Source organism: Bacillota bacterium, from assembly GCA_013178125.1.
Taxonomy (GTDB): Bacteria; Bacillota; SHA-98; order Ch115; family JABLXJ01; genus JABLXL01.
In genome coordinates this window covers 1-230,686 of sequence record JABLXJ010000004.1, presented here as the reverse complement: position 1 = coordinate 230,686, position 230,686 = coordinate 1, and the positions used below count along the sequence as shown (strand labels likewise).

Below are 230,686 nucleotides of genomic sequence, written 5' to 3'. Positions count from 1 at the left end.
TATGGGTATGGCAGGATGAATTCATACCCCTGAGGATCGAATTCTACAACCTCGATAACAAGCTTAAGAAACTCTTAACAAACACCGACCTCAGCAAGAACACCAAGGGCGAGTGGCAACCCAATACGATCACCATGTCGGACGTGCTCGGCGGGACGAAGACCATAATCAAGCTCCTCGAGACAAAGGAAGGCAATATCTCCGATGATTATTTTGCAATGAGATATCTGCGCCGCTGAGCTTTCATCGAATCCCGTCATGAATCCCATATCAAGGAGGGTGACCATTGCCTATGTCAGCAAGCGCGACAAAGCGGCATGCGATCTTGCGTCCATACATACCCCGGCTTCCGGCGGCGGACTTATCCATCAGCCTCTTTCCCATCAGCCTCTTTCTTTGCCTGCCGGTCATCCTTTGCTTGTTACTTCTCCTCTGGCAGGCGACGCCCGCGAGCGCCGGGGAAGCTACCCCAACAGGGGGAGCCGCCACCACCAGTAGCACCATGGAAGCGCCCCTGAAGGAGACCCCGGAGGCGCTCCAGCTGCGGATTTCCGGGGAAATATCTCACAACTTCGCATTGAAGCTCGATGATGGCGAGACCATGGCCGACCGGATATCGTACAGGTTATCTTTCGAATCCCAGCCATCGGAAAATACCCGCGCCTACCTTTCCTGGAGTGGCAGCCACAACCTGCTGGACGGGAGCCTGGCCCTTGCCGACCTCGATGAGGCCTATATGAACGTCTACCTCGCAAGCGCCGACCTCAGGATCGGCCGCCAGGCGGTAAGCTGGGGCACGGCGGACGGGTTCAACCCGACGAGCTTTGTAAGTCCCAACAGCGCTCTCTCGCTAGCCTCGGGCTCGGGCGAGCCTGGCAATCTCGGCAGCCTCAGCGACCTAAAGGGCGAGCCCGTGCTCGCATGTCAGGTTACAGTCTACCCGGCGTGGGGCGATATCACAGGCGTAGCCGTTCTCGAGCCGGCGCTACTCCCTACCCCGCTGCCGCAGGATGCGCAGGGACAAATCATCTACGGTGTGGCCGTGAGTCTGGCCCAACAACCGGGCACCAGTATGAATGTGATACCGGCCGCCACAGGCTTCCCTGAGCCGCAGGGGCCATCGGGCCTCGAGAAAAAGCTGGAGATAGCCGGCCGGGTCCACACGCAGATCGGCAGCTGGGACGTATACGGCAACGCGCTCCGCGGCTGGGAACCTGTGCCCGCCTTGTGGATGACATCTAGAATCGCGACTGATAACGCGGGGAATCCGCTCCCGCCAGGTCCGGATGGGAAGCTCACAGTCAAACTGGTTCCGGAGGCGCGGTACAGAAAGGCCACAAAGCTAGGCATCGCGGCGGCCGGCGTGCTTGACCACTATACCTTGTGGGCCGAGGCTGCATATACGTGGCCCGACGCCATTCCCGAGCTGGATGACCCGCAGAATATCGCCCTGTCGTCCAACAGAGGGTATGCCCAGCTGGTCCTCGGCGGGGATCGCTCGTTCGACAAAGATATCTACGCGTCCGTTCAGCTCATCTACAATAGCGAGGGATCCCTCCTGAACCCTTACCTGCTGCCGGGGCAAGAGCAACTGCCCGGCTACTATGCGACCGGCATCATACGATATGCAGGCGATAATGGGGATAATAAACTCGAGCTTGTGGGCATTGGGAACCTGCGTGATGGGAGCATTGCCCTCGTGCCCCGGTATACGCACCAGCTCGCACAGGCCGTTGAACTCTCAGCAGGCCTCGCTATATTCACCGGCAGGGACGGCACAGAGTTTGGTGAGCTCAGGCGGAATGGGACGGTGTTCAGCGGCGTGAAGGTAAGTTTCTAGATAATAGATTATGCATTATCTTTTGTGCCTTTTGTGCTTTTGTGCGTTGCCTTTTCTGCCATGGCATGGTAGTATCTAGCTGGAGACATTTTCCCTGACCTTTTGATATCACTGAATGGAATGCGGTACCGGGACCGAGTGGGCGAGCGAGCATGAAGCCATGAAAAGAATAGACTTTGACGATTTCGTGAAGCAAAATAGAACGGAATTCCGCCGGTTTTGCCTCAAAACGCGGATAGCCCACGAGGAACCCCGAAGCTTCCGGAGGCGTCCACGGGACCCCGAGGAATCAGACATCCTAACCTACTTGGTCAAGGCGCGCTGGGAGCGTGCGCTCTCGTCCGGGGAGATTATTAGGGTTGGCCCACGGAGGTATCGCATTGATGTCTTCAAGTAATATCCAAAATGCCCAATCTCTTCGTGAGCGGCTTGAGAAGGCCGCCCAGATCGATGACCCGCTCAAACGTCGGCTCTACACCCTCGGGGTGATAACTCGAGCGCTCTCCCGGTATAAGGTCGTCCCGATCCTAGTTGGGGGGAGCGCGGTCGAGTTTTATACCCTTGGCGGCTATTCAACCCTTGACATAGATGTGGTTGTATCTGGCCGGGAAGAGTTCGATGCTATCTTGCGAACCCTCGGCTTTTCCAAAGGAAAAGGAGAGAGGCACTGGTATAATGAGGCCCTGGATATAGCCATTGAGGCCCCTGATAGTAAACTCGCTGGCTCCAAGGAGAAGATTACAACGATTCAGATCGATGATCTGAGTGTATACATCATAGGTATAGAGGATCTCATCCTTGATAGGCTGCGCGCCTTTGTGTTCTGGAAATCCTCCTCGGATGGGGAGTGGGCGGGCCGGATGATCGGAGTCCATGCCTCGTGGATCGACTGGAATTACCTCCACGAGCAGGCTAGCCGTGAGGGGCTCGACCGGGCTCTCAATGAAATCAAACGAGAAGCCCTAGGTGCCCCTCCACCACCATACTCTGAGGCTGGAGAAGATGAAGACTAGAGCTGAGACCGTCGGTTTTCTCCAGCTGTTGTCCAAATCTATATATTGCATCCGGGCATACTGCATGCTATAATAATATGCAGCTAACGTCCACAGCACACCCGGATTTAGAGTGCCGAAGTGGCGGAACTGGCAGACGCACGCGACTCAAAATCGCGCGGAGTGACCCTCCATGGGGGTTCGATTCCCCCCTTCGGCACCAAGTATGTACAAATGCTTATCTGGTTCGGATTTGCAGGATTCCAAGAGGGCACTTGCTAATCATTTGCCAATCAGCATATATTGAGGATATCGCCCATGACTTGGACGGCTTCTCTTCGCAATTGTAGGCGTCACATGCAAGCACCGGTCAAGCGTCATGCTGATATTGGAATGGCCTAATCTTTCCTATACGATTTTCCATCCCGTGGGCAAGTAAAAGCGTGGAGCATGTATGGCGCCGGTCATGGAAACGGATATTCTTGACCCCGGAAACCTCTATTAGCCGGGCGAACTCCCCCTGCCCAAAGTTGTTCATCTCCGGCCCCTTAAGCAAATACAGAAAAATCTATAGCCCCAGAGGCAAAGACGATGACGGCAACCTTGTATTCACCTGGTCTATTTTATGAACACAAGGATCGGAGGACTTTTATGTCCAAAAGCACAGATATCATAATATTAAGGAGTATTCCCTTCAAACTACATAATCTATTTCAACGGGAACCCTTAAAACACATCTGCGGCATACCTTCCAGAAAACGGGCGTAGCCAACCGCAAAGAACTCCTACTGCGTTTCACGCATTTTCTTGTCTCCGATCCGGAACATAATAACTGAGACAAGCTTTTGGGCCTACCCGCGCAGCCTTCCGCCTAATTACCATCACCCTCAGTATCACCCATAGGGATGATAGAGAATATCATTTCCTGCAAGGGTTCCCTCAAAACTTGCATCATACAATATCATCCCTGTGGTCGATTGACGAGGCTGAGATGGTACTACATCCTGATATATGGACCTAATGAGTTCCTAACCAGCCCGTGCCAGTTGGAACCGATGGAGAGCTTTACGATAAGGGTGTCCCACAGGCCATTCTCAACACGACGCTCCTCAAGTTTCACCCGTCCGCGCGGGTCAGGATTGTGCTGACGTTGAAACAATCGGTGAGATGAATGTCGCACGGAGGGTGAATAGCAACTTCGACTTTGGAGTCACACTTCGCCCCTGTCGGTCGAATCACTGTAAGTAGAGCTAAGGGAAGGAGATAGCCTTAGTGAGGTTCCCTCGAAGATTGTTCCCATTATCATTCTCAATAGCGCTATTCGTCCTTTTGTTTGCAGGGATAACCGACGTCGAAAGCCCTGGCTAACCCACTGACTTGGCTCTTATGATACCATGATGAGGCAAAAGCAGAAACGCATGAGGTTTAGTAAGCATTAACCAGCCTGAAGCTATGCTTCAGTGATTCCCAGAATCTATTCCGGGGAGGAGGTCAACCGACAGAAAAAAATAAAAATATAAGAGTATGCGAATAATTTACCGAACCCTTAATATGGAGAAGGTGCCATACATTGGAAGATAGAAGGTCAGGAGAGTCCAGCATTCAGAGATATGTGAAGACGGCATTTGCCTGTATGATTGCCGTTGGTTTAGTGCTTACGGCTTCGCGCCATACCTTTGCCGACGCTATCCCTCCGGCTCCCGGTACTGTGGAGACATATACCTCCCAAAACGGCAAATACGCCGTGGAAATCAAAATCTTGGGCTATCCCGATAGCAGCCCCTGCGAATGTACATTCAAGGAATCCGGCGATATATCATGGACCAAAGAAATCCCCGATACTCCGAATAAAGTAGTCATCTCTGATAATGGCGAAACCATTGCCATGACCAACTGGGGCTGGTATGACGAAGGAGGCTCACGCAGCCTCTCGATTTACAACAAAAGGGGAGACCTTATAAAGGAACTCTCTTTCGGTTTTACCGGAATGAATAATTGGGGGCTCAAATGGGTCAAAGTCCTGGCGATTTCACCTGACGGGTCCTATTGCATGGTAGGTGAGGATGCCGAAGAGAAGGCAGTTTTCTCGCTTTACGATTGTAGGACCGGTGAGCTGAAATGGGAAAGAGGTTATGGGTTTTCCGAGGCAAGCGAGGCTGAAATTCAAGAAGCGGGAAGATACCTTCTGGTTGCAACGAACGATTACAGTACACGGGATATGTTCTTTTTCCTGCTGGACAGGGAGGGTGTAACCCTGTGGGAAAAGAGGATAGCAAAGAACTTCTCATGGGATGTGCAGGATTATCTGCGATTTATGGATAACGGCAAGGAGTTCGCTATCTTTGATCTGAAGAGCGCCAAGTATATCACCGAACCTGTACCTCAAGAACAGAAAGCGAGGTTATAAGTTATGAAAAGACGATCCGTAGCTTTTGGAGTCACCCTCTTGTTGGTATGCGCCCTAGCAGCGGTATTCTCTGGTTTTGGCATCAGAGTGTCCGCCATAGACAAAGCAGATATCGATTCCATTGTCGCAGAGAATAATTCCTTTGCCTTTGATCTCTACAGGCAACTCGCAAAAGATAAGGGCAACCTCTTCTTCTCACCATACAGCATCTCCTCCGCGCTGGCCATGACCTATGCGGGTGCGCGCGGGGAGACCGCCAAGCAGATGGCTGATGTGATGCATTTTAGCCTGGCACCGGAGAAACTCCATCCCGCTCTTTCGGATCTTACGGGGATGTTCAATGCTGCCGGAAAGAGTTACCAACTCTCCGTGGCCAACGCCTTATGGGGGCAGGTCGGCTATAAGTTTCTCCCGGGGTTTTTGGATATTACCAACAAGTATTATGGTGCGGGCTTCAAGGAAGTTGATTACGTGAGGGCACGTGAGCAGGCGAGGCAGACGATCAATAAGTGGGTGGAAACAAAGACAAATAACAAGATAAAGGACCTGATCGGCATCAGGGATCTCACCCCCCTTACCCGCCTTGTCCTGACCAATGCCATCTATTTCAAGGGGAAATGGGAGCTTCAGTTTAAGCCCGAGGCCACAAGGCCCATGCCGTTCTATATCTCAGCGAAAGAGAAAGCGGACGTTCCCATGATGCATCAGGTGGCGAAATTCAATTATGCGGAGAACGACCAGGCTCAGATTTTGGAGATGCCTTACACGGGCGGCGACCTGTCGATGGTCGTTTTGCTTCCCAAGCCTGGGTACGAGCTGGCAAAGCTCGAAGGCATGCTGCGTCCCGAGGTTATCCGGTCCTGGCTCTCCCAGCTTTCCAGTGAGAAAGTTGAGGTTTTTCTACCGCGGTTCAAGTTGGAAGAGAGATTTCTGTTAAATGAGCAGCTACAGGGTCTAGGGATGATAGATGCATTCGACGAAAATGCGGCCGACTTTTCCGGCATGACTCCTGGTCGCGATTTACACATAAGCAAGGTAATTCATAAGGCATTCGTCGAAGTCAATGAAGAAGGCACCGAGGCAGCTGCCGCCACAGCAGTTATAATGGACACCAAAGCAATGATCCTAGATGTACCGCCTGTTTTCCGCGCAGATCGCCCATTCGTTTTCCTGATTCGCGATCTCCGTTCAGGAAGCATCTTGTTCATGGGCAGGCTGGCTGATCCCGGGAAGTAGGTGTATTGATGGGAGGGTGACGATATAATGAATATGCCGGGTGGTGAAAAAACGCACGGCACGGACGTTTTGTCTAAGACGATAAGAATGGCAGGCATTATCGCCATCGCTCTTTTGGGCGCCTTGTTGTTCTCAGAGGGCTCTCGTGCGGATATGGGAAGGATACTCACAATAGAGGCGAAGGTTGAAGAAAGTGCCCAGAAAGCCATTATTCTGCACAACCTGGATGAAGAGGTTCTGATTCTGGGAACAGACCTTAAGGCGGACAAGAAGACAACAATCCTCAGGTTCATACCGTTTCCATCAGAGCCCCAGGTAAGTCTCCATGAAGGAGATCCATTTAGAGAGGTCGCTGCATTGATCAAGAAACACAAACTGGTTTTTATCACTACGTCAAAGAGCGGAACACCATCGGCCGAACCAGTTGAAATTCGATTGAACGCACGGCTTGGAGCCCACAATATTACTGTTATAAAGATTAATGCGATTCAGGCATTCCGGCAATGGGTTCAAGCATATCTTGCGAATATGGGCTTGTCTCAAGCGCAAGATTACGCTAATGTGGAAGATATCGCGTCAGACTATGTAGGAAGGGATATAAGATATTTCGTCTTTGATGTCGTGGAAGTCACGCCAGAGACACGTTTTGTGGAGCCTATTGTCTACAGGTTCAAGAGCAAAGACCTTTTCTATCCACTCAAGACATCCAATACATTTGGTGGAGAAGGTGAGATCGATCTGGTCATTATCGGACCCGGGACCTTATGTGACCCGTACTTTGGTGAACCTCTTTACGTTCAGGGAAAGGAACAGAGCGCGTCATGTTCTTGCATAAGCGCTCTGGGGAAGATGTGGCACGTGCCGCGGGCGAGCACATCGGAAGAAATCTCAAAGAGCGAGGTAGAAGGGATCTATAGCGCTGCTCAGGAGTTCTTTAGGGGGAATAGGGCGATATTCATCCAGCTTATTCGCTACTACGGGCCATACGAATTTGATGACGACATCCGAATTGACATCTCTCGGGCGCCGCAACGGGCCTTTCAAGTGTCGAGCGTTGAGGACGAAGATAGTTCTCTTGAAGACCTACTAAGAGAACTCAGATAAGAGCATTTTTTAATTTTGGAGGCATAGCTATGAATAAAAGCAAAGGATATCCGACAAAAATAGCTATTCTGATTCTATTCGGTCTATCGGTCTTATCTTTAAGTTTCACTGAAAGAGGATTTTCTAATGAACCCCCCTCCAATACTTATACCATTAAAGAATGTTGATATCATTAAAGACAAAACCCTTGTAGGTCACTCCGGAGCTGTAGAGGAACTTGCCTTCAGTCCTGATGGAAAGATCCTGGCCTCGGGAAGCACAGATAGCACAATTATTCTCTGGGACGTGGCAACAGGAAATAAAATAAGGACCCTTAGCGCCAAGACGAGATTTAGTAGTTTCGCTCCGCAGTCCGCCTTCAGTCCCGATGGGAAAATTCTGGCTTCGGTAATGGGCAGAGAGGCCCTTATACTCTGGGATATAGCCACGGGCAATAAAAATACTTTATATGAATCCACCGCCACCTTCGATGTTGCTTTCAGCCCTGATGGAAAGGCTATTGCCAATGGGAGCAATGATAAAGGCATTTCTCTCTGGGATGTCCAGACAGGGAAAAAGATAAAGACCCTCAAGGGTCATCTTGGCGCTCTCTATTCTGTCAGATTCAGTCCTAATGGGAACACACTGGCAGCGGCAAGCGAAGATAGAAGCATCGTCTTTTGGGACGTAAAAACAGGAAACAAGGTAAAGACCTTTAAGGGTCATTCAGCTGGTCTCTACTCCATCGCTTTCAGTCCCGATGGAAAGACCCTTGCTTCAGCAGGCGTGGATAAAAGCATCATTCTTTGGGATGTGACCACCGGAAATCGAATCAAAACAATTGAAGGGTTACCCAGAACTGTTTATGACTTGGCCTTCAGTCCTGACGGAAAAATGCTGGCAGCAGCAGTCGGTTCTACTTTCATACTTCTGGATTTAGAAACAGGTGAAGGCTCTGGAAAATCATATGAGGCATATTGTGTCTCAGTTGCCTTCAGTCCAGATAGCAGAATCCTCGCCACTGGGAGTGAAGCTTACGAGAAGACACCACAGGGCTATCTTTTCCATCCCGAAAAGGCCATCTTTCTCTGGGATGTGAGTTCTTGGGAAATTAAAAGAAAGTTCAGGAAAGATGAATTCGAAACTACAATGGAGTATGAGGCAAGAGTAAGCCAGGTTGAGGTTCCCTATTCAATACCCATTACCTTACGAAAAGAGCAATATAATGCTGACCGGGGTGGCTTTGAGATCGGGTTTAAGGGTAACAAGCTGTTTATTCCGGTTGAAAAAGGAAGGGCAAAGGAGCTTGTGAGCAGAAAAATGGGTGAGATTAAACTTGTTGGAAAGCTCAAATACTATAACACTGAAAACCTTATGCTTATAGAAGGTGGTATCGTAGATTCTGTTACTCAGGAAAGATACGCAGTCTACAAGATAAAAGAATAAGCCTCAGTGCGCAGATATAATCACCGTCGGTGGTTTCCTCCTCTTCCTTCCCGGCTACTCTCTATTTTTAACCCGCAAACCCCCGTCATTGCTAAAAAATATGGTGCCGAGACCCAGAATCGAACTGGGGACACGCGGATTTTCAGTCCGCTGCTCTACCAACTGAGCTATCTCGGCACACTTCAAAGATGAAATTTATATTTTTATGGAGCCTGAGATATGAAACCTTAAGCCTCAGGCGACCTAAATTAAATGGCGGAGGCGACGGGAGTCGAACCCGCGATCTCCTGCGTGACAGGCAGGCATGTTAGACCACTGCACCACGCCTCCGCAACTCTCTTGCCTGGATCACATCGCCCTCGCGCCGCCATATCAGATATCGGCAGCAAGCTTCACCGTTTCCCTTCCAGCCTAATCTTCAATTCCCTTTGAATTCTCAAAGATGGTGGGCGAAGGCAGAGTTGAACTGCCGACCCCCTCCTTGTAAGGGAGGTGCTCTCCCAGCTGAGCTATTCGCCCGGTCTTGCTCGCTGCCTGCAAAGCCGTGATCCCGAAGCAATATTTAGTATATCGAAATCGCAGGCATTAGTCAAAGCTACAAGCACCCAAATTCTTTGATTTCGATCACACTTTACGTATACTATCCATGATATCGCTATAATTCTCTTCATTGCTCATTCTAAGCCCATTATCCAATCACGAGCCAGAACTGGCTCACCAAGGACTGAGCCGCTGAGTCCGAGGTAGGTTCCGCAATCCAAGGCATGCTCCACAAACGGTAAGAATCTATGCGCAAAACCTGGTTCGCCACCAGGAGAGCTGGAATACTGGAGCATATCATCCGTGCATAAAAACAAGCGAAATCTCAATACTAGATTTGAAACCAATACTCATAGGGAGGCATCAGGATGTCCGAAAAGAAACGGAAAAACTCGAGGGTAGACCTGACAAACGATAAATTTGAAATGGAGGTGGCTGAAGAGCTCGGCCTCACAAACAGGCGAAAGGAATGCCAGGCATCCCCATCTTCCAGGGCGAGCAGGGCTCAATCGCCATCCAATAAAGGCCAGGTGGGTCGCACTGAGCAAAAGTAAACCCAACCGGTCGCCGCTGGCTGAAGAGGCCCTGGCCAGGGTCAAGTATGAAGTGGCAGACGAGCTCGGCCTCCTCAAGAGAATGGAAAACCGGGAGGAAAACCCTCTATCCTTTAAGGAATATGGAAGAATAGGAGGTCAGATGGTGAGACGAATGATACGGGAGGCCAAGAGCAAACTGGCCAGATAGGTTCCCCTCGAGCGGAAGGAGGGTGAACACCATGCCCCGCAACAGGCGCAAATTGCTGCCAGAGCATATTCTCGATGCCTTTAAGTACGAGATCGCGAGCGATCTCGGCATCATCGACAAGGTGGAGATCACAGGATGGGGTGGCGTAACTTCACGCGAATGCGGAGAAGTCGGCGGCCCCATCGGCGGGAATATGGTCAAGGTCATGATCCGGAAAGCCGAGGAGGCCTTGATGAAAGACTTGTAAGGCTTCTGATGGAAGCTACAAGCAGAAACTGCAGAAAGGATAAAGGATTATAGAAAGGTTATTAGGTAAACTGACGATAGGTTGTTAAGGACAAAGGGTAAGACAGACGCAAGACAGATTGTGAAATAGAAACATTGCGAAACAAGAAATACACACAGGGCGCAACCGGCAAAACCAGATAGTATAGCCAGCAGCGCCCTTTACTTCTCTCACTCAGTCCTTTTTTGCTCAGTCCCTCGTTCTTGAACCGGCCCGGCCCTCCCCTCTCCCGCTATTTAATTCTATCCCCTCTGGCCTCGTGATATGCCGGTCCTGCCGCCTGGGATGCCCAAGCCCTTAACTCCTCTGCAAGGCAATTCCTCGCGTAATGATAAAGGTATTCCTGAGCGAACCCTGCAAGGTCACCAAATCGGCCGCGTGCGAACGTTTGAATGCCCTCTAGTGTCGCAGGCTCATTCTGAAAATAGAGGTATCTCATAACGCGCTCCATCCAAATATCTATAGGAAACGCCTCATACCGCTGGAAGGCAAAGAGCAAAACGCAGTCGGCCACCTTCCGCCCAACCCCACGGAGCTGCATCAGGCTTCGTCGTGCCTCTTCGAGGGGGAGCTGGCGGAGGCGACCCAGATCAAATTCCCCGCTTGCAACAGCCCTGGCGGCGCCAAGCACATACCCCGAGCGAAAGCCAACGCCGCAATCATGGATATCAGCCTCGCTCGCGCGCGAAAGCTCGTCGGGCTCGGGAAAAGCCCAGAAAGCCCTGCCCTCCGGCCCATCAATCGGCCTTCCGAATCTACGCGATAGCCTCTCGAGCGCGGCCACGATCAAAGGTATCCTGTTGCGTGCCGATATTATAAAGGATATCAGGCACTCCCATGGATCCTGTCTAACGAGCCTGAGGCCTGACGCGTAATCGATAGCTGGACCGAGGAGTGGATCCCTCTCTCGCAGGCTTAGCTCAATCCCAGCATGATCCGAATCGAGACAGAAGTAATCCCTCATAAGGGATAGGATATCATGCACCTCATCATCCGAGGCGTGCTCCGGGATCCAGACCGAGACGGCATCCTCGCCGATTTGTCTCAACCTCAGGGTTGTGCCCCTGACAACCCCTTCATACCAATTCCCTTCCCGCCTCCACCGAAAAGCCTGCCCACACTCCACCGTGTGATAAAGGCTGAATGGCGCGACGCCATTTATCTCCAGCTCCGACCCTTTTTCCCCCATTGCCAGCTTTATGCCATTCCCTTCTACCCTCACCCTGATAGTCGTTTTCCCTTCCTCCTGCTCCTCCTGCCCCAGGACGTCCCCTTGTCTTAAAAGGTCTCCCGGACGCCCTGCACCGCTATATGGCATACGGCCCTGGGAGTCCGAGCCATTTCGCCACGTGATGGCAGTTTTCTCCAAACTACTTCGTCGCGCGCTCCAGGGTCTTCAGTGTCTCCTCGAGGTTCTTGAGGGCGGCCCCATACCCGGCCCAGTCCCCCCTCCTGACCCTATCCTGCATCTCCCCGTACTGACGAAGAGCCGACATCACCAGGTCGCGCACGGATTGCCCCGCAACCGCACCATTCTCGCCCGGAGCACCAGGGCGAGACGGGACCTCTACCACCCGCCCGGCCCCCGCTTCAAGCGAACCCGGAACCCCGATTGGCCTCCCGAAAGCCCTCGCAAGGGCGCGCTCGAAGGTAGTATCCATGGCGAGCCTCGACCCGTATGCAACCGTCACCCGTTTCAGCTCGGGGAGCTCGCTTTGTTCGGCCAGCAGATAGAGGGGCTCAACGTAGATTATAGAATTCTCAATGGGGATAACCAGGAGGTTTCCCCTTATGACCCTTGACCCTTTCTGGCTCCACAGCGTCAACAACTGCGATATATTGGGGTCCTGGTCAATCCTGGCTTCAATCTGCGCAGGCCCGTAAACAAGGTGCTCCTTGGGGAACTTATAAAGCACCAACCTCCCGTAATCCGGGGGATCACACTTCGCAAAGAGCCAGCTTATCATGTTATTCTTCCCTACAGGGGTGAACGGGAGCATCAGGATGAATTGGAGCTTCTTTTCGCCGGGCGGCCGCATGATCACATAGTAGGGTGCGACCTCCTGTTCCTGCCCGGCGTAAACCTCGCGCGCTATTGACCAGGCATCCTCCTTATTGTAGAAGACATCGGGATCCTCCATGTGATACGCATTCAACACATTAGCCTGGATGCGAAAGAGGTCCTCGGGATAGCGGATATGGCTTTTCAGACTATCCGGCATGGCCCCAAAAGGCTTGAAAAGCCCGGGATATATCCGTTTATAGGTTGCGGCAACAGCCTCAGCTTCATCCACGAGATAAAATGATACATCGCCGTTATATGCGTCAACCACGACCTTGACAGAATTGCGGATGTAATTGATCCCATCGGTGAGAGGCTGGGAGTACGGGAACATGCTGCTTGTGGTATAGGCGTCCCATATCCAAAACAGGCGACCATCAGCAACGACCATATAAGGATCGGCGTCATAGCGCAGGAACGGGGCGATCCGCTGCACCCTATCCCTTATATTCCTGTAAAAGAGAATCTTGGTTTCGCTGGTTATCTCCGACGAGAAGAGTATCTTCGACGTCCCGAACCGCAGCGCAAATAGTATCCTTCTTGGGAGGGATGAGAGCCCAATGCCCGCCCTGCCCGAGTATTTGGCATACGCATTCTGATCAGCGACGGGATAATCAAACTCGCCGCTCTTCGTCCCGACTATTACATACTGATTGGTTCGCTCGCCGAAGTATATTTCGGGCCGGGTTATCGAAGGCATGCCGGTTGATCTCGGCGGTATATCCTTTATGAGGAACTCCGGCAGTCCTTCCTCTGTAATCTTGTTAACAGGGCTCATAACGAGGCCATAACCATGGGTATATTTGAGGTGCTCATTGATCCAGGTCCTCGCCATCTGAGGCATCTGGTTCAGGCTCAGCTCGCGTGGGGAGAGCGCAACCTGGCGGTAGCCTTCACCGGTCATATAGCGGTCGAGATCGACCTCGCCGAACTCGTAGTAAAGGCGAATCTCCTGAAGCTGGCCATATGTCTGCTTCAAGGGACGCCAGTCCCAGAGCCGTATGTTGTTCAGGGTGTCCCTGTGGCGTGCCAGGTCCTCATAAGCCAGGTTGTCCCTGGGGTGAAAGCTCCTCTCTTCTATCTTATCAAGCCCGTAGGCGATGCGAGTGAATTTCACATTCCTCTGGATATAGGGACGCTCCCTCACGAGCTCATTTGGCTCGACCGAGAACCTCTGGACCAGCGAGGGGTAAACGCTCCCGAAGACGAATGATGCGATGATAAGCGCCGCGATCCCTGTAAAGGCGAGTTTCACTAGGCGAGGCAGAAAGGCCCCGGCCAGAATTGCCACGCCGCAGGCCAGAGCGACGCCCATGAGTATCTTGAGCCCCGGGAGGAGGGCGTGGATATCCGTGTAGCCCGCTCCAAAGACCGCACCCCTGGGCGAGTATAATAAGTTGTACATGCTCAACCGGTAACCCCACGCCTTCACCAGGAATCCCAGTCCAACAAGGCCGAGCAGGTGATACCTCGCTTGTCCCGTGAGGTTCACCCGCAGGCCCCTGATCGAGACCCCCCCGGTGACAAGATAGATGGCACCACACACTATCGCCGCCAGCACAATAAGGAACGAGGCTACCTCATAGAGGTAACGAAGAAACGATAAACGGAACATATAGAATCCGATATCCAGGCCGAATATGGGATCCCTGACACCGAAGCTGGCTCCTTTGAGGAATTCCTGAGCCGGGAGCCAGTACTGCGAGGCGCCCAGCCCCTGGAGAAACCCTATCAACAGGCTGAAGATGAGGAATGCCAATGAGACCCTCCTGGCTGTCAGGAAATCCGGCAACTCAAACGCCTTTGGCCCGATATCGATATGGCGCAGAGCCCCCCTGGCCAGCCTGAGATTCAGATAAAGGAAGAGAAACGACGCCAACCCAAAGCCAAGGCCGAGCAAACCCCGGGATATGATGCTCACCCAGAAGGCTGAGGGGTAGCCAACCTCCTGGAACCAGAGCAAATCCGTATAGAATCTTACTATACCGCTAGTCGATAGTATGAGCAGCACAAGTATAAAAACGATGATGCTAAGCGCGAGCCTGCGTCCTGCCGGCAATGGGAACCAACTCCTTAATTCGATTAACGGTGCACCCGCACCCCGGCCGTGTGAACCCTCCGTTTAAGAATCATCCCTGGATGTTTCTCAAACCCATCACCACTATTCTACCATAGTTCTGAGCGATGTGCACTCATATACCTGATACTCTAATATTTACCGATGAGCCCTCTATCCCGCGCCATACGCTCAGCCGCTCGAAATACCATCAAACCAATAATGAAGCAAATTGCGGAATCCACCAGGAGCAGGGCCCCACTGGAAGATACCAGGCGACTCCAGGCCCCGCTGGAATTCCCCAAAAGAGCTCTAAAGGTGCTCAGGGCCTGGGTGAATGGGATCGCCTCCAACATATCCCCGGCCAGTCCACTTGCCGGCATATCGCCGGGGGCGAGCGCGAGCGGCAAGAGCGCGATGCTGGCCAGATTGGCGAGGAAACCTATTCGCTTGAAGACGAGGGCTATCGCCCCAAGGATAAACCCTATCCCAAGCATCCCGACATTCATGAGCAGAGAGAGGAGGACGACCGGGCCGATCCGGGATGGGAGCCTGGACCCTATGGAAGGCTCGGTGATTGCAAGGACCCCGAGCAAGACGGGCATCAGCCGCAAGGTGTCGGCCAGAGTCCGCAGGAATATAACCCTCGGGAGGCTGGAACAAGCCAAGTAGAGCTGCTCGAGGGTCCCCGCGTCGGATTCATCCTTCACCACCTTATTTGCAGCCTGCAACCCGATGAACGCAATGAAGAGGGCTGCAAAGCCAACTGCCCGCCCCGCCGATCCCCCGCCCTGAGAGTTGTCTACGAAGGCAAACGCCAGTATAAGCGCGATGATTTCCCCGATGGCCTGAAGCGGATAGCGGATATAGCTCTTGAACCCACGCCTCAATTCCGCCCAGAATTCAATGAGGAGAAACATAGACTCCCACCCTTTCCGCCACACCGCTACCTCCAGTGGAGCAGTGTATCGTATGGACTGGCACGCGATGGACTGGAGCGCGATGGGCTGACATCCACATCAGGCCGTCACCTGGAGGAAAACCTCTTCCAGGTCCGGCTCACGCTGCTGGATTGAGCTCACACCCAAGCCGTTCTCTCTCAACAGATCGAGGACCGGGTATAGAAGCCTCGAGTCCGCCAGGCTCGCAAGGATCTTCGAACGTCCCCGGTCGTCGCATTCTGCCGCAATTTTGACCCCCTTGATCTCTTGGATGCGACTTGTAGCCTCAACCGGTAGCACGCCATCCACGACGATCTCAAAGGCATCGCGCTTGAAGATGCGACGCAAGTTACCCACCGTATCGCAGAGCAGTGCCCTGCCTCTATTGATTATGAGGACCCTGTCCGACACGTTCTGGGCCAGCTTCATCTGGTGCGTCGCGAGGATCACCGTGGCCCCACGCACCCTCGATATCTCCTTGATCAACCACTCGACGCCGGTGCTGGAGCGAACATCGAGCCCGATCGTGGGTTCATCGAACACCACTATATCCGACTGGCCCATAAGGGCAACAGCGATAAAGAGTCTCTGCCGCAACCCTGTAGAAAGGTCCGCAACCGTCATGTTGCGAGCCTCATACAAGCCAAAGAGCCTGAGCAGCTCATCCGACTGCCTCGCTATCTCCATCATGATGCCGGCCCTCCGCAGCGCGCCGAAATACTCTAGATTCTCCCTGGCGGTAAGCCTCCAGTAAAGATTTCGCGATCCACCCAGCACAACACCGAGCCCTCGCGGCTTCACATATCTCCCGTTCGGCTCGCTACGCCTCCCCACCCTTACAACTCCCGACGTAGGCGTCAGGAGACCCGTAATGATCTTGATGATCGTGGTCTTGCCTGCTCCATTTGGCCCCAGGATCGCCAAGACCTCGCCACGCCTCGCAACGAAGGAGATGTTTTCGATCCCCGTTGCAACCGGGCGCCCCATGAGGCTGGAATATATCTTTGTCACGCTCTGGAATTCAACGTCGCCTTCATCCATAAATCATGCCCCCCCAACCACACTCTATTCCAGATCAGGCTCGCGTAATTAAGCCCGAAATGCATCACCCAGCCCGGCATGAGCGACCCTGACCTGGCATTCAACTCTATGAATATGAGCCCGTAAACACACGGCATTACAAAGGCGTACGCCCTGGCGAGGCTGAGGTCCCTGCAGGACTTTCCCGGACCGCCCGGCACCGCCGCATACCCAGGTCGCCCTTTGCCGGGAGTGATCCTGCCGGAAGTGATTATATATAGCGGCAGGAAATGAGCCAGGCCAAACATCGCGCTCGATGCAAAGGCGGCAGCGGCGAACCTCGCATCCCTAAAACCTATGGTTATGCACGAGGCCATAGTCTCGCCCGTTACACCCAGTAGTGAAATACAACTGTTGAAGATCACCCCGCGGAAAAGAAGCTCCTCCCACAGCGTCTGAGTGGCGACGAAGGGTATCCCAGCGGTTGCTACCATAGACAGGCCATATCGCCCGAGGAGCTGGAATATGCCGTCCGGCAACAGTTCGCGTGGCACGCGTGCGCGGACAACGCGATTCAGTGCGAAGGCTGCCGCCCATATACCGGCCATTGCACCCCACGGGCAGCTCCGCAGGTCCGCAAGGCGGAATCCGTAAAACTCAACAGGATCCACCCCGGCGACCAGCCTCGTGGTGGCCAGTATCCCAATTATAATCACGTCCCCCAGGTCAATGTAACCCATTTCATCGTTATGCTGGCGCCACTCCTGAAATCCAACCTTGAAAATCATGCTGGCAAGGACAAAAACATAGAAAGGCATACTTCTCCCCCGACTCACTGGTAGTACCACTAATACTACCGGTAATGCTCACATGTAATGCTCATATTATGTTATGTAACGCTCATATATTGTATGGTCCCGTATTATAGATTATATAGTCTCGCACTGCCGCTCCCGCACACCGGCCATGCGCTCGAGCACCCTGCCCCAGTTCTCCACATGGCTTCTCCCGTCAACCCAATCCCAGACGAATGTTGAAAATACCCTCTTGTAAAAGAGACAATAAGGATCGGGAAGGATGAAATCGCGCCTCTTGGAGTAGGAATAGGCTGCACAGCCCCCTCCGCAGAAATAGCGCACATTGCAGGTGGAACACTGTTCCTTTTCATCAACGTTCGCGACGATGCCCCCTGTCCTCAAGCATATATCGTCAAACCCCTCGCGCAGGACGTTGCCCATGGAGAGTTCGGGATAATGCAGCAGAGGACACGGGTAAACCTCCCCATCGGGTCCTACGCTTATCTCCCTGTCCCCGGCGCCGCAGGATTCTCGCGGATCGGACATGAAGGAAACCGGATCGGGACGTTCGTACTTCAACATTTCACAAAACCAGAGACACAGCTCTTCAGGAGATAGATCAAACTCGCGCCGATTGCACTGGCCCCTCCCGACTGGCATGAAGAGGCTGAAGTGATACCCGACGCCAAGGTCCCCCGCAAGCTTGATAACATCCCAGGCATGCCTTATATTTCGCCGGGTAAGGGTTGGTACCAGCTCTATATCCGATACCCCGCTTTCAAGGAGAAGCCGGACCCCCTTCATCGCTAGATCGAAGCTCCCCTTCCCTCTTATAGCGTCGTGGATATCCGCAACGGGGCCTTCGATGCTGACCTGGACCTTCGCGTGCGTGGCCGCCAGGGCGCCCGCGATCTCACGATTGATGAGCGTGGCGTTGGTGAGCGCCGTCACACACCGCGCCGCGCGCGCCGCGGCTTCGATGATCTCGATCGCGTCCTTGCGAATAAAAGGCTCCCCCCCGCTTAGGACAAGGCTATCGGGCTTGAGCGGCGCGATGGAAGCCAGGGCACCTAGGATATCAGCAGTGGACATGGGATCATCGCCGGAAAGGGTGCAGGAGGCGGCTCCAAAGTAGCACGTCCGGCATGCCAGGTTGCACCTGTCTGTCACATTGAGGTATATCTTTCTGGGGGACTTCCTCCTCACGTCCTTGATAAGCTCGCTCGCGACCAGGTATTCAAATAGCGAGAATATCTCCGCAGGCCTGGCATGGTGCTCGCGAGCTCCCCTGTCCACGATTTCCCTGAATGGATTGTTGGCCCTGTTTTCTATCAATGAAAAGGCTTCAGGGCTCACCTTGATCCATTCCCTGTTATTGAGATTCACCAGGACCCGTTCGGCCTCGTTTTCAAGAACTCTTGCCTCAGGGGCGAGGCGATAGCGCCCATCCAGGCGAATGTCGCAATCCAACTTGCTCCCCTCCTGAGCGTTTCAATCCCTCATAGGTACGATATAAACCAAAATATACGGCGAGAAGGCACTGAGACCCCTGCCAAGTGCAGGTTTCTTGATTTATGCCAGTTTACCAGCACGCTGTTTCGCCGGCAACCCTGTGCCCGGGGATCGGCGGATGGCGGGCGCTGCTCAAAACACCCGCCACTGCCCACACCTGATGGGTAGCCTACCCTCTACCCGATCGTTATGCGGTGGCCCCAGCAACGGAAGGATACGCAGAACCCGTCAATAGCCATGTTAACTGTCACTTTCCGCCCTCCAAGCTTCCCAAACATCGTCTTCACCTCCTGTGATATCATTACAGGCTTGAAGCATCACTTGCGACTCGATTATACCAATTTATGGATAACCCTGCTATTACCTGAAGGTGTGATTTAAATAAACGTTAGTGTTAAACCGTCCGTCAACCATCCCCTTTCTTGCGCCCGAATTCAACACAACGCTTATGGCTTCAGCCCTGCTCTTCACCTTGAGTTTGCGAAATATGCTATGGACATGGGTCTTCACGGTGTTGACGCTAATAAACAAGGCATCAGCTATGGCCTGATTGCGATATCCCCGGGCCAAAAGCTCCATTACCTTCTCCTCAGTGCGCGTGAGGCTGATATCCCTGATATATCCACCATAGCTGACATGCTCATCATGGTAATGCCGGGATCCAAATGTTACATCAGACGCCGTTGGTGCATCAATAGCTCCTGCAAGTCTTTCCTCTCCGGATGGGCCCGGCTTGCCATCATACCCGCGTTCCCCGGCTGCCCCGCCATCGCCGGGCATAATACTGTAAGTGGCGTCACCGAATAAGGTGATCTTCACTCCTGGAAGAAAATCGCGTAAAAGCTGGGCGGCTCTTGCCCCATCAATCCCCCGGAGGTGCAGGTCAATTAAGATGGTATCAGCTTTAAGATCCTTTGCCCTGCTCACAGCGTCGAAGATGTTGTCGGCCTCCCCTACAACCTCTAAATCATCTCGCTCAGCCAGTAAGGCCGCGATCCCCTTCCTCAAAACAGGATGATCATCGAGTATTAAAACCCGCATGGCCCTGCCGTCCCCCCTGGTTAACGTTTCCATGATACTTCGATGATACCCCCAAAGAAGACACTTGTCAACCTTTTTATGGAAAAAATGTAATTAAAAAACAAAAAAATAAGAGGCCCCTCTGCAAAAAGAAGAACCTCTCATCAAATCGAATCCCAGGGCTTCAGCGCATTCTTAACTTTAAGTCGGTGTGCAAAAGCTCACCGAGTTTTTTCAGTTTCAGACAGCAGTTGAATTATAGAACCCCGTATCCCAGGTTTTCGACGGCAACTTTGATATCTTCCTCGCCGATGCGCGAAGCATCGTATGAAATCCTGGCCTCATGCCTATCCAAGTTAACTTCAACACCAGTGATGCCCTCGAGGCCGGAGAGGGTTTTCTCGATCCTTTCAGCACAGCCCTGGCATTTCATCCCCGTGATCTTCAGATTGGCAACTGAATCCCTGGCCCCACAACACCCGCTCACCCTGCAAGCCCTCCTTGTCTAAACTGGCTACCCCAAGTGTCCCCAAGTAGATCTCAGGTTATATGCCATAACATTTTATATGATCATTACATGTGACCTTCTCATATGCTGGGACTCACACCTATACTGGGACTCACATTGCTAGGATTCCACCTCAGCCCGGGCTTAATTCGCATACTATACTCCCTGGCATATATGATAATGCCCCCACCAGGCACCGCGCTTCAAGGATTCCTCAACTGATCAAGCAATTCCCGGGCAGGCGTATATGTGCTGTCGATATGGAGGGTCTTGCGGAGCTCACGTATGGCAAGCTCCTCGTTATTCGACCGGGCATAGGCCACCCCAAGCCAGTAGTGGCTGTCGCGATCGAGAACGCTCAGGTGGGTTGCAACTTTCAGCGCCGCTATGGCCTCAACCATCCGGTCCATAGCCATGTATGCCCTTCCGAGCCCTATGTATGCCGACACGTAACTTGGGTTATAGTGAATTGCCCGCTTGAATTCCTCTACAGCCTCATTAAACATCGAGCGCTCAAAATAGAGGATGCCAAGGCCGTAGTAAGCGTAGAAGAAATAGGGATCCAGGCGTGTAGTCTCCTTGTGCTCAGCTATTGCCTCGTCCACCCTGCCCGCTCTATAATAGGCCGTCGCAAGCTTATAATGGCCGACAGCATAAGTCGGGAGCGCGTTCACCACCTGGCTGTACTGGTCGATAGCCTCCTCATATTGCCCGCGCTCAAGACAAAGGTCACCGAAGGCAACACGGAGCCCCATATCACCGGGGGCGCCCTGCAGGGCCCTGCCGTACTCCTCAAACGCGCGATCCCTGTCGCCCTGCGCCAGGTATGTCAGGGCGAGATTCTCCCTGGCTCCTATATAACCGGGATCTAGCTCAAGGACCGCCTCAAACTCCCTTTGCGCATCCGCAAACCTTCCGGCCTCATAGTAGGCCAGTCCGAGTGAGAAATGCGGCCTGGCATCCTTCCCGTTGGCGGCCAGCGCCTCCTTGTACCAGTGGATGGCATCCGACAGTATGGCCTCGTCATGGAGGCCACCCCTATTCATGTAGGCATCGCCAAGTTTCAGGTAGAGCTCGGACCTCCTGCTAAACCCCCCGGAGATGAGCTTTGTCTCGGACAGGCCCTCCTTGAGCATTCCCTTTTCCAGGTAGGCCATGGCAAGATAAAAACGCACCTCGTCACCGGCGGTGCCGAGCTTGATCGCCTTATTTAAAGTCTTGACCGCCTCTGTGAAGTCTCCTTTTTCATATTGTTCTATCCCGAGCCCGGCCAATGCCTTACCCTCATCAGCCGGAGCCGTGGCCGCAAGGCACAAACCGGACAAACCGGTGCTGCATGCCACATATACCAGACAGATGCTAATGAATAAAGTTGCACACAGTCTCGACCTTCTATCCAGGACCGATTTAACCGGGGCCAGAGCATGGAAACCAGCGGTCATTCCCTCCACCTCCAACTAGTCTTAGTGTTCCAGTGCGTCCCCGGAGTCCAAGATCCACTCTACCCAGCCATGCTACTTCGCTATGCTACTTCTTGAGGCAAACTTGATTCCCGACTGTACAGGATGTCTTGCAGGCCGACTGGCACGAAGTCTGGCATTCGCCGCACCCCCGGGACTCGAGGTCGGCCTTTGCAACGCCCGCGTAAATTGTCTTGATATGCCTGCCGCCAGCTACCTTTTCCCTCACTTGCGCCACCTCCAAAAAACCAGATTTAGAACTTCTTGACTCCTGGGCCAATTATATCACGAAACCTTGTTTAAGGTAAAGGCTGCCCCAAGGTCAATTATCTGCGAGGAAAAAGGCTCTAATACGGTCCCGAGCTTGTACGCCCCTGTATTCAAAAAGACTTCAGAAACCGCGCCACTCAGATCGACAGTGAAACTGATCCTGTCTCCGGAGAAATTCAAGGCTACAAGGACGGCGCTACCTGCTTCATTCCCAACTTCATTCCCCTTATTCCCCGTATATTGCCGGACATAGGCAAGGCATTTATCATCATACTCTATATCGATGAACTTTAGATCGCCCCTCCTCAGGGCGGGGCTTGCCCTCCTGATGGACAAGAGGTCCCTATAAAACCCGCGGAGCTCGTGGTCACCGCGATCCCATCGGATCTTGAATGGATCGAAAAGGTCGGGCCTTTCCCGCTCGCCTATCTCCTGCCCGTTATAGATGAGCGGCACGCCATCGAGGGTAAGCAGGAGCACAGCCGCCAGGCGCCCGCCGCGCCCCGCGTGCTCATCACCCGATTCATCACCCAACCTTGCCTGGATTCTCATTTGATCGTGGTTTTCCAGGTAGCGCAGCCGTAGCGAGTTTCTTGGAAACTCGAGGCGCTGGCGCTCAAGCATCTCCCTTATACTCCTCGCAGGCGATACCCCCCTGATCACGTCGCTGAGGAGCGCCGGCAGCGACTCCTCGTAGGTAAGATCAAAGGCGTGGAGGTTATGCGCCGGCTCATGGGATTCGGCCAGCAGCATTATATCCTGCTTGATCTCTCTCAACTCCGCCCTCACGCGCTTCCAGAAATCGAGCGGCACGAGCGCGGCCACATCGCACCGGTAGCCGTCGATGTTGAACTCCCTCACCCAGTAACGCATAACCTCAACCATATAGTCGCGAAGCTCGGATGAGCCGTAGTCCAGCTGAGCCACGTCGTCCCACCCGAAGCCGGGGCTTCTTATCACGCCATAGCCATCCCTGCTGTACCAATCAGGGTGCTCCTTCGTGAGGGGGCAGTCATTTGCCGTATGATTTGCGACCATGTCCATTATGACCCGCATGCCGTTTGCATGCGCTGTCTGGACGAGGGCTCTCAGGTCGGCCGCCGTCCCATAGCCAGGGTCTATACTGTAGTAGTCATATATGGCATAAGGAGAGCCGAGAATCCCCTTCCTCCCTACGGTGCCAATTCTATGAATAGGCATGAGCCAGATGCAATTTACCCCGAGGCTCGCGAGCTCCGGGAGACGAGCCCTGATAGCCTCAAGCGTCCCATCCTGGCTGAAAACCCTCGGGAATATCTCATAGATCACTGCATCATTGACCCATGCAGGAGAATCTACAGCCTCGAACCTGCTGTACGCGCTCATTCCCTCTGCGGGCGCCTCGAGATGCACCTCACCATCCGCTGCGATCTCGAGGAAGGAGTTCCACCCGCCGAGGGTGTTATCTATGCAACATGGGTTTGCAGGGTCGAGCACCCAGGAGTTATCCACTATGAACTTGTACTGATGGAGACCCGCCTCGAGCGGAAGTGTTGCACTCCACCAGCCATGCACATCCCTGTGCATTGGGTGGGATACGGAGTCCCACCCGTTGAAGTCCCCTGCTATATGCACAGAGTTAGCCTCCGGATTCCAATAGCTAAATAGGACCCCATCGCGTACGCGAATGGGGCCGGATTCATACTCGGATATTTTCACCTTGCCGCCTCCCCCAAAAGGCAGTTATATGCTTTTGAGCCTTCCCTCCGGCTAATTTCATTATAACCGCTGGGGGAGGGGCCGTTCAACAACTACTTTCTTCCTGCCAGGCATCCCGCAAAGATGCACATAGTGCCTGTATCAATATTATTGTTATTGGTGGCCGCAATATTGGCGGCCGCGCTCGCAGGCGCTCTCCGGGGCGATAACGGTTCGGTCCAAGGCCTGCGCCGGGCTCACGGTGCCACGCCGAAATGGTCCGCAATCCCCTGGTATATGTAGTAACCCTCTCTCCAGGTATAGCCTCTATCTCTCAACCGCGCCTCTTGGTAGGGGTTTGTAATGAAGGAGGCTTCCGTCAGGATGGCCGGCATCCTGGTGTATTTTAAAACATAATAGTTGGCAGTCATTGCCCCTTTATCCGGCAGGCCCTGGCCCCAGACCAGCCTGTTTTGAACCTTGTTTCGCATGTCAAAGCTGGCCTGGCTCCCATATGTATACGCATAGGTCTGGGTCCCGTTCAGCGACCTGTCATAGGAGGCGTTGTGGTGAACGCTCACAAACCTGTCCGCGCCCCACCAATTAGCCATCTGCACCCGCTCCTCGAGGCCCACATCTTGATCGTCCCACCGCGTCATCAGCACAGTTGCCCCGCCATATTCCGCAAGGCAATTCCTCAGCGCAATACCGACCCTCAGATTGACCTCCTTCTCCGTCAGGCCTGTGGGACCGACCGCCCCGGGATCCCAGCCTCCGTGACCCGGGTCCACGACGATCCTCACCCCGCTCAAACCGCCCCTTGCGTAGGCGGCGCCGGGGAAACCTAGAATGCACAGGAACGCAAATAGCCAGGCTGCAATCCTTATTACTGCCCTGCCTGCACGCGTTGAAACCAGGCCCACTGAACTCTTGTACCCAAAGCCCATATGTTTCCTCCTCCCATTCCGCTGCATCTTATTCCCTGGTGTATTACCTATTTACCTCTCATTAACTTCAGAACCCCGCGCTCAAGCTGGCGCTCACGCAACCGTAATCCATATAGTCATTTGAGCGCTGCGTATACCTGATCCCAGCCTCCATATTCTCGCCGATCCCCTTCGCCAGGCCGACCCAGGCCATCGTTAGTGGTGTTGTCCTGTCGGTGCCCGTCTCATGTGCATACTGTTCATCGATGAATTTGAGCCTCGAGAGCCCGGCTTCGAGGTGAACCGCCCCCGACAGAACCCGGTCGTATTTGAGCCTCAAACCCTCGGTGTTATGGGCAAACCCGATCCCCTTCTCATCCCCCTCATCGTAGAGAGAAGTAAAGGTTGGCGTAAAGCCCCTGGCGAAGTAGCCGTACGATAGGGTGAGGCGCCCGGATGGCCTGTTCAATATATCTCCCTCCACGAAAAAGGCTGGCCTCCACCCTGTATCATATTTGTCACCATCACCATTTCCGTCGAAGGAGGTCGTGCTCGGCCGCATTCGCGCGATCTCGCCCCTTACTCGCCTATTGTAGATGGCGCCTTCGAAGTCGATGCTCTGGGCGCTCTCATCCCCGAGGCCGGACAGGACGTGGTTATATCCAACCAGGAAGTCGCCCATGCGCCTTGCGACCCGCAAGGCAACGAAATCGTCTGCCCCTCTTACAACTACCCCACTGGGGTCATATTGCGAGCTTAGGCGGGAATAGATCCCGGCGAGATAAAACCCCCCGAGCATGGTATCGACGGCCAGGCCTTCAATGGCTGAGTAATCGTTGCGGGCTATGAGGCCGACGGGCCCGAGCGAGAAGTAGAGCCTGCCGGCATTCACCTTCAGCCTATCTCCATAATAACCGAGGTAGGCCTGGTCTATCAGCAATGGCCCAGTAGTCGGGGGAACCCCGTAGCTGCCATCGCTCGCATACTGGACTCCCCAGTAACCATGGGAATTCAGGCTCACATAGAGCTGATACCGGTCCCTCACCCTGGAATCGAGGAAGAGCTCGAGGTCCTGGCGGATGCCCGCACTCCTCCCCGAGGCTAGGTAGTTGCTGCCTTCGCCCTCCACACCGGCCTTCTCCAAAGAGGGTACATCACCGAGGTAATAATCGGCATGAAGCTTGATATAACCCCCGATCCTGATGGCATATTGAGATTGGGTCCCGGCCGCGAAAACGGGTGAGACCCGCGGTGAAGCCACAAAAGTCAGGGCCACCCCGAAAACGCAAAGAATAGCCCCAAGAGTAAAAAACCCAAGGGTAAGAATAGATGAAATTCCCCTCCTGACCCTTATATCAGCCATCGCTTAACCCCCACTCAGCCAGCATCCCAACCAATCGTCTTCCAACCCCGCAACCCTCTCCCGCCATCTTCTCGATCCGGCACGATCCCCAGACGCCCTGGCAAAATCTCCAACCCCCGGCGCGATAATGGCATACTCATCCTTTTAAGCCATAAATAACCCGAAACGCCCCGGGAACCCGCATCACTGGCTCCCAAGGGCGTCCTGCGCTGGAGATATGTCAAGTCCAGGGCAATATGCAAAATATGCAATATGTATTATTCTTTACCTGGAGGCCAAATTCCTTCAAAGGCAAACTCAACAGAACAAGGTAATTATTCCCTCCGGCCCCTCCTCAGAAAAGCCGGGATCTCGAGATCATCCACAGCGAAGGGCTTGATGTCGACCTCCTCAAGTCCGGCTTTCCGGGCCATGCCCTTTTGCTCAAATCCAGTGGCTATTACCGTGACCCTGATCTCATCGCGCATGGTATCGTCGATCATTGCGCCGAAGATTATGTTGGCATCAGGGTCTACCGCCTCCGCGATTATCTGTGCGGCCTCGTTCACCTCAAACAGCCCGAGATTCGAGCTGCCCGTGATGTTAAGCAATACACCCTTGGCTCCCTCGATCGAGGCCTCGAGGAGCGGGCTCGAGATTGCGGCCTTTGCCGCTTGCACCGCGCGCTCCTCGCCGTTGCTCATGCCGATGCCCATGATGGCCGAACCCGCATCGGTCATGATGGTCCTCACGTCGGCGAAATCGACATTTATCAGGCCGGGGACGGTTATAAGGTCGGAAATGCCCTGGACCCCCTGGCGCAGCACGTCGTCAGCCATTTTAAACGCATCAAGCATTGATGTCTTCTTCTCTGCCACCTGGAGAAGCCTGTCGTTGGGGATGATTATGAGGGCATCCAACTTCGTCTTGAGGTTCTCGATCCCGGCAAGTCCCTGGGCCATTCTCCTCCGGCCCTCGAAAGAAAACGGCTTCGTGACCACCCCGACCGTGAGGGCCCCTGACTCCTTGGATATCTGTGCAATGAGAGGAGCGGCACCCGTACCCGTGCCACCGCCCATACCAGCTGTTATGAAAACCATATCAGCCCCCTCCACGGTGCGCTTGAGGGCGTCGTGGCTCTCTTCGGCAGCCTCCCTCCCGATATCAGGGTTCGAGCCCGCCCCGAGACCCTTTGTCCGCTTCTCGCCTATCTGGATCTTTACGGCGGCGTTGGACTGTGCAAGGGCCTGAGCATCAGTATTTATGGCTATGAATTCAACCCCTTTGAGACCCGCGTCTATCATCCGATTCACAGCATTGCTCCCGCCGCCCCCGACGCCTATAACCTTGATATTGGTGAATTGCTCTATCTCGAGATCCATCTCAAACATGCCCTCTACCCCCTGTGATCCGCAACATTCATCCCTTATCCCTCAATCCGTCACACCGTCTATCGTCCTATCAACGCCAGCACCATCGCACCCGCGTCATATGGCACCAACAGAGCAGCCAGATGCCGTGCGAGACATAAACAAGATATATAACACTTATACGCCGTGATGCGGTGCAACGCAGCATAACATATAACTAAATTCAACGGCTGTAGCTCTTTTCCTCTTCTTTTCTCGTCAAAATTTGACTTGTCTAAACCAAATTACTAAATCACGATTGCTGCTGAATGCCCGTGCCCGACGTGCCCGACCTTTTGATGAGGTATCTCCTTATTATACCTACATTGGTAAACAGCCTTATGCTGAATGCAACAGTGGCCCCCATCAGGAGGTCCACGCCGAGCTTATAGCCGACATAGGTCAAGAGGGCCGCCAGGAGTGTGTTTACAAAGAAACCCGAGAGGAATATGGGGCCGTCAAATTTGCCCTCGAGCCCCGCTCGCAAGCCCCCGAAAACGGAATCGAGCGCTGCCAGGATGCCTATAGCCATGTAATCAGCATAACCCACCGGGAGCCTGAGCGATGTGAGGAGCCCGATCAAGACCCCAAACAGGAGACCGTAAAGCGGAAGCAAATCTAATCTCCTCCTTTGTTAACGGGCCTTATATAGTTGAGAGGCTTTGCATATTGGAAATAAATGCTGCCTTTATACGCGGGGACGACGACCTCGGGCATCCGGGTGATTTTAACTTCAATCCCCCAGGCGCGCAAGGTATCGATGATCCCCTCCCGCATTCGCAGGGCATTCTCGAGCGTCACAGGATCGCCGATGGCGACGATAGTGTAGGGAGGGCCTATCCGCGTGTTATTCACAGAGATAGTTGGGCCGGCGCAGCGCACCTCGCTCGTCGCCACGAGACGCTGGCCATTTATGGCCACCGCATCGGCCCCGGCGGCAAAGAGCTCGTTTGCCGTCTTGAGGAGGTCCTCATCATGGACCAGGAATAGCTCCGCGCTCTCGCCCGGCTGGGCCTGCTTCCTGCTATCGTTGAGAACGACCACGACCCCCGGACCCTTCAACTCGGTGAGCCCCGCCGCCATTTTAACCTTTTCGAGCTCCTGGCGGACAGCCTCGACCATATGCTCGCCCTCGACAACCCTGGCGAGCTGCTGTCGCAGGGCCACAACCTCCTTTTCCAGGAGGTCCCGCTCGCTCTCGGTCTTACGCAGCATGTCTGTCAGGTCCTCGAGCCGGCGCGTTGGAAGGGTTATCTTGCCTATGTATTCCTGGGTCCTGAACTGCACTACGAGCAGAAACCCGAGTATTATACAAACGAATGCAATATAAGCTTGCCAGTTTCTGGATGGCACGAAGCCTACCTCCCCGCCCAAGATCAATGAGAACAATATAAATATAATCTCAAACCTATCTCGCTTAATACTACAATACAGAAGGGCGAGATGTCTACTGTATTTTCATCTTGACTACGGGCCGTTTTTCCGAGCGGAGGTCAATGTATTGGACCGGCCTCCCGTCCATGGCAACCCGGTCGAGCACAGCCTCGAGGACTCGCGCTCTCTCACCGAGTTTCTCCTGGGCGCCATCCCTACCCATAACGACTCTTATTCCATCATCTGTAAATAAGACAAGGCTTCCATCGGTGTCCACGTGTATTTCCGATACCCTCGCCCTGAGCTTCTCACCAAGCACTGCCGCAAGAGAAAGGGCCGGCCGGAGCCTCACCGCATCGACAGGCTCTCCCACGCGTACGCCACGCGCGCCTATCCCCGTAATGATCGGCACTTTGCCGTCATCATACGTCTCGCGAATGCAGATCGCCCGCCCCTGGTTGTCTACTTCAACGAAGTATCCGGAATACGGCACCACTCCCACAACGCTCCGTTCTCTCACGCTTATGATTATAGTGGATGGGAGCCTGCGCGCTACCCTTACACTCTCGATCTTGGGGTTATTCAACAACCTCATCGCGACCCTGTCCAGGTTCAGATCAAAGGTGTTATGGCCGCATTCCAACCCCGACATCAGGATGATCTCACTAGGTTTCAGGGAGCTTGTCCCCTCGACGGCTATGCGCGTCACGGTGAAATAAGGAGACTTGATGACCGCCAGGCAGGCCAGCAGGGCGGTCATCACCAGCAGAAATGGAACAAAACCTCTACCTCTCGGCCCTCGTCCCGCCCTTCCTATGCTCCTGCCCCTCCCCGTTCCCATCACCATTCCCATCTCCATCCACCTTTTGCCGTGCTTCCCTTCTTACCCGGTTTCACCCTGATATTCAAGCTTATTCTACCCCGAGGATGTCCGCGCCGAGACCGCGAAGCTTGCCAGCTATATCCTCGTAGCCCCTGTCTATATGCTGGATACCTGAAATCTCCGTCTCGCCCTCGGCGGCAAGAGCACCAAGAATGAGCGCGGCACCTCCGCGGAGATCAGGGGCCTCGACATCCGCTCCCATTAAGGACTCTACCCCCTCAACCACGGCCACGCGACCTTCCAGCTTGATATTGGCGCCCATGCGGTGCAATTCGTCGACATACCTGAAACGGTTGGGGAAGATGGTCTCGGATACGATGCTCGTGCCCTTTGCGATGCTCATCAGGGCCGTCACCTGCGGCTGCATATCAGTGGGAAATCCCGGGTAAGGCATGGACCTCACGCTTATAGCGCCTGGCCGGCGATTTGCGCTTATCCATATACTAGATTCCCTGGGCTCCACAACGATCCCCGCTTCGCGGAGCTTGGATATGACCGCCTGAAGGTGCTCCGGGATAACATTCTCCACGGAAGCAGTCCCTCCCGTGATTGCTATGGCACACATATAAGTGCCGGCCTCGATCCGGTCAGGTATTATGGTGTAATCCGCGCCCTCGAGCCGCTTCACGCCGCGTATTTTGACCGTGTCAGTCCCGGCCCCGATTATCCTGGCACCCATGCGGTTCAGGAAATTCTGCTGGTCGACGATCTCCGGCTCGCGCGCTGCATTATGGATGATAGTAGTCCCCTCAGCCAGGCACGCAGCCATCATTATATTCTCCGTGGCGCCCACGCTCGGGAGGTCAAGATGGATCTCCGCGCCCACCAGTTTATCAGCCTCGGCGATTATGAACCCGCGCTCTTCCCTTATCTTCGCCCCCAGGGCTGAAAAACCCTTCAAATGAAGATCTATCGGCCTCGGGCCAATATCGCACCCACCAGGCTGCCGGACCCTGACCCTCCCCAGGCGCGCAAGGAGAGGGCCCATGACCTGAATGGATGCGCGCATCTCCCTGACCAGTTCCTCTGGAGGCTCGCATCCTGAAAGGCCGGAAGGGTTCACAATTATCCGGCCCGACTCAATGCGGGCCTCGGCCCCGAGGCCCCGGAGAACGCCGATCATCGTGGAAACATCTGTAATAAGCGGGGCGTTGGAGAAGACGCAGCACCCGTCCGCGAGCAACGACGCAGCCATAACCTTGAGGATAGAGTTCTTGGCACCGCTCACCTTGACGCTGCCGCCAAGCCTCCGCCCCCCTGTGATCTTCAATTTCATCAACGGTCCCCCCCGGGTCTCCATCCATCCTACCCACCAACAACTCGTATCTCCGGCTCCAGCACAACTCCAAACCTGTCGAGCACGCGCAACCTTACTTCCTCCATAAGCGCCATCACATCGCTCGCCTTCGCCTCTCCAAGGTTTATAATGAAGTTGGCGTGCTCCGGCGATACCTGCGCATCCCCGATACGCAGACCCTTGAGGCCCGCCGCGTCGATGTACCGACCCGCCCCGCCACCCGATGGGTTCTTGAAGACGCACCCCGCGCTCGGGAAGGAAAGGGGCTGCTTGGAAGCCCGCTCTACGAGCAGCCGCTCTGTTTTCTCCATTATCTGATCGCGATCCCCCCCGACAAGGTGGAACCTGACGCTTACAACAATTGAAGTGCCATCATCCAGGATCCTCGTCCCGCGATTCCTGAAGCCAAGGTCGCTCGCGCCCAAGTCCACCAGGGCGCCATCCTCCCGGAGGATCAGGGCGCCATCAACGACATCCTGCATCGAGCGCCCATAAGCGCCCGCGTTCATCACAGTCGCGCCGCCCACGCTCCCCGGGATCCCCCCGGCGAATTCCAGGCCGGCAAGGCCGCGCTCCGCAGCCCACCTGGCCACGTAAGGCAAGAGCGCTCCTGCTCCCGCCGTGACGGTGACGGCGGCGCGCCCGCCCTGACCTTCTTCCTCCATTCTCAGCTCGTTGAGCGTCCCGCCCAGCTTTATGACCGCGCCCCGAATCCCATCATCGGATACCAGAAGATTGGTCCCGTTGCCTATAACAAGGAGATCGATGTGGCGCCCACGAAGCCATGAAATGGTCATCTTCAGGTCATCGAGGTCGCGTGGCACAATCAAGACATCTGCCGGGCCCCCGATCCGGAAGGAGGTATGATTGCGCATCGGCTCACGGGCCTTTACCTCCCCTCTCACGATGGTCCTGAGGTCCGCGGAAATCCGGTCGATCTGTTCCACGTTCATCTGCACTCCTCCAGCAGGTCCGCAAGCTCCCTTGCCGCCAACCATATATCGCCGGCGCCCATGGTCACGACGAGATCGCCAGGTTCTGCAATCTTGAGCAGCTGAGGGGCTATATCTCTCCTCTGGGGTATGAATATGACTTCACGGCCCTCAAACTCGCTTATGGCCCTGGCGAGCGCCTCCCCTGTCACGCCGGGTATGGGCCTCTCACCCGTCCCCTCATAGTATATGTCACTGATCACAATGACATCGGCGGCCGAGAATGCCCTTGCAAACTCGTCCATAAGGAGCTGAGTCCTCGTAAATCTCTGCGGCTGGAAGACTGCAACCAGGCGCATCCCGCCGCTTCCCTCCTTCAGGGCCTCGAGCGTGGTCCTGATTTCCGTCGGGTGGTGTGCGTAATCATCCAGCACAAGGATTCCCTTCTTTTCGGCTATAAACTGGCAACGCCTTTTCGCCCCCCTGAAAAGGGCCAGCGCGCCCGAGATGACATCGAAATCCAGCTTCATCTCCATGCCGACCGAGCAACACGCCAGGGCATTGTATATATTATGCCGGCCCGGCACTTTGAGTTCCACCCTGCCGAGCACTTCGCCGTTCCTGATAACCTGGAATCTGGAGCCCAGACCGGTTATGGATATGTCACGCGCCATGAGCATGGCCTCTCTGTGGATGCCGTAGGTTACGACCCTGATCCTGGACGCCGCCTCGCCCGATATGCGCCTAACCCTTTCGTCATCAGTGCACAGCACGGCGGTCCCTTCCGGGTTGACGTTGGACAGAAACCTCCGGAAGGCGTTTACAAGATTCTGCACGCTCCCGTAATAATCAAGGTGATCGTTGTCTATGTTTGTGACAACGGCGATGGTTGGGCGAAGCTCAAGAAACGAGCCGTAGGCCTCATCAGCCTCCGCAACAAGATACCTGCCCCTGCCAAGCCTGCCCCCGCCCCCAAGGTAGCTCAGCTCGCCCCCCACCAGGACCGTCGGATCAAGGCCGCCCTGTTGCAGCATAAATGCTATCATTGAGGTCGTGGTTGTCTTGCCATGGCTCCCCGTAACCGCCACGCTGTAATGCTCGTCCATGAGCCGGCCCAGCATCTGCGCCCTGGTTATCACGGGCACTCCTCTGGCCTTCGCGGCCCTCACCTCGACATTATCCCCGGGCACAGCCGCACTTACTACGACAAGATCGGCTCCCAAGACATGCGAGGGATCGTGGCCAATATAGACGTGTGCTCCAGCCGCGACAAGGTCCTCTGTCCTGCCGGAAGCCTTTATGTCAGACCCCGACACCGTGTGCCCCATGTCCATGAGCACCCTGGCCAGAGAACTCATGCCATACCCGCCAATTCCTACGAAGTGGATGCGCTTGAATTTTTCCATATCCATAAACCTGATATGTCACTTCCCTTATTAAATACAGTCACATATTATGTTATGTTCATGGTTTCATCCTTGTTACGCATCGTTACTCATCCCTGCCGGGCCCTACCTCCCTGATTTAGCTGCCGCCCCGGCCTGGCTGCCACCCCGGCTCGCAAGCGCCTTAACAAGCCTGACGAGCTCGCGGGTTGCCTCCGGCCGCCCGAGTTTCTTGCTCCCGGCAGCCATCTCGCGAAGCGCATCCTTGTCCCGGAGCAACTCGAGAATGTTCATCGCAAGCCTCCGGCCGTCAAGGTCCGGCTCCAGGATCACGCGAGCAGCCCCGCCTGCCTCAAGGGCCCTGGCATTTCGTTCCTGGTGATGTTCCGCAGCCGTGGGCAGGGGTATGAGGATCGCCGGCAGGCCGCGGGCCGTGATTTCTGCAATCGAGATCGCCCCGGCCCGGCTGACGACCAAGTCGGCGGCTGCCAGCGCGTTCTCCATCTCGTAGATGTAGGGCGTAACGATAATTCCTCCGCGACCGCGACTGCCATCGTAGAGATTGCGGGCGCGCAGTTCCTCGCGAACCTTATCGTAGTCAAGCTTCCCCGTCTGGTGTATGATCTGGATATCCGGCATCCCCTGCAGGAGCAGCGGGATACCCTCGATCATGGCCTGGTTGATGGCCCGGGCGCCCTGGCTCCCACCAAATACGAGAAGCGTTGGCTTCTGGGGATCGAGTCCAAGGCGCGCGCTGCCACCCTCGCGAGTCGCTGCCAGGACGGATGGACGGACCGGGTTGCCCGTAACCACCACCCTATCAGGCCTGCGGAAGCAGCTCACCGACTCGCTGTAGGTGGCCGCCACAATATCGACAAAGGCCGATAGTATCCGATTCGTCACGCCTGGTATCGCGTTCTGCTCGTGAATGAGCGCGGGGATTCTGAGGAGCTTGGCCACCATGACGACAGGGCCGCACACGTAGCCTCCGGTTCCGACCACGACATCCGGCCGGAAGCTCCTGATAACCCCGAGAGCCTGCCAGCATCCTTTAAATGCCTTAACAAGCGTCTTCGCGGTTTTCAAGGATATTCTCCTCTCGAAACCAGCGATATCAATGGTGACGAGCCTATACCCCTTCCGCGGCACGATTTCATTCTCGAGGCCCCTGCGCGAGCCAACGAAGAGCGCCTCAACGTCCTCCCCGGAGGCCTTGAGCGCATCCGCGATCGTTATGCCCGGATATATATGGCCGCCCGTCCCGCCGCCGGCGAATAAGACCCTCATCGACCTTCGCCTCCCTATTTCGACTCAAGCCGGCCTGTCTGTCTTCTGTAATATGTGCACATCGGGCTACATCGGGCTACATCAGGCTGCCCTCCTCTATTGCGCCAGGCCAACCCTCAGTCGATATTGGCGAACTTCGAGACGTTTAGCAGGATGCCCAACGCCCCCAGGGTCATAACCAATGATGAACCTCCAAAGCTTATGAGCGGCAGGGTGATGCCTGTAATCGGGAACATCCCCGTTACGACCCCGATGTTTATTACCGCCTGCAGGATTATCATGGTAGTTATCCCCACGGCAAGATAAGACCCGAACGCATCCGGCGCAGCCAGGGCAATCCTGAAACCCCTCCATGCCAGCAGGAAAAACAGGAACACCACCGTGAGCGCCCCAATGAGGCCGAGCTCCTCCCCTATAATCGCAAAGATAAAGTCCGTATGCTGGGCCGGCAGGTAGAGGAATTTCTGGCGGCTCCTGCCGAGCCCCAGGCCGAATAACCCCCCTGAGCCAAGAGCCAGGAGGGACTGGATGATGTGAAACCCGGACCCGAGGGGGTCGTCCCAGGGATGGAGAAAGGCGAAGAACCGCCGGCGCCTGTAGGGCTCGAGCATCATAACCGCCACGAAGGCAGGCAGGCCCAGGATCGCAAGCCCGATAAGGTGCCAGAGCCTGGCGCCCGCGACGAAAATCAAAACCAGGCCCGTGCCGACGGCCGTCGTAGCTGTCCCAAGATCAGGTTCGAGCATTATCAGCCCGAAAATCATGGCCACAAGCATAAGGGGTGGCACGAGACCACGGAAAAAACTCTTGAGGCTATCCCGCCGTTCTGCAAAGAATCTCGAGAGAAAAAAGATCATTGCTATCTTGCTCAACTCTGATGGCTGCACATGGGCAGGGCCAAGGTCGATCCACCGCCTCGAGCCCCCCATCTCCTTGCCTATCCCCGGAACCAGCACCAGCAGGAGAAGGGCCAGAACCGCTATGAGAATCAGGCCTGCGAAACGATACCACACCCTGTAATTGATGCGCATCGTAACCAGCATCGCGCAGATGCCTATAAGCGTCCAGGCAAGCTGCAGTTTGAGGAAGTAGTATGCATCCTTGTAGACGGTGAGCGCCCTTACAGAGCTTGCGCTGAAGACCATAACCACTCCGATGCCGAGGAGGGCCAGAGTAACAGCGAATATAAGAATATCGGGCGAGCCATCACCGGGCGAGTCCTGATCGAGGCCCGGATATACCGGCCGGTACGTCGGCCCTGATGTCGAACGCGATCTCGAGCTCGAGCTCGGCCGCGGTCTCCGGTCAGCCACAGTCCGCCTCGCCATAGCAACGCACCCCTCCCTCGATCATATAGTCACACAGTCTCATGCAATCCACGTAGGCTTGTGTGATCCATGTAATGAAAGCTCTCCGAGCTTACCATACCCCTGAAATCACAAGTCCAAGGACAGCGAAAATGGAAGCTACTATCCAGAATCGCACGACAACCTGAGGCTCCGCCCAGCCTGACAGCTCAAAATGATGGTGCAGGGGGCTCATCTTGAATATCCTCCTGCCGTGAGTAAGTTTAAAATAGACCACCTGGATGATAACGGAGATGGTTTCAATAACAAAAACCCCACCTATCACCGCCAGCAGGAGCTCCGTCTTGGTCAGGATAGCAAGAGAGCCCAAGGCGGCACCGAGCGCCAGGGAGCCCGTATCGCCCATGAATATCTGGGCGGGATGGGCGTTAAACCACGAAAATCCTATACACGCACCAGCGATGGCCGCGGCAAAAATTCCAAGATCCGGCGAGCCAACCCTGCAGGCGATGACGGTATACGCCAGAGCGGCGATGGCCGTGGCCCCCGCCGCGAGGCCATCGAGCCCATCCGTCAGGTTAACGGCATTTGAGGCGCCAACCACCAGGAATATCGCAAATGGCACGTAAAAGAGGCCCAGCTGGAGCTGCCTGCCCCAAAACGGCACAAGGACCGCCGTGCCCAGCTCGGATCTGCTTGCGACGAACAGGCCCAGGAGGCCTGCTATGACGATCTGGCCTATGAGCTTTTGGCGCGCGCGCAGTCCCAAGGATCTCCGGGTTACGACGATCAGGAAATCATCGATGAGCCCGATGAGACCATAGCCGAGGGTGACGAAGAGCGCCCAGGGAACGAGGAAGACGTTCCGAGCAAAGGCAAACGTCGCAGCAGCAACGGCTACAAGGATTATCACTCCCCCCATCGTTGGGATGCCCGCCTTGGCCATGTGACGCCTTGGACCGTCCTGCCGGATCGCCTGGCCGAACTTCAGCCGCCTCAATTCCCTGATGGAGCCCGGACCGATGAGAAGCGCTATTGCAAATGCCAGGATAGCCGAGTAGACAGCCTGAATCATTTAAATCCCACCTCTAGTCCGAACGCCTGGCGCCCGGCCACGCCGCCGGCCCAGACCCGGGCCCCGGCCCCGATTCCAGTCCCGATTCCAATCCCGGTCCCGATTCCGATTCCGATCCACTGACCAGCGCTTCTGCCAGCCGCTCCATCCCCATAGCCCTCGAGCCCTTTACTAGGACAGCATCGCCCGGGCGGACCCCGGCCAGGAGGGCTGGAAGCGCATCGAGAGCCTCATCAAAATGCCTGATCCTCGAGGCCTGCATCCCGGCCCGCCCGGCTTCGATAGCTATAAGCCTCGCGGAATCCCCAACAGTCATGAGGATATCAACATCGAAGCCCACGACGCACCTTCCCACCTCCATGTGAGCTTCATCCCGGAGATCACCAAGCTCCAGCATATCGCCGAGCACCGCTATCTTACGCCGCCCACCTCCCAGCTCCCTGAGGGTCTCGAGGGCGGACTTAACGGAAACCGGGTTCGCATTGTAAGCATCGTTGATTACCAGCACATCCTGGTCCGTCCTGCTAATCTGCATCCGCATGGGAGCCGGCACAAAATCGCGAAGCCCATCCGCTATAGTCGACAAGTCGAAGTCGAGGGCGATGGCCGCCCCCGCCGCCGCCAGGGCATTGTAGACGTTATGGCGCCCGGGTATGGGTATGACGACCTCATGATGCCTGCCGCGGTAGTGGAAACGAGCGCTTACCCCATCCACGCCCAGGCTCCGGATATCGCTCGCCTGGAGATCCGCATCGCGATCGACGCCATAAGTTATAACCCTCGCCCTGGTCTTGTCCCGCATCCCTATGACGAACGGGTCGTCGGCGTTTAACACGGCGGCCCCGTGCAGGGGTAGCGCCTCCACCAGCTCGGCCTTGGCCCTGGCGATGTTTTCGCGGGAGCCGAGGAGCTCCATATGAGCAACCCCGACATTTGTAACAACGCCTATGTCGGGCCTCGCGATCGAGACCAGGGCTCTTATCTCGCCCAGAGCCCTCATACCGAGCTCTACGACCCCGGCCTCAAATGTCCCGTCGAGCCTGGCAAGCGTGAGGGGGAGCCCGATCTCATTATTATAATTGGCCTCGGTCTTCAGGGTCTTGAAACGCCTCCTCAGGAGGCAGTAGATCATGTCCTTCGTTGTAGTCTTGCCTGTGCTGCCCGTAACGGCGACTATGGGTATAGCAAACCTGGCCCTAATGTGCCTTGCTATATCCCAGAGCGCCTGGAGCGTATCGCGGACCTTGATAACGGCCCTGACCTGGCCTCCGGCGGCGCCCACATCCCCGACGCCGACATCCTTCGAAACCACCGCCCCGGCGGCCCCTCCTGCGAAGGCCGCACTTACAAAATCATGCCCGTCAAAGTGCGGCCCTTGTAAAGCTATAAATAGCCTACCCGCCACTTCCCCTCGCGAATCCGTAGAGATGCCGGAGAACTGGGCTGCGACCGCGCCCGCCGCAAGCGTTCCCCCCGTGGCTTCAATTACTTCCCTCGCTGACAGCACTGTCATGGCCCACCCTCTCCTCAAGGACATCCCGGGCTACTTCCCTATCGTCGAAGTGTATAGTCCTGTCGCGGAATATCTGATAGGTCTCATGTCCCTTGCCCGCTATTATCACGATGTCGCCGCGGCCGGCCAGATTTACCGCTCTCTCTATGGCGCTCCTGCGGTCAACGATCACCTCATACCCCTCTCCCCGCCCCCTCACCCCACGCACCCCCGCCTCGATCTCGGCGCAGATGCTCGCCGGGTCCTCGCTGCGCGGGTTATCAGAGGTTAAGATCACGTGATCCGCCAGACTTGCGGCTATCCTGCCCATTATGGGACGCTTGGTCCTGTCTCTATCCCCGCCACAACCGAAGACAACGATCTTCCTCCCTGATACGAACTGCCTTGCCGCCTTCAGGATATTCTCGAGCCCGTCGGGCGTGTGGGCGTAATCAACTATCACTGCGAAGTCCTGGCCCACATCCACGGACTCAAATCGGCCTGGAACGCCCCCGACCCTCTCGAGGCCCCTCTTGATATGCTCGATGTCAAGGCCCGCCTCGAGCCCGGCCCCGATCGCGGCAAGGGCATTATAAATATTGAACATGCCCCTCAACTTCATATTGAGAGCGACCGTCCCGGCAGGCGTCGCAGCATCGAAGGAGATGCCGGAGAGGCCGAGGGTTATATTGAAAGCCCTGATATCTGCCTCGTTCTCGATCCCGTATGTGATAACCTCAGCCGGGGTTCCCTCGATGATGCGATGGAAATTGGGATCGTCCATATTCACCACGGCAGCCTTTGGGCGCTTCTTCACAACCTCGTACGGGCCGTCCGCCCCGAGCCCCTTAAAAAACTTCGCCTTGGCGGCCACATAGTTGTCGAATGTCTTGTGGAAATCAAGGTGGTCCTGGGTTATATTGGTGAAAACCCCTATATCGAATTCAAGCCCGAATATCCTATCCAGGGCTATCGCATGGGATGAGACCTCCATAGCCACTGCCTTCACGCCGGCCCTGACCATTCGATCGAGGAGCTCTTCGAGATCCGAGGATTCAGGGGTTGTATGCTTCGCCGGCACTATCTCCCTCCCGATGACGTTCTGGATCGTCCCAATAACGCCCGCCGGGTAGCCCGCCTCCTCAAACACGGCCTTGACAAGATACGTGGTGGTGGTCTTCCCATTGGTACCGGTTACGCCCACGAGGGTTAGCTTGCCCGACGGATTATCATAAAAGGCCCTGGCGAGCGCCCCCAGGGCGCGCCGCGCATCGGGAACCTCTACAATGGCAACACCAGCTCCTGCTCCCGTTCCTGCATCTGAATCCGAACCAGAATCCAATCCTTCCACGTCCACGTTCCTCTCGACCACGATGGCCCTCGCACCGCGCCTCATCGCATCTGCGATGAAATCATGCCCGTCGTATTTATCCCCCTTTATGCATACAAAAAGGTATCCCGGCCCGGCGGTGCGCGAATCATAGGTAATGCCGGCAATCTCCACTTGGCCGTTGCCGGTTATTGACTTCTCAGGCAGCGATTCTACAAGATAACCAAGAGTTGCCATTTTATCCACCTTCCAGAAAAAATGCCGATCCCTTCAAAGATATTATGTCTTGGGGACCAGGGTTTATACTGACCGGCACCTACCGTTTTTCAGCAAAGTCAACCATCACGACGGTGCCCCGCACGACCTCCGTTCCCGGCCCGGGATCCTGGTTGACCGCCCACCCGCTCCCCGTGGCGTTCATTCGGAGCCCCATCTCTCCCAGGGAGAGCGCCGCCTCCTTCATGGAGAGGCCTCTAAGATCCGGAACGGTAACCTTCAAGTCCAATTCATTATAACGTTCACCCGGTCCAAAGTAAAGAATCACTGTCGTCCCGTAAGGCACCCTGGCTCCCGGTTTCGGGACCTGGTCCCTGACCTTATCAGAACCAGGTGATCCTTCAACGCGCGCCGCAAGGCCGCTCGAATCCAGGACGACCTTTGCATCCTCGAGGCCAAACCCCCTGATGTCGGGGACCACCGTGAGGTCGGCAGTGGCGCCATCCTTGTTCTCCTTAACCTTGACATCCTTGGAGGGCGGGATATCCATGTAGCGCAAGCTGTCCTCGACTATGGCCTTGAATACGGGGGCGGCTATGACGCCTCCATAGGTTATGCCGCTCGAGGGCTCATCTAGGACGACGAGGACAGCGATAGCTGGATCGTCCACCGGGGCGAAGCCCAGGAAGGAGGAGACCCTCTTGTCACTATACCTCCCGCCCTCAGGCTTCTCAGCGGTCCCCGTCTTGCCGGCGACGCGATAACCCGGGATCTGAGCCCTCACACCTGATCCATTGAGCACCACGGACTCGAGGATGCTTGAGAGCTCGCGGGAGGTCTCGGGGCTTATAACCCGGCGCACCAGGGTTGGCTCAAATTCCTTAACCACCTTCCCGTCAGGTGCGATTATCTTCTTGACCAGCATTGGCTTCATCAACTTGCCGCCGTTTGCGATCGCACAGGTCGCCGAGAGGAGTTGAAGCGGGGTTACGGATATGCCCTGCCCGAATGCGATGTTCGCAAGCTCAACCTTGCCCACACGCTTGGGAGACTGGAGCGAGCCCGATGCCTCCCCCGGGTAGTCGATGCCCGTAGGCTGGCCGAACCCAAAAGCCTTGATATACTTGTAGAACTTGTCGACCCCCAGGTTAATGCCCAGGCTTGCGAAGACCGGGTTGCATGAGTTCTCGGTGGCCTCTACGAAATTCTCGCTGCCGTGGCCGCCCGGCAACCAGCAACGTATAACCCTGTCCTCAACCCTTATGAACCCCGGGTCATAGAACTGGGAGTCTGGGCGCACGATCCCCTCCTCGAGCGCGGCCGCGGCCGTAACGACCTTGAAGGTTGACCCGGGCTCATACATGTCGGTGAGGGCGATATTCCTGCGGTTTATGGCAGGGTAGTCGAGGAAATGGTTTGGATTGTATGTGGGGCGGCTGGCCATGGCCAGCACCTCCCCTGTCTTCGGAGCCATGGCGACCACCATCCCGCGCTTTGATTTGGTATCCGCCATGGCCTTATCAAGCTCTCGCTCAGCCACATACTGGATAACCTCGTCGATCGTCAGGTAGAGGTCGTTCCCATCCTTGGGCGGGACGAACCTCCGGGCGCCTCCCGGTATCTCACGGCCGGTCGCGTCGCGTTCAGCCTCGATCTGGCCTTGCACGCCAGCCAGGTACCTGTCATATTCGAACTCGAGGCCCTCCAGTCCCTGGTTGTCTATGCCTGCTATACCCAGGATATGAGCAGCCAGGGAATCCTTGGGGTAAAACCTCTGTCCCTTTTCGGTGAACCCTATGCCCGGGAGGCTAAGCTTCTTGACCTCCCTGGCGACCCTTTCATCAACCTTGCGCCTTATCCAGACAGTGGCCTGGCGCTGGGTAAGCCTCCTCTGGAGTTCACGCTCATCCTCCCCCAGGATTCTCGAGAGCTTCACAGCCACCCCGGCCGGGTCCTTTATCTCAGCCGGGACAGCGTAAATCGAATCGGCGCTCACGCTTATAGCAAGCTCATGGCCATTTCTATCCCTTATCGCCCCCCTCCGGGCATCAACAGGGACGGGGTAGAAACGCTGGTCGAGCGCAAGCTTGCGGAAGCGGTCATGCTGAAGCACCTGGACGTAAGCGAGCCTGGCTCCCAGGGAGCCAAGCAGCAAAACCCACATAACAAAAAGAGAAGCTATCCTCTTTTTGATAGCTATGCCCGAATACATATCGCCTGTAGGTATCTCCTCTCCTGTAGCTCTTGCGTCCCCGTCAACCTATATCTATAGTCACCCTCCAAGCCTGTATGCAGCTACCCCCTGGCCCCCGAACCTGAGAGCTGGGAGCTAGGGAGGTCGAAAAACCACTTTGCAATGAACTGCGAAGCCAGGCCCATTATGCTGCCTGATATGCGTTCACCAAGATACCCGGCCGTCGCAAGAGGGCCACCGTGTGGCGCCCCGGCTGCGGACACCCCGCCCGCGGGTGAAGCTTCCTCCCCGGGTTTTCCGCCGTCCCATAGCCTGCCCTGTCCGCCCTGCTGGCCCGCTTGAGCCGGCGCAATGTCAACTGCGATCATCCGTATATCCCCGGGTTCTCTCATACCGAGCCGGGTCCTGGCATCCTCCTCAATGCGGGCAAGCGACCTAAGCTGGGCGGCTGCGAGGCTCAAGCGCTCATGCTCGGACTTCAGCCTATCCAGCTGCCTGCTGGCTATTGTCAGGTCATAGCAGACCTTGACAGCCTGCATATGAAGGGATAAGTAGGAAAGGAGCAGCGCAACAGATATTATCGCGGTAGCACCCAACTGCAGCATGGTGGGGCACCCGGACCTCAGGGCCCCTGGCTTTGCGCGGGTCCTGGGAGCATTAGCATTTTGGGTATTGATTCGGCTATCCCTATCCTCAAGCGGCCTGGCCTTAGCTAATACCATCTCTATTCGCCCCCCAATAGGTTTAGAACTTCTCGGCAGCTCGTAGCTTCGCGCTGCGTGACCTGGGGTTCTCGTGGATTTCCCGTTCCAATGGGGTGACGGGCTTCCTGGTGATGATTCTGAGTGTAGCCCTCCCCCCACAAGAGCACACCGGCGAGCCAGGCGGGCATGTGCACCCCCGTGCATGACGATGGAAGACGCGTTTCGCAATGCGATCCTCAAGCGAGTGAAATGAAATGACGCATACCCGCCCGCAGGGCTCGAGCAAATCAATGGCATCCTCGAGCGCCCGCTCGAATGCGGAGAGTTCATCATTTACTGCGATCCGCAGCGCCTGAAATGTCCGCTTTGCGGGATGCGGTCCCGCCCGCCGGGCGCTCGCAGGTATGGCCCTCTTTATTACATCCACAAGCTCGCCCGTGGTGCGGATGGGACGGCGGGCCCGTTCCTCCCCAATGAACCTGGCAATTCGGGATGCCCACCTCTCCTCGGCGTATTCCCTGATTATACGCGCGAGCTCCTCCACGGGAAGCTCATTCACAAGGTCGGCGGCCGTGGGTGGGCCCGTGGAATCCGGACCACCCGCGCCCATTCTCATATCAAGCGGGGCATTTACCATATAAGAAAACCCACGCTCCGCCGCGTCGAGCTGGTGGGATGAAACCCCGAGATCAAAGAGCACGCCATGGATGCCAGCCCGTCCTATAGAGTTGACTATTTTTGCTATATTTTTAAAGTTATCACATATAAGCTCAACCCTTCCAGCAAAGGGCGCGAGCACAACCCGTGCCCTGGCGATTGCGTCGGGGTCGCGGTCAATACCGATGAGGAAGCCGTCAGGCGCTGTTTCCGCGAGAATGCGTTTTGCGTGCCCGCCGCCGCCGACGGTGCAATCCACATACGTGCCTCCAGGCCGGCAGGCGAGCATCTGGATAACCTCATCGAGTAGAACCGGGCTATGGTAACTCTCCGGGTAAACCCCCACTATAACCCACTCCGTAACCTTTCCTCTTTCTTGATTCTTGACCTGATTCTCGCTCGAAGGGAAATCCTCAAGAGGAGTCTCAGGTTTGACTTCCAGGACCTCCATCAGCAAGGAGCTTCTCCGCTATCTCTTCATAGGATTCCTCGGCCTTCTTTGAATACTCGCGCCATATAGGCTCGTTCCAGATTTCTATCCTCGCGGATACGCCGATTATGACCACATCTTTTTCCAGCTTCGCATACTCACGCAAGTGAGCTGGGATCATGATCCTGCCCTGCCTGTCAAACTCACACTCGGCAGCGCTCGAGAAGAAGAGCCGGCTGTAGGCGCGCGCATCCGATCTGGCCAGGGGCAGGTTGCGAAGCTCGCGCTCCTGGTTCTCCCACTCCGATAGGGGGAATACAAAAAGGCACGTATCAAGGCCCTTGGTAGCGATGAAACGCTCGCCCAGCTCCTCTCTGAACTTTGCCGGCATGATTAACCGGCCCTTGGCATCTATTGTATGCCAGTAAGTGCCGATGAACATGGGCATCCACCACTTTCCCCCACTTTACACCACCATGGTAACTTTTCTCTTCTATATTTGTGGCCAAAATCCTTCTTGTCCAGCCCAAAATCCGGCCTAATTACAAGATTTTTTTATGGCGCCGTGCTACACCAGTACGCCAGCGTCGCATGGGGGATGGGGGCGATCTCATAGGCCCTATCACAGGCCGCCCGACCACACAGGCCCGGGCCCGGCAAAAATAAAAAGCCCGGCAAATACCGGGCTAATGGAGGTAACGACATCTAATCTCTTGTCCTGGGATACCTCTTGGGATCATGATATCTTCTTCACGGGGCTTGCCCCGGTCGCCCCGGGCAGGCTCATGGATTCATCCCGGAGCACGCTCATCAAGAATACCTTCTCCACCCTTGAGCCTCCCTCGACCCTGCGCCTGACTACCCCCTCCTTCTTGAAGCCACACTTCTCGTAACACCGTATGGCCCTAACATTATCCTTGTGCACCCTCAAATAGATGCGCTTCAACTTCATTTCGGCGAAGGCCAGCTCGAGCAGGGCGACCACGGCATCCATCCCGTAACCCTTGTTCCAGTCGGATTCCTGGCCGATCCTGATGAAGAGCTCCGCATCGCCACCCCTCCAGCTTATCTCAGCGAGGCCTATGTCACCGATCAATCTCCCTTCCCTGGTAGTGATCGCAAATATCTTAGAATTCCTGCCCCTAAGCATCTTCTGGTACCACTGGTTGCTGGACTCGTCGTAGGATTCCCATTGCTCCATTATCTGTATATCTTGCTCAGTCAGGGGGCGCAATACCACCTTACTCTCGCCGATCACTACTGTGACACCTCTTCCTGTTTTATTTCACCTCCCCACCCTTCTGAGATTCTAATTCGACCAGGATGCCGATATACCTTTATGTAAATGTATCCGCTTCTAGGAGACTGCTCCAACGGTTCAGCACCTGCCCATAAAAACAAAACCTGTCCATCATCCCCGATAGACAGGCTGGAGGCTGGAGGTTGCCAGCAAAGCCGGACGCTACCTCGGTTCAACTATCAATTTAATGGCGGTTCTCTCCTCCCCGTCGATCTCTACATCGGCGAAGGCGGGGATCATAATAAGGTCGACTCCGCTCGGCGCAACAAACCCACGCGCAATAGCCACAGCCTTGACAGCCTGGTTCAGCGCGCCGGCACCGATCGCCTGGATTTCCGCCCCGCCTCGTTCCCTCAAGACAGCGGCGAGGGCGCCCGCGACGGAATTTGGGTTTGACTTTGCAGATACTTTCAAGGCCTCCACTAAATCTACCTCCTACCCTGAGTCATCATCAGCAGGTTATATTACAAATTATATATAATTACCAAAATTCCTCCTACTTCAAAGGACTGAATGGCCATCAACCACCATCCAGTTCGTAAACCCTCTCAATGCTCCGCGCCCTCCCCGACGATTCATCTACATCAATGATGGCCCCGCCGAGGCAAACCCTGCCTGTGGCCGTCTCAAATCGCACGGGCATTTGAGCTAGGAATTTCCCTATAACCAGCTCCTTCTTGACGCCTATTACGGAATCCACCGGCCCCGTCATCCCGAGATCTGTTATATAGGCCGTCCCGTTATCGAGGAGCCTCTCATCCGCCGTCTGAACGTGTGTGTGAGTGCCGACCACTGCCGTAACGCGCCCATCCAGAAACCACCCAAGGGCGACCTTTTCCGATGTCGCCTCAGCGTGAAAATCAACAATAATAATGCTTGTTTCGCGTCGAAGTGCGTCAATAAGCGTTTCAGCGCACCGGAAGGGGCAATCCAGGTTGCCCATGAATACGCGCCCTGACAGGTTCACCACCCCAAACTTCACGCCATCCGCGGAGCAGAAAACCCCACTTCCGCGGCCCGGGGCGCCTGGTGGATAGTTGGCCGGTCGCAGGATCCTGGATTCCTTTTCAAGCGTCCCATATATTTCCTTCTTGTTCCACACGTGATTCCCTGTTGTCAGGATGTGAATCCCCGAAGCAAAAAGCTCCTTTACAGTCTCGCCCGTCAGGCCGAAGCCACCCGCGACATTCTCCCCGTTTGCGATTATAACATCCGGGGCGTGCAGGGACGCGACCCTGGGCAGTAGAGTCTTTACAGCCCGCCTCCCGGCTCGACCGACCACGTCGCCTATGACAAGTATCCTCAAGACTTGCGGTTCTCGGCCCCCTTATTGAACACGAGAACCCTCCCCTCTTCCCTGAAGCCGATCAGATCCCTCTCCTGAAAGGATTCCCTGAGGTCTTCCAGCATATTCTCTATTATCTCATCCTGCATGGACATCTCTTCATCCAGAAGCGAGTCCTCGCCACGCTCGGTTATGAGCTGGTCCCCGAACTCCGCGACCACAAGCTCTATTATAAGGGATATCTCCTCCTGGGTTAGGGTCTGGACATCCCGCTTGACCTCCAGGGAGGTGAAGCCCTCAAACCTGACCATGTGGAGCTCTATATCCGGCCTGCCACACTGTATCAAGGCCGCATAGGTCTCAATATTCTCCTCCAGCTTCGTCTTGAACCTGGCGTAACGCTCGTCGGATATCTGCTCGGAAATCATGAAGGTGAACTTCAAGGCCTTATGCTTTGGATCGAAGTTTACCGTGACGATTTGCGGGTATCTAACCAGGATTGATATCAGCAGGCTCACGCTATTAGCTGCGTGATCCTCGCGTTGGCGCTGTTGTAATCTGCCCACCCCTCACTCACCTTCTTTATCAAAGTCTCGACACATGGTGTATGCCGCCCCGCAACCGGCCTCGCAACCGGCCCGGGGAGGCAACAACCATGCGAACGCCAGGCTATTTGCTCTATACTATTTAGCGTATTCGACTGCGCGCGTCTCCCGTATAACCGTCACCTTGATCTGGCCAGGGTATTCGAGCTCCTGCTCGATCCGCTTGACGATATCCCGCGCCATGCGCGCTATAGCCAGGTCATCCAGCTTCTCGGGTTTCACCATGATCCGCACTTCGCGACCTGCCTGGATTGCATAGGACTTCTCCACTCCCTCGAAGGAATCGGCGATCTTCTCGAGCTTCTCGAGACGCTTCATATATGCCTCGAGGGTCTCACGCCTTGCCCCGGGGCGGGCTGCCGATATGGCATCAGCGGCCTGGACAAGCGCTGCCTCGATGGTCCTGGCCTCCTCGTCTCCATGATGCGCCAGGATCGCATGAACCACTTCAGGCGATTCCTTGTATTTTCTCGCAAGGTCGGCGCCAATCTGCACGTGGGGACCTTCAACCTCATGATCCACGGCCTTCCCAATATCATGCAGAAGGCCCGCCCTCCTCGCGATCTGGACATCCGCCCCGAGCTCGACAGCCATGGTGGCGGCCAGGTGGCAGACCTCCAGCGAGTGCATGAGGACATTCTGGCCATAGCTCGTCCTGTACTTCAGCCTCCCCAGGAGCTTGATGAGCTCAGGGTGCAACCCGTGCACTTGGGCCTCAAGGGCTGCGCTTTCACCCTCCTCCTTGATGGTCGCCTCGACCTCCTTGCGTGCCTTATCGACCATCTCCTCTATTCGCCCTGGGTGTATCCTGCCATCAGCGATGAGGCGCTCCAGGGCTATCCTGGCGATTTCGCGCCTGACAGGGTCAAACCCTGAAAGGATAACAGCCTCAGGGGTGTCATCAATAATCAGATCTATGCCCGTCAGGGTTTCAAGGGCTCGAATATTGCGCCCTTCCCTGCCGATGATCCGCCCCTTCATCTCGTCGTTCGGGAGCGCGACCACCGAGACCGTCGTTTCTACCACATGGTCTGCGGCACACCTCTGAATAGCCATCGTGATGATCTCACGCGCCCGCTTATCGGCCTCCTCTTTCGCCTGGGCTTCTATCTCCTTTATCATGACTGCTGTATCATGCCTTATCTCGTTCTCGACGTTCTTCAGGAGGATATCGCGCGCCTGCTCGGACGACAGGCCGGACATGCGTTCCAGCTCAGCTCGCTGCCTCGCGCAAATCTCCTCGAGCTCCCGCCTTACGGCCTCGATTTCCGCATCCTTCTTATGCAAGGCATCCTCTTTTCTCTCGAGGATATCTGACTTCCTGTCGAGGGCCTCCTCCTTCTGGATGAGACGCCTCTCGATGCGCTGCAACTCTATCCTGCGCTCCCGACCCTCCCTCTCCAGGTCGCTGCGCATTCTGTGCGCTTCCTCTTTTGCTTCGAGCAGCGCCTCTTTCTTCGCAGCCTCGCCTTGCTTCCTTGCTTCCTCGATTATCTGTTTTGCCGCGTTTTCGGCGAAGGCGATCTTCGCCTCGGCAAGGTATTTTCTTATAAAATATCCTGCCAGCCCGGCCAAAGCCGCGACCAGTATATACACTAGAAAAGTAAGAACCACGTTAATATCAAGTTCACCTCCCCCCATCCTCTATCTCGCCTCCATTCAAAGGCGGAGCTTATCATATTCTTATGCACAGGTCTTAAAAAAAGGCCGAGCAGGAACTCGGCCGCCTTGAAGAGATATCCTCGCAGTCATTCTATCTTTTTTAGCCCGGGGTGTCAAGTTCACAAGGTTGAACCTCTCCACGACTAAAGTCGCGGGATTCTATAACCCTTGACCTAGTCGCTTCATTGATTCCTGATTCATCGGGCCGTGCCCCCCTTGCGGAAAGGTCTTACCGCCCCTCCAACAGGCCATCCCCGCAGTTCCTGCGGTTCATCTCAACTGATTCGGCCTTACTCACAACTAAAGTCACAAGGGTGCGGCCGACAATAATCAACAAATTAACCAACATCAGGAGGGATCGAGCTTGCGCAAGACGCTTTCAATCACGTCAGGCTTGAACCCCCTGCGTGACAGGAAACCCCAGAGCCGCCTGCGGATCGTGGTCAGGTCCAGATTCCTGTATCTCGATACCTGCTTCTCAACCAGCCCTCGCGCCAGCTCCTCCTCACTCACACCAGAAAAGACGCCCTCCAGGCCTGCATCGACTACGTCCCTGGCAATACCCTTTGAAAGGAGCTCGCGCCGTATCCGGAGCCTGCCGAAGCCCCTGGTATCTACCCTTGCCCGGGCCCATTCCCTGGCGAATCTATCATCATTTACATACCCGAGGAGCTCGAGGCGGGATAACACATCAAGCACCTCTTCTCGCGCGAACCCTTTCCTCTCCAACCTCTCTTCGAGCTCCTTGCGTGTTCTAGCTCTGAATTCGAGCAACCTGAGGGCGTATTCCATCGCCCTGCCGCCATCACGGCTCCCCTGTTCCTGCACCACGCTATCGCCCTCCGGGAGGGCGCCATAAAGCGCCACAGTTAGATTTCTCCATGAGTTCACAAATCCCTTCTATTTCCCGGGTGACTTTCAAGCCATCTATAAATCTATTCCCTTGATGCCCCAGGCGGCCCACCAGCTGCCGCCGCCTGAGCATGAGCCTGGGCCTGCGGCTGTTGCTGCTGTCTTAGCCCGAACGCTTCCCGTATTTTACCCTCTATTTCGGCAGATATATCCTTGTTCGATTTGAGGAATTCCCTCGCGCTCTCCCTGCCCTGGCCGAGCCTCAGCTCGCCGTAGGAGTACCACGAGCCGCTCTTCTTGATAACATCGACGGTCTCGCCGAGATCCAGGATATTCCCCTCGCGGGAGATGCCCTGGCCGTACAGGATATCAAACTCCGCCTCCCTGAAGGGCGCCGCCACCTTGTTTTTAACAACCTTCGCCCGCGTCCTGTTTCCAACGATGTCGTTGCCCTGTTTCAGGGACTCAACCCTCCGGACCTCGAGCCTGATTGTCGCATAGAACTTCAAGGCCCGGCCGCCGGGCGTGGTCTCAGGATTCCCAAACATTACGCCCACCTTTTCGCGTATCTGGTTTATAAATATGGCGCAGGTCTGGGATTTCCCTATGGCCGCGGTGAGCTTGCGGAGAGCCTGCGACATGAGCCTGGCCTGGAGGCCGACATGAGCATCGCCCATCTCGCCCTCGATCTCAGCCCTAGGCGTCAGCGCCGCAACCGAATCGATCACGATGACATCGATGGCGCCGCTTCTCACAAGGGCCTCGGCGATTTCAAGGGCCTGCTCCCCGGTGTCGGGCTGGGATATCAAAAGATCGTCGATGTCCACCCCGAGATTCTTTGCGTAAGTTGGATCCAGGGCATGTTCCGCGTCGATAAATGCCGCAGTGCCCCCGGCCCGCTGCGCCTCGGCAATGACGTGAAGCGCAACTGTGGTCTTGCCCGAGGATTCCGGGCCGAAAATCTCCACGACCCTCCCGCGTGGCATCCCGCCGACGCCGAGGGCAATGTCGAGGGATAGCGAGCCGGTGGGTATTGCTGCCACGTTGAGCTTCGCACCGGCCTCCCCGAGTCGCATAATTGATCCCTTGCCGAACTGTTTCTCAATTTGCAAAAGCGCCATATCCAGCGCCTTATCCTTCTCCACTTCCATTGAACCTCCCTGTATAGAACCTCTGTAGGCTTTACGGTAAGATTGTACCATACAACATGGACCCTGACAAGCCAGGCGGCGATGGCGCGATGGCGCGACGGCATAGCACGATGACCAGCCGGCGACGATGACGACGTCACGGCGGCGGGACAGAGGCACGCCAGCCCGCTATCGCGCTAAGGTGAAACGGCCTGAAGCGGCCCGGGTTACCGGAGCGCGTATTCCGCCAGGACGGAATAAATGGGCCCCTGCGGCCTCAGCTTGCTCTCCATGAGCAATACCTTTGACACATTCATGGAGCCGATCACCAGCCCCCGTCCACCCCCGTCGGCACCCCCAGAATCGCCAACATCGCCAGGACTGCCGGGACCGCCAGAAATTAAGCCCTCGAGCGCCTCAGAGAGCGCATGCAGATTCCGCTCGGACCTCACCCTCCCTATGGTGAGGTGCGGGGTGAACCCCCTCTCCTCGCGGCTGAATCCCACCCCGGCCAGTGCATCATCCATCGCCCCTGCAAGCTCCCTCAGGCCCGATTGGTCCCTGTCCACCCCGATCCATATGACGCGCGGGCGCCTTGTATTCGGGAAGGCGCCGACTCCCGAAAAGGAGACGCTGAACCCGGCCCTCGCATGGCTTGCGCTCTCCATGGCGGCCTTCACCTGCTCGAGCTTGTCCCGCGGCGTTTCGCCGAGAAACTTCAGTGTAAGATGCAGATTTGGCCCCTGAATCCACTTGACGTCAGCGCCGCACCGTGCGAGCCTATCCTCTATCTCCAGGACCCTGCCCCGCAATGCGGGCTCAAGCGCTATCGCGACGAATAACCGTATAACCTCCAACCCTCTCCACCTCGCTCGCGGCCCGACTAGGTGATATTGATATCTATTCTCTATGACTCCATATTTTCCTTCTTCTTCCATAGAAATCATCTATGGGTGTTCTTGCTGAGCGGGATCGATAATCCTCCTCTCCAGCACAAACCCACCATCTACACTGGACAGGGTTATCGTATCCACCGCGACGAGCCGTGCCTCAGAACCGTCCCCCTCCTGCCGGGATATGTGGAGAAGCGCCAGGGATAGAGGGAGCGGCCTCGAGCTTTGAAGCCCCCGCAGGCCGGCACCGCCGGTCGTGCCGGCATCGACGACCACCGTCCCGCCCGTCCCGTCCTCAACCCCGCCCCTGGTCTCTACCCCGAGCTTGTGATCGTGACCGTGAAGAATTACAGGCACGCGGCCGACGAACGGCTCGGCCACCCTGTAGTCATGGGTGGCGAAAATCGCGGGCCGGGGACTGGCACCCGCAAGGAGCCTCTCCGCCTCGGCCCTTGCTTTTTCAATTTCTTCATTTGAAGCGGGAGCCATGTCATCCCTGCGGGAGCCAGGGTCGTCGATCCCAGCGATGGCGATGCCGCGCACGACGACCCTTCGTCCCCCGAGCATGACGGCGTTGGGATACCGGGCTATGGCCTTCAAGACCGCCGGGGAATCGTGATTCCCTCCAACAAAGACATATGGCACCCCGAGGTTGCGGATGAAGCCTGTCAGTGCAGCCTCTACCCTCGTCCCATAGTCAGTTATATCCCCTGTGTCTACCACAAAATCGACGCGGAAGCTCTCTACAACCTTCTGGATGAAACCAATAGCCGCCGGGTTGTTATGAATATCCGATACATGCAGCACCCTGATTACCTGATCGCCACCTCTTACGGGCCTCAGAGCCTCTGCGCGATTAAAGATGTTCGAGATATTGGCGGCAAACGCCTCCGTGCTGGCCCTTATCTCCCCGACCTTCGCAACACTCCTGTCTAGTATTGCAAGCATCCAGGGCGCAGCCTCGATAATGCCCTGGTACTCTGGTTTTCTAAAGGCGTCGGGGTTGTATGTGAGCCAGGTAGAGGCGAGCAGAAGGGAAATAGTCAAAAAACCTGTGAGCCCACCCAGGAGAATACGACGCGCTAGCTCCCGAGAGGGCGTCCCCCGGGCCAGGTAGACTCCAAAGGCGCCCCCAAAGATCCCGAGAATCAGGAGCCTCGCGACAAATCTGATCATGAGGTCGTATCCCGCGTTCCGGAAGATGTCCGAAAAGCGGGAGAAATCCCCTGATATCGCGAACCGGGATTGCAGGAAGGCTGGATCAACGTCCTTGAGCGTCAGGGTGAGCGTCAGGGGGGCGAAGTGGGTCCTGGCCTGCACGCGTCCTATGGGGGGAATGGCAAGGCGGCTGATACCGGGCGCGCCAGGCGCAACCACCCTCGCCGCAACCTCGATTCGAAGGCCCCCCACATCATAGGGCACCTTCCCGAACAGATTAACGAAGGCTATAGCCCCGAGAATGGCCACGATAATGGGGAGGATCCATGCAAGCCGCCTGAAACGGCACAACACGCCCCTCGTCGTCATCCATCACCCTCCCCTCCCACAAAACTGGTATTGCGACGAAACTGGTATTAGAAACTGGTATTATATAATATGGCCTAGTGCCAGAGGAGATGCAGTCGCAACATGTTGAGGGCCTGTTTAGCTGCGCGCTCTCGCACCTCGTCCCGGTCCCCCGGGAAGACCGACCGGCATGACCAGGCGGATGTTCCAGATACCAGGGCCATATACACAAGCCCCACGGGCTTGCTGGCGCTCCCACCGCCTGGCCCGGCTATGCCCGTTATGCCGAGACCGATGTCGGCACCTGCGGCCCTTCTGGCCCCGCGAGCCATCGCCAGCGCCGTCTCCCTGCTCACGGCGCCGAACCTCCCGAGCACATGCTCCTCAACGCCGAGAATCCTGGTCTTCGAGGTATTGCTGTAGCTCACCACACCAAGCAGGTAGGCCTCGGATATCCCCGGGACCGAGGTGAGCCAGCTCGAAAGGAGCCCCCCTGTGCATGACTCGGCAACAGCCAGCCGGACGCGCTTTTCCAAGAGGAGCCGCGCCACAGCCGTCTGGAGTCTATCGTCGTCGGTGCCGTAGACGAGATGGCCAAGCCTCTCCCGCAGTTTATCCTCCACCTCGCTGACAAGGCGGACGGCCTCCTCCTCGCTGGGCGCCTTGGCGGTTATCCTGAGAAGCACCTCTCCCGTGTATGCAAGTGGGGCAATCGTCGGGTTGGTCTGCCCCCTCAAGATATCCTTCACCATCTCTTCCACAGCGGATTCGCCCATGCCCGTTATCTTGAGGATCCTGGATTTAATCACCGCCCGCCCGCCGCCCGTCTCCTGCATTTTCTGCGCAAGGTAGGGGATGACGGCGTCCTCCATCATTGCCTTCATCTCGCGCGGCACGCCGGGGAGGCATATGATCGTCCTGCCATCCTTCTCCACGAGCACGCCGGGGGCCGTCCCCCGGCTATTGGGGATCGGCCGGGCCGAGCGCGGCAACAGCGCCTGCCTGATGTTGGACTCGACCATCTCCCTCCCGCGCTCGGCGAAGAACGCCTTTACGCGCTCCAGCGAGCCCTCGTCCAGAACCATGTCCTCCCCCAGCACGGATGCCACTACATCCTTTGTCAGGTCATCGTCGGTCGGGCCGAGCCCCCCCGTGATTATCACGAGGTCGGAGCGCCTCAACGCGTCCAACAGCTCCGCCGCGATCCTCCCGGAATTGTCGCCGACCGAGGACTTGTGAAAGACATCCACGCCTATCTCAGCAAGCCTCGTCGCAATATACGCAGAGTTCGTATCGATTACGTGCCCAAGCAGGAGCTCAGTTCCTACGGTGATTATCTCGGCTTTCATCAATAAAAAGATGCCTCCCCGTTCGATCTATTTGATCCGGCGGCCTGCTTCATCTATCGCAAACAGAGGCGCTCGCTCGTCGCCCAGGCGCGCTCAGGCGCTCTGGGCCACGCGCGATGCTGCCTGCCGCGACCCTGCCTGCCGCGGAGCCGCCGCCTGCGACGACGAAACCGCGAGGATCGCCCTCATCTCATCCCCTTCGATCTTCTCGCGCTCAATGAGCATGATAGCTATCTCGCTGAGAGCTCCGCGGGCCTCCTCCAGGATCCTCCTTACACGCTTCTCCTGTTCAGAGATTATTTGTCTTGTGGCCTCGTAAAGGACAGCCCGGGGCAGCTCATCGAGTTTAACGATCCCGAGCCGCGACATGCCAGACGCGATCATCGTATGAACCTGCTCCACAGCCTGCTCGAAATCGGCAGCAGCGCCTGTGCTTCGATTGCCGCAGGCGAGCTCCTCCGCCAGAGCCCCGGCCAGGAGGATCGCTATCTGGTCCTCCAGGTAATCCCTGGTATAGATATAGCGGTCATCCCCTTCCGATTGTCGCATGTAACCCAGGGCCCGCCCCCGCGACGTCACAGTCACGGTGGAAACGGAATTCGCCCTCAGCTTCTCGCTCACGATGGCGTGGCCGGCCTCGTGGTATGCGATCCTGGATAGCTCGTCGTGACTCGGGCGCCTGTCCAGCTTCTCGCCCATGATGACCTTGTCCATGGCCTCCTTGAATTCCGCCTTCCCAATGACATCCCTGCCCTCCCGCATCGCAAGGATCGCGGCCTCATTGACGAGGCTCTCGAGGTGAGCCCCGGAAAAGCCGAAGGCATCCCGCGCGACCTCCTCAAGATCCACGTCCGGCGCCAGCGGCTTGCCGCGGGCGTGAATCCTCAGGATATGAAGCCTCCCACTCCTGTCCGGGAGATCAACCCTCACGACCCGGTCAAACCTGCCGGGCCGCGTCAGGGCCGGGTCGAGGAGATCAGCCCTGTTTGTCGCGCCTATAACAAGAACCCTGACGTCGCCGCTGGAGTCTATTCCGTCCATCTCCACAAGCAACTGATTGAGGGTCTGGTCATATTCCATATGACTGCTATGTTTTCCCCGTTTCCCGCCCAGGACCTCGATTTCATCGATAAACACTATTGCGCCCGGCTTACCACATTTCCTGGCCAGCGTCCGCGCCTTTTTAAATAACTGCCGGACCCGCTGAGCCCCGACGCCGGCGTACATCTCGATGAATTCGGATCCCGACGCGGCTACGAAAACGGAGTCCGTATAGCTTGCGGCTGCCTTAGCCAATAAGGTCTTTCCCGTGCCAGGCGGGCCGGTGAGCAATATCCCCTTCAGCGGGCGTATCCCCAGGTGCTTTGTGACCTCGATATTCTTCACGAACTCCAGGGCCTCAACAAGCTCCCGTTTTGCCGATTCCTGCCCGCCGATATCGTTAAAGGTAATCAGGCTCATACCCTGGATGGCCTCGCCGGTCCCGAGGGTCGAAAACCTCTTCCCTATCCCGTTTATACCATTATTGGCCTGGAGGAAATAGAGGAGGGAGACTATGCCTCCCAAAATAAAAAGCGAGCTGAGATCGTATCCACTGAGCATCAAGTATATGAGGCCGGCCAGGCCGGCACCTATACCGATCTCCCTAAGCATACCAAGCTCCCTTCCCTCTTCTTCAGGTTTACATAACTAAACGTCCTGTACATTATATCATAAGCTCGCCCGGCAAGCTAGGAAGACCAGCCGCCAATCCCTGGAAGAGGTCGGGCCTCGCAACTCGCTGCTTACCGCTATTCACCACGGGCCAGGGCCTGCACCACCGGCCCCTGTTTGCGCCGGGATGGATATAGGAGGCTGAAAAGCCACCCGAGGTACGATTTCATAGAGGTAATGCGGGCCTTTGTGGAGTTGAAGGTAGACGTTATCACCATCGACGCGCACCCTGTACCTGTCCAACCGGGCCTTTTTCGCCTCAGCACCGATAGACACGGCCATATCCCGAAAATTCCCGGTGGAAATCGCCTCATATATGGCGAAATGTGCTCGATAGTATACCTCGCCAAGCTCCTTCGTCCAGGCGTCTTTGACGACGACAGCCTTCAGTCTGTGGCCCAATATGGAACGCGCGCCGTCCCTGAGATCGAGATAAGTCTCGCGCAGGTCATCAACGTCAGCCAGGGTAACCTCGAGCACAGAGCCAGCCTTCGTCTCCGTTATGGAATAGGACCTGACAACGCGGGAATTCCGCAGGAAGTCCCTTAAGGGTTTTTCGACCTGCGTCCTGAAGGCGAGATACCTCATCCCCACTATAATGCCGAGGGTTATGACAAAGGCGCCGACAATAACGGAGACGTTCAGGCCCTTGAGCTTCAAACTGCCACCACCTCTTATCCCTGAAGACTCCATACATATCCTGGAAGATCCCATGCATCCCGGGGGACTGCCACGGGGAGAAAAGGCCCCGGGGAACCGATTCCCGGGTGACCGACTATACGCGCGCGCGTAAGGCGCCCGGCAATGATCCCACAGTTCTCCTCAGGTCGTCGATGGCCTTTGCCGGCGAATCCGCTCCGAATATCGCCTGCCCCGCAACGAGGACATTAGCCCCGGCATTCACCACGAGCGGCGCCGTGCCGTTTCCAATCCCGCCGTCAACTTCAATATCGATATCCCTCCCGGATCGCTCTACCATGGCACGCGCGCGGGCTATCCTGTCCAGCGAGCTCTCTATGAACTCCTGGCCGCCGAAACCCGGGTTTACAGTCATTATCAAGATCATATCCACCAGGTCGAGCACATCCTCGATGAAGCACAAGGGGGTGGCTGGATTGAGAGCGACCCCTACCTTCACCCCGTTCTCGGCCACCATCTTCAATGCCCTGTTCAGGTGGACAGTTGCTTCGGCGTGGATCGTGAGGAAATCGGCCCCGGCATCGGCAAACTGGCTGATATAATTCTCCGGCCTCTCAATCATGAGATGGACATCCATTGGCAAGTGTGTCCTAGGCCGGAGGCACCTCACCACAGGCGGGCCGATGGTTATGTTGGGCACGAAATGGCCATCCATGATATCGACATGGAGGAGGTCAGCGTTCCTCACCGAGGCCACCTCCTCGGCGAGCCTGGAAAAATCACTGGAAAGAATCGAAGGTGCTATCTTTATCAATGCCCCGCCCCTCCCTCTGCAATCTAGCAAGCTCTGTTACCTCACGAAGAAAGTCTAGGTAATGGTTGTACCTGTCCTCGCAAATCTCTCCCCTTGTTACGGCCTCCTTGACGGCGCACCAGGGCTCACGGTCATGCACGCAACCTGTGAACTTGCACTGCCCGGTAAAGCGCTGAATCTCGGGGAAGAGCGAACTGAGCTCTTCAGGGGTGATGCCGCTCAGGCTGAGCCGGCTGAAGCCCGGGGCGTCAGCCACCAGCCCGCCAGAATCAAGCTCCAGCAGCTCAACATGCCTTGTCGTGTGGCGCCCCCTCTCGAGCTTCTGGCTTATCTCTCCCGTCTTGAGGCGGAAACCCGGCTGGACGGCATTGAGGAGGGCGGACTTCCCGACGCCCGACGCGCCGGCGAAGACCGATATCCGCCCAGCAAGGGCCCTCGAAAGCCGCCGCACCCCGGCGCCCGTCTTTGCGCTCGTCTTGAGCACCCGGTACCCCGCAGCCCTGTATGGGCGAACCACCTTATCCGCCCTGTACCGGGTGACCAGGTCCACCTTGTTGAAGCAAACAAGGATCTCGAGGGATTCGCACTCGGCAAGGACGAGGAGCCTGTCGATCAACCCGAAGTCGGGCTCCGGGTTTGAAACAGCGCTCACGATAACGGCCTGATCCACGTTGGCGATGGGCGGGCGGAGAAGCCTCGTCTTCCTCGGGAGCACCTCCTCGATCACGCCTCGGCGGTCGCCAACCCCTGAGAAGCGAACTACATCGCCAACCAGGACCTCCCTTTTATCCTTCTTCAACCGCCCGCGGACAGTGCACTCGATCACCCGGTCCCCCGCACGTACGTAGAAGTAACCGCCATATGCCTTTACGACCATGCCCGCCGGCCCCGCCCCGGGGCTGCTTGATGCCCCGACAGCTTCAGGCCCGCCGACAGCGACAGGCTGTTGGGCAAGCTGTTGAATAATTTGTTGTTTACTACTGGGGGGCCATCGCTTCGAATTCATAATTATCCTAACCCTTTAACCCTTAACCCACTCATCCCTGTAAAGAATGCCATCGATGTAAACCCGTACGCGTATTCGCTGGCCATAACCGACCACCTTCTGCTCCACTTTTTCCCCGGGGGAGTGCATACCCCTATAGACCTCTCGCTCGCCATAGTAGTCGTTTACTACTATCCTGAGCTCCTGCAGCTCATGTCCGGATGGGATCGTAGCTGACACTACCGTCACCGTCGGCGTCTGGGCATCGCTTTCGCTCGCGCCCTGGTCGCTCTCGCTTCTAGATCCCTGGTCCTGGCCGGCTCCCAACCCCGGGCCAGGCCCAGGGCCTGCGCTGACTACGAAATCCACGGGTGTATCCTTGTCAACCTCGGCGCCGGCAGGCGGGTACTGGCTGATGATCAGCCCCCGGCGCAGGCGATCATGGGGTTCGCGATCAACCTTGCCAGTGACAAGCCCGAGGCTCCTGAGCTGGCTTGCGGCATCCTCCAGGGTCTTGCCTGTAAGATCAGGCACCGCGATCTTAGCAGGCTCGGGTCCCTTGCTTATCACCACATCCACGGGGATATGTTTCTCGACCCTGGTTCCCGGGTCCGGTGACTGAGCTGCGATCCTTCCCTCCGGGATATCGGCGCTGAAATCCTCCTGCTGGGTTCCCAGGGATAGCTCGAGATTCTCGAGCCTCAGCTCCGCCTCCCTCACGGATAGGCCCCTGAGATCCGGGACCTCGACCATCTCCTTGCCCAGGCTTACAACCACGTAGACCCTGCCATTCATTTTGACTTTCTCCGCGGCCTGGGGCCTTTGAGATATTATGCGCCCCGCTTCCACTTTATCATCGTAGCGCTTCTCCGCGTCATCAAGGCGTATCTTCGCCTCGGAAGCCAGCGCCCGCGCCTCCTCAATTGTCTTACCGACAAAATTGGGGACCTTGACATCCTGGACGTAGAGCCACTCCGGGATCTTGACCGCCCCCAGCACGCCAAGGGATAGCATGGATATCACAATAACGAAGGCCCAGATAATAGCGTTCAGACCCCTTCTATCTGCCTTCCTAGCCTTATCCCTTCGCGAAATAGCCTCCGCACCTCCTCGCGATACCGGCGGGTTCCCAGTGCTTCTGCCCATCCCGAGCGCCTGCGTGGTCATAACCTGCGTGGGGAGGTCCTCTGCCATCATACCATCCGGGATCAAGACAGGCGAGCCGTCGAGCCCGATGAAGCGCTCGAGATCGGCCGCCATATCTGATGCGCTCGTGTAACGCCTGGATGGATCCTTCTCGAGGGCCTTCAGGGCTACCCTCTCCAGGCCCGCAGGAATATCAGGATTTAGAGAGCGCGGAGGATCAGGCTTCTCCTGGAGGTGCTTCAGGGCTATAGAGATCGGGCTCTCCCCCCTGAAGGGGACCCTGCCCGTCAGCATCTCGTACAAGACCACGCCGAGCGAATATATATCCGACGCAACGCCAGCAGATGCGCCTCTGGCCTGCTCGGGGGAGAAATAGCTCACGGTCCCTATAACGATGCCCGTCTCTGTCAGGGTCTCCGTACTCGCCGCCCGGGCAATGCCAAAATCCGCGACCTTGACCATGCCGTTTTCGGTTACCAGTATGTTATGCGGCTTGATATCCCTATGAATTATGTTGTTGCGATGCGCATGGTCAAGGGCCTCAGCTATCTGAAAAGCTATCCAGGCGGCGCGCGGCGGCGCCAGGGGCCCCGCCTGCCGGATCATATCCTTCAGGCTCTTACCCTTGACGTATTCCATAACTATATAATACCTGTCCCCATCTTGGCCAACATCGTAAATACTCACAATGTTCGGGTGGGAAAGGCCTGCTGCAGCCCGGGCCTCTCGCCTGAACCTCTCAACGAATTCCTCATCGTTTGCATATTGAGGGCGCAGCACCTTCACGGCCACTATTCTATTCAAGAGTGTGCACTGGGCCTTGTAGACGATGGCCATGCCACCCTCGCCCAGCTTCTCGAGGATGCTATATCTATTCCCCAGCATTTCGCCGACCATGGAAAACTCCCTCCTCCCGGTGGAGAGCAAACTCCAGGACTCGCCTGGCGACCGGTGCCGCCACAGATCCGCCCGGGCCGCCATTCTCCACGATGACGCTTATCACAAACCTGGGCTTCTCGGCCGGCGCAAAGCCGACAAACCATGCGTGCGGGGCGCCCTCGGGGTTCTGGGCCGTGCCCGTCTTGCCGGCGACGGATATGCCCTCGATGGCTGAGCGCCACCCTGTGCCTGATTCCACAGCGTCGACCAGCAAGTCCCTCATCCTCGCCGCCGTGTTGATCGAAACGGCGCGCGATACCCTGCCCGGCACATATCGCCAGAGCGTCTCGCTGCTCCCGCCCCTCCTCACCAGGGAAACGACGTACGGCCGCATCATCACCCCGCGATTTGCTATAGCCGCCGCGATCATGGCCATGTGCAGCGGCGTGACAAGCACGGGGCCCTGGCCTATGGCGGCCTCCGCGAGCAGGTTTTCATTGTCGCCTGCGCCGTCCCTGGCGTCTGCACCGTTCCTGGCACCTGCACCACCGGGATCACCGGTGCTGCCCTCACCGCGAAAGGTCGGAAATCTACCTTCGTTTACATGAAGATCAAACGGTATCTCTCTATTGAAACCAAACCGCCGCGCGAAATCAGAGAGCCTCCTGCCCCCCATTTTCCGGGCGACCTGTATAAATGCGACGTTGCACGAGAGGGCGAGGGCTGACGCCAGGTTAACCCTGCCGTGGGCCCTGCCGCCCGGGCACGATATCCTCCGGCCATTTACATCTATGCTCCCGTTGCACACAAACATATCCTCTGGTCCGACAAGCCCCGTCTCAATCGCCGCGCTTGCAACTATGATCTTGAAGACCGAGCCCGGCGGGTAAAGCCCTGATGTGGCGCGGTTTATGAACGGGCTCGAAGGGTCCTGAGTTATATCGGGCCAGACGGCATCGAGCCTATTTGCATCAAAAGCAGGATAGCTCACGGAGGCAAGCACCGCCCCGGTGGCGGGGTCGAGGACAACAACCGCACCATTCCTGCGCCCGAGAGCAGCCTCGGCTGCGGCCTGCAGCTCCGGATCTATCGTCAGGATGATGTCATTCCCCCGCGGCTTCTCACCCTGTCTTCGCACCCCTGCCCCTCGCGGCTGCGGTTGCCTGGAGCCCGGACCGGGGACCAGGCCCACGACCGGCACACCCAAAAACCCGGGCGGGAGCCCCAGCAGCTGGCTGTTGAGCGCCAGTTCAATACCGGTCTTTCCATATCTATCGTGGCTGTAGCCCACAATATGCACCAGGGATCTGGGGCCGAAATAGACCCTTAATGTGCGCCCTGGCGGCCTCCCAGCTAGCTTATTCCCGGCGAGGACCTCGCCATTCGCGGCATATATTCCTCCCCGCTCAATTGACTTCTCGATCGCGACCTGACGGGGGTTTCGCGCGTGCATCGCCAGGTAATTGCCGCGCCACCCGACGATATACGCGAGCCCGATGGCAAGGCCAATAAACGCCCACATGAACATATTCAAAAGGCGTCGAATCCGCGCCTGGACCCCGGCGCCCGCGTCACGCATCGCCATCACGCATCTCTATCCATCCGCCCCCCTGCCATGCCGGGCTACATTCGATAATAAACCAACTGCAAGGAAGCTCGAGATGAGGGAGCTCCCCCCGTAGCTCAAGAATGGCATCGTGACGCCGGTGAGAGGGACGAGCCTCAGGACGCCGCCTATTATTGTAAGCGCCTGGAGCCCCAGCAGCGAGGCGAGACCGGTCGCAAGCAAGCTCCCGAACTCATCTCGAGCTCTCAGAGCCACCCTGAGCCCCCTGTAAGTCAGGACAAGATAGAGGGCGATTATCGCCGCCCCAGCTGCAAACCCAAGCTCCTCACACAGCGACGCAAAGACGAAGTCCGTCTCCACGGCTGGAATCACCGAGGGATGTCCCAGGCCTAGGCCCGACCCGAAAATCCCGCCGGATCCCAGGGCGAAAAGGGCCTGGACTATCTGGTAACCCCTGCCGTCCACATCAGCCCACGGGTTGATCCACATGTCCATCCGGACCCGGACGTGGTCAAATAAATGATAGCTCACCACACCACCGAGAATCAATAGCATGAGCCCAAAAATAACATACGACGGCCGCCCGCTCGCAACGTAGAGCATCGACAGGAAAACCCCGAAGAAAAGAAACGCGGCTCCGAGATCCTTCTGTAGAATCAGGAGCGAAAAGGACAGGCCCCACATCACGATGAGCGGGCCAACGTAGGCAAGCTCCGGTGCCCATATCCTCCACAGGCGGCGCGTCGGGATCATGAACGCCTTTCCTGCATCGTTCAAGTAAGAGGCCAGGAAGATTATGATGAATATCTTTACAAACTCGGAGGGCTCAAAACGGAATCTTCCCATACCGAGCCAGGCCCTCGCCCCGCCCGCTGACTTGCCGAAGACGATCGTGAGCGCTAGAAGGACCACGCTCAAAACACCCCACAGGTATTCATACCGCTGGAGGTCGCCGTAATCCCTCAGGAAGATGCCCAGCGCGACCAGGAGGGCGAGCCCTATCATGACCCATGAGAACTGCCGCCAGGCCAGGTCCGGCCGCAGCCTGTATGTTTCAATTATGCCAAACCCCGTCAAGAAGACCACCACCGGAAAGATTACCGGCTCCAGCCGGCCCTTATGTCCTCCCCCCAGGTAATATGCGGCAAGGGAGCAGAGTGCATACAGGGGCCAGAGCGCCCAACTCATGGGAACCTGACCCTCCCAGGAGCGCGAGACGAGTTCTACTGTGGCCCCGCCCAGGATGACCGGGAAGAGGGCGAACCCAACGAGCCTGACCCCCACGCATCGCTCACCCCCACTCATGGACAGCATACTCATGAACAGTATACTACAACCACCGTTGTGTTGTCATGCCCGCCCCCCTCGTTGGCCGCCTCAATCAGGGCTTTACAGGCCTGCTCAGGGTCGTGGGCCGCGAGCAGGATATCTGCCAGCTCCTCGTCGCTTATGGCGCCGGTGAGGCCATCCGTGCAGAGAAGGAGCCTGTCTCCCGGCCTGGTATCCAGGCTTAGTATATCGATATCAATGTGTGGAAAGGTGCCAAGCGCCCTGGTGATTATATTCCTCTGGGGGTGAAATCTGGCCTCCTCTCTGGTCAGCACCCCTCTTCTCAAAAGCTCCCCAACGACCGAATGATCATCCGTCAGCTGGCGGATCATGCCATCCCTCAGGAGATAGGCCCGGCTATCCCCGACATGGCCTATATAAGCCCAGTTATCGCCCATGAGGAGCACCGTCAGGGTCGTCCCCATCCCTATATAACCCGGGTGGATGCTCGCCTGCCTGAATATCTCCGCGTTTATGTCGCTGATGAGGGACCGGAGCCAGCTCTCAGGATTCTCAGGATTCGATGAGCCATTAGGGTTAGTTTCCCTGAGCATCCTGATGGCTATCCCGCTCGCCACCTCGCCGGCGTAATGCCCCCCCATGCCATCCGCAACGGCGAAAACGTTCTCACCGAGGTAAAATGCGTCTTCGTTTTGCTCTCTGACCATGCCAACGTCGGTAAGCGCCGCAGCCTGCATCTACCTCACCCCCCTGAATTGAAAGGTGGTATCGCCGACTGTGATAGTATCGCCAGGACGAAGGCGCACAGCGCGGGATACCCTCTTCCCGTTCACAAAAGTCCCATTCCTGCTCCCAAGGTCCTCCAGCCAGTAGCCCTCCCCCCTCCTCACGATCCTTGCATGGACTGCGGAAACATAAGGGTCCGGGATCGATATAATATTGCCCGGCCCGCGCCCGAGGGACACTACGATGTCAGTCAAAGGGTCGATCGCAAAAAAAGCGCCTGGCGGGAACTCCCCGTGCTCGCCCACAACGTAGAGCCCCGGGCCTGGCTCCGCTCCGCCTGGCGGCCTGCCCTCATCGCCGCCCTCCATCACGGCAGGGAAGCCCCGGGTGCCTCCACCTTCTTCCTCGCCGGGAACCTCTACTTCTATGCCGGGCCGCCCCGACCTCAATCCATATCCCATATCCAGCTGTATCGCCCTGATAATCTGGTAAAGAAAGACATAGATGAGGGCTATGAGCGCGAATTTCAACGCCAGGAAAACCAGAGCCACTTTTCACACCACCCTGAAGCGGAAAAGGGTCTTGCCCACCCGGATCAGGTCGCCATCCTGCAAAACATGGCGCTCGATCCTCTTCCCGTTCACAAAGGTCCCGTTGGTGCTGCCGCAGTCGACAAGGACGAAGCCATCCCTCTCGTACCGCACCTCAGCGTGGTCCCTCGATGTGCTGGGATCCTCGAGAACCACATCGCTCGACTTCCTGCGCCCAATGATTGTAACCCCCTCCGTAAGCCCAAACTCCTCCCCCAGCCGGTCGCCCCGTTCCACCACCAGGCGCGCGGCATGGGGCTTCCTCCCTTCCTCACCGGAACCGCCTCTCGAGCTCATCCCGCTGAAGACCTGGGTCTGCGCGCCCTCCCCGGGGCTCGGGTTGATGCTGGTATCTTCGCTGATGTCCTCGCCGGTTGGAAGCCTGCTCACCTCGCTGCCGGCGATCGCGATTACGGTGCGAAGGGATGAGCGATCTGTCACCTCCAGGTCGCCCTCGACGAACCTGCCATCTACCATAATGGCACCAACATCCATGTCCGGGTCGCCGACGAACCTGACCTCGACCGGACCGATAAAGGCGTAACCATAACGCCCAGCGCGATCTCTCACATGACCCGAGAGCTCGGACGACAGGGTGTAGCCAAGGGGCTCGACCCTTGCGAGGTCGCCGGGGTTCAGATGAACGATATACTCGTTCGGGACATACACTCTGGAGACGCTTATCCGGCGCTCGTCCTCCATCTTGCGGATGATATGCCTCGCGATCTCAACCGGATGCGTCCCGGCAACCCGGGCCCGCCGGAAGAGGCCCTCGACAATGCACTCCACCAGTCGTTCAAATCTCACAAAGGGTCCCATTTCAACCCCTCCATAAGGAACGGCTTCGCAGCTGGCCGCAGGCAGCATCTATGTCGCTCCCGAGCTCTCTACGAATGGTTGCCTGGACGCCATGATCCTCGAGAATCCTTTGAAACCGCCGCACTCTGAAAGGCTCGGGCCTCTCAAATTCCGCAGAATCAACGGGGTTCAGGGGGATGAGGTTGACGTGCGAGGGAAAGCCCGCAACCAGGCCGGCAAGCGCTACGGCGTCAGCATCGCCGTCATTCACCCCCTTTATGAGGATATATTCGAACGTCACCCTTCGCCCGGTCGACTCCGCATACTCCCTGCACGCCTGCATCAGCTCAGCTATACAAAACCGCCTGTTGATCGGCACGAGCTCATCCCGGAGCTCATCGCTCGTAGCGTGCAGGGATACTGACAGGGTTATGGACAGGCCCTCGCCGGCGAGCCTCCTGATCCCGGGCACGAGCCCGCAGGTGGAAAGCGTGATCCTCCTGTAGCTTATGCCCAACCCATCCGGGTCATTTAGTATGCGCATAAACTTCACCGAGGCGTCGTAGTTATCCAGGGGCTCGCCCGATCCCATCAAGACGACATTGCCAACCCTCCGTTCCCCATGTCCCCGCGCGCTCTCCTGCTTCTCGCCATCCCGCGCCGCACCCACCCGAACCCTCAAATCCCTCTGGATCTGCAAAACCTGGTCGACGATCTCCCCCGTCCTGAGGTCCCTCTCAAATCCGCCATAGCCTGTGGCGCAGAAGGCGCACCCCATCCTGCATCCAACCTGAGTCGAGACGCATGCCGCAAGACCATGCTCGTATTCCATGCGCACAGCCTCAACTGCATTGCCATCAGCCAGGCCGAAGAGGAATTTGATGGTGCCATCCTCCGAGACCTGCCTCGCAAGCTCGGAGAGGTTTGTAAGGGACGCCACCTCTGCCAGGCGGTTGCGAAGTTCTTTAGGTAAGTTGGTCATTTCGTCGAAGGAGTTCGCTTGTTTTTGGTGAATCCATTGAAAGATTTGTAGCCCTCGATACCTGGCCTCGCCGAGCTTCGCAACGAAGTCTCCCAGTTCACCGGGAAGGAGGCCTTTCAGATCAACCTTTTCAGTTTCGGTTTCAATAATGCCGGTAATGGGATCGACCGGGCCAACTTTATGGGTCGAATCCATGATTCAAAAACCAGTCCTTTTGCGGATAATACTATAACATAATATTCTTCGTAAGAGCATGCCTTCCTCTCATCTGCAGTATTTCCGTCACGGATATTTCCTACACCATGAAACATGCTGATAATAGTGGATCCCGGGGAGGGTGGTTGCCTGGAGGCTGCGCATGACCTGAACGGCATGCTCGAAAGGATGATTCCCATGGCCACGAAGGTCATACTGGTTAGACATGCTCAGACTGAATGGAATAAAACCAACAGGTACCAGGGGCACCTCGATATCCCTCTCAACGAAAAAGGTCGCGAGCAAGCCCGGAGGGTTGCGGTGCGGCTCTCGGGCGACGACATCAAAGCCGTCTATACGAGCGACCTCGGCAGGGCCCTGGCGACGGCCCGCGCTATCGCCGAGCTTCATGGCCTGGAGCCGACTGTAGTGCCGGAATTCCGGGAAGTAGATGTGGGGAGATGGCAGGGGCATAGCATGGAAGAGGCGAAGGAGATGGACCCTGAATTCTTCAAGCTGTGGATCAGCAACCAGGCTACCGTGGCCTTCCCGGGGGGAGAGTCATACGAGGATGTGAGGCGGCGCACCGTGCCGAAGCTCGAGGAGCTGGTGGAGCATCACCGGGGCGAGACCCTGTGCGTGGTGAGCCACGCTGGACCCCTGAAGGTCATGTTGTGCTCCATGCTTGGGATGAGCCTGGATCACCGGCGGCGGCTTGATATTGCAAACGCGAGCGTGAGCGTGGCGAGGTATGATGGCGGGATTCCAAGGCTCTGCGTGCTGAATGATACGTGCCACTTGCGGGGGTAGGGGATTCCCCGCATTGACCTGGTGGTGCACTCTACCCCGCCCGGCTGAAGAGGTAAGTAAGTAGTCTGCTCGCTCAGGTGACGCGGTCCGGCTGTCCTAGCGCTCGGCTTCGTTGCTCCGTCCGGTCCCGCGGCAATGCGCCGTGTGGCGCGTGCCGCGCAGGCGCCGTGTGGCGCCTGCCGGACTCCGCTAACTCGCCTCGCGCAGGACAGCAACCGGACCGGGTCAATTCGCTCGCAGACTACTTACTTACCTCCTACGTGGGATGCTCTACTACGTGAGACGTATAGGACGATGCACCTCTATCCCACCGGGCGGGCTAGAGTGGCGCGCAATGGAGGATCACCCTACTTGCCCGCGAGCCCCAGCAGCCCCACCAGAACCAGCGCCACCGTCAACATGCTATTGGTTTGCTTCAACCCCTTGAGCTCCTTATCCGTGCTGGCCCTGTACTGGTCGAAATCAGCAGAAAGCTGGTCCAGCCTGGCCTCGAGCGCGCTACTCGCCGAGCTCCTGGATACGCGCTCCGAGGCGACCGCCTGCTCTACACCTGCAATCCTGGTCTCAAGGCCCTTCACTGATGCCTTGATGCTTCCAACCTCACCCTCAACAGCAGAGGTCCTTGCCTCGAGATCTGTGAGCCTCTCATCAATGCCATCGATTCTGGGCGCAAGCTTCGAAGTTATCCGCGGCTCCAGGCTCTTGACCTCAGCCTCGAGCGCCTCGAGCTTCTCCCTGGCGGCGGCGATGTCTTTCCCCTGTGAGTCTATGCTGCTCCCGAGCTCCTCCCGGGCCGCCCCAAAATCCTGAGAGAGGCGCGCCAGATCCTGCCTGGTCGCTGCAAGCTCGTCCTTTGCACCGGCAATTTCCTTGCTTGCGGCTGACAGGCCCGACTCGAGCCCGGCAACCTCGTCGCTTATCCTGGAGATGGCCTCCTCCGCGCCTCCAACCCGATCCTCGAGCTTCTTGTCAGCCTCGGCGAGGCGAGCCTCCGTAGCCGATAATTTCTCAGCAAGAGTCGACCTTGCCTCATCCGACGCGCCGAGCTTGGTCCCCAGTTCATCGAGGTTCTGACCCGCCCTGGCGAGGGTCGCCGCGAGATCATCGACCATCTCCTTCAGTTTGCTGCGCTCAGCATCCCCGGCAGCGAGCCGCGCGTCGAGCGCAGATGCCTTATCCTCGAGGCCGGCCACTCTCTCTCCGACAGCACCCAGCCTCTCCGCGCTCTTCGCGATGTCTGCCAGGATGCCCTGCACCTCCGCCTGCACCTTTTGGATTTCAGCCCGGTTCCCCTGGATATCATCCTGGGCCTTCGCGACATCAGCCTGCGTATTCTGAAGCGCAGCCTGTAGTTTCTGGACATCCGCCTGCGTCTTCTGGACATCCATCTGTGTCTTTTGAACGTCTGCCTGGGTCTTCTGGTTCGCGTAAATCGCCTTGGCAGCATCCTCGCGGACCACAGCGATCGCCTTCTCACTGGCGCTCAACTTGCTCCCGAGGTTTTGCGTTTCGGCTGTAAGGCTTACGAGCTCCTCCCTGAATTCGTTCGCGAGCTTCCGCAGGACCTGGACGTCCTCCGTCGATGCCGCGACCTTCCCCGACGCTATATCATTCAAGATCTTGGCTACGATAGCGGCGAGCGAATACCTGTCCACGGGCTTATTCCCCTGGAAGGTGCCATCCTGGTAAAGTGAGATATAGCCCTTATCCACGAGCAGTTTTACACTCTGGTATGCCCAATGATCCGGCGAGACATCCTTGATTTGCTCTGCAAAGACGCTCAAGCTCAAGGAGGCCAGGAGAACCCCGGTCAGGAAGAGAATCGAGACAAGTAAACCCAAATGAGTGGATGTAAGAACGGCGCGACTATTCACCGGCAGCTTACGCTTGCGCATGTTACCCCCTCCATATTCGCCTCTAGATTACCCTCTCACACTTGCACACTCCTGCTATACACGATTGGCCATACAATTCTACATTACTACACTGGCACCGTCTTATTTTACACTGACCTTGCCATCAGCGATCGTCAAGGCGATTTTCCCTCCGCGGCTATTCTTCAATTCAAGCCCCGGTAACTCAATACGGGACACCCCCGGCGCCTTCGCCCTGAAGTTGATCGTGCAGAGCGTGCCCCATGCAGTAAGGGGCGAATCGACCTCCCCCCTTATACCCTTTATCACCCCTTTCGAGTTGTCTATTACCCCTTCATCCCATTTTAAAAGGCGACCATCCTCCACAAATACGGTTCCCCTCGACACGCTTACGGCCTCGAGAACCCTGGGATCATAGGAGATGCTAATATCTGAACTCTTGAAGCCTCCTATGTTCGTCGCCATTACGTCGACAGCGAAAAACTCCCCCGCCTTGATGGCGCTGGATTCCAGGATGACTCTAACCTTGGGCTCGAGCTCGGGCACCTTCACTTTACCGCTGGATGTTGATGGCTCAGCGCTCGGGGACTCGACCTTCATATCATACTTAAAATTCCCCTTTCCCCCTGCGGGAACCAGCTGCCAGGCGACATCACACGTTTCGCCGGGCTCCAGCGATCCGAGCAGCTTCGAGGGTTTCTCACGGAGCGCTGTCGCCAGTCCCTGGCCCGGCAGAATCGTCGCCTTGAGGCCATATGCCGGCGCATCGCCGACATTCTTGATCGTCCCGGTCACCTTGAACGGACTGGGGTGGTACCTCTCATCCCTTATCCCGAGCGCCCCGGGGCCCGAGAGCTTTGCCGAAAGCCTGGCAGGCGCCAGTATCCTGACCGTCCGCTTGACCTGGTTATCCTCGACATTCTCAGCCGTCACCCTCACCATGTAGGTCAGGACGGTGCCGGGTTGTGCCTGGGGCTCAACATTCCATACCACCTGGGTTGTCGCTCCAGCTGGCAGGTTTCCGAGCTGCCGGTCCCGCGACTGGCCGCTGACAAGGTTCAGCCCCTCGGGGAGCTGAATGGATACGTTCACCTTGTATGCCTCTGCATCTCCCGTGTTTTCAATATAGCAGATGACGGGAAATGCTGCTGATCTACCCCTCCCCTTGACGACCTCAGCAGGGGAGGTCACACCTATGGAAAGGGTGCCCCTCGCGATGGAGATCGCCCCAAGCCCATAGAGCGTGATATACTCTCGCTCCTCGCCGGGGCCAAGCGGCCTTGGGTCCCAGAAGAGGGCGGCCGCGCTATCCAGTTCATACTCGCCCTTGCGGGTGAAATCCCTGCCGGGCTGGAAATCGAAATCCCAAACCCCATCTGCAAGGCTGCCCCAGTTGGTAAGGAAAACCCTGTCGGGCGGCGTGGCCCCGCCCCCCCGGAGGGTCCCCTGAGATGTGACTTCAGGGTTGCTGAGCGAATCGAACGCCTGCCAAAAATCCGGCACACCATTGCCCTCGTACATCGTGTCGGTGGTCACGGCTGCCTCCCCGACCCTCATGGGGGCGCCGTCATTCGCGCCGAGCATTGTATCGAGGACGATCCTCAATCCAACATCATGGGTGGAGGTCCCGTTGTTGGCCACGATATACCTGATCTCAGCCGTATCGAAGAGGCCACTCGTGATGCTGCGAACGGGCCGGAGTTGTTGTGTCACCTCGATGTCGCCAAACCCCCACGTCGCCGCTATCGTGTTGCCACTGCCTATGTGCGGGGGCTTGAGGCACTCACCATAGTCGGCACCAGCACCCGCGCGCTTCTCCGTGGGGCCCCCGAAGCAATAGGTCCTGCCGTCAATCTTCACGCTGGTATATGAGGTCCACGGTTTCGGCCTCCCGTAGACCAGGGGCTTGTTATCATCCTTGGGATTTTCAGGGTCGCCTCCGGTGGTGTCCACAGCGAAGCGACCCATAGCATCCTCATCCGTGTTCACGAATATCTTGATATAGTCGTTTGCCAGGGCAAGGTTGGGCGCTGCACTACATATGGCTGATACAGCCACATACTGACAAAGGAAAATCGCGACCGAAACGACCAACCCCAGGAACAAAATCCTGATTTTTCCCGCTCTAGCAGCAAAAACCCCCACCATGATCACCCCTCGACTGGCGTTAACCCTTTATTCTGCGGCTGCCTGGCCCGGGTTAGCGCACACTGCGACACCTGCGACGCCCTGCGGGAAGTAACGGGGAGGCGGCTCAGCCTGCGACAGAGACCCCGCCAAATATCACTTTGACTTGCCCCCCGGAGAACGAAACCTTCACCTTCACGCTATAGGGTTTCCCGATGGGGCGGAAGTTCCAGGCCGAACTAACTGTCCTCTTAGATACCTCGTTTAGCCTCTCATCAGTTGATGACCCAACTATATCTACACCTTGCACATTGCCATCCGGGCCAACGCGCACCTTCAAGTCAACGCTGCCCTCGATCCCCTCGTTCTGAGCATTCTTTGGGTAGACAGGAGGCACGCCCCGGACGACAAGGGATTCCCCGGTCCCATAATCAACGCCGCCCACGCCGGCAGCCCCCTGGTCCTGTCCGCCTTCACTATTGGCCGCGCCCCGGCCCTCGCCAGGTTGAACTGCGGGCGCAGAGGCCACGGCCGCGGCCCCAGCCCCCGGTGACGCATGCCCTCCGGTCTCCCCTTTGACATCCGCGCTCGGCTTCTCAGGGAGAGGTTGGGTTACAGCAATCTTCTCATCGCCATGTTCGGATGTAAGCACCCTGGTTTTGTCCTCGAGCACAGCTGTTTTAGCCGCTTTCCTGTTAACATCGCCTGCCGCTGCAACGGCCTCTGCCCGGGTCTCCCTGACTGAAGCCTCCTTGACTTGGGGTTCCTTGATAGGAACCTTATCAATAGGGGAAGCCTTAACAACGTCAGGGGGGGTCTTAACAACGTCGACCGTGGGTCCCGTTTTTGGCTTTGCCTCCACCACCCTTACCCTGGCCTGGGGCCCGGCCTGGAGATGGGCAGCCGGCGTTCCATGCTTGATTGCAGGCTTGCCGCGCCTGGTCTCAGAAAAGGTCTGTGATATCTCCCCGAATTCCAGGGGGTAAATCGCAACCTGTTTTGGCTCCCAGACAGGTATGAGCCAGATCAAAAGCGCGTGAACGGCGATGGAAACCAGAATAGCCACGGGAAGGCTGTCCCCTTCAGAACTCCCCTTCGACCTTGCGATGTTCAATCTCATGCCACCCCACCAACCTGTAAAGGCCTTTTTGCCAGCTGACCCGCCAATACGGGCAATATGGTTAATAGGGGTCAGGCGGTCAGCTGGGTTTCTCCGCCGCGAGCGCGACTCGCGTAGCCCCAACACGCCTGACCGCATCCATCACTTCCACCAGTTTCGCATATCGCACATCCCTGTCAGCCTTTATGATGACGAGGCTGTTACGATTCCGCGCAATCTGCCGCTTGACCCTTTGCTCCAGGCCATCCATGGTAGTGCGGGTATCGTTGAAGTATATGTTGCCCCTTACGTCGATCGTGACCGTGATCCTGGTTGTCTCCTGCTTGGTCGCTGTCACAGCCGCCGGCAGCTTGACCTGGAGCCCCATGGGGCTCGTCCGGAAGGTCGTGAAGAGAATAAAGAACACTATGAGGAAGGTCATCACATCGACCATCGGCACCATTTCAATTCGAGGCTTCTTTTTGGAGTTGCGATGGAACCTCATCGCGTTTCACCTCGGACGCCAGGATATCGAGCAAATCATTGGAGAACTCGTCCATCTCGAGGATTCGCCTGTCGATAATGCCAACGATATATGTATGGAAGGCGAGCGTAGGCACGGCAATTATGAGGCCTGCCGCCGTTGTTATAAGGGCCTCGGCTATTCCGGCGCTGAGCTGACCGGGATCCAATATCTGAGGGGAGGTCGCGAGGACCTTGAAGCTCTTTATAATTCCCGTCACGGTCCCCAGAAGGCCCAGGAGGGGTGAGATGGTAACGAGCATATCGAGCACTGAGACCCTCTTCTCCATTTTGTAGACCTCTTTTTCACCCGCAGCCCTCATGGCTGCCTCGATCTCATCACGCTCCTTGCCGTAACTGACCAATGCCGCGGACATGAGGCTCCCGATCTGCCCCCGGAATTTTTCCACAGCCGCGATGGCATCACCTATCCTGCCATGCTCGAGGGCAAGGGTGACGGCCTGCAGGGCGCGCTCAGGGTCCGTCCTCGTCCTCCAGAGATAATATATGCGTTCAAAGGTAATCGCCAGAGCCAGCACCGAGCACAGGAGCAACGGGATCATAACCGGCCCGCCTTTAATTAACATGTCAACCATTAACAGACCCCCCAGCATGTCCTATCCTAATCCAATACTATACAACCCCATCCTTATCCTGCCAGATCCCTATCCCATCCTGTCCTGTCAGGTCAAGGCAAAAGGTAGAGTCGACACTAGATTGTTTCTTCGACACGGCCTCGGGAGATTCCTGCAAAAGTGGCAAATTACGCTACAAATCGAAAAGCGGGTCGGGAATCCCAGTCCCGGCCCGCTTCGTGATATCCACCCGGTTTAGACCCGATTTAGAATTTAGATTAGAAGATTAGACTCCGAGGCCTTATGGGTAGATGCCTCTGACCTTTATGGCCTCTGTAACTCGCTTGATGGCTACCATGTAGGCTGCCTCTCGCATGGGCACCCCCTGCTGTCTCGCAACATCGAATACATCCTTGAAGCTCCGCGTCATGATGAGCTCGAGCCGCTTGTTGACCTTATCCTCCGGCCAATAGGACGCCTGGAGGTTTTGGACCCATTCAAAATACGAGACAGTGACCCCGCCCGCATTGGCAAGGATGTCGGGGATCACCGTCACCCCGCGCTCAAAGAGTATACGATCAGCCTCGGGTGCTGTTGGACCGTTGGCAGCCTCCGCTATTATCCTCGCCTTCACGCGCGGCGCGTTCTCCCCGGTCAACTGGTTCTCGAGCGCAGCAGGGATGAGAATATCGCAATCAAGTTCAAGCAAGGCCTCATTTGATATCTCCTCGCCACCCTCTGCCCCGAGGACGGTCCCGGCCCTCTCCTTATGGACCATAACTTTCGGGATGTCAAGGCCGTTAGCGTTGAAGATGCCTCCCTTTGAATCGCTTACCGCCACGACCCTGCAGCCCTCCTCGAAAAAGAACTTTGCAGCCATCGAGCCCGCGTTCCCGAACCCCTGAATCGCAACCCTTATCCCGGCCAGAGGAGTATCGAGCTGCCTGCATGCCTCACGCACCACGAAAAGGACGCCGCGGGCGGTGGCTTCATTGCGCCCTGCCGACCCGCCTATGGCGAGAGGCTTGCCGGTAACAACGGCGGGCACCGGCTCGCCCATGTGCATGCTGTATGTATCCATGATCCATGCCATAGTCTGGGCATTTGTGTAGACATCGGGCGCCGGGATATCCCGCGTCGGCCCTATTATCGCGCTGAGCTCCGTGGTAAACCGGCGCGTCAGGCGCTCGAGCTCCCCAGCGGACATCTCCTTGGGGTTGCATATGACCCCGCCCTTGCCGCCACCAAAGGGAATGCCTACAGTCGCGCACTTCCAGGTCATCCACATTGCCAGGGCCTTAACTTCCTCTATTGTAACATCGGGGTGAAACCTGATGCCGCCCTTGGCCGGTCCCCTGGCCGTGCTGTGCTGGGCCCGGAATCCATGAAAGACTCTTATGCTGCCATCATCCATCTTCACTGGGAAAGATACATAGAGGACCCTCTCAGGATAGCGCATGACCTCCTTGATGCCGTCATCTATGTCCATCTTCTCCACGACGCTATCGTACTGGTACTGGGCTATCTCGAACGGATCGAACTTCTTGCTACTCTCAGAATCTGATACCATCGTCTTCTTGTCCCTCTCCCTCAATACTCGTCTCGTCCCTCATTATCATCTCTATACCTCTTATTTCTCTATATAAGGTAAAAGCAGCTAACCAAGATCAGGTGGTATCACCTCCCCCACAAGGTCATAATCACCCGCCTGCGTTATCTTTACCCTTCTCATCGCCCCGACAGGTGGGTGATCATTACCAATATATATTACCCCGTCGACCTCGGGAGCCTCCGCCTGGGACCTGCCTACCGTCAAGAGCTCGCTCTCGGGGGCCCTCCCATCGATCAGGACGTCCAGCACGCGCCCGACCTTCTCTTCATTCTTCTCGCGTGAGATGCGCCGGGCCAGCTCCATAACCCTCCGGTAACGGGCGCCCTTGACATCCTCCGGCACGCTGCCCGGCATCCTGGCAGCGGGTGTGCCCTCCTCAGGCGAATATTTAAAAACCCCAATCCTGTCCAACCTCACATCCCGAATGAAATCCAGGAGCCTGGAGAACGCAGCCTCGGTCTCGCCAGGGAAGCCAACTATGAATGAACTCCGGATGGTGACGTCCGGGATATCCCGCTTCAACCTGGCTATAAGCTCCTCGATCTCTCGCGGTCCAGGCCTGCGATTCATGCGCCTCAGTATCTCCTCGTCGATATGCTGCAATGGGATATCGATGTAGCTGCAAATCTTGCTCTCCACAGCAACAGTCTCTATAAGCTCGTCCGTAAACCCGGTTGGATGGGTATATAAAAATCGAGCCCAGGTTAGGCCGTCAATCTTGACGAGTGCGCGCAGCAGGTGCGCAAGGGAGGGCCTGCCGTATAGATCAAGACCATACCTGGTGGTATCCTGCGCGATCAAGATTAGCTCCCGTGCCCCACCTCCTACGAGCACCCGGGCCTCTTCAATGATGGACTCCACCGGCCGGCTCCTGAACCTGCCGCGGATGGCCGGGATCACGCAATACGAACAGCGGTTCTCGCACCCCTCGGCGATCTTCAAATAGGCCACATGCCCGGGGGTTGAGAGCAGCCGCGGCATCCTGTGATCGTATATGAACTCGGGAACCCCTACCGCAAATACCCGCTCCCCGGCCAGGACTCGCTCCACTATCCCGGCTATCCTGTTGAATTCGCCCGTCCCAACCACCGCATCAACCTCGGGCATCTCATCCAGGAGCTCACGCCCGTACCTCTGCGAGAGGCACCCCGTAACCACCAGAACCCTGCAATTTCCCCTTTCTTTCCACGCCGCAAGGTCGAGGATGGTGTCGATAGCCTCCTCCTTTGCAGGCTCAATAAACCCGCATGTATTGACTATCAACACGTCGGCCTCCTGTTCATCTGCGACTATATCATACCCCGCCTCCTTCAAGAGGCCGAGCATGATCTCGGCATCAACTAGGTTCTTGGCGCACCCGAGCGAGACTATACCAACCTTCAATTAGGCCTTCCTCCATAAAAACACAACCCGGCGGTCAGCTGTCAGTTGGGCCTCACTAGGATCAAAGCCGGGGGCTTCGGCGGTTATGTATTATACACACTAACCTCTGAGCTCCTGAGTTCAGGCAGGGCAGATAACGCCCAGAGCCGAAGGAAAGATCTCGAGATGAAGGTGCTTACCTGTCATCACCTCACCGTCCATGTGAAATGGAACGGCCTCCTCCGCATCCACCGTTACATCCTGCCCCCGCAGCATGGTTACTTTCTCGAGCCTCGCATGGCTTCCCTTGAAGACCTTCGGAAAATGATAGAGGGCCTCCATGCTCCTCATCTGTCCTATGACGCAGATATCAAATAAGCCATCGTCCATGATGGCATTCGGTGAGATGCGCATACCGCCGCCATATGTCGGGGCGTTGGTCACCGCGACGAGGAGCGGCGTAACGTGGATAGTATTCCCGTCCAGCGCTATTCTCATTTTCCTTGTTCTGTAGGTGGATAGCACCTTCAGCAGCGCAATCGCGTAGACTACAGGACCGCGCAGTAGTGGTATACTCCGGTTGGCCTCGAGCGCCACAGTGGCATCGAAGCCTATGCCAACGGAGCCAATGAAATAGCGTCCTGCCACCTTACCGATATCTACCCGTCTAACCTCGCCATTCGAGGTGCCATTCAGGATAAGATCGCACGCTCTGGCGATATTCCTCGGTATGCCGAGGCCAATTGCAAAATCATTTCCCGTGCCGCAGGGGATCACCCCAAAGCGGGCCCCCGTATCAACTATGCCATTTACAACCTCGTTGGCTGTGCCATCTCCCCCCGCAGCAACCACGACATCACAGTTGCCGGCTGCCGCCCTTCTCGCGGTCTCCACCGCATCGCCGGCGAAGCGCGTGACGTGGATATCGAAGTCCACACCGGCGTCCTTGAATTTTTCCTTGATAACCGGGATGGCCCTCCTCCCCCTGCCCCGCCCCGCCCTTGGATTGACGATAACCTGGATACGCAACCCCTTTACTTTCCCCTTCCTCCAACCGATATCCTTCCAGCGCCCCTCTCACCTGCTCGACCCACGGCCGCCGACCAGGAGGAATATCCCGACAGCGATCAATATAACCGGCCAGAAACGCTCAGCCTGGACCCAGGGCCAGAGATTCGCCATAAGGAACCACGCCCCCAGGATGATCAGGATGACAGCCACAAGGCGCGAGCCATTTCTCGGGTCACGATTCTCAGGCCGGTCTCCAGGTTGATGGCCGGTAGGACCGCGCTCCTCAACCTCATGTTCGTGCGTCGGAGACTCGCCATCGTCGGAATCAGCCGCCCCGACCCCACCCCCGTCCCCGGGCGCCCCGCCGGCCGTTGGAACCACATCGAGGTCAGGGCCGGCACCGGTGTCCGCCCTGCCATCCCTGCGCGATGCCTCGTCAGGCGGGAGCTCTGGAATTATGATCCACGCCACGATGTATGCCAGGATCCCGAAACCATGTACAAGAGCGAGTAGCACCCACAGGAGTCGCATTATCGTCGGGTCCACATTAAAATATTCAGCAAGCCCACCGCACACACCGCCCAGCATCCGGTCCCGGGTTGAACGATAAACACGCCTTGTCAACTACTTCATCTCCAGTCTTCATCCCCAGTGCAGTACGGTTCGTTCGCCATATGCTTCCCTCCGCGACTTCGCACCGCGCGCCCCAGCATCCCGCCTGGGTAAACATCAAACCCATCCCATGTTCACCTCGGGCCTCGGGGGCCTGACTGAGCGCCCATGATGGGACGCACCCGCGGCCCCCCGCTTCTCTTCTCACCGGCCCCTACTTTTTCGAGGAGGACTTTGAACTCGTCTTGGCGGTTGATTCGGCCTCCTTTGGCTGCTTCTTGGCCTCGTCCTTCTTTGCGGTCTTCCCACCACAGCAACGCGGCATTTGACTCACCTCCCGTCCGACTCATCTCATCATTTAAATAAAAAGGGTGCCGTTAAGATCGAAGAGGATAGCCCTGACCATTTCCTTCCCCCCATGGGGCATAATTAGAATATGCAGTTCTACAAGAACCTCCGAGTTCCTGCTAGTTAGAGTCCCCTTAAACCTAAATTTGATTACCCGGTTTGCCAGCCAGGTTATTCTCAATACCTCACGCGGGACACGGGCGAGCGGTCATGCACAATAGACCCTGTTTCTCCCCTCCTTCTTACTCCTATACATGGCCATATCAGCTGCGTTTATCAAGTCGAATTTCGTCCTGGCGTCATCGGGGTAGGTCGCAACCCCGACGCTAACTGTGAGGATGCCGGAGGGCTGGGTTTCCTCATTGGGGAACCGGTAGGAGGCTATGCGGGCTCTGATCTTTTCAGCGACCTCGATGGCATTCTTCTTCTCCGTCTCGATCAAGACTACAACGAACTCCTCGCCACCATACCTCGCAACTATATCGGTGCTGCGGACGCTCCTCGCAATGATCCTGGCTACAGCGCGTAACACCGCGTCACCGGCCTGGTGGCCATGTGTATCATTGTAGCTCTTAAAATCGTCTATATCGATCATGATCAGGGATAAAACCCTCCGGTACCTCTGGGCCCTCTCGATCTCCTGAGCGAGATGCTCCTCGAAATATCGGTAGTTGTGCAGTCCCGTTATGGGGTCAGTGATCGCCAGCTCCTGCGCGATCCTGTGAAGCCGCGAAAGCTCAACGAGCTCCCTATCCAGATCCTCATTCACCTTCCGGAGCTCCTCTTCCCTCTGCTGGAGTGCCTCGTTTTTCTTCATTAGCTCGTCGCAGAGCCTTGCATTCTCGATAGCGACCGCCGCCTGGGCCGAGATGATGGTCAAGCTCCGGAGATCATTTTCATCGTAAAGGTAGCTCGAACTCTGGACGGACAGGACACCAAGGACGCGGTCGCCTATCATCAAGGGTATGCCAATTATAGATCTCGGGATATTATCATCCTGGTACCCACCAAGCACAGCTTCCCCTGGCATACTGTCGGGCTCCGCAAGCCTGTCCCGCACAAAAATCGGTTTGCGCGTCTTGATTATGCCCGGCGTGAAACCCTTGTCGTCGGAGATGCTAATCGTAAATGATTCGACAGATTTGTCATTATCTACGACATATTGAAACTTTATTTCCCCTGTTTTCTCATTATATAGTGCCACGTAAAAGGTGGAGGCATCCATCATGTCACGTACCACCGCATGAAGCGCCCTTAACACAGCATCGAGGTCGAGCTTCGAAGCAACCACGCAACCGGCAGCATACAGGCTCTTGAGCTCCTCGTTTCTTCGTTTTGCCTCCTCGATGCCGCTGTGAGCGCTCTGGATGAGACAGGTATACCTCTCCTCGGATTTGCGCAAGGCAACAGCCTGCCTTCTCAATCTGATGGCCAGAACCCTGTTCCAGGCCAGGGAGGCGGCAAGGCTGAAACATGCGCAGATTAGTGCGACAGTCTCAAGAGTCAGACAACCCACCCCCTGAAGCGCTCACCCAGCGTGGCAAAATCTCACAACAGAATATGAGCCCTATCTCAGAAACCCAGAAGTTCAGCGCAGTAAACCTTCTAATTCACCGTGAGGAGGAATACGCCTACTCCTACGCCTACTCGTGGCATTGATACTTGACTATTAATTCTCCACTCCTGGCGTTATTCCTTCATGCGAAGGTATAAATTGTTAACCACCTCATCCGGCACCAACACCCCGCCTATACCAACCGGCTGGTGAGCTGCCGGGCCGTGAAAGTCGCTGCCACCCGTAACCACGAGGTTATAAGTCCGGGCTAGATCCAGATAGTATTGTATTATGTCAGGTGTATATCCGGGGTAATAGGCCTCTATGCCCATCAAGCCATGCTCCACCAGCTTGCCAATGAACCCGTCGCTTGCCGTCCTTGCAGGGTGGGCGATAACCGGGATGCCCCCGGCATTCAAGACCGTATCCACGGCATCATATGGGGTGAGGCCGTAGTGTTCTTCGTAGGCCACCCCGTGCTTGCCCAGGTAGTATTCAAAGGCGTGATGGGGCGCGGCAGGATTTATGTAACCAGCATTGATCATCGCGCGAAAGATCTGACCCCGCCCGACAAAACCATCCTTTCCCAGGCTCGCCACATCCTCAAAAGGAATGTCGATCCCAGCGCGCTTCAACTTCTCCAGCATCTTTTTTGCGCGGTCGATGCGAGCCCGCCTGAGCTCCGCCAGCTTCCCCAGGAGCCGCGGGTTCTTGATATCGACAAAGTAGCCCAATATGTGGACTTCCGAAGCTTCAATATCAGTTGAAAGCTCAAGAGCTGGAATCACCCTGAGGCCGCACTGCCGGGAGGCTGTGAATACCGCCTCTTCAACGCCTGCCACGGTGTCATGATCCGCCACGGCCATAGCCGTCAGCCCTACGCGGCACGCCTCCTCAACGACTTCCGAGGGGGAAAGCCGCCCATCAGATGCGGTGGTATGGATGTGCAAGTCAACAGCCATCTTCATGTAACCCCCATTCTCACTTCGATGAAGCTTGGCATGTGGTGCTTTTCATGTGGTGCATTTTATATATTTATATTTATATTACCATATGATGCAGGGGAAAAATGAGCTCGGCTTGCCCCCGGGAATCAGGAGGGAAGTCAAAAAAATGGGTCACCCACGCCTGGTAACCCATTTCCATTAACCTTGAAGCCACAGAGATCTTGAAATGGCTCCGTGAGCCCCTGTATTTAAGCCTTTGCCACGCTATCCCTTAAAACCTTTCCCGCCTTAAAGACAGGAACCATGGACGCAGGTATCCTGATCTCCTCGCCGGTCTGCGGATTGCGGCCGACCCGTTCCGCGCGCTTCTTCACGGCGAATGTCCCGAAGCCGACCAGCTGGACCTTGTCGCCCTGGGCGAGAGCATCCTTTATGCTATCGAAGACCACCCCCACCACCTGCTCAACGTCCTTCTTCTTCAGATCAACCTTCTCCGCTACGTCGGAGATGAGCTCTGCCTTATTCAAGCTCTATCCCTCCTTTCCTCCTGCGAAACCTCCGTAATAATCCTTCCAGCGAAAACCCGCGTAATGACGCGGCTTGCGCTGTCTGCTTGTACTCTTATTCTATGTACTACAAGGTTTTCCTTCTGTGGTATGAAAAAAATCTAGAAAAACGGCCATTTATTGCTACTATACGCGCTTATCTGGAACTATCTGGATGTGACGGTCCCCAACTCAGGACTGGGCGGGCGGGAATGACCATTCTTTAACCTGGCCTGGCTTCCCTAGGAATTCGAGCTTCTTATCGTTATATGTCAAGATTATTCCGGCCGCATTGCCAGCCTTGATTCTCAAACGCTCTTTGGCAGTCCACGTCCGGCTGTCGCCAGGGTTCATCACCTTCTCAAAAACCACCCTGCCATCAGCCACCACCCGGACCCAGCATCGCTGGGTTATGTCCACCTTCAATTCATGCTTTAATTCATGTCCCGGCTCACGTTTCGCTTCATCCTTGACCCTCCCATTCTCCGCTGGCGCCTCGCCTGCCGCTGAGGGCTGCGGAGCTGGCTGATCCCCTTGCCCTCCCTGAGCCCGAGGCCCGGGACCCTGCGGGCTCGCCTGCTCCATCTTCCTCCCCAGCTCCTGGGAGCCGGCTTCCTGGCCAGACATCTCCTGGCTGGGTACCTCCTGGCCAGGAGTCTTCTGGCTAGATGCGTCCTGGCCGGACACCCCGGGGGGAGCCTCCACCCGCCCCTGGGGCGAGGGCGCAGGCTCGCCCGGTCCAGAGGGCGCGGGCCCACCTGGCTTAGGCGCGGTGACCACCGCGGCTGTCGCCTGAGGTGGCGCCTGCGTCCGTGGGCGTTCACCCTCCCCGGACGGCCTTGATGCGACAATATGAATTACTATTCCCCCAATTATGACAATAGTCGCGACCACAAGGGGTGCCACGTTCGTCATGCGGCGTAAACCCGCTACCCTGACCTGTCCCTTCCCTGGGACAAGCTTCAAGGCGCCCTCCGACGACCCCACAGTCTCGCCCGCAGCCCTATCCGACGGCAATACCCGGCCCCTCACGGTCCTGTATTGTTCCACGATCTTCTCACTATCAAGGCCGATATACCCTGCATAGGTGCGCAGGAACCCCCTCACATAAACCTCGCCCGGGAGCGCATCAAAATCCCCGGCCTCCATCGCCATCAGGTGGTGCTGGCGAATCTTAGTCGCCCCCTGGGCCTCTTCAAGGCTGAGGCCTCTAGCGATCCTCCGGGTTCTCAGGATATCTCCGAGGTCTTTGAGGTTTTTGATATCACCAACATCTTCCATTCAATCCGCCTCCCGAACATAGCTTTGTTCTTGCTCTGCCCTGCTCCGCCACCCATATTGCCGCCCTTCACCAGCACCCTCCGCCCTGAGGTGCTACCCTGATGACGTCCTTATCCTCGGGACGATGTTCTCACCCTCTGTTGGGCTGTTAACGCCGCGCACAGGCGGCATGGTGGTCTACCTTGTGCTTGGGCGTGAACAGGTAAACCTATCAGGCGATACCAGGACCTTGCGTGGCCTGCTCCCCTCATATGGACCGACGATGCCCCTTGCCTCCATGGCTTCGATCAGGCGCGCCGCCCGGTTATATCCTATCCTGAATCTCCGCTGGAGCTTGGATATTGAGGCCTCCTGGGTCTCGACAACCATTCTCACCGCCTCGTCAAACAGCGAGTCCTCCTCGCCAAGGGTCTCGTCGCTCTCAGCCTCGTGGCCTATGCTCTCAGCCTCATAGGTTGGCTCTCCCTGGCTCCGGACGAATTCCACAATGGATTCGATCTCGGAATCCGAGACATACGCGCCCTGAACGCGAATGGGCTTTGGCGCCCCAACTGGGAAGAAGAGCATATCCCCCTTGCCAAGGAGCCTCTCAGCACCGCCCGTATCAAGTATAACCCTGGAGTCGACATGCGAAGGGACCGCAAACGCTATCCGCGAAGGAATGTTCATCTTTATAACCCCGGTTATCACGTCGGCTGACGGCCGCTGAGTTGCCAGGATAAGGTGAATGCCGGCAGCCCTGGCCATGAAGGCGAGCTGGCAGACTACATCCTCAACATCCTTCTGCGCGACCATCATCAAGTCGCCGAGCTCATCGATGATAACGACGATATATGGGAGCGGCCTGAGGTCGTCCCCATCCCCATCTCTATCTCCGCCACCGCCATCCTCGCCGTTCGCCGCGGTCCCCGTCGCCGTGATTCTGGCGACAAACTCATTATACTTCTCTATATTGCGCACGCCCACCTCGGCGAATCTTTTATACCGCTTATCCATCTCCCCGGCGACCCACCGGAGGTAGCCAGCCGCCTCCCTCGCGTCCGTAACCACCGGGCTCAGAAGGTGGGGGATTCCATCATATGTTGTAAGCTCAACCCTCTTGGGGTCTATCATCAGGAGTTTAACCTCGCCGGGTTTGGCCTTGAAGAGAATGCTCGCTATTAGGGTGTTCAGGCAAACGCTTTTCCCCGAGCCCGTCGCGCCAGCCACGAGAACATGGAGAAGCCTTGTCAGATCAGCCACTACTGGCCCTCCGGCGATGTCCTTCCCGATGGCGATGGTCAGGCGGCCCTCACGCTTCTGGAATTCGTCGGATTCCAGCACGTCACGGAGATAGACCATGGATATCTCGCTATTCGGAACCTCGATGCCAACCGCGGACTTCCCCGGAATGGGGGCCTCTATGCGGATTCCCGATGATGCCAGGGCGAGCGCGAGGTCATCAGCCAGGCTGACGATCCTGCTCACCTTGACCCCGAAGCCCGGCTGGACCTCATACCGAGTCACAACGGGCCCCTTGCTGATCTGAACCACCCTGGCCGTGACGCCAAAGCTGCGAAATGTGTCCTCAAGGAGCCGCGCACGCTCTATAACCCTCCCGGAAGAGCCCCCGGAGCCCCTTGCGGCCTTCCTGGGAGCGGGGCCCTTGAGCAAGGAAAGAGATGGGAGGCAATAGTTGCTGTCATCCCCCGCAGCCAGGGGCGAGGATTTCCCCTCCGCTGCCTCGGCGGCCGCAGCGACCGTAGCCATCACAGCAGCTTGCGGGATGCCTGGCTCAGGCGCGTGCATCCTGGGCTCAATGATCACGGGCAAGGGTTCATCCTGGTGCCCCCTGGTTGCCAGTTCCCCGGCCAGGCGTATCTCGCCACCCCCGCCTTCGTGTGCGCGCCCACCGGTGCGCCCCACGGCGCTCGGGTCCCCGCCGCGCCCACCGGTCTCATTCGCGGTTTTATTCGCGCCGTCTTGCCCCTCGCCTTGCCGGCCTTCAAGAGCCGGCAGGAGGACCGATCGCGCCAGCCTGTGGCCATTTGAGACGACCCAGGCTGCAGCGTGCGTCATCCCCCCGACTAGAGCAATCATCCCTTTGATAAAGCCCCTGATGGCGCTACCCGGTCTCGTATCGAGCACCAGCATCGCGCCAACTATAAGGCCAAAGCCAGCCATCACAAGGCTCCCCAGATGGCCGAAAACCGGCACGAGGAGGAGGTTTACAACGGCACCTGTCGTGCCTGCGCTTACATCGAGGAGATCGAGGATGCTGAGAATACTGGCGAGGATTATTAGCCCCCCTGCGAGATGGGCGGCGGCGTCCCCCCGTCTTCGGACAATGATGTCGATAGCCATCATGGCCGTGGCACCGGGAAGCAACCACGCTCCGGTCCCGGCAAGCCCGTTTAACGCCCTGGCCACCACGCTCCCCAGGAGGCCCACGAGGCCGGGCCTCTGCGAGGGTCCCACAGCAAGACTGGCCAGGAAGAAGATGGAGAGAACGATCAAAAGAACTCCCGCCGCTTCCACGGCGAGGCCCGTTCCGTTCGGCCTGGTGCGGCCCTGCGACCTCGACCTCTTCCCGCTCTTCCCATTTATGGCTTTCCTGCGCACAGCCCTGGCGGCTGTTTCCTTCTTGCCCGCTGCCAGCCTCTGCCGGCCCCCCCTCGGCATCGAAATCACCCCTGGTCTGGGCTCTGGCCCCACATATTCCCCGCCACATATCTTCTAAGGTATTCGATTAGACCTACCCGTATTCCTTCTTTGATTGTTTTTACCCCTCACAATTTACCAGGATACGGTGCCTGGTGGTGCATATCCATCCGCCCGGCGTATGGGTGCACATTGGTTGGTGAGCAGTATACCTTCACCTGGATCGACGCCTTAGGACGCCTTAGATCCAGCCCAAAATGAGATGGGCCACAAGCACCATGAGCCCTACGGCCCAGCAATAATAGGAGAAAATAGTGAGGCGGCCACGCCTTACGACTGATAGGAAAATGCGTATGGCCAAGTAACCCGATACAGCAGAGGCGACCAGCCCAACAATAAGCGGCAGCGCTAGCCCGTCAAAACCGGCCCCGGCCGCCAAGATATCCTTGAGTTGTAATACAGCCGCGCCTAGGATAACCGGGATCGAGAGCAGGAATGAATAACGCGCGGCCTCATCCCTCGGGAGCCCGAGGAGCAGCGCCGCGCTTATCGTCGACCCTGAGCGCGACAGGCCGGGAGCGATCGCGCACCCCTGGGCTATCCCTACCAGGAGGCCCCTGAGCAGGCTGAATCTCGCAACCGGGACATCCTCCCTCTTCAACCGCTCAGCGAGCCAGAGGAGAATACCCGTAAGGATGAGAAATGCCGCAACGGATGCCGTGGATTCAAACAACGCCTTGAAGATACCCTCTAGAGCTATGCCCATTACTGCAGCTGGAATAGTGCCCACGATAATAAGCCAGAAGAGCTGCCTATTTGCCTCTGCCGCGCGGCTCTCCACGCCCACCGCTCTTACACCTCTTCCACCGCGATCACGACCGCCGGAGCTGCGCTTGCCATAACCACGCCCATTCCGGCCGGGTCCAGGTGTCACCATCTCGAGGGCGGCCCGAAGCACCTCCACGATATCGCCCCAGAACACTACGACGACCGCCAGGAGCGTCCCCACGTGCACTATGGTATCAAACGTCAGGAGGGCCTCCTGGGTATGCAATATGCTCCGTGCAATCACGAGATGGCCTGAGCTACTGACTGGCAAAAACTCGGTGAGGCCCTGAACTATCCCCAGGACCACGGCCTTGACTATACTCATTCGCGTCTTCCCTCCTCAGCTCCTCCTCAGGCTTAACGCGCCCCTCGCCTCTGCCTCGTCCGGCGCGAAAGCGCGCACGACAGCGCCCGGCTCGGGTCGATTGCCCGGGCAACTGGTAGCTAATCCCGCCCGCCTGAAACGAAGAGTATCATGTCAACAAAGCGCCTCGCCCAGGGCAGTACAAGAGCCGCCGATATGAGATTGAACAGGGCATGAGCGTTTGCCACCTGCCTGGGGAGATCATCCGATGTCAACGAGACCAGTATACCAAACGGACGGATAAAAGGGAATACAATCGCCACACCGAAAACGTTAAAAAGAAGGTGCGCCAGGGCCGCCTTCCTGGCTGTCGAGCCCGTCCCCAGGCCCGCCAGGAGCGCCGTCACGCACGTCCCGATGTTGCTCCCGAGGATTAAACCCATGGAGCCCTCCAGCGGCAGCAGTCCCTGCCTTGCAAAGGCGAGGACTATAGCCGTCGTGGCGCTGCTGCTCTGAATGATCCCCGTGAAGATCGCGCCGGCCACCGTCCCCCAGAAGGCGCTCTGCCCAAAGGCAACGAGGTAGCCGACGAGCATGGGGTCATCGCGGATAACCCCGGCAGCCCCCGTCATGATTCTCATACCACCGAAGAGAAGGCCGAGCCCCAGCATGGCCTCGCCTATTATCTCCGGGACTGTCCGGCGCGCGTGACCGCGGCCAGGGAGGGGCGATAATACCCTCGATACGCGTCCCACCAGCAGGAACGCCGCCCCAAGAACGATGCATGAGAGCCCAAGCCCTTCAATATCAAAGGCTATCAACTGGGCCGTCATGGTCGTGCCCACGTTGGCCCCGATTATGATCCCGAACGCCTGGTAGAGGTCGAGAATGCCGGCGTCAACGAGGCCGACAACCAGCACAGTCACTGCGCTGCTGCTCTGGATCACCGCTGTAACGAACGTCCCCGTAAGCGCGCCGACGAATGGAGATGAAGCGAACCGGGCGAGGAGCCGCTTGACACGGCGAGAGGTTGCATGGATGAGGCCGCGTCTCAGGAAACTCATTCCTGCGAGAAAGCAGGTGAGCCCGAGTCCAAGCTGAGCCAGCATCAAACCCACAGCGATCCCTGCCTCCTGAGCAAGGTTTCGCTGCAATATATGTCTCGAGCCTCAGTTTTATTTCTTTTCAATAAATATTTTCAGATATTTTCCATTGCGTGTTTTCACGTGACGTGTTTTTGCTCACATGTTTCCCATTTCCCATACGCGCTACCACCGGGGGTGGGCAGGAGAAAATCTGATTGTTGAGCCTGGCTGGAGGAGCGGGTCTAAATAATCCCTGGGGTCCGTGCTAAAGATCCTTACAAGCCTAGCCTCCTCGTTTGAGATGGGCTCGATGGTCATCTTCACGCCCTCGAGCTCCACCTCAAGGAAGGTTCTGGGTTTATCCATGCCGTCCAGGACCTCTTCGGGCGAAAGCACAGTATAGAGAATCATTGGAGGGCCACATCCTCTCTCGACACGGGGCCTCCGGGCTTGTGCGCAGTGCTACGATTCTTATCTATCAACTCGTCGAGCTTAGAGAGAGCCTCCTTCAGCCCCCCGACAGCATCCATGAGGCCCACATCAACAGCATCCTTGCCCACAAGCACCGTACCCACATCCCTTACGAGCTCCCCCGTCCTGGACATGAGCTCCCTGAATTTTTGCTCGGTTACTCTGGAATGCGAAGTAACGAACTTTATGACCCTGTCTTGCATCTTATCGAGGTATTCGTAAGTCTGCGGGACTCCTATGACCAGGCCGGAGAGCCTCAGCGGGTGGATAGTCATGGTAGCCGTGTTGGCGATGATCGAATACGTGCAAGCCACGGCTACGGGGACCGCTATAGAATGTCCCCCGCCAAGGACTAGACTCACGCTGGGTTTTGACATGCTCTCGATCATCTCGGCGATGGCAAGGCCCGCCTCGACATCTCCGCCAACCGTATTCAACACCACGAGGAGGCCCTCTATCTGCGGGCTCTGCTCGATCGCGACAAGCTGAGGAAGTATATGCTCGTATTTCGTGGTCTTATTCTGCGGCGGCAGTATTATATGGCCCTCGATCTGCCCGATAATGGTCATGCAGTGGATATTGGACGGCACCTCCACCGGCGTCCGCATCTCCCCGAACTGCCTGATAGCCTGGGCGGGCGCGGGCGCGCCCCCTGTACCGCCTGGTTCCGTCGGTGTAGAGTTGATCATATATGCTCACGCTCCCGGCTTGTCACCTAGCTCCCTCGCTTCTCCGACCATGGGTTGCCTCATGCTGCCTTGATCAGTATGCTGCCGGAGTTAGTATGCTGCCGGAGACGAAAAAAATTCAACACCACACCCACCAAGTCCGGCCATGCCTCCCGGCCGGGCCAGGTTCACACCTCCATGATTATCGGCAAGATCATGGGGCGCCTCTTTATCTTATCATAGAAATAGTGGCCAAGCGAGTCCCGGAGACCGTCCTTTATCTCGCCCCACTCCGTTATGCCCTCCTCCTCGAAGCTGGACAGCACTTCTCGCGTCTTGGCCCTGGCCTCTTCGAGAAGGGCCTCGGATTCCTTGATGTACACAAACCCGCGGGAGATCAGATCCGGCCCGGCTACAACGGCGCCCGTCTGCTTATTGATGGTTACAACGACGATGAGTATGCCGTCCTCGGCCAGGAGCTTCCTGTCCCGAAGCACAACGCTGCCGACATCGCCGACCCCGAGTCCGTCGACCAGGACCTTGCCGGCTGTGACCTTGCCCGCAATACGGCCCTCCTGTGCATCAAAGCAAAAGACGTCCCCAATCTCGGGGATGAATATCCTCTCCGACGGGATCCCGACCACCTCGGCCAGCCGCGCATGCTTTACAAGGTGACGGTACTCGCCATGCACGGGGATAAAGAACCTGGGCCGCGTCAGGTTGAGCATCAACTTGAGCTCCTCCTGGCTGGCGTGGCCGGAAACGTGAACCCCCGAAAAAGCCTCGTAGATGACATCCGCCCCGAGCTTGAACAGGTGATTGATCGTCCGGCCGATGGACTTCTCGTTTCCAGGTATCGGCGAGGCAGATATTATGACAGTATCCCCAGGGCGGATCTCTATCTTCCTGTGCTCGGCCATGGCCATGCGCGTCAACGCTGACATCGGCTCCCCCTGGCTGCCGGTGGTGATTATGACAACCCTGGAGGGTGGCAGCTTTTCAACATCATCGACATCAACGAGCATGCCTTCAGGAATCGTAAGGTAGCCCAGGTCCGCAGCGATCCCGACCACATTCTCCATGCTCCGGCCGACGACCGCTACCTTCCTGTTGAACTTCCAAGCTGCGTCGATAATCTGCTGTATGCGGTGGATGTTCGACGCAAAGGTCGCCACCAGTATCCTATTCTCAGCCCTGCGGAAGGTCTCAACAAACGTCTCGCCGACCTCCCTCTCCGAGAGGGTATAGCCAGGCCTCTCGGCGTTTGTGCTATCGGAGAGGAGCACCAGGACGCCCTTCTCGCCCAGTTCAGCGAATCTATGGAAGTCCGTTGTCTCCTGGCCTATGGGCGTCTGGTCAAACTTGAAATCGCTCGTGTGAACCAGCACGCCCGCGGGTGTGGTTATCGCCAGGGCGACCACATCGGCGATGCTGTGACTGACCCGTATGAACTGCACCGTGAATGGCCCGATCTGGAGCCGCTCGCCAGCCCTTATACACGTTGGCTTGAAGCGCGGGGTCACCCCGTGCTCCTTGAGCTTGCACTCGACCAGGCCCAGGGTCAACCTTGTCCCATATACAGGTACATCCAGCTGGCGCAGGATATATGGGAGCCCGCCTATATGGTCCTCATGGCCATGGGTCAAGATGATTGCGCGGACGCGGTCCTTATTCTCGACGAGGTATGTTATATCCGGGATCACGAGGTCGATCCCAAGCATCTCCTCCTCGGGAAACATGAGGCCCGCATCTATGATGATAATGTCCCCCCCATATTCGACAACCATCATGTTCTTGCCGATCTCGCCGACGCCGCCGAGGGGGATGACCTTCAGCTTGTTTGTCACCGACACGTTCTCCGCCAACACCTCCAAAAAAGCATTCACGATATAGAATTATACCCTACTTTGTCTGAAGCCGCAAATAAATTCAACACGATCATACGATCCAATACGATATGGCTTAGCGTAGATTCCCTGATTCATACCAGTTTACCAGCATGCCCCAAGGCTTACGGTGTTGCGTTGCGGGGACGGCGCAACTCACACTTGGCAGGACGTCCTGCGTGGGGTGGGTAAGCAAGTCTGCGAGCGAATTGACCCCTGAGCGAGCAGACTACTTACTCACCTACCCTAAGCTAAAGCACCCCGAACCCAGCCAGGGCCTTTTGAATCGCCGCCAGCTCCTTTTCAGTAGCAGGCACAAGGGGAGGCCTCACGCCGCCGGCATCGAACCCGGTGAGCTTAAGTGCCGCCTTCACAGGGATCGGATTGGTCGTCACAAACATGGCCCTAAAGACCGGGAAGAGCTCCGCATTGAGCCTCCACGCACGCTCCACATCCCCCGAGAAGTATGCAGAGATCATCTCCTTGATCTGCCGGCCAACAACGTGCGAGGCAACGCTTATGACCCCCGCGCCGCCCACGGCGAGGATCGGCAACGTCTGGCTATCGTCGCCGCTATAGATGTCGAAATCCCCCGGCGTCTTTCGCCTCATATCCGTAACCTGGTCGAGATTCCCGCTGGCCTCCTTGACCGCAACTATATTATCGATCTCGGCAAGCCGTGCAAGGGTATCTGCTGTCATATTGAGGCTCGTTCGACCCGGAACATTATAAAGGATAAGAGGCAGGCTCGTCTCACTTGCAATGGCGCGGAAGTGTTCATACAATCCATCCTGGGGGGGCTTGTTATAATATGGGACGACCAGCATAGCACCGTGGACGCCTATCCTCTCAGCCTCTTTCGTCAATTCTATGCTTCCCCTGGTGGAGTTCGTGCCCGTCCCCGCGATCACGCAGGCCCTATCGCCGACGGCATCCATGACCGCCTCAAAAAGCGATACCTTCTCCTCGTGCGTGAGGGTCGGAGACTCGCCGGTGGTGCCGGCTACCACAACCCCGTCGGAGCCGGCATCGACAAGCATCCTCGCGAGCTCCGCGGCCTTCTTGTAATCCACCTCGAGATCGCGGTCAAACGGGGTAACCATAGCGGTCAATACGCTTCCAAACCTGGGTTTCAAACCCCTCGCCTCCTTGCGAACCTTGTTCCGTTTCTTGAATTACAATCCGAGGCCAAACCGTGCGTGAAGGCTACGCATGGCCTTCTGCATATCATCCTTCCTCACCAGGCACGAGATGCTCGTATGTGAATCAGATGTCTGGAGTATCGGCACCTCCGATGCATAGAGGGCCTCCACCACGGTCGCCATGACGCCAGGAACACCCCTCATCCCCGCCCCCACCACCGACACCTTGGCGCAACCCTCAACGCCCTCGATATCGACGGATGAAGGATCGAGCCCGGAGGAGTCAAGAGCCCGGCGCTTGAGGATATCCAGCGCCTTTTCGAAGACCTCACCACTCACGGTGAAGGCTATCATCCGGGGAAACACATTTATGATGTCAACGCTTATGCCGGCGTCGGCCAGGGCGCGAAACACGGTCCTGACAAGGCCGGACCTGTTGACATCCTCCCCCGTCATGATCTTGATCTGGGCGACGTTGGCGATGTGGGCGACGCCGGTGACCACCCTATCCGATCTGATGGTGGTGCCCTCTACACCCTCCATAGAATCGGTTATGAGGGTCCCGGGCGCATCCGAGAAGGTGCACTTTATCCTAAGTGGCACGCCCTTTTCCATCGCGATCTCCACTGCCCGCGGATGGACCACCTTTGCCCCCAAGTGGGCCATCTCAGCCACTTCCCTGTAGGTCATCACCTTTAGAGGCCGTGCCTCGGGCACAATACGGGGGTCAGCGGTCATCACACCATCCACATCCGTGTATATCTCTACGACCTCGGCCCCCAGAGCCGCTCCAAGGGCTGCAGCCGTAGTGTCGCTGCCGCCGCGGCCAAGGGTTGTCACGTCGCCGTTTTGCGTGATGCCCTGGAACCCGGCGACTACAACGATCTTGCCCTCCCTCAGGTGCTGCAACACAAGGTCCGGCTTCACCTCTACAATTCTCGTGTCGCCGAATTTGTCATCGGTGATTATGCCGGCCTGCGCCCCGGTCAAAGCCACGGCCGGGTGACCCATGTTCTTGAGGAGCCCGGACATTATAACGCTGGAGATGATCTCCCCGCACGAGAGCAGGAGGTCCTGGTCGCGCGGGTCCGGGTCGCCATCGACGGTCCTGAGCAGTTGAATGAGGGTATCCGTGGCGTAGGGGTCGCCGGCGCGCCCCATGGCCGATACCACCACGACGGGCGAGTATCCCTGCCGCTTTGCCTCAAGGATATGTTCTGCCGCCTGTTTGCGGAGCGAGGGAGTCGAGACGGACGTTCCACCGAATTTCTGAACGATGATCCGCAACCGGCTTCACCTCTTGACTGGGGGTTCCCCTCAACCCCGGTAATCTTCGTAGCCTCTCAGTAGCCTCTCCAGCCTCACTCAACTCCTCCCTATGATCCTTTCAGCTATCTGGATGGCATTCAGGGCCGCTCCCTTCCTGAGCTGGTCCCCGACGACCCAGAGATTCAGGCCCTTCTCTATAGAGTTATCCTCCCTGATCCGGCCGACGAAGACATTGTCCTTACCGGATACATCAAGCGGCATCGGGTAAAGCATTTCACCCGGTGAATCCAGCACCGTAATCCCCGGGGCGGATCCCAGGAGCCTCTTGGCCTCAGCCGCCGTCAGCTTCCTCTCGGTTTCGATGTTGACCGATTCGGAATGAGATCGAAATACCGGGACGCGGACGGTGGTGGCCGTCACGGCTATGGCGCTATCCCCCATTATCTTCTGCGTCTCAAACACCATCTTGAGCTCTTCCTTGGTATAACCGTTCTCCATGAAGACATCTATATGGGGTATGAGGTTGAAGGCTATCTGGTAATGCACCGGCGCCTTGGCAAAGGGCAGGATGCCTGGTTCAACCGGCCGGCCCTCCAGGTAGGCCCGGCTCTCCTCCTCGAGCGCCTGCATGGCCCTGGCGCCAGCGCCCGATACTGCCTGGTAAGTCGATACAACAATGCGCTTTACCCTGGCCGCATCATGCAGGGGCTTGAGAGCTACGACCATAATTATCGTCGAGCAATTAGGGTTGGCTATGATGCCTTTATGCTTCTTGATATCCCCCGGGTTGACTTCGGGGACGACAAGCGGGACCTCAGGGTCCATCCTGAACGCGCTTGTATTGTCGATTACGACCGCGCCTCGCTTCACAGCCTCGGGGACGAGGTCGAGGCTAACCTTCGCCCCTGCGCTGAAGAATGCGAATTCTACACCGTCGAAGCTCTCCGGCTTAGCCTTTTCGACCTTCAACTCGACGCCTTGAAACCGGACGACTTTGCCCTCTGAACGCTCAGACGCGAGCAGCTTCAATTCCTTGATTGGAAACCTCTTCTCGTCCAGAATGCTGAGGATCTCCTCACCCACTGCACCAGTAGCTCCGACAACCGCCACCTTGAATCCGCTCATAAACTACACCCCTCCGGCTTCTACCAGGGGCCAATCTCACTGATCTCAGACGACCTATCCAGAGGCGACCTTCCCAGGTCGCTGGTAGGCGCCCGCGCCCCGCACATCTATGTATTTCTCTTTAGCATACAGCCATTATTTTCTCCTGTCAATGAGAATCGGCTGCAATTGTTTGCCATAGAGGGCATTCTCGACCGTCTCGATTATCAACGACATATCCGCGATCAGAGAGTTGGGTTTTGCTCCGGGGTTATCCTGGCCGAATGGGACAAAATAGACGTTCTTGGCTTCCAGCAGCATGCCGAGGTTCCTGGCATTCAGGCCGAAGGCATCATTTGTTGAGATGCCGATCACAAGCGGCCGGCCATTACGCAGGTGAGCCTTGGCCGCCATTAAAACAGGGCCATCTGTTATCGCATTCGCGAGCTTCGCGAGGGTGTTGCCGGTACACGGCGCGATGACCAAGACATCCAGGGGCGCAGCCGGCCCCAGCTGTTCGGCCTCGGTGATCGTGCATATGGGCTCCTTGCCCGTTATCTCCTCGAGCCTCCGTATCACATCCGCAGCCTTGCCAAACCTGCTATTCACATTTGCGACGCTCGACGATATAATGGGAACTACATCCGCCCCCTGGCGGACCAGGTTTTCGATCTGCGGCAGCACCTCCGGGATGGTGCAGTGAGACCCCGTCAAGGCAAAGCCCACCCTTTTCCCACTGAGCTCCATGGCTTCCCCTCCCCTTCCCTTTCCTAAGGATCAACCCCAGTGACCCAGGGCCTTGTGGATCATCTCCGGGATGCACCTGACGAGAATCTGGCCGCTGGTCCTGGGTGCGACCTTTCCGGGCAGGCCGAGAGCGAGGATGGCCTTGATTTGAAGCTTCGCTGCAGCCTCAAAATCAGTACCGCCCGGGTGAGATGCGAGATCGATTATGAGGGCATCCGGACGCATCATCCGGAGAACGTTTTCCGTCAATACTACAGCGGGGACCGTGTTGAATATGGCATCTGCCTGGCCTACCACATCTTTTAAATCTGAAAGCGGCACCGGCCTGGCTCCCATCTCCTCAGCCCTCGCGAGCTGAGCCGGGTTGCGCGCTGCAACGGTCGTCCGGGCGCCGAGGGCTATGAGGGTGTGCGCCATGGTCATTCCAACCCTCCCGAGGCCGATCACGATCGCGTTTGAGCCGTGGATGGTTATGGGAAGCTCCTCCATGGCTATCTGGATGGCGCCCTCGGCAGTGGGGATCGAATTCAAGATCGCAACGTCATCCTGCTCCGTAACCTCAACAAGCTTGACATCATGCTTCCTGGCAAATTCCTTCAATCTCGGCCGGGCGATGCCAATAAAAAATGGGACGTCCGGCGGTATGATGCTCAAGACCTCCTCGGTTATCTGGAGGTTGACGCCGGAATCCAGGGTTCTAACCTTGCCCCCAACGTCAAGCCCTCCCATTCCGACCACGATGACATCTGAGCCCCGAATTGCGTCCCATATCGTTGGAACCATCTCAACCCCAGCCAGCTCGGGCATCGGCGGGTATCCAATCACCTTCACCTTTGCCCCCTGGGAGAGGAATTCGCGTATGAGCTCGATTTCCCGGTAATCACCTCCTAGAACAGCTATAACAAGGCCATGTAAACCTCGGGCCATTTTCGTCCCTCCCCTGAGTCCCCCGAGACTGAAAACTATCCTAGGGCTACGCGATATAATATGTCCGGGGACTTCAGGGGGTGCACGTCCATATATGAGGCCTATGGGGCCGGGGATATAGGGCCGGGAGGACTAAAGCGTCAGAGCCCGAGAACACCTTCGAGGCCGTAGATGACCCCGCTCAGGGTCATGACCCGCCTTATCGCCATCATGACCCCGGGCATGAAGGACTCGCGGCTTATGGAGTCATGGCGGATGGTCAGAATCTGACCGGGCCCCCCGAATATGACCTCCTGGTGGGCCACCAGGCCCGGGAGTCTGACGCTGTGAATCCTTACGCCCTCGACCTCGGCGCCTCTAGCCCCGGGGACCTTCTCTATCGCGCCCTCGGGCTCGGGCTTGTCCAACTTGCGCTGCTCGGGGGCGGCGCCTGCCTCGCGCGACCGCACCAGCTCTCCATGTATCATCTGGGCTGTTTTCATGGCAGTTCCTGAAGGGGAATCGAGTTTCGCATCGTGGTGCAACTCGATGATCTCAACCCGGGGGAGATGGCGGGCGGCCATCTCGGAGAATTTCATCATCAGGATGGCCCCAATCGCGAAGTTGGGGGCTATGATGGCTCCCAGGCCAAATTTGGTGCAGAGACCCCGAACTTCATCGATATCCGCCATTGATATGCCCGTGGTGCCGACCACGGCTCGCACGCCCCTTTGCAGGGCTGTCCGGACATGGTCCATGACGGCGTCAGGGCGCGTGAAATCGACGATCACGTGGGGCTTCAGTCTTGCGATAACCTCCTCGAGGTCGCTCGTGACGCGTACCACCTGCGTTGAACCGTCGGCGCCCTCGATAATCAGGTCTCTCGGGTTCATGTCGACGGCGCCGGCGATCTCCATATCGGCCTCCCGGCTCACGGCCCTGACGACCTCGGAGCCCATCTTGCCCGATGCCCCTACGACTGCCACTTTGATTCTGTCAATCCTATTCACTGCCTTATTCACTGCTTCATCCTCTCCTCCCCACTGGCTTGCTGTCCATGCGGTCCATCATGATCCCCCGTACGACGCGGGACGCGCGGGCCGATCTACGTTAACACGATGGCCGGGCGGGATAGAGGCGCACCGCCCAACCATCGTGTCATAATGTTATCCGAATCATTCGCGCGAGCGCTAGTGCACCTCAACATCCGTCGCACCATTCTGGCGGAGGATCCTGGCCGCATCATCTACCTTCTTTTGGTCCGCCTGTATAACGGCCAGTATCCTGCCCTGTCTCACCTGATCCTCATAGAACTCGCTGCGCTGTTCAGGGATCCCCATATCCACCAGGCCGCCCACCAGGCCCCCAGTAACGGCGCCCGTGAGCGCTGCCGCGATCGGGCCCGCAGCTATTATCGGTCCGATGCCAGGAATCGCAAGCGCCCCGATCCCGGCGAGAAGGCCAGCCGCACCCCCGATGGCCCCACCAGTCACGGTGCCGTCGGCCAGGTTATCCTCGGCGAGCATGGTGAGCCCGCCCTCACCGCGCCCTCCCCGGCCCGCACCCCCCTCGTCTTTCGCCACGATCGATATCTCATTCCTATCGAACCCCTTGTTTCTCATCTCATTAATGGCCTTCTCAGCCTGATCCCGCGAATCGAATACACCGATTACCGTGGACATGTCGAAACAAACCTCCTTGATAAACTGAGTATACCGGCTACAGCCAGTTACTACGTTCCTTAGTCTGCCCAGAAGGCCATCATGTATTCGATGGCGGGATGTCCACGATCAAAACATCAGGACCAACTATCTTCACTGCCTGCCAGGGTATGACAAGCTCACGGGGCTTCCGGGAAATTATAGAAAGGCCCCGCCTCTCCCGGATAACAAGCGAGACTATCTTGCCCGTCAGCGAGTCTATAACCAGGTCCGACCCGCCTACCATACCCAGGCTAACACCGTCCCGGGAACTTATGATCTCGCGATTCATCAACTCGGATAGCCTCATGGTGCCCTCCTCTTTCTGACCTTGAGCCGGGGTTGCCCTCGTCACAGCTCTCGCAACCATCATCGCCCTGAAGCCTCTCCCTGATCCTCAGGAACTGCGCAATGAGGGCGTCAAGCCGGTTGCTTATCTCATGGGTCTGTGCATCATCCAACCTGCCGTCAGCGTCTTCGATGGTGGAATAGAGGAGCCTGCGAAGCTTCTCAATGCTCTCATTTAAAGCTGCGAGCCTTCCGCTTACGCTATCTCCCTGTATGCCCAAAGCCACCGTCTCCCCTTCTCGTCTCGTTCAAGCAAGACTTCTCAACTAACCTGGCGCGCTCGACTCTGGCGAATACCAGCTGGGCGATTCGATCCCCCCTCTTGATAGTAAATGGCTCGCTGCCAAGGTTGATCAAGATACACTGGACAACCCCCCGGTAATCAGCGTCTATAGTGCCGGGGCTATTCAAGAGCGTGACACCGTGCCTGTTTGCAAGCCCGCTTCTTGGGCGGACCTGGCCCTCAAAGCCGGCGGGGATGGCAAGCCTGATGCCCGTCGAGATGAGAGCCCTCTCGCCAGGCTGCAGCGTGACCTCGCCTTCGATCGCTGCGTAAAGATCCATGCCTGAAGCGCAGTCCGTCATATAGCGCGGCAGCGGGATATCCTCGGTGCCGGGCTCCCGTAGAACTTCAACCTCCAGTCCCTCGATCTCGAGTTTCTTCCGAGAATCACCCACTTGTTGCCCCAGCCTCCCTTCGCCCGCCGGGCCGCGAGCCCAGATCCAGGTCCCCGCTATAGGGCCCCACGATCGCGGCAGCGAGATCGTTCCCGCCTAAGATATCATATGCAACGCGCCGCACATCATCGAGGGTCACCGAATCGATTATGTTGATGATCTCTTCAGGGGTGTAATAGCGGTCGTGGAACATTTCAAGCTTGGCGATGCGACTCATCCTGCTGCTGGTGTTTTCGAGGCCGAGAAGCATTCCCCCCTTGAGCTGCTCCTTGCCGCGGGCAAGCTCTTCCGGCCTTATCCCGCCGTCAAGAAGATTAGAGAACTCCTCCAGAATGAGATCAATGACGATATCCACATTCTGCGGGCTCATTCCCGCATAAACTACGAAGGCGCCCGTGTCCTGGTAGGCACTGTGATAGGAATAGGTCGAATAGACAAGTCCCCTCTCCTCTCTCAGGCCCTGAAATAATCGCGAACTCATGCCCCCGCCCAGGATGGCGTCGAGAACCATGAGGGCGAATTCATCGCAGTGGTCGCGCGGATAGCCTTTTGCCCCGATACAAAGGTGGACCTGCTCTATCTCCTTGAGCTTGACGCTCGAGCGAAAGAGGGTCCGCTGCGGCATCCTGACAGCCGACGCTGCCGATGGAGCGAGCGCGCCGAAAAACCTCATGGCGCCGCCCACAACCGCCTCATGTTTTAGGTTGCCGGCCGCAGCCACGATAAGATTATCGGGCGTGTACTGGGACCGCATGTACTCCAGCAGGGAATCCCTGGTGAATTCACCGACCGTTTCACAAGTGCCCAGGGTATTTAACCCGAGGGGACCCGAATCCCACATAGCCTGGGCAAGAACATCATGTACGAGCTCATCCGGGGTATCCTCGTACATCTTGATCTCCTCGAGCACGACGCCCTTTTCCTTTTCGATCTCGTCTTCATCAAAGAGGGACTCCAGGAGCATATCGGCGAGGATATCCATGGCGAAGGCCAGGTGGGTATCGAGGACCCTGGCGTAGTAGCACGTATACTCCTTCGTGGTGAAGGCGTTCATCTGTCCCCCGATGCCATCGATCGCCTCGGCTATCTCCCGCGCCGTCCTCCCCCTGGTTCCCTTGAAAAGCATATGCTCGATAAAATGCGATGCCCCGTTCATGTTGCGGGGTTCATTTCGCGATCCAGACTTAATCCACAGTCCTATTGAGACCGAACGCACATATGGGATGCATTCTGTTACTATCCTCACTCCGTTATCAAGCTGCGTCCTCTGGTGCACCATCTTCTTCCTTTCGTGAGCGATACAATCTCTGCAAATAGAATTCGCCCGAAGTCGACAGATTCCTTTTACAACTGACAAAAAACACTTCCTAGATTATGGAATATAATCTAAAATCATGGCATACCAGGTTGCCTCCACCTCTCATAGAGAAAATTACATAGAGGACTGGCGACAGCTCTGGCGAAATCCCTATTCTGTGTTGCTATTTCTGTGTCGCTATTTCCACGCTGTGATCATAGCTACCCCCATATTGATATTATCGTATTCATATTCATAGGCATTTATATCCTGTCTCATTTCTGTCCTGTCGAGAAAGGGGCGATAGCCGGGCATGGACCCAAAGGTCGCTGCAGCAGCTATAACCATTCTATTATACCTTTTTGCCGCCGGCGAGCCCGGCCAGGAGCCAGGCCAGGGGCCTCAGGGCGCGCCGGCAAACCCGCCAGTAAGCGAATCTACGAAGCTTGAGCCGCCCCAGTCAACCATCCACCCCATGCCCGGAACGGAGCCGGCGCAGCAACCAACGCACCAAGCCCCGGGTTCTGTGGTTACCGTAAAGGATCCCAGGGTGCGCGTGAGAGGCGGCCCCGGCACGAATTACCGGGTCGTGACGACGATCAAGCGCGGCACGCCCCTCCGCGTGCTGACCTCACACAATAGCTGGTATCAGGTGAGGCTCCCGGATGGCCGCGCCGGGTGGATAGCGAGCTTTCTCGTGGAGGGCGGGAAGCAGCAGGTCGGCGGGGAGGCCAGGAGAGCCGGCAATTTCGAGATTATCGGGTATTATGCCGAAGACTACCCGGGCGAGAGGGCCTCATATGCCTCTCTGAGCCTGAGCAAGGACATGCTGTCGGGGGTGGCTCTCTTCTCTTTCAAGCTCGACGCCAGCGGCGGCGTGACCGGTGAGCACCTGAGCGCCCCCTTTGACCTGGTGCGCTCGAACGGGATCACACCGCTCGCGCTCGTTCACAATTATAGCCACAGCGCCGGCGGCTTCGATGCCGGCATTATCTCATCCATGCTGCGGAGCCAGGCCAGGAGAGAAAGGGCGATAAACGAAATCTACGCCATATTGAAAAGATATGGCTACCGCGGCGTCAACATCGACTTTGAAAATATCCCGCCGGGAGATCGCGAATTCCTGACGAAATTCATGCAGGAGCTCGCGGCCAGGCTCAAGCCCGGTGGGTACCTGGTTACGATGTCAGTCCCTGCAAAGTGGGGGGATTCCCCGGCGAGCGAGTGGATCGGGGCGTTTGATTATTACGCCCTCGGGCGGATCTGCGATAAGATCATGATAATGACCTATGACGAGCACGGGCCCTTCAGTGGCCCCGGCCCCGTGGCCTCCGCGAGCTGGGTCGAGAAGGTCATCAAGTATGCTATAACCCAGATACCGAGGCCCAAGATCATGATGGGCGTCCCTGCCTACGGCTATGATTGGCCCATCGGGTGGGGGGGCCAGGCCAGGGCTGTATCGCACCAGCAGGCCCTGAGAATCGCACAAAGCCATGGCATACGTCCCCTGTGGCATGATGAGGCGAAAGCCCCGTATTTCCGGTATTCTTCGGGCAATTCGCGGAGAGAGGTGTGGTTTGAGAACGAGTCGAGCATAGCCGCCAAGATCGCCATAGCCAAGAAATACGACCTGAGGGGCATAGCCATCTGGCGCCTCGGATACGAGGACGCCTCCTACTGGAGGGCCTTGCGGAAATCCCTCGGCCTCGGGTGACCTGGCGAGGCGCTCATATGCTCATAATTTATGATAAGTTTTTATGACGAATTTCTGGCCAAAAGATCGGATACGGTCCCAAGCCAGTAGCCCCGTTGATGCAGGGTGCGTATGATCTCCGGGAGGGCCTCGATCGTCGGGGCCGTCGGGTGCATGAGGATTATGGCCCCTGGCCTCGCCTTCTCGGTGGCCCTCTTGATGATCTGAGCCGCCGGAGGCTTCTTCCAGTCAATGGTGTCTATGGTCCAGAGCACGGTCCTGTAGCCGAGGCTCCCGGCAGTGGCGATGACGCGATCTGTGCACTCACCATAGGGGGGGGCGAATAACTTCGCAGCCTTCCCCGTCAGCTGGTTCAGCATCTCCTCATTCTTGGTGATCAGCTCGCGCAGCACCACCTCGGATGCATCCTTGACGTGTATATGCTCATAGCCATGATTTGCTATCTCATGCCCCCCATCCGCGATGCGTTTCACGAGATCCGGGTAGAGCTTCACCCACTGGCCGTCAAAGAAGAAGGTCGCGCGGACATTGTTTTCCCTGAGGATATCCAGCATCTGCGGGAGGTATTCCTCCCCCCACGCCACATTCACTGTGAGCGCCATGTCCTGCCGGTCTGTATCAACGGCGCGGAGGGGCTCAAAATGCCTGCCCGTGATGGCGGGGACGATCTCAAAGGTTGCAAGCTCCACATCCTCGCCCGGGGCGGCCTCGAGCACCCGCCTGACCGTCTCGTCCACGTCTACATCGATCCCCTTTACCTCCGGTATCACTTGCCCGCTTTCCTTGTAAAACATGGCATCCTTTGGCGAACGCCGCCTGAGCTCAGATATATCCTCGACGACATCGCGGACCTCATCCGGCAGCATGCCCCCAACATCCCGGCCCTCCAGCCGCACACCGGGCTTGGCGCCCAGGATCGCCCTCCTCGCCTCATCGAGGCTTGTGAAAACCAGGGCCGAGAGTAAAACCAGGCAAAAGATGAGCACATGATACAGCATGGAGCTCCTGTTCAGCATCACAACCCTCAGCCTCGCTCTACGCTCACGACCTTTCATCGCCGGACCTCCTTTCGAGCTTTAACTGATCCTCAGGCCTTGGTCTTTGAACAGGTTTGGGCTTCTCTATGGGGCGCTGCTCGCCTGTATGCGGGTGAATGTAGTAGTCGCCCTTCAGGAGGAGATCGGAAATGGGGACGATCTTGTAGCCCTGCCTCAGGAGCTCAGGTATGATAACCGTCAGGGCTTCGGCAGTGTGCGTCCCATTGTTGTGAAACAGGACTATAGCGCCATTATGCATCTTACCCATCACGCGGTCCACGATCTCGCCTGCGGAGAGATCGCGCCAATCAAGTGAATCTATGCTCCACATGATGGTTTCATATCCGCATTCCTTTGCGACTTCTATCACCTTATTGCTGTATTCGCCGAACGGCGGCCTGAAGAGCCTGGCCTTGCGGCCGGTTATGGCCTCTATCATTTCATGGGTCCTCATGACCTCGGTCCTGATCTCGGCAGGCGAGAGCGAGTTGAGATGGGGATGGGAGTATGTATGGTTTCCTATTTCATGGCCCCGCTTGGCAATCTCCCTGACCCGGTCGGGGAACTTCTCCAGCCAGAAGCCCGCGAGAAAGAAGGTCGTCTTGACATGGTGTTTATCGAAGGTATCTAGAATCTGATCGGTATAATCCGCCCCCCAGACAGCATCGAGCGACAGGGCCACCTTCTTCTCATCCGTGGCAACGTAGTATATCGGCACGAGCCTGCCTCCGACGGCAGTCGAGATGACCTGGCGAACCGCTCCGAAAAGGGCCATCTGCCCAGCATTAATGGCCGCGAGGACAAGAAGAAGCCCTACAACAAGCTTCCAGGGCCTCCTCTCATAGTAGATAAACATTTCGCACCTCTCCCTGCAGAGTTTTCTCGATTATACTTATGCAACAGGGAGCGGTGACATTCTATTCCCTCCCGCTTACGGTATCCATTCGCGTATGGCCGCCACCACCAGGTCCGTTTCCCCCCTCACGTGCCGGCATCCCGGGAGCGAGGCGAGGAATGCACGCCCATATCCCTTATAGATGATCCGCCTATCGAGGACGATAACGACCCCCCTATCGGTCTTCGTCCTTATCAACCTGCCGAATCCCTGCCTGAATTTGATCACGGCCTGAGGCAGGGAATACCGCCCAAATGCATTCTCCCCCCTCGATGCCATGGCCTCCAGGCGCGCCTCAACAACGGGATCGGATGGCACCTGAAATGGGAGGCGAACGAGCACGACGCACGATAGGGCATCTCCGGGCACATCAACGCCCTCCCAGAAACTGTCGGCGCCCAGGAGGACGGCGCCGCGCGTTGCCCGGAATTGGGCAAGCAACATGTGCCGCGGGGCCTCCCCCTGCCGGAGCAGAGTAAGACCGGCTGCACTGAGATCCCGGCGGATCAGCTCATCAACCCTTTCCATCATATTGTAGGAGGTAAACAGGACAAATGCCCTTCCCTTTGTGGCGGTCAGGACCTTGATAAGCGCCGCAGAAGCCCCGGCCACGAAACCCTGGTCATCGGGGTTGGGCAGGTCCGTCGGGAGGCCCACGAGGACCTGATCCTCCAACCTGAACGGCGAGCCTATGATAAGCTCGAAAGGCCTGTCCTGATTATAATCCAGGCCGACCTGGCCTTCAAAAAAGGCCAGGTTCTCACCGATGGCGAGGGTCGCCGATGTAAAGATCACGGAATCAATACACTCGAGGAGATTCTCCCTTATGAGGGGTGCCACATCGAGCGGTGTAGCCCCGAGCCTCACGTTCCGGCGAGGGCCTGTCTCGGCCCAGAATACAAACGCCTCATCCCGGCCATCAATAATGAACCTCAGCGTGCCCTCGAGATTCGCCAGGCGGGATGAGAGGGCATCCATCTCCACCTTGATCTCCTGGATGCCACCTGGGAGCCCCCCGGGGCTGGGGCCATTCGCAGCAAGCTCCAGGGCGCCAGCGAGGTCCGAGAGGGCATGAGAGAGATCGGAAAACGCATTCATTGTCCTTTCAGCCTCAATGGCTATAACATCTCGCCAGAAATCGAGTTTCCGGACCTCAGCCTTGAGCCGCACGGCAAACTCGCGGCTACTCACGCCCCGGCTATCCTGGCCCTGATCCCGGTCATCCTGGCCCTCAACATGACCCCTATCCCCATCCCCATCGCCGCGATACCTTGAACCCTGATTCCTGCCAAGATCCCGCAGAAAACCGGCTAGGCCTTCAAAGAGGGTATCAGCAGCCTCTCTAGCTCTGATCACCCCCGGGACCAGGGCCCCATCGATCCGGTCCCGCAGGCTGTCTCTCGCCCGGCCGTCGAGATCAAGCCCGGAATCCGTCTTATAGAGCAACGAACGGACAGCCATGAGCATGCCTATGCTCCCGTCCGGGCGGGATGCCGATGGCCGCTCGCGGCGGTAGAGGTATGATAAAAGCCTTGTGATCTGGAGCCTTGTAACCGAGCAACCCAGGTAATCGCCTGCAACGTCCGGGACGTTGTGCGCCTCATCAAATATCACATTGGCGTACCTGGGTAGAACGGCTTTCTCAGCGTCGAACCCCAGCTCTCGCCTGACACTGACATCCGCGAAAAGCAGGTGATGGTTCACTACGAGCAGATCTGCAGCGCAGGCCATGTTTCTTGCCTTCATAAAAAAACAATCCTGGACCTCGGGGCACTTCACCCTGAGGCATGTATCAGGCTCGGAGCAGATTTTCTCCCAGAGCTCCGGCAAAGGCTCAAATGGGAATTCGGACCTGCAGCCCTCCTTCACCTTGCCCACCCACCCGAGTATATCGGCAAACGCCTGGCGCTCCCGCGAATCCAGGAGGGCATCTGCATCCTCCAGGAGCTTCTTTAGTCTTCTCCTGCATATGTAATTCGAGCGCCCCTTTACAAGGGCGAATGAGAAATCGGCCTTCTCCGGGGCGTACCCCTCCACTTCCAGGGCGCTTTTGAGGGTGGGGATATCCTTGGTTACGAGCTGTTCCTGGAGGTTGATGGTGTTGGTTGATATAACCACTTTCTGGTCGGTCGTCCTGGCCCAGAGGACTGCGGCGGCCAGGTAGGCCATGGATTTCCCCGTGCCGGTGGCGCTCTCGATTACTGCGTGCTTGTGGTGCTTGAAGGCAGAGAGTATGGTCCTGGCCATTTGAATCTGCTCGGGGCGAACCTCGTAGCCGTCGATATGCCTGGCTAGGGGGCCTCCGGCAGAGAATATGGCATCCACGTCCTGCAGCAAGTCTTTCACTCTGCGACCTCCGTTCCTAAGTGTAGGTTCCTTAATTTGTGCCAATTTACCAGCACGTTCCAGGACTTATGGTGTTGCGCTCCGGGGACGGCGCGCTTGCGGCGCGCCTCCGTTGAAATTTGGCGCGAGGGCCTTGCCAAATTTCAAAGGCCCCGTCGCGCAAACACCGTAAGTCCTGGAAAAGCGGCGGCAATTTTCGAACTCACACTTAGCCATCGTGCTATCGCAGACCGGCCAGCTCGCGAAGCCTGGCCAGATTGCGAGCATCATCCCCGGGGTCATCATTCGGCGTCTCGAGGATGAATGGCACCTCGCGCAGCCTCTCATCACCAAGGATCACGCGGAACCCCTCCTCGCCGATCATCCCCTCCCCTATGTGAGCATGCCTGTCCTTCCTCGACCCCAGCTCCCCCACGGAATCATTCGCGTGAACCAGCCTCAACCGCCCGAGGCCAAGCACCCGGTCAAAATCCTCGAGGGCTCCATCCAAACCACCAGGCGTCCGGATGTCATAGCCTGCAGCAAAAACATGACACGTATCGAAGCAAACACCAATATCCCCTGCGCCCTCGAGCTGTTCTATAATGCCCTCGAGCTGTTCAAAGGTATAACCGATCTCGGTCCCGGCCCCTGAGACCGTCTCGAGGAGGAACTTCAAGCCGCTCTCCTGGCTCCGGTCGCGGCATTCCCTGTCCTTGAACACCGTGTTTATGGCCCGGGCAATCCTCTCCGTGCCGGCCTCGATCCCCGAGCCGACATGGCTCCCGGGGTGTATAATAAGGTAATCGGCGCCAAGCTCGCAGGCGCGTATGATATCCTCCCGCAGGGCGGCTATGGAAACCGCGTAAGTCTGTTCCTTGGGCGAGGCAAGGTTGATGAGATAAGGGATGTGCACCACAATTGGGGATATGCCTGACAACCTGGCCCTGTTGCGAAAATCCCCGGCCTCATCCTCATTGAGAGGGCGAGCCCTCAGGCTCCTTGGGCTCCTCGAAAACATCTGTATTGTATCGCAATGCAGCTTCTGGGCTCGATCGATCGCTCCGGCGAACCCCCCGGCTATGGCAACATGCACGCCAAACTTCACGTATATCCCTTCCAACCATTGAAGATTATCCAAATTATCTAAATAGGGGTTGCCGGTGTTGCGTTCCGGGGACGGCGCGCTTGCGGCGCGCCTCCGTTGAAATTTGGCGCGAGGGCATTGCCAAATTTCAAAGGCCCCGTCACGCAAGCACCGGCAACCCCTGGAAAAACGGCGATAATTCTTGAACTCACACTTAGCTTCGCGGTCGCACTCAGCGCCCGAGATTGTCCAAAAACCTGAGCAAACGATTATTCTCTATAGCCCGGCTTATCGACCACCTTTCAGCGTACGCCTGGATGAGCAGGAGAATCACCAGGACCCCGGCTCTGACTGCGCCCTCGGTCCCAGCGGCCAGCCCATAGCCCAGAGCCCCGCCCAGGATGTTCGAGCCAGTGTCCCCCATCATCCCTCTCGCGCGGAGGTCCGTCCGTATATATGCGAGGACTGCGCCGGTAAGCGGCACGAGGTAGAAGAGTGGGCCGTCAAAGCAGCGCGCCCCCCATGCCAGTGATAACAGGATCACCACGGCGAGGTATGCCTTGGCGGCGCGGCCGGGCCTCAGGTCGAGCAGGTTGATGAGGTTTGTCGCAAGGGCGATTATAAGGGCGCTCAATACAACGCCGGCAAGCGTGCGCTCGATGATCATGGCCAGGAGCAAGGCTGAAAACCCTGTAAAAATAGCCTTCAGCGCCCCCGTGGAGAGGCGTCCCTCGAACAGGAGCGCACCGAGGTGACCCTTAAAGCCCTTTGCCTTCATATCACCCTGGCCGAGGAGATCATCCAGCAAGCCAGCCATGCCTACGGCGCACAAAAGGAAAAGAGGAGGAAGCGCGTCATCGAGCGTCATGAAGCCCATCTCGACCGCCACGAAGGCGGCAGGCACCAGGATCAGGATGAAGATAAGCCCGAGGGATGTCGGGATCTGCCTGCCCTCGTAGTTCAACCTCGTATTCCCCGCTCGCTCCATCATGTTGATCACCAGGGGGAGAGAGGCTGAACAGGCCAGAAAGGAGAGTATAAACATGACGAAGTCAGCGCGCATAGGTCCTCGCCCCTTCTAAGCCCCGTACCAGGCGGCGCTCCCCTGTTGCGCCGGGCGGACGGAGGACGCGGCCTGCTATCTGAAAAACCTGGCCAGGATCGCCCTGGTAACCGATGACAGCTGGCGCGCCCTGTGAGTGAAACCCCGCAAATCCCTCCCGGTCTCAGCATGGCGCATATCCACGGGGACCTCCTTTATCCTGTAACCCCTCCTGGCGGCATCGATCGTCATCCCGACCTCCACGCCAAACCCGCCCGCAAACGGCGTGAGCCGCTCAAATACATCTTTCCTCGCAGCGCGCTGGCCTGAGAGGGAGGAGACGACATCAATCCCGCCGAGGAGCTTGACACCGAGGCGAGCAGATGCCTTGACGAGGCCGAAACCGCCCCGGCGCCTGGCGGCAGGGAACCTGGCTATCGTCAAGTCAGCATCGCCCGCAACAACCGGGGCCACAAGCTTCGCAACCTCGCCAGCCGTAGCACCCAGATCGGCGTCAAGGAAGGCCACCACCTCACCCCTCGCAGCCGAGAGGCCCCTCATGAGCGCATGCCCCTTTCCCTGGTTGCGCTCCAGCGGTATCACAACGGCCCCGGTCTTCCTGGCGAGCTCGGTCGTAGCATCCCGGGAACCATCATCTACAACGATAACCTCGATAGAATCAATGCCATATCTACCAATGCCATCCTGCAACTCCAGGATAGCCTTCACCGTATCAGCTATGTGGGAGGATTCATTATAGGCCGGTATGATAGTGGAAAGCATCATTACAACTCACCATTGATCCATCATTAAACTAATGGCCAGCAGCAAAAAGATCAATGGCTGGCAGCGAATTAATAGCTGGCAGCTCACTTGCCGGTCAGTTCCCCGAGGAAATCGGGGAATGGCTGCCTGGCCGTCTCCTTGATGCCATAATGACCATTCTCGCCGGCAAGGGCAAAAACCAAGGATAGCTGGCCCAGAACCATGTCGGCATTATCCACCGTCGGTATCCCCTTCTCCTTGTATAGCTTCATATACGACTGCGAGGCCCCTGCCGCCTCCGCGCCGGCCACCCTCACCCCAAGCGCGTTAAAGGCATCGATGAGCGGGAGATCAACGGTCTTTGCCGCCACCTTTGACTCCTCCGAGCCCCCGCCCAGGATGACAACGGCATCTACATAGCCCTGGTACCTGCCGCTCACCTGCACGAAACCAAGCTCCTCGAGGGCCGGCACCAGCGTAAGGCCCGTCCCGGAGGCGATCTCCCTCGCAAGCGCGGCCGCGAGCCTCACGGGTATGTCCTTGGGCTGGAATTCGGATTGAATGGCATCGAGCCCAAGGCATTTGAATAATTCGCCCTGGGCCTTCACGTCGCCGGCCGGCAACTCGAAGGGACGCAGTATAGTCGTGACCGATGTGACGCTTGCCCCCGCATCCCTCAATGCCCTCTCTATGGCCTCCTCAGCGCGCCGGTTCACGGAATCCCCCGTGCGGACGATCGCCACCCGCCTGCCCTCGAGTTTCCCGGCCACGAGAACGGGGAAGGCTGTCTTTTCGAATTCGACGCTTGACGCAAGCTCCCGTTCCGCAAGATTGAGCTTAACCTGAAGCCTCTCCCTTTCCTGCTTTATCTGGGAAAAATCCATCTCCAGCCGGTCTATCAGGCGCTTCTGCTGTTCGATGAGGGCCTCATTCCCGCCCATAGCGCTCCCGATGAGGATTCCCAGGCCGAGGGCGAGAAAAACAGCTACGAGGGACGCTATATGGTATCTCATATCGATAATCAAGTCACCATCACTCGCTTCCAAACGCTAACCAGGCTCTACATCCCCACCTGCACCGGCTCAGAGGAGGCCGAGCACCACCTTCACTTTCATGAGGAGTAGCCTCAGGAACTGCTTTGTCGTATCCGACACGAGCATGATTATGGCCAGGGGAATCAAGGCGCCGATAGCCACCTCAAGCAGGTAGCTCGCGTGCATCCTGCCCCTGTAGAGCTTATTCACGCCCTTCGCATCCACGAGGATCGACCCGACCTTCAACCTCACCAGGAACGTGCTGGCCATCCCCGGGCGCCCCTTCTCGAGGAAATCGATCATATTCGAGTGAGTCCCGACGGCAACTATCAACTCGGCCCCCTTTTCATAGGCAAGGAGCATGGCAATATCCTCGCTTGTGCCGGGTGCAGGGAAGATCTTGCCCCGGAGGCCGAACGAGCGAATACGGGCCAGCCCCGGGGCCCTCCCATCCGGGTAGGCGTGGACGACAAGCTCCGAGCCGATCTTCAGGGTGTCATCCGATATGCTGTCCATATCGCCCACAATAATATCAGGCCTGTAACCCAGCTCTACTAGCGCATCGGCTCCCCCGTCCACCCCGATCAACACGGGCTTGACCTCGTCGATATACGACCTTATCGCCATGAGGTCTTCCTTATAATCCCTTCCCCGCACGACGACCAGGACATGCCGGCCCTTGATATTCACCCCGATATCGGGTACGGCGAACTTGCCCAGTATAAGGTCCTTCTCGAGCCGCGCATAATCGAGCGTGTTCTGGACAAAATCGTCAAGCAACTCAGCAACCCTGCTCTGGGTTTCGGCGAGCTTTTTCTCCACCGTCTTCTTATCGAGGACGCTCCCGGCGGCCACCACCTTGCCCCCCTTGAGCAGGAGGTTGCCGCGAATCTCGACCTCATCCCCATCCTCGAGCAACTCTATAGCTGATGGCCCGACCTCATCCAATATATAAACGCCGGCCTCGCAGAGCCTCTGAGGCCCGACGTTTGGATACCTGCCACTTATAGACTGTCGAGTATTCACTACTGCCCTAACGCGAGCATCCAGAAGCGACTGGCAGGCCAGTTCATCGATATCCTGGTGGTCGATTACAGCGATCTCGTTGGGCTGTAATCGCTTGACGAGCTCCTTCGTCCTGCGGCCGATCCGCGCCGTCCCCCTGATGACCACGGGGGCCGCCCCCGAATTTGTAGAACCCGCATTCCGGTATAGAAAACTCATGACGCTACCACTTACCGTCACCATCTACCTATCATACTTCTCATACTCCGGCATGAAATATTATGCAACACGGAAGGCATTATCATTCTTCCCATTAAATTCCTTAACCGGCCTTCATATCAATGCGAAGCTTGTCCGCAATCCTGGCGATAAACGCCGAATTCGTGGGCTTTCCCTTCTCCATATCGATCGTATGTCCGAATATGCTGTTCAGGAGCTCGATATTTCCTCTACTCCAGGCGATTTCGATGGCATGCCGGATAGCGCGCTCAACCCTCGGGGGCGTCGTGTTGTATTTCTCAGCGATCTTCGGGTAGAGCACCTTGGTAACGCGGCCAAGCAAGTTCATCTCCTTCATCACAAGGAGAATAGCCTCTCGAAGGTAAAGGTAGCCTCTGATATTGGCGGGAATGCCAATCTCGTGGATGATCTCCGTGATCTGGGCGTCCAGGTCCCGCATTAATGGATTGGAGGCACATATCACCTTTTTCCTCTTTTCGTCGGGAGCCGCCTCCATGAGCTGGCGAATTCTCTGGGTGAGGGTTTCCATATCAAACGGCTTCATGATATAATAGTCGGCACCCATTTCTACGACCTTTTGAGTCATGTGCTCCTGGCCTATTGCAGTCAACATGAGGATCCTGGGTCGCTTCGCCTGGTCAGATTTATTGAGCCGCTCGAGGACGCCGAGGCCGTCGAGGTGAGGCATGATGATGTCAAGCACCACAACGTCGGGCTTCGCCTTCTCAATCCTGTCCAGGGCATCGATGCCATTATAGGCCACTCCGATTGGCTCCATATCTCCCTGCTCGCCGATGAATTCCTGGAGGACCTCACACAGATCGCGATTGTCGTCTACGATCAAGACCCTGATTTTCCCCTCGCTCATCTGCCTAACCACCCCTGCTAAATCCTGAAGAATAGGACCGCCATCGAATCTCGATCCCCCATCCTCCTGATTCATGATTTATTTGAATAATCTGTAGCCCGGGGGCATCCCACGGATTACAGGCTGAGGCTTCGCTGCCCGGCTCTTGCCTCTTTCAACCCAATAGATTTTAAAATTCTACGCAATATGTCAAAGTCCTCCTCCGTATGCAACTAGTGCCTGCATCAATATGATAGCAGGCGATACAAGCCATACAAGTGGCAATGTAATGCTGTATAGCCCTTTGCCTGAAATCCCCAGGGTGGTATAATTCCTACAGGCATAATAAATTGTCGGCCGGGCGCCGGACAAGCTTAACCACGAGAATCTGCAGAAAGCGGTGAAGTGTTTTGGGAAATAAGATGTCCTTCCATTCGATTCCCCCAGTTGTGTGGGCGATATATCTGGTTGAGATGGCATTTGCAGCGGCCACGACCCTCACAGGCGCCATTCTACCCAATCTGGTCGGCGAGTTCAACCTCGATTTCAGCCAGGCCGGGGTAGTCAGCGCCGTCCAAAGCCTTGCAAGCTTCCCTATAGTATTTGTGGCGGGCTTTCTTTCGGATCGCATGGGAGCTGTCAGAGTCCTGCTTGCAGGCCTCATCCTGCTGACCACCTGCCCGGTCTTGATGGCAATAGCGCCTTCATATATCTTTCTCCTTATGGGCACAGGGGCCCTCGGCGTCGCCCTCGGCCTCATCGATCCCATGACCAATGCCGTCCTTGTGGAACGCGGTGGCCCAAGGAAAGGGGAGATCCTGGGGCTGCTGCATGCCTCATTCGGCCTCGGGGCCGCGATCTTCCCGGTAGTGATAGCCTTTGCTCTCGCCAGGGGCATGAGCTGGCGGCTCTCGCTGGCCGCCGTGACCCTGTTTGCCCTCGTCGCCATGGTCTTGTTTTATCTTCGCCAGCTCAGGGAGCAGCACCGTGAGAAGCCGTCATTGCCCCGGACTCAGGCCGGGGAGGACCCGGAATCCTCACAGGCCCCGCAGAGAGGCCTGGCCCCCGCCTCCCATCCCCGCCGGGAGCCGGGCAGCCTCTGGCGAAGCCCCAGCATCTGGGCGTTTATACTGGCGATGTTCTTTTATTCCGGTGCATATCGAAATATAATGGTCTGGACCGTGGTCTATTTCAAGGAAATACTCGGAACAACCCAGATGGTCGGCTCGCTCGCCCTGTTTACATTATTTATCCTCATCGTGGCCGGCCGGCTGATTTCGGCCAGGATGAGCGATTCAACAGATAATCTCCTGCTTCTCACCGTCTACATGGTGGGAGGTGCGCTGGCGCTCCTGCCATTATCGCGTGTCAACTCGCCGATTTCAGGGCTGCTGGCCACGGCCGCCTTTGGCCTCGCGAGCGCGGGTATATTCCCCGTCATCACCTCGTATGCCACGAGCCTCTTCCCCGCAAGCAGCGGCACAGTAACGGGTCTCATCTATGGTTCCGCAGCGGGGGGAGCCATCGCGCTTCCATGGATGCTGGGCAGGATAGCGGACGACCTCGGGCTGAGAGCGGGCATGTTCGTCAACTCCATTATGATGAGCGTGGCAGGGCTGCTCTTTCTCGCGTTATTCATACATCAGGCGATCGCCCGGCAAAAACATGGTCTGAAGCTGCATAGACAGGCCGGCACGCGCTGAGGCCTCGAGATGGCCTTCAACCCTGCCAGCTCTCGATATACCGCCTCTGCTCCGGAGAGAGGCTATCTATGGAAATACCCTCGGAGGCCAGCTTTAACTCTGCAACCTCGAGGTCTATATCCTCTGGCACCTTGTAGAGGTGATTCCCGAGGCGATCCCCCTCTCGTGCCAGGTAATTCAGGGAGAGGAACTGGAGGGCGAAGGACATGTCCATGATCTCGGCAGGGTGCCCATCGGCGCACGCCAGGTTCACGAGCCGGCCCTCGCCAAGGAGGTAGAGCCTTTTTTGATCCTTTTGATCAGCTTGACCTTGATCAGCTTGACCAGCCGCGAGGACAAATTCCTCGATATTAGCGCGCACCTGGCGGCGGGATACGGATAAAGCCGCGAGATCCGCGATCGAGACTTCGACATCGAAGTGGCCGGCGTTGGCCAGGATGGCGCCATCCTTCATGGCCAGGAAGTGCTCCCTGCGTATCACATCCCTGCAGCCCGTGACGGTGATGAAGATATCGCCCTCGCGAGCCGCATCCGAAAGCCGCATGACATCGTAGCCATCCATCCTCGCCTCGAGGGCCCTGATGGGGTTCACCTCGCATATGACAACCCGGGCCCCGAGCCCCTTTGCCCGCATCGCCACACCCTTGCCGCACCACCCGTAGCCGGCGATAACGACAACCTTGCCGGCCACAACCAGGTTGGTGGTGCGGATGATGCCATCCCATACGGACTGTCCTGTGCCGTAGCGGTTGTCAAACAGGTGCTTGCAGTAGGCGTCATTGACTGCGATCATCGGGAAGAGAAGAGCCCCGTCCCTGTCCATGGCCCGCAGCCTGAGGATGCCGGTGGTTGTCTCCTCGCACCCCCCGATCACGCCCTCCGCCAGGTCTCTCCGGTCCGAGTGGAGCATATTGACCAGGTCGCCCCCATCGTCGATCACCAGGGTGGGCCCGATAGAAAGCGTCTGGCCGATGAGCCTCCTGTAATCCTCCATATTACACCCCCGGTAGGAGTAAACATGAAGGCCATCCTCGACAAGGGCGGCCGCCACATCATCCTGCGTGGACAGGGGGTTGCTCCCGGTGATGGCGACCTCGGCCCCGCATTCCTTCAGCACCTTTGCGAGATATGCCGTCTTGGCCTCCAGATGGAGGCATATCGCCACCCTCTGCCCTGCAAAGGGCCGCCCGGCCGCGAATTCGTCACGGATCCTGTTGAGCAGGGGCATATGCGCCGCCGCCCACTGGATCTTCAGGCGGCCACCCGCGGCAAGGCTCAAATCCCTGACGTTGTAATCAGCACAATCAACCACTCTACTCACCCGCATTCATACCATCGTTTGCCATTTTTCGTCCGAGGACTCTCCGTCCAAGTACGTCCGGGTATTTTCTTCGTCCAAATACATCATATCCGTGGTTGATGTGTATGTAAAGTCAGACCTCAAGCCGCATCAGGGAGCCTGCGGCGCTGCGGCAGCATGCTGACACCCTTTTCAGACGAGGTGCCCGGATACAGACCGGCCTCACGGGCCATCCACTCGGCCAGGGTGGCATACCCGCGGCGCGGGTCTGCCAGGAAGACGTGGGTGACAATCGCACAGAGCCGCCCGTCCTTTATTATCGGGCTCCCGGACATCCCCTGGACTATGCCACCAGTCATCGCGATCAGCCTGGGATCCGTAACCCTGATGATCAGCCCCTTAGTGCCCGGATTGGTCTGGTGAAGCACCCGTTCGATCTCGACCTTGAATCCCTCAACCTTGTCATCCTTAATGACGGTCAACATCTCGGCCTCACCTTCTGTAACCTCCTCCGCGAGGGCGATGGGGATCGGCTCCATAGTGAGGCCCTCTCTGGGTGGGAGGGTCATCTTGCCAAAAATGCCGAATTTGGTGTTACGCTCGATAGTTCCCAGGACGTCCTCCCCCCCTCCGAAAACCCCTATCTTCTCGCCAGGTTGGCCCCGTTGCCCCTGCTGTATGCCTATGATCTGGGCAGCAACTATCCTGCCATCCCTCACGTTGATCTCCTGATTTGTATTGGCATCCGTGATCACGTGGCCCAGCGCGCCGTAGACGCCCTTTTCCGGGTCAAAAAAGGAGAGCGTGCCAACGCCTGCGGCATTATCTTTTATATATACTCCGATACGATATTTTACAGGGTCTATGGTGCCAGTGCCTCCGGAATCGCCCGGACCGTTATCCCGATCGCCATGTAGATCGTTATATGGCCCGCCGCCATGCAGCCCGCTACGAACATCGCCCGCACCAACACCCGTGGGCACCGGCTTTATCTTCGTATGTAGATCCTGGCCATTTCTCTCCAGCCCCAGGTCGATTTCCTTGTGTTCCCTGCCTGCTATATCGATGAGCCTCTCGACCTGCGTTGCGCCTTCAACGGGCGCTCCGTTGATGCTTACTATGACGTCCCCCACCTCGATCCCGGCCTCCTGTGCGGGGTAATATCGCCGGCCGTCAATGCCCACAAGCGGGTAATGGCCGACCACTATCACACCCCGCGCTGTGAGCAGGACGCCTATGGCCTGCCCGCCCGGGACGACGCTCACCCTGGGCAGGACATCGACCTTGACCTTGCCGATCGGGACCACACCGAGAAGCCTGACCTGAACATCAGCCGTCCCGAGGTTCAGGGGGCTGAATTTGGCTACAGCCCCTCTTTTCAGGCTGAAGCCGCTCTTTTCTATCCTGCTATCGTTTACCATGAATATATCGCCCTCTTCGTCGGACCTTATATACAACCCCAGCGGCAACCGCACCGGGAACTCCCTGGACTGCCCCTCAAGCATTCGAATGTGGCGTGGCAGGCCAATGAAAGCCCTCAGGTAAGGCGATGATATCGCACATATAATCAAGATAAGCAGGAATGCTATTGTAAGGCTGGGACGGCGTACTGCTTTCACTTTGAGGATACCTCCTGCGACTCCCCCACCAGGTGAAGCCACATGTTGGCTCCTCTTCCGGTTCCGGTATCCAACCGTCTCCCACATGAGTAAACATCAGGGCAAAATCAAGGGCCTTCGCCCCAAGGCCCCGGAGATGCGCCCCATACACCCCGACGCAAACCCAGGATGAACATATCAGGGGATATACCAGGTCCCAAGTTGCACCAGGAGGGCAATAGCTAGGAAAGCATGAAGACATATAGTAGCATGAAAAAAGCGTCCTTGCAGACATAACTTGCCCGCAAGAACGCCCATTTTATGTTGCTTAATGTTTGGCAAAGTCAACTCATTTGCCCTTAATTGCTAACCATCGAGCTGAGGGCTTCGTGCTGAGGACTTCATCTGACCTCATCTATTGATTTTAAAATCAGTATTAGAAGATCAATATTAGAAGATCAATTCATGAGGGAAAGGGGATTGATGGCATTATCGAACAATCATATTCTCGATCCAATCATCAAGCTTTAAGCTTCAACGCTGCCATAAAAAATCCATCAACCTGGTGGATATCTGGAAACAACCTGAGCCAGCCGCGCCTGTCACACCCTCCATCAGGGAAGGCCTGGCGAAAGGCCACGGGAAGGCGGTCATAGACGTTTAAAGGGGCGAATCTGCCCCCTTCCTCCATCGAATCCAGGAACTCCCTGACCACATCCTCACCCTCCTCAGGTTCCATACTGCAGGTGGAATAGACAAGGATCCCCTCCTGTTTAAGACAATTTGATGCCGAGCGCAGAATCTCCACCTGCAAAGCATGAAACCCCGGGAGGTCCTCTGGTTTCTTTCGCCACCTCGCGTCAGGCCTGCGCCGGAGCGCCCCGGTGCCTGAACATGGTGCATCCACAAGGACGCGGTCAGCCACGCCCCGGTAGTGCTCGCCGAGCCTGCGTGCGTCGAGCTCAGTGAGCCGGACGGACTTGATATCGAGCCGCTCGAGATTCTGCCTGAGCAGGTCGAGACGGTGAGGGTGAATGTCGAAAGCCAGGATCTGGCCGGCATCCCCCATTATTTCAGCTATGTGCGTGGTCTTGCCGCCGGGGGCGCTGCACGCATCGATGACCGCCTGGCCGGGCTCAGGGCCCAGGGCATGCCCCACAAGCATAGAGCTCTCATCCTGGATAGTAAACAGGCCATCCCTGTATGACCTCAGGCTGGTAAGCCCGCCCAACGCTGCCAGGCCCACCCGCGGACCATCCGGTGCATCTTCCGGCGCGTCCTCGAGATAGGCCATTTCACCCTCTTCTCCCTTACAGGCGCGACCCGGCCCTCCACCTGCTCCAAGGACCACCCCCTCGGGAACCAACCGGCTTGGCCCAGCCTCGACGCCCTCCTGCAAGAGCAGCTCGACCAGCTCCCGCCGGGTGATTTTAAGGAGGTTCGCCCGCAGACTCATAGGTGGCGGCTCATTATTCAACCTGCATATCTCCATGGTCCGCTCGACCCCGAGTTGCTTGATCCAGCGCGCCACAAGCCATTCCGGGTGAGAGAACCCAATCGAAATAGCCTCAACAGGGTTCCTTTCCACATCCGGGAATTCCAAACCCGGGAATATGGCGGCAGCCGGAAACCGGGCACCGCCAGCGCCGCCTTCGCCTCTGGCGTCGCCTCTGGCGGTGACGCCGGCGCTCATCTTGCGGAGGATGTTTCGCAGGATACCATTTACAAAACCTACAATCCCCGGGTGGCCCACAGCGCACGCCAGTTCACAGGCTTCATTCACAGCGACCGGCCCCGGGATCGACCTGAGAAACATCAGCTGGTAGAGGCCCATCCGCAGGATATTCCGGACCCATGGGGACAGGCTTGCGACAGGCCGCGTCGAGAATCTATCCAGGACCCAATCAAGGGTCTTAAACCATCTGGTCACCCCGTAGACAAGCTCCGTGGCAAGAGCCCTGTCCCGGGGGGACGAGGACGATCTCTCAAGAGCGCGATCAAGGGCGATGCCCGCGTATGCCCCATTTACGTCGATTTCATAGAGGACCCCGAGGGCAATCCGCCTCGACCGCGCCGCTCGTGACTGTATCGCCCTCGATCGCATCGCTCGGAATCGCATCGCCCGCACCTGTCTCAATCCCTCCGGCTGCCGCGCAGGATGATAAGCCTCAAGAGCTGGGTAACGGCGACAGCCGTTGCCGCCAGGTATGTCAGGGCTGCGGCGTTGAGGACCTCGCGAGCATGACCGATCTCCTCCCGCGTAAGGTAGCCCCCGCCTTCAAGGAGGGCGAGAGCCCTGCTGCTCGCGTTGTACTCAACGGGTAGGGTTACGACCTGGAAGGCCACGACCCCGATGAAAACCCATATACCGAGCGTCATGAGCCAGGCAAGCCCCGAGCCGGCAAATATGAAACCTATGAGGAACAGGGGAAACGCCAGGTTCGAGCCGAAGTTTGCCACGGGCACGAGGCTGTGGCGTATCGCGAGAGGCAGATAGTTCATAGAATCCTGGATCGCGTGCCCAGACTCATGTGCAGCTACCCCGAGGGCGGCCAGGGAACTGCCGCCGTAGACCTGGGGTGACAGGCGCAGGACCTTTGCCCGGGGATCGTAGTGATCACCGAGGTCCTGACCGATTTGTTCGATTCTCACTTCCCTGAGGCCGCTCTGGTCCAGGATCTCGCGCGCGACCTCCGAGCCCCGCATCCCCCGCCGGGAGCTCACCCTGGAGTACTTTGCGAACGCGCCCTGGACCCTCGCCTGCGCATAGAGCGCAAATATCATAGCCGGAATGATCAAGATATACGTCGGATCCCAGAAGAACACCATTAACCCCTCCTATTCCCGACTTTTTCTGAGTTAGCGCGACCTGGCGCGGCTATTTATTCCCCGAGCAGGTCCCCCACCTCGACCTCATGGCCCAGCATGTACTCGGGTGCGCTCATCGCCCTCCCGCCCTCCGGTTGGACCCTGGTCACCAGCAGGGCTCCATCGCCCGTTTTTACGGTGAAGCCGGACTTCCTGTCGACGCCGGTCACGGTGGCGGGTTGATCCCCGCCCGCGCGAGCGACCTCGCTCCAGGTCGCCGGGACAACCTGAGCCGCAAGGATCTTCAGCATCCTGCCCCTGTGCCGGGTGCAGGCGCCCGGCCGTGGATTCATGCCGCGAATCTGATTTCGGATATCCTCGGACGGCCTCGACCACTCGATCCAGGCCTCCTCGGGCCTGAGCTTCGGCGCATATGTGGCCTCGACCTCGTTTTGAGGTATCCGCGGAGCGTCCCCGGCCTCGATCCGCCTCAGCGTCTCCACCAGGAGGTTCGCTCCGCGCCGGGCGATTTCATCATGAAGCTCACCAACGGTCATATCATATGAGATTTCAATAGCCTCCTGGAGAATGATATCACCCGCATCCCAGCGCTCCGCCAGGTACATCGTTGTTACCCCCGTGATCTTCTCCCCGCTCATTATCGCCCTGTGCATCGGGCTCGCGCCGCGATACCTGGGCAGGAGCGAGCCATGAACATTTATACACCCGTAAGGAGGCAGGTTGAGTATCTCAGCCGGGATCTTCTGGCCGAAAGCGACAACCACTATACAATCAGGCCTGAGTCTGCGGAGCATTGCGATGAATTCAGGGTCGCTCACCTTCTCCGGCTGGTAGATCTCCAACCTATTTTCGAGAGCCACCTCCTTGACGGGCGAAGGCGTCTCCTTTTGACCCCTTCCACGCGGCCTGTCAGGCTGGGTGACGACCCCGATGACATCATGGCCGCTGGCGAGGATCGCCTTGAGAGACGGGACCGCAAATTCCGGTGTTCCCATGAATACTAACCGCATCGCTATTTCTCCTCCACGATCTCACGGGCCTTGTCTATGAATAGAATGCCATCGAGGTGATCTATCTCATGCTGCAAGGCCCTGGAAAATAGGCCCGAAGCCTCGATGCTTCTCTCCTCCCCGCGCCGGTCCAGGCCTGTTACCACTACTTTTTCCGCTCTTGGCACCATCCCAAACACCCCGGGTATGCTCAGGCACCCCTCACGCTCAGTCACGCTCCCGCTTGCCTCTACGATGTGCGGATTAAACAACGTCACAGGCCCCTGGCCCACGTCCACAACGATGGCCCTGCACCCGACGCCAACCTGAGGGGCGGCAAGCCCGACTCCGTCGGCGGCATACATGGTTTCGAGCATGTTATCAATCAGGGCATTCATCTCGCGCGTGATCTTCTCGACTGGCAATGCGACCCGCCTGAGAATTGGATCGCCCTTCTTTCGTATTGGAAGCACCAAAGCAGCAAGCCCCCTCCAGCTATATATGACATATACACCGCATATGCAGCTATATATGGCCTACGGCCACATTACAGCCACATTATAGCATACTTCCCCCAATATTATAATTGCCCAATGATCGCGTGAAACACCTGCGAGAAATCGGATTCGTCAAACCGCCAGCCACATGCAGCCGCCGCACATGAAACGCCCGCATTAAAGCATGCTCGAAGGATCAACATTGACGCTGACCGCAAACGGGCCGCTATCGCTGCCGCCACCGGCGGCGCCTGCGCCGCCGGCCGTCCTGCCCTTCAACACAGAGACGACGGCACCCTTCACAATGGGGTTCGCCGCGGATATCTCCGAGCACTTCAAGGCAACTTGCCACCTGTAGTTCCCCCCGATGCGGGCGAGGGGGCACGGGGCCGGGCCGAGCACCTCGAATATCCCGGGCACGCCCTCCTCCCCAGCCCCGGGCGGCGGTGTTGCGGAGACCGCCGGGGCCGCCTCGCCCTCCAAACGCCCCCTCAGGGCGTCCGCGAGCCTCTGCGCAACCTCTGCGGCAACAGGTTCGGCGGGGGAGCTCACCGTGATGGCGATGAGGTGCGCGAAGGGTGGATAGGCCAGCTCCTCGCGGGTCTTTATTTCTTCATGGTAAAACCCCTCATAATCGTGGGAGGCGGCGAACCGGATCGAATAGTGATCAGGGGAATACGTTTGTATGATGACCTCGCCGGGCACGGATCCCCGGCCTGCGCGCCCTGCCACCTGCTCCATCAGCTGGAAGGTTCGCTCGCCCGCCCTGAAATCGGGTAAGTTGAGGGATGTATCCGCTGTAACAACGCCCACGAGCGTGACCCCGGGGAAATCCAGGCCCTTCGCGATCATCTGGGTCCCCACAAGGATATCGTAGTCTCCCTTCCTGAATGCGTCCAGCATCCTCCGGTGGGACCCCTTGCGCCTTGTTGTATCCACATCCATCCTCAACACCCTCGCCCCCGGAAAGGATGACCTGACCTCCCTCTCCACCCTTTCCGTGCCAATGCCGAAGTACTTAATATATATGCTGCCGCACCTGGGACAGACATCGGGCACCCTCTCCTCCCAGTCGCAGTAATGGCACAGCATCTTCGCATCCTCAGCGTGGTAGGTGAGCGATACATCGCAGTGAGGGCACTTCAGGACGTGACCGCACTCCCTGCAGAGCACAAAGGTGGAGTGACCCCTTCTATTCAGGAAGAGGATCACCTGCTCGCGCAGGAGGAGGCGGCTGGCGATAGCCTCCCGGAGCCTCCTGCTGAATATCGTCCTGTTTCCGGCCTTCAACTCCTCGCGCAGATCAACCACATGCACGGCCGGCAGGGGCCTCCCGCTGATCCTGCTTGCAAGCCGCGCGTAGGCATATTCACCCGTCATGGCGCGATGGTACGCCTCCACTGATGGAGTAGCACTGCCCAGGACCAGCACAGCGGATTCGGCCCTCGCGCGCACACGAGCCACCTCGCGTGCATCATAACGCGGCGCCTCCTCTTGTTTATAGGAGGCTTCGTGCTCTTCGTCTATGATGATCAACCCCAGCTCCCGGGCCGGGGCGAAGATGGCCGAACGAGCCCCTATAACGATGCGCGCCTCGCCCCGCCGTATCCTCCGCCATTCATCAAATCTCTCCCCCATGGATAGCCGGCTGTGGAGAACCGCGACCTCATCTCCGAACCTGCCGCAGAACCTCTCGACCATCTGGGGCGTCAAGGATATCTCTGGGACAAGGACTATCGCAGACCTCCCCAGCTCGCGCACATGCGCTATAGCCTGGAGGTATACCTCGGTCTTGCCGCTCCCCGTGACGCCATGCAGGAGCACGGGCCTGGGTTCGCGATCACCGCAGCGATGATCGCCGCGATGATGCTGCTCGCCCTCGCGCGATCGCGGCGCCGATGGTGCCGAAATCTGGGCGAGTATGATCTTCAATGCGGCCTCCTGATCGGGCGTCGCCTCAAGAGGCCTCGAAGCGCCGTATGCCCCACGGTCGACAGGGGCCCTCCGCATTTCGAGGCTCCCCACGATGACCAGGCCCTTTCGCTCGAGAGCCTTTATTGAGGCCGCGCTCACTCCTCGTCTCAGGAGCTCGGCTTTTGGCACGCAATTCCCTGGCACCAGGAGCTCCAGGGCGCGGGCCTGGGACGGAGCTATTTTCTCAAGCGACGCCAGCGAGGCCGCAACCTCGGCATGGGATGCAGAGGCCAGCGCAGGGGCAAGCTCGACAACCTGCTGAAACTTCGGCCGCACCCGGTGGGTCCTGACCCCGCCGGGTAGCATGCACCGGAGGGCCTCGACGACGTGACAGAGATAATAATCCTGCATCCACCGGGCGAGGTCGAGCATCCCCTTATCCAGGAAGCATAGATCATCCGCTACATCGGCTATCTCCTTCACCTCATCCGAGAACGGCCGCTCCACAAGATCTATAACGTAGCCTTCAACCACCCGGTTCCCAAAGGGCACGACAACGCGAGTCCCGATATCTATCCTCCCGGCAAGCCTATGAGGTATGGCGTAATGAAACGGCCTGTTGACCCTGTCAACGGCCAGATCCACCATGATGCTGGCGTAGCGCGGCCCTGGGCATGGCTGCTCTGGGCGTGGCTCACGCTCATGGCATGGGCATGGGCATGGCTCCCGGAAAATTCCCTCCTGACCCATTTCTGAATGCCTCACTCCTACAGCTGTCCGTGGCCTTTCTTCCTTGCTCATCACATCATGCAGGGGGCCGGGTGAGTTACTAAAGACCGGTCGCTTACAAGCCGGTTGGGTGAGGGATGAAGACAGTCTCGAGGCCGAGCTTCTGGGAGATATGCCTTCCGAGAGCCTTAACCCCAAGCGTCTCAGTGGCCCAGTGCCCGGCGAATATCACATTCATCCCCGCATCCTCCGCGTAGCCCGACCATTCATGAGACGTTTCACCGGTTATATATACGTCGATATGCTTCGAATAGACATCCACCATCATCTCAGGGGCCCTCCCGCTGCAGATGGCCACCGTCCTGACAACTGAGGGGCCATACCCCAGGACGCGACACTCCGTATCAAGCCTCTCATTGAGGCGCGCCGCGACATCCTCGAGGGGCGTCGGGGCTACCTTGCCCGCCACCCCGATCAGGACCCCATGATGTTCACCAAAGGCCTCTTCCTCAGTGAGCCCGACGAGCCTTGCCAGCTCGGCGTTGTTGCCAACATGAGGGTGCATATCAAGAGGGAGGTGAGCGGCGTACAGGGCGAGCCCGCTATCCAGGAGGAGCTTCACCCGCTCATACATGGGACCAACAAGACGCATGGATGGGGGTCTATCCCAGAAGAGGCCGTGATGCACTATGATCATCTGGGCACCTTCCCTCCTGGCCCCCTCGAAGGTTTCCACGTTGCAGTCCACTGCAAGCGCCACCTTCCGGATCTCCGCATCCCCATCGCCGGCACCGCCGGCGCGTCGAGGGCCCCTCGCCCCACCTCCATCCACCTCGAGCCCATTAACGCAAGTGTCCTTTATCTCGCGTATCTTCAAGTAATCGTCCAGGTAAGCAACGAGTTCACAAAGTCGCATCAGAATTCCTCCTCGTAAGTTTAAGAGAACATCTAGAAAACGCGCATTTGAGGTGGCGCATCACCAGGCGCTCCAGCACCCTCATGAATCGCGTGGTTATAAACTCCCTCCGGCAGAGGGGTTTCACCAGGATGGTGAAAAGGCCGCTCAAATTCCCGCCCAGGATATCCGTGAAGAGCTGATCGCCTATGACCGCCGTCTCCCCGCCCCGGGTGCCGAGGAGCCTCATGGCGCGAAGAAACGCAGCCTTTCTGGGTTTGATCCCGGCAGGGGCGTAGGGGATGTCCAGGGCCTCTGAGATGAGCCTGATCCGCTTCACAAGATTATTGGATAGAATGCACATCTTGAACCCTGCATCCTTTGCCCTTGTTATCCACTGCTCTGTCCTGGGATCCACGGAGTTGCTCCCCCACTCGGCAATGGTATTATCGATGTCGAATATTATCCCCCGTATTCCTCGCTCCCTGAGCTTGTCCAGGTCGATATCAGGAACCGAATCAACATAGAGGTCGGGGCAAAGGATCTCCAGCATCTGCCGCCCTCCCTGTAGCCTGAGCCCGCCAGGTCAATGCATTATATATAATGCATTATAGTATTATACCATAGTATGGCTACGCTGCACAAAACCCTCCAGCGTTTCCAATTCACATTGAAGCCTGGAAGGCTACCACATTCACTGGTAGCCTTCGGCAACCAGCTCCCTGTATAACTTATTGAGAGCCCTCTTCTCTATCCTGGATACATATGAACGGGAGATCCCTAGTTTCTTCGATATCTCCCTTTGAGTCCGCCGATTGCCATCCGTCAAACCGTAGCGGAGCTCTATCACGCGTTTCTCGCGCCGGCTGAGGTTCTGGATCTTCTCCTGCAGCTTCATCTCCTCCATGACGCCCTCAACCATGGCTGCAACCTCATCCGCCTCGGTCCCCAGGACATCGATGAGGGTGATCTCATTCCCCTCCTTATCGGCACCTATGGGATCATAAAGCAGCATCTCCCCCTTGCTCTTCTTCATTGCACGCAGGTGCATGAGTATCTCGTTTTCAATGCACCGGGCCGCGTATGTTGCAAGGCGGGTCTTCTTCCCCTTGTTGAAAGTGTTGATCGCTTTTATGAGCCCGATGGTTCCTATGGAGATCAAATCGTCCGTGTCTTCACCGGTTCCGTCGAACTTCTTGACGATATGAGCGACAAGCCTCAGGTTCCGCTCCACAAGCACATTTCTCGCCACCTCATCCCCGGCATCTTTCCGCACCAGAAGCTCGGCCTCCTCCTCTTCCGAGAGGGGTTCCGGGAAGATGTTGCTATTCGTGATATAGGAAGTCAGGAGGCTGATGCCGCGGAACAGGGGGAAAATGAAGGTGGTGAGCAATACCGGAAACATGCAGGCCCCACCCCCGTAATTTCGGACTCATTATCATTAATATGGGGATCCGGCGAAATTGTGCATGTCCTATTCATTGCCATCCCCGATGCCCTTCATTATGTCGTGGAAGACCCGGGCCGCCACATCCCCCCCGGAGCCGCCCTCCTCCACGAAAACTGTGCAGGCGAGGCTGACATCACCATACCCGCTAACATGACCCCTGGCGTAGCCCGCAAACCAGGCATGAGATATGCTCTCACCATCGGCGCCCAGCCTGCCCGTTTCAGGCGAGCCCGTCTTGCCCGCGACCTCCCACCCTTCCACCTGAGCATTCCGGCCCGTGCCCGATGCAACGGTCTCCCGCATCAACCTGGCCACCCTCTCCGCGGTAGCCGCCGAGATGACCCGGCGCCCCGGGCTCGCTGGATCAGCCTCGAAGCGCCTGATGATCTTGCCCCCTGAGTCGCGGATCTCCCGCAGGACTCGCGGCCGCACCATCACTCCCCCATTTGCTATGGATGCAACCATTGCGGTCACCTGGAGGGGGCTGGCCAGCATCTCCCCCTGGCCTATGGACATATTTGCTATATCGCCGGCCGACATGTTCCAGCCGCTGGGAAGCCTCCCCGGGGTTTCCTCGGCAAGCCCGATGCCTGTCGGCCTGGCGAAGCCAAATCGCTCTGCGTAATCTATCAGCTTCCCTCCGCCGAGCCTCTCTCCCACCTCAATAAACACAACGTTGCATGATTCGGCGAATGCCTTCTCGAAATCCAGCTGGCCGTGGCCGCCTTCATCAAATTTATAGCACCGGAATTTATTGGAGTCGACCATGATGTAGCCCGGATCCATGAAGACTTCCTTCTCGGCTGTGACGCCCTCCTCCAGGGCCGCGGCTGCTACCACCACCTTGAACACGGACCCGACCGGGTAAGAGGCTATGGCCCTGTTGAGGAGGGGCGAACCCGGCCTCCCGAGATAGGATGCAACATCATTCGGATCGAATCCGGGGCGGCTGGACATCGCGAGCACCTCACCGGTATCGCTTCGCATCACGACACACGCCCCCCTTGGGACCATCCGGTCCATCGCCTGGTCCACAATCCTCTGGATCCGCTTATCAATCGTAAGGACGACAGAGGGCCTCGACCTGTTCCCCACGATCCGGTACCCCAGGCCGGGTATGAGCCGCCGGTTTGCATCCACAAGGGCAACAAGACTCGCGCTGGGCTGGCGGGCCACGAGGTATCTGTCCAGCATCCTCTCAACGCCAGAGACGCCCCTATTATTCCGGAGGCTGGTATAGCCCAGCAGATGACAGGCGAGACCATTGCGGTCATATCTCAGCGGGAGCTCGACGCAGACTACCCCGGGCTCGTTGAGCTGGTTGACTTCCTGTTGAGTCTCCATGGATACACCGGTTTCAGCGACAAAGGGCGTGAGGGAGGCCGGCCGGGCCTCGATGAGTTTAGTGAGATGCTGGAGGCGGTCCTGTCCTGGGGTTTGCCCCGGGGTTTGCCCGGCGTGACCGGCGAGCCATGGCCGGGCAAGACGCGGGAATATGACTATAGTCCTCTCGCGCGTGCCCTCGGTGAGGGGCTGCCCGTTTCTATCGAGGATCATCCCCCGCGGGGGGCCGATGCTCAGCGCCTCGCTGCGCTGGCTCAGGGCGAGCTGCAGGAATCTAAGGCTGTCGATGATCTGAATCTTCACAAGTTGAAAACATAGGCAGAGAAAAATAAGGAAAAGAACCGCTATAACAGCCGCAAGCCTTCCCGGTTGTGGTAACACGCGAAACGTCCCTCTCAGGCATTATGGGATCAAGGATTATGGCATATACCGCCATATGCCGCTATCGCTAGCGAACGTTACGCTTAGTTTTACCTGATTCGGGCGGTTGTATCCGGCTGTGGCCTGAAATAGAATTAGCCCTGCGGGCTGCAAGAAGGTGTTCACGGTAGGTTCTCGAGAAGGTGTGAGTGCCGTCCCCGTTCGCCACAAAGAAGAAGTAGTCTACGCGGGCGGGATTCAGCGCAGCCTCTATTGAATCCAGGCCGGGATTGGCTATGGGGCCGGGGGGCAATCCCCTGTGCAGGTAAGTATTGTAGGGAGATGCTATTCTCAAGTCGTCCACGGTCAACCGGCTTTTCCACTGGCCTTTCCCCTCGCTCAGGGCATATTCCACAGTAGCGCATGATTGAAGCGGCATGCCGGTCCTCAACCTGTTCATCAAAACCCCGGCGATCAAGGGACGTTCACGGCCGACCCTGGCTTCCTTCTCAACGAGCGAGGCCAGCGTGATGATGTCTTTAATCGAGCGGGTCTCCCCCTTCCTCCTCGCCTCCTCGTACCGGGGCAACACGACGCTCTCGAACTTAGTTAACATAAGTTTTATTATGTCTTCTTCCGGCGCCCCATAGAACGCCCTGTAGGTGGCGGGGAACAGGAAACCCTGCTTATCACGGGCTGCCTGCTCGAACCGGGCCGCATCAGCCACCAGGCCTTTCGACTCCAATATCCTAGCGATCTCGGCGTTGCTGGCCCCTTCGGGCACGGTGAACGTCACGGTAACGACGCGACCGTCCCTGAGCTCGCGTAGGATATGCAAGGCGCTCATGCTGGAGGTGAGCCTGTAGTACCCGGCCTTCAGTCTCTGGTCGAGGCCGGCGATCCGGCTGAGAGCCGTGAATAGAAACTCGCTCTTGATGAGTCCGCGGTCAGCTAGGGATTCGGCTATGTCTGCTGATGTCATCCCAGGCGACACGCACACAAGAACCTCGGACGCCTTCGATGGAAGGGTCACTGGCGACAGCTTTGCCAGGATCGAAAGCCCCGTAAAAAGCAACACCAGGCAGGCCAGCATCCCGGCCTGCCTGAGAGCGATTCTGAGGACTTGCTCGTCGAACACAAGCGTCCTAGCGTTCGTCTTCGTCCTCGTAGTCGTCTTCATCCTCATCTTCATCATCATCATAATCGTCATCGCCCTCTTCATCCTCATCCTCATCCTCGTAAAGCTCGTCGAGGGCTTCCATCACCTGCTCGTACTCGTCATCATCGATGTCGACGAGGATCTCCTCCCCGTCCTCGCCTTCCTCAACCCTGAATACATACTCCTCATACTCCTCCTCATCAGTATCGGCCTCAGCATCGACATTCTCAGGGATCAAAATGGCGTACCGGTTCCCGTTCACCTCGACGACATCAACTACGGAAAAGTCCTCTTCCTCTCCATCGTCATAAACCAGCGTTACGATATCATCCTCTACCGGCATTTCTTTCACCTCATTCTTCTTTAAAATCCCTCACGCGGGGCCTTCTCCACCGGTATCTTCTCCACGCGCCTGTTTATTAATGCATCCATTCACCAACGCATCATTCACCCGGGTGGTGATCATTCAGATGGTGATCAAGATAACCCTGCAAGATCAAGGCGGCCGCGGCCTTGTCTATCACGCGCCTGCGCTTTTTCCGGCTCACATCCGCCTCCAGCATGGCACGCTCCGCCATAACCGTGGAGAGCCGCTCATCCCAGGTCACAACCGGGATTTCAACCTTGCCCCTGAGCGCCCTGCAAAACTCCTCCACAGCCTGGGCCGCAGGCCCGACGCTGCCATTCATATTCAAAGGCAGCCCGACTACGATTCGCCCCACATCATAAGCGCGCACAATGTTCCGGATCGCATCAAAATCCTTCTCCGGTGTTGCCCGCCTGATCACGGTGAAAGCCTGCGCCGTAATTCCCATGGGGTCTGAGAGCGCAACACCAATGGTTTTTGAGCCCACATCGAGTCCGAGCATCCGCATATTGCGCGCGTCACCTTCAAAAGCTGACATTAACCCTCAGATAACCTTTATGCAGAACTCCGGGCAGACAGAACTGCAATACCCGCACAGGATGCACTTTGTCTCATCCACGCTCGCCCTGTTATCCTTGATGGAGAGAGCCCCCTGCCCGCATCGCTTGACGCACTCACCACAACCGGCACACCACGACTCGATAAGCAGGGCCTTATGCTGCCGCGCCCGTTCCAGCATCCCCGCCGGGACGTCACGCCCTGAGAAGATCGAGAGGTTTATCTCGAGTTCGAGGGGTGTTTTCATCCCGACGGCCACGGAATGTATATATGGTTTCTCCAGCACATAGCGCAACGCGCCGGGCGCATTCGAGATCAGGTGTCCACCTCCCAGGGCCTTCATAGAGTATATACCCTTCCCCCTGAGCGAGGCCGTGCGAATCGCCTCCTCCATCTCGCTGAGCGTCCCACCCCTGATCCCAAGGCCGGCCTTGTTAAAAATGGGGTGGATGACGTCAAACTCCTCCATCTCCGCTGCCGCTCTGACGACCTCGACATAGTGCGTGGAAACGCCAACGGCCCGGACCTTGCCCTCATCCTTCGCATCCAGGAGATATCTTATCGCATCAGCGTGCCCCCTGAGAGTGAGCCTCGACTCCTGCTCGTGCAGGAGAAAGATATCTATATAATCGGTATCCAGCTCCGACAGCGCCCTCTCGACGCTCTTTCGCATATCCTCATACGCGTAGGCGTAAGATTTCGACGCTATGACGACCTGGCCGCGTGGGACGCACCTGAGCATCGAGTATAGATATGGATAAGTCCCGTAGAGCTCCGCCGTGTCAAAGAAGTTTACCCTGGCGTCGAAGGCCTTGCGCATGAGCGCCGCGCCATCCTCGACAGCCAGCCCCGCCTGAAGCGGCCCCACAGTCAATGTGCCGAAACAGAGGCGCGATACACGAAGCCCCGTCCGCCCAAGTTCCCTGACCTCGACCTCCAGACTCAAACCAGGCGCCTCGCTTCTCAATGTCTCTCAATGTAGCTCCGGACGAGCTCCTCGAGGATCTCGTCGCGTTCGAGCTTCCTGATGAGGTTCCGGGCGTTTTTATGGTTCGTTATGTAAGTAGGATCCCCGGAAAGAATGTAGCCAACAAGCTGGTTAACAGGGTTGTAACCCTTCTCCTTGAGGGCCTCGTAGACCTCATGGAGCACGGCAGAGATCGAAACGGCGTCCTCCGGCACCACCTTAAATGTTTGCGTTTCCTCGCGGACATCCTTCATTAATCGACCACCATCCTAAAATAGGTCAATGCAGCTGGGAAGCAAGCTTTGAGCGAATCGCCTCCCTGACCTGGGCCAGGGCCTCGCCAAGCTTCTCGACATCCTTCCCCCCGGCCTGAGCCATCTCGGGTCTCCCGCCTCCACCGCCGCCGGTCAACCTCGCGGCCTCCTTTACGAGCTGGCCCGCGTGTAACCCCCTGGCCACCAGCTCGGGCGCAACAAGGGCTATGAAGCTGAGCCTGCCGTCGACCCTCGAACCCACGATGACAGCTGCGGTCCCCAGCCTATCCCTCAGCATATCCCCCAGGTTCCTCAAACCCTCGGCATCCAGCCCGTCGATCGAATCCACAAGGACCCTGGCCCCGTTGATCTCCTCGGCCCGCCCGGCCATATCAGCAGCCTTGGAGGCGAGCGACTCCATCCTCAACTGCGACAGCTCACGCTCTGTCTCCCTGGAAGCGGCCATGAACCTATCAAGCTTTTCGACTGCGTCCTCAGGAGAGGCCTTGAGCCTCTCGGCAATGGCGCGCATGGCGCCTGCCTGGGCGCGCACGGCCTCAATGGAGGCCCTGCCGGTGGTCGCCTCGATCCGCCTGGTGCCGGCCGCCACTGCGCCCTCCCCTGCTATGAGGAAAAGACCAGCCTCTCCCGTCCGCCTGAGATGGGTCCCGCCGCAGAGCTCCATGCTGAAGTCGCCTATCTTGATAACCCTAACGACATCCCCGTATTTCTCACCAAATAAGGCAAGGGCCCCCTTAGCTCTGGCCTCCTCCTGACCGACCTCGAGAACCTCCACGGGCATGTCCTGCAAGATGGCCTCGTTTACCAGGTCCTCGACCCTCCGGAGCTCTTCAGGCGTGAGGGCCTCGGGGTGTGAGAAGTCAAAACGGAGCCTGCCGTCGGCCACGAGGGAACCCGCCTGGTGAACGTGCTCTCCCAGCACCCGTCGCAGGGCCGCCTGAAGGAGGTGGGTTGCTGTGTGATTGCGGGCGATCGCGAGGCGCCTCTCCCTGTCAATCTTCGCCAGGACACGCGCTCCCTTTCTGATCCTGCCCCTGGTCACCTCAACCTCATGGGAGATCACGGCCCCCCCGAGCTTCCGGGTGTTGAGCACCCTGGCAAGTCCGGTCCTGGCTCCGGTTCCATCTCCGGTTCCATCATCCTGGCCCCGGGCTTCCACCCGGGCTTCTTCACCCACGGCCACCGCGCCGTCGCCCCCCCGGACCTCGAGAATGCCGGTATCACCGACCTGGCCGCCGCCCTCCGCGTAGAACGGCGTCTGCGTGAGTATGATGTCGCCCCGCTCGCCCTCGCAGATCTCCTCCGCGGGGCCTTCGTTGACGAAAATGCCGGACACAACAGCCTCAACCTCATCCCTGTCGTAGCCGACGAAGCTGGTTGCAACGCCCGCGAGGGCTTCGACGCCGGCGGTGACGCTCCCAAGATACCCCGTCTCCTGTCGCGCCCGCCGGGCACGCTCACGCTGTTCCTCCATGGCCCTCTGGAAGCCATCCTCGTCCAGCTTCAGGCCGGATTCCCCCGCTATCTCGGATGTCAATTCGAGGGGGAATCCGTAAGTATCATACAGCCTGAACACATCCTCCCCGGGCAGGACCCCGGAACCCTCCAACTTCGCTCTCTTCATCATGTCGGAGAGGATCTCCATGCCCTGGTCGAGTGTGGCCCTGAACCGGTCTTCCTCAGCGCCGAGCATCTTAAGTATATGCTCGCGCCGGCTCTCCAGCTCGGGGTATGCATCGCGCATCTTTGCAATCACAGCATCGGCAACATCCCGGAGGAAGGGCCTGTCTATGCCGAGAAGCCTCCCGTGACGCGCCGCCCGCCTGAGGAGCCTTCGCAATACATATCCGCGCCCCTCGTTGGAGGGGATGACCCCGTCGCTCAAGAGAAAAGTAACCCCGCGTATGTGGTCGGTTATCACGCGAATCGACCTGTCGCTGAGCTCACCCCCGCCGTAAGGCTTGCCCGACAGCTCCGAAACGCGCGAAACCACATACCTCATGACATCGGTCTCGAAAACCGTCCCCACGCCCTGCAGGATGGAGCATGCCCGCTCGAGCCCCATCCCGGTGTCGATGCTCTTCTTGGGCAGCGGGGTATAGTTGCCAGCCTCGTCCTTGTGGAACTGGATAAAAACGAGATTCCATATCTCCATAAACCGGTCGCAGTCACAGCCGAACCCGCACCCGGGCTTGCTGCACCCGAAGTCCGGCCACCGGTCCACATAAATCTCGGAGCACGGGCCGCACGGCCCCACGCCGATCTCCCAGAAATTGTCCTCCTTGCCGAGCCTTACGATCCTCTGCTCGGGGATGCCTATCTTCTCGTTCCATATTCTGAAAGCTTCGTCGTCATCCAAGTAAATGCTGACCCAGAGCTTCTCGGCGGGAAGGCGCAGGTGCTCCGTTACAAATTCCCACGCCCAGCTTATGGCATCCTCTTTGAAATAATCGCCGAAGGAAAAGTTCCCCAACATCTCGAAAAACGTGCAATGCCTGGCCGTCTTCCCTACATTATCTATATCAGCCGTCCTGAGGCACCTCTGGCACGTGGTTATCCGGTTACGCGGCGGCTTCGCCGTGCCCAGGAAGTATGGCTTGAAGGGCACCATGCCCGCGCCCGTCAAGAGCAGAGTCGGATCGTCCCTGGGGATGAGGGAGGCACTTGGCAGCACCTTGTGTCCCTTTTCCTGAAAAAAACCAAGAAATTCCTCACGTAGCTCCTGAGCCGTCAAGGACTTCATCCCTCCCTAGAATCGCCCTCAAAGCTGCAACGTCCCTTAACGGTGTACGTTAATCATACTCAATTATAGATGATCTTGTCAATTCAATTCTGCCTTGTCCTCGCCAGGATAAACCTCAGCACGACGTTTATAACGGCCGCCACCGGGACAGCAAGAAGCATGCCTGTGATGCCCGCAAGCTCGCCCCCGGCGAGGAGCGCAAATATTACGGCCACAGGGTGAAGCCCGACCCGGTCGCTAAAAACCTTTGGGGCTATGACCCCGCTCTCGACCTGGTGAATAACGGCAAACAGGATGATCACGTAAAGCGCCGTCAGGTGGGACTTAAGGAAGGCTATAGCTACGGCAGGCACGGCGCCCAGCACAGGCCCGAAATACGGTATAACGTCCAGGATGCCTGCAACGATGCCGATTATGAGGGCAAAATCCACCCTGAGGAGGGATAACCCTATTGTCGTCAAAATTCCAACGAAGATGCATACAATAAGCTGCCCCCGGATAAACCCCGCAAGCACAGCATCCACCTCCCTCAGGAGGCTCAGCGCAGCCTGGTTGTAGCGCCCAGGGATCAGCACCAAGATGCGGTCTTTGATCGCCTCGATGTCTCGGGTAAAATAGAATGCCAGGATCGGGGTTATAAGCAGGCCGGGGAGGGCTGAAAACAGCCCCAGCATAGCATCAACCACCGTGCGCACCGCCTCCCGCAGGTAGGCCTCACCGCGCAGGATCGCCTCATCCATTACGCCCCTGATAACTTGGGGCACCCGGAACCTGTCAACTCGCTCAAATATCGCCTCCAATCTGGTGTTGATATTGGAGGCTTGCTGCGGGAGGGCCTCCAGGAGCTTCTCGAGCTGGTAAAGGAGCAGCGGGAAAAGATAGGCGATCACCAGGGCGCTCAGCAGGGTGAACGCCAGATAGACGATGAGGGTGCCTATAGTGCGGGGGGCCCCCTTGCGTTCAAGGTAGCACACAAGCGGATTTATGATGTAGGCGAGCACCACCGCCAGGATGAAAGGGACGAGGACCCCCCGGATGCGATAAAAGAAAATTATAAGGCCGGTTAATAACAGGAGGGAGAGGATAAGGCGGAGGCGAGGGCTCATGGCTATATTCGACAAAGGATGGAGGTCTACGTTCCTACCTCCATCCTTCCCAGGTATGCTCATTACCTGTTACCCATCCTGCTGAGGCGACGGCTCAACATATTGACGCCCATGCCGGCGGATTTCGACATGAGCCGTGCTGCCCTCCTGGCGGTGTATCCAAGCACCCTTGCTCTTGATGCAAGGTTCCTTTTCGTTCGCCTGTTTGAACGCAGGTAGAAGTACGTGCCCAGGGTGGCGCCGATAACGCCTCCGGTAAGCAATGATCTCCAGAACCTGTGCATCATATCACCCCTTTCCGGCCCCGATTACAGCCTGCCAGCGGTCGGTAAATAGTATTCCCCTTGCGTTCCCCGTATAAACTCATATAAATCGACCTTATAAACCTGCCTCCGGCCCACTTCGCTCAGGCCCACCTCTGGCCTGCCTCGATGATGCCGCCGCCGAGCACGACGTCCCCATCATAAAAGACACATGACTGGCCGGGCGTGACTGCACGCTGGGGCTTGGCAAATCTCACCTCAACATCACCGGCCGCCAGCGGGGTGACTACAGCATGTGCAGGCTCGGTATAATAACGTATCTTGGCCCATGCCTCTCGCGCTTCAGATAGGTCCTCAAAGGCTATCCAGTTGAGGGATCCGGCTATAAGCGACCGCGAATATATCTCGCTCTCGGCACCCACGATGACGGCATTCCGCTCCCGGTCAAGGGCGATAACATAGAGCGGCTCACGCGCTGAGATCCCAAGCCCTTTACGCTGGCCGATCGTGTAGAACGCAATGCCCCGGTGCTCACCCAACACATTTCCATGGACATCCAGGATCGGGCCCGGGTTTACGCTCTCCGGCACGCGCTCGGCAAGGAACCGCCTGTAATCATTATCCGGTATGAAACATATCTCCTGGCTGTCAGGCTTATTCGCAACCTTGAAGCCGAGCTTTGCGGCCAGGGCCCGCGTTTCATCCTTTGTAAATTCTCCCAGGGGCATTATAGTTGATGCGAGCTGGTCCTGGGTGAGGTTATAGAGCACGTAGGTCTGATCCTTGTGACGGTCTCGCGCCTTCTTGAGAATATAGCGATGCATGGAGGGATCATAACATATCCTGGCGTAGTGACCTGTGGCAATATGGCTTGCGCCGAGGGCGCGGGCCTTGTGGAGAAGCAGGCCAAACTTGATCCTGGTATTGCATACGACGCACGGATTCGGCGTCCGCCCTTCTATGTATTCGCTGCAAAAATAATCGATGACCTCGCGCGAAAAATCCTCCTGCAGGTTAAACACGTAGTAGGGGATGCCGAGCCGGTTTGCGACCCTCCTTGCATCCTCCACAGCAGCGAGGGAGCAGCAGCTGCGCTCCGGCTGCGCCCCACCGTCGGGGGAGAACCGGGGCCATATCTGCATGGTCACGCCGATGACATCGTATCCCCTCTCCTTGAGGAGGGCGGCGGCGATAGAGCTATCAACGCCGCCGCTCATGGCGACCACTACCCTCTTATTGCCCTCCTCGCTCTCCCTGTTGTCCTTGCTATTATCGCCTCTACCCCCATCAACCAGGTTTGCGCCCATCACACAAACCCTCGCTTCCTTTCACGCTTCTTTCTTACTTTACGCTTCCTTACGCCTCCCGAGGTAATCCTTTATGGCCTCGTGAAGGGCATCGGCAGCAAGGTTGGAGCAGTGCATCTTATTCGCCGGTAGGCCGTCAAGGGCCTCCGCAACGGCCTTGTTTGATATCCTCATCGCTTCATCGAGGGTCTTGCCTTTGACGAGCTCCGTCACCATGCTGCTCGTTGCTATGGCGGCCCCGCACCCGAATGTCTTGAACTTGATATCGGTGATCCTGTTATCATCAACCTTTATGAACAGCTTCATGACGTCCCCGCACACCGGGTTGCCAACCATCCCGACGCCGTCGGCATCGGATATCTCCCCCACGTTGCGCGGGTTCGTAAAATGGTCCATAACCTTCTCCGAATACATGGTTCAGCCCTCCTCCCCACTTTCAATACCTCAATCATCTTATCATCTTTCATCTTATCACCTTTCATCCAGATCCAGATGTTATTTTTTCGCCCCGGCCCCGGCGGTCTCCGCCGTCGCAGCGAACGGTGACATAGACCGCAATCTCGATATTATCTCCGGCAGGACGTCGAGCACATACTGGACCTCCTCCATCGTGTTATCCCGACCGAGCGTCAGCCTGAGCGACCCGTGGGCGACCTCATGAGGGAGCCCCATGGCGAGGAGCACGTGTGAAGGCTCGAGCGATCCCGACGTGCAGGCGGAACCGCTCGATCCTGCAATGCCCTTCATATCCAGATTGAGGAGTATGGACTCCCCTTCCACAAACTCAAAGCAGAAGCTCGCGTTGCCGGGAAGCCTCTCCGTCGGGTGACCATTCACTCTCACATGATCAATCCGCTCCCGGACCCCCCGGATGAGCGCATCCCTGAGCGCAGTGACCCTTCTCGCATTCTCCTCCATCTCCTTGACGGCCAATTCCAGAGCACAGGCCATTCCAACTATCCCTGGCGCATTCTCCGTGCCGGCCCGGCGCCCCCGTTCCTGGCCGCCGCCATGCATGAAGGGCAATACCCGCACACCCTTCCTCACGTAAAGCACCCCAACCCCCTTGGGGCCGTAGAATTTATGGGCAGATAAGGATAACATGTCCACGCCGAGATCCTCGACATTCACCAGGATATGTCCAACGGTCTGAACCGCATCGGTATGAAAGTAGATGCCTTTTTCCCTGGCGATCCGGCCGATCTCGGCTATGGGCTCGATCGTGCCGACCTCGTTATTGGCATGCATGATTGAAATCAGAATCGTCCTATCAGTTATGGCCGCCCTCACATCCTCCGGGCTGACGAGCCCGTACTGGTCCACAGGGAGGTAGGTGACCTCGAAGCCCTGTCTCTCCAATGCCTTGCAACTATCCAGGACTGCGTGATGTTCGATGGATGATGTTATTATGTGGTTCCCCTTATCCCGCTTCGCGAACGCGACCCCCTTTATGGCTGTATTGTCCGCCTCAGTGCCCCCGCTTGTAAAGATGATCTCGTCCGGCTTCGCGCCTATGATGGCGGCGATCTTGTCGCGTGAATCATCCAGCGCCTTCCGGGCCTCGCGGCCAAAGGAATGGATGCTCGAAGGGTTTCCAAAGCTATCCTTCAAATAGGGCATCATCGCTTCGAGAACCTCGGGCCGCATCGGCGTTGTAGCGGCGTGATCCAGATATATCTTTTCCATGAGCGTTTCATCTCCCATCTAAATCTAGGATAATCTAGGAACTTGAGACTTCCTAGTCTATGGACTTGAGACCCAAGCTAAGAAGATAACTTAGAACTCAAGGGGCAGTCGTCAAACAATCATCAGGTTGGATCATTGCCGGTCCACTATGCTATTATACCCGTGCTACTATGCCCGCTTACCCATGTGAACGTGCCTTATGTGGCGCATCAACATGCCCTGCCCGCCGCAAATCCCGAGTAATTTAGTCGGTATTCTTAGAACATAATAGCATACGTTCCACCGCCTGTCAACAAGAAACGTTTATGAAACGTTTATGACCGTCTATGAGCGGCGCAGCCTCTCCAGGCGCTCCTTTATCTTGAGCTCGTAGCCGTTCTCCGTGGGCTTGTAATAGACCCTGCCCCTGACATTATCGGGGAGGTAATCCTGCGGGATATAGTGACCCGGATAGTCATGGGGATACTTGTAGCCCTTCCCGTGGCCGAGCCTTGCGGCACCGCGATAGGATGCATCCCTCAGGTGGATAGGAACGTCCCCCGATCGCATGCCCTCGACATCCTTCTTCGCCGCATTGATCGCCAGGTAGGAGGCGTTGCTCTTCGGAGCGGCGGCCACGTAGATGACCGCCTGCGCCAGGATGATGGACGCCTCGGGCCAGCCTACGAAATCCACGGCCTGAGCGGCCGCGGTCGCCACCAGGAGGGCATGCGGGTCGGCGTTTCCGACATCCTCGGACGCGCAGATGACAACCCTCCTTGCTATGAATCCAGGGTCCTCGCCCGCCTCGACCATCCTGGCTAGCCAGTATACGGCCGCATCGGGATCCGAACCCCTCATGCTCTTTATGAAAGCCGAAATTGTGTCGTAGTGATTATCACCCTGCTTATCATAGCGGAGAGCGCGCCTCTGGATGGATTCCTCGGCCACCTCGAGGGTTATGTGCCTTATACCATTCTCGCCAGGCGGGGTCGTGAGAACCGCCAGCTCGATTGCATTGAGGGCCGCCCTGGCATCGCCATTAGCCACGTCGACGATGTGGCGAAAGGCATCCTCATCGACCTCGACATTGTAGTCCCCGAGTCCCCTCTCCCTGTCCTCGAGGGCCCTCTTCAAGATCGTGGCGATGTGCTCACCGGTCAATGGCTCGAGTCTAAATATGCGGGAACGCGATACCAGGGGGCTATTCACCTCAAAGAACGGGTTCTCAGTCGTCGCCCCTATTAGAATTACCGTCCCGTCCTCGACAGCGGGCAGGAGGGCGTCCTGCTGGGAGCGGTTGAACCTGTGGATCTCGTCTATAAACAGGATGGTCCTCTGCCGGCCTGCAGCCAGGCGCCCGGCCGCGGCCTCGACGACCCTCCGTATATCGGCAACCCCCGAGGTCACAGCGTTTAGACGTTCGAAGTGGGACCTGGTCTTGCCGGCAATTACGTAGGCAAGTGTTGTCTTGCCGGTGCCGGGCGGTCCATAGAATATCAGGGACGAGAGCCTGTCCGCCTCAATGGCCCGTCTGAGCAGGCGACCAGGACCGATGATATGCTCCTGGCCGACGAATTCCTCGAGGGTCCTCGGCCTCATACGATGGGCGAGCGGGGCTCTCTCGTCACCGATCGCCCCGCCCCCGATAGCCCCGGAGCCGGAGCCTGGACCTGCGCCTGCGCCCGGATCTGCACCTGTACCTGGATCTACGCCGAAACCGTCACCAGAGCCGGAACCTGGCGCAACGCAGGATCCTCGCCGCGGCGTAAAAAGGTTGATCTCGGACATCTTATCGGACATCTTAGCCTCGGCCATCCCTGAGATCAGCTCCTTCGAGGCCGTGAAATCGCAGGAGGTCGTTCACGACAACCCCGGCGAGGATCAACCCGGCGACCGGGGGGACAAATGAAATGCTGCCCGGGCCGCCCGGGCCCTCGCCTCCGCCGCCCCCTGCGCCGTCCTCGCCCCTGCGTGGCTTCTCATCCGAGAAAACCACCGTGAGACCGGAGGCGACACCGGCCCGCCTCAGCCCCTGTCGCACGGCCCTTGCCAGCGGGCACGTATGAGTCCTGGATATATCGGCGACGCGAAATCTGGTGGGGTCGAGCCTGTTGCCCGCCCCCATCGAGGAGATGATCGGCACCCCGAGCCTGGCACAGCACACCGCAAACGCGACCTTCACGGACACGGTATCGCACGCATCGACCACGTAGTCGCAGGGCTCCGCCAGGATCTCACCGGCATCATCCCCCGAGACAAATCTCTTCAACGCGATCACATCAGCCTGCGGGTTGATGCGAAGGACCCTCTCCCTCATCAGTTCAACCTTTGAAAGTCCCACGGTATCCGGGAAGGCGTGAAGCTGCCGGTTTACATTGGTGATGTCCACGTCATCGAAATCGATGAGCACGAAATGGCCAATGCCCGCACGAGCAAGAGCCTCGGTTGCAAACGAACCCACACCCCCGAGGCCAATTACAACGACCCTGCTCCGCCCCAGCAGAGCCAGGCCTTCATCCCCTATCAGGCGTCTTGTTCTAGTGAAGACATCGGCCATATCTATTTGCAAAACACAGAGGACCCCGCCGTGCCGTTTGTGCTGACCATTTAAATCCCCTGCGCCCTGCAGGTGGGTGCCCTCCTGGAAGCTTTATGTGTCCACTCCAAGGTGGCATACATGCCACAACCAGAGTCCGGGCTCCCTATGTGTTGGTGTTGGAACAAAACAGTCAGCTCCGACTCGCACACAGCAGGGTCCGGAGTCAACCATATCTTTTTCGATTTTCGAGTTAATAATACCACAAAACCATCGCGATTTCAACCCGCCGTGACTTCCAAATCATAGGCGTAATCACAGGTGTAGCTCCTCGCGCTGTCTATCCGATATGGGCGCCGGGGCGCCGGTCATCAGGCAAACCGCCCTCTGGGTCTTGGGGAAGGCTATGACATCGCGTATAGAATCACGCCCCGCAAGGAGCATAACAAAGCGATCGAGGCCGAAGGCTATCCCCCCATGGGGCGGAGTCCCATACTCAAAGGCCTCGAGCAGGAACCCGAACTTGTCCCGCGCCTCCTCGGGCCGCATGCCAAGGGCTCTGAACATCCTCTCCTGTATATCACGGCGGTGAATCCTGATGCTGCCGCCCCCAAGCTCGACCCCGTTCAAGACCAGGTCATACGACTTGGCCCGTACTGCAAGGGGGTCCGTCTCGAGCAGGTCGATGTCCTCGTCCATGGGCGCCGTGAAAGGGTGGTGCACCGCGACATTGCGCCCCTCTTCCTCGTCACGCTCGAGCAGCGGGAATTGCGTGACCCAGACGAAGCCGCTCTCGCCTCCGATAAGCCCGAGACTCCTTGCGAGGTGGACCCTCAGGCGCCCCAGGGCCTCCGATACAACCGCGGGCGAGTCGGCCACGATCAGGATCAGGTCCCCCACAGAGGCCCCTGTCACATTCGCGATCCCCGTGAGCGTACCAGCATCAAGGAACTTGACTATCGGCGAGCGGAAGCCGGCTTTCCCTCCTGCATCCCCTTCCACCGCGATCCAGGCCAGGCCCCTGGCCCCACAATTCTTCACGAAATCCGCGAGGCCATCTATCTCTTTCCTCGAGAACCCCGCGCCCCCTGGAACCGCGATGGCCTTCACCTTGCCCCCGCCCGCTATACACTCGCTGAACACCCTGAAGTCCGAGCCCGCCACCACGTCCGATATATCTTTGAGCTCCATACCGAAGCGGATGTCGGGCTTGTCCGAGCCATAACGCTCCATGGCCTCCCGGTAGGTGAGCCGCGGGAATGGCCTTTTCACGCTCCGGCCCGTCGCCTCGCGGACGACCTCCGCAACCATCCCTTCGGCGCATGCCATGACATCCTCCGGCTCTACAAAGGACATCTCCATGTCGATCTGAGTGAATTCGGGCTGCCTGTCGGCCCTCAGGTCCTCATCCCTGAAGCAGCGGACTATCTGGAAATACTTGTCCATGCCTGCCACCATCAAGAGCTGCTTGAAAAGCTGGGGGGATTGGGGCAGGGCATAGAAACACCCCGGGTTCACCCTGCTGGGGACCACATAGTCCCGTGCGCCCTCAGGCGTGCTCCGCGTGAGCATGGGAGTCTCGATCTCAACGAAGCCCCCGGCATCGAGATGCCTCCGGATAGCCATCGTAACCCTGTGCCTCAAGATGAGGTTACGCTGCATATCGGGCCTGCGAAGGTCGAGATACCGGTACTTTAGGCGCAAGGTCTCATCGGCATCGACATCCTCGACAATGTAAAAGGGGGGAGTCTTGGCGGAGTTGAGGACCTGAAGCGTGCGCACCCTGACCTCGATCTCCCCTGTGGGGATGCCAGGATTAATGGTGCCTTCAGGCCGGGCCGCCACCTCACCCTCCACTCTTATGACATACTCGCTCCTTATCTCCTGGGCCAGGTCGTAGGCGCCCCTGTCCACATCCGGATTGAATACCACCTGGACAACCCCGGACCTGTCCCTCAAATCTACGAAGATCAGGCCACCAAGGTCCCGGCGCTTCTGGACCCACCCCGACAAGGTGACGCGGGAGCCCACATCCGCCTTCCCGAGCTCCCCGCACATGCGCGTGCGGTAATGGGTCACGGCATTGCACTGCTGCTCCTGGCCCCGGCTCCCGCAACCTGAGCTCGAAGCCGAGCATCCCGGTTCCGCACCCGCTGGTTCAATCAGCCTGCTGGCCGCTGGCCCAACCTGCCCGCCGGCCATAGAAAGCCTCTTTGCGATATCGGCGACGGGGACCTCCTCTTGGTCCCCGGTGGACATATCCCTGAGAAGGACCACGCCGCGGCGGACCTCATCCTCACCTATGATCACAACCCACCTGGCACCGAGCTTGTCCGCGAACTTCATTTGGGCTTTGAGGCTCCGGCCCATGAAGTCCGTCTCAACCCTGAGGCAACCCTCGCCCTCGCCGCCCTCGCCGCATGCCCCTGCTTCGCCGGTCCCCCGGCGCAGTGCGAAGGCAAGCTCGAGGGCCTTGCTCTTCGCCTCGGGCCCCACAGGGGCTATATAGGCATCGAGCCCGGTCGCACCGGTAGAACTGCCCTCGCCTGCACCCGCATCGTGTTTCTCCTCAGTGCCCACCCTGGAGCTCACCCTGGAGCTCAGGACCTGGATGGCCCTGTCGATTCCTGCGGCAAATCCCACTCCCGGCGTCGAGGGCCCACCGCACTCCTCGACCAGGCCATCATACCTCCCCCCCGCACCGAGCACGTCCTGAGCGCCCAGCTCACTGTGGACGACCTCAAACACGGTTTTGGTATAGTAGTCCAGGCCCCTCACGATCCTGGGGTTTATGACAAAGGCGATTCCGAGGACAGTAAGGAAGGCCTTGACGCCCTCGAAATGCTCCCGGCACTCATCGCAGAGGAATTCAAAGATCGGGGGCACCTCGCTTATTGCCTTCTGGCAGCCAGGCTCCTTGCAATCCAGGAGCCTGAGCGGATTGCGGGCCAGCCTCCTCCTGCAATCCCCGCACAGGTCGCCGGCCCGGCCTTCGAGGTATGAACGCAACTCATCCCTGTACCTGGGCCGGCACCTGGGGCAGCCGATCGTGTTGAGCTGGACCTCAAACCCGCCCAGGCCAAGCTGCCTGTAGATTTCGATGAGTATGCCAATCACCTCGACGTCTATTGCCGGATCCCGAGAGCCCAGGGCCTCCACGCCGAACTGCCAGAACTGGCGGTACCGGCCGGACTGCGGCCGCTCGTACCTAAACATCGGGCCGATGTAATAGAACTTCGTGGGCTGGGGCCTGGAATACAGCTTGTGCTCGAGAAAGGCACGAGCCACCGAGGCCGTGCCCTCGGGCCGGAGGGTGATGCTCCGCCCAGCCTTATCAAGGAACGTATACATCTCCTTTTCCACAATGTCCGTAACCTGGCCGATGCCACGCTCGAAGAGCTCTGTATGCTCGAATATGGGAGTGCGTATCTCGCCGTACCCGGCCCGTTCGCATACGCGCCTTACAGTATCCTCTATCCTGTGCCAGAGGGACATCTCCTCGGGCATGATGTCCCTTGTCCCTCTCGGCGCCTTGTGCTCCATGATTCTCCATGATCCCCTTCCTGTTTGCTGTCCCTTTATTTGCTGCCTTGCTGTCCCCTGTCCTGGCCTGCCTGCTAGTTCTTCTGCGCTCCCTGCGCCTCAGGGGACTGAGGGGACTGGGACTCCGGCGACGGCTGGGACTGCTGCTTCTGCTGGTCCTGCTTCTGTTGCTGCTCCTGCAACTGCCGCTCCTGGGCCTTCCGCTGGGCCTCTATCAGCTTCTGGAGCTCCTGTATCCTCTTCTCCTCATTCTTCGCATCGGCATCCTTGCTCATCGCCTTGAAGAGGCTGTTGAGCCTGAGATGCAGCAGTATGTCGGCATACCCGAGGTCGGACGCCTGCCTGAATTCGCCTGCTGCCTCCTCCACCATGCCCTTTTCCTTGTAGGCGTTGCCGAGAAGAAGCCTCATGTAAGGGTCGTTGGGCGAGAGGTCTACCGCCTTCTTGAAATTGGCAACGGCCTTGTCGAGATCCTTCTTCCTCTGGTAGGCTATGCCGAGATCCACGTAAACATACTGGTTCCCCGGATCATGTTTCAGGGCGCTTTCATAATAGGTTATGGCCTTGTCCAATTCGCCCTTTTGCGCGCTCTTTATGCCATTTATCTCATCGTCAAAGATGTCTATCTTCGCGGAATCCATCACGCCCTTGAACCACTTGTCCACAACCTTGGCCTCGGCCTCCGACTTCAGCCTCTTCTCGAGCTCGGGCCGGGCCTTCTCGAAATCGGGCCCCTGGGGCGCCTTCTTATTCTCCTCCTGGTAGGCCTTCTTGACCTCCTCCGGCGATACCTTCGCCTCGGCTTTGACCTTATTGATCAGGTTTTCCAGCAGGAGCTGCTGCCTCAGCAGGTCACGCAGCTTCCCCACGGTCAACCCTGAATACTCCAGCGCCTGCTTGAACTCCTTATCCGAGGAGAAACCGGCCTTTTGCTGGTTGAGCTTCTCATTGAGCTCCCTGGATGAGACCTTTATCCGCTCCTTCTTGGCTTCCTGCAGGAGAAGCGCCTGCTGCACCATCTGGTCGAGCACCGCAACCCGGAGCGGGCCGTAAAGCTCGGGGGGAATATTCCCCATCTGCTGGTGCTGGTTCAGGAGCACCCGCTGGTGCGCCTCGGCAAAGGCTCCAGAGGTGATTTTCTCGCCGTTGACTACCGCTATGGGCCTCCCCTGGTCCGTCGCCGCAGGCTTCCCAATCCTGGTGCCCGTGTAGGCAAGGCCCAGGGCAAAGGTAACAGCAACGAATATGATGATGCCCTTTAATAATCTAGACTTGGCTCTCTTGTTAAAGCCAGTGAACAACCCGATCTCCTCCCCTATCTCGCTCCCCGCTTTACTGCCTCTGCTGCTCTATTACTCTACTTTCTTCATGTTGATTTCTATGTTGATTTCTATAATTGACTCTGATGATTGATTTCTCATGATGCCCTCTATGATCAATCCATTTCGTGTTTCTACGCCTGTCCCTTCGCGACAGGCTGGGCCCTGTGGACATCCAGGACCCCGCTCACCCTCCGTATGCGACTTATGACCTCATTCATATGATCGATATCATCGATATCGATTACCAGGTTTATTATCGCGAGCTTATCCGAGGTCGTCCTCGCATTCACTGAGCTTATATTGGTCCTGGCCTCGGTCACTGCATTCATTATATTTGCAAAGAGCGCGACCCTGTCAATCGCCTCGATCTCGATCTCGACCGGGTAGAATGAACCCGCACCAAAATCCCACTCGACGTCTATCTTTCTCTCAGGGGCATTCCGGTTTATAAAGGCCGCGTTCGGGCAATCCGCCCGGTGGACCGACACCCCCCTCCCCCGTGTTATATAACCTACTATGTCATCCCCCGGCACAGGGTTGCAACACCGGGAGAAACGGACAAGCACATTATCAATTCCCCTCACCCTGACGCCCTGACCCCCCGAAACCCTGCGTTTGAGGGGCGTCACGGAGGACTTCGACAGCTGGTCCCGCTCCCGCTGATCTCTTGCCTCCTTACCGGCGTCCCTTGTGTCCTTGTCCTTTGTAACCTCGGGTTCCCGCGCTGCCAGGAGCTTTGCGACCACCTGTTGCGGCGATAGTTTGGCGTACCCAACCGCCACCAGGAGATCCTCGCCTGCGAGGAAGCCAAAGCGCTTCGCCACCTCGCCCAGGCGCTCTTCCTTCATGTTTTCGTGCACGTCGACGCCGAGCTTGCGAAGCTCCTTTTCGATGAGTTCCTTGCCGCGCGGCATTATCTCCTCGCGCAGCTCCTGTTTCGCCCATTGCCGGATTTTGTTCTTGGCCTTTGAGGTCTTGACAAAGGCGAGCCAGTCCTGGCTCGGGCCATTAGCGGTCTTGGAGGTCAAAACCTCCACGATGTCGCCGTTCTTGAGCTGGTAGTCGAGGGGCACTATCTTGCCGTTCACCTTGGCGCCAACACACCTGCTCCCTATGTCCGTGTGGACGTCATAGGCGAAATCCACCGGGGTCGACCCGCTCGGCAGGCTCTTGACGTCGCCTTTAGGTGTAAAGACGAAAACCTCATCTTCGAACAGGTCGATCTTTATGGTCTCCACAAACTCCCGGACATCCCTCATGTCCTTCTGCCATTCGAGGAGCTGGCGGAGCCAGGATATCTTCTGCTCGAAGGCATCATCCGCACGGCCGCCATCCTTGTACCTCCAGTGCGCTGCGATACCATACTCGGCAGTTCTGTGCATCTCCCACGTGCGTATCTGGACCTCGAGCGGCTCGCCGTGCGGCCCTATCACCGTGGTGTGCAGCGACTGGTACATGTTTGACTTGGGCATGGCAATGTAATCCTTGAAACGGCCGGGGATTGGCTTCCATATGCTGTGAACCACCCCGAGGACCTCGTAGCATTCCTTGATCGAGTCGACAACGACCCTCAGAGCGGTCAAGTCGTAAATCTCATCGAATGCCTTACCGCGGACCTTCATCTTCTCATAGATGCTATAAAGGTGCTTGGCCCTCCCTTGTATCTCGCCCCGGATGCCCATGGAAGCGAGCCTGGCGCTCAGGAGCTCGCTGGCATCCTCTATAGTCTTCTCCCGCTCCTTGCGCTTCTGGGCGACCTTCTCGACAAGGCTGTAATACTCGGCCGGCTGCAGGAACCTGAAGGCAAGATCCTCGAGCTCCCACTTTATGCGCCACATGCCGAGCCTGTGGGCGAGCGGGGCGTATATCTCCAGGGTTTCCCGGGCGATCTTCTTCTGCCTCTCCTCAGGGAGGTGCTTCAGTGTCCGCATGTTATTCAGGCGGTCGGCCAGCCGTATGAGCACGACCCTGATGTCCTTGGCCATGGCAAGAAACATCTTCCGCAGGTTCTCGGCCTGCTGCTGCTCCTTTGACATGAAGGGCAGCCTCGCGAGCTTCGTAACCCCGTCCACGAGGAGGGCGATCTCCTCCCCAAATCCCTCCTTGATATCATCGAAGGTGACAGCCGTATCCTCTATGGTATCGTGAAGGAGGCCCGCGGCTATGGTAGACACATCGACCTCGAGCTCCGCCAGGATTTCGGCAACGCCCAGAGGGTGAAAGATGAAGGAATCCCCGGAGCTACGGTACTGCCCCTCGTGGGCGGTAGCCGCGAACTCATAGGCCCTCTGGACGAGGTCTACATCGGCATTGGGGCTATAACTCCTGACCTTTTCGATCACCCTGCCCACATCGGGCCCCATGGTGCTGTCACCTCGCCTTCATAGCCTTAGCCTGCCGTAACGGTTATAATACCGCAACGACGACGATATCCTGCAACAATGGCTTTTATTACAATTATACTGTAAAAATCCTTCCGAGTCTACTCAGTCTCGCCGATCCCTTCGCCGGTCGCTGCTCGCCCGCCGGGCTGGTCGACTGGCCAACTCGCCGACTGACCGGCCGGCTGGCCCTGGTTCACCCTCTACCTGGGCAGGGGCCGGATGTCCTTGATGTTAAGCTGGCAGGATCGCCTGCCATTCCAGACGTTTTCCTCGAGGGCGAACACCGCCTCGACCTTGCGGGTGGTGAACCCCGCCCCAATGTCGGCCCCGAATCCAAAAAGATTAGCCGCAATGCTGCCCATACCGAAGGCTATGGCATCGTGTACCGCGCTCCCGGCTCCGAGCTTGAGCTTGAGGTGCCGGCCCTCGCTCCCCACGGTCCTGTACTCCAGGACGGACATATCATCGCAGACAAACAGGGGATATGGGTTGCCGGCGCCAAACGGTGCAAGCGCTTCAAGCTGAGAGACCAGGTCCAGCGATACCTCCGCGAGGTCGAGCCTGGCATCGACATCGATCTCGGGCACCAGGTCAGATTCACTGATAAGGCCATCAGCGATTTCGTTGATCTTCCTCCGGAAGGCATCGATGTTCTCGCGGCGAATGCCGAGGCCGACGGCGAGAGCATGTCCCCCATAGCGCTCGAGCAGGTCATCGCACATTGTGAGCGCCTGGTGAAGATTGAAACAGGATATGCTGCGCCCAGACCCCTTGCCCTCCTCACCTTCCAGCGTAATCAGGATGGCAGGGCGTGAATATTCCTCGACAACGCGTGAGGCCACAATCCCGATGACGCCCGGGTGCCATCCCTCGCGCGCCAGGACGATCACCTTGTCGCCCGCGCGGCCTTCCTCTGCTACCCGGGCGATCGCCTCACCCAGGATGGACATCTCCACATCCTGCCTGGCCTGATTCTCGGCATTGAGCATGCGTGCCAGCTCTTCGGCACGCCCCGGGTCCTCGGAAAGCAGCAATTCAAGGGCATAATCGGGGCTCCCCATGCGCCCCGCGGCGTTGATCCGGGGCGCAAGGGCGAAGCTCACGTGCCACGCGGTGAGGCCGCGTCCACCGACGCTACTGCTATTGCTGCCGCCACCATTGCTATTGACGCCGCCATTGCCACTGGTGCTGCCGGCGATGCTGTCGTTGTTGGGGCCGCCGGTGCCGCAGTTAATGCCGGACACGGCTAGGAGGGCCTTGAGGCCCTGATTCCGGGTCGACTGCAGCCTTTGAAGCCCGTATTTCGCAATTATACGGTTCTCTTCAACGAGGGGCGCCACATCCGCGATGGTCCCGAGGGCCACAATATCAAGGTAGTCGTTGGCAAGCTCAGGGCCACCAAACATCCCCCCCAGGGTAGTTGCCACGGCCTGGACCAGCTTGAAAGCCACCCCAACCCCGGCTAGCGCCCTAAAGGGGTAATTGCAGTCGGGGCGCTTCGGGTCGACAACGGCCAGGGCACACGGTATCTGAGACTGCGGCTCATGATGGTCGGTGACTATGACATCGAGCCCAAGCTCAGATGCCGCACTGACCTCCTCTAGGGCGCTTATGCCACAGTCGACTGTAACAAGGAGGGAGACTCCATCTGCAACCGCCTTCTTCACGGACTCAAGATTCAAGCCGTAGCCCTCGTCAAGCCGGTGGGGGAGATGCCAATCCACCCTCGCGCCAAGCTGCCGGAGGGCCATGACGAGAAGCGCGGTGGAGGTTATGCCGTCAACATCGTAATCACCGTAGACGCGAATCTTCTCCCCCCGTTTGATGGCCGCCGATATCCTCAGGGCCGCGGCCTCCATGTCCTTCATCAGGAATGGGTTGTAAAGGTCAGCAGAATCAGCGCGCAGAAAGGCCTCGGCATCGCGAGGCGTGGCTATCCCCCTGTTGATGAGGACCTGAGCCACTATTCTCGAAACCCCGACGCTTCGCGCAAGCTCGCCTGCGAGCTGGTTGTCAGCCCTTATGCGCCAGTTCTTCCGGGTCAATCTCCAGTTTCCCCCTCCGGTTTATACCTCAGTCTCTCTCGAGCCTCTCGGCCCTTCTCCTGCAGCTGTCACCCTCGTCGCCGCGGCTATCCCGGGTCTGCTGCTCTATGGCAGGCCTCGTTTTAAGCGTAGTCTCGCCAAGCTTGTAATGCAGTTCATCGTTCTCTATGGCTATTCTATCATATTCCTCCTGAAGTTTGTGTAACCTGTTAGTGGTGTTGCGCAGCTTGATTGAGAGGCTCAACTGTTTCATGAGGCCGACCAGCCCGACAGCCAACGCGCCGGCGACTGCTGATCCAAGGATTATGAAGATGAGGGATGCATCAGACTGCCAGTTCAGAAACCTTATGGTTACCATGCCCGAGTTTTGCACGGCGAAAACGGCCACAGCGATGGCAAAAACGAGGGCAACGATCAAATAGGCCTGCATATCAACCCGCCTCCAGTTCTGGCCCCCGGTTCTGAATAATCCACTATATTCTCTGGCGGGAACCATTTTCCTGTTAGGATGCGAAAGGATGAGGCCTACTTTTTATAGCCCTTTTATAGCTCTTCTATAGCTCTTTGTAGCCCCCATAATTGACTATAACCTCACAGCCCTCCAAGCGGCCTTTCATGCCGGATCAGTTGCACCAGGATATCCTTATCAAACTCATCCACGATATACAGCCGCCCGCCCGTAACCTGTATGAGACGCCTCAAATAATCCTTGTTCGGCTGGAGTCCGATACATATGAACGGGACCTTCGCCTTCGCTATCTCCCTCCCGGCAGCAAGCGCGTCCTTGGCGGGATCGGCGCTCCACTTGCTCATGGTTGGAATCCCATCCGTGATCAAGACCAGCAAGACATCCCGCGTCCGCTTCATCCTGGCCCTGAGGAAGCTCATGGTCTCGACTATCCCCGATGCAAGCGGGGTTAATCCCGCCGGCCTGATGACGGCAAGGCCCTCTTCCACCACCCTCCTGCTGCGGGTAGATGAGATCTGCATCTTGACATCCCGCTCCTGGAAGGTCAACGCAGTGATCCTCGCACGCGAGGCGAGGGAGAGGTGGCGTATCAGGTGTTTCGCCGCCCTTATCCGCCTCCCCACCATGCTCGCGCTCGCATCGAGGAGCAAGCAAATCTCCGGGGGCTTCAGCGGCTTTGTCTTGTACACCCTTATATCATCATGCGAGAGCCTGGCGCCACCGGTCGCCCCCGCCTCCCCCCTGGGGAAGCCAGCTCGCTTCAGAAAAGCTATTGCCGTCTCCGGGACGGCAATGCCATCGTACCACTCGCCAACCGCCGGTCGCCTTGTCTCCTTGCCCAGCCTGCCGCCACCAGACCGGGCCTTTACGATCCCATTCCCCAGCTTCTCCCCATGGAAGGCAGGGCCGATGGGCACCTGCCTCAAGAGCCTCCGTATGCCAGCATCGATCTCAGCCTGGTGGGTCTTGAGGAGGGACTGAATATCCCTTCCTTTTTCGGTAAACTGGAACCTCCCTCGCTCGCGTTTTATAATATCGAGCTTCTCAAGCCGCTCGATGAGCTCCTCGGATTCCCCAAATTCCATTCCGAGCTCGGACGGGAGGCCGTATCGGGCCTGAGCCAGGGCATCCATCAATCTCATAAGGTCCTCACGGCTCCCCAGCTCCTCGGCGATCTCGGAGACAGCGTCAAGCCGGGCCGCCTCATTCATCATCGACCAGTTCCCTCGCGAGCCGGACGACGCGTGTTCCGATATATTTGAATCGAATAGGCTCGAATAGGGTGAGAGATCGCTCACGCCCTCTCCCGCTTCCTCTATGTTCACAATCCTCTCAACCTTGCGGATTTCATAACCAAGGAGGCTGATCTCCTTCTCCACCCCATCGACGATATAAAACACCATGGAGATGCAATTATCAGGCAGGATTGCAGCTATATGGACATGGTTTCGGTGAGCCTTCCTGAGGGATGCCTTCTTCCCATAATTTAATGTCCCGCTCACCCTGCCGCCCCCGGTGCCCGTTTGCACATCTATATGGTCCAGGAGTTCATCGCTGGATGGGAAGAAAAGGCCACTACCACCCTGCGCCATGAGCGATGACCTCATATAGCTGAACGCGGCCCGTTTGATAACCTCGGCTATCCGCCTGTGATCGACCTCGCCGATTTCATGGAATACATCAATATGCAGGACCTCATTCTTCCGGCGCCGGCCGTAAAAGACCTGGCCCGCGTCCTGAGCCACGTTGACCCGCACCTCGCCCGGCGCGCTCGGCCTTATGGTGTGGAGTCTCCTGCTCATGACCGTGGTTTCCCCGATCCTCAGCCCGCGGCCGACCTTCAGCTCGCCGAGCATGAGGCGAGTGAGCTTGGCCGCATCCACCCTATCGAGATCCAGACCGAGATCCAGCTCCGGTGTCATTTCCCGCGCAGGTCCTCCTCGGTGAATATGAGGTTCTCGCCAGGAAGCGAGCTTATCCTCCTCGCCTTCTCAGGTGGACTCGTGACTGAAATATCCGGCGGGGGCGAAACCTGCGGCGCCTGTGACCGGGCATGGGTCTCGCTCCCCCGCCGGAAGGGGTCACCCGTCGGGTCATCCTTCGCAAAGACCGAACCGTCGAGTCCTCCGGCCCCGGAGCCACCGGCTGTGTACTGGCCATGCTCCCTGGCCTTAAACAGCCGGTCAAGTCCCATCCCGCTCATGAAACGCTCGATCAACCCGTTGGGGTTATCCCTGGAGCTATCTCTCTCCCTTGGGGCCATCTTCCCCCCTGGAGAAAGAGCCCTCATGATCTCGTGAGGGTCATTGAGCCTCCCATCGCCCGGCGAGGTGGTGGGGCCCCCTTCACTCCTCTGGTCGCTCCTTTGCTGTCCCAGCCGTTCCTCGAGGAATTTGGCTATGCTGCTGAGGGTAGACATGTCGGCCCTGTGCCTCAAAGCCAGCGATAGCACCCGCATCAGGTCGTTGCCCGTCACCGTATCCCTTCCCTCAAACACCGCCCTGGCCTTCGCCCCGAGGGCTATAGATTCTATCGCCCTCAGGCTTTCCAGACCGAAATCCACATAGATCTCAGCGAGCAGGCTCCGCAGATCATCCCCCATCCTGACATCGCCATAGCGGGCGGCGCGCTGCGCTATAATTGAACGGAAGACCTCGATTTCAGGCCCCAGGTCATTCCCGTCATCACCGGGCTCCTGTTCGCTCAGGGTCAGGATCTCCCTTACAATATTCAGCTCCGACGGGCGCCCCATGCTCACCGTAAAATCGAACCTGTCGGAAAGCTGGCGCCTTATGTCCTCCAGTGCCCCGGGCTCCTCATCGGGGTTCGACGCCGCCCACACACAAAGGTTCACCGGTATTTCAAAGCTCTGGAATCCGGCCTCCTCCACCTGAAGCCTGCCGGGCTTGGTGCCCATTATGTCGAGCAATATATCTGTAAGCTCGGGTGAGGTATCAGCCAGGCGGTTGATCTCGTCTATGAAGACTATCCCCCTGTTGGCCCGTGGCAGAATGCCCGGGAGGAGCGCAGCCTCGGGCCGGATCCGGTCCACCATCCTGGAGAGGTCGAGCGTGCCGACGACCGTCCCGATCTTGGCGGCGTGGGATATCTCGAGGAAGGGCATGTCGATCTCCTCCGTGCCGATGCGCGCTATATCACCCTCTGACAAACCCCTGTGCTCGGGGCAGTGCGGCGCCCTCGGGTCACAATTGTAGATGCACCCTTTTATGCGCTCTATGGATGGCAGAATCGACCTCGCCCCGCGTATTATCGTGGTCTTCCCGGTTCCCCTGAGACCCTCGACATGCACGTGGATGGGGCGCCCTGCCAGGAGCGATATGACCGATGTCTCCAGGGCTAGAAACAGCGATGCGTTGCCTTCATGCCTGATCAGCTTGAGATAGTTCCTCAACCAGCGCACCTCCCGGTTTTTTAATGGCGGCGATCCTCACCACATTTGATGACCCGTTTGATAACTCATTTTACACTAGCTTAGCAGAGCTTAGTATGGCCCGCCGCCGGAGGGCGCATTCAAAACAAGGAACCCCGGCGCATCCCAGATTATGGGTTTGACGCGCCGGGGTAGAGGAGACGCAGGTTAGACTGGTGCAAGGTTTAGTTTTTATCGTGCCTTCCTTATCGCGCTTTCGCCACCGCGAACTTGCGCTGCCTATCCCGCTCCCAATTCTTCCAGATGAGCCAGATCGGGCTGGCGACGAAGATCGAGGAGTAGGTGCCGGAGATCAGGCCGATTATAAGGGCAAGGGAGAAGTCCTTGATCGTCGCGCCGCCGAACAGGTAGAGCGCAATCACGGGAAGCAACGTCGTGAGCGAGGTATTCAAGGACCGCCCCAGGGTCTGGGTTATGCTCTTGTTTACCAGCTCCTCGTATGTCTCGCGCTTCCTGAACTTCAGGTTCTCGCGGATCTTATCGAAAACAACTATCGTGTCGTTGATCGAATATCCTACTATCGTCAGGACCGCCGCGATGAACGGGCTGTTCACCTCACGGCCGAGGATGGCGAACATCCCCAGGATCACAAGCACATCATGGATGAGCGCCGCCACGCCCGCGACAGCGAACCGGTATTCGAAACGGACGGAGACATATATCAGGATGCCTATCCACCCGAGGAGCACAGCCATCATAGCCTTGCTCAGGAGCTCTTTACCGATCACCGGCTCGACCATCTCGGCCTCTATCACCGAGGCGGAGCCGAGCCTGGCGCTCAAGGTATCGACCACGCGCTTGAGCTGCGGGTCGCTGAGCGGCTTCCCCTGAACGTGCGCCCGGATCTGCACGTCGTTGGTGCCCTCTATAGGCTGGATAACGGCCTTCTCGAGATGCATATCCGCGAGCTCCGGCGCCACCAGCGCATCCCTGACCTCCGCGGCCGTCACGGGGTGGTCAAGCCTCACCCGGATGAGCGAACCGCCCGTGAAGTCGACGCCCAGGTTGAGACCCCTGGTCGCCAGGAAGACGAGGCCCACGAGGATCACGATTGCAGATATTGCAAAGAAAAGGTTCCTTCGCCCCATTACATCTATCAATTCATCCACCTCCCCTTAGGCCCCGAAGTAGCGGGCATACCGCTCCGGATTGCGATCCACTATCGCCGTCATTATTATGCGAGTCACCACGATCGCCGTGAACATGCTCGCCAGGATTCCAAGCGTCAGGGTTACGGCAAACCCCTTGACGGGACCTGTGCCGTAAATATACAGCACGCCGGCGGTTATCAGGGTGGTCAGATTCGAATCGAGGATGCACGTAAAGGCCCGCGTAAACCCTGCCTCGATGGCCGCCCGCAGCCTCTTGCCCCCCCTGAGTTCCTCCTTGATCCTCTCAAAAATGATTACGTTGGCGTCGACCGCCATGCCGACCGAGAGGATCATGCCGGCTATGCCCGGCAACGTCAGGGTCGCATGCAGCGCCGCCATGGCGGCGAAGACTATGAATGCATAGACAGCCAGGGCCACGTCGGCCATTATGCCCGGCAACCTGTACATACCCAGCATAAAAAGCAATACAAGTGCGATTCCTATTGTCGCAGCGACCGCGCTCTGGTTTATCGACTCCCGTCCAAGGATCGGCTCCAGGGTCTCGCTATGGAGTATCTTCATGGGGACCGGCAAGGCTCCCGCTCGAAGCATCATCGAGAGATCCTTGGTCTCCTCCATGCTTCGCATGCCCTGAATTATGCCTTTATCCTTGATCACGGCCTGGACCACAGGGCTGCTCAACACCTGGTTGTCCAGGATGATGGATATCTGCCGCCCGAGATTCTCCCGGGTCGCCTTTTCAAATTTCTTGCCGCCTGCGGGAGTGAGCTCGAAGTGAACCGCAGGCCGCCCGTATTCGTCGTATCCCGCGGTGGCGTTCTTGAGATCATCCCCAGTCATAATGATGTTGCCGCTCTCGTCCTTGAACTCCAGCATGGCCGTCTTGCCGATGATCTCCTTGGCCCTCTGAGGGTCCTTGACGCCAGCGAGTTCAACTACGATTCGTCTCTCCCCCTGTCTATAGATCACGGGCTCAGCCACGCCAAGCTGGTCGACCCTCCTCTGGATGACCTCCTTGGCCCGCTGCACCGCGTCCTCGTCAACCTTCACGGTAGAGGTATCCTGAGCCTCGAGCACGAGGCGCGTGCCGCCCTTGAGGTCAAGGCCCAGGTTCATGGGTAGTTTGTAGATGACCCCGGCGCAGATTGCTACAATGACGATAACGCCCAGGATTTTCCATAACATCCCTGGTCTCACAAGCCGGTTCCCCCTTTTCCCCCAAAATTCGCACAATCCCATTATATAGGGGCCGGGATGGCTTGTCAATCCAGCGAAGCTGCAAAATACTGGGCAAATGCCTACTGCCTGCCTCCCGGCAGCCTGGCAGCCTGCCTGCCCGGGTAACGCGTGCCATTGATGCCAAGTGCAGGTTCCTTAGTTTGTGCCAGTTTACCAGCACGTCCCAGGACTTACGGTGTTTGCGCGACGGGGCCTTTGAAATTTGGCAGGGCCCCCGCGCCAAATTTCAACGGAGGCGCGCCGCAAGCGCGCCGTCCCCGGAGCGCAACACCGTAAGTCCTGGAAAAGTGGCGGTAGTCTTTGACATGTAGAGGTCTCCCGCAGATCAGAAATAGAGGTCTCGCTCACCCGCCTCAATTCTCCGGAGCCTGCTCTCCGTCTCACGGCGGATGGATGGGTTTTCTACCAGCTCGAGATGCGCCTGTATGGTCTCCTCGCCAAGCCTCCTCGTCTCGGGCGAGGCGTAGTCCATGAGATACTCCTTAAAAGTCATGATGGCGTTGGGCTGGCAGATATTATGAATGCGCCCGGTCTTGGCCAGAGCCATGAAGCGGTCGCCTGTCCGCCCCTGGCGATAGCACGCCGTGCAGTAACTGGGGATGTACCCTGAACGACACAGGTTCCTAATTATCTCCTCGGGGCTTCGCTTATCCTCGACCTCGAACTGGGCCGTGTCGTTGTCTCGGTCCTGGTACTGGTGGTCGTGGGGCTCAACCCCCTCCACCTCCTCCCTGTAGCCGCCCACGCCCGTGCACGAGCCCGCGCTGATCTGGGATATGCCGACACGTATGACTTCATCGCGGAAGCCTGGGCGTTCGCGCGTCGACAGGATCATGCCCGTATAGGGCACGGCGAGCCTGATAATAGCCACCAGCTTCTTAAAGTCACGGTCACCCACGAGGTAGGGGAAGGATTCCAGAGAAATTCCTGCTGCGGGCCTCAGGCGAGGGACGGATATAGTATGGGGTCCAACCCCGAATTCCCTGTCCAGGTGCAGGGCGTGATAGATGAGCCCCATGACCTCGAACTTGTAATCATAGAGTCCAAAGAGGGCGCCTATCCCTACATCATCGATGCCGCCCTCCATCGCCCGGTCCATGGCGGTGGTGTGCCAGTCGTAATCCCGCTTCGGCCCCGAAGGGTGCACCTCGGCGTAGGTAGCACGGTGATATGTCTCCTGAAACAGCACATATGTCCCTATCTTGGCGGCCTTGAGCAGCTTGTAGTCTTCGACAGTAGTGGCGGCGATGTTCACATTCACGCGGCGGATGCTCCCATTTCCGGCCCTGGTATCGTAGATCGCCCTGATCACGTCCAGGATATAGTCCATGGGGCAATTCACCGGGTCCTCCCCGCACTCGAGCGCTAATCTCTTGTGCCCCATGCCCTCGAGGATATTGACTTGCTCCCTGACCTCATCTAGGGTGAGCTTCCGTCTTGGGGTATCGTTGCTATGCCTGTAGCCGCAATACCGGCAATTGTTTACGCAGTAGTTGCTGAAATAGAGCGGGGCGAAGAAAACAAGCCTCTTCCCGTAGATTCTCTCCTTGATCTCATGGGCTACATCATACATCTTCTCCAGGATCGCGTCATCGTCCTGGTGAAGCAGGATGGCGACCTCATCGGGCTCTAAGCCCTTCGCCTCCCGCGCCTTCGCGATGATATCGATTGCCCTTTCCCGCGGGGCTGCCTTCGCCCTCTCGAGCGTATCCCATATCTTGCCGTCATCGATGAAATCCGCGACCCTCGCGGCGTGTGCCGTCTCACGCACTGCCATGAACATTCCCTCCCTTTCTGCGGATCCTCTTCGATCTCTGAAAGAAACTCATGCCAACTCGTATTCCCTGCAATGCCCGTAGCCCGTCCCGATGCTCCGCCCAATCCCCTTTATCCGGTTCTCTATGCATCGCCTGCAGCTATCAGCCCGCTCCGAGAGGCAGATTTTATTCGGATATATCTGGTAAAGCTTGCGGTACTCTACCGGCGTGATGTTGGGCATGACGACATTTGCGCCGCACTGGAGGGCCTTCTCCCTTCCACGCGGGTCAACCGTCCCCGCCGCCGTCGTGGCGGGGATATGCGCCCACGGCAGGGCGAGGCGCGTGCAGGCAACTACCTTGAGCACGAGCTCGAGCGGGCCCTGGGGGCTCCCGGCGAGGGGGGTATCTGGATGCGGGATGAACGGCCCGATGCCGGCCATGTCCACACCTAGGTCTCTCATAAGCACGATATCACCAGCGAGCGAATCTATCGTCTGCCCGGGGAGGCCTACAATGTTGCCCGAGCCGACCTGGAAACCGAGCTCCTTCAGCCACCTGAGGCGCATGACCCTCTCCTCGAGGGTCATCCCGGGGTGGAGGTCCCTATAAAGCTCGGGGTCCGCCGTCTCGTGCTTCAGGAGAAACCGGTCAGCGCCGGCCTCCCTGATCGTCGCGTATTCCTCCCTCGAACGCTCCCCGATACACACCGTCACGGCGACGTCGGCTGAATTCTTGATACGCGTTATAATGCTGGCGAGCGCATCAGCCGAGTACCAGAAATCATCGCCCGACTGTAAGACTATCGTCTTGTAGCCCAGGGTCGCGCCGTATTCCGCGATGTCTACGATCTCATCAGGGGCGATCCTGTAGCGTCTGAGCTTTCGGTTGTCGCGGCGCAGCCCGCAGTAGGCGCAATTCCTGGCGCAGTAGCTAGAGAATTCAACAAGTCCGCGCAGGTGAACCTCATCCCCAACATAGCGCGCGCGGACCTCGTCCGCGAGGGAAAACAGGGTCCATGTCTGGTCTCCCGGCTCCGCCTGGAGCAAGGCCCTTATTTCGTCGCGCGTGAGATCCTTGCCGGCGCGCGCCCGGCCAAGCGCGTCCCAAAATCTTGTACCTGTTCCATACGCGTCTCCGATAACTTCCTCCACACCCATCCCCCCTGCTGCCCATATCGCCCATACCACATGCTACCTATACCGCATGCATCAAAAAGGGGTCTGCCCTGCAACACGCATGGCAGACCCCTTCAGAAACACCTTTGACGGTCCCCTCGCCTGCAGGATCGATCTCGCCCTTGTCTCAGGGAAAACCCGAAAAACCAAATTCTATTTTCAAAGTCACACCTGAGCCCCTCGCTCAAAATTGGCTCAGAATTAGAATTGCCGCCCTTCGAGCAAGGCACACATTATACATGATACGCGCCCCGGCTCGTCAGGTGACCGATAACACCTCAACCAGGTTTCTTTATTTCCACCGGATTATTGTTCTTGTCTCCCAGCTTCTAGGTTAGCATATGGCGCGGGGAAATTCAAGCGAAAAAGTGAAAAACGTCACAATGATTACCCGCCTGGAATGGGCTATCTTTCTCACGCTTAGCATGATCCCCCGCCGGCACCGGGCTCGAAAACTATGAATACACTAAGATTGGCTCGAATTTGCCATTCTCCAATTTACAGTTCTCCAGGGTCCTGGATATAGACAACAAACAAGCGCTCAAATTCGGATCCAGAAGGGAGTGTTGCTCATGAGCCCCAATGCAGGCGATAATCGCAATATCTACTATAATCATATTAATCATGTTCCAATTAACCATGTTCCGAATGAAAGCGTGATTTCGCACTCTTCAGTAGCTTTCATGCAGGCGCCGCCTGCCGTGCCGCCCGGCGGCCACCGGTTGCCGTCACTTCCATACCCATATGATGCTCTCGAACCCTACATCAGCGCCACGACGCTTTGCATACACCACGACCGCCATCACCTGGCCTACGTAGAGGGTCTTAACAAGGCTGAACTCGCCCTGGTCGAGGCGCGCCGGTCCTGCGACTTCTCCCTGGTCAGGTACTGGGAGAGGGAGCTGGCCTTCAATGGCTCGGGACATGCCCTGCACAGCATATACTGGACGAACATGAGCTCCATAGGCGGAGGCACACCAGGCGGCCTGGTGCTCGAACAGATCAACTCATATTTCGGCAGCTACCAGGCGTTTCGCCAGCAGCTATCGAGAGCTGCACAGGATGTCGAAGGCTCCGGGTGGGCGCTCCTGGTATGGCAGCCCCAGTGGGGCAGGGTGGAGGTTCTGACTGCAGAAAAACACGAAGACTTGACTCAATGGGGGGTCATTCCCGTTCTCGTGCTGGATGTATGGGAACATGCGTATTATATTGACTATCAAAACAAACGCGGGGAATATATAGATGCCTGGTGGCATGTGGTCAACTGGCGCGACGTCGAGAGGCGATTGCGCCTGGCAATGCAGGCGGAGGTTCCAATGACCGGCGCCGGGGATGCTGGGACCGCGGGAAACGGCGCAAGCACAGGCGGCGCAGGCGGCGAGGGCGGCCAGATCGGGGAGGGACCGCCATTCCCGAAGCTGTAAGCGGGGCACTCCCCTCCCCGCTCCCTTGGAGATACCGCTATCATCCATGCCGAGCTTTACAGGACGAGCCCGCGCCGCCTCAAGTGACCAGCAAGCCAGGTTGCAAGCAACGCCTTTACAATATCGCCCGCGATGAAGGGCAGGACGCCCAGGGAGATCGCCTTCGATGGCGTGAGGCCCGCAACGAGGGCGAGTTGGCCCGCGCCGAGTATGTAAATCACCGCCACGCCGAGCAAGGTCCCGGCGAGGACTCTAACCCCGCTCCGGAGATCTCCGCGTCCGCCACGTCCCGCCAGCATCGAAACCGCGAGCGGAGCAAGCACAAAACCCAGCAGGTAACCGCCGGTGGGGCCGACAAGCACGCCCGGCCCCGCGTGGCCTCCGGCGAAGACCGGCAATCCGATAACCCCCAGGATTATGTAAATTGCCTGGCTCATCGCGCCGAGCCTCCCCCCGAGCACGACGCCTGAAAGGAGGACAAACAAGACCTGCAGGCTAAACGGCACAGGCGTCCATGGCAAAGGGATTGTTACAACAGCCCCAACCGCGGTTAGGGCCCCGAAAAGCCCCGCCAATATTATGGAGCGGGCAGAGTGAACATCAAGATAGGCAGCGTCGTGTTGTCTCACAGTCTAGAAACCCCCTACTAAAAGTTAATCTGGCTATTGAGCTATTGATATTGAGCCATTGATATTGAATAGTTGCTGCTGGGCGGTTGCCGAACGCTGGCCGGCAGGCCATCCTAGCATAAAATACCACACGACGCAGGCAATGTCAACGTCCATAACAGGCAAAAAGGCACGCCTATAAAAGGCACGTCCGCAAAAGGCAAGCTCACCGGCAGAGCAATGTCCAGGCGCAAAGGCATATAATACCTTTTCTTCGCCAGGCCAACGCGCAAAAGCCCGGGTCCCACATTCTTTTTTCTCCCCCTTCAATCCTTCTCGACTGTAACTTCTTGACTTCTTGAGTTCCCCTTCTTGACTTCCGCGGTTCACATAATTATAATCCTAGATAGGAATAATATTATTTATGGAAAGAGGGTGCCCTAGTGGCGCAACTCGACCCCGCATCGCAGCAGGAGGCCATACTTCGCCGGCTGAAAGCCAGCGGTTACAAGTTAACCCCCCAGCGGCGCGAGATAATTAGAGTGCTATCCGAGACCTACGAGCCTCAAAATGCCCAGCAGGTACATGAGAGGGTTGCGGAGAAATTCCCAGGCATGGGAATGGATACAGTTTACCGGAACCTCAGGTTGTTGGCGGCCCTGGGCGTCATAAGTCAGATAAACCTCCTTTCCAAAAGGGGTGATCTATTCAAGCTCGGTGGGGACCACCACCATCATTTCATATGTCTTGGGTGCGACAAGATCGTGTGCCTGGATGGTTGTCCTTTAGATAATAATGACTTCTCTCACGCTGCAGGCAACGATTTCACCATCGTCAGCCACAGCTTTCAGCTCTATGGCTACTGCACGGAATGCAGTAGGAATCACGGTAACATAAAGAAGTGACGACGGGGGTGCCCGGCTGTGACCAGCGCAAAGAAAGGCGCTAAAGCCAGAAATATCAAAGGAGGCAGGGGGCGAGCCGCAGGGACTCTACTGGGTCTGGGTCTCGTGCTCCTGGTTTTGATAGGAGCGCTCGTGTTAATATTCGCTGGCAACGATAAGCCAGGGATTAATACAGGCCCAACCCCTGGTGCCTGGTCTTCGCCCGCGGGCACGAGTGATGGCGGCCAGGATCATGATAACAGGCCAGGGAGCGCGAGGGTGGTGAGGGTGGTCGCCACCATATTCCCCCTCGCCGACATAGCAAGGCAAATAGGGGGAAGCCGGGTGGTTGTCACGACCCTGCTCCCTCCGGGCGCCAGCCCTCACACCTTTGAGCTGACTCCGGGGCAGGCGCGAGAGATAGCAACAGCAGACGTCCTCATACGCGTCGGCTCGGGCCTGGACGACTGGGCTCTGAGAAGCCAGGAAGACGGCCGGTGGCTTCCCCCCGTAGTAGTCGTTTTAACCGGCGACTCAAGCGGGCTTGCTGATCGCGATCACGATCGCGATCATGCCGGCGCCGGGGATCACGCCCACACCCATGGCGACCCCCACATCTGGCTGGACCCTGTGCGGGTGAAAGATGAAATAGCCCCGCGCATAGCAGGGGCACTTGCAAGTGTGGCGCCCGATGCGCGGGATTCATTCGAATCCAACCTCAGGCAGTATCAGGGGGAATTACAGGACCTTCACGCTCATATCGCGCAGGCTATCGAGAAATGCCGCACCAGGAGGTATATATCATTCCACTCTGCATGGCGTCATTTCGGCGCTCGTTACGGGCTTATCGAGGTCGCGTCCATCGAGGAATTCCCCGGAAAGGAGCCGTCTGCCGGGTGGATTGCTAATGTCGTGGACCTGGCGCGACGAAGCGGGGTCAAGGTGATATTTGCGGAGCCGCAATTCAGCCCCAAGGTAGCCAGTGCAATAGCCGGGGAAATCGGTGGCAGGGTCCTCCTGCTCGACCCCCTCGGTGGCAAAGACATAAAAGGAAGAGATAGTTACCTCAGTTTAATGGAGTATAATCTCTCGATCTTCAAGGAGGCGCTACAGTGACCCCGGTTCAACTTGATCAGATCAAAGGGGCTTCCTCCCATGCCCCTGCTCCCGCAGCGGGCAAAGAGCTCTTGCCGCCTGCAGTCCACATGCAGCCTGCGGTCGACATCAGCGACCTCACTGTATCGCTCGGGGGCAGGGTTATATTCAATAGCGTAACATTCTCAGTGGGACCGGGCCAGCTTGCGGGGATAGTCGGCCCCAACGGGGCGGGTAAGACGACGCTCCTGAAGGCAATCCTCGGGCTCATAAAGCCCGCGAGCGGTAGCATCAACATCTTCGGCATGCCGTCATCGAAGCTCGCAGCGTCGCGAAGGTTTATGGGGTACGTGCCGCAAATAGGATCCTTTGATATAGCCTTTCCCGTCTCGGTTTTCGATGTCGCGATGATGGGCAGGGTCTCACAGGTTGGACTCCTGCGCCGGCCAGGGCGGCAGGACCGGGAGATCGTCGAGAAGAGCCTGGCCAGGGTGGGTGCCCTGCACCTCAAGGATAGGCCCATTTCAGAGCTCTCAGGCGGCGAGCGACAGCGCGTCATCCTGGCACGCGCCCTTGCGGGCGAGCCCAGGCTTCTGCTGCTGGATGAGCCTACGACAGGGCTGGACGCCCAGGCCCAGCACGATCTCTACGATACCCTCACCGAGCTGCGGCGAAATTCCTTTCCCAATCTCACCATCATAATCGTCTCCCATGATGTCGAGGGGATCGCGGCCATAGCTGATAGACTCATCTTCATCAACAGGGGACCATCCCAGCTGGGGGCAGGCCCGGGTGTAGATGTAGGGTATAGCCATAATGTTACAGATAAGGCGACAGCCGGGGAGACACAGGATGCTTGAAGCGATTCTTAAACCATTTGCCTACGAATTTATGCAAAGGGCGCTCGCTGCCGGGGTGCTGGCTGGCGTCACCTGCTCGATTATGGCATTCTTTGTCATAGTAAAGAAGCTATCATTCCTCGGCCATGGCATCTCCCACGCATCGCTGGGCGGCGTAGCAATCGGCGTGGTCGCAGGCAAAAACCCTGTAGCGACCGGCGCAGCATTTGCGAGCGTTGTGGCCTGGGTGATCGGGTTCATAAGCAAGAAGGGATCCCTTCATGAGGATTCGGCCATCGGCATCATATCCGCGAGCGGCATGGCCCTTGGCGTTATCCTCATCAGCCTCTCGAAGACCTATACCATGGATCTCACAGGTTATCTCTTCGGCAACATCTTGGCTGTAACGAGACAGGATCTTATCGCCCTGATGATTGTAAGCGGCGCGGTGCTGGCCTTCGTCGGGGCTTTTTTCAAGGAGCTCCTATTCATGTGCTTTGACGAGGAGGGGGCCCGGGCCAGCGGCATACCCGTATCCATGCTCTACTACTCGCTCCTCACGGCGATAGCCATAACGATCATAGCGGCGATCAAGGTGGTGGGGATAGTGCTCGTTGGCGCATTCCTTGTCACGCCGGCGGCCACAGGCCACATCCTTTCAAGGAATTTCAGGGGCATGATAGCCATATCCGCGGGCACCAGCCTCGCGTCGGTGCTTATCGGGCTGGTGGTCTCATATGCCTTCGACATCCCCTCCGGGGCGACCATAGTGCTCTGCTCCGCTGCATTCTTTGCCTTTTCACTGCTCGTATCACACCTCGCCCTGGCCCGTCCCACACCCTCCATGCGCCCAAATCCCAGCACCCAACGTCCTACCTGGCGTCCCTAATAGCTAATAGCTCGATTCACGCATGCTCCCTTAATCGCCACGATCATCCCGGCAATAGGCGATGCTCCGCAAATAGGTAATGTTCATCTGCACGTAACCTTGTGCAACCAGCATACATAAACTATACTAAGTCAGTACGCACTGACTTGCAAAACCTATTGGGCCGATAATCCAACGAACCGCGCGGAGGGACGGAAAATGGACGTTTTAAAGGTGGGGGATATCGTCGCCCGGAAATCCTATGACGCGGATATCATATTCAAGATTGTGGCTATCGGCAAGGACTCGGTCTTGCTGCGAGGGGTCCAATGCCGCGTAATGGCTGATGCACCGCTGGACGATCTCGTGAAGGTAAGCAACGAACCATCCCAGGCGCTTCAGCATCACCACAGTTCTCTGCGCCAGGTGCACCCGGGGCGAATGGAATACCGGTCCTCGGGGACCGCCGGATTGTGAATCCGCGCAGGCAGTTAGCGAGGTTGGCAAAGGCTCAAGGGGAACCCGCCCACAGGCGGGTTAAAAAAGTCAAGGGGTGAGTTCTTATGGCAGACGCCAGGCTCGAGCCGCCAAAATTTGAAGAAGTCGATAAGGTCGTGGAATCTCTGGCAGCACCGGCCCCACCGCCCGGCACGCAGCAGGCCACATGGGTTCAGGCGCGGACCACATGGTTCAGGCAATCGGAGGGATCGGCGTCGATCCTGTGGATAGCCACCACAGACCAAGCAACGGTCTACAGGACGGTTGATCAATCCTGGCTGGCAGCATGGCAGACGGTCATTATGGAGTGCCAGGCGCTCTGGCTCCAGGTAGATGCAAACAACTATATCCGCGCATGGCAGCCGGGCCGCTCTATAGGCTAGACCCTCATGTCGCCCAGGGCGACACCAACAGTTAGTATACTCTTGTACTCCTCCTGGACTGACACTGTAATGCAGGCAGGCAGGTAGGTAGGTAGGCGGGCAGGCAGTAGAGGCGCAGGCCGGACAGGATCATGAGCCGGGGCGGTATGCCCCGGCTCAATCTTGCCATTCCATAACATTTCATGTTATTAGTCTATTAGTCCTGATTATCCTTCCCTAGGACGCTTCCCACGGCCGCCCTGGTGGTCCTGATCGTGACCTTATCGGCTATCTTGAGCATAAGGGCATCCTCTTTAATATCGACTATCTCCCCGTAAATACCGCCGACGGTGATAACCTGGTTGCCCTTGCGCAGGTTAGCCAACATGTCCTTGCGCTTCTTCTGCTGCATCTGCTGAGGCCGGATTAGCAGGAAATAGAATATAGCGAACATGAACACAAATGGAAGAAGCGCCGCGATCGCCGATCCTTGTTGATTCACTCACATGCTCCCCCTTCGACATAACCATCACTGAAGCCGTCTCCATCTATATTATTAGTTATTATTAGTTCCACAGGCGTCCAGGAATTCCTGCTTAAAATCCTGGAAGCTTCCTTCCATTATGGAACGCCGGATGCCGCGCATGAGCTCTACCAGGAAATAAAGGTTATGGTATGTAGTGAGCCTGAGGCCCAGAATCTCCTTTGCCTTGATCAGGTGGCGTATATACGCGCGGGAATAATTCCTGCAGACGTAACAATCGCAGTCCGGATCAAGAGGTCCGAAATCCCTCATATAGCGGCTATCCCTTATGATCAGCCTGCCGCGGTGCGTAAAAACGGACCCGTGGCGGGCTATCCGCGTCGGGAGCACGCAATCAAACATATCCACTCCGAGTGCGGCACCGTATATAAGGTCTTCGGGGGAGCCAACACCCATCAGGTAGCGCGGCTTTGATTCAGGCAAGTGCTCGATGGTCGCCTCGAGGATCTCAAACATGAGGGGCTTAGGCTCCCCTACGCTCAAGCCGCCTATTGCGTACCCGGGAAGGTCCAGCTCAACCAGGTCCGCCGCGCTCTTTTCCCTGAGATCCGGGTAAACCCCTCCCTGGACTATTCCGAATAGCGCCTGATCCCCTCGCTGGTGCCTCGCCCTGCAACGACGGGCCCACCTGGCCGTGAGCTCCATCGACCTCTTTGCATACTCGTAATCGCACGGGTAGGGGGCGCACTCATCGAATGCCATTATTATATCAGCCCCGAGGGCGTTTTGTATCTCTATCGACTTCTCGGGCGATAGAAAATGAAGCGAGCCATCAATATGTGATTTGAAGCTCACCCCCTCCTCGCTTATCTCCCTCAGGTCAGCGAGGCTGAACACCTGAAAACCGCCGCTATCCGTCAAGATCGACCGGTCCCAGTGCATAAACCGGTGAAGGCCGCCAGCTTCCCTGACAATGTCGTGCCCCGGCCGGAGATAAAGGTGGTATGTATTGCCGAGGATCATCTCAGCCCCTATTCCCTTTAGCTCCTCTGGGCTCATCCCTTTCACGGTCCCCTGCGTCCCCACAGGCATAAAAACCGGCGTCTGAACCAGGCCGTGAGGGGTTTTAAGCTCGCCGGCGCGCGCTCCGGTGTTTCCATCTCGCTTTTCGAGCTTGAACTCTATCTCGTATTCCATCTTTAAGAACCTACATACCTCACCCTTGAAACGGCCTCTAAGTCCTAGAGGCATCCAAATCCAGCGCTACGCCATCAAAAACTATCCGAATGCCATTGAGTGCCCTCAACTACCATTAGCCCGAGTGCCGTTAGATTATCAGCATTGCGTCACCGAAGCTGAAAAAACGATAGCGTTCACTCACGGCGATCTTATACGCCCTCATTATGTTTTCCTTCCCGCAGAACGCCGCAACCAGCATAATGAGGGTTGATTTAGGGAGATGAAAATTCGTAACCAGGGCGTCCACAACCTTAAAACTATACCCCGGGTATATAAAAATATTCGTCCATCCCTGCCCGGGATGTATTCGGCCTGACGAATCCGCAACGGTTTCGAGCGTCCTGACGCTCGTCGTCCCCACGGCCACCACGCGCCCCCCGGTGCTCCTGGCCTCGTTTATCACCCTGGCGGCCTCAGGGGGAACCTCGTAGCACTCCTCGTGCATCTCATGCTCCTCAACATTGGCGACCTTGACGGGCCGGAAGGTCCCGATCCCCACGTGCAGGGTTATCTTCGCGACCTTTACGCCGAGCGCTTCGATCTTATCCAGCAGCCCCCTGGTAAAATGAAGCCCCGCAGTCGGCGCTGCAACGGATCCCTCCGGTTCCGCGTAAATCGTCTGGTAGCTCTCCTCATCCTTCACTTCCCTCTTAATGTAGGGCGGCAACGGGACCATGCCGCAGCGCCTCAGGACCTCGCCCACATCTTCACCTGAGGGGGAGGTGAATCTGATGTGCCGGCCACCCGCTGCGGTCTTGTCCAGGATCTCGCCGTCAAGCGCCCCATCTCCCATGGTTATGAACGACCCGACCCGGGCCCTCCGCCCGGGCTTCACCAGCACCTCCCACTGGTCATCCCCAACCTTACGCAGGAGTAAGATCTCGACCCTGCCCCCCGTATCCTTGCGGCGGCCGGACAGCCGCGCGCGGATCACGCGGGTATTATTCAAAACAAACACATCTCCCGGGCGCACGTACTCCACAATGTCTTTGAATTCTCTGTGTTCGACCGCCCCATCATCACGCCTCAAGACCATCAGGCGGCATCTATCCCTCGGCTCGATGGGCTCCTGCGCTATAAGCTCATCTGGAAGGTAATAATCGAATTCATCAACCCTCAATCAGATTTCACCTTATCTTTATCGCCCTCACCTGTGTCACCTGTGTTTTTATCCATACTGTCCTTATTCTTATTCTCACCCTTGTCCTTATCCTTGTCTTTAGCTTCGCCTTTATCCTGGCCGTTATTCTCTATGCTCTTACCTTCTATATACTTATCATTCTTATCATTATACTTATCATTATCCTTGTCGACAGCAATATCGCCAGCTATATCTGTGGCAGCCCCACCTTGGGATACCCTGGCTTCCTTGGACAAAGAAAGACCCGAGACTCGCAAGCCCTTAGTCTTCACCCCAGACGAATCAGGATTTGAATTCGAATTCGGCGCTGTCGCAATCCCTGCGCCCTTGGTGACGCTGACATCAGAGGCGCTAGCCAGCATCACAGGACCGCCATGGGCATTGGAATCGCCGGACTCCCCCTGGCCCTGGCCAGCCCCTGGGCCCATGCCGGGCTCGTCGCCACTGCCACTCAGTCTGAGACCAGCGATCCCGGAGGGCTCAGATTTAGACTCTGGAGACTCGGGCTGCGCCTTTACCCCGTTGCCAACGCCCGCGGACGCTGGGTGGCCGGCCGCAGTCCCATTCACCTTTGCGGCCCCCGTGCTTGGGCCGTTTGCCACGCCCTTATTCCTGGGAGTTCCGTCACTCCCGGTCTTCATGAATATGGCTACCACAGGTGGGCGAGGGTGTGGCTCTGCCGGCCCCGCCGGTTCCTTCCCATCCCAGCCCGGCCCCCCACCATCGCGGATCATACCGGGTGCGCTATCGGAAGCAGCCAGGAGATCATGGAGGTTAACGCCCGCATGCGCCATGACATCCCCGATCCTGCCCCTTCTCACGTCCTCGATGCCGATGCGAATCCCTGCCTCCCTGGCCCTCGTCACCAGCGCGAGACGGCCCGCCGAGAGGCCCTTGCGAACTGCTTCATCCCGGGATGCCCTATCAACGGTCAAGGTTTCAATGGAAGCGACCTGGACCCCCCGTCTGGCCAGGACGAGGCCGGCTGCGCGCCTTAGCTCCTCCCCGAGGACTTCAGGATTCAAATCCGCCTTCGAACCCCTCGAACCCGGCGCAGCTCCCGGGGCTCCCTGTGGTGTCACTGCAAGGAGTATGATGCCCCCAGGCTCGCGGCCGCCAATAAAGTTGTCATCTATGGCCCTGTCCGTAAGCACCTCGATAGCCTCCGTGGCCTTTTTCCCGACCACTCTTGCACGGCCAAGGAGCTTTTCACCATCCTCATTGAAACTCCTCGCCTGGATCACCACGGTGGAAGCATCGAGAGCCAGCTCAATGCTGGGGTTAATATCCACGCTCACATATACTGCTATCCCCGGAGCCGGAGGCGTTCGCCACGCTCCCCTGAATTTCAACCAGACCGGAAGGTTATAACCCGGGACCCCGGCTAGAATGAACACGATGAGGACCAGCGCCGCCACTGCAGCAGCCCTGAAAGCAGGCCACTCAAATATAGAATGGAGGGCAAAGGTCGCATTTCGTGAGGGAATAGCAATCTCCTCGCCGATATCCGGGACTCTACCTGCAACCGTCGCCCGCCGAAACTCCCCGTTCCTCGTAAGCAGGATGACAGTCCTGCCTCTGGCCTCCAGAACTATGCCACTTTCGCATTCAACCCCCCGCACTGTCCTTCCCCCCCTAAGATAGGCAGTCTCAAAGCTAATAGTGCATGACCCCTTGCTTTTAAGCTCAGGAATCACATAGGGCACCTAACAGCCTCATTTATAGCTTATCTACATAGGCCCTCAAGTGCTGAAATTCCCCCATCAAGATGAGCGCGACTGCCAGTATATACTTTCGTTGCCTCTCAAGGGTTTTCCGGCTCACCCTCAGCCTCCCGTGGAGCTGCTTGATGGGAAGCCCCCTCTTCCTTATAAGTTCCGCGCGCAGATTTTGATCAGATACTATGACCCTCGCCACCTCTATAGCTCGCATCCGCGCATCCTCATGCTTGGGCGAGATTGCAACGAGCTCCGAAAGGGAAATCCCGTAGTCAGCCAGCATATCTCTAAAATGGAATATCTCGTCCTTCCTCTCCCTGTTCTCCGTGAGGATAAGATAATTATCCGTGGCCTGCTGCTCCCTTAGAAACTCGGCGATATCCCCTTCCTCGGGCTCCTGTCTTTCCACCTGAAAACTGCTCATTGGTATCTCCCGTCTGAAGTGGGCCTCTTTACGAAAATAATCGGTGAGGCGCCTCCTCATCACGATCTCCGAAAAGGATAAAAACGAGCTCCCCTTGCGAAGATCATACTCATTTATCGCCTCATTAAAGGCCATCATGCCAACGCTTACCTCATCGTCTTCCCCGGGCCGTAAGTACCTCCTGGTGACCTTCGAGGCCACCCTCAAAATGAATGGCAAGTAATCCCTTATAAGCTTCTCGCGCGCGTCGGTCCGCCCATTCTGGGCCTCCCCGATCAGTCTATTTAAATTAGATGAGTCCTCGCGGCCTTGTTTTCGCTTGAGGGGGACACTCATCGGCTTCACCATCCATCGCCATATTATAGACTTCGTAAGCTGCTGCTATTTTTGAGTGTATCTAAGCAACCTCGATCTCTGCTTTTCATTTTCCCCGAAATGCGTGCGGCAAAAGCTCGAAAGCCATCTTGATCTCATATGCACCCGCCAGGTTCGCCATGATCACCATCATATCGGGTGCAAACTCAGCCATTACCTGCCTGCAGGCCCCGCACGGCGCGCAGACCACATCGCCATCAGCCACCACGCAGATGGCCAGGAAGGCCCGCTCGCCATCTGATATCGCTTTAAACATGGCGACCCTCTCGGCGCATATCGTGCACCCATAAGCTGCGTTTTCTATATTGCAGCCCTTATATACCTTCCCGTCGCGGGTGAGGAGGGCCGCACCAACCCTGAAATTGGAATATGGGGCATATGCGAACTCCCGCGCCTCTATAGCATCCTGCAACAATTCCTCGCGTCTCATCCCTAAAAACCCCTCCGGTATGCCGGGAGAACTACGGCATCCTCGATCTTGATCAGGAGCCTCTTGCCCAACCGGGTGAAATCCCGCCCTACAGGGTGAAGCGCCTCCGCCAACTTCCAGGGGTTGCCCACGGCCTTTATCACTACGGGGTTGACTGCGATCGAACGGTGATTGACCAGGATAACCGGGCCCGCGCACCGGATGGATGAGGTCACAGTGAGCCTCTCGCCACCAACCTCGACGCCCCTGGCGCCCGCAACGCAAAGCCGGTTGACTATGTCCCTTATGTCGCGCTCGTGAATTATCTGGTTCCAGGAATAGCCCTCGCTGGCATCATATGCGCGAACCACAACCCCAGGACCAACCATTTCCGCCAGGCCTGCCCTGCTTTGCGTCTCCCTCAACTTCGCCCTCAAGAGGCTTATCTCCTGCTGCAGGTCATCAACCTGCCTGGCCACTGCCTGGGGAGAACTATCACCCTCGCGTTCCTCTCCCCCGGCTACAGGCCCGGAGCCAGGGACAGAGGCGGTGGTGAGCCTGCGCCCGTAAGTTGCAAGGGCCTGAGCCACGCCAACCCTCGTCGCTGCGCCATCGATCGCGAGTTTAAAGGCCCTCAGGGCAATATTGGCATTCTGAGGGACGCCACCGGCACCGCCGGCGGTCTCCTCTTCACTCCTGGCAAGGCGCTCATAATATGAAAGTATGGCGGTAGCCCCCCGTTTAGCGGCCTCTACCTCGTCTACCTCGCCGGGGAACGAGAACATCCCCATCCATCTCGCCAGCATCAAGGTATCGAGGAAAAGCAGAAATATCGCCACGCCGACCACAACTGATATGAAACTCCCGGGCCTCTCGGGCCTCCCAGGATCCCGGTGCGCGACCATAGACATCCCGGTCCCCCTTAGCCCTCCTCATGGAAAGCGGAGAGCCTTACGAAATCCTCTTTCCTTATGTCAATTCTTATGCCCCAGGGCTTGAGGCTGTTCACCACCAGGTCCAGGCTGCTTTCTAGCACCCGCGGGTCGCCCACGGCCTTCACGACAATGGGATTTACGCTGATAGGGTGCTGGTTGACAAGTATGAGGGCCCCCGCGGACCTGATAGATGAGGTGGCGATGAATCTCTGGCCGCCGACCTCAACGCCAAGAGCCCCGGCCGCGAAAAGCTCATTTACAACATCTCGTACGTCCCTCTCCTGGACAACCTCTTCCTTGCTCCGCCCGCCAGGGGCATCATACATCTCTATAACAATGCCGGGGCCGCTCAGTGGGGCAAAACCTGCATCTCGCCTGACATCCTCCAGCGTCTGCCTGAGGGATTCAACCTCCGACCTCAGGAGGCGCAAACGGTCGGCCATGGTCCGGGCCGTCGCCAGGACGGCCTTGCCATCGGTTATATCCACCTCCACCGTCTCAGCCAGTTTGAGCAGGGAGGGTTCACGCCTCAACCTCTCCCTGGTGACGGGGGACAACACGTTTTGTTCATCCTCAATCTCAACCGAGCCGTCGGTCCCCCTTGACACCAGGATGCTCGCCTTTCCCGTAATAGACTTGATCCCGCCATCCTGGCTGATAATGCGGAGCACCGTTTCTCGCCGCATGTTGTCCTCTTCCCGCGCTATGATGTCCTGCACGCTTCTACCATAGATAGCCGTGGTGCGCGCTATAGCCTGAACCCCGTCTGCCTGTTCGACCTCAAACCAGAACTTTGCAAGGGCATCCCTGACTGCGGGGTTGTTGCCGAGGCCAGACGACTCGACAACCGTCCTGTAATAGTCCCTCAGCGCGCGGGCTCCATCCCGCGCCGCTTCCACATCAGTGATCTCGCCGGGGAATCTAAGCAATTCGAGGGACCGGGCAAGCATTACTACATTCAAGCCCATCAGCAGGGCCAGCGCAATCAATACAGCCTTTGTCCCTCGAGCCAGGGGATCCTGCACGATCATCATCACCCCTTACATTACCCCTTATATTATAGCAGAAAGCGAGGTTATTTCCACCCTATCCTGAAAATGGAAACACCCAGCTCGCAAAGCTTCCCCCCAAAGACCAGGAGAGCCACGACTATGGCGCCTGCCGCTGTAACCAGCACAGCTCCGGCGGCAACATTCTTCGCCACGGCGGCGAGTGGGTGGTAGGCCGGGCTGACCATGTCCACTATAGTTTCGATTGAGGTATTCATTATCTCCGCCACCAGGACGGCTGCGGTCGTCAGGATGAGGAGGATGAACTCCGTCCTGGGCACGTTCCATAAAAAGGCAGCCAGTATAACCCCTGCCCCGGCCGCACAATGAATCCTGAAATTCCGCTGTGTGGCGAGGACATATAGGAGCCCCCTGGCTGCGCATCTGAAGCTCTCGGCGAGAGTTCTAGTCTTCACCGCTCTGGCCCCCACCGCCACCGGGCGACGCAAATGCATAATCCCTGAAGACCCCCCTCGAGGATGGCCTCTCCCCGCCCCTCCATAAGGTCCCTGTCCGTATCTAACTCGTGGTCGTACCCGAGGAGGTGTAATAGACCATGAACCGCAAGCCTCCCTACCTCAGCAACAAATCCGTGGCCATATTCATCCCCCTGGCGGGCGGCGGACTCGAGCGAGATCACTATATCACCCAGGAGCTCCGGCGGGCCCTCCACACAAGGTCCTGACCCGCCGCCAGGTCCTGCAGGCCCTGACTCCCTGTCGCCGCCACCGCCGGGACCGGGCCCCGGCATCATATCATCATCCTCGCCCTCCAGCATCGAAAAGGAGAGTACATCCGTCGGCGCATCGATGCCCCGGTATTGCTTGTTCAAGCTCCTGATGTGGTCGTCATCCACCAGGGCCACGCTCACTTCGACCTCCCTGGGATCCTTGCCTTCCAAGCTTAGGCCTCGCGCCAGGAGCGACTCCAGGAATCCGACCAGATCGTCCTCCACTTCAAGCTTATCCTGGAGGTTATTTATCCCTATCGCCATGCTATGCCCTCTTCCCTTCTGCTGCTTCCTTTATACTTCCTTTGCTTCTCTTTCCCTTATTTCTTTCGCCATTCCATCAGGATACTCGATTCGAGCGTGAAATATTCCCGACAGGACCCTGACGAAGGCGTTCGCAACCTCGTCGAGCTCTTTAAGGGTCAGATCGCACTCGTCAAACTGGCCATCGTTGAGGCGCTCCTTGATTATCTTCCTGACGAGCCCCTCGATCCTCCCGGGCGTCGGTCGCGCAAGGGACCTTACCGCCGCCTCCACCGAGTCCGCAAGCATCACTATGGCAGCCTCCTTGGTCTGGGGCTTCGGCCCGGGATACCTGAAGTCGCTCTCGTCCACCTTCTCGCCGCCATTCTCCGTGGCCTTGTGGTAAAAATATGGCACGAGGCCTGTGCCATGGTGCTCCTTGATAAGATCGATGATCGCCTCCGGCAGCCTGTGCGCTCCAGCCAATTCCACGCCATCTTTCACATGCGAGATTATGACGAGGGTGCTCAGGGTTGGGGAGATCCTGTCATGCGGGTTATCCTGCATGAGCTGGTTTTCCACAAAAAAGTAGGGCCTCTTCAACTTGCCGACATCATGGTAGTAAGAGCCGACGCGCACCAGCAATGAATCCCCCCCAACAGCATCAGCCGCGGCCTCGGCCAGGTTGCCCACGATTATGCTGTGATGGTAGGTGCCTGGAGCCTCAACCAGGAGCCTGCGCAGGAGCGGCTGATTTGGGTTTGAGAGCTCGAGAAGCTTGATGGCCGACGTTATGTGGAATATATTCTCGAAGAATGGGAGCAGGCCTATGGCGAAAATCGTGGATAACAGGCCATTCACCATGCCAAGGTACCACAGGCGCGCCACCTCCCAGCTCCCCGTCGCGGGCCCGACCCCAATTATGGTGAAGGCGTTGGCGGCGCCCACGATAAAGCCTGCCCTCATCAGGTCGGAACGCTCTCCAACCTTCGTGACGCTGTAAACACCAGCCACGGAGCCGACAATAGCCACAAGGGCGAGCCTCAACACGTTGCCCCCCATTATGCCGGCCAGCAACCCGAATACTATGCCGCTTACTACCGCGAGACGCGAATCCAGGAGTATGGCTATCATCATCGTCCCGAGGGCCACCGGCACAAGGTAGCCCGAACCAGGCCAGGGGATCGAGGTGATAACCGCCGTGATAAATACAACCAGCACCACGATCGTACCGAGCGCCGCCAGGAGCCCCGCTGTCTCCAGGATCCTCCGGTTATACTGGTAGAGATAGACCCCGATCAACGACACCAGCGCAAGGACCAGCATTACTATGCCGAGCAGGGTGGCGTAATCCGTATGCCCGCCCATGAGCCCGAGGTCCTTGAGCAGGGCCACATCCTCCTCGGTTGCTATCTCACCCCGGCGCACGATGATCTGGCCCTTCAAAATCATGACAGGCTCAACAGCCCGCGCCGCAGCCTCGCGCACCTTCTCCACCTTGCCCGGGTTCAACACGAGATTCGGGCTGACCTGGGTCTTTGCGATGGCGATTACGCTTGGCACAACATCCGGGGGCAGGCCCAGCTTCCTGATGGCCTCGCTCACGCGTTCGCGAGCCATCTCGAGGTTTTCCTTGCTTATCCTGAGCTCCTTCATGACCGCTCCGACTTCGGACCTGGCCGCCCTCCTGGCCCCCTCAAAGGCCTGGTCATCTGCGCGCAGGAGCTCCAGAATGGCACCTTCAGGCAAAACTACGCCGAAATCCGTCGCGATCTCCTTCACAATCAGCCTGGCCTGTCTTACCTGGGTCTGAGCCTGACTGTTCGAATCCTCTCTGCCGCCAGCCGGGCCGGCCGCCGCCGCGACGAGCTTGATAGCGGTACGCCCCTTGCTGACGCGCTCGAATATCGCGTTCACTGTATCTTCGGCGTTGATGCTGGCGGCCGGGCTTATATCATAATTCACAGGGGACGCACTTGCCGCCTTCACCGCCTGTTTCTCGGCCTCTGCCTTGAGCTTGTCCGTAGAAAAGCGATTCACCATGTCCCTGGGGGCCTCAACATCCGCCCTGGCCGGCTGCCCCGCTGAGATCTCGACCTTCCTGGGGATCAAGACGCTGGAGAGTATCGCTACCAGCGCGACGGTCACAAGGACGCCGATCAGGACGCGCTCTACGGTCGGGTTCCGGAGAAAGAGATCAAGCGCTTCCTTCATTCCCCGCTTTATCAGGTGGATTCTGGATTTACCGGCGAGAGCCAGTTTACTCATTCTGAAGCACGCTCTCCTTCAAACTTCTCGTAAGCCCTTATAATCTTCTGGACAAGCTCATGCCTGACGACGTCCTGGTCGGTTAGATAGATGAACTCGATCCCATCGATCCCGCGCAGGATGGCTTGTACCTCTTCGAGACCGCTGAACTTGCGGCGCGGGAGATCAATCTGAGTGATATCCCCTGTGACCACAGCCTTGGATCCAAACCCGAGCCGCGTCAGGAACATCTTCATCTGCTCGTGCGTGGTGTTCTGGGCCTCATCGAGAATGATGAATGAATCATCAAGGGTCCTGCCCCGCATATAGGCGAGCGGGGCAACCTCAATTATGCCCTTCTCCATATACTTCTGGAAGATCTCCGCGCCGAGGATATCATATATAGCATCGTAAAGCGGCCTCAGATAGGGATCGACCTTGTCCTGGAGATCCCCTGGCAGGAAGCCGAGCCTCTCCCCCGCTTCAACGGCGGGCCTTGTCAGTACAATCCTGCTGACCTCCCTGCTCTTGAGGGCCGCTATAGCCATGGCCATAGCTAGATATGTCTTGCCCGTCCCCGCCGGCCCTATTGCAAACACCAACCCCGAGCGCCTGATGGCATCAACATACCTCTTTTGTCCCAGGGTCTTGGGCCTTACCTGCTTGCCCCGGGCCGTGACCTGAATAATATCGGATGCAAGGTCGCTGAGGGTTACATCCTCATTGTCCCTGGCAAGTTTAGCTGCATATTTGACATCACGGATTGTAATATTGCTACCGAGGCGAAGAAGACCCTGCAAATCCTGCAAGACCCTCAACACCTTATCGACCTGGTCAGGCGCCCCGCTGAAAACGAGTTCATTTCCCCTGACCGCGATCGTGACTCCGAAAATCCTCTCGAGGGCCTTCAAAGTCTCATCATGCTTCCCGAGAAGGGTTATCGCCTCATGAGTGTCCTCCAGGATAAACCTACCATCTGTGGCTTCCAATGTCAAGTTTGTTCCTTTCCCCCTTTATCATTCTCATCCTTTACCTCTTCCCGTATTATATCATCCTGGCCCGCTGCCCTCTCTACAGGCTTGCAGATGTCCTCGACAGTCTCAAGGGTGATCCGGACCCTGATGCTCCCTTCCTTCTTGCTCTCAATCACATCCTCTCTTTTCCATATGACCTTCGCCGACGGGGGCACCTGACTCCAGATAGCCCCCTCCGCAGACTTGCGGGCAGCGGCAACAGCCTCATCACGGCCGAGCGAGATGGTTTTGCGCCTGATTTCACGATAGCAGACGCTCGATATCTTGAGCGGGAGGCTCAGCCGGTCGATAAACCCCAGGTCAACTGGTTTTTCATCCTTTTCATAGTCTTCAAACTCGAGGGCGCTCAGGGGAACCCTGATCTTGTGGTCCCCAAGCGATACATCAAGGAGCCGGCAGACCCGGCCGGTCCTCTCCGCCGCCTCTCTTTTCAGGAGGGCCTCGCCGACAGCTTCATACCAGACCCGGGCGGAAATCAGTCCCTTAGCATTGATGGTCTCGAAGGGCGCGCCCTCCAGCCCCGGTCCCTCTGCTTGCGGGCGCTGCTGCTGGCTCTGGCCCCCGGCCTGTGAGGTCTCCAGGCCGGACACTCCGGAACGAGGCTTGAGATACCCCCGGATCAGCACCTGCCCCTTCTGGACTGTATCACCCTCCCTTACAAGGGGCAGCCCTGCAAGGAAGATGGCCTCCACGATGAGGCCGTCCTTCGCGGCAACCACATCCGTGAGCCCGTGCTTCTCCTCAACGAGCTTCTTTTCGGCGATCTCTACGCGCAGCCTCGTGCCCTCCAGGCTCGCGCCGACCCACGCGACCTCCCTCAGCTCTGATAGAACTCTCCGCTCAACCGCTGAGAGGTCAACGCTCCGCTTTCTCACCCCAGGTCTGATATCCATGGACCTCAAGACCTGGAGGATCCTGCCCTTACCGATCTTCTGAGTCCCGTCTATATCAATGAACCATATAAACGATGAAAGCAGGTAGAGGGCTATACAAAAAAGGACTGCCCCGGCAACAAGAATTTTACGCCTCAGGGCGCGGGCCGCGATAAACGGCAGCCCCACCCTCTCCTCGATCGACGCCCTGCAATTGGCCGTCTTGAGCAGGGAGGCAAGCTGTTTCATCCGCGCCGCCTCCACCCTTGCAACAAGGAAGCGGTCGCCCGCCTTGTAGACATCCCAGAGGCGGAAGCCCCTCGACGTTGCGAGATTGATGAATTTCTCAGGCGACCTCCCCTTGACCTTTATTATAACATACCCTCTGAGGTAGGACCACAGCCTGCTGATCACCATCAACGGCCCTCCCCCGTCCCTAACCCGTAAAGCTGACCGACGATATCGAGCCCTCGACGGCGATTTCATCGCTTGATATCCTGGCAATGACGAGATTAGCCCCGGAGAGGACGAGCTCTCCGAGGCTCACAGATACCCGTACCTTGTTAGAGGTATACTCAATAAGGCCCTTATGATTCTCTATAAGCGCCTGGGCGTTTCCGACCATGGTGATCCTGGGGAAGTCCATGACAAGCTCTCGCGGCATTTCCAGGACGTCTGCAAGTTTTTCCCGTATCCTTCCCCCGTCCGCAACCCTGCCCGAGAGACCGCCGTGAGCTCTGTCCCCCACCAGAAGCCCCCCCGCCGTAGAGTTCGCCGTAAGCTCGCCTAGGCTCGCCCGCTTACCTGCATCGCAAGTAGAGACGCCGGCTCTTAATAAATCTATGCTGCGGCCGGGCAATTATTTCCGAGAATATGAGCCCGCGAAGGATAGAATCCGGGCCGGCAAGAAATGCAGCACTCCCCGCTGCAGCTGCGGGCGTAGTCCCGGCGTCCCCTGCCTCCGGTCCTCTCAGACCGGATCCCGGCATGGCGTGCTCATCGCCCGGCATCACGTCCCAGCCCTCCATACCGTCTTCGAACTCTTCCAGCTCGGCGTCTCCAGGGCCCTCCACGTCTTTCCATTCAAGGGATGAACCTTCTGGCGACTCACCCTCCAGGGACCGCCCCTCCAGAGACGCGCCCTCTCCGCCCTCTAGGGGCTCCCCCTCCAGCACCTCGCCCGTCATGGGCTCTATCAAGGGCTTATCCTCCAGGTGGCTACCCGGACCACCCTCGAGGGGCGCGGCATCCGGGGATCCGGTCTCCGAGGGCTGGACCCTTGGGGGCTTGGCATCCACAGGCTGGGCCTCCATGGATTGGGCCTCCGGCCCGGGCGCCTCAACAGGAAATGGAGGGAACGGCTCGCCCAGGACCTCGCCGAAAGGCCAGCCCCGCGGCACGCCGGACGGCCAGGTTGGGCTGGCCGGGCCAGCCTGGCGAGCTGGTCGAGCGGGGCGTTGACCTTTAGCACCCTTCCTGGCCAGGGCCGCGAGCACAGACGAGATTATATATATTGCAAACCCTATGGCAAACCATATATCCATTCCGCCTCACCTTCTTCCCCTTCTCATAGCCAGGTTCATTCCCCCAGTTTATCACTTGCCCCTTTATTCCCCGGGGTCTACCCCCTTTCGAATTTCTCAGGGTTTACCCCCTTTTCGAACCCTCGCCTTCATCCGCGCCCGCCTGCGGCCTCCCAGTGATCCTGGATATCGCCTCCCGCATTTGAGTGTCAGCGAGGACATTCTGCAGGTTGTAGTAATCGAGAACGCCGAGCTTGCCCGCTCGCAGGGCATCCGCCAGGGCCCTTGGGACATCGGCCTCAGCCTCGACCACCCGGGCCCTCATCTCCTGGACCATGGCCTTCATCTCCTGCTCACGGGCGAGGGCGGCGAAACGCCTCTCGGCGGCCTTGGCCTGCGCGATATTCTTATCGGCCTCGGCCTGGTCCATCTGGAGCCTCGCACCTATGTTCCGCCCTACATCCACGTCGGCGATGTCTATGGAGAGGATCTCAAATGCAGTTCCCGCATCCAGACCCTTGCTCAGGACGGTCCGCGAGATCTTGTCAGGGTTCTCGAGCACCTCTTTGTGGCTCTCGGCCGAGCCCACGGTGGTAACGACGCCCTCGCCGACCCTGGCGATTATCGTCGCCTCGCCCGCGCCACCCACCAGCCTGTCGATATTTGCGCGCACGGTCACCCTCGCCTTCGCCTTGAGCTCGATCCCATCCTTCGCGACCGCGGCCACGACCGGGGTCTCGATGACCTTGGGGTTGACGCTCATCTGGACAGCTTCGAGCACGTTGCGCCCGGCGAGGTCGATCGCAGCCGCGCGTTCAAAGCTCAGGGATATCTCCGCCCTGTGCGCGGCTATCAATGCATCCACCACGCGATCGACATTGCCGCCGGCAAGGTAATGGGCCTCCAGCTTATCCACGCTTGCGTTCAAACCAGCCTTCACAGCCTTGATGAGCGGCATGATTATGCGCGATGGTGGGACCCGCCTCAGGCGCATTCCCACGAGGTTGAATATCCCGACGTGAACCCCCGCAGCCATTGCTGAGATCCAGAGGCCCACCGGGATGAAATTTAGCAATACGAGGAAGAAGACGACAACCAGCACCACAAGGATCACGAAATAAGCCTCAAACACGTATTGACACCTCCAGCTTATCTTTGCTCCTGCGCTCTCTTATTTACTCCTCCGCCCTCACAATGAGCTTGCTCCCCTCGACCTTCACCACCCTCACAATGGAGTTGGCGGGGATATACTCACCCTCGGATACAGCATCGAGCTTATCATCGCCAAACTGCACAACGCCCGCCGGCCTGAGCACCGTCAGCGTCCTCCCGACCCTACCCAGGTAACCCTGGCGCCCGGGCCCGCTAACGTAACCATCGGCTGTTTCCTCCCTCACATCCAGGATTATACCACGCCAGAGCCGGGTTTTGTTTAAATACTTCACCGCCAGGGCGATAACCAGCACCGTCAGGATGAACGCAAAGGCGATCGCAAAGGCCGCATCGCGCACGCTGCCGAAGCTCAGGAAGATGCTGGCGAGGAGCGCCCCTACGCCGGCCAGGCCGGCCACGCCGAAGCCGGGGATCACGAAAACCTCCAGCAGGAGCAGGAGAAACCCGGCCACAAACAGGATCACTACCTCCCAGCCGGCAACGCCCGCCACGAGCCTGCCGCCGAAGAAGAGGGCGAGCGCGATGATGCCCGCCGTCCCAGGGATACCCCAGCCCGGCGTGAGCACCTCGAAGACCAGGCCCAGGAAGCCGATGGTCAGGAGGATCGAACTCACCATGGGGTCGGTTATATACCTGGCGAGCATCTCCGACCAGCTGATGGGGATCACCTTGACATGAGCACCGCCGTACCCGAGGTGCCTGAGAACCGTCATCCTGTCATTCCCGACAAAATCGATGAACCCCCGGGCCCGGGCGTCCTTCGCTGCGAGGGTCAGGATCTTGCCCTTCCCGACAAGCCCCTTTATCTCAATGTCCTTATCCACCATGGCCGCGGCAATCCGTGCATCCCGCCCCCTCGCCTCGGCCGTGGCCTCAAACTCGGCACGCAGGGCGGATATCGTCTTCTCGTCTGCGGGCCGGGGCTCCGCAGCCCCTATGCTTGCCGACGGGGTCATGGCGATGTGCCTGGTTGCGAGCGTGATGAGGGCTCCCGCCGACCATGCCCGGCCCTTCACAAAACCGATCGTGGTCATCGGGGTATCGAGGATCATATCCCTTATCTCCGTCGCCGCATCCACCCTCCCGCCAAATGTATCTATCTCGAAGACCAGCGCGTCCGCGCCGTCCTGCTCTGCCTGCCTCATCGCCCTTCTAACATATGCCGCAAGCCCGGGCTCGATCGTGCCCTTGATAGCCACCACATAGATCACGGGCACGCCGCCATCCTCGCCTGCGCCGCCGCCCGCCTGGCCCGTCCCGGCACCGGGCGAAGACCCGGCCGCAGATGCCGCGCCAGCTGTCGCGCCGGCGCCAGCCGCCAGGAGTAAGGATGCATGCGGGCCCGGGTCGAAGACATAAAGGCCCGTGTTAAAAAGCCAGGCTACCGCGACAACAGCGATAACCAGGTCGACAAGGTAAGCAGAGCGAATCAAGCCAGCCTTCCCAAGCATAGAGCTCACCTCGCAATGAAAAAATGCCCGATATTACTGGACCGGTATGTATCGGGCACCTTCTCCAACGGAATCTTCATCTTCTTCCTAAGCTATCTCAGGGAATCATCCATATAAGGTTAATAGAGCCAGCAACTTCTCATCGAGAGAGGGACATGCACAAGGGCCTCCTAACGGAACCGTCTCCTGCGTGCCGCCTCCGACTTCTTCTTGCGCCTGACGCTCGGCTTGTCATAGTGCTCGTGTTTCCTGATCTCAGCCATTATGCCTGACCTCTGGCACTGCCGCTTGAACCTGCGCAATGCACTGTCAAGGGACTCGTTTTTACCCACCCGTACTTCTGCCACTCTGATCTCCCTCCCTCCGTTGCTGGAAATCCTCCGCGACTAGCGCCTCCAATACCCCGCTCTTGTGCAGACCTATGCCCTATTATACCGCAAGGGAAATCCGGGTGTCAATCTCAACCAGGAGGCCATCCGAGGGTCCTGCCCGCAAGGAGATGAAAATGAATATGATATACAGTCTGCCCGGCCCTGGCCCCGCAATTCACGACCACCCGAAACCCGTCCATCGCGCCCAGCTGCCGGGCCAGTCGCATTGCGACGAGATGTACGTGCCCGATCAGGCTTTCATCCTCATCCGTCAGGTCGAACAATGTCGGAATATGCTTCCTGGGGATTACAAGCACATGGACCGGCGCCCTCGGACGCTTATCCCTGAACGCCAGGACCCGGTCGTCCGCATACACGATATCGCCAGGCTTCTTACCGGCTATGATCTGGCAGAAAATACACTCCTCCATATTCATGCCACCACCCATGCTGCACAATCTCCATAGGGCGCATGGTGCGCACTCTCTCCCTGCCTGCCGCCTTCCCCAATCCACTACCCCACCAAGGTGGAGCCTGACAAGTGATAGAAACCTGTATGCCCTGGCCCCGGAGGCTCATCTACTGCACGATCTCACCAGATGCAAACTCAGCGGTTGCCCGGTCGATCCTCACCTGCCCGAATCGGCCGACAAGCGTGGCCGGACCGCCCGCGAACACCCGGATATAGTTGTCGGTCAACCCTTCCAGGCCGCTTTCACTATGGTTCTCAAAAAGGACCTCCATGATCGAGCCTATGAACCTCCTGTGAAACTGGAGCGACATCTCCTCAGCGAGATCGAGCATCCTGTTGCTCCGGTCCTCCTTGACCCTGGCATTAACCTGCCCCGGGAACCGGGCCGCAGCCGTCCCGGGCCTCCTCGAGTACTTAAAGATGTGCATCCGGCTGAAAGCCATCCTCCGGGCGAAATTCAGGCTGTTCTCAAATCTCTCGTCCGTCTCGCCCGGGAATCCGACCATAATATCAGTGGTTATCGCCACGCCAGACACCGCCCCTCGTATCCTCTTTATCAGCGCCTCATAATCTGATGTGGTATAACCCCTGCGCATGAGAGCCAGGATATCATCGTCCCCGCTCTGGAGCGGGATGTGAAAATGGCGCGCCATCCTGCGCTCGGCAGCAACAAGGTCTATAAGGTCCTCGGTGATATCGGCGGGCTCCACGGAGCTCAACCTGATGCGCCCCACCCCCGGGATTCCTGCAACGCGCCGGGCAATCCATGCCAGGTCCACCCGGGTCCCGCTCCCGTCGGCGCCGGGGGCGCAGCCGAGATCCCTCCCATAGGCCCCGAGGTGGATACCGGTCAAGACGATCTCCTTGTGGCCCGCCTCCACCAGGGCTCTGGCCTCGTCCAGCACGCTCTCGGGCTTCCTGCTGCGCATGCGGCCCCTCACATAGGGAACCTTACAGTATGAGCAGAACTGCTCGCAGCCTTCCTGAATCTTCAAATAGGCCCGCGTGCGCTCTGCAAATCCCCCCGCAGGCAGCTCCTCGAACTCTCGAAATCCTCGCCCTCCCGGCTCACAGCCGCTGTCGCAGCCGCTGCCATACAATTCCTGGACAGCATCTATCTTTATGTCGCGTATCCCGTCCCCGGCCTCCAGGATTCCCCCTACGAGGTCAACGATACTGGCCCTCCCCCTGGTGCCGACAACGATATTAACCCCTGGTATCGCCAGGACCTCATCGGGCGCCGCCTGGGCGTAGCACCCTGTTACCACGATGATAGCACCCGGGTTTCGCCTGAGGGCGCGCCTGATGAGCTGGCGCGACTTCCGGTCGCTCGTCGCCGTGACCGTGCAGGTGTTAATGCAATATACATCAGCCGCGGAATCAAAATCAACGATCTCGTAACCACGCTTCTTGAAGAGGGCGGCCAGACCCGCGGTATCATACTGGTTGACCTTGCATCCGAGCGTGCTGAAAGCGCAGGACTTAACCCGCTCACCCTCACCCATCCGTCCTTCTCACCCGCCCAGCTCCCCATATTCATAGAATATAGCCGCGGCGACGACCAGCCCTGCCGTCTCCGTCCTGAATATGCGGGGGCCGAGGGTAACGGGAACGGCGCCGTGAATCATAAGAAGTTCCATCTCGCTCGCGGTGAAGCCCCCTTCCGGTCCGATAAACACCACGAAATCCCTGGCGCCCGGCCTCTCCCGCAGAACGCCTTTGAGGGGGCGCGTCGTTTCGAGCTCCCACGGGGCGATCCATGTCGTTCCAGCATTAGCATCCAGGCTGCCCATGCCCGGTCTGCTCACGCCCGGGCCGCCTGCGCCGGAGCCGCCCATATCCAGGCCACTCATGCCCACATTACTGGAGAGCGCCTCCACAGCGCCGGCAAACCCCTGCGGGCGCTCAACCGCTGGCACGATCGCCCGCCCCGCCTGCTTTGCGGCTTCCATGGCGATGCGCTTCCACCTCGCCACCCTCTTCTCGATCTTCCCGTTCTCGATCTTCTTCTCGACCTTCCCGGCCCGCCCGGCCTCCCCGGGCTCCCCGCTATCAAGGCGCACCACGGTCCTCTCCGTTATGACCGGCACAAACCTCCAGATCCCTACCTCCGTTCCCTTCTGCACTATATAATCCATTTTATCGCCCCTGGGCAAACCCTGGACGAGGGTAATTTTAATGGAGGGCTCTCCGGCCCTCCTCACCTGTTCCAGAATCCTGCAGCCAATCGCATCGCCCGCAAAGCCCATTATGCGGCACCGGTATTCATCTCCCGAGCCGTCCAACACAGCAATGGAGTCGCCTTCGCGCAGGCGCAGGACATCTCGTATATGCCTGACATCGCTTCCCCTGATATAGGCCACGCCGTCAACTATATCCTGACTCTGGACAAAGAACCTACGCATGTCGCTCCCACGCATCCCTCATCTTCTTGAAGAAACCCTTGCTCTCTTCTGTGGCGCTCTTACCATGAAGCTTCGCGAACTGGCGGAGCAATTCCCTCTCCTTCTCGTTGAGCTTCGTCGGCGTCACGACCTTGATCCTGACGTGCTGGTCGCCCCGGCCAAAACCCCGGACGCTCGGGATTCCCTTGTTCTTCAGCCTGAATACGGTCCCCGTCTGAGCCCCCTCGGGGATCTTGAGCTTCGCCTTGCCATCGAGGGTTGGAACCTCTATTTCGTCGCCGAGGGCCGCCTGCCAGAACTCGACAGGAACCTCGCACACTATATCATTGCCCGCGCGCTCAAATATATCGTGAGGAAGCACAGTTATATATACATAGAGATCACCAGGCGCCCCGCCTTTGAGACCTCCATCGCCCTCGCCCGCGACCCTGAGCCGCGTCCCGGTATCGACCCCGGGCGGGATCTTGACGGCAATTGTATGGCGCCCGCGCACCCTTCCCTTGCCATTACAGGCAGGGCAAGGTTTCTCTATTATCTTGCCCTCCCCGCCGCAGCGCTGGCACGTATGAAGGCTGGTGAAGCGGCCGAAGGGTGTGGCGCGCGTCTCGCCGACCTGGCCCCTCCCGTTGCATACGGGGCAGGTGATGGGATGAGTGCCGGGCGCAGCCCCCGTCCCCCCGCACTCCCTGCAGGTATCCATCCGGGTCACCTGTACCTCGCGTTCCAGCCCAAAGGCCGCGTCCTCCAGGGTGATCTCCAGGTCATAGCGGAGATCGGCTCCGCGCTCGGGCCCCCTCCGCTGGGCGCGAGCCCCGGCAAAGTCGCTGCCGAAGAACATATCGAAGATATTCCCGAAGGGCTCGAAACCACCAAAACCACCGAAATCGCCCTGGCCGAATCCGCCGAAGCCCCCCTCGGTCCCCGCGTGGCCGAACTGGTCGTAGCGCGCCCGCTTCTCGGGGTCGCCCAACACCTCGTAGGCCTCGTTTATCTCCTTGAACTTCTCCTCGGCAGAGGAATTGTTGGGGTTGGCATCGGGATGGTACTGCCGCGCCAGCTTGCGATAGGCCTTCTTTATCTCATCCTGGCTCGCATCCCTGTCGACGCCGAGCACCTCATAATAATCTCGCTTAGCCATGGTTGCCCACCGCCTTCTTCACAGCAGGAGCCCCTTCATGAGGGGCCTGCAACCCTTGCGGCCTGTACCTGCGTATCAGGCGCAGGCGCGGCAGCCTACTTCCTCCCCTTGTCATCATCGCTGACATCCCGGTAATCTGCATCGACCACATTATCATCCGCGCCCCCGGCGCCATCACGCCCACTGGCGCTGGAACCGTACCCATGCGGGTTGCCACCCGCAGCCGCCTGGCCCTCGCCATACGAGCCATAACCCTGCTGGCCCTGGCCCTGACCCTGGGCCTGCGTCTGGCTGTACATGGAGGATGTTACCTCGTGAAGGGCTTTCGTCAGGTCCTCCATTCTCGACTTGATCCTCTGCATATCCTTGCCCCCGAGCGCCGACCTCAGGTCCTCCTTGGCGCGCTCGATCCTGTCCCTCTGGTCCGACGTAATCCTATCCTTCAGGTCGCGCAGGGTCTTATCTGTCGTATAGATCAGCGAATCCGCGTCGTTGCGCAGCTCGGCCTCCTCGCGGCGCCTCTTGTCCTCCTCAGCGTGGGCTTCGGCCTCCTTGACCATGCGCTCGATATCCTTTTCATTCACCCCGCTGGACGAGGTTATGGTGATCTTCTGCTCCCTGCCGGTCCCGAGATCCTTCGCAGAAACGTGAACAATCCCGTTTACATCGATATCAAACGTCACCTCGATCTGGGGTATCCCCCTCGGCGCCGGCGGGATGCCTGTAAGCTGGAACCTGCCAAGGGTCACGTTATCAGCCGCCATCGGGCGCTCGCCCTGGAGCACGTGAATATCCACCGTCGTCTGGTTGTCCGAGGCCGTGGAGAATATCTGCTTCTTCGTCGTCGGGATCGTGGTGTTGCGCTCGATGAGCCTTGTAAAGACGCCCCCCAGGGTTTCGATACCAAGGGACAGGGGCGTTACGTCGAGCAGCAGGACGTCATGCACCTCGCCGGTTATAACGCCCGCTTGGATGGCGGCACCGATTGCCACGCACTCGTCGGGATTGACCCCCTTGTGCGGTTCCTTGCCTATGAGGCTTCTTATAGCCTCCTGGACCGCCGGGATTCGCGTCGACCCGCCGACCAGGATCACCTTGTCGATATCCTTCGGCTCCAGCCCCGCATCAGCCAGGGCCTGCCTCGTGGGCCCGAGCGTCTTCTCGACGAGGTCGCGCGTCAACTCCTCGAACTTCGCCCGCGTCAAGGTCATGTCCAGGTGAAGGGGCTGGCCCGATGAATCCGCGGTTATAAAAGGCAGGTTTATGCTGGTTGTCACCAGGGTCGACAGCTCTATCTTGGCCTTCTCGGCAGCCTCTGTCAACCGCTGGAGCGCCACTCTATCCTTCCGGAGGTCGATCCCATACTGCTTCCTGAATTCCTCGGCTATATAATCCACGACCTTCCTGTCGAAATCGTCGCCGCCGAGAAGGTTATTGCCGTTGGTCGCCTTGACCTCGAACACACCATCGCCCAGCTCCAGGATGGAGACGTCAAATGTCCCGCCGCCAAGATCAAAAACGAGAATAGTATGGTCGCCGGTTTTATCAAGACCGTATGCGAGCGCTGCCGCCGTGGGCTCATTTATGATGCGGAGCACCTCGAGTCCGGCGATCTTGCCCGCATCCTTCGTGGCCTGCCGCTGGCTGTCCGTGAAATAGGCCGGGCAGGTTATGACCGCCTTTTCGATCTTCTCCCCAAGGAAGCTTTCAGCATCCTCCTTTAATTTACGGAGGACCATAGCTGAGATCTCCTGGGGCGTATACTCTTTATCATCAATCTTTACCTTGTAGGTGGTCCCCATCTTCCGCTTGATGGATATAACCGTTCGCTCAGGGTTGGTAATGGCCTGTCTTTTGGCCACCTGACCCACAAGACGCTCGCCCGTCTTGGAGAAGCCCACAACTGACGGAGTGAGCCTGCTTCCCTCGGTATTCGGGATAACCTTGGGCTCCCCGCCCTCCATAACAGCTATAACGGAATTTGTTGTTCCTAGATCTATTCCAACAACCCTTCCCATAGTCTATGCCTCCTTGCCGGATTCCAAACCAGATTCCAAACCAGATTCAGGCCGCCTCGAAACCTTCACCAGGGAAGGCCGCAGCACCCTCGTGCGCGACCGGTAGCCTCGCTGGATTTCCTCAACAACCGTGTTCTCGGCGGCCCCGTCGCTTTCCACCTGCATCATTGCCTCGTGAAATCTGGGGTCGAATGACTTATCCTTCGCCTCGATGGGCGTTATGCCCTCCCTTGCGAGGGTATCCATGAACTGGCGAAGCGTCAGCTCCACGCCGCTTATGAGCGGCTCTGCATCGTTCTTCGCCCTCGAAAAAGCCAGCGCGCGCTCGAGATTGTCTATTATCGGGAGAACCTTGAGCACGGTCTCCTCAACGACGACAGTGGAGAGTTCCTCCTTCTCCTGGCGCGCCCTCTTCTTGAAATTCTCGAAATCCGCCTGTGTCCTCTGCCAGCCGGCCAGGTACTTATCCCTCTCCTGCTTTACCCTTTCCAGCTCCTCCATAAGCCTGGCAAGCTCGCCCTCACACGCTTCCCCCTGCTCATTTTGGGATTTCCGGAATTCCTGGGATTCCTGAGATTTTACGGATTCTGCGGATCCTACGGATCCTACGGATTCTGTGGATTCTGCCTGGACTCCCCCCTGGTCCAGGGTCCTCTCCAGGGCGGCCTCCGCGGCCCCTGAAGCATTGTCCAATTCCTCTACCAAAGTCCCCATCTCCTTCCCGATCGGACCTGCGCGAACAATCTTCTAAACAGTCTTGTGGGGCTAAGGTCAGGAACACTTAACCCCACATCTCATCAATGCCTGGGATTATATCAGCGATCATCTCGCACCCATCGTAGTCAACCCGCGTCCATCGTGATCAACTCGATCAACTCGCATCTATCTCCATCAGTGTGTCGCTCAAAAGCCCCGCCATGAATTCAACAAGGCCTATGATGCGCGCATAGTCCATCCTCGTAGGACCCAGCACAGCCAGGATGCCAACTATATTGCTCCGGGTGCCATAAGGGGCGCTGATCATGCTGCAATCCCGGATCTCCGCCATCCCATGCTCCTTGCCAATGACCACCCTGATCTGGCCGGATGAAGCGCTCCCGAGGACGTCTATGAGGGTATCGTCCTCCCCGAGGAATTCGAAAAGGGGCTTAACCTTCTCTATATCTCTAAACTCCGGCTGCTCGAGGATGTTCATCGTGCCCTCCCGGTAAATACGCTCCTTCCCGGATGTCCTGAAGGTCTTTATGATGAGGTCGAGAGTCCCCTCGAGCAGGGAATTGTAGCGCACAAGCTCGGAATGCAGCTGCTCCAAGAGCGAGAACCTTATATCCGCTACAACCATCCCCTGCAGGCGCGCATTTAGAAACTCCGCAACCCTATGGAGCTCACCCGCGCTGAGAGGCCGGGGGGTTTCAACAACCCTTGTCTCGACAAAGCCCGGGCTCGTAACGAGGATCACCAGGATGTTCTCATCATTCAAGGGAATCAGCTCTATATGTCTCAGGACGCTGTTCTGAAGCCTCGGGCACAGGACGAGAGCGGCGCAGTGAGAAAGATCAGCGATAAGCCTGGCTGTATGCTGAATCAGGGCCTCTATCTCATGTTGCCTCTGCTTGAGCTCCTTGTAGATCGCCGCCCGCTCTTCCTTGCTCAACGGCCTCGCCTGCATGATCGCATCCACGTAAAACCTATAGCCCTTGTCCGACGGGATCCGGCCGGCCGAGGTATGAGGCTGCTCCAGGTACCCGCCCTCCTCGAGGTCAGCCATTTCATTCCTTATTGTAGCTGGGCTGATCCCCAGATTATACCTGCGGGCAATCGTCCTTGATCCTACCGGCTCGGCGGTTGAGATGTAATCATCTGTAACCGCCTGCAATATGCGCTTTTTCCTCTCGTTCATAATGGCTCCGCCGCTCACGGAGATCACCCCGCATTAGCACTCGTTAGGCGAGAGTGCTAACGTTCCTTATGTTAAAAATATCATTGACCCCTCTTTCTTGTCAAGCGCAATTTTCTCTTATGCCCGAGAATCACCGCTGTTTTCCATCTTCTCCCTGCGCCCGCTGATTTATGGCAAAAACTGTACGAATACCTCATTAGCCAGGAAGAGGCCCTTCCTTGTGAGTGCAATGTCGCCATTCTCGTCAACATGGAGAAGCCCTCGCCCGCTCAGCTCGAGCAGTTGCGGCCCAAAGGCATCGCGCAGGTGAATACCGAAACGCGCATAAAACTCGCTGTCCAGCACCCCCCGGAGCATCCTGAGGCCTAGGATAACCGCATCCCGCCTCTCGGTCTCGTCTGAAACCCGTTCAGCCTCCGCAACAGGGCTCAGCCCGCCAGCAACGCGAACGGCATAGTCGCCAGGCAAGAGGGAATTGAAATACCGCATCCCATCGAAATGCGAGTGGGCACCTGCCCCCAGGCCGAGGTACGCCCCGTTTCCCCAATAGGTGATGTTGTGGAGACACGAACGTCCCGGGAGCGCGAAGTTCGAGATCTCGTAATGCTCATAGCCCCTCTCTGGGAGGTAATCGATGGTATACTGGTACATATCGGCGTCAAGATCTTCGTCCACAGGCTCCAGCACCCCCGCCTCCAGCTCCTGGCCAAACCTGGTATCCTTCTCTATCACCAGGTTGTAGGTGGAGATGTGCTCCGGTGCGAGGTCCGCCACGGCCTCCAGGGTTCCCCGCCACCGGGCCAGGTCCTGCCCGGGCAGGGCGAAAATCAGGTCGACATTTATGTTCTCAAATCCGGCCCTCCGCGCCGCAGCAAAGGATTCCAGGAAATCGCTTACCTTGTGGATCCGGCCGATTCTCGCCAGGAGATCATCATCCATCGCCTGGGCGCCGAGGCTCAGGCGATTTACCCCTGCAGCCAGCATGACTTCGAGCTTTGCCTCATCCAGGGTGCCCGGGTTTGCCTCTACTGTAATCTCAGCGCCCTCTCTGACCGGAAGGTTCCGGCCCAGCCCCCTCAGCGCCCTGGCCAGGAGCTCCGCGGGCAGGCATGTCGGCGTCCCGCCGCCGATATACAGGGTCCGGACCCCAAGCCCCTTCCGGGCAAGCAATTCCCCGGTGCGCGCTGCCTCCTGAACCAGCGCGTCAATATAGGCGCGGGCAACCTTGCCGCCGAACTCGCCGCCAACCTCACCATCTAGAGGATATGAATTAAAGTCGCAATAATAGCACTTTCGTATGCAGAACGGAATATGAACATAAACAGATATACCGGGATCATGATCTGAACTGTAACCTGCCATTTGGACTTAACCTGCCATTTAAGACTTTGCCACCCAAAGCGAATCCCTCGACTCGATACATACCTGGTGTACGCCTGCTAAACCACGCCTGATCGACTGCGAATGATGCCTCCCGGTCCACCCTCACCCTTCAGTCAACCTTCAAGATGGCCATGAACGCCTCCTGTGGGACCTCCACGTTGCCGAGCTGCTTCATCCGCTTCTTGCCTTCCCTCTGCTTCTCGAGGAGCTTCTTCTTTCGCGTGACGTCCCCGCCGTAACACTTCTGGAGGACGTTCTTTCTCAGGGCCTTCACTGTCTCGCGGGCGACCACCCTGCTGCCGACCGCGGCCTGTATCGGCACCTCGAACATCTGCCGCGGTATTATCCCCCTAAGCTTCTCCACAAGCTGGCGCCCCCGCTGATAAGCCTTGTCCGCGTGGATGATAGATGAAAGGGCATCCACGGGCTTGTCGTTCAGCAGGATATCCAGCTTCACCAGGCGCGACTCCCGGTGGCCGGAATACCCGTAGTCGAGCGAGGCATACCCCCTCGTCTTCGCCTTGAGCTTATCAAAAAAATCCAGCAGTATCTCGCTGAGGGGCAGGTCATACTCGAGCATGACCCTTGATTCGCTCAGGTACTCCATGCTCCTGTATTCGCCGCGACGCTCCTGGCATAGCTCCATAACGGACCCCACATACTCCGCAGGCGTCAGGATCGTGGCCCTCACATAAGGCTCCTCTATCCTCTGGATCTCGCCGGCCGGCGGGAGCTTGGCGGGGTTATCGACATCAACAACCTCCCCGCTGGTCTTGACAACCTTGTAGACCACGCTGGGAGCGGTTGTCACGAGGTCGAGGCCGAACTCCCGCTCGAGCCTCTCCTGGACGATCTCCATGTGAAGCAGGCCCAGGAATCCGCACCTGAATCCAAAACCGAGGGCGACGGAGGTTTCAGGCTCATAGGCAAGGGAGGCGTCATTCAGCTGCAATTTGTCCAGGGCATCCCGCAATTCCTCATATCTATTGGTCTCCACAGGGTACATCCCGCAAAACACCATCGGTTGGACCTTGCGGTAGCCGGGCAGGGGGGATCCCGCCGGATTCTGGGCACCGGTGATAGTATCACCTACATGCGCATCCTTGACGTTTTTGACCCCGGCTATGACATAACCCACCTCGCCCGCGGAAAGCCTGTCGATGCCCTGCATTCGCGGCCGGAACACACCGACCTCATCAACATCGAATACCTTGTCGGTGGCCATCATCTTAATCTTCATCCCCGGCGCGATCTGGCCATCAACAACCCGTACATAGGCTATGACCCCGCGATAGGGGTCGAAGTGGGAATCGAAGATCAGGGCCCGCAAGGGGCTTCCCCTCGACCCCCGGGGCGCGGGTATTCTCTGGGCGACCGCCTCCAGGATCTCAATGGTGCCCTGGCCCGTCTTGGCGCTCGCCAGGATGCACTCGCCGGGATCAATGCCGGCGATGTCTTTGAGCTCCTTTTTAACCCTGTCGGGCTCGGCCCCCGGCAGGTCGATCTTGTTGATTACGGGCACGATCGCGAGGTCGTGCTCGATGGCCAGGTAGAGATTGGCAAGGGTCTGCGCCTCCACGCCCTGGGACGCATCGATCACCAGGATGGCCCCCTCGCATGCGGCAAGGCTCCTCGAGACCTCGTATGAGAAATCCACATGGCCCGGTGTATCTATGAGATTAAACGTGTAGGTATCGCCGCTGGCCGCCGAGGTGTAGCTCAGCCTGACCGCCTTGGCCTTGATGGTGATGCCCCGTTCACGCTCGAGGTCCATCTGGTCGAGCACCTGTTCCTCCATCTCTCGCTCCGAAAGAGCCCCCGTGTACTCGAGAATGCGATCAGCGAGCGTTGATTTGCCATGATCAATATGTGCGATTATAGAAAAGTTCCTTATGTTCTCCGTGTTCTCCAAGTTCTCCATATCCTGCGTCGACATCGGACCTCAACTTCCTTCAATCCAGTTCCCCTCAGTCCAGTTCCTCTGGCCTAGCTGCATGGTTTCTCTGACCAGTTCCCCTGGCCCAGCTGCGTTCTGCATTCCCGACCCCGGGCTAATGAGATTATAGCATTACCTGTGGTTAACTGCAAGGTCGGGATGGGCTGGCTGGTGGGTCAGGGGGGTGGGGACTCAGGTCCTGCGGATGATAACCAGAAGCGGGAACGCGATATCAGAGACGCGATATTATGAGTCCGAGGCCGGAGATGACGATGGCGACCTGGATCGCTATACCCCAGGGCACCCATCGCCTTCCGTGGGGAATGAGACCGCTATGAGAGGGGAAGATCAGCCTCCGCGAGGGGTTCGGTGAAAGGTAAGGCCGGGGGTTGAAATGGGCCCTCACGACCTCCAGGTCCGGTGCTGCTCCGCCTATGGCGCCAAGCAGGACCCCGTACCTGCCTCCAAGGGCCGCAATGACCCAGAAGATGATCAAAGCAGCCAGCGTATCGAGCGCCCCTGTGGCTGTATCCGAATAATCATGATGCGGCAAGGCATCCAGCACGGCATGCGTGCCGAGGCCGAGGACAAAGCCTGTAACAGGGTCGCCCGCCAGGAGGCCTGCAGCCGCCCCTGCAACTGTATGGGTGATGCAGTACATGCTTGTCACCTTCCCGGGATATGAATCCTTCTCAGGGCATAGGTAGTTATTCTCCGGATCGCCACGAATTCCTTCTTCAGGGTGCCGCGCACCTCTCCGGCGATCTCACCTGCATTCACATTGAGTTGCGCGCTGAGATCGACCCCGGCCAGGTCGCCGGAGCCCCTGGAGGCCACGTAAACTCCCAGGGCTATGAATACAAAAAGGCCCAGGAAGCAAAGCACAAAGGCTTTCCAACCGAGCCTACCCTTTTTAGCCGCCAGCATAACCAGTCAAGCACCTCGCCCGCCTTCCTGGACCACGGGCCACCAGGCCGGTGGCGGGTGGCCCAGGATGATGATCTCGATGATGATCTCATTCATGGCCCCGGCTTCGCCCTTATCTGCGACAGGGTTTTTGCGACAGCATCCGCCACAAAGCGGGCCGCTGCGAGAGCCTCTTCCCTCGTATTGTTGACGGAACCGATCTCGAGTATGACTGCTCGCGGGTGGACGTGCTGGTTCCAGCGACCATCATCCCTCAAATCCACCCCCCGCGAGAGCCCGGGGTAGAGGTTCTCTAGCGTCGCATTGAGCTGGAGGGCAAATGAAAAATTCTCCCTCCAGCGCGGGTGCGGGAGGCCAAACTTGTCGTTTGATACTACAATGAAGATGCGGGCGGCTTTCTGCCCCTTTATGGTTACCGTCCTGGGTATCGGGGCCGGGACCGGTATCGAATCCCTGTGAATATCCAGGACGATCTCGATCGATGGATGCTTCTCGAGGATGCCCTCAATCGTCGGGAGGGCATTCATGTAGGCCTCTCGCCACTTGGGGAAGTCGTGAACCTTCCTCGAGTGGATAACGGGGATGTTGTACTTCTCGGTCAACACCCGCGCCACCTCATCGCCGACCCGTATAACCCCATCGGGCCTGCCCCAGACATAATCGACGCCGGATGTCGGCCTGTAGGCCTCAGAGCTGTGCGAGTGATATATTGCGACGAGAGGCTCACGCGGACCCTCCAGATTTCTGGCACCCCCCTGGATGCCGGGAACAGCCCCCCGGGGCAGCTCCGCGGGGGAAGGGGCCGGGCCAGGCCTCACTGCAGGCCTGGCGGCGACAGGCCCGGCAGGATCGCCTGGAGCTAGCCCGGCCAGCTCGCCGGCGCGCCTATCATCATGGGCGCTATCTGCCTCCGCCACCCTGGCGACCGGGACCCCGCGGCTCGTTATGGCCTCCTTGGATCTCTCCTGGGGTGGCTTGCTCTTTATCCTCGGAATCTGAAAGGTGAGAAGGGCCTTCAGATCGGAGAAATCCGCATCTGTAAGGGCGAGAAGAACGGATCTTATCACCCCCCGGCCTGTCCCGGGGTGGTCCTCGCCGGGCCGCGCCTCCTGCTCGGGTGCAAGGGCGGGCACGCCCCTTTCAAAGATTATTGTGTGCAAACCTGGATACGGCTCGAGCCAGCGGGAAAGCATTGAGAAGAGGTTTCTCTCGGCGGAGTCGAAGAAATCCCCCAGTCCGGGTGCGATCGCCAGCCCCCCTTCCCCTCCCGGGCCGCCGCCATCGCCGGGGAGGCCGGGGAGACGAGTGGCGCCCAGCATCACCAGCGCCGCTACAATTAGGAATAAAGCCGCATAAAAAAAGGCGAGGCTCCTCATCAGGCGGCCGGGCGTCCCTCTCGCACGCTGTTCCCGTTCCCACCGGACGAACCGGTGACGGTAAAACCTGTGCCGCGGCCTCCTCCTCGCATCCCTATACATAGCACTCACCCCGCCTCTCACCCGCGCCTCCCAGACGCGCCTTCAAAGGTTCATTTGTGCAGTGCTATGTATATGCCTGAGCCCTGCCATTTATTCCGGGTTGCATTACTCCGGGTCGTATTATTCCGGAATTATTCCGGATCACACTCACACATCACATGGACAAACCAAGCTGGGCCCTGATCTCCTCTATATCCTGCTCGTCCGGCGGGAAGGGGTAGTTCCTGATGGGCTCCCCGGGCCTTTCGTTCGCGTAGGGCCGGTTGCAGCCCAGCTCGCCATGCTTGCCCGGGCACCCGCTCGTTATGAACGGGAGGCCGAGCCCTACTACACTTTCAAGCTTGTCGCGGGGGATTCCATAGCCGGTGATCGTCCCCCCGCCGTCAAACGAGAAGTCCTCGCACCTTGCAATGCCCTCATTTATCAAATATCGCGCGAGCTGAATCCTGCGGTAAGATTCGAGGGAGGGCCGCTCGTGGCACTCCATGGCCGAACCGTGCTCGGGATAAAAGGCAAAAAGGTGGGTGACGACGCCCATGTCGTGCGCCATCTGTATGGCGCCCGCCATCTCCTGTTCCGTCTCCCCGAGGCCGGCGATCAGGTGGCAACCAACCATCCACCGGCCAAACACCTCAACCGCTTCAGCAAGGGCTTTCCAGTAGCTCTCCCACCTGTGGGGCCCCCTCACGCCGTGGCCACGCAAGACGTCGAAAATCCCCTGCGTTGCCGCGTCAACGGCGATGCCGATTCTATCGATGCCGGCATTCTTCATCGCCTCCAGGTCCGACCTCGCGAGGGTTGTAGGGGTCAGAAGCCCCGAGATCGGCACATCCGATCGCGAGCGAATAGCCATTGCCACGCGCACCACATCGGCCGCAGCTCTCGGGTGGGTAACCATGGAGATACACACCCTTCGCACCTCGACCTCGCCCCGCGACCCGGCTGAATCGCCAATTTCACCAATTCGCTCCGCGACCTCGCTCACCCTGACGACTGGCCACTTGACGCGTATAAAGCTTTTATCCGTATACTCGCCGGCCCGGCTGCGCGAGAGGCCGCAATAGGCGCAATTTGCCCTGCACCCATCCCCATAGGTCAAAAGCAAGTTAACACAGTAGGCCCTTGCATCCCTGTAAAAAGCCCCTGGGCTGAAGCCCAACGCGATGGCCGCGCCCAGGCTCGTGCGCACGTATTCAGGGCTTTCTTCAATCTCAGGCTCAGGGCTCTCTTCAATCGCCGGGGTGGGCCCCGGCGCCTGCATCGAATCCATAAATACAACCTGACCTCCTTGACGCCCCGCCCTCTTCCTTCTACTTCCCGCCTCACGCCGCCTTAATCTATCTTAGTGTATATAACTTTCATACCACCAGCGAACAACACTGCTCTGAGAATACTGCCTCGAGCCCCAGGTCGCGAGCGAGGCGAATCGTCTCATCGGATGGATAAGCGATCCCGTTGAACCCGGCCCTTACCGCGAGTAATTCGACATCGCGCCTGTGATCTCCTCCCGGCCTTGCACAGCCAAGGAATATGTGCTGGCGATGAAACAAGCCCCTCGCGAGCGCAAACACCCCGGCAAGCTCCGAGGGTCCGGGCGGCCTGGCACTCTCCATGCGCGTGCCCTTGAGCGGCATCATAATAACCAGGACAAGCTCATGAATACCGCAGGTGGAAAGGGCATACAGGGCGTCGACCTCTCCCTCGAGGCGCCCGTAGTCGAGGCCCAGGACAATGTGAGGCACCACGGGCACGCCCTCGTCCTTCAAGTTTCTGACAGACCCGATGTAATCCTGGGGGGCGGCCTCGAGGTGGTAGACCCTGCGGGCGGTTGCCGCACTCCCGATGACGTCGATCATGGCTACATCGATGCCCGCTCCTGCCAGCCGCCGGGCCTGGTTTCTGTCGACCAGCCCCGTGTGAACGGCAATTCGAAGCCCGTACGCCCGCTTGAGCTCGCTTATCGCGTCGATAAATGAGTCCAGTGGGACGGAGCCATCCGGGCCCGAGCCGCCGCTTATGAGAAGACCGCGGCAGCCGGCACCCGCCAGCCTCTTCCCCAGGGCGAGGAGGGCTCCAGACGTCGCCGCCGGGATCATATTCTCCAGGATGCGGCCATTGCAGTGATCGCACCTGAGGGCGCACGCTCTCCCTGTTATAGAAACGGGGACAAAGCTTGCAGGGCTGTTTGTGTAACATTCTGTATCATATCTTATGATGCTGGGAACGGGGAAATAAATGATATCGGTAAAGTTGGCCTTTCTCACCCGCCACGCCTCTTCAAGGCCGCGATCGGTCCCGGTGGAGCCGGCCCCACCGGTCCCGAGCGTGATTTCCTTCCAGGCTCCTTCCTCCATGACCTCACCCCTGACTCTGGCCCTGGTCTAAATCTGGTCTAAATGTCTAAATATAGTACATATAGCTATCTTGTTCCCCAGACAGCTTCCCGACATCCTCGCACATATCTGCGAGTGTGATGGAATCCAGCAGTGACGTGATGCTATCCCTGAGTCGCTCCCAGATGAGGCGCGCAACGCACCTGTCAGCCCTGTCGCAGGCCTCGGATGGGGCATTCATGCCGGCGCATTCAACAGGCGCGATTGGTCCCTCGAGCACCCTGATTATATCCCCTACAGTGATCTCCTCAGGGCGTTTTGAGAGCTCATATCCCCCCTGCGCGCCGCGGATGCTGGTTACCATTCCCGCCCGCCTCAATGGAGCCACGAGCTGTTCAAGGTAATGCTCGGAGATGTCCTGCCGCTTCGCGATATCCTTGAGAGGTATGGGTCCCTTGCCGAAGTTGAGGGCCAGATCAAACATCAGCCTCACGCCATACCTGCCGCGAGTCGATAGCTTCATCCTCTTCCTTCCCCCTGATCCGACTCGAATAAAGGCGTGGACAGGTATCTCTCACCCGTGTCAGGCAGGATCACCACGACCAGCTTGCCTGCATTCTCCGGCCTTTTCGCTATCTCCAGCGCAGCGTGGGTCGCGGCGCCCGACGAGATGCCCGCAAGGATGCCTTCTTCCCTTGCGAGCCTCCGTGCGGCCTCATAGGCCTCATCGGTCCTGACCCTGAAGATCTCATCTATGACTTTGGGGTTTAACACCTTCGGCACAAATCCTGCTCCAATCCCCTGCAGTTTGTGTGGCCCGGGCTTGCCGCCCGAAAGCACCGGCGAATCGGCCGGCTCGACGGCCACTACGTAAACCTCCGGTTTCCTCTTTTTCAAAACCTCGGCGACTCCAGTTATCGTCCCACCCGTGCCGACCCCTGCCACGATCGCATCAACCTTGCCCCCAGTATCCGCCCATATCTCCTCAGCCGTGGTTCGGCGGTGGACCTCAGGGTTGGCGGGGTTCTCGAACTGCTGCGGCATGAAGGCGCCTGGAATTTGGGCAACGAGCTCCTCCGCTTTGCGAATAGCACCCTTCATTCCCTCGGCGCCAGGTGTGAGCACAAGCTCAGCGCCGTAAGCTGCAAGGAGGTTCCGGCGCTCGATGCTCATAGTGTCCGGCATGGTGAGGATGAGCCTGTAGCCCCTTGCCGCGCAAACCATGGCCAGGGCTATACCCGTGTTCCCGCTTGTAGGTTCAATCACCACCGCCCCTTTCCCTGGCTTCAATATCCCCTTCTCCTCTGCAGCAGCGATCATGCTGTACCCGATGCGATCCTTTACGCTGCCACCCGGGTTAAAGGACTCCAGCTTGGCCACAACCTCCGCAACCGCACCCTGTGCCTGTGCCACCCTGCGGAGGCGCACCATCGGCGTTCGACCAACGAGCTCCGTTATATCCTCTGCGACCCGTCCAATTCGTTCCATTTTCAGCTACCTCCGATTCAAACTAGGAATAGATCCGCCCGGACCCGCCCGGGAAGCTTGAAACAGGTTGAAGAAATCCTGATAAACCGACTTAAATAATCGGGTTTCCTGTCAGGTTTTATTGTAACAGAGGGAAAGAGGAAAGTCAATCCATAAGTGGGCCATAAGTGGGCGTCATAAGCGAGCATCCATAAGAGGGCGATCAGCAAGCGAGCGAAACGCTATCCACGTCCTGCGTATGAGCTCGCTCAGAGCCCCGCGGTCACAACACCAGTTACTCATCAAGAGCGCGCGCCCCGCGACCGCCCTCTCGAGGCTCTTGCCGAAAATACCACGCCATTCATCATCATAGGACTTCAAGGCCTCCATATCATTATCCCTGATCGCCCGGGCCGCCGCCCTCCCGGCCGCATCGCCGCCTATCACCGCGTGAAGTATGCCTGCGCCCGTCAAGGGGTGGGTGTGCCCGGCTGCATCGCCGGCAAGGAGCACGCGCCCGGATACCGCGGCGAGGGGCCCGCCAACCGGGATAAGACCGCCCGTATAGCCAAGAACTTTGCCCCTGCTGACCTTGAGTTTATCCAGGAAGCCCCCGAGGGCTTCGCGCGCCCCTGGCGGGCTGTCCAACGGGGCGCCCGAGGCCCTAGTGTCCGTGAGCTGCAACCCGACTCCGACATTCGCCGTATCCCCCTTCGGGAAGACCCAGCCATAGCCCCCGAAATACTCGGGATCGAAATAGACCTGCGTGGCTCCGAGGGGCCGATCAAGCAGGACCTCGCACTGCGCCCCCACGACAAATTCGGCGTTCTCCTGGCCGGTGGCCTTCCCCACTGTCGAGAGGGGCCCGTCCGCCCCTATAATCACCTTAGCAGCGACCTCGAACCTCTCCCTGCGGCCCGGGCCCCCTGATTCGATCACAGCGCCATGATCGCTCAAACCCGTCACCCTCGCCCGGAGGAGGAGCTCGGCCCCGGCCCTGAGCGCCGAGGCTGTAAGGCTCCTGTCAAAAAGCGCCCTGTGCAGGACATAACCTGGAAAGCGATTCCTGACGACCTCACCCGTGGGGAGGAAGGTCTCCATCTCGTCCACGCGCTGCGCTATATGGCCAGCATCTAGGGGGACATAGCGGGTGATGAACATCGGAACGTATTCCGCGCACTGAACAGGCACGCCTACCTGGGGCTTTCGCTCCACGATGAGCACCCTGACCCCACCCAGCGCCAGCCTCCTCGCGGCGCACGCGCCCGCGGGCCCGGCCCCGACCACTAAGGCGTCGTATTCACGTTCACGAATGCTCCCCGCAGTCATAATTGCCATAATTCTTCATTGCCTCCAGAACCTTCCTGATAAGGCCGAGCTTCAATTCGGTCTGGTTTTCAAAGCGCCCGTGGTGGGCCTCCTTCTCCTTGCCAAGATCGTAGCAGGTCGAGCTCTCTACATCAACGAGGATTCCCTTGAGCCCGATCCTCTCGAAATCATCGTGGTGCTTTGCAAAAAAGGCCTCGCAGCAGCTACCGATGAACGCGGATACCCCCCGCGACTTCAGGCCCTCCAGGGTCGACTCCAGCATCTCGTAGTTTTGAATGCACACGGGCATCAAGGCGAACTCCCGGGCCATGTCGTATGCCTCCCCGATGCTACACTGGCCGCACGAGGCGCAGCCCTCGCGATACCGGTATGAGCACCCCGGCTTTTTTGCGCAGTATGGGAGCAGGATGGCAACGGGGCCGGCGCGGGAGGCCTCATTTAGCTCTCTCAGGATATCCCCAAACGCCCCCTTGACTGCGAAAATCGAGTTTACGTCGCCCTCGGGGATGCCGAACTGGGTGAGCTTGACCTTCTTCAGCGCCTCCAGGATCGCCCCGGATATCTCGGGGTGGGGCACTCCCGGGATCTTCACCCCCCTCTCCGCAAAAAAGGCCTCGACCAGGCTCGTTATGGTGGCCGGCTCCGCCCTTGCGTTCTTCAACCGGGCCTCGAGGTCGTATATGGCCCGCTTCGGGTGGGCAAAGAAATCGCCCGTGATGAACACGGATTTCAGCCGTGAGGCCCTTGAGGTGCTCCTATCCAGGGCCAGTGAGACGCGCACGAGGCCACCCGGGGCCTTTCTCACGGACCGGAGCTCAAAGCTCGACCCGGGCTTTTGCCTCACCTTTCTGATCCAGTCGTCCGAGCGGAAATACGGGAGCCGCTCCGCGAAAAGACCTTCCTCCGCGGACGTCAGGCACCCCGGCGAAAGGCTCATGCCGAGTGCATCCTCGAAACCCTTGCACAGCGCAGCCTTTATCTCAGCGGGCGAGGGCGTATAGCCGAGCTCCCATTTGAGGCAGGTGACCCTCTCCTTGACGGATTCGATCTCCTTGCGCTTGAGCTTCTCGGTGGGAATCCTGAGCGCCCTCAGCATACTATCGACGTCGAAGTCAACGAGGAGCGTGCCCTGAAACAGGAACGCGCCGTCGAGACCGGTCCCGCCGGTGCCGGATATCTTCCGCCCGTTCACTTCGATATCGTTGCGCGGCCGGAAGCATGCCTCCACCCCGAGCGCGCGCAGGCCCGAGACCGCGGCCAGGCAGAGCTTCTCATAGAGCCCCTCGATGCCGGACGGGATGCCGGGATGCGACTTCGCGGCGATTACCTCCCAGCCGATCTGGGTCTCGTCCCAGAATAGGGCCCCACCCCCCGTGATGCGCCGGTTGATCTCCACGCCGTGCTCCCGGCACCAGTCCACCCTTACCTCCTGCTCAACATCCTGGTGGTAGCCCACCAGGGCGCATGGGGGATGAAACTGGAGGAAGCGAATGGTATCCGGCGAGAGATCCCTGCTCCTCGCCGTTAGTATGACTTCATCCAGCGCCATATTTTCGGCGGCGGGACGAACCCCTGTATCAAGAAGTCGCCACTCCTGGCCCAAATCATCCCCGCCCTTTCCCCCGCCCCGTCCCTTCGCGGCGGCCACAGAGGGCGGGCCGCTCCGTGATTTTCCGGCCAGGGCTATTAGGGGCGAACTTTTGCATCCTAGTTTTGCATCCTATGTTTAGGGTATAATTACGGTATAATTAGATTATAGCCGGGCCGACATGTACATTCAATAGAGCTTTGAAGAGCTTGAAGAGCCCGGGTAAGAATAAGACTCAAGGAGCTGCTGCAGTTGAGCACAGGTCAGATTCAGGCTCACATTCAGGCAGGCGACGGGCAAATAGACGACGTGCAGACAGGGGATGTGCAAACGGGCGCGCAGGCGGAGGATGCGCAAGCGGATATGCAGGTGCAGGCGGAAACTAGCGTGGCTCAGGCGGGTGGTCAGGGCGCCCGGACGCCGCCGGTCGAGACCGGGACGCCGGTCCACGGGGCGCCGGCCCCGTATAGAGGGCTGACGCTCGATGATTTCCAGCGTGAGGCGATAGGGCACCTCCTGGCTGGAAGGTCAGTCCTGGTGTCCGCTCCCACCGGGTCAGGCAAAACGTTGGTGGCAGACTACCTTATTGACCAAGTTATCCGGCGGGGAAGCCAGGCCATTTACACAGCGCCCATCAAGGCGCTGAGTAACCAGAAGTACAAGGATTTCAAGTTCCAGTACGGGCCGGATAACGTGGGCATCGTCACCGGAGACATCGTCATCAACGATACAGCCCCCATCCTCGTAATGACCACGGAGATACTGCGCAACATACTTCATACCGATATTCACCGGCTCGCGGGGGTTTCGCATGTAATCTTCGATGAAATCCACTACATCGGGGATGAGGAACGGGGCAGCGTATGGGAGGAGGCAATAATCTTCCTTCCCCGGCACATAAGGATTCTGGGCCTGAGCGCGACCATTCCCAATGCCCCGGAGCTGGCGGACTGGATGAGCGAGACCCGCGAAGAGGAGGTCAAGGTCGTCAGGCACAGCGAGCGGCCCGTGCCGCTGGCCCACTACCTCTTTGAGAAGGGGGCCGGGGCTGGAAGCCTCCAGGATATCGCCCGTGCATATAAAAGGCAGCGCAAGAAGGCCCGGTATGGCCTCCTCCCATCCACATCGCATATCGACCTCGTGAGGCATCTTACCCCGGACCTGCTGCCATGCCTCTATTTCCTCTTCAGTAGGCAGCAGTGTGAGATTAAGGCGAGGGAGCTCGCCCAGGTTTGTTCGTTCCTGGCAAACGACGAGAGGCGCGAGGTGAAGAGATTTTTCGATGAAAAGATGGAGGGATCGTCTGCAAAGGAGCTCCCGACCTCAAAGGCCCTCCGCCGCGCCCTCGTGGACGGGATAGGGTTTCACCACGCCGGGCTGCTTCCCATACTCAAGGAGATCGTGGAGGAGCTCTTTGCAAGGCGCAAGATCGCGGTCCTTTACTGTACCGAGACATTCGCGGTGGGCGTGAACCTCCCGGTAAGGTCCGTCTGCTTCGACTCCCCCGAGAAGTTCGACGGCTTCGGGTATCGCCCCATGACCAACCAGGAGTACTTCCAGATGGCGGGAAGGGCTGGTCGCAGGGGGGTAGACAGGCAGGGCTACGTGTTTACCCTGGTCGACCTCAACTATTTCGACAAGGAGCAATTCCCTGTGCACGAGGAAAAGAAGCTGGAGAGGCTCGCAAGCCAGTTCAGGCTCTCATACAATACCGTCCTGAACCTCGTGGCCAGGTACACCCGCGAGGAGGTCGAGACCCTCCTGGATAAGAGCTTTGCCGCATACCAGCGAAGGCGGAGGGCGGGCAATCTGATGGCGGAAATTGAGGCAATCCGCGCAAGGCGCGATGAGCTTGCCAGCAAGTCGAGGCACGCGATCCCGTCAGGGCACGCAACCCAGGCGGGTCAGGAGGCAGCCCTGTCGGGGCGTGCGACTCGGGCGCAGGGCGGCGCAAAGCGCCTTCGCCGTCTTGACGGCAGGCTCAGGCGTCTCGAGGCCGAGCTCTCAAGCCTGCCTGCAACCAGCGAGCTGATGGCCGAATTCGAGGCGAAGGTCCGGCTCCTGAAGAGGCTCGGCTACATCGCCGCCGGAACCCCTGAAACCGGAGCCGGGGCATTTGCGGCGTTGACAGAAAAAGGGGCTATGGCGTCTCGTATAAATGTCCAGGAACTCCTCGTGACCGAGCTCATCTCTGGGGAGTTCTTCCACAGGCTCGATGAGGACCAGGTAAACGCCCTGGCGGTTGCCGTGGATTACCAGCCAAGGAGGGAAGGGGCCAGGATGACAAGGGCCCCATTCGATCTCGAAGGAGTCCAGGCCATTATCCGCAGAATCCAGCGGGCGGAATATCGCGAGCTCGGCCTCTCTACAGTGGTATTTGACCCGTCCATCTCGCATCTTGCCTACGCGTGGAGCCGCGGCGCCGGTTTTGGTGACCTGATGCAGCTGGCCCGTTTCGGCCCGGTCAACATGGATGAGGGGGATGTGGTCTCAGCCCTTCGCCGTGGGATAGACCTGCTCCGCCAGGTGAAGCTCGCCTGCACGGGAGATCCTGACCTACTGCACAAAATAAACCGGTGCATGGATAAAATGGACAGGGATGTGGTAAGGGTGGACTTGTAAAAAGCATACTCCCCGGGGTATAATAGAATCTAGCAGCTAACCCCTGTGCGCGGCGAAACTGCCAAGTGCCAAGAATCTTGGCACCTTTATGCGCGACCTGCCAAGAATATTGGCACTTTCACCTTTTACCGAGGCAAACTGCCAAGATTTTTGGCAAGATGAGCGAGTGGCTGCCCAGAATCTTGGCATCATTACGTACAACCTGCCAAGGAAGTTGCCACCTTCACCTCTTTGCCGGGACACCCTGCCAAGATTCTTGGCAGGATGGACGAATAACTGCCCATAAACTTGGCACCCTTGCACGTGACCTGCCAAGATAATTGGCACTTTCACTTTTGGCTGGGGAAGGCTGCCCAGAAAGTTGGCATCTTTGAGCGTAGCCTGCCAAAAAAGTTGGCACTGCGCATGTTTAGATTTGAGGTGAAAGACTTGGATTGGAAAGCAACCCTCAGGAGAAACCTTTTTCTGGTCACCTTGCTGGCATCGCTCTTCCTTGCAGGGGCCGGCGCGCTGTCCGGTGAACCCAGACGGGTGTTTGCGAATGCGGTAATCATATGCCTGTCGTGTATCGGTATCCAGTGACTTGGTGGCCGCGTCCAAAAAGTCCTTACCGCACATAAGGCGCGGGATGAATGAAGTAGATGCGCTCCAATACTAAGGTAGTAGCTTAAGTGGCAGATCAGTCCCTGGGGTTATGCGCGGTAAGAAAAATCCTAAAGGCATGCGTATGAGCATGAGTATAAGCATGAACATGAACGTGAGCAGGAGCGGGGGAGCAGGAACATGGTCAGGAGCAGGAGCGAAAACAGGGGTAGAAGCAGGAGCAGAAGGGCTCTCTGGCAGGCGCTCGGCTTCATCCTGGCGAACTCGTATTTTTTTAAATTCCTCAAATACATCCCCTGCCCGACCCTGAACTGCTATGCGTGTCCGGCCGCCAATTTCGCGTGCCCGATCGGCACCCTGCAACACTTTGCAGTCATCCGGCGGGTCCCCTTCTTCACCCTCGGCATCCTGGGCGCCGTGGGGAGCACCTTCGGGAGGGGGTCCTGCGGGTGGATATGCCCGGTGGGCGGGCTCCAGGATATGCTCTACAGGCTGCCGGTACCAGTGAAAAAGATATATCTATCAAATAGGCTCGGCGCCAGGCTCAGCTTCCTGCGGTACGTAGTGCTTGCAGTCCTCGTCTTCATAATCCCGTTCCTCACCCTCGAACCATGGTTCTCCAAGCTGTGCTTTGTCGGGACGCTGGAGGCCGGCATACCCCTGGCCCTTGGAAACCAGCAGATCCGAGCCCTCATCGGCCCCTTCTTCTGGCTGAAGATCGGGATTACAGCCGCGCTCCTGGGGCTGATGCTGTTTATGAAACGCCCATTTTGCCGTTTCATCTGCCCCCTGGGCGCGATCTACTCCCCATTCAACAAGGTGGCCCCGGGCTTCGCCATAACGATCAGGCCGGACCTCTGCACTGACTGCGGAGAATGCACGAGGGCCTGCCCGATGGACCTTGATGTGCCCAGGGAGGTAAACGGGCTGAATTGCATCAGGTGCCGGGAATGCGTGGGACTCTGCAAGGCGCTATCGCCTTGACCCGAAAATCGGCTGCTGACCCAACCCGACCTCAACCACCCTGCCGGCCGACAGGAAGTACAGGAAGGCCTGTTTCACAGGCTCGCCATATATCTTTTCAACTGCGCGCGCGTAAAGGCGGATCTGCTCGCGATAGCGGTCGGCCATCTCCGGAAGGCTCTCCAGGCCATGTGGCAGGTGATCCGTCTTGAAATCCACGAGGAGAAAGCCATCGTCCTCGTGCACGAGGCAGTCTATTATGCCCTGGACCATGATGTACTCATCTTCCCATTCCCCGACCCCCCGCACAGCCATATCCAGGTCCAGGCCTAGGCCATCCAGGCTATTCATGCCATTCATGCTATCAACATTAGGATCACCGGGAGCAGAATCACCGGGAGCCAAGTGATAGGGGCTGACAATATCAAGAATCTCTGAAACCGGCACCCTCATGCTGAATGGCAGCTCGCGCATGATCCATATCCTACCCCTGCCCTCGCTTCCCCTACCCCCGTTTCCGCCCCCGCATCCACGATCGCCCCCCCTGCGGGCAGCGGCAACCAGCCTCCGTCCGAGAGGGGCCGCAAACAACCCGGCTATCGCCCGGGCGTCGACCTCACGGGCCTGTTCAGGGGTCAAGAGTTCGCGACGGACCATATCCCCTATCTGCCTCGCCACCTCGCCCGGCTCAAGAGACGAAGGCCCGCCGAGATCCAGGTGCTGGAGCACGAGGTGCGTCACGGTCCCGCGCTCCGCCGCTGTCAGCCCGCCCCGGTCCCGGAGAAACGCCGGCCTCCCACCAATGACTGGCCTGGGGCGGAGATTCTCAGGTCTGACCCCTTCCACCTCGTCCACCATGAAGTCTATCATCCTTTTTAATTCGGAAACGCTGGCCTTCGCGGCAAGGCGCGAGATGCGGGTATGCGGGTATACCCAGTTGAGGCGCCGCTCGAGCTCGCGGCCCACCCCGGGATCGACGGGTCTCCCGCTGAGGCTCTCGAGCCTCGCTATCCTGTCCCATGCCACCCTGTCCCACGGGGTGCCACCCCCGGCGCCATCGCCCTCGCTCCTGCCCTCGCCCTCGCCCGCCAACCCGCCCGCTCGCGCCACCACCGATTTCGCCAGGCGGGCCACGTCTCCGGAGCTCCAAAATCTTATCTTGATTGGCGCTCCCCCTTTTCCTTCATGCGTAAGGAACCGCCGCGCATCACCCCGCATGGTCGCCATGCAGATCCAGTCCAGGAACGTTCCTGCGGCGGCCAGGGCTTCGTCAGGCAGGGGTGGCGGGGACGACTCTCCACCGCGCAACCCTGGCTCGCTCTCGCCGCCGAATTCCTCGCACATGGCGGCTAGATTCCTGCCCGACCCCACGAGAATGAGCTTCTCCCTGGCCCTCGTCATGGCCACGTACAGGACCCTCAGCTCCTCGGCCAGGGTTTCCAGCCGCAGCCGCTCCCTGATGGCGCGATAGGCTATTGTGGGGCGCTTGATCCTCATGGCCGGGTCCACAAACACCGGGCCGAGGCCGAGGTCGCGGTGAAAGAGGATACCCCTGTTCAAATCCTTGAGATTGAAGTGCTTGCCGAGGTCTGCGACTATGACGACCGGGAACTCGAGCCCCTTGCTCTTGTGAATGCTCATGATCCTGACAACATCCTCGTTCTCGCCGAGGGCCCTGGCCGCACCGATGTCCCCCTGGATATCCTGCAGCCGCCTCACATGCCTCAAAAACCTGAAGAGGCCCGGCCTTGCAAACTGGTCGAACTGCCTGGCCTTCTCATATAGTGCCCGCAAGTTGGCCTGGCGCTGGGCCCCCCCCGGCATCCCACCGACGATATCGAGATACCTCGTATCCCTGAAGATGCGGGAAATCAGCTCGGAAAGCGGCCCCCTCCGGGCCTGGGTTCGCCAGGCCTCCAGGTGCTGAAGAAATCCCAAGAGCTTGTCCGGCAGCGAGCTGCCGGCGCCTCCGCCGGCGACGCAGACAACAGCATCGTAGAAGCTCCCGGCCGGCGCGGTGGCTGCACCACCCCCTGCCCCCTGGGTTCTCCCCGTGATTCTTATCTCGGCCAGCTCTGCAGCGCTAAGACCGACGATTGGGGATTTTAACACAGCAGCAAGGGGGATGTCCTGCCTCGGATTGTCTATAACCTGCAGAAGCGAGAGCATGATCTGGACCTCGGTCGCTACAAAATACCCCGTCCCGAGCTCCGCATATGCGGGTATGTCCATCCGCCTGAAGACCTCGAGAAACACATTGGCCCGGTCCCTCGTCGCCCGGAGCAGCACGGCTATGTCCCTAAACGTCGCCGGACGGTATTCCCCGAGCCCTTTATCCCATACGAGCGCCCCCTGGCCCCCCCGCCCCACAATCCGGTGAATACACGCGCCCACGAGTCCGGCCTCGAGCTCGAGCGCCTGGAGCTCCTCTATACCCATAAGGTCGCTATCATCCGCTCCACCCGCCAAATCATAGCCGGGGCCGCCCGCAGGGCCATCGCTACTATCACCAGCATCTCCCTCGCCACCGTCATTACCCCGGTCACTACCGCCGCCATTGCCATAACCCGCTGCAGCTCTCGAGCCAGGAGCTACCCCCTCATCGCCCGCGTCACGATCTCCCTCGATAAGGTGGATCTCAACCTCGTCCAGCATGGAACCTGGTTCTGGTTCTAGCTCTGGTTCTGGCTCTAGCCCTAGCCCGGGCCCTGGTCCTGGTCCTGGTCTTGGTCTTGGCTCTAGCCTTGGCCCTGAGACCGCTGGTGCCGGCCCCGGGATCGGCGGGTATTGAGCATTATACACGAGTTCCGCGCTCCTATCATAGCTGACCTCGCCCACGCGCCCGTTCAGTATCTGCCGGAAGACGAAGTTTACCCCGTCCACGATTCCCTTCCGGCTGCGGAAGTTGGCCGAGAGGCTGATATGATATCCGGCGCCGTATCCGGCGCCGTGAGCGCAGGGCCCGCCGGAGGACCCGCTGAAGGGTCCGCTGGCATGATTGGTATGATCGGTATGATGTCCATATGGAGGTTCATGTGGATGTTCATATGGATGCCCATATGAATGCTCATATGGCATATAACTTGCGCGCTTCTCCATGAAGAGCCTGGGCTCCGCAAGCCTGAACCGGTATATGCTCTGTTTTACATCCCCAACCATGAAGAGGCTTCGTCCTGCGAGCCGCAGGATAGCGTCCTGGACAGCGTTTATATCCTGGTACTCATCGACCAGTACATCCTCGAACCTTGACCGCAGCGCAATCGCGATATCCGAAGGGGCGAGTTCGCCACCCTGCAGACTCACAGGGCCATCCACCAGGAGGGCGAGGCAGTAGTGCTCGAGGTCATTGAAATCCAGCAGGGCCCTGGCCTTCTTCATTCTCGAATAGGCTTCATCGAGCGCCATCACGAGCCGCACCAGGGTATCCATGTGCGGCGCAAGGCCCCTGATATCGGCAAGGAGGTTCTCGAACGGCACCCCAAAGCAGCCATCCCGCAACTCGTAAACGGTCACCTTTGCTGAATCCCTGAGGGCCTTGACCTTATCCTTCAACGATTCGTCCACATCCTCCGATTTGGCGCCGCGCAACCTCCCAAACTCCGCCTCGCGGAACCTCTCGGCGGCCGCCTGCCACCACCCGCTCGCGCAGGCGTCAGCAAGCCTAACGCACATCTCCACCTCCCTCTCGAGGGTGGATATGTAGGCGGCAGGGCCTCCGGGCCAGCCGGCCAGCTCCAGAGCCCGCGCCAACCTGGCTGTAGCTCCCTCCAGCTTCATGCGGGCATCCTCGAGGACGACCCGGGCCCAGGAGAGGTCGCCGGGGCCAGCCCCGGGCGGGACGTCAAATGCCGCGGCAGCGGATCTCAGCCACTCACCTGGCGCTACCTGGCTCCGCGAAAACCTGTAGAGCGAGAGAACGATATCCTGGAGGGGTTCGTCGCCCCTATCGCCGCCAAACCTGTCGGCCAGCGCCGCAAGTCCAGCCGCAAGCCCCTCCATTCCATCCTTCGCACCCCCGGTCGCGAGCTGGTAGCCCTCCTCAAACACCTGCGAGACAGCCTCGAGGAGCATGAGGGATGATTCATCCTCGTCCATCACCCTAAAACCGGGATCGAGGCCCGCGCGATGGAAGTTCTGCCGCAAGACGGAGAGGCAAAATGAGTGCATGGTGCTGATTTGGGCTTTGTTCAGGAGCATGAGCTGGCGTCGAACCCGCTCGTTACCGGGGTCTATGTCGGCCAGTTTCAAGAGCGCCTCCCCCACCCTCTGGCGCATCTCGGCCGCCGCCGAATCGGTGAAGGTAACGACGAGCAAGCGGTCCACATCCACAGGGTTCCCACCATCGAGCCCCTCCGTGATCTGCCGTATGACGCGCTCTACGAGGACGGAGGTCTTACCAGACCCTGCGGCCGCGGATACCAGGAGATTTGGGGCCTTCGCGGTGATAGCGTCCCACTGCTCCCTAGTCCAAGACCGGTGGATTGAAGGCTCAGGAAGGCTTTTGGGCTCCGGCATATCAAGCACCACCCCCTCCGAATGAACCCCTGCGCATCTCGCTGAGCGTCTCGTCAGGCGCCTCATCAGGCGTTCTATCGAGCTCGCGCCTCATCATCTCCCACACCTCGTCTCCCTTGACCGGCACCAGGTCCCTGTATCTGCTACCGTCGATCAAGATATCAAAGCCGCAAAGGGGCATGTATTCACAATATGTGCAGGGACGCCGTGGTCCATCCCTGTAAGGCTCGGGGGAGATATCCCCACTGATGATGCGCCTGCCGAGCTTCACGATCTCGCTCTCGATGAATCCTATAAGAAGGTCGAACTGTTCCGCGGTGGCTACCTTTGAGCGCCTATCCAGGCTCCCATCCTTCTTGAACGATGCCGGGACCAGCTCGCCCGACCCCTCGACATCCATCATCCGGACGACCGCGGGCTCGCCCAGCACGAGGCCATCCATCCTGAGAGCCTTCAGCAGCCTCCTCTGACCATCCTCAGCGGTCACGGCATCCTTATGCTCGAGGGACAGGAGTGGGTCGCGCACCCCGAAGTAGAGCATCCCGGCCGGCCTGACGGGCTTTGACGGGATCCCTGCAAGTGATGAGGCCCGTGCAAACGCCCGGGCGTGTTCAACGGCGACGGCAAGGTAGGCCGGGAGCTGGAGGCTCAGCCCATGATAAATGTGGGAGATATCCAGCCCTTTCCTGCTGCTCTTATAGTCTATGACCCTCAGATAGAGAGCCCCGGCCCCATCTGCACCCGCGCCCGTTTCCCCTGCCTCCGTTTCCACTGCATCTATCCTGTCTATTTGGCCGCGCAGCTCCAGGAGACGCCCACCACCAAGGTCAAACCTCAACCCGGGGACGCGCTCGCCGCTCCCGAAGCGCACCTCGACGGCCACCGGCGCGAACCGGCCCCTGCGCGCATGTTCGCCCAGGGCGGTCACAGCCCGCGCAAGCGTCCGCTTTATTATCCGGACCAGGTTCACATACCGCGCAGAGCTCAGCAATATCTCGTTACGCAGCTCGCGGCTGAGATTTTCCACGATTTCACCGATAATTCGGGCGGCATCGGCCGGATCCAGCTCGGCCCAACTTACCCTGTCCCTGGCGAGCCGCTCGACAAATTCCTTGAGTGCCGCGTGAAACAACACCCCGAGCTCGGGCGCCTCGACCTTGAACTCATCCCTCTCGAGGAGGCGAAGCGCGTCCCGGGCAAAATACTGGAAGGGGCATGCAGCAAACCTCTCCAGGGCGGAAACGCTCACGCAGAGCGGGTTTGGATATAACCTGGAGGTGATCGCGCAAGGAAGCCTCCCCACGTGGTTCGAATACCAGAGGCCTGAGAGGCTCACCGCCGCGCGTTCCCTCCTCTGCTCGTCGCCCACCAGCCACTCATATATATCCAGCCAGATACTCCCAGGCGGCCTCCCTGAGCGCGCATCCCTGAGCTCCCGGGCGACATAGGCTGCCGCCTTTTCAACAGATGTTATGTAGTCCATGACCCGCACGGCCAACATGCCCGGGCCGGGAGCACCTGCGCCCGAATTCGGGCTGGCGCCCTGCCTGCCGGGTGTGGATGCCAGGGCAGGCCCGTCCGCTGGCGGGCCCTCGCTTATGAACTCCTCCTGGAGGTTTGGAAATACCTCCCGGAGCCTCCTTATATAGAGCGACGGCAGGAGCCCCCTGCCCTTTTCATCGGCTATGGGGTAGCTGATCCACAGCCTCTCACCTGCCCGTGTGAAGGCCACGTAGGTCAGGTACTGCTCACGCAGGAGCTTCTCCTCGCTTGTCGGCCCGAGCTCCATGCCCCGGCGCCCCAGCTCCTCGCGCTCGCCATCGTCGAGAATTGAATCCTCCCTACATCTCGCGGGGAAGACCCCATCGTTCACACCGATGACGAATGCGGCCCGGAGGCTCGGGTGCCGGGATCTCTCCACAGAGCCCACGACAACCTGGTCGAGACCCGGCGGGATGAGGCCGAGCCTCAACCCCCTGAGCCCGACGTCGATTATCTCAGAGTATTCCTCGACGCTGACATGCAGGTCACCGAGCCCCTCAACCACCTGGTCGAAAAGCTCCATCACCCCGGACCATACCTGGACGTGGCCGCGGGCAGATTCGATGTCACCGCGGGCCTCCTCACTCGCGCGCCACGACTCCAGGGTCTCGGCGACGCCAAGCTCGTCCAGCAGCTCGAAAAGCGCCGCCGTTATATAGCGTACCGTCAGCCCGTCATCATCGTTGGCCCGCTTCCCCCCGTTCATCGTGCAAACCCTTGAATAAAATCTCCCAAGGGCATTGACTGCGATATCCCGAGCAGAATTTATGCGCTCGAGCATGAGGCGCCCGGCCTCGTCGGGCTCGCGATCCTCGCCAAGGGCAAACTGCTTCAGGTAGCGCCACTCCGCGCCGCTGGTCCACGCCCTTCCTCGAATCCCGTGGGCCAGGACGTAATTTTCCAGTATATCGACGTCCTCCCGGCTTACCGGGACGAGGTCCGTCTTGAGATAACGGAACACGGGCTCGTACGCCCAGTTGGAGTTTACCACCTCCAACGCCGATCTTATGAGCTCGACGAGGGGGTGAAACTGGACAGGACGTTTGTAATCGAGGAAGAATGGTATGCCGTAATCCCGGAACACGGAGGTGACGAGTGGAGCATAGCGCTCCATCTCCGCATCCCTTATGATCAATCCTATCTCGCGCCACCTGTAGCCTTCATCCCTGCACAGCCGGACGATCTCCCTGGCCACCCCTTCCACCTCGACCCGCGGATTCGAGGCCGCAACCAGCCGCACGCCGGGCGCCGCATCGCCATCAAAGGGTTCCCAGGGGCGTGCGAAAAATTCGCGTTCCAGGTGCGCGAGCGGCGCGGATAGCGTAAATCGCCCCCTCGAGGCGACAACGACGGTGTCCTCGACCTCGACATGCGATTCCCTTGCGATATCCAGAAGCCTCCTGTAGGTCTCCCAAGTAGGGAAGAATGGGTCAAACTCCCCGACTACAGATCCAACTCCAGCCGATTCAGGCGCTTGGGTCCGACCCGGCGGGCCCGGAGGCGGGCCAACGCATATAGTAGGATCCACGCATAAAGGATCCATGCAGATCGCGACCGTGATCCTGGCAGCCGCCTGCATCAATTTGCCAAGGACGATGAATTCCTGGGGAGTGAAGCCTGTGAAACCGTCGACCCATACATAGGAGCCCGTCACAAGCCCTGACGCCGGGAGGCTCTCGCTCAAGAGGTCAAGGTAATCGCAGGGGTCCGTGAATCGCCCATCCAGGTAGGCCTGGAAGTCCTCATAGATGATGGCGAGATCATGTAGCTTCAGGGCAAGCTGGGATCCCCCCAGGCCCTCGTGCTCGAGCGCCGCGAGGCGGCTCTTCACACCCCCCAGGCTGATGTTATAGGCCCGGAGCTCGGCCAGGGTATTCGAGAGGCATTCGATGAAGCCAGCCTGCCGGGTGACCAGGCTAAATATGCGCAGGTCATCGCGGCGCCGCTGGACGATGGAGCGCAGTGCCATGATCTTCCCGAGCTCGCTGAGATATGGCCGGGACGCGCCTCCCACCTCGGCCAGGACTCGCGATGCCAGTCGCCGAAAGCTCAGCACCTGCGCCCTGTGCGTGCCCTCCGTATGCAGCCTTCCGAGAAGGGCATATTCCATCTGGAAGGTGGCCTGTTCAGGGACCAAGACGATAAGCGCCGGGCCGTCGGCACCACGGTCGCCAGATTCCAGCTCAGCGCAGACCTCGGAGAGGCATAGCGACGTCTTCCCCGACCCCGCCCTGCCGATGATGAACCTCAGACTCACGGCTCGCGTCCCCCGTTCTCTTCTTGGTTGCTTTGACTAATTTTTATTCTACCATGGCTGCATAGGATTATCCAGTCAAAAATGGACAATCATTACAATCCACATTGACAATAACCGCATAGTGATGTATAATCCGATGTATAAAAGGCATTGGGGGGTTGTATTTTCATGCCCAGGATGATACGAAAACAGGTCTACATCGCACCGTACCAGGACGTCCTCCTTAAACAGCGAGCCAAAGAGCTAAACGTAACCGAGGCTGAGCTGGTTCGTAGAGCCATAGAACTTTATACCAGCTCCGGCATCACCGCCTATCGAGATTTACGGTACTGGGAAAAGGAGAAGGCCTTCATTGATAGTTTAATAGCAAGGGGACACGTAAAAGGAGGCCGACAGTGGAGAAGAGAGGATCTATATGAACGATAGGTTTTTCGTAGATACTAATATATTAGTCTATGCATACGACCGATCGGAACCATCAAAACAGGAGAAAGCCATTCATGTCCTCGATTGGCTCGCCAAAACCGGCAGGGGGGTAATTAGCGTTCAGGTCCTCTCAGAGTTTTTCGTATCTATCACACGAAAGCTCACCTCCCCCCTGGACATCGATGAAGGATTGGAACGGGTGGACGACTATATCCGATCATGGAAAGTTGTGGATTTAACTAGCTATATTGTTCTGGAAGCTATCCGCGGTGTAAGAGACCACGGCTTCTCATTCTGGGATGCGCAGATTTGGGCGACCGCCCGGCTAAACCAGATCCCCGTGATCCTCAGCGAGGATTTTAATCCGAGCAGTGTCATTGATGGGGTGCTATTCCTAAATCCTTTCGACGAAAACTTCAATGCCGAAAGATGGTTTGAATGAGAGAACATCTTCCCCCATAAAAACCCAGATTGAGCCCTATGGCCGAGGATCGATGATCGAGCAGGGAGGCCGGGACGCGAGAGATTAGGAGAGATATTCAAGTATCTCATCGAAATCAATATTGGGATGCAGGGCCGCGTTCAGGCCGCCCGCCACGATCCTGGCTATATCATCTATCATGTCATCGATCTCCTTGGGCGTGACGATAAGCGTCCCCATGTATGGCGAGAGCACCTGCCTTATGAGATTGCGCTTCTGGTCGGGCGTTAGAGTAAAGCTGGCAGCTGGTTGCGCCGCACCGTGAGCAACGCCGCGGCCCGCCCCGATACCCATCGCTGGCTGGCTTGGCTGGCTTGCCATGAGATCCATTGCGTCCGAGGCGATCGTTATTGCATCCACCACAGTGGGAACACCGATGGCGATGACGGGGATTCCGAGGGTGTCAAGGGTTATACCGAAACGCCTATTACCAACGCCGGATCCCGGGTGAATCCCTGTGTCACCCATCTGGATAGTGGTTCCAACCCTTTGAGTGCTTCGCGCGGCAAGGGCGTCGATCACTATCACAAGGTCGGGCTTCACCTTCTCCACGATCCCCTGAATTATCTCCCCGGTCTCCATGCCCGTTATGCCTAGCACGCCCGGGGCTATGGCGCACACTGAGCGCATTCCCCCCCGGAGCTCTGGCGGGGTGAGGCCATAAAGGTGCCGCGTGACCATGAGGTATTCCAGGACGCGGGGCCCGAGCGCATCTGGGGTGGCATGCCAGTTCCCGAGCCCGCAGCACATTATAGTAGCATCTTTGTTGAGCTGGACCATGCCGTTCAGCTCCCTGGCAAACAGCTGAGCCAGCTCCTCCTGGATGTCGCGATTCTTGCTCCGGAGCTCAGAGGATTCTATCGTAACGTAGTTCCCCCTCACTTTCCCCATCATCCTCTCGGCTTCCTCGGTCATGACTCTGACGCGGGTGACCGTAGCATGCTCCGTCTTGTCAGTCTCGCTCGCAACTCCCGGGATCTCGCGCCCGCTATATTGCCTCACAAGGTCCCTGGCCTCAACGGCCAGATCAGTGCGGGCATAGCCCAGGCCCGGGTCCCAGGTCGAGCCAGCCCCGGCCCCAGCCCCTGTTCCTGCACCTGCCCCCGCGCTCGCCATGCTGCTAGCAGCCGCACCGGCGCCGCCGACTCCCGGCCCAGATTTGCCCCTGTCGAGAAGCTCCCTGATCTGTTTCGGACGTTTGAATTTCAATTCCCTGCCCTCCCGTTTACTTAAGAAACTACCTACTTTAGGGTGTCCATTAGCAGGCCGAGGTATGCCTTGAAATTTCGCATGTGTCGTGGTAGAATAGTCAAGGCAATGCTGTGCGAGGAGGTGAAGATGTTGCCTAATATAAAGTCCGCGGGGAAAAGGGTGCGGGTCACCAAGGTGAAGACGGCCCGAAATACCGCCATTAAGTCTTCGGTGAAGACGGCTATAAAGCGTTACGAAGTCAGTCTCAGCGGTGGCGATACGCAGGCGGCTCAGGAGATGCTTAGAAAGGCTGTAAGCGCCATCGATAAGGCGGCAGCTAAGGGCGTTATCCATAAGAATCAGGCGGCACGACGAAAATCGCGGCTGGCGAAGAAGCTCCTCGCGGCAGCTGGAGTCGCAGCAGCCGAGTAAGAGCCGAATGAGCAAAAGCCGGATGCAAAACTGGGTGCAATGAAGATACAATGAGTTAGAACCGGAGCTAGAGCCAGGGCTAGTAGGAACGACGCTCCGCTGGGGCTGGAGTTGGGGTCGGGGTTGAAGAGTCGGCAATATCGGTAATAGAGGCAATACAGGGTTGAGGTAATAGAGCTAATAGCTGAGGCCGGGTATGCGTGTTCTCTGGAGCAAGCCAGGCCTCATTTTATTTAGGCTTGTTTGGGCCAGTTATTCGGTTCGATTGCACCCGGCTAACCTCCCCGGCTTGCGCCCCGGACTACGACGTCCGGTCCTGCACAGGTTGAGGATCAGGCGCTCGAGAACGAGCCTCTCGGACAGGGTCCCGGTTTTGACCTCGAGATCGGCCCCGTGACACAATGTCAGGGCGGTCCTCAGATCAGCGGGCGAGAAGCGCTCCGCCTGCGCCAGGCATTTCCGCACAGCAAAGGGCGCGCGCCCCAGCTCGCTGATGATCTTGTTCATCGGCATTTTTGCATCCCTTAGTAACCTGGCCTGCAGGATGCCCCTCAACTGCCACGCAACCATGGTTATGACCCTTATGGCGGGTTCGCCGCGCCTGGTAATGCTATTCAGGCAATCAAGGGCAGCATCCAGATTTCTATTGCCGACGGCGTCGAGAAGGGCAAAGATGTCCTCCTCCAGCGACTTTCCAACAAGCTCCGCGATGTCATTCTCGGAAACCCTCGCACCCTCCACATCCCCAAGGTAAGTGCGGATCTTCTCGAGCTCGGTTTCGAGCCTTCTCAAATCCACCCCGACAGCGCTCACCAAATACAACGCGGCCCTGGCGTCCAGGGTCAGCCCCATCCGGCCTGCCTTCTTGATGACCCAATCCTGGGCATCCCTCGGGTAGAGCCTTTTAAACTCTACCGCCCGCCCGACCCTGGTCACAACGTTGAATATCCGCCGGCGCCCATCATTCTTCTCGGCAACCAGAATGACCACGTTCGTCCCGGGCATCTGGAAGATGGCGTCCGCTATCCTGGCCTCTGCCTCTACCTTGAGCGCATCGAGGTTCTTTACGACGATCACGCGCTTGGGGGCAAAGATGGGCAGGGAGACTATGGCACCTGTTATTGTGTCCGCCGGGGTTTCCGCCGCATCAAACGTCGTCAGGTTGAAATCCCTCGTCGAGGGGTCCATCTCGCCATCGAGGATCGCATCCACCAGGGCGGACGCAACCTCATCCCGCATCAATGTCTCTTCCCCATAAAGGAGATAGACGGGGACAAACCTCCTCTCCCTGAGGTCCTTCTCGATGTCCTTGAAGCCCGCAGACTGCACGCCCCCGGCGCTCTTCTCCGCCCTACTGCCAGGTCCTCGCACCTTGACTCCTCCAAACTCCAAATCCAGATTCCACATTCCCGATTCCAGGATCCTAGACCGCCAGGCCGCGGCCGCCGGAACAGACCCGGCCGGCATGCCCGCTATCGTCACGCCGCTATCGCCGCGCCCGGTTCCGACCAGTCACCACCCTGATACCCCGCCCGTCAGTGACCACGGTTATGGAGCCACATTCATCTGTGCGATATACGGTCGAACCACCCGATGCCAGGAGCTCGAGAACCCCAGCGTCCGGGTGACCGAAACGGTTCCGGCCGACGGACACGATCGCAACCTCGGGATCAACGCATCTGAAAAAAAGATCATTCACCGAGTACCGGCTGCCGTGGTGAGGCACCTTCAGGACCGTGCTGCGAAGTTCTACCGCGCTGCCAGGCCCCTCACTCACTGCGCCTCCACCTCCACCGCCCATGCCCATCCCTCTATATTTTGCAACAAGTGTTCGCTGGGCTTCAAGCTCAATATCCCCTGTAAATAGGAACCTTATGTTGCGATATGACAACCTCACGACGAGAGAGTTGTTGTTTATATCATCACGCGTCCCTGCGAGGAGGGGCCCCGGGTGCAGCACATCCAGCCTCACATCCCGGTCGAGCTTGATGGCCAGGCCGCGCCGCGCAACAAGGTATGGAATGCGCCTGTTCTTAATCAGTCCCAGCAGCTCCTCATATACTGGGGATGGGTGTTCGAGGCCTACATCGATAACGCGCCCCACCCTCTTCTTGGAGATAATATCCTTGAGGCCACCGATGTGATCCTCATGCGGGTGGCTTATGATGACCGCATCCAGCCGCCTCACACCTCGCCTCCGCAGTGTCGCCGTTACAGCCCCCATGCGGCCGTATGAGCTCCCCCCATCGAGGAGAATCGCCCGCCCACTCGGCGTCTGGATCAGCTCGGCATCCCCCTGCCCCACCGCTATAAACGTGACCCTGAGCGGCGCACCAGGTCTCAATGCAAGCAAAGCAACGAGAACCGTCGCCAGCGTCATACCGATGATAAGCTTGTCTCCGGGACCACGCCACCTCCACCATTCCCCCGCCCTCCTGGCGATCCTCTTCAACTTCAGATAGCCCGCCTTAAAGGGAAGCGGGGACCCAGGAGGCACGAGCGAACAGAATACGAGATAGCTGAGGCAGTAATACAGGAACATGACCGCCAGGTTCGGGCACGGCAGCGGGACGGAGGCGAAAGGGAGCCTCGCAAACACCCGCGCCCCTGTGATTATGGCCTCCAGTATCACTGCATTCGCAGCGTTGAATACCTCCGCAACCGCTGGCAGTGCGAGGCCTGTCAGGCCCGAGACGAGCCCGATGATCACCGCGGCCTCCGCCAGCGGCACCATGATGGGATTCGTCACGAGGCCGATAAGCGATACCTCGTTGAAATAATAGGCAATCAGGGGCAATACGCCGGCCTGTGCCGCCACTGTTACCGCCACGGTCTCGGCAAGCCATGAACCGGCCGTCCCCGGCCACCCGGGGATCCCAGGGTCCCCAGGGCGCCCGGAGCGCCTGGGGTGTGCGCGGTCTGCCGCACCAGTTGATATCTTGATGAATCCAATCAGTATGCTGGCGAACGCGACGAGACGAGGGGCGAGGCATGGGGCAAATTCCAGTATCCCGAATGTCGCCATGAACGAGAGCTGAAATCCCATGTCGAACACCAGTGATGGATCCCAGGCCAGCAGGGCCAGCCCCGCCAGACCGAGGAGGTTCCTCCCATCCACATCGCGCTGCATGCACCGCGCAAGCGCCGCTGCCGTGAACATGATGCCCGCTCTCATCACGGGCGCTCGCATGCCGGCCATGGCGGCATACACCAAAACCCCGGCTATCGTAACCGCGGCCGAAATGCCCCTGGGGAGGCCAGCCGCGGCCATGAGGCCGGATAGAAGCATCGCCACGAAGCCCACATGCAATCCTGACGCGCTCAGGAGATGGACAACGCCGCATGCGCGGAGATTCTCTTCCACCTCCCTGTCCATGCCCCTTTCCCCAAAGAGGAAGCCTGAGAGCAGGGCTGCATGGCGCGGCGAAAGGCTCGCCCCATGAATATCCAGGATCGCCTCCTTCAGGCGGAGCGCGATGCCAGCTGAATGCCCGGCTGCGGCAGGGTGACCGGTTACAGCCCTGCCCACCACCTGGCTCGCGACCTTGTTCACGATCTGGCCAGGAGCCCGGGCCTGGAAGCAGACCTGAACCTCCCTCCGCAGGGCACCGGACAAGGCGACAAGAATGGCCAGGACAACCACCAGCAACAGGTCATAGGATCCATAATGCCGGTCAAATATCCTGCCACTCAGGTGCAGGCACACCGCCAGGATAAACAACATGAGGACCAGCATGCATGCCAGGGCATCAAGGCCAGGCCTTGTAACCTCGTCCAGAAAGATCCCGGAGGCGAAGGCCACGGCCACCCACAGAAGCGGGGTTCTCATTGGATGCTCACGAGACCCCTTATGGCTTCAAGTTTTTTCTCGCCTATCCCGGGAACCTCGAGCAAATCCTCAACGGTTTGAAAGCCTCCCCGCGATTCCCGCGTTTCAAGTATCCTGCGGGCAAGCTCCGGGCCTATGCCGGGGAGACCCTCGAGCTCGTTAACAGAACACATATTTATGTTTACTCGCCCCGCGCCCGCGGGCCCCGCAGGAGCCGCAGGGGACGAGGACAGGCCGGCCCGCTCGAGCCTGGCCGGATCGGGTTGGAATGGGATATAGACCTGCTGCCCGTCCCTGACCCGGGCCGCGAGATTCACCGCATCAAGAGCGGCCTTTGCCAGGGGGCCTCCGGCGGCCTTAACGCAATCATCCACGCGCGAATCCTCGGGGAGCCTGTAAACCCCCGGCGCGCGGACGGCGCCGCACACATGGACAGCAATGCCCTGCGCCCTCCCCTCCTGAGCCTCGCTTCCCGCTCCTGTTGCCATGTTTCCCACTTCTCCCGCCGCGTTCCCCGATCCTCCCGTTGTCCCGCCAGCTTCGACCGCGGCACCCGGCTCGCGCCCGTCCTCCCGGCGCGGGCGCGCATCGCCCGGGCGCTGGTCTGACACCGCCCGGACCTGCGCCACCTGCGCCCCTTGTATACCTTCAAGCGACACCGGCGGCACCGATAAACGCTTCCATACAATGATACCGCAGCCAGACCAGAAGGCGACCAAGAGCACCATCAGTGCGTATCTCTGGCGCCGCGTGAAATCAATCATAGAATATCGCCTCCAGCCCTCCGGATTTCCGTAGCCACATTCTTATGGCCGTCCATTCTTACTTGTTTACTTATGGCTATTCCTTTCGACGCGGCTGGGGCCTTACCCTTTTATTTCCATACCACCCAAAAGCATGATTTTGAAACCAACTCAAGGTATCAACCCGAAGTAAAGCCTAAAACAGTGAAATTCAAAACAAAATCCCGCCCAGAGCGGAGCTTCCCCTCCCCGGGCGGGATTTTGAATTCCCTTCCGTCAGCTATCTAATTCGTCACTATATTGACCAGCTTCCGGGGCACGACAAATACATCCCGCACCCCCTTCTCACCTATGAAGGCCCTGGCCCTGTCCTGCTTCAGGGCGACCTCCCTCAGCTCCTCTTCATCCATCTCGGACGGGATCGTGATCCTGTCCCGCACCTTTCCATTAACCTGGATTACGATAGTCACCTCGTCGACCTTGATCGCCTCGGGATCGAACTCGGGCCAGGCCTCCCTGTGGATGCTTCCCGTCTTGCCTATGCGCCGCCACAGCTCCTCCGAGATATGGGGGGCAAAGGGCGCAAGCAGCAGGAGTATGACCTCGCAGGCTTCCTTCATCACGGCCAGCCCGTGCGGCTCGTCAGCCGCAGCCGCCCTGTCCTTGAACTGATACATTGCGTTCACGAGCTCCATGACGGAGCTTATGGCGGTATTGAAGTTGAACCTGCCTTCGATATCGTCGGTGACCTTCTTTATTGTCATGTGTACCTGCCGGCGCAGCGCCTTCTCGTCCCTAGTGAGGGCCGCCCCATCAAGCCCCTGCCCATCGAGCCCGCGTATGGAATCCGAAAGCTCCTGGACGAGCCGCCACACCCTGTTGAGAAAGCGGTGCGAGCCCTCGATCCCCTGGTCGCTCCATTCCAGGTCCCGCTCAGGCGGCGAGGCGAACAATATAAAGAGCCTTGCCGTATCGGCCCCGTACTTGTCGAGGATATACTCCGGGTCGACCACATTGCCCTTGGACTTGGACATCTTGGCGCCTTCCTTGAGCACCATCCCCTGTGTCAGGAGGTTCGTGAACGGCTCCTCCACCCCCACGAGGCCGAGATCGTGGAGGACCATCGTGAAGAACCTGGCGTACATGAGGTGGAGTATCGCGTGCTCAACACCCCCGATATACTGGTCCACAGGCATCCAGTAATCCACCGTCTCCCTCTTGAATGGCGCATCCGTGCACCTCGGGCAAGTGTAGCGCAGGAAATACCACGACGAGCACACAAACGTGTCCATCGTCTCGGTCTCGCGCTCAGCCGGCCCCCCGCACACAGGGCATGTCGTCTCCACAAACTCCCTGGACTTGGTCAGGGGCGACTGGCCCGTCGGTTCAAACTCCACGTCGAGCGGCAGGAGCACAGGAAGGTCCTCCTCCGGCACGGGGACGGTCCCGCATTTCTCGCAATAGACGACCGGTATCGGCGCGCCCCAGTAGCGCTGGCGCGAAATGAGCCAGTCTCGGAGCCTGTAATTCACCTTCCGCCTCCCGATTCCCCGTTCCTCCATGAAGCCCGCAATCCTGTCGCGCCCGACCGTGCTATCCAGGCCATCAAAGCCAGGCGAATTGACCATGACCCCAGGCTCAGCATAGGCCTCGCCCATAGTCGCCGCATCCAGGTGTCCGCCGGGCGGCTCGATGACGACCCTGACCGGCAGCCCATACTTCTTCGCAAACTCGAAGTCACGCTGGTCATGAGCGGGCACGCCCATCACGGCCCCGGTCCCATATTCCATGAGCACATAATTGGCGATCCAGATGGGGACCTCCTCGCCATTCATCGGGTTTATCGCATGTGCGCCCGTAAACATGCCGCGCTTCTCGGCCTCGGTCGACGTGCGCACTATCTCGCTCTGGCGCCTGACCTCTTCTATAAAGTCTCTCAGCTCCGTCTCCCTCGGGCTCCCGGCTATAACCTTCTCTACCACGGGGTGCTCGGGCGCAAGGACCATGTATGTTACACCGAAGATCGTATCCTGCCTCGTCGTGTATACCGGCAGCCTGTCGCCGGTCTCTTTCACCGTAAATGTGATCTCCACGCCTTCGCTGCGGCCGATCCAGTTCTCCTGCATTATCTTGACCTTGTCAGGCCAGCCCTCGAGCCTCCCCAGGTTTTTCAGGAGCCGGTCCGCATAATCCGTGATCTTGAAAAACCACTGCTCGAGGTCGCGTTTGGTCACCGGGGTGTCGCAGCGCTCGCACGCGCCATCAACAACCTGCTCATTTGCGAGGACCGTCGCGCAGGACGGGCACCAGTTCACCGCGGCCTTCTTCTTATAGGCAAGGCCGTTCTTATACAACTGGAGGAAAAGCCACTGCGTCCACTTGTAATAGCTGGGGTGGCACGAGGCGACCTCCCTGTCCCAATCATAGCTCAGGCCCAGGCTCTTCATCTGGCCCCTCATGCGATCTATATTGCTCCAGGTCCATTTCGCAGGGGGAATCCCGTGCTTTATGGCTGCGTTCTCAGCGGGCAGCCCGAACGCATCCCAGCCCATGGGGTGTAGCACATTGTAGCCGCGCATCCTCTTGAATCTCGCGATAACGTCCCCGATCGCGTAGTTGCGCATGTGGCCCATGTGGAGCGCCCCTGATGGGTAGGGAAACATCTCGAGACAGTAGTATTTCGGACGGCCCCCCCCGGCCTCGACCCTGTAGAAGCCCTCTTTCGCCCAAATCTCCTGCCATTTTGATTCAATATCCTTAAAAGGGTATCTATCTTCCATCCCCTTCACCTCGCAACATAACCTCGCGATATGCCGCATAGGCTCGCCACATACCATATAGGTGCATCACTACCAAACGAAAAGCAAACAGAGATAAAAATCAAACAAAAAATCCCGCCCCCAATGCCAGGCCGCAAAGGCGAGAGGCAGCGCACCCCATCCCTCTTTTCGTAATTATACTCCATCATGTTTTAAATTGGAAGAGGGTTTTCCACGTTTCCACGTTCTGCAGGACCCCGTCAAGTGCGATCCGATAGCCGGCCACGTGACCCTAACGAAGGGAGAACGCTCGGAGCTTGCGGAGATAGCCGCGAGGATATTATGAAACCAAGAACCTGCGCTCAGGATGCCAAGAACCTGTGCTCAGGATACAATGCTATTTATGACGGAGCAATGCTGTTTATGACGGGAGGCGGTTTCATGAAACGCGGGTGCGCCTGCGCTCCTCCGCATAATTGCTCCCCTCCATACTCTTGACATAGGCCTTGAGCTCCGCAACATTCCGTAGGAACTCGTGGTAAGGTGCTCTCTGGCCGGGTTCATTTAGGGCCTCTAATATGCCCGCCTCTGATGCGCCTCACAAAGCTGCGCAGGGCATCGAGTGTGGTAGAGCTACCGATGATGGGGCTGTAGGTTGTGGGACTGCGCATAGCCATAACACCCTCCGCTTTCGCATGGATTTCCTCCAAGACACCCTGCAGACTGGCAGACTGGCATAGAGTAAAAACCTGCACTTAGGCCCCTGGTGGGCGGCTCTCGTCCATATTTCACGTTAGAAACATACCGCGGACATGTTGCGTGTTTATAAACCTTTATTCAATTTTCGTTAAAATATATGATTCAGCGATAGATTTCAACATCGAACCCCATACCTGACCCCCACCCCATACCAAACCGCATATTGAAGGTTTAACATTGAATTTACCAATACTTTACAAATATACCGGATAAATGGGATACTATATGAGCGGAGGTCAGAGAGGCCTCAGATAGGATATCGCGGTAGGATACCAGGATAGGATACCAAGATATCCGATAAGAAGAATAGGAATCAGAGAAACCAATGGGAAAGGGATGAGGAAGAGTGTAAGGAGGTGACATCCAAAATGTATGAAATATGCCCGGATTGCAGAAAACAGGTAGCCAGCTGGGAACATTACTGCCCCCACTGCGGCGGCGAGCTTAGGAAAAAGGCTGCAGCAGGGCCCCGGAAGGCGGCTCAAAAGGGCGTAAAGTCCGGGTCAGCGGCTGACAAGCTCCTAACCTTCCTGAAGCTACAGTAGCAGAATAAGGGGCAAAATCGAGGACACGCGGACACCCTCGCGACCTCCGGCATATCATGATCATAGAGGGGTAAGCCCATATGCCCCGACTACCCCCACCCCCCCAAAGACCCGGATCACAGGCTCACAAAAAGGAGGAAAGGGTGATTTCCATGACCTTTGCTGAGGGTGTCCGCAAGGCTATAAACGATGAGACTGCGGCGGCCAGGATGTACGCCCAGCTCGCGGACATGGCGCCGCTAGCCGCCTTTGCGGCCCGGATCAGATGCATCCGCGACGATGAACTCCATCATGCACACATGTTCTCCTCATTTCTTGCGATGTCAATGGCCTCAGGGCCACCAGGACCAGACGAGGGCGTAACCGCAGGATCGTTCACCGAGGGGCTGAATGCGGCGATAGCCGGAGAGCTCGATGCTATCAGGTTTTACGCGGAGCTCGCGGACATGTCCCCGAACCTCGATATTCGAGAGCATATCCTCTGTATACAAAAGGATGAGATGGAGCATGCAAAGATATTTGAATTCATGAAGTCGGTCATGATAGGCGGGTTATAGAGATACGTGCCGATCTTCACCGGCAGCCGCTGCGTGATGGAATAGCACCGCCCTGAATATACCACCCTGGACAGGGAGTAACAACCAGCGCGGAACCCGTGCCTTCGTAAGCAATTGAGGATGGCATATATATCGGAGGGTGAAGCAAGCCGCCCGGGCGCCTGGATAGCCCGGGTGGCTTTTCATCAGGGCCATGTCCAGCTACTCCGCGAAATGATTCGTGATAGGGAACCTCCTGTCGCGCCCGAAGGCGCGCGGGGTAATCTTCACCCCGGGTGGGGCCTGCCGGCGCTTGTACTCGCTCCTTGCGACCAGGTTCACCACCTTGCACACCACATCTTCAGGGTACCCCATCGACACAAGGGACGGGGCATCGATGTCCTCCTCGACATGGGCCTGGATTATAGGGTCGAGCAACTCGTAGGGCGGGAGGGAATCTGTATCCTTCTGATTCGGTCGCAGCTCCGCTGTGGGTGGACGCAGGATGATGCTTTCAGGGATTATGGGGCTGGGCCCGCGCGCGTTCCTGTAGTGTGCGAGCTTGTAAACCAGGGTCTTCGGGACATCCTTCAGAAGGGCAAAACCGCCGGCCATGTCCCCGTAAAGCGTTGCGTAGCCCACGCTCATCTCGCTCTTGTTGCCGGTCGTGACAACAAGCCACCCGAATTTATTGGAAAGCGCCATGAGTATATTCCCGCGGATCCGGGCCTGGAGGTTCTCCTCGGCCACCCCGAAGGGGAGATCGCCGAATGCCGCCCCGAGGGATCCAAGGTAGGCCTTGAAAACCGGCTCGATGGGTATGACCCGAAATTCGATCCCTAAAGCGGCTGATAGCGCCCTGGCATCCCTTATACTTATGTCTTCGGTGAAGCGCGAGGGCATGGAGACGCCCACAACATCCTCTCTACCAAGGGCATCGGCGGCGATGGTGGCGGTGAGCGCCGAATCTATCCCGCCGCTCAACCCGATCACCACCCGCTTGAATCCATTTTTCCTGACATAATCCCGGAGCCCGAGCGAGAGCGCCTGATAGACCTCACCTATGGGGTCAGGGTCTGCTCCGCCGTAGCCAAATGCCCCGCTATTGGGTTGGTCGCCATCCGGCCGGTCACTAGCATCAGCAGTGGTGACAGCGCTGACGTTAGCATCGGCACTGGCACCGGCATCGAGGTCAAGGGCCACGGTGTCCAGGGCCTCCAGGATCCCCCCGTTCCCTCCAGCATCTTTCGATAGTTTGCGGCGCCTGGGATCGTGGAGCCTCCTCGAGAACACCCTGGATGGGAAGACATCGGCAACTACCAGGTCTTCCTCAAACGGCTTACCCCTGGCCACCACCTCTCCCCGCTCGTCGATTATGAGGCTGTTGCCGTCAAAGACGAGCTCATCCTGGCCCCCGACCATATTTGCAAAGACAACTATGACTGCATGGTCCTGGGCACGAGTGCGCAACATCCTCTCCCTTTGTCCGCTTTTCCCCATATGGTAGGGGGAGGCAGAAAGGTTGACTATTATCTCGGCCCCGCCGGTGCCCGCTTCCCAGGCTATGGGTCCCCCGGGGTACCATATGTCCTCGCATATAGAAAGGCCGAATGTAACCTGTCCGGCCTTTACCACCATGGGCCTGGTCCCCGCACCAAAATACCTATCCTCGTCAAATACCCCGTAATTGGGCAGGTATGATTTATGGTAGGCCCCGCATATCACGCCCCGGTGGATCACACAGGCGGCATTAAAGATATCATCCTGTTTGTCCACGGAGCCGAGGACTATGATGGCATCGTGCTCCCTGGTTGCGGCGGCGATATCCTGCACACCCCGCTCAGTCTCCTCGATGAACCTCGGCTTGAGAAGCAGGTCCTCCGGGGGATAGCCAGTCAACGCAAGCTCCGGAAAGACCACAAGATGCGGCCTCCACCTCCTGACCCTATCTAGGGCATCCAGGATCTTCGACGCGTTATACTCGATATCTCCAACTATCGGATTCATCTGGGCTATGGCAACGCGGAAACCGCCCATACACCTTCCCCCGATTCATATCCAATCCATGCCCGATCTATATTATCACTAGATTATCACCAGAGGTCGGTATCCCGGCCCACATAAAATAATAGCCGTAGAGCCTACGGCTGTCAAATTTCATGTCATGTTTTCTGATATTGACTTGCCCCGAGAATGACCTGACCGCACAGGGGATTACGATGAGGTCCTGCCCATGTCCCAAAGCTAAGTGCGTATTCCTGAGACCGTTGATTTCTCCTAATTAGATGGGAGCACAAATCGCACCTTGATAAACGAGATAATGCCATAATCTCCATATAACCCCACAATATGGGGGATTTGATGCCTGTTAGCCCGAGTATTCCAAGCTGCTATAGGCTCTGCAAGTGCCGAAGCCTTCAGCTCCTTGAGCAGCGTGAAGATGCGCTTTATGTTCAAAGCGATTGCCGTTAGGCGTACCTGGAGGTCCACCTTCTCAACACACCGGTAGAGGGCTCTCGCCATGCCGTGAGATCTCTTTGCCTCGCCAAACTTCGGCTCTATCCTGGCGCGGATCGCCTTGTCCTTTTGGAAAGCCTCAGTCTCATTGTAGGCAGCCGTTTGAAACCAGGATACAGTATGGGTACTTGACCTCGAGGTCTACCCTGATC

General features: G+C 58.0%; 198 protein-coding genes, 4 tRNA genes, 1 other RNA gene and 2 pseudogenes (1 of these 205 cut by a window edge). 30 read left to right on the top strand and 175 right to left on the bottom strand.

Annotated elements, in window-relative coordinates:
- The 9 genes from HPY71_05465 to HPY71_05425 form a co-directional block, all read left to right on the top strand.
- Positions 1 to 239, top strand: partial view of an outer membrane lipoprotein-sorting protein gene (locus HPY71_05465; protein NPV52953.1) — the end only. 727 nt of this gene lie to the left of the window's left edge; the window shows 239 of its 966 coding nt (coding positions 728–966); its start codon lies off the left edge, out of view; it ends in the stop codon at positions 237 to 239.
- 53 nt (positions 240 to 292) lie between these two features.
- Positions 293 to 1,840 carry a hypothetical protein gene (locus HPY71_05460; GenBank protein NPV52952.1) on the top strand — a complete coding sequence of 516 codons (1,548 nt, stop codon included), beginning with the start codon at positions 293 to 295 and terminating at the stop codon, positions 1,838 to 1,840.
- 115 nt (positions 1,841 to 1,955) lie between these two features.
- Entirely contained in the window at positions 1,956 to 2,237 is a 282-nt protein-coding gene (locus HPY71_05455; GenBank protein NPV52951.1) for a hypothetical protein, read from the top strand.
- Positions 2,224 to 2,853, top strand: coding sequence for a UbiD family decarboxylase (locus tag HPY71_05450; protein NPV52950.1), 630 nt, complete (start codon positions 2,224 to 2,226; stop codon positions 2,851 to 2,853). The genes HPY71_05455 and HPY71_05450 overlap by 14 nt, the downstream gene beginning before the upstream one ends.
- Positions 2,854 to 2,967: 114 nt before the next feature.
- Positions 2,968 to 3,055: transfer RNA gene (locus HPY71_05445), tRNA-Leu, on the top strand.
- A gap of 1,347 nt (positions 3,056 to 4,402) precedes the next feature.
- Positions 4,403 to 5,239, top strand: a complete 837-nt coding sequence (locus HPY71_05440; GenBank protein ID NPV52949.1) for a hypothetical protein — start codon at positions 4,403 to 4,405, stop codon at positions 5,237 to 5,239.
- Between the two features lie 3 nt (positions 5,240 to 5,242).
- Positions 5,243 to 6,475 (top strand): serpin family protein, encoded by a 1,233-nt coding sequence (locus HPY71_05435; protein ID NPV52948.1) that lies wholly within the window; start codon positions 5,243 to 5,245, stop codon positions 6,473 to 6,475.
- A 27-nt stretch (positions 6,476 to 6,502) separates the two neighbouring features.
- On the top strand, positions 6,503 to 7,579 hold the full coding sequence (locus HPY71_05430) for a DUF2330 domain-containing protein (GenBank protein NPV52947.1): 1,077 nt from the start codon (positions 6,503 to 6,505) through the stop codon (positions 7,577 to 7,579).
- 126 nt (positions 7,580 to 7,705) lie between these two features.
- Complete coding sequence (locus HPY71_05425) at positions 7,706 to 9,004, top strand: WD40 repeat domain-containing protein (protein NPV52946.1); 1,299 nt, start codon at positions 7,706 to 7,708, stop codon at positions 9,002 to 9,004.
- A gap of 101 nt (positions 9,005 to 9,105) precedes the next feature.
- Here the strand turns inward: HPY71_05425 and HPY71_05420 are convergent.
- From HPY71_05420 to HPY71_05410, 3 genes are all read right to left on the bottom strand, one after another.
- Positions 9,106 to 9,181 (bottom strand) — tRNA-Phe (locus HPY71_05420).
- Positions 9,182 to 9,257: 76 nt separating this feature from the next.
- A tRNA-Asp gene (locus HPY71_05415) sits at positions 9,258 to 9,334 on the bottom strand.
- Positions 9,335 to 9,447: 113 nt separating this feature from the next.
- A tRNA-Val gene (locus tag HPY71_05410) sits at positions 9,448 to 9,523 on the bottom strand.
- Positions 9,524 to 9,912: 389 nt separating this feature from the next.
- Between HPY71_05410 and HPY71_05405 the strand changes: the two genes are divergently transcribed.
- Genes HPY71_05405 through HPY71_05395 form a run of 3 tightly spaced genes read left to right on the top strand, consistent with a single transcriptional unit; the run spans position 9,913 to position 10,535 of the window.
- Positions 9,913 to 10,098 carry a hypothetical protein gene (locus HPY71_05405; GenBank protein ID NPV52945.1) on the top strand — a complete coding sequence of 62 codons (186 nt, stop codon included), beginning with the start codon at positions 9,913 to 9,915 and terminating at the stop codon, positions 10,096 to 10,098.
- A 52-nt stretch (positions 10,099 to 10,150) separates the two neighbouring features.
- The gene (locus HPY71_05400) at positions 10,151 to 10,288 is read left to right on the top strand and encodes a small, acid-soluble spore protein, alpha/beta type (protein ID NPV52944.1); all 138 of its coding nucleotides are present in this window, start codon (positions 10,151 to 10,153) and stop codon (positions 10,286 to 10,288) included.
- A gap of 31 nt (positions 10,289 to 10,319) precedes the next feature.
- Positions 10,320 to 10,535 carry an alpha/beta-type small acid-soluble spore protein gene (locus HPY71_05395; GenBank protein ID NPV52943.1) on the top strand — a complete coding sequence of 72 codons (216 nt, stop codon included), beginning with the start codon at positions 10,320 to 10,322 and terminating at the stop codon, positions 10,533 to 10,535.
- A gap of 271 nt (positions 10,536 to 10,806) precedes the next feature.
- On the opposite strand, the gene HPY71_05390 is transcribed toward HPY71_05395, so the two are convergent.
- The 50 genes from HPY71_05390 to rlmN all read right to left on the bottom strand — a co-directional run bounded on the left by HPY71_05390 (position 10,807) and on the right by rlmN (position 67,043).
- The gene (locus tag HPY71_05390) at positions 10,807 to 11,943 is read right to left on the bottom strand and encodes a hypothetical protein (protein ID NPV52942.1); all 1,137 of its coding nucleotides are present in this window, start codon (positions 11,941 to 11,943) and stop codon (positions 10,807 to 10,809) included.
- A 1-nt stretch (position 11,944) separates the two neighbouring features.
- Entirely contained in the window at positions 11,945 to 14,695 is a 2,751-nt protein-coding gene (locus HPY71_05385; protein ID NPV52941.1) for a UPF0182 family protein, read from the bottom strand.
- Between the two features lie 149 nt (positions 14,696 to 14,844).
- A complete protein-coding gene (locus tag HPY71_05380; GenBank protein ID NPV52940.1) occupies positions 14,845 to 15,612 on the bottom strand; it encodes an ABC transporter permease in 768 nt (255 codons plus the stop codon).
- A gap of 99 nt (positions 15,613 to 15,711) precedes the next feature.
- A complete protein-coding gene (locus HPY71_05375; protein NPV52939.1) occupies positions 15,712 to 16,674 on the bottom strand; it encodes an ABC transporter ATP-binding protein in 963 nt (320 codons plus the stop codon).
- Positions 16,641 to 17,471 (bottom strand): CPBP family intramembrane metalloprotease, encoded by an 831-nt coding sequence (locus HPY71_05370; protein NPV52938.1) that lies wholly within the window; start codon positions 17,469 to 17,471, stop codon positions 16,641 to 16,643. Before HPY71_05370 ends, HPY71_05375 begins: the two co-directional genes overlap by 34 nt.
- Before the next feature lie 111 nt (positions 17,472 to 17,582).
- A complete protein-coding gene (locus tag HPY71_05365) occupies positions 17,583 to 18,920 on the bottom strand; it encodes a radical SAM protein (GenBank protein ID NPV52937.1) in 1,338 nt (445 codons plus the stop codon).
- A gap of 402 nt (positions 18,921 to 19,322) precedes the next feature.
- Entirely contained in the window at positions 19,323 to 20,003 is a 681-nt protein-coding gene (locus tag HPY71_05360) for a response regulator transcription factor (protein NPV52936.1), read from the bottom strand.
- A gap of 235 nt (positions 20,004 to 20,238) precedes the next feature.
- Positions 20,239 to 20,469 (bottom strand): heavy-metal-associated domain-containing protein, encoded by a 231-nt coding sequence (locus HPY71_05355; GenBank protein NPV52935.1) that lies wholly within the window; start codon positions 20,467 to 20,469, stop codon positions 20,239 to 20,241.
- 224 nt (positions 20,470 to 20,693) lie between these two features.
- Complete coding sequence (locus tag HPY71_05350; protein NPV52934.1) at positions 20,694 to 21,947, bottom strand: tetratricopeptide repeat protein; 1,254 nt, start codon at positions 21,945 to 21,947, stop codon at positions 20,694 to 20,696.
- A 70-nt stretch (positions 21,948 to 22,017) separates the two neighbouring features.
- On the bottom strand, positions 22,018 to 22,179 hold the full coding sequence (scfA, locus tag HPY71_05345; GenBank protein ID NPV52933.1) for a six-cysteine peptide SCIFF: 162 nt from the start codon (positions 22,177 to 22,179) through the stop codon (positions 22,018 to 22,020).
- Between the two features lie 56 nt (positions 22,180 to 22,235).
- Entirely contained in the window at positions 22,236 to 23,918 is a 1,683-nt protein-coding gene (locus tag HPY71_05340) for a DUF3459 domain-containing protein (GenBank protein ID NPV52932.1), read from the bottom strand.
- A gap of 236 nt (positions 23,919 to 24,154) precedes the next feature.
- The gene (locus HPY71_05335; GenBank protein NPV52931.1) at positions 24,155 to 24,844 is read right to left on the bottom strand and encodes an N-acetylmuramoyl-L-alanine amidase; all 690 of its coding nucleotides are present in this window, start codon (positions 24,842 to 24,844) and stop codon (positions 24,155 to 24,157) included.
- A gap of 67 nt (positions 24,845 to 24,911) precedes the next feature.
- A complete protein-coding gene (locus HPY71_05330; protein NPV52930.1) occupies positions 24,912 to 26,186 on the bottom strand; it encodes a hypothetical protein in 1,275 nt (424 codons plus the stop codon).
- Positions 26,187 to 26,500: 314 nt separating this feature from the next.
- On the bottom strand, positions 26,501 to 27,556 hold the full coding sequence (ftsZ, locus tag HPY71_05325) for a cell division protein FtsZ (GenBank protein ID NPV52929.1): 1,056 nt from the start codon (positions 27,554 to 27,556) through the stop codon (positions 26,501 to 26,503).
- 271 nt (positions 27,557 to 27,827) lie between these two features.
- Positions 27,828 to 28,106 (bottom strand): small basic family protein, encoded by a 279-nt coding sequence (locus HPY71_05320; GenBank protein NPV52928.1) that lies wholly within the window; start codon positions 28,104 to 28,106, stop codon positions 27,828 to 27,830.
- Positions 28,107 to 28,192: 86 nt separating this feature from the next.
- A complete protein-coding gene (locus tag HPY71_05315; GenBank protein NPV52927.1) occupies positions 28,193 to 28,885 on the bottom strand; it encodes a DUF881 domain-containing protein in 693 nt (230 codons plus the stop codon).
- Between the two features lie 136 nt (positions 28,886 to 29,021).
- Positions 29,022 to 29,807, bottom strand: a complete 786-nt coding sequence (locus HPY71_05310) for an FtsQ-type POTRA domain-containing protein (protein NPV52926.1) — start codon at positions 29,805 to 29,807, stop codon at positions 29,022 to 29,024.
- Between the two features lie 52 nt (positions 29,808 to 29,859).
- On the bottom strand, positions 29,860 to 31,110 hold the full coding sequence (gene murA, locus HPY71_05305; GenBank protein ID NPV52925.1) for a UDP-N-acetylglucosamine 1-carboxyvinyltransferase: 1,251 nt from the start codon (positions 31,108 to 31,110) through the stop codon (positions 29,860 to 29,862).
- A 26-nt stretch (positions 31,111 to 31,136) separates the two neighbouring features.
- On the bottom strand, positions 31,137 to 32,081 hold the full coding sequence (gene murB / locus HPY71_05300; protein NPV52924.1) for a UDP-N-acetylmuramate dehydrogenase: 945 nt from the start codon (positions 32,079 to 32,081) through the stop codon (positions 31,137 to 31,139).
- Positions 32,078 to 33,466 (bottom strand): UDP-N-acetylmuramate--L-alanine ligase, encoded by a 1,389-nt coding sequence (locus tag HPY71_05295; protein NPV52923.1) that lies wholly within the window; start codon positions 33,464 to 33,466, stop codon positions 32,078 to 32,080. Before HPY71_05295 ends, murB begins: the two co-directional genes overlap by 4 nt.
- A gap of 105 nt (positions 33,467 to 33,571) precedes the next feature.
- Positions 33,572 to 34,732, bottom strand: coding sequence for an undecaprenyldiphospho-muramoylpentapeptide beta-N-acetylglucosaminyltransferase (gene murG / locus HPY71_05290; GenBank protein ID NPV52922.1), 1,161 nt, complete (start codon positions 34,730 to 34,732; stop codon positions 33,572 to 33,574).
- 116 nt (positions 34,733 to 34,848) lie between these two features.
- On the bottom strand, positions 34,849 to 36,060 hold the full coding sequence (spoVE, locus tag HPY71_05285) for a stage V sporulation protein E (GenBank protein ID NPV52921.1): 1,212 nt from the start codon (positions 36,058 to 36,060) through the stop codon (positions 34,849 to 34,851).
- Positions 36,061 to 36,151: 91 nt separating this feature from the next.
- A complete protein-coding gene (locus HPY71_05280; GenBank protein ID NPV52920.1) occupies positions 36,152 to 37,114 on the bottom strand; it encodes a phospho-N-acetylmuramoyl-pentapeptide-transferase in 963 nt (320 codons plus the stop codon).
- A gap of 13 nt (positions 37,115 to 37,127) precedes the next feature.
- The gene (locus HPY71_05275) at positions 37,128 to 38,627 is read right to left on the bottom strand and encodes a UDP-N-acetylmuramoyl-tripeptide--D-alanyl-D-alanine ligase (GenBank protein NPV52919.1); all 1,500 of its coding nucleotides are present in this window, start codon (positions 38,625 to 38,627) and stop codon (positions 37,128 to 37,130) included.
- On the bottom strand, positions 38,596 to 40,173 hold the full coding sequence (locus HPY71_05270) for a UDP-N-acetylmuramoyl-L-alanyl-D-glutamate--2,6-diaminopimelate ligase (GenBank protein ID NPV52918.1): 1,578 nt from the start codon (positions 40,171 to 40,173) through the stop codon (positions 38,596 to 38,598). The genes HPY71_05275 and HPY71_05270 overlap by 32 nt, the downstream gene beginning before the upstream one ends.
- A gap of 79 nt (positions 40,174 to 40,252) precedes the next feature.
- Positions 40,253 to 42,364, bottom strand: coding sequence for a PASTA domain-containing protein (locus HPY71_05265; GenBank protein ID NPV52917.1), 2,112 nt, complete (start codon positions 42,362 to 42,364; stop codon positions 40,253 to 40,255).
- Positions 42,365 to 42,447: 83 nt separating this feature from the next.
- Entirely contained in the window at positions 42,448 to 43,068 is a 621-nt protein-coding gene (locus HPY71_05260) for a hypothetical protein (protein NPV52916.1), read from the bottom strand.
- 22 nt (positions 43,069 to 43,090) lie between these two features.
- The gene (gene rsmH, locus HPY71_05255) at positions 43,091 to 44,158 is read right to left on the bottom strand and encodes a 16S rRNA (cytosine(1402)-N(4))-methyltransferase RsmH (protein ID NPV52915.1); all 1,068 of its coding nucleotides are present in this window, start codon (positions 44,156 to 44,158) and stop codon (positions 43,091 to 43,093) included.
- The gene (gene mraZ / locus HPY71_05250) at positions 44,133 to 44,579 is read right to left on the bottom strand and encodes a division/cell wall cluster transcriptional repressor MraZ (protein ID NPV52914.1); all 447 of its coding nucleotides are present in this window, start codon (positions 44,577 to 44,579) and stop codon (positions 44,133 to 44,135) included. Before mraZ ends, rsmH begins: the two co-directional genes overlap by 26 nt.
- Positions 44,580 to 44,873: 294 nt before the next feature.
- Entirely contained in the window at positions 44,874 to 45,395 is a 522-nt protein-coding gene (locus HPY71_05245; protein NPV52913.1) for a GNAT family N-acetyltransferase, read from the bottom strand.
- Positions 45,396 to 45,599: 204 nt separating this feature from the next.
- A complete protein-coding gene (locus HPY71_05240; GenBank protein ID NPV52912.1) occupies positions 45,600 to 45,860 on the bottom strand; it encodes a stage V sporulation protein S in 261 nt (86 codons plus the stop codon).
- A 97-nt stretch (positions 45,861 to 45,957) separates the two neighbouring features.
- Positions 45,958 to 46,743, bottom strand: a complete 786-nt coding sequence (locus HPY71_05235) for a TIGR00282 family metallophosphoesterase (GenBank protein NPV52911.1) — start codon at positions 46,741 to 46,743, stop codon at positions 45,958 to 45,960.
- Positions 46,740 to 47,288 carry a hypothetical protein gene (locus HPY71_05230; protein ID NPV52910.1) on the bottom strand — a complete coding sequence of 183 codons (549 nt, stop codon included), beginning with the start codon at positions 47,286 to 47,288 and terminating at the stop codon, positions 46,740 to 46,742. Before HPY71_05230 ends, HPY71_05235 begins: the two co-directional genes overlap by 4 nt.
- Before the next feature lie 117 nt (positions 47,289 to 47,405).
- Complete coding sequence (rny, locus tag HPY71_05225) at positions 47,406 to 48,968, bottom strand: ribonuclease Y (GenBank protein ID NPV52909.1); 1,563 nt, start codon at positions 48,966 to 48,968, stop codon at positions 47,406 to 47,408.
- Positions 48,969 to 49,337: 369 nt separating this feature from the next.
- A complete protein-coding gene (locus tag HPY71_05220) occupies positions 49,338 to 49,856 on the bottom strand; it encodes a regulatory protein RecX (protein NPV52908.1) in 519 nt (172 codons plus the stop codon).
- A gap of 68 nt (positions 49,857 to 49,924) precedes the next feature.
- Positions 49,925 to 50,992 (bottom strand): recombinase RecA, encoded by a 1,068-nt coding sequence (recA, locus tag HPY71_05215; GenBank protein ID NPV52907.1) that lies wholly within the window; start codon positions 50,990 to 50,992, stop codon positions 49,925 to 49,927.
- A gap of 206 nt (positions 50,993 to 51,198) precedes the next feature.
- Positions 51,199 to 51,918, bottom strand: coding sequence for an RNA 2',3'-cyclic phosphodiesterase (gene thpR / locus HPY71_05210; GenBank protein ID NPV52906.1), 720 nt, complete (start codon positions 51,916 to 51,918; stop codon positions 51,199 to 51,201).
- Positions 51,919 to 53,391: a metallophosphoesterase gene (locus HPY71_05205; protein ID NPV52905.1), complete on the bottom strand. Its 1,473-nt coding sequence runs from the start codon at positions 53,389 to 53,391 to the stop codon at positions 51,919 to 51,921.
- A gap of 74 nt (positions 53,392 to 53,465) precedes the next feature.
- Complete coding sequence (locus tag HPY71_05200) at positions 53,466 to 54,719, bottom strand: competence/damage-inducible protein A (protein NPV52904.1); 1,254 nt, start codon at positions 54,717 to 54,719, stop codon at positions 53,466 to 53,468.
- 93 nt (positions 54,720 to 54,812) lie between these two features.
- Positions 54,813 to 56,372 carry an AAA family ATPase gene (locus HPY71_05195; protein NPV52903.1) on the bottom strand — a complete coding sequence of 520 codons (1,560 nt, stop codon included), beginning with the start codon at positions 56,370 to 56,372 and terminating at the stop codon, positions 54,813 to 54,815.
- Between the two features lie 141 nt (positions 56,373 to 56,513).
- Positions 56,514 to 57,092, bottom strand: coding sequence for a hypothetical protein (locus tag HPY71_05190; GenBank protein NPV52902.1), 579 nt, complete (start codon positions 57,090 to 57,092; stop codon positions 56,514 to 56,516).
- 115 nt (positions 57,093 to 57,207) lie between these two features.
- A complete protein-coding gene (locus tag HPY71_05185; protein NPV52901.1) occupies positions 57,208 to 57,885 on the bottom strand; it encodes a ribulose-phosphate 3-epimerase in 678 nt (225 codons plus the stop codon).
- Complete coding sequence (rsgA, locus tag HPY71_05180) at positions 57,851 to 58,762, bottom strand: ribosome small subunit-dependent GTPase A (protein NPV52900.1); 912 nt, start codon at positions 58,760 to 58,762, stop codon at positions 57,851 to 57,853. The genes HPY71_05185 and rsgA overlap by 35 nt, the downstream gene beginning before the upstream one ends.
- Before the next feature lie 144 nt (positions 58,763 to 58,906).
- A complete protein-coding gene (pknB, locus tag HPY71_05175; protein NPV52899.1) occupies positions 58,907 to 60,913 on the bottom strand; it encodes a Stk1 family PASTA domain-containing Ser/Thr kinase in 2,007 nt (668 codons plus the stop codon).
- Entirely contained in the window at positions 60,888 to 62,483 is a 1,596-nt protein-coding gene (locus HPY71_05170) for a cell division protein FtsI (GenBank protein ID NPV52898.1), read from the bottom strand. Before HPY71_05170 ends, pknB begins: the two co-directional genes overlap by 26 nt.
- Before the next feature lie 6 nt (positions 62,484 to 62,489).
- A complete protein-coding gene (locus HPY71_05165) occupies positions 62,490 to 63,746 on the bottom strand; it encodes an FtsW/RodA/SpoVE family cell cycle protein (protein NPV52897.1) in 1,257 nt (418 codons plus the stop codon).
- Positions 63,747 to 63,778: 32 nt separating this feature from the next.
- Positions 63,779 to 64,489, bottom strand: coding sequence for a Stp1/IreP family PP2C-type Ser/Thr phosphatase (locus tag HPY71_05160; GenBank protein ID NPV52896.1), 711 nt, complete (start codon positions 64,487 to 64,489; stop codon positions 63,779 to 63,781).
- On the bottom strand, positions 64,490 to 65,029 hold the full coding sequence (locus tag HPY71_05155; protein NPV52895.1) for an FHA domain-containing protein: 540 nt from the start codon (positions 65,027 to 65,029) through the stop codon (positions 64,490 to 64,492). It abuts the gene before it with no gap.
- Between the two features lie 3 nt (positions 65,030 to 65,032).
- Positions 65,033 to 65,887 (bottom strand): DUF3662 and FHA domain-containing protein, encoded by an 855-nt coding sequence (locus HPY71_05150; GenBank protein ID NPV52894.1) that lies wholly within the window; start codon positions 65,885 to 65,887, stop codon positions 65,033 to 65,035.
- Between the two features lies 1 nt (position 65,888).
- Positions 65,889 to 67,043, bottom strand: a complete 1,155-nt coding sequence (gene rlmN, locus HPY71_05145; GenBank protein NPV52893.1) for a 23S rRNA (adenine(2503)-C(2))-methyltransferase RlmN — start codon at positions 67,041 to 67,043, stop codon at positions 65,889 to 65,891.
- 114 nt (positions 67,044 to 67,157) lie between these two features.
- Between rlmN and HPY71_05140 the strand changes: the two genes are divergently transcribed.
- Complete coding sequence (locus HPY71_05140) at positions 67,158 to 67,853, top strand: histidine phosphatase family protein (GenBank protein NPV52892.1); 696 nt, start codon at positions 67,158 to 67,160, stop codon at positions 67,851 to 67,853.
- Between the two features lie 347 nt (positions 67,854 to 68,200).
- On the opposite strand, the gene HPY71_05135 is transcribed toward HPY71_05140, so the two are convergent.
- From HPY71_05135 to HPY71_04990, 30 genes are all read right to left on the bottom strand, one after another.
- Positions 68,201 to 69,748 carry a hypothetical protein gene (locus tag HPY71_05135; GenBank protein NPV52891.1) on the bottom strand — a complete coding sequence of 516 codons (1,548 nt, stop codon included), beginning with the start codon at positions 69,746 to 69,748 and terminating at the stop codon, positions 68,201 to 68,203.
- 102 nt (positions 69,749 to 69,850) lie between these two features.
- Positions 69,851 to 71,875, bottom strand: coding sequence for a cellulosome anchor protein (locus HPY71_05130; GenBank protein NPV52890.1), 2,025 nt, complete (start codon positions 71,873 to 71,875; stop codon positions 69,851 to 69,853).
- A 106-nt stretch (positions 71,876 to 71,981) separates the two neighbouring features.
- Positions 71,982 to 72,974, bottom strand: coding sequence for a TonB family protein (locus tag HPY71_05125; protein NPV52889.1), 993 nt, complete (start codon positions 72,972 to 72,974; stop codon positions 71,982 to 71,984).
- Positions 72,975 to 73,053: 79 nt separating this feature from the next.
- Positions 73,054 to 73,416, bottom strand: coding sequence for a biopolymer transporter ExbD (locus tag HPY71_05120; protein NPV52888.1), 363 nt, complete (start codon positions 73,414 to 73,416; stop codon positions 73,054 to 73,056).
- A 1-nt stretch (position 73,417) separates the two neighbouring features.
- Positions 73,418 to 74,071 (bottom strand): MotA/TolQ/ExbB proton channel family protein, encoded by a 654-nt coding sequence (locus HPY71_05115; protein ID NPV52887.1) that lies wholly within the window; start codon positions 74,069 to 74,071, stop codon positions 73,418 to 73,420.
- A 280-nt stretch (positions 74,072 to 74,351) separates the two neighbouring features.
- On the bottom strand, positions 74,352 to 75,620 hold the full coding sequence (locus HPY71_05110) for a Glu/Leu/Phe/Val dehydrogenase (GenBank protein ID NPV52886.1): 1,269 nt from the start codon (positions 75,618 to 75,620) through the stop codon (positions 74,352 to 74,354).
- A gap of 87 nt (positions 75,621 to 75,707) precedes the next feature.
- A complete protein-coding gene (gene rimO / locus HPY71_05105) occupies positions 75,708 to 77,045 on the bottom strand; it encodes a 30S ribosomal protein S12 methylthiotransferase RimO (GenBank protein NPV52885.1) in 1,338 nt (445 codons plus the stop codon).
- 120 nt (positions 77,046 to 77,165) lie between these two features.
- Positions 77,166 to 78,053, bottom strand: a complete 888-nt coding sequence (locus HPY71_05100; GenBank protein NPV52884.1) for a diacylglycerol kinase family lipid kinase — start codon at positions 78,051 to 78,053, stop codon at positions 77,166 to 77,168.
- A 48-nt stretch (positions 78,054 to 78,101) separates the two neighbouring features.
- Positions 78,102 to 78,659, bottom strand: a complete 558-nt coding sequence (locus tag HPY71_05095; protein ID NPV52883.1) for a PspC domain-containing protein — start codon at positions 78,657 to 78,659, stop codon at positions 78,102 to 78,104.
- A 544-nt stretch (positions 78,660 to 79,203) separates the two neighbouring features.
- Entirely contained in the window at positions 79,204 to 80,511 is a 1,308-nt protein-coding gene (locus HPY71_05090; protein ID NPV52882.1) for a diguanylate cyclase, read from the bottom strand.
- 173 nt (positions 80,512 to 80,684) lie between these two features.
- The gene (locus HPY71_05085; GenBank protein ID NPV52881.1) at positions 80,685 to 81,512 is read right to left on the bottom strand and encodes a PHP domain-containing protein; all 828 of its coding nucleotides are present in this window, start codon (positions 81,510 to 81,512) and stop codon (positions 80,685 to 80,687) included.
- 233 nt (positions 81,513 to 81,745) lie between these two features.
- On the bottom strand, positions 81,746 to 82,024 hold the full coding sequence (locus tag HPY71_05080; GenBank protein ID NPV52880.1) for an HU family DNA-binding protein: 279 nt from the start codon (positions 82,022 to 82,024) through the stop codon (positions 81,746 to 81,748).
- Between the two features lie 210 nt (positions 82,025 to 82,234).
- On the bottom strand, positions 82,235 to 83,323 hold the full coding sequence (locus HPY71_05075) for a helix-turn-helix domain-containing protein (GenBank protein NPV52879.1): 1,089 nt from the start codon (positions 83,321 to 83,323) through the stop codon (positions 82,235 to 82,237).
- Between the two features lie 177 nt (positions 83,324 to 83,500).
- Entirely contained in the window at positions 83,501 to 85,669 is a 2,169-nt protein-coding gene (locus HPY71_05070; GenBank protein ID NPV52878.1) for a DNA translocase FtsK, read from the bottom strand.
- A 535-nt stretch (positions 85,670 to 86,204) separates the two neighbouring features.
- Positions 86,205 to 87,116: an undecaprenyl-diphosphate phosphatase gene (locus HPY71_05065; GenBank protein NPV52877.1), complete on the bottom strand. Its 912-nt coding sequence runs from the start codon at positions 87,114 to 87,116 to the stop codon at positions 86,205 to 86,207.
- Between the two features lie 119 nt (positions 87,117 to 87,235).
- Positions 87,236 to 88,213, bottom strand: coding sequence for a Na/Pi cotransporter family protein (locus HPY71_05060; protein NPV52876.1), 978 nt, complete (start codon positions 88,211 to 88,213; stop codon positions 87,236 to 87,238).
- A 150-nt stretch (positions 88,214 to 88,363) separates the two neighbouring features.
- Complete coding sequence (locus tag HPY71_05055) at positions 88,364 to 88,591, bottom strand: hypothetical protein (GenBank protein NPV52875.1); 228 nt, start codon at positions 88,589 to 88,591, stop codon at positions 88,364 to 88,366.
- Positions 88,588 to 89,340 carry a translocation-enhancing protein TepA gene (locus HPY71_05050; protein ID NPV52874.1) on the bottom strand — a complete coding sequence of 251 codons (753 nt, stop codon included), beginning with the start codon at positions 89,338 to 89,340 and terminating at the stop codon, positions 88,588 to 88,590. The genes HPY71_05055 and HPY71_05050 overlap by 4 nt, the downstream gene beginning before the upstream one ends.
- Positions 89,341 to 89,507: 167 nt before the next feature.
- Positions 89,508 to 91,172: a ribonuclease J gene (locus tag HPY71_05045; GenBank protein ID NPV52873.1), complete on the bottom strand. Its 1,665-nt coding sequence runs from the start codon at positions 91,170 to 91,172 to the stop codon at positions 89,508 to 89,510.
- Between the two features lie 284 nt (positions 91,173 to 91,456).
- A complete protein-coding gene (dapA, locus tag HPY71_05040) occupies positions 91,457 to 92,341 on the bottom strand; it encodes a 4-hydroxy-tetrahydrodipicolinate synthase (protein ID NPV52872.1) in 885 nt (294 codons plus the stop codon).
- Between the two features lie 39 nt (positions 92,342 to 92,380).
- A complete protein-coding gene (dapG, locus tag HPY71_05035) occupies positions 92,381 to 93,634 on the bottom strand; it encodes an aspartate kinase (GenBank protein ID NPV52871.1) in 1,254 nt (417 codons plus the stop codon).
- Between the two features lie 78 nt (positions 93,635 to 93,712).
- Positions 93,713 to 94,741 (bottom strand): aspartate-semialdehyde dehydrogenase, encoded by a 1,029-nt coding sequence (locus HPY71_05030; protein ID NPV52870.1) that lies wholly within the window; start codon positions 94,739 to 94,741, stop codon positions 93,713 to 93,715.
- Between the two features lie 135 nt (positions 94,742 to 94,876).
- Entirely contained in the window at positions 94,877 to 95,467 is a 591-nt protein-coding gene (locus HPY71_05025) for a dipicolinate synthase subunit B (protein NPV52869.1), read from the bottom strand.
- Positions 95,468 to 95,497: 30 nt separating this feature from the next.
- The gene (gene dpsA, locus HPY71_05020) at positions 95,498 to 96,394 is read right to left on the bottom strand and encodes a dipicolinate synthase subunit DpsA (GenBank protein NPV52868.1); all 897 of its coding nucleotides are present in this window, start codon (positions 96,392 to 96,394) and stop codon (positions 95,498 to 95,500) included.
- 140 nt (positions 96,395 to 96,534) lie between these two features.
- Positions 96,535 to 97,332, bottom strand: coding sequence for a 4-hydroxy-tetrahydrodipicolinate reductase (locus HPY71_05015; protein NPV52867.1), 798 nt, complete (start codon positions 97,330 to 97,332; stop codon positions 96,535 to 96,537).
- A 231-nt stretch (positions 97,333 to 97,563) separates the two neighbouring features.
- On the bottom strand, positions 97,564 to 98,055 hold the full coding sequence (locus HPY71_05010; GenBank protein ID NPV52866.1) for a hypothetical protein: 492 nt from the start codon (positions 98,053 to 98,055) through the stop codon (positions 97,564 to 97,566).
- A 79-nt stretch (positions 98,056 to 98,134) separates the two neighbouring features.
- A complete protein-coding gene (locus HPY71_05005; GenBank protein ID NPV52865.1) occupies positions 98,135 to 98,383 on the bottom strand; it encodes a YlmC/YmxH family sporulation protein in 249 nt (82 codons plus the stop codon).
- A complete protein-coding gene (locus HPY71_05000) occupies positions 98,328 to 98,642 on the bottom strand; it encodes an aspartyl-phosphate phosphatase Spo0E family protein (protein ID NPV52864.1) in 315 nt (104 codons plus the stop codon). Before HPY71_05000 ends, HPY71_05005 begins: the two co-directional genes overlap by 56 nt.
- Positions 98,623 to 99,072 (bottom strand): dUTP diphosphatase, encoded by a 450-nt coding sequence (dut, locus tag HPY71_04995; GenBank protein ID NPV52863.1) that lies wholly within the window; start codon positions 99,070 to 99,072, stop codon positions 98,623 to 98,625. The genes HPY71_05000 and dut overlap by 20 nt, the downstream gene beginning before the upstream one ends.
- A gap of 19 nt (positions 99,073 to 99,091) precedes the next feature.
- Positions 99,092 to 100,345 (bottom strand): insulinase family protein, encoded by a 1,254-nt coding sequence (locus HPY71_04990; GenBank protein ID NPV52862.1) that lies wholly within the window; start codon positions 100,343 to 100,345, stop codon positions 99,092 to 99,094.
- Positions 100,346 to 100,709: 364 nt separating this feature from the next.
- Between HPY71_04990 and HPY71_04985 the strand changes: the two genes are divergently transcribed.
- A complete protein-coding gene (locus tag HPY71_04985) occupies positions 100,710 to 102,110 on the top strand; it encodes an SH3 domain-containing protein (protein ID NPV52861.1) in 1,401 nt (466 codons plus the stop codon).
- Positions 102,111 to 102,151: 41 nt separating this feature from the next.
- Here HPY71_04985 and HPY71_04980 read toward each other — a convergent pair whose 3' ends face one another.
- From HPY71_04980 to spo0A, 9 genes are all read right to left on the bottom strand, one after another.
- Positions 102,152 to 103,165 carry a polysaccharide deacetylase family protein gene (locus tag HPY71_04980; GenBank protein ID NPV52860.1) on the bottom strand — a complete coding sequence of 338 codons (1,014 nt, stop codon included), beginning with the start codon at positions 103,163 to 103,165 and terminating at the stop codon, positions 102,152 to 102,154.
- Positions 103,152 to 104,003 (bottom strand): polysaccharide deacetylase family protein, encoded by an 852-nt coding sequence (locus tag HPY71_04975; protein ID NPV52859.1) that lies wholly within the window; start codon positions 104,001 to 104,003, stop codon positions 103,152 to 103,154. Before HPY71_04975 ends, HPY71_04980 begins: the two co-directional genes overlap by 14 nt.
- A 75-nt stretch (positions 104,004 to 104,078) precedes the next feature.
- Positions 104,079 to 106,388, bottom strand: coding sequence for a DEAD/DEAH box helicase family protein (locus tag HPY71_04970; protein ID NPV52858.1), 2,310 nt, complete (start codon positions 106,386 to 106,388; stop codon positions 104,079 to 104,081).
- A 220-nt stretch (positions 106,389 to 106,608) separates the two neighbouring features.
- Positions 106,609 to 107,475: a deoxyribonuclease IV gene (locus HPY71_04965; protein NPV52857.1), complete on the bottom strand. Its 867-nt coding sequence runs from the start codon at positions 107,473 to 107,475 to the stop codon at positions 106,609 to 106,611.
- A 211-nt stretch (positions 107,476 to 107,686) separates the two neighbouring features.
- A complete protein-coding gene (locus HPY71_04960) occupies positions 107,687 to 108,517 on the bottom strand; it encodes a glycosyl transferase (protein NPV52856.1) in 831 nt (276 codons plus the stop codon).
- A 75-nt stretch (positions 108,518 to 108,592) separates the two neighbouring features.
- The gene (locus tag HPY71_04955) at positions 108,593 to 109,282 is read right to left on the bottom strand and encodes a glycosyltransferase family 2 protein (protein NPV52855.1); all 690 of its coding nucleotides are present in this window, start codon (positions 109,280 to 109,282) and stop codon (positions 108,593 to 108,595) included.
- Positions 109,283 to 109,365: 83 nt separating this feature from the next.
- Entirely contained in the window at positions 109,366 to 110,274 is a 909-nt protein-coding gene (locus tag HPY71_04950; protein ID NPV52854.1) for a copper transporter, read from the bottom strand.
- Positions 110,275 to 110,343: 69 nt separating this feature from the next.
- Positions 110,344 to 111,468 carry a hypothetical protein gene (locus tag HPY71_04945; GenBank protein NPV52853.1) on the bottom strand — a complete coding sequence of 375 codons (1,125 nt, stop codon included), beginning with the start codon at positions 111,466 to 111,468 and terminating at the stop codon, positions 110,344 to 110,346.
- 154 nt (positions 111,469 to 111,622) lie between these two features.
- On the bottom strand, positions 111,623 to 112,408 hold the full coding sequence (gene spo0A / locus HPY71_04940; GenBank protein ID NPV52852.1) for a sporulation transcription factor Spo0A: 786 nt from the start codon (positions 112,406 to 112,408) through the stop codon (positions 111,623 to 111,625).
- A 401-nt stretch (positions 112,409 to 112,809) separates the two neighbouring features.
- Here spo0A and HPY71_04935 point away from each other — a divergent pair, with 401 nt between their 5' ends.
- On the top strand, positions 112,810 to 114,090 hold the full coding sequence (locus tag HPY71_04935; protein NPV52851.1) for an MFS transporter: 1,281 nt from the start codon (positions 112,810 to 112,812) through the stop codon (positions 114,088 to 114,090).
- A gap of 16 nt (positions 114,091 to 114,106) precedes the next feature.
- Here the strand turns inward: HPY71_04935 and HPY71_04930 are convergent, their stop codons facing one another.
- The 37 genes and pseudogenes from HPY71_04930 to hydE form a co-directional block, all read right to left on the bottom strand.
- On the bottom strand, positions 114,107 to 115,417 hold the full coding sequence (locus HPY71_04930; protein ID NPV52850.1) for an adenosylhomocysteinase: 1,311 nt from the start codon (positions 115,415 to 115,417) through the stop codon (positions 114,107 to 114,109).
- Positions 115,418 to 115,530: 113 nt separating this feature from the next.
- Entirely contained in the window at positions 115,531 to 117,009 is a 1,479-nt protein-coding gene (locus tag HPY71_04925) for a PDZ domain-containing protein (GenBank protein ID NPV52849.1), read from the bottom strand.
- 499 nt (positions 117,010 to 117,508) lie between these two features.
- The gene (locus HPY71_04920; protein ID NPV52848.1) at positions 117,509 to 119,092 is read right to left on the bottom strand and encodes a 16S rRNA (cytosine(967)-C(5))-methyltransferase RsmB; all 1,584 of its coding nucleotides are present in this window, start codon (positions 119,090 to 119,092) and stop codon (positions 117,509 to 117,511) included.
- A 29-nt stretch (positions 119,093 to 119,121) separates the two neighbouring features.
- The gene (locus HPY71_04915) at positions 119,122 to 119,817 is read right to left on the bottom strand and encodes a zinc metallopeptidase (GenBank protein ID NPV52847.1); all 696 of its coding nucleotides are present in this window, start codon (positions 119,815 to 119,817) and stop codon (positions 119,122 to 119,124) included.
- A 53-nt stretch (positions 119,818 to 119,870) separates the two neighbouring features.
- Complete coding sequence (locus HPY71_04910; protein ID NPV52846.1) at positions 119,871 to 120,827, bottom strand: methionyl-tRNA formyltransferase; 957 nt, start codon at positions 120,825 to 120,827, stop codon at positions 119,871 to 119,873.
- A 2-nt stretch (positions 120,828 to 120,829) separates the two neighbouring features.
- On the bottom strand, positions 120,830 to 121,282 hold the full coding sequence (gene def, locus HPY71_04905) for a peptide deformylase (protein NPV52845.1): 453 nt from the start codon (positions 121,280 to 121,282) through the stop codon (positions 120,830 to 120,832).
- Positions 121,283 to 121,480: 198 nt separating this feature from the next.
- Positions 121,481 to 123,649 carry a primosomal protein N' gene (priA, locus tag HPY71_04900; protein NPV52844.1) on the bottom strand — a complete coding sequence of 723 codons (2,169 nt, stop codon included), beginning with the start codon at positions 123,647 to 123,649 and terminating at the stop codon, positions 121,481 to 121,483.
- A 412-nt stretch (positions 123,650 to 124,061) separates the two neighbouring features.
- A complete protein-coding gene (locus HPY71_04895) occupies positions 124,062 to 124,862 on the bottom strand; it encodes a Nif3-like dinuclear metal center hexameric protein (GenBank protein ID NPV52843.1) in 801 nt (266 codons plus the stop codon).
- Entirely contained in the window at positions 124,849 to 125,394 is a 546-nt protein-coding gene (locus HPY71_04890) for a YqeG family HAD IIIA-type phosphatase (GenBank protein NPV52842.1), read from the bottom strand. Before HPY71_04890 ends, HPY71_04895 begins: the two co-directional genes overlap by 14 nt.
- A 141-nt stretch (positions 125,395 to 125,535) precedes the next feature.
- Positions 125,536 to 126,246: an RNA polymerase sporulation sigma factor SigK gene (sigK, locus tag HPY71_04885; GenBank protein NPV52841.1), complete on the bottom strand. Its 711-nt coding sequence runs from the start codon at positions 126,244 to 126,246 to the stop codon at positions 125,536 to 125,538.
- 69 nt (positions 126,247 to 126,315) lie between these two features.
- On the bottom strand, positions 126,316 to 127,938 hold the full coding sequence (locus HPY71_04880) for a penicillin-binding protein 2 (GenBank protein NPV52840.1): 1,623 nt from the start codon (positions 127,936 to 127,938) through the stop codon (positions 126,316 to 126,318).
- A gap of 145 nt (positions 127,939 to 128,083) precedes the next feature.
- Entirely contained in the window at positions 128,084 to 129,217 is a 1,134-nt protein-coding gene (gene mltG, locus HPY71_04875; protein ID NPV52839.1) for an endolytic transglycosylase MltG, read from the bottom strand.
- On the bottom strand, positions 129,141 to 129,497 hold the full coding sequence (locus HPY71_04870; GenBank protein ID NPV52838.1) for a DUF1292 domain-containing protein: 357 nt from the start codon (positions 129,495 to 129,497) through the stop codon (positions 129,141 to 129,143). Before HPY71_04870 ends, mltG begins: the two co-directional genes overlap by 77 nt.
- A 100-nt stretch (positions 129,498 to 129,597) precedes the next feature.
- Positions 129,598 to 130,029 (bottom strand): Holliday junction resolvase RuvX, encoded by a 432-nt coding sequence (ruvX, locus tag HPY71_04865; GenBank protein NPV52837.1) that lies wholly within the window; start codon positions 130,027 to 130,029, stop codon positions 129,598 to 129,600.
- A 36-nt stretch (positions 130,030 to 130,065) separates the two neighbouring features.
- Positions 130,066 to 131,019: a 4Fe-4S binding protein gene (locus HPY71_04860; protein NPV52836.1), complete on the bottom strand. Its 954-nt coding sequence runs from the start codon at positions 131,017 to 131,019 to the stop codon at positions 130,066 to 130,068.
- A gap of 23 nt (positions 131,020 to 131,042) precedes the next feature.
- Entirely contained in the window at positions 131,043 to 131,300 is a 258-nt protein-coding gene (locus HPY71_04855; GenBank protein NPV52835.1) for an IreB family regulatory phosphoprotein, read from the bottom strand.
- 25 nt (positions 131,301 to 131,325) lie between these two features.
- Positions 131,326 to 134,064: an alanine--tRNA ligase gene (gene alaS / locus HPY71_04850; GenBank protein ID NPV52834.1), complete on the bottom strand. Its 2,739-nt coding sequence runs from the start codon at positions 134,062 to 134,064 to the stop codon at positions 131,326 to 131,328.
- Between the two features lie 83 nt (positions 134,065 to 134,147).
- The gene (locus HPY71_04845; protein ID NPV52833.1) at positions 134,148 to 135,233 is read right to left on the bottom strand and encodes an AI-2E family transporter; all 1,086 of its coding nucleotides are present in this window, start codon (positions 135,231 to 135,233) and stop codon (positions 134,148 to 134,150) included.
- Positions 135,233 to 135,433, bottom strand: coding sequence for a hypothetical protein (locus tag HPY71_04840; protein NPV52832.1), 201 nt, complete (start codon positions 135,431 to 135,433; stop codon positions 135,233 to 135,235). The genes HPY71_04845 and HPY71_04840 overlap by 1 nt, the downstream gene beginning before the upstream one ends.
- A gap of 143 nt (positions 135,434 to 135,576) precedes the next feature.
- On the bottom strand, positions 135,577 to 136,740 hold the full coding sequence (gene mnmA, locus HPY71_04835) for a tRNA 2-thiouridine(34) synthase MnmA (GenBank protein NPV52831.1): 1,164 nt from the start codon (positions 136,738 to 136,740) through the stop codon (positions 135,577 to 135,579).
- 39 nt (positions 136,741 to 136,779) lie between these two features.
- Positions 136,780 to 137,154 (bottom strand): Fe-S cluster assembly scaffold protein NifU, encoded by a 375-nt coding sequence (nifU, locus tag HPY71_04830; protein ID NPV52830.1) that lies wholly within the window; start codon positions 137,152 to 137,154, stop codon positions 136,780 to 136,782.
- An 81-nt stretch (positions 137,155 to 137,235) separates the two neighbouring features.
- Complete coding sequence (gene nifS, locus HPY71_04825) at positions 137,236 to 138,426, bottom strand: cysteine desulfurase NifS (GenBank protein ID NPV52829.1); 1,191 nt, start codon at positions 138,424 to 138,426, stop codon at positions 137,236 to 137,238.
- Between the two features lie 324 nt (positions 138,427 to 138,750).
- Positions 138,751 to 140,196 (bottom strand): AAA family ATPase, encoded by a 1,446-nt coding sequence (locus HPY71_04820; GenBank protein NPV52828.1) that lies wholly within the window; start codon positions 140,194 to 140,196, stop codon positions 138,751 to 138,753.
- 13 nt (positions 140,197 to 140,209) lie between these two features.
- Positions 140,210 to 140,965: a tRNA threonylcarbamoyladenosine dehydratase gene (locus HPY71_04815; GenBank protein ID NPV52827.1), complete on the bottom strand. Its 756-nt coding sequence runs from the start codon at positions 140,963 to 140,965 to the stop codon at positions 140,210 to 140,212.
- Positions 140,966 to 140,983: 18 nt separating this feature from the next.
- Positions 140,984 to 141,167: non-coding RNA, 6S RNA (ssrS, locus tag HPY71_04810), on the bottom strand.
- Between the two features lie 92 nt (positions 141,168 to 141,259).
- A complete protein-coding gene (aspS, locus tag HPY71_04805; GenBank protein ID NPV52826.1) occupies positions 141,260 to 143,002 on the bottom strand; it encodes an aspartate--tRNA ligase in 1,743 nt (580 codons plus the stop codon).
- A 147-nt stretch (positions 143,003 to 143,149) separates the two neighbouring features.
- A pseudogene (locus HPY71_04800) lies at positions 143,150 to 144,487 on the bottom strand (histidine--tRNA ligase).
- A 74-nt stretch (positions 144,488 to 144,561) separates the two neighbouring features.
- The gene (locus tag HPY71_04795) at positions 144,562 to 145,788 is read right to left on the bottom strand and encodes a tetratricopeptide repeat protein (protein NPV52825.1); all 1,227 of its coding nucleotides are present in this window, start codon (positions 145,786 to 145,788) and stop codon (positions 144,562 to 144,564) included.
- A gap of 152 nt (positions 145,789 to 145,940) precedes the next feature.
- Entirely contained in the window at positions 145,941 to 148,172 is a 2,232-nt protein-coding gene (locus tag HPY71_04790) for a bifunctional (p)ppGpp synthetase/guanosine-3',5'-bis(diphosphate) 3'-pyrophosphohydrolase (protein NPV52824.1), read from the bottom strand.
- A 221-nt stretch (positions 148,173 to 148,393) separates the two neighbouring features.
- On the bottom strand, positions 148,394 to 150,238 hold the full coding sequence (locus tag HPY71_04785) for a DHH family phosphoesterase (GenBank protein ID NPV52823.1): 1,845 nt from the start codon (positions 150,236 to 150,238) through the stop codon (positions 148,394 to 148,396).
- Between the two features lie 28 nt (positions 150,239 to 150,266).
- Positions 150,267 to 150,668, bottom strand: a complete 402-nt coding sequence (locus tag HPY71_04780; GenBank protein NPV52822.1) for a LapA family protein — start codon at positions 150,666 to 150,668, stop codon at positions 150,267 to 150,269.
- Between the two features lie 161 nt (positions 150,669 to 150,829).
- On the bottom strand, positions 150,830 to 152,629 hold the full coding sequence (locus tag HPY71_04775) for a VWA domain-containing protein (protein ID NPV52821.1): 1,800 nt from the start codon (positions 152,627 to 152,629) through the stop codon (positions 150,830 to 150,832).
- On the bottom strand, positions 152,626 to 154,119 hold the full coding sequence (locus HPY71_04770; protein NPV52820.1) for a magnesium chelatase: 1,494 nt from the start codon (positions 154,117 to 154,119) through the stop codon (positions 152,626 to 152,628). Before HPY71_04770 ends, HPY71_04775 begins: the two co-directional genes overlap by 4 nt.
- A gap of 224 nt (positions 154,120 to 154,343) precedes the next feature.
- On the bottom strand, positions 154,344 to 155,255 hold the full coding sequence (gene secF / locus HPY71_04765) for a protein translocase subunit SecF (GenBank protein ID NPV52819.1): 912 nt from the start codon (positions 155,253 to 155,255) through the stop codon (positions 154,344 to 154,346).
- An 18-nt stretch (positions 155,256 to 155,273) separates the two neighbouring features.
- The gene (gene secD / locus HPY71_04760) at positions 155,274 to 156,509 is read right to left on the bottom strand and encodes a protein translocase subunit SecD (protein ID NPV52818.1); all 1,236 of its coding nucleotides are present in this window, start codon (positions 156,507 to 156,509) and stop codon (positions 155,274 to 155,276) included.
- 325 nt (positions 156,510 to 156,834) lie between these two features.
- Positions 156,835 to 158,286 carry a [FeFe] hydrogenase H-cluster radical SAM maturase HydG gene (gene hydG / locus HPY71_04755; GenBank protein NPV52817.1) on the bottom strand — a complete coding sequence of 484 codons (1,452 nt, stop codon included), beginning with the start codon at positions 158,284 to 158,286 and terminating at the stop codon, positions 156,835 to 156,837.
- 48 nt (positions 158,287 to 158,334) lie between these two features.
- The gene (gene hydE, locus HPY71_04750) at positions 158,335 to 159,426 is read right to left on the bottom strand and encodes a [FeFe] hydrogenase H-cluster radical SAM maturase HydE (GenBank protein ID NPV52816.1); all 1,092 of its coding nucleotides are present in this window, start codon (positions 159,424 to 159,426) and stop codon (positions 158,335 to 158,337) included.
- 701 nt (positions 159,427 to 160,127) lie between these two features.
- On the opposite strand from hydE, the gene HPY71_04745 reads away from it, so the two are divergent.
- Positions 160,128 to 160,868: a superoxide dismutase gene (locus HPY71_04745; protein NPV52815.1), complete on the top strand. Its 741-nt coding sequence runs from the start codon at positions 160,128 to 160,130 to the stop codon at positions 160,866 to 160,868.
- Between the two features lie 56 nt (positions 160,869 to 160,924).
- Here HPY71_04745 and HPY71_04740 read toward each other — a convergent pair whose 3' ends face one another.
- Positions 160,925 to 161,497, bottom strand: coding sequence for a biotin transporter BioY (locus HPY71_04740; protein ID NPV52814.1), 573 nt, complete (start codon positions 161,495 to 161,497; stop codon positions 160,925 to 160,927).
- 422 nt (positions 161,498 to 161,919) lie between these two features.
- Here HPY71_04740 and HPY71_04735 point away from each other — a divergent pair, with 422 nt between their 5' ends.
- The 6 genes from HPY71_04735 to HPY71_04710 all read left to right on the top strand — a co-directional run bounded on the left by HPY71_04735 (position 161,920) and on the right by HPY71_04710 (position 166,043).
- Positions 161,920 to 162,381, top strand: a complete 462-nt coding sequence (locus HPY71_04735; GenBank protein ID NPV52813.1) for a transcriptional repressor — start codon at positions 161,920 to 161,922, stop codon at positions 162,379 to 162,381.
- Positions 162,382 to 162,399: 18 nt separating this feature from the next.
- On the top strand, positions 162,400 to 163,476 hold the full coding sequence (locus HPY71_04730; protein ID NPV52812.1) for a zinc ABC transporter substrate-binding protein: 1,077 nt from the start codon (positions 162,400 to 162,402) through the stop codon (positions 163,474 to 163,476).
- Entirely contained in the window at positions 163,473 to 164,315 is an 843-nt protein-coding gene (locus HPY71_04725; GenBank protein ID NPV52811.1) for an ABC transporter ATP-binding protein, read from the top strand. Before HPY71_04730 ends, HPY71_04725 begins: the two co-directional genes overlap by 4 nt.
- Positions 164,308 to 165,183, top strand: a complete 876-nt coding sequence (locus tag HPY71_04720; protein NPV52810.1) for a metal ABC transporter permease — start codon at positions 164,308 to 164,310, stop codon at positions 165,181 to 165,183. Before HPY71_04725 ends, HPY71_04720 begins: the two co-directional genes overlap by 8 nt.
- 198 nt (positions 165,184 to 165,381) lie before the next feature.
- Positions 165,382 to 165,639 (top strand): hypothetical protein, encoded by a 258-nt coding sequence (locus tag HPY71_04715; GenBank protein ID NPV52809.1) that lies wholly within the window; start codon positions 165,382 to 165,384, stop codon positions 165,637 to 165,639.
- Positions 165,640 to 165,725: 86 nt separating this feature from the next.
- Positions 165,726 to 166,043 (top strand): hypothetical protein, encoded by a 318-nt coding sequence (locus HPY71_04710; protein NPV52808.1) that lies wholly within the window; start codon positions 165,726 to 165,728, stop codon positions 166,041 to 166,043.
- A gap of 196 nt (positions 166,044 to 166,239) precedes the next feature.
- Here HPY71_04710 and yajC read toward each other — a convergent pair whose 3' ends face one another.
- The 36 genes from yajC to HPY71_04530 all read right to left on the bottom strand — a co-directional run bounded on the left by yajC (position 166,240) and on the right by HPY71_04530 (position 203,874).
- A complete protein-coding gene (gene yajC, locus HPY71_04705; GenBank protein ID NPV52807.1) occupies positions 166,240 to 166,524 on the bottom strand; it encodes a preprotein translocase subunit YajC in 285 nt (94 codons plus the stop codon).
- Between the two features lie 54 nt (positions 166,525 to 166,578).
- The gene (tgt, locus tag HPY71_04700) at positions 166,579 to 167,703 is read right to left on the bottom strand and encodes a tRNA guanosine(34) transglycosylase Tgt (GenBank protein ID NPV52806.1); all 1,125 of its coding nucleotides are present in this window, start codon (positions 167,701 to 167,703) and stop codon (positions 166,579 to 166,581) included.
- Positions 167,704 to 167,833: 130 nt separating this feature from the next.
- Positions 167,834 to 168,865, bottom strand: coding sequence for a tRNA preQ1(34) S-adenosylmethionine ribosyltransferase-isomerase QueA (gene queA, locus HPY71_04695; protein NPV52805.1), 1,032 nt, complete (start codon positions 168,863 to 168,865; stop codon positions 167,834 to 167,836).
- Positions 168,862 to 170,508 carry an anti-sigma factor domain-containing protein gene (locus HPY71_04690; protein NPV52804.1) on the bottom strand — a complete coding sequence of 549 codons (1,647 nt, stop codon included), beginning with the start codon at positions 170,506 to 170,508 and terminating at the stop codon, positions 168,862 to 168,864. Before HPY71_04690 ends, queA begins: the two co-directional genes overlap by 4 nt.
- A 97-nt stretch (positions 170,509 to 170,605) precedes the next feature.
- Positions 170,606 to 171,364 (bottom strand): RNA polymerase sigma-I factor, encoded by a 759-nt coding sequence (gene sigI, locus HPY71_04685; protein NPV52803.1) that lies wholly within the window; start codon positions 171,362 to 171,364, stop codon positions 170,606 to 170,608.
- Positions 171,365 to 171,449: 85 nt separating this feature from the next.
- Positions 171,450 to 171,833 carry a cytidine deaminase gene (gene cdd, locus HPY71_04680; GenBank protein NPV52802.1) on the bottom strand — a complete coding sequence of 128 codons (384 nt, stop codon included), beginning with the start codon at positions 171,831 to 171,833 and terminating at the stop codon, positions 171,450 to 171,452.
- 2 nt (positions 171,834 to 171,835) lie between these two features.
- On the bottom strand, positions 171,836 to 172,723 hold the full coding sequence (locus tag HPY71_04675; protein NPV52801.1) for a DUF881 domain-containing protein: 888 nt from the start codon (positions 172,721 to 172,723) through the stop codon (positions 171,836 to 171,838).
- Between the two features lie 11 nt (positions 172,724 to 172,734).
- On the bottom strand, positions 172,735 to 173,784 hold the full coding sequence (locus HPY71_04670) for a DUF881 domain-containing protein (GenBank protein ID NPV52800.1): 1,050 nt from the start codon (positions 173,782 to 173,784) through the stop codon (positions 172,735 to 172,737).
- 38 nt (positions 173,785 to 173,822) lie between these two features.
- Positions 173,823 to 174,251, bottom strand: coding sequence for a diacylglycerol kinase family protein (locus HPY71_04665; protein ID NPV52799.1), 429 nt, complete (start codon positions 174,249 to 174,251; stop codon positions 173,823 to 173,825).
- Positions 174,209 to 174,790, bottom strand: a complete 582-nt coding sequence (gene ybeY / locus HPY71_04660) for an rRNA maturation RNase YbeY (protein NPV52798.1) — start codon at positions 174,788 to 174,790, stop codon at positions 174,209 to 174,211. The genes HPY71_04665 and ybeY overlap by 43 nt, the downstream gene beginning before the upstream one ends.
- 30 nt (positions 174,791 to 174,820) lie before the next feature.
- A complete protein-coding gene (locus HPY71_04655; protein ID NPV52797.1) occupies positions 174,821 to 177,037 on the bottom strand; it encodes an HDIG domain-containing protein in 2,217 nt (738 codons plus the stop codon).
- A complete protein-coding gene (locus HPY71_04650) occupies positions 177,034 to 177,981 on the bottom strand; it encodes a PhoH family protein (protein ID NPV52796.1) in 948 nt (315 codons plus the stop codon). Before HPY71_04650 ends, HPY71_04655 begins: the two co-directional genes overlap by 4 nt.
- Before the next feature lie 26 nt (positions 177,982 to 178,007).
- Entirely contained in the window at positions 178,008 to 179,339 is a 1,332-nt protein-coding gene (yqfD, locus tag HPY71_04645) for a sporulation protein YqfD (protein NPV52795.1), read from the bottom strand.
- A gap of 19 nt (positions 179,340 to 179,358) precedes the next feature.
- Positions 179,359 to 179,586: a sporulation protein YqfC gene (yqfC, locus tag HPY71_04640; protein NPV52794.1), complete on the bottom strand. Its 228-nt coding sequence runs from the start codon at positions 179,584 to 179,586 to the stop codon at positions 179,359 to 179,361.
- A gap of 136 nt (positions 179,587 to 179,722) precedes the next feature.
- Positions 179,723 to 180,466, bottom strand: coding sequence for a hypothetical protein (locus tag HPY71_04635; protein NPV52793.1), 744 nt, complete (start codon positions 180,464 to 180,466; stop codon positions 179,723 to 179,725).
- 103 nt (positions 180,467 to 180,569) lie between these two features.
- Positions 180,570 to 181,577 carry a flotillin-like protein FloA gene (gene floA, locus HPY71_04630; GenBank protein NPV52792.1) on the bottom strand — a complete coding sequence of 336 codons (1,008 nt, stop codon included), beginning with the start codon at positions 181,575 to 181,577 and terminating at the stop codon, positions 180,570 to 180,572.
- Between the two features lie 43 nt (positions 181,578 to 181,620).
- Positions 181,621 to 183,078, bottom strand: coding sequence for a nodulation protein NfeD (locus HPY71_04625; GenBank protein ID NPV52791.1), 1,458 nt, complete (start codon positions 183,076 to 183,078; stop codon positions 181,621 to 181,623).
- A gap of 161 nt (positions 183,079 to 183,239) precedes the next feature.
- Positions 183,240 to 183,416, bottom strand: coding sequence for a 30S ribosomal protein S21 (locus HPY71_04620; protein NPV52790.1), 177 nt, complete (start codon positions 183,414 to 183,416; stop codon positions 183,240 to 183,242).
- 113 nt (positions 183,417 to 183,529) lie between these two features.
- Entirely contained in the window at positions 183,530 to 183,871 is a 342-nt protein-coding gene (locus HPY71_04615) for a histidine triad nucleotide-binding protein (GenBank protein ID NPV52789.1), read from the bottom strand.
- A 148-nt stretch (positions 183,872 to 184,019) separates the two neighbouring features.
- Positions 184,020 to 185,417 carry a tRNA (N(6)-L-threonylcarbamoyladenosine(37)-C(2))-methylthiotransferase MtaB gene (gene mtaB, locus HPY71_04610; GenBank protein ID NPV52788.1) on the bottom strand — a complete coding sequence of 466 codons (1,398 nt, stop codon included), beginning with the start codon at positions 185,415 to 185,417 and terminating at the stop codon, positions 184,020 to 184,022.
- A gap of 9 nt (positions 185,418 to 185,426) precedes the next feature.
- Complete coding sequence (locus tag HPY71_04605) at positions 185,427 to 186,317, bottom strand: 16S rRNA (uracil(1498)-N(3))-methyltransferase (GenBank protein ID NPV52787.1); 891 nt, start codon at positions 186,315 to 186,317, stop codon at positions 185,427 to 185,429.
- The gene (gene dnaJ, locus HPY71_04600) at positions 186,310 to 187,455 is read right to left on the bottom strand and encodes a molecular chaperone DnaJ (protein ID NPV52786.1); all 1,146 of its coding nucleotides are present in this window, start codon (positions 187,453 to 187,455) and stop codon (positions 186,310 to 186,312) included. The genes HPY71_04605 and dnaJ overlap by 8 nt, the downstream gene beginning before the upstream one ends.
- Before the next feature lie 95 nt (positions 187,456 to 187,550).
- Entirely contained in the window at positions 187,551 to 189,473 is a 1,923-nt protein-coding gene (gene dnaK, locus HPY71_04595; GenBank protein ID NPV52785.1) for a molecular chaperone DnaK, read from the bottom strand.
- A 3-nt stretch (positions 189,474 to 189,476) separates the two neighbouring features.
- Positions 189,477 to 190,178 carry a nucleotide exchange factor GrpE gene (gene grpE, locus HPY71_04590; protein ID NPV52784.1) on the bottom strand — a complete coding sequence of 234 codons (702 nt, stop codon included), beginning with the start codon at positions 190,176 to 190,178 and terminating at the stop codon, positions 189,477 to 189,479.
- 166 nt (positions 190,179 to 190,344) lie between these two features.
- Positions 190,345 to 191,373 carry a heat-inducible transcription repressor HrcA gene (hrcA, locus tag HPY71_04585; protein ID NPV52783.1) on the bottom strand — a complete coding sequence of 343 codons (1,029 nt, stop codon included), beginning with the start codon at positions 191,371 to 191,373 and terminating at the stop codon, positions 190,345 to 190,347.
- Between the two features lie 168 nt (positions 191,374 to 191,541).
- A complete protein-coding gene (gene hemW / locus HPY71_04580) occupies positions 191,542 to 192,735 on the bottom strand; it encodes a radical SAM family heme chaperone HemW (protein ID NPV52782.1) in 1,194 nt (397 codons plus the stop codon).
- Positions 192,736 to 192,865: 130 nt separating this feature from the next.
- On the bottom strand, positions 192,866 to 194,677 hold the full coding sequence (gene lepA / locus HPY71_04575; GenBank protein ID NPV52781.1) for an elongation factor 4: 1,812 nt from the start codon (positions 194,675 to 194,677) through the stop codon (positions 192,866 to 192,868).
- A gap of 247 nt (positions 194,678 to 194,924) precedes the next feature.
- Positions 194,925 to 195,362 carry a hypothetical protein gene (locus HPY71_04570; GenBank protein NPV52780.1) on the bottom strand — a complete coding sequence of 146 codons (438 nt, stop codon included), beginning with the start codon at positions 195,360 to 195,362 and terminating at the stop codon, positions 194,925 to 194,927.
- On the bottom strand, positions 195,359 to 195,619 hold the full coding sequence (locus HPY71_04565) for a hypothetical protein (protein ID NPV52779.1): 261 nt from the start codon (positions 195,617 to 195,619) through the stop codon (positions 195,359 to 195,361). Before HPY71_04565 ends, HPY71_04570 begins: the two co-directional genes overlap by 4 nt.
- Positions 195,620 to 195,711: 92 nt before the next feature.
- Positions 195,712 to 197,118 carry a hypothetical protein gene (locus tag HPY71_04560; protein NPV52778.1) on the bottom strand — a complete coding sequence of 469 codons (1,407 nt, stop codon included), beginning with the start codon at positions 197,116 to 197,118 and terminating at the stop codon, positions 195,712 to 195,714.
- A 133-nt stretch (positions 197,119 to 197,251) separates the two neighbouring features.
- Positions 197,252 to 198,358: a radical SAM protein gene (locus HPY71_04555; GenBank protein ID NPV52777.1), complete on the bottom strand. Its 1,107-nt coding sequence runs from the start codon at positions 198,356 to 198,358 to the stop codon at positions 197,252 to 197,254.
- Positions 198,359 to 198,455: 97 nt separating this feature from the next.
- On the bottom strand, positions 198,456 to 199,451 hold the full coding sequence (locus HPY71_04550; GenBank protein NPV52776.1) for a radical SAM protein: 996 nt from the start codon (positions 199,449 to 199,451) through the stop codon (positions 198,456 to 198,458).
- A gap of 46 nt (positions 199,452 to 199,497) precedes the next feature.
- Entirely contained in the window at positions 199,498 to 199,953 is a 456-nt protein-coding gene (locus HPY71_04545) for an Rrf2 family transcriptional regulator (protein ID NPV52775.1), read from the bottom strand.
- The gene (cysK, locus tag HPY71_04540; protein NPV52774.1) at positions 199,950 to 200,909 is read right to left on the bottom strand and encodes a cysteine synthase A; all 960 of its coding nucleotides are present in this window, start codon (positions 200,907 to 200,909) and stop codon (positions 199,950 to 199,952) included. The genes HPY71_04545 and cysK overlap by 4 nt, the downstream gene beginning before the upstream one ends.
- 183 nt (positions 200,910 to 201,092) lie before the next feature.
- Complete coding sequence (locus tag HPY71_04535; protein ID NPV52773.1) at positions 201,093 to 202,235, bottom strand: NAD(P)/FAD-dependent oxidoreductase; 1,143 nt, start codon at positions 202,233 to 202,235, stop codon at positions 201,093 to 201,095.
- Positions 202,204 to 203,874 carry a DUF116 domain-containing protein gene (locus tag HPY71_04530; GenBank protein ID NPV52772.1) on the bottom strand — a complete coding sequence of 557 codons (1,671 nt, stop codon included), beginning with the start codon at positions 203,872 to 203,874 and terminating at the stop codon, positions 202,204 to 202,206. The genes HPY71_04535 and HPY71_04530 overlap by 32 nt, the downstream gene beginning before the upstream one ends.
- Before the next feature lie 192 nt (positions 203,875 to 204,066).
- On the opposite strand from HPY71_04530, the gene HPY71_04525 reads away from it, so the two are divergent.
- From HPY71_04525 to HPY71_04515, 3 genes are all read left to right on the top strand, one after another.
- Positions 204,067 to 206,436, top strand: a complete 2,370-nt coding sequence (locus HPY71_04525; protein NPV52771.1) for a DEAD/DEAH box helicase — start codon at positions 204,067 to 204,069, stop codon at positions 206,434 to 206,436.
- Between the two features lie 429 nt (positions 206,437 to 206,865).
- The gene (locus tag HPY71_04520; GenBank protein NPV52770.1) at positions 206,866 to 207,018 is read left to right on the top strand and encodes a hypothetical protein; all 153 of its coding nucleotides are present in this window, start codon (positions 206,866 to 206,868) and stop codon (positions 207,016 to 207,018) included.
- Positions 207,019 to 207,219: 201 nt separating this feature from the next.
- Positions 207,220 to 208,023, top strand: coding sequence for a 4Fe-4S binding protein (locus tag HPY71_04515; protein ID NPV52769.1), 804 nt, complete (start codon positions 207,220 to 207,222; stop codon positions 208,021 to 208,023).
- Here the strand turns inward: HPY71_04515 and HPY71_04510 are convergent.
- Together HPY71_04510 and HPY71_04505 are read right to left on the bottom strand one after the other, a co-directional pair.
- Positions 208,012 to 212,517, bottom strand: a complete 4,506-nt coding sequence (locus tag HPY71_04510) for a UvrD-helicase domain-containing protein (protein ID NPV52768.1) — start codon at positions 212,515 to 212,517, stop codon at positions 208,012 to 208,014. The two genes, HPY71_04515 and HPY71_04510, sit on opposite strands and share 12 nt — an antisense overlap.
- A 1-nt stretch (position 212,518) precedes the next feature.
- Positions 212,519 to 216,316 carry a helicase-exonuclease AddAB subunit AddB gene (locus tag HPY71_04505; protein NPV52767.1) on the bottom strand — a complete coding sequence of 1,266 codons (3,798 nt, stop codon included), beginning with the start codon at positions 216,314 to 216,316 and terminating at the stop codon, positions 212,519 to 212,521.
- 177 nt (positions 216,317 to 216,493) lie between these two features.
- Between HPY71_04505 and HPY71_04500 the strand changes: the two genes are divergently transcribed.
- Entirely contained in the window at positions 216,494 to 216,742 is a 249-nt protein-coding gene (locus HPY71_04500) for a hypothetical protein (GenBank protein ID NPV52766.1), read from the top strand.
- On the top strand, positions 216,732 to 217,184 hold the full coding sequence (locus HPY71_04495; GenBank protein ID NPV52765.1) for a PIN domain-containing protein: 453 nt from the start codon (positions 216,732 to 216,734) through the stop codon (positions 217,182 to 217,184). Before HPY71_04500 ends, HPY71_04495 begins: the two co-directional genes overlap by 11 nt.
- Before the next feature lie 84 nt (positions 217,185 to 217,268).
- Here the strand turns inward: HPY71_04495 and HPY71_04490 are convergent, their stop codons facing one another.
- The gene (locus tag HPY71_04490; GenBank protein ID NPV52764.1) at positions 217,269 to 218,339 is read right to left on the bottom strand and encodes a GPR endopeptidase; all 1,071 of its coding nucleotides are present in this window, start codon (positions 218,337 to 218,339) and stop codon (positions 217,269 to 217,271) included.
- A 225-nt stretch (positions 218,340 to 218,564) separates the two neighbouring features.
- Between HPY71_04490 and rpsT the strand changes: the two genes are divergently transcribed.
- Positions 218,565 to 218,846: a 30S ribosomal protein S20 gene (gene rpsT, locus HPY71_04485; protein ID NPV52763.1), complete on the top strand. Its 282-nt coding sequence runs from the start codon at positions 218,565 to 218,567 to the stop codon at positions 218,844 to 218,846.
- A 252-nt stretch (positions 218,847 to 219,098) separates the two neighbouring features.
- Here rpsT and holA read toward each other — a convergent pair whose 3' ends face one another.
- From holA to HPY71_04465, 4 genes are all read right to left on the bottom strand, one after another.
- Entirely contained in the window at positions 219,099 to 220,217 is a 1,119-nt protein-coding gene (holA, locus tag HPY71_04480) for a DNA polymerase III subunit delta (protein NPV52762.1), read from the bottom strand.
- A 115-nt stretch (positions 220,218 to 220,332) separates the two neighbouring features.
- Complete coding sequence (locus HPY71_04475) at positions 220,333 to 222,675, bottom strand: ComEC/Rec2 family competence protein (GenBank protein ID NPV52761.1); 2,343 nt, start codon at positions 222,673 to 222,675, stop codon at positions 220,333 to 220,335.
- Positions 222,672 to 223,439 (bottom strand): ComEA family DNA-binding protein, encoded by a 768-nt coding sequence (locus HPY71_04470; GenBank protein NPV52760.1) that lies wholly within the window; start codon positions 223,437 to 223,439, stop codon positions 222,672 to 222,674. Before HPY71_04470 ends, HPY71_04475 begins: the two co-directional genes overlap by 4 nt.
- Before the next feature lie 263 nt (positions 223,440 to 223,702).
- Positions 223,703 to 226,198 (bottom strand): leucine--tRNA ligase, encoded by a 2,496-nt coding sequence (locus HPY71_04465; GenBank protein NPV52759.1) that lies wholly within the window; start codon positions 226,196 to 226,198, stop codon positions 223,703 to 223,705.
- Positions 226,199 to 227,304: 1,106 nt separating this feature from the next.
- Here HPY71_04465 and HPY71_04460 point away from each other — a divergent pair.
- Both HPY71_04460 and HPY71_04455 read left to right on the top strand, forming a co-directional pair.
- Positions 227,305 to 227,481 carry a hypothetical protein gene (locus HPY71_04460; protein ID NPV52758.1) on the top strand — a complete coding sequence of 59 codons (177 nt, stop codon included), beginning with the start codon at positions 227,305 to 227,307 and terminating at the stop codon, positions 227,479 to 227,481.
- Positions 227,482 to 227,633: 152 nt separating this feature from the next.
- Positions 227,634 to 228,038 (top strand): ferritin-like domain-containing protein, encoded by a 405-nt coding sequence (locus HPY71_04455; GenBank protein NPV52757.1) that lies wholly within the window; start codon positions 227,634 to 227,636, stop codon positions 228,036 to 228,038.
- Between the two features lie 201 nt (positions 228,039 to 228,239).
- Here HPY71_04455 and HPY71_04450 read toward each other — a convergent pair whose 3' ends face one another.
- Complete coding sequence (locus tag HPY71_04450) at positions 228,240 to 230,054, bottom strand: NAD+ synthase (GenBank protein ID NPV52756.1); 1,815 nt, start codon at positions 230,052 to 230,054, stop codon at positions 228,240 to 228,242.
- Between the two features lie 240 nt (positions 230,055 to 230,294).
- Positions 230,295 to 230,627: pseudogene (locus HPY71_04445) on the bottom strand (hypothetical protein).
- Positions 230,628 to 230,686 lie beyond the last annotated feature (59 nt).

Excerpts from the sequence above, each read along its gene's own strand:
- thpR (NPV52906.1), bottom strand. The coding sequence starts at position 51,918 with ATGATTTCTATGGAAGAAGAAGGAAAATATGGAGTCATAGAGAATAGA.
- ybeY (NPV52798.1), bottom strand. The coding sequence starts at position 174,790 with ATGGCGATAGGGATAAATAACCTCCAGGATAAGCTTGAAGTGGAGGAC.
- secD (NPV52818.1), bottom strand. The coding sequence starts at position 156,509 with ATGGGATTGTGCGAATTTTGGGGGAAAAGGGGGAACCGGCTTGTGAGA.
- HPY71_04535 (NPV52773.1), bottom strand. The coding sequence starts at position 202,235 with ATGGCAATTATGACTGCGGGGAGCATTCGTGAACGTGAATACGACGCC.
- HPY71_05110 (NPV52886.1), bottom strand. The coding sequence starts at position 75,620 with ATGGTATCAGATTCTGAGAGTAGCAAGAAGTTCGATCCGTTCGAGATA.
- HPY71_05120 (NPV52888.1), bottom strand. The coding sequence starts at position 73,416 with ATGGTGCCGATGGTCGATGTGATGACCTTCCTCATAGTGTTCTTTATT.
- HPY71_04845 (NPV52833.1), bottom strand. The coding sequence starts at position 135,233 with ATGAGCATACCTGGGAAGGATGGAGGTAGGAACGTAGACCTCCATCCT.
- HPY71_05450 (NPV52950.1), top strand. The coding sequence starts at position 2,224 with ATGTCTTCAAGTAATATCCAAAATGCCCAATCTCTTCGTGAGCGGCTT.
- HPY71_05085 (NPV52881.1), bottom strand. The coding sequence starts at position 81,512 with ATGGCTGTTGACTTGCACATCCATACCACCGCATCTGATGGGCGGCTT.
- ftsZ (NPV52929.1), bottom strand. The coding sequence starts at position 27,556 with ATGTTTGAGATGGATCTCGAGATAGAGCAATTCACCAATATCAAGGTT.
- HPY71_05375 (NPV52939.1), bottom strand. The coding sequence starts at position 16,674 with ATGGATGAAGGCGACGTTGAATTCCAGAGCGTGACAAAGATATATTCC.
- alaS (NPV52834.1), bottom strand. The coding sequence starts at position 134,064 with ATGAAGTCCTTGACGGCTCAGGAGCTACGTGAGGAATTTCTTGGTTTT.
- HPY71_05280 (NPV52920.1), bottom strand. The coding sequence starts at position 37,114 with ATGATTCAGGCTGTCTACTCGGCTATCCTGGCATTTGCAATAGCGCTT.
- yqfD (NPV52795.1), bottom strand. The coding sequence starts at position 179,339 with ATGGTGATCAGCAGGCTGTGGTCCTACCTCAGAGGGTATGTTATAATA.
- HPY71_04815 (NPV52827.1), bottom strand. The coding sequence starts at position 140,965 with ATGGCCGATGTCTTCACTAGAACAAGACGCCTGATAGGGGATGAAGGC.
- lepA (NPV52781.1), bottom strand. The coding sequence starts at position 194,677 with ATGGAGAACTTGGAGAACACGGAGAACATAAGGAACTTTTCTATAATC.
- HPY71_05330 (NPV52930.1), bottom strand. The coding sequence starts at position 26,186 with ATGGCTGATATAAGGGTCAGGAGGGGAATTTCATCTATTCTTACCCTT.
- HPY71_04710 (NPV52808.1), top strand. The coding sequence starts at position 165,726 with ATGGCAGACGCCAGGCTCGAGCCGCCAAAATTTGAAGAAGTCGATAAG.
- HPY71_04780 (NPV52822.1), bottom strand. The coding sequence starts at position 150,668 with ATGCAGGCCTATTTGATCGTTGCCCTCGTTTTTGCCATCGCTGTGGCC.
- HPY71_05030 (NPV52870.1), bottom strand. The coding sequence starts at position 94,741 with ATGAGCGGATTCAAGGTGGCGGTTGTCGGAGCTACTGGTGCAGTGGGT.
- tgt (NPV52806.1), bottom strand. The coding sequence starts at position 167,703 with ATGGAATACGAGATAGAGTTCAAGCTCGAAAAGCGAGATGGAAACACC.
- rny (NPV52909.1), bottom strand. The coding sequence starts at position 48,968 with ATGGGGGGAGGTGAACTTGATATTAACGTGGTTCTTACTTTTCTAGTG.
- hydE (NPV52816.1), bottom strand. The coding sequence starts at position 159,426 with ATGGGTGTGGAGGAAGTTATCGGAGACGCGTATGGAACAGGTACAAGA.
- HPY71_04950 (NPV52854.1), bottom strand. The coding sequence starts at position 110,274 with ATGAGATACCATATAGCGTCCCTCGTAGCTGTTTTTCTCGCCCTCGGC.
- dpsA (NPV52868.1), bottom strand. The coding sequence starts at position 96,394 with ATGGCCCGAGGTTTACATGGCCTTGTTATAGCTGTTCTAGGAGGTGAT.
- HPY71_04920 (NPV52848.1), bottom strand. The coding sequence starts at position 119,092 with ATGCGATCGAGGGCGATACAGTCACGAGCGGCGCGGTCGAGGCGGATT.
- HPY71_04980 (NPV52860.1), bottom strand. The coding sequence starts at position 103,165 with ATGAAAGGTCGTGAGCGTAGAGCGAGGCTGAGGGTTGTGATGCTGAAC.
- pknB (NPV52899.1), bottom strand. The coding sequence starts at position 60,913 with ATGGTCGGCGAAATGCTGGGGAATAGATATAGCATCCTCGAGAAGCTG.
- HPY71_05055 (NPV52875.1), bottom strand. The coding sequence starts at position 88,591 with ATGATTCTCTATACTGTGCTTTCGCCCGAAGAGGTCCTGGACGGCATG.
- HPY71_04975 (NPV52859.1), bottom strand. The coding sequence starts at position 104,003 with ATGTTTATCTACTATGAGAGGAGGCCCTGGAAGCTTGTTGTAGGGCTT.
- murB (NPV52924.1), bottom strand. The coding sequence starts at position 32,081 with ATGAACGTGGAACAGATCGACCGGATTTCCGCGGACCTCAGGACCATC.
- HPY71_05200 (NPV52904.1), bottom strand. The coding sequence starts at position 54,719 with ATGAAAGCCGAGATAATCACCGTAGGAACTGAGCTCCTGCTTGGGCAC.
- dnaK (NPV52785.1), bottom strand. The coding sequence starts at position 189,473 with ATGGGAAGGGTTGTTGGAATAGATCTAGGAACAACAAATTCCGTTATA.
- HPY71_04500 (NPV52766.1), top strand. The coding sequence starts at position 216,494 with ATGATACGAAAACAGGTCTACATCGCACCGTACCAGGACGTCCTCCTT.
- HPY71_05025 (NPV52869.1), bottom strand. The coding sequence starts at position 95,467 with ATGGAGCTCAGTGGGAAAAGGGTGGGCTTTGCCTTGACGGGGTCTCAC.
- HPY71_05320 (NPV52928.1), bottom strand. The coding sequence starts at position 28,106 with ATGGCTATAGGCATCCTGGCAGCGCTCGATTCCGTTTTCGGGGGCTTG.
- rsmH (NPV52915.1), bottom strand. The coding sequence starts at position 44,158 with ATGGAGGTCCTGGAAGTCAAACCTGAGACTCCTCTTGAGGATTTCCCT.
- HPY71_05005 (NPV52865.1), bottom strand. The coding sequence starts at position 98,383 with ATGAGGCTATCCGAGTTGATGAATCGCGAGATCATAAGTTCCCGGGAC.
- HPY71_04910 (NPV52846.1), bottom strand. The coding sequence starts at position 120,827 with ATGCGGTTAGTATTCATGGGAACACCGGAATTTGCGGTCCCGTCTCTC.
- HPY71_05370 (NPV52938.1), bottom strand. The coding sequence starts at position 17,471 with ATGCCTTTCTATGTTTTTGTCCTTGCCAGCATGATTTTCAAGGTTGGA.
- HPY71_04495 (NPV52765.1), top strand. The coding sequence starts at position 216,732 with ATGAACGATAGGTTTTTCGTAGATACTAATATATTAGTCTATGCATAC.
- HPY71_04855 (NPV52835.1), bottom strand. The coding sequence starts at position 131,300 with ATGAAGGATGTCCGCGAGGAAACGCAAACATTTAAGGTGGTGCCGGAG.
- HPY71_05150 (NPV52894.1), bottom strand. The coding sequence starts at position 65,887 with ATGGGACCCTTTGTGAGATTTGAACGACTGGTGGAGTGCATTGTCGAG.
- HPY71_04985 (NPV52861.1), top strand. The coding sequence starts at position 100,710 with ATGGACCCAAAGGTCGCTGCAGCAGCTATAACCATTCTATTATACCTT.
- HPY71_04455 (NPV52757.1), top strand. The coding sequence starts at position 227,634 with ATGACCTTTGCTGAGGGTGTCCGCAAGGCTATAAACGATGAGACTGCG.
- HPY71_05135 (NPV52891.1), bottom strand. The coding sequence starts at position 69,748 with ATGCGCAAGCGTAAGCTGCCGGTGAATAGTCGCGCCGTTCTTACATCC.
- HPY71_04555 (NPV52777.1), bottom strand. The coding sequence starts at position 198,358 with ATGCAGGCGCCGGGGCCCACCCCGGCGATTGAAGAGAGCCCTGAGCCT.
- HPY71_04605 (NPV52787.1), bottom strand. The coding sequence starts at position 186,317 with ATGCGTAGGTTCTTTGTCCAGAGTCAGGATATAGTTGACGGCGTGGCC.
- HPY71_04465 (NPV52759.1), bottom strand. The coding sequence starts at position 226,198 with ATGGAAGATAGATACCCTTTTAAGGATATTGAATCAAAATGGCAGGAG.
- HPY71_05295 (NPV52923.1), bottom strand. The coding sequence starts at position 33,466 with ATGGAAAAATTCAAGCGCATCCACTTCGTAGGAATTGGCGGGTATGGC.
- spo0A (NPV52852.1), bottom strand. The coding sequence starts at position 112,408 with ATGAGCGAGGGGAAAATCAGGGTCTTGATCGTAGACGACAATCGCGAT.
- HPY71_05050 (NPV52874.1), bottom strand. The coding sequence starts at position 89,340 with ATGATCAACTCTACACCGACGGAACCAGGCGGTACAGGGGGCGCGCCC.
- HPY71_04775 (NPV52821.1), bottom strand. The coding sequence starts at position 152,629 with ATGACACCGGAGCTGGATCTCGGTCTGGATCTCGATAGGGTGGATGCG.
- dnaJ (NPV52786.1), bottom strand. The coding sequence starts at position 187,455 with ATGGCTAAGCGAGATTATTATGAGGTGCTCGGCGTCGACAGGGATGCG.
- murG (NPV52922.1), bottom strand. The coding sequence starts at position 34,732 with ATGAGGGTCTTATTCGCCGGCGGCGGGACGGGCGGCCATATATATCCG.
- HPY71_05195 (NPV52903.1), bottom strand. The coding sequence starts at position 56,372 with ATGCTTAGGGAGATCGGTATAGGTGCCGGCCTGGCCGGCCTCATATAC.
- mltG (NPV52839.1), bottom strand. The coding sequence starts at position 129,217 with ATGAAGAGGGCGATGACGATTATGATGATGATGAAGATGAGGATGAAG.
- HPY71_04895 (NPV52843.1), bottom strand. The coding sequence starts at position 124,862 with ATGCGACTTTGTGAACTCGTTGCTTACCTGGACGATTACTTGAAGATA.
- HPY71_04565 (NPV52779.1), bottom strand. The coding sequence starts at position 195,619 with ATGCTGGCGGCTAAAAAGGGTAGGCTCGGTTGGAAAGCCTTTGTGCTT.
- HPY71_04490 (NPV52764.1), bottom strand. The coding sequence starts at position 218,339 with ATGGCGAGCGCGGGGGCAGGTGCAGGAACAGGGGCTGGGGCCGGGGCT.
- HPY71_04450 (NPV52756.1), bottom strand. The coding sequence starts at position 230,054 with ATGGGCGGTTTCCGCGTTGCCATAGCCCAGATGAATCCGATAGTTGGA.
- HPY71_05260 (NPV52916.1), bottom strand. The coding sequence starts at position 43,068 with ATGGTATTAGCTAAGGCCAGGCCGCTTGAGGATAGGGATAGCCGAATC.
- HPY71_04550 (NPV52776.1), bottom strand. The coding sequence starts at position 199,451 with ATGGAGGAAGGAGCCTGGAAGGAAATCACGCTCGGGACCGGTGGGGCC.
- HPY71_04955 (NPV52855.1), bottom strand. The coding sequence starts at position 109,282 with ATGATGCTTTCCACTATCATACCGGCCTATAATGAATCCTCCCACATA.
- nifS (NPV52829.1), bottom strand. The coding sequence starts at position 138,426 with ATGGAAAAGATATATCTGGATCACGCCGCTACAACGCCGATGCGGCCC.
- HPY71_04665 (NPV52799.1), bottom strand. The coding sequence starts at position 174,251 with ATGCATTTGCGTCGCCCGGTGGCGGTGGGGGCCAGAGCGGTGAAGACT.
- HPY71_04790 (NPV52824.1), bottom strand. The coding sequence starts at position 148,172 with ATGGGGCCCGATGTGGGCAGGGTGATCGAAAAGGTCAGGAGTTATAGC.
- mraZ (NPV52914.1), bottom strand. The coding sequence starts at position 44,579 with ATGTTCATCGGCACTTACTGGCATACAATAGATGCCAAGGGCCGGTTA.
- HPY71_04635 (NPV52793.1), bottom strand. The coding sequence starts at position 180,466 with ATGGATATATGGTTTGCCATAGGGTTTGCAATATATATAATCTCGTCT.
- HPY71_04675 (NPV52801.1), bottom strand. The coding sequence starts at position 172,723 with ATGTCTATGGTCGCGCACCGGGATCCTGGGAGGCCCGAGAGGCCCGGG.
- HPY71_05460 (NPV52952.1), top strand. The coding sequence starts at position 293 with ATGTCAGCAAGCGCGACAAAGCGGCATGCGATCTTGCGTCCATACATA.
- sigI (NPV52803.1), bottom strand. The coding sequence starts at position 171,364 with ATGAGTGTCCCCCTCAAGCGAAAACAAGGCCGCGAGGACTCATCTAAT.
- HPY71_05455 (NPV52951.1), top strand. The coding sequence starts at position 1,956 with ATGGAATGCGGTACCGGGACCGAGTGGGCGAGCGAGCATGAAGCCATG.
- HPY71_05265 (NPV52917.1), bottom strand. The coding sequence starts at position 42,364 with ATGTATTCGGGCATAGCTATCAAAAAGAGGATAGCTTCTCTTTTTGTT.
- mtaB (NPV52788.1), bottom strand. The coding sequence starts at position 185,417 with ATGGGTGAGGGTGAGCGGGTTAAGTCCTGCGCTTTCAGCACGCTCGGA.
- HPY71_05125 (NPV52889.1), bottom strand. The coding sequence starts at position 72,974 with ATGAGATTGAACATCGCAAGGTCGAAGGGGAGTTCTGAAGGGGACAGC.
- HPY71_05380 (NPV52940.1), bottom strand. The coding sequence starts at position 15,612 with ATGTTTCTCCTCATTGAATTCTGGGCGGAATTGAGGCGTGGGTTCAAG.
- recA (NPV52907.1), bottom strand. The coding sequence starts at position 50,992 with ATGGAAGTGGAGAAGGATAAGGCGCTGGATATGGCGCTTTTGCAAATT.
- HPY71_04720 (NPV52810.1), top strand. The coding sequence starts at position 164,308 with ATGCTTGAAGCGATTCTTAAACCATTTGCCTACGAATTTATGCAAAGG.
- spoVE (NPV52921.1), bottom strand. The coding sequence starts at position 36,060 with ATGGCGAGGCGGACTGTGGCTGACCGGAGACCGCGGCCGAGCTCGAGC.
- hemW (NPV52782.1), bottom strand. The coding sequence starts at position 192,735 with ATGGCAGGTTACAGTTCAGATCATGATCCCGGTATATCTGTTTATGTT.
- ruvX (NPV52837.1), bottom strand. The coding sequence starts at position 130,029 with ATGCGGATGCTCGGACTCGATGTGGGCTCAAAAACCATTGGTGTTGCG.
- HPY71_04890 (NPV52842.1), bottom strand. The coding sequence starts at position 125,394 with ATGCTGGAGATCCTTTGCCCCGACCTCTATGTTGATTCGGTTCCTGAT.
- HPY71_04915 (NPV52847.1), bottom strand. The coding sequence starts at position 119,817 with ATGGTGTTCTTCTGGGATCCGACGTATATCTTGATCATTCCGGCTATG.
- HPY71_05205 (NPV52905.1), bottom strand. The coding sequence starts at position 53,391 with ATGACGACGAGGGGCGTGTTGTGCCGTTTCAGGCGGCTTGCATGGATC.
- HPY71_05140 (NPV52892.1), top strand. The coding sequence starts at position 67,158 with ATGCTGATAATAGTGGATCCCGGGGAGGGTGGTTGCCTGGAGGCTGCG.
- HPY71_04655 (NPV52797.1), bottom strand. The coding sequence starts at position 177,037 with ATGAGTAAACTGGCTCTCGCCGGTAAATCCAGAATCCACCTGATAAAG.
- HPY71_05395 (NPV52943.1), top strand. The coding sequence starts at position 10,320 with ATGCCCCGCAACAGGCGCAAATTGCTGCCAGAGCATATTCTCGATGCC.
- HPY71_05405 (NPV52945.1), top strand. The coding sequence starts at position 9,913 with ATGTCCGAAAAGAAACGGAAAAACTCGAGGGTAGACCTGACAAACGAT.
- HPY71_05360 (NPV52936.1), bottom strand. The coding sequence starts at position 20,003 with ATGCGGGTTTTAATACTCGATGATCATCCTGTTTTGAGGAAGGGGATC.
- HPY71_05070 (NPV52878.1), bottom strand. The coding sequence starts at position 85,669 with ATGATGGCTATCGACATCATTGTCCGAAGACGGGGGGACGCCGCCGCC.
- HPY71_04960 (NPV52856.1), bottom strand. The coding sequence starts at position 108,517 with ATGCGCGCTGACTTCGTCATGTTTATACTCTCCTTTCTGGCCTGTTCA.
- nifU (NPV52830.1), bottom strand. The coding sequence starts at position 137,154 with ATGTATTCGGAGAAGGTTATGGACCATTTTACGAACCCGCGCAACGTG.
- HPY71_04930 (NPV52850.1), bottom strand. The coding sequence starts at position 115,417 with ATGCGGGTGAGTAGAGTGGTTGATTGTGCTGATTACAACGTCAGGGAT.
- HPY71_04935 (NPV52851.1), top strand. The coding sequence starts at position 112,810 with ATGTCCTTCCATTCGATTCCCCCAGTTGTGTGGGCGATATATCTGGTT.
- hydG (NPV52817.1), bottom strand. The coding sequence starts at position 158,286 with ATGGCAGTGCGTGAGACGGCACACGCCGCGAGGGTCGCGGATTTCATC.
- HPY71_05335 (NPV52931.1), bottom strand. The coding sequence starts at position 24,844 with ATGGGCTTTGGGTACAAGAGTTCAGTGGGCCTGGTTTCAACGCGTGCA.
- HPY71_04515 (NPV52769.1), top strand. The coding sequence starts at position 207,220 with ATGGTCAGGAGCAGGAGCGAAAACAGGGGTAGAAGCAGGAGCAGAAGG.
- HPY71_04460 (NPV52758.1), top strand. The coding sequence starts at position 227,305 with ATGTATGAAATATGCCCGGATTGCAGAAAACAGGTAGCCAGCTGGGAA.
- yqfC (NPV52794.1), bottom strand. The coding sequence starts at position 179,586 with ATGCCGCGAGAGCTTGTCATGGACTTCCCCAGGATCACCATGGTCGGA.
- HPY71_05275 (NPV52919.1), bottom strand. The coding sequence starts at position 38,627 with ATGACAGTGCTGTCAGCGAGGGAAGTAATTGAAGCCACGGGGGGAACG.
- HPY71_05160 (NPV52896.1), bottom strand. The coding sequence starts at position 64,489 with ATGCAGGCTGCGGCGCTTACCGACGTTGGCATGGTCAGAGAGCAAAAC.
- HPY71_05435 (NPV52948.1), top strand. The coding sequence starts at position 5,243 with ATGAAAAGACGATCCGTAGCTTTTGGAGTCACCCTCTTGTTGGTATGC.
- HPY71_05065 (NPV52877.1), bottom strand. The coding sequence starts at position 87,116 with ATGAGTATAGTCAAGGCCGTGGTCCTGGGGATAGTTCAGGGCCTCACC.
- HPY71_04510 (NPV52768.1), bottom strand. The coding sequence starts at position 212,517 with ATGCCGGAGCCCAAAAGCCTTCCTGAGCCTTCAATCCACCGGTCTTGG.
- HPY71_05130 (NPV52890.1), bottom strand. The coding sequence starts at position 71,875 with ATGGTGGGGGTTTTTGCTGCTAGAGCGGGAAAAATCAGGATTTTGTTC.
- HPY71_04545 (NPV52775.1), bottom strand. The coding sequence starts at position 199,953 with ATGAAGCTATCGACTCGCGGCAGGTATGGCGTGAGGCTGATGTTTGAT.
- HPY71_05075 (NPV52879.1), bottom strand. The coding sequence starts at position 83,323 with ATGGAAGATGTTGGTGATATCAAAAACCTCAAAGACCTCGGAGATATC.
- priA (NPV52844.1), bottom strand. The coding sequence starts at position 123,649 with ATGCTCGACCTCGCCCGGTGGATGCAGGATTATTATCTCTGTCACGTC.
- HPY71_04615 (NPV52789.1), bottom strand. The coding sequence starts at position 183,871 with ATGGAGGAGTGTATTTTCTGCCAGATCATAGCCGGTAAGAAGCCTGGC.
- HPY71_04715 (NPV52809.1), top strand. The coding sequence starts at position 165,382 with ATGGACGTTTTAAAGGTGGGGGATATCGTCGCCCGGAAATCCTATGAC.
- HPY71_05010 (NPV52866.1), bottom strand. The coding sequence starts at position 98,055 with ATGTCCACGGTAATCGGTGTATTCGATTCGCGGGATCAGGCTGAGAAG.
- cdd (NPV52802.1), bottom strand. The coding sequence starts at position 171,833 with ATGAGACGCGAGGAATTGTTGCAGGATGCTATAGAGGCGCGGGAGTTC.
- HPY71_04470 (NPV52760.1), bottom strand. The coding sequence starts at position 223,439 with ATGATTGATTTCACGCGGCGCCAGAGATACGCACTGATGGTGCTCTTG.
- rsgA (NPV52900.1), bottom strand. The coding sequence starts at position 58,762 with ATGGTCGTAAAGGCATATGGCGGTTACTTCTACGTACGTGCGGGGGAC.
- HPY71_04475 (NPV52761.1), bottom strand. The coding sequence starts at position 222,675 with ATGAGAACCCCGCTTCTGTGGGTGGCCGTGGCCTTCGCCTCCGGGATC.
- mnmA (NPV52831.1), bottom strand. The coding sequence starts at position 136,740 with ATGGGCGCAAACCTGGTTGATGGGGGTAGAGGCGATAATAGCAAGGAC.
- hrcA (NPV52783.1), bottom strand. The coding sequence starts at position 191,373 with ATGAACGAGAGGAAAAAGCGCATATTGCAGGCGGTTACAGATGATTAC.
- aspS (NPV52826.1), bottom strand. The coding sequence starts at position 143,002 with ATGTGCGGGGAGCTCGGGAAGGCGGATGTGGGCTCCCGCGTCACCTTG.
- HPY71_05270 (NPV52918.1), bottom strand. The coding sequence starts at position 40,173 with ATGGCAACTCTTGGTTATCTTGTAGAATCGCTGCCTGAGAAGTCAATA.
- HPY71_04820 (NPV52828.1), bottom strand. The coding sequence starts at position 140,196 with ATGTCCGAGATCAACCTTTTTACGCCGCGGCGAGGATCCTGCGTTGCG.
- HPY71_05015 (NPV52867.1), bottom strand. The coding sequence starts at position 97,332 with ATGGGCTCCGAGGTCGTCAGGGCCGTGAGCCGGGAGGCCGATATGGAG.
- HPY71_05115 (NPV52887.1), bottom strand. The coding sequence starts at position 74,071 with ATGGTTGACATGTTAATTAAAGGCGGGCCGGTTATGATCCCGTTGCTC.
- sigK (NPV52841.1), bottom strand. The coding sequence starts at position 126,246 with ATGTTTCCGGTATTGCTCACCACCTTCATTTTCCCCCTGTTCCGCGGC.
- HPY71_05310 (NPV52926.1), bottom strand. The coding sequence starts at position 29,807 with ATGGAGATGGGAATGGTGATGGGAACGGGGAGGGGCAGGAGCATAGGA.
- HPY71_05430 (NPV52947.1), top strand. The coding sequence starts at position 6,503 with ATGAATATGCCGGGTGGTGAAAAAACGCACGGCACGGACGTTTTGTCT.
- HPY71_05425 (NPV52946.1), top strand. The coding sequence starts at position 7,706 with ATGAACCCCCCTCCAATACTTATACCATTAAAGAATGTTGATATCATT.
- rlmN (NPV52893.1), bottom strand. The coding sequence starts at position 67,043 with ATGGATTCGACCCATAAAGTTGGCCCGGTCGATCCCATTACCGGCATT.
- HPY71_04870 (NPV52838.1), bottom strand. The coding sequence starts at position 129,497 with ATGCCGGTAGAGGATGATATCGTAACGCTGGTTTATGACGATGGAGAG.
- HPY71_04745 (NPV52815.1), top strand. The coding sequence starts at position 160,128 with ATGCAGGCGCCGCCTGCCGTGCCGCCCGGCGGCCACCGGTTGCCGTCA.